At 67.2% G+C, this 226,696-nt stretch carries 199 protein-coding genes, 1 pseudogene and 2 riboswitches (1 of these 202 cut by a window edge); of the genes and pseudogenes, 99 read left to right on the plus strand and 101 right to left on the minus strand.

All coding sequences use genetic code 11. The features are described 5' to 3' along the window. Position 1 precedes the first annotated feature (1 nt). From U858_RS34180 to pdxK, 7 genes are all read left to right on the plus strand, one after another. A complete protein-coding gene (locus U858_RS34180) occupies positions 2–8,797 on the plus strand; it encodes a hemagglutinin repeat-containing protein (RefSeq protein ID WP_369797633.1) in 8,796 nt (2,931 codons plus the stop codon). After that, complete coding sequence (locus U858_RS34640; RefSeq protein ID WP_042884243.1) at positions 8,794–9,279, plus strand: pentapeptide repeat-containing protein; 486 nt, start codon at positions 8,794–8,796, stop codon at positions 9,277–9,279. The genes U858_RS34180 and U858_RS34640 overlap by 4 nt, the downstream gene beginning before the upstream one ends. Positions 9,280–9,535: 256 nt before the next feature. Next, positions 9,536–9,955, plus strand: a complete 420-nt coding sequence (locus U858_RS35545; RefSeq protein WP_157838764.1) for a hypothetical protein — start codon at positions 9,536–9,538, stop codon at positions 9,953–9,955. A gap of 163 nt (positions 9,956–10,118) precedes the next feature. After that, positions 10,119–10,334, plus strand: coding sequence for a hypothetical protein (locus U858_RS34645; protein WP_198529696.1), 216 nt, complete (start codon positions 10,119–10,121; stop codon positions 10,332–10,334). Between the two features lie 100 nt (positions 10,335–10,434). Beyond that, the gene (locus tag U858_RS34650) at positions 10,435–10,782 is read left to right on the plus strand and encodes an Imm8 family immunity protein (protein ID WP_081821527.1); all 348 of its coding nucleotides are present in this window, start codon (positions 10,435–10,437) and stop codon (positions 10,780–10,782) included. Between the two features lie 67 nt (positions 10,783–10,849). Beyond that, positions 10,850–11,125, plus strand: a complete 276-nt coding sequence (locus tag U858_RS34655) for a colicin immunity domain-containing protein (protein WP_081821528.1) — start codon at positions 10,850–10,852, stop codon at positions 11,123–11,125. Between the two features lie 67 nt (positions 11,126–11,192). Next, the gene (pdxK, locus tag U858_RS0102735) at positions 11,193–12,056 is read left to right on the plus strand and encodes a pyridoxine/pyridoxal/pyridoxamine kinase (protein ID WP_025135659.1); all 864 of its coding nucleotides are present in this window, start codon (positions 11,193–11,195) and stop codon (positions 12,054–12,056) included. Between the two features lie 102 nt (positions 12,057–12,158). On the opposite strand, the gene cynS is transcribed toward pdxK, so the two are convergent. The 6 genes from cynS to U858_RS0102765 all read right to left on the minus strand — a co-directional run bounded on the left by cynS (position 12,159) and on the right by U858_RS0102765 (position 17,535). After that, complete coding sequence (gene cynS, locus U858_RS0102740; RefSeq protein WP_025135660.1) at positions 12,159–12,602, minus strand: cyanase; 444 nt, start codon at positions 12,600–12,602, stop codon at positions 12,159–12,161. Between the two features lie 9 nt (positions 12,603–12,611). Then, positions 12,612–13,406, minus strand: a complete 795-nt coding sequence (locus tag U858_RS0102745) for an ABC transporter ATP-binding protein (protein WP_025135661.1) — start codon at positions 13,404–13,406, stop codon at positions 12,612–12,614. Positions 13,407–13,408: 2 nt separating this feature from the next. Then, on the minus strand, positions 13,409–14,251 hold the full coding sequence (gene ntrB / locus U858_RS0102750; RefSeq protein ID WP_025135662.1) for a nitrate ABC transporter permease: 843 nt from the start codon (positions 14,249–14,251) through the stop codon (positions 13,409–13,411). Next, positions 14,251–15,612 carry a CmpA/NrtA family ABC transporter substrate-binding protein gene (locus tag U858_RS0102755; RefSeq protein ID WP_025135663.1) on the minus strand — a complete coding sequence of 454 codons (1,362 nt, stop codon included), beginning with the start codon at positions 15,610–15,612 and terminating at the stop codon, positions 14,251–14,253. The genes ntrB and U858_RS0102755 overlap by 1 nt, the downstream gene beginning before the upstream one ends. A gap of 132 nt (positions 15,613–15,744) precedes the next feature. Beyond that, positions 15,745–16,383: a response regulator transcription factor gene (locus tag U858_RS0102760; protein ID WP_025135664.1), complete on the minus strand. Its 639-nt coding sequence runs from the start codon at positions 16,381–16,383 to the stop codon at positions 15,745–15,747. A 12-nt stretch (positions 16,384–16,395) separates the two neighbouring features. Further along, positions 16,396–17,535: a PAS domain-containing sensor histidine kinase gene (locus tag U858_RS0102765; protein ID WP_025135665.1), complete on the minus strand. Its 1,140-nt coding sequence runs from the start codon at positions 17,533–17,535 to the stop codon at positions 16,396–16,398. Between the two features lie 190 nt (positions 17,536–17,725). Between U858_RS0102765 and U858_RS0102770 the strand changes: the two genes are divergently transcribed. Together U858_RS0102770 and U858_RS0102775 are read left to right on the plus strand one after the other, a co-directional pair. Beyond that, positions 17,726–18,649, plus strand: coding sequence for an ABC transporter ATP-binding protein (locus U858_RS0102770; RefSeq protein ID WP_025135666.1), 924 nt, complete (start codon positions 17,726–17,728; stop codon positions 18,647–18,649). Continuing rightward, positions 18,646–19,407: an ABC transporter permease gene (locus U858_RS0102775; RefSeq protein ID WP_025135667.1), complete on the plus strand. Its 762-nt coding sequence runs from the start codon at positions 18,646–18,648 to the stop codon at positions 19,405–19,407. The genes U858_RS0102770 and U858_RS0102775 overlap by 4 nt, the downstream gene beginning before the upstream one ends. A 66-nt stretch (positions 19,408–19,473) precedes the next feature. Here the strand turns inward: U858_RS0102775 and U858_RS0102780 are convergent, their stop codons facing one another. From U858_RS0102780 to U858_RS0102795, 4 genes are all read right to left on the minus strand, one after another. Next, positions 19,474–20,169: a glutathione S-transferase family protein gene (locus U858_RS0102780; protein WP_025135668.1), complete on the minus strand. Its 696-nt coding sequence runs from the start codon at positions 20,167–20,169 to the stop codon at positions 19,474–19,476. Positions 20,170–20,231: 62 nt separating this feature from the next. Then, positions 20,232–20,636, minus strand: a complete 405-nt coding sequence (locus tag U858_RS0102785) for a DUF4168 domain-containing protein (protein ID WP_025135669.1) — start codon at positions 20,634–20,636, stop codon at positions 20,232–20,234. Between the two features lie 214 nt (positions 20,637–20,850). Next, positions 20,851–21,723: a 4'-phosphopantetheinyl transferase gene (locus tag U858_RS34185; protein ID WP_081821529.1), complete on the minus strand. Its 873-nt coding sequence runs from the start codon at positions 21,721–21,723 to the stop codon at positions 20,851–20,853. Between the two features lie 15 nt (positions 21,724–21,738). After that, positions 21,739–22,554, minus strand: a complete 816-nt coding sequence (locus U858_RS0102795) for a sulfite exporter TauE/SafE family protein (RefSeq protein ID WP_025135671.1) — start codon at positions 22,552–22,554, stop codon at positions 21,739–21,741. A gap of 102 nt (positions 22,555–22,656) precedes the next feature. On the opposite strand from U858_RS0102795, the gene U858_RS0102800 reads away from it, so the two are divergent. Both U858_RS0102800 and U858_RS0102805 read left to right on the plus strand, forming a co-directional pair. Further along, on the plus strand, positions 22,657–23,424 hold the full coding sequence (locus U858_RS0102800; RefSeq protein WP_025135672.1) for a helix-turn-helix domain-containing protein: 768 nt from the start codon (positions 22,657–22,659) through the stop codon (positions 23,422–23,424). Positions 23,425–23,554: 130 nt separating this feature from the next. Then, complete coding sequence (locus tag U858_RS0102805; protein ID WP_025135673.1) at positions 23,555–24,739, plus strand: NAD(P)/FAD-dependent oxidoreductase; 1,185 nt, start codon at positions 23,555–23,557, stop codon at positions 24,737–24,739. 49 nt (positions 24,740–24,788) lie between these two features. Here U858_RS0102805 and U858_RS0102810 read toward each other — a convergent pair whose 3' ends face one another. Further along, on the minus strand, positions 24,789–25,433 hold the full coding sequence (locus U858_RS0102810) for a hemolysin III family protein (RefSeq protein WP_025135674.1): 645 nt from the start codon (positions 25,431–25,433) through the stop codon (positions 24,789–24,791). 283 nt (positions 25,434–25,716) lie between these two features. On the opposite strand from U858_RS0102810, the gene U858_RS0102815 reads away from it, so the two are divergent. The 3 genes from U858_RS0102815 (at position 25,717) to U858_RS0102825 (ending at position 27,804) form a co-directional block, all read left to right on the plus strand. Beyond that, the gene (locus tag U858_RS0102815) at positions 25,717–25,899 is read left to right on the plus strand and encodes a hypothetical protein (protein WP_025135675.1); all 183 of its coding nucleotides are present in this window, start codon (positions 25,717–25,719) and stop codon (positions 25,897–25,899) included. A 204-nt stretch (positions 25,900–26,103) separates the two neighbouring features. Beyond that, positions 26,104–27,105, plus strand: a complete 1,002-nt coding sequence (locus tag U858_RS0102820) for a PHB depolymerase family esterase (protein ID WP_232786479.1) — start codon at positions 26,104–26,106, stop codon at positions 27,103–27,105. 186 nt (positions 27,106–27,291) lie between these two features. Further along, on the plus strand, positions 27,292–27,804 hold the full coding sequence (locus U858_RS0102825; protein ID WP_025135677.1) for a DUF1993 family protein: 513 nt from the start codon (positions 27,292–27,294) through the stop codon (positions 27,802–27,804). A 147-nt stretch (positions 27,805–27,951) separates the two neighbouring features. Here the strand turns inward: U858_RS0102825 and U858_RS0102830 are convergent, their stop codons facing one another. Both U858_RS0102830 and U858_RS0102835 read right to left on the minus strand, forming a co-directional pair. Further along, a complete protein-coding gene (locus U858_RS0102830; RefSeq protein ID WP_025135678.1) occupies positions 27,952–28,455 on the minus strand; it encodes a VOC family protein in 504 nt (167 codons plus the stop codon). Between the two features lie 131 nt (positions 28,456–28,586). After that, positions 28,587–28,955, minus strand: a complete 369-nt coding sequence (locus U858_RS0102835) for a DUF1428 domain-containing protein (protein WP_025135679.1) — start codon at positions 28,953–28,955, stop codon at positions 28,587–28,589. A gap of 170 nt (positions 28,956–29,125) precedes the next feature. Between U858_RS0102835 and U858_RS0102840 the strand changes: the two genes are divergently transcribed. Further along, positions 29,126–30,100: a GlxA family transcriptional regulator gene (locus U858_RS0102840; protein ID WP_025135680.1), complete on the plus strand. Its 975-nt coding sequence runs from the start codon at positions 29,126–29,128 to the stop codon at positions 30,098–30,100. Positions 30,101–30,179: 79 nt separating this feature from the next. On the opposite strand, the gene U858_RS0102845 is transcribed toward U858_RS0102840, so the two are convergent. Together U858_RS0102845 and U858_RS0102850 are read right to left on the minus strand one after the other, a co-directional pair. Then, on the minus strand, positions 30,180–32,882 hold the full coding sequence (locus U858_RS0102845; RefSeq protein WP_025135681.1) for an autotransporter outer membrane beta-barrel domain-containing protein: 2,703 nt from the start codon (positions 32,880–32,882) through the stop codon (positions 30,180–30,182). A 195-nt stretch (positions 32,883–33,077) separates the two neighbouring features. After that, entirely contained in the window at positions 33,078–34,124 is a 1,047-nt protein-coding gene (locus U858_RS0102850; protein WP_025135682.1) for a transporter, read from the minus strand. A gap of 118 nt (positions 34,125–34,242) precedes the next feature. On the opposite strand from U858_RS0102850, the gene U858_RS0102855 reads away from it, so the two are divergent. Beyond that, positions 34,243–35,190, plus strand: coding sequence for a Dyp-type peroxidase (locus U858_RS0102855; protein WP_025135683.1), 948 nt, complete (start codon positions 34,243–34,245; stop codon positions 35,188–35,190). 79 nt (positions 35,191–35,269) lie between these two features. Here U858_RS0102855 and U858_RS0102860 read toward each other — a convergent pair whose 3' ends face one another. After that, positions 35,270–35,716, minus strand: a complete 447-nt coding sequence (locus U858_RS0102860; RefSeq protein WP_025135684.1) for an SRPBCC family protein — start codon at positions 35,714–35,716, stop codon at positions 35,270–35,272. A 144-nt stretch (positions 35,717–35,860) separates the two neighbouring features. Here U858_RS0102860 and U858_RS0102865 point away from each other — a divergent pair, with 144 nt between their 5' ends. After that, complete coding sequence (locus tag U858_RS0102865; protein WP_025135685.1) at positions 35,861–36,355, plus strand: nucleoside deaminase; 495 nt, start codon at positions 35,861–35,863, stop codon at positions 36,353–36,355. Between the two features lie 42 nt (positions 36,356–36,397). On the opposite strand, the gene U858_RS0102870 is transcribed toward U858_RS0102865, so the two are convergent. Beyond that, positions 36,398–38,098, minus strand: coding sequence for a M24 family metallopeptidase (locus U858_RS0102870; RefSeq protein WP_025135686.1), 1,701 nt, complete (start codon positions 38,096–38,098; stop codon positions 36,398–36,400). Between the two features lie 92 nt (positions 38,099–38,190). On the opposite strand from U858_RS0102870, the gene U858_RS0102875 reads away from it, so the two are divergent. Beyond that, positions 38,191–39,786: a PLP-dependent aminotransferase family protein gene (locus U858_RS0102875; RefSeq protein ID WP_081821530.1), complete on the plus strand. Its 1,596-nt coding sequence runs from the start codon at positions 38,191–38,193 to the stop codon at positions 39,784–39,786. Here U858_RS0102875 and U858_RS0102880 read toward each other — a convergent pair whose 3' ends face one another. After that, positions 39,787–40,602 carry an alpha/beta fold hydrolase gene (locus tag U858_RS0102880; RefSeq protein WP_029953477.1) on the minus strand — a complete coding sequence of 272 codons (816 nt, stop codon included), beginning with the start codon at positions 40,600–40,602 and terminating at the stop codon, positions 39,787–39,789. 221 nt (positions 40,603–40,823) lie between these two features. On the opposite strand from U858_RS0102880, the gene U858_RS0102885 reads away from it, so the two are divergent. The 3 genes from U858_RS0102885 to U858_RS0102895 all read left to right on the plus strand — a co-directional run bounded on the left by U858_RS0102885 (position 40,824) and on the right by U858_RS0102895 (position 43,131). Then, the gene (locus U858_RS0102885; RefSeq protein ID WP_025135687.1) at positions 40,824–41,612 is read left to right on the plus strand and encodes a PhzF family phenazine biosynthesis protein; all 789 of its coding nucleotides are present in this window, start codon (positions 40,824–40,826) and stop codon (positions 41,610–41,612) included. A gap of 13 nt (positions 41,613–41,625) precedes the next feature. Continuing rightward, complete coding sequence (locus tag U858_RS0102890) at positions 41,626–42,213, plus strand: SUKH-4 family immunity protein (RefSeq protein ID WP_025135688.1); 588 nt, start codon at positions 41,626–41,628, stop codon at positions 42,211–42,213. Positions 42,214–42,387: 174 nt separating this feature from the next. After that, positions 42,388–43,131, plus strand: coding sequence for a sulfite exporter TauE/SafE family protein (locus tag U858_RS0102895; RefSeq protein WP_025135689.1), 744 nt, complete (start codon positions 42,388–42,390; stop codon positions 43,129–43,131). 3 nt (positions 43,132–43,134) lie between these two features. On the opposite strand, the gene U858_RS0102900 is transcribed toward U858_RS0102895, so the two are convergent. Then, positions 43,135–44,364 carry a D-amino acid dehydrogenase gene (locus U858_RS0102900; protein ID WP_025135690.1) on the minus strand — a complete coding sequence of 410 codons (1,230 nt, stop codon included), beginning with the start codon at positions 44,362–44,364 and terminating at the stop codon, positions 43,135–43,137. A gap of 44 nt (positions 44,365–44,408) precedes the next feature. Then, positions 44,409–44,499, minus strand: a riboswitch (glycine riboswitch). 1 nt (position 44,500) lies between these two features. Beyond that, positions 44,501–44,591, minus strand: a riboswitch (glycine riboswitch). A 202-nt stretch (positions 44,592–44,793) separates the two neighbouring features. Between U858_RS0102900 and ampC the strand changes: the two genes are divergently transcribed. Continuing rightward, the gene (gene ampC, locus U858_RS0102905; protein WP_051593524.1) at positions 44,794–45,933 is read left to right on the plus strand and encodes a class C beta-lactamase; all 1,140 of its coding nucleotides are present in this window, start codon (positions 44,794–44,796) and stop codon (positions 45,931–45,933) included. A gap of 52 nt (positions 45,934–45,985) precedes the next feature. On the opposite strand, the gene U858_RS0102910 is transcribed toward ampC, so the two are convergent. The 3 genes from U858_RS0102910 to U858_RS0102920 form a co-directional block, all read right to left on the minus strand. Continuing rightward, positions 45,986–46,984, minus strand: coding sequence for a 3-hydroxybutyryl-CoA dehydrogenase (locus U858_RS0102910; protein ID WP_025135692.1), 999 nt, complete (start codon positions 46,982–46,984; stop codon positions 45,986–45,988). A 2-nt stretch (positions 46,985–46,986) separates the two neighbouring features. Beyond that, the gene (locus U858_RS0102915; protein WP_025135693.1) at positions 46,987–48,084 is read right to left on the minus strand and encodes an NAD/NADP-dependent octopine/nopaline dehydrogenase family protein; all 1,098 of its coding nucleotides are present in this window, start codon (positions 48,082–48,084) and stop codon (positions 46,987–46,989) included. A gap of 211 nt (positions 48,085–48,295) precedes the next feature. After that, complete coding sequence (locus U858_RS0102920; protein WP_025135694.1) at positions 48,296–49,288, minus strand: AraC family transcriptional regulator; 993 nt, start codon at positions 49,286–49,288, stop codon at positions 48,296–48,298. A gap of 183 nt (positions 49,289–49,471) precedes the next feature. Here U858_RS0102920 and U858_RS0102925 point away from each other — a divergent pair, with 183 nt between their 5' ends. The 7 genes from U858_RS0102925 to U858_RS0102955 all read left to right on the plus strand — a co-directional run bounded on the left by U858_RS0102925 (position 49,472) and on the right by U858_RS0102955 (position 56,373). After that, positions 49,472–50,872, plus strand: coding sequence for an MFS transporter (locus U858_RS0102925; protein ID WP_025135695.1), 1,401 nt, complete (start codon positions 49,472–49,474; stop codon positions 50,870–50,872). Positions 50,873–51,023: 151 nt separating this feature from the next. Then, positions 51,024–51,908, plus strand: a complete 885-nt coding sequence (locus U858_RS0102930) for a DUF2242 domain-containing protein (RefSeq protein WP_025135696.1) — start codon at positions 51,024–51,026, stop codon at positions 51,906–51,908. A gap of 63 nt (positions 51,909–51,971) precedes the next feature. Further along, a complete protein-coding gene (locus U858_RS0102935) occupies positions 51,972–52,397 on the plus strand; it encodes a CopD family protein (RefSeq protein WP_232786481.1) in 426 nt (141 codons plus the stop codon). Between the two features lie 139 nt (positions 52,398–52,536). After that, positions 52,537–53,376, plus strand: coding sequence for a MetQ/NlpA family ABC transporter substrate-binding protein (locus tag U858_RS0102940; RefSeq protein ID WP_025135698.1), 840 nt, complete (start codon positions 52,537–52,539; stop codon positions 53,374–53,376). A gap of 7 nt (positions 53,377–53,383) precedes the next feature. Continuing rightward, positions 53,384–54,499 (plus strand): methionine ABC transporter ATP-binding protein, encoded by a 1,116-nt coding sequence (locus U858_RS0102945; RefSeq protein WP_025135699.1) that lies wholly within the window; start codon positions 53,384–53,386, stop codon positions 54,497–54,499. Further along, the gene (locus U858_RS0102950; RefSeq protein ID WP_025135700.1) at positions 54,480–55,136 is read left to right on the plus strand and encodes a methionine ABC transporter permease; all 657 of its coding nucleotides are present in this window, start codon (positions 54,480–54,482) and stop codon (positions 55,134–55,136) included. The genes U858_RS0102945 and U858_RS0102950 overlap by 20 nt, the downstream gene beginning before the upstream one ends. A gap of 46 nt (positions 55,137–55,182) precedes the next feature. After that, positions 55,183–56,373, plus strand: a complete 1,191-nt coding sequence (locus U858_RS0102955) for a PLP-dependent aspartate aminotransferase family protein (RefSeq protein ID WP_025135701.1) — start codon at positions 55,183–55,185, stop codon at positions 56,371–56,373. Positions 56,374–56,459: 86 nt separating this feature from the next. Here the strand turns inward: U858_RS0102955 and U858_RS0102960 are convergent, their stop codons facing one another. Next, entirely contained in the window at positions 56,460–57,584 is a 1,125-nt protein-coding gene (locus U858_RS0102960; RefSeq protein WP_025135702.1) for a hypothetical protein, read from the minus strand. A 38-nt stretch (positions 57,585–57,622) separates the two neighbouring features. Continuing rightward, complete coding sequence (locus U858_RS0102965; protein WP_025135703.1) at positions 57,623–58,081, minus strand: hypothetical protein; 459 nt, start codon at positions 58,079–58,081, stop codon at positions 57,623–57,625. 246 nt (positions 58,082–58,327) lie between these two features. Between U858_RS0102965 and ppk2 the strand changes: the two genes are divergently transcribed. Then, positions 58,328–59,548, plus strand: a complete 1,221-nt coding sequence (gene ppk2 / locus U858_RS0102970) for a polyphosphate kinase 2 (RefSeq protein ID WP_025135704.1) — start codon at positions 58,328–58,330, stop codon at positions 59,546–59,548. Between the two features lie 70 nt (positions 59,549–59,618). Here ppk2 and U858_RS0102975 read toward each other — a convergent pair whose 3' ends face one another. The 4 genes from U858_RS0102975 to U858_RS0102990 all read right to left on the minus strand — a co-directional run bounded on the left by U858_RS0102975 (position 59,619) and on the right by U858_RS0102990 (position 63,785). Then, positions 59,619–59,999 (minus strand): RNA-binding S4 domain-containing protein, encoded by a 381-nt coding sequence (locus tag U858_RS0102975; protein WP_025135705.1) that lies wholly within the window; start codon positions 59,997–59,999, stop codon positions 59,619–59,621. A gap of 63 nt (positions 60,000–60,062) precedes the next feature. Next, positions 60,063–61,757, minus strand: a complete 1,695-nt coding sequence (locus U858_RS0102980; RefSeq protein WP_025135706.1) for a bifunctional diguanylate cyclase/phosphodiesterase — start codon at positions 61,755–61,757, stop codon at positions 60,063–60,065. A 205-nt stretch (positions 61,758–61,962) separates the two neighbouring features. Next, the gene (locus tag U858_RS0102985; protein ID WP_025135707.1) at positions 61,963–62,952 is read right to left on the minus strand and encodes a tripartite tricarboxylate transporter substrate binding protein; all 990 of its coding nucleotides are present in this window, start codon (positions 62,950–62,952) and stop codon (positions 61,963–61,965) included. After that, on the minus strand, positions 62,949–63,785 hold the full coding sequence (locus tag U858_RS0102990) for an amidohydrolase (protein ID WP_025135708.1): 837 nt from the start codon (positions 63,783–63,785) through the stop codon (positions 62,949–62,951). The genes U858_RS0102985 and U858_RS0102990 overlap by 4 nt, the downstream gene beginning before the upstream one ends. A 131-nt stretch (positions 63,786–63,916) precedes the next feature. Between U858_RS0102990 and U858_RS0102995 the strand changes: the two genes are divergently transcribed. Together U858_RS0102995 and U858_RS0103000 are read left to right on the plus strand one after the other, a co-directional pair. After that, positions 63,917–64,804 carry a LysR family transcriptional regulator gene (locus tag U858_RS0102995; RefSeq protein WP_025135709.1) on the plus strand — a complete coding sequence of 296 codons (888 nt, stop codon included), beginning with the start codon at positions 63,917–63,919 and terminating at the stop codon, positions 64,802–64,804. 185 nt (positions 64,805–64,989) lie between these two features. Beyond that, positions 64,990–66,822 (plus strand): ABC transporter ATP-binding protein/permease, encoded by a 1,833-nt coding sequence (locus tag U858_RS0103000; protein WP_025135710.1) that lies wholly within the window; start codon positions 64,990–64,992, stop codon positions 66,820–66,822. A 43-nt stretch (positions 66,823–66,865) separates the two neighbouring features. Here U858_RS0103000 and U858_RS0103005 read toward each other — a convergent pair whose 3' ends face one another. Beyond that, positions 66,866–67,669 carry an aspartate dehydrogenase gene (locus U858_RS0103005; RefSeq protein WP_025135711.1) on the minus strand — a complete coding sequence of 268 codons (804 nt, stop codon included), beginning with the start codon at positions 67,667–67,669 and terminating at the stop codon, positions 66,866–66,868. A 281-nt stretch (positions 67,670–67,950) separates the two neighbouring features. Between U858_RS0103005 and U858_RS0103010 the strand changes: the two genes are divergently transcribed. Next, entirely contained in the window at positions 67,951–68,460 is a 510-nt protein-coding gene (locus U858_RS0103010; protein WP_025135712.1) for a GNAT family N-acetyltransferase, read from the plus strand. On the opposite strand, the gene U858_RS0103015 is transcribed toward U858_RS0103010, so the two are convergent. From U858_RS0103015 to U858_RS0103050, 8 genes are all read right to left on the minus strand, one after another. Then, positions 68,421–69,371: a BMP family ABC transporter substrate-binding protein gene (locus U858_RS0103015; protein ID WP_025135713.1), complete on the minus strand. Its 951-nt coding sequence runs from the start codon at positions 69,369–69,371 to the stop codon at positions 68,421–68,423. The two genes, U858_RS0103010 and U858_RS0103015, sit on opposite strands and share 40 nt — an antisense overlap. Continuing rightward, on the minus strand, positions 69,368–70,345 hold the full coding sequence (locus tag U858_RS0103020) for a tripartite tricarboxylate transporter substrate binding protein (protein ID WP_025135714.1): 978 nt from the start codon (positions 70,343–70,345) through the stop codon (positions 69,368–69,370). The genes U858_RS0103015 and U858_RS0103020 overlap by 4 nt, the downstream gene beginning before the upstream one ends. A gap of 173 nt (positions 70,346–70,518) precedes the next feature. Continuing rightward, on the minus strand, positions 70,519–71,907 hold the full coding sequence (locus U858_RS0103025; RefSeq protein WP_025135715.1) for an amidohydrolase: 1,389 nt from the start codon (positions 71,905–71,907) through the stop codon (positions 70,519–70,521). Between the two features lie 177 nt (positions 71,908–72,084). Next, a complete protein-coding gene (locus U858_RS0103030) occupies positions 72,085–73,578 on the minus strand; it encodes an MFS transporter (RefSeq protein ID WP_025135716.1) in 1,494 nt (497 codons plus the stop codon). 125 nt (positions 73,579–73,703) lie between these two features. Beyond that, on the minus strand, positions 73,704–74,654 hold the full coding sequence (locus U858_RS0103035; RefSeq protein WP_025135717.1) for a tripartite tricarboxylate transporter substrate binding protein: 951 nt from the start codon (positions 74,652–74,654) through the stop codon (positions 73,704–73,706). Between the two features lie 66 nt (positions 74,655–74,720). Next, on the minus strand, positions 74,721–75,992 hold the full coding sequence (locus U858_RS0103040; protein WP_025135718.1) for a carboxylesterase/lipase family protein: 1,272 nt from the start codon (positions 75,990–75,992) through the stop codon (positions 74,721–74,723). Positions 75,993–76,164: 172 nt separating this feature from the next. Continuing rightward, positions 76,165–77,115, minus strand: a complete 951-nt coding sequence (locus U858_RS0103045) for an adenosine deaminase (protein WP_025135719.1) — start codon at positions 77,113–77,115, stop codon at positions 76,165–76,167. A gap of 12 nt (positions 77,116–77,127) precedes the next feature. After that, the gene (locus U858_RS0103050) at positions 77,128–78,120 is read right to left on the minus strand and encodes a LysR family transcriptional regulator (protein ID WP_025135720.1); all 993 of its coding nucleotides are present in this window, start codon (positions 78,118–78,120) and stop codon (positions 77,128–77,130) included. 100 nt (positions 78,121–78,220) lie between these two features. Here U858_RS0103050 and U858_RS0103055 point away from each other — a divergent pair, with 100 nt between their 5' ends. From U858_RS0103055 to U858_RS0103075, 5 genes are all read left to right on the plus strand, one after another. Next, complete coding sequence (locus U858_RS0103055) at positions 78,221–78,901, plus strand: hypothetical protein (RefSeq protein WP_232786482.1); 681 nt, start codon at positions 78,221–78,223, stop codon at positions 78,899–78,901. Positions 78,902–78,950: 49 nt separating this feature from the next. After that, positions 78,951–80,312, plus strand: a complete 1,362-nt coding sequence (locus U858_RS0103060) for an MATE family efflux transporter (RefSeq protein ID WP_029953483.1) — start codon at positions 78,951–78,953, stop codon at positions 80,310–80,312. A 118-nt stretch (positions 80,313–80,430) separates the two neighbouring features. Continuing rightward, positions 80,431–82,008 (plus strand): lytic murein transglycosylase, encoded by a 1,578-nt coding sequence (locus U858_RS0103065; protein ID WP_025135723.1) that lies wholly within the window; start codon positions 80,431–80,433, stop codon positions 82,006–82,008. Between the two features lie 17 nt (positions 82,009–82,025). Then, positions 82,026–82,667 (plus strand): GNAT family N-acetyltransferase, encoded by a 642-nt coding sequence (locus U858_RS33545; protein WP_025135724.1) that lies wholly within the window; start codon positions 82,026–82,028, stop codon positions 82,665–82,667. Between the two features lie 20 nt (positions 82,668–82,687). Next, positions 82,688–82,873 (plus strand): oxidoreductase-like domain-containing protein, encoded by a 186-nt coding sequence (locus U858_RS0103075; RefSeq protein ID WP_029953485.1) that lies wholly within the window; start codon positions 82,688–82,690, stop codon positions 82,871–82,873. Positions 82,874–82,963: 90 nt separating this feature from the next. Here U858_RS0103075 and U858_RS0103080 read toward each other — a convergent pair whose 3' ends face one another. From U858_RS0103080 to U858_RS0103115, 8 genes are all read right to left on the minus strand, one after another. Continuing rightward, positions 82,964–83,401, minus strand: a complete 438-nt coding sequence (locus tag U858_RS0103080; protein WP_025135726.1) for an acetyltransferase — start codon at positions 83,399–83,401, stop codon at positions 82,964–82,966. An 8-nt stretch (positions 83,402–83,409) separates the two neighbouring features. Further along, positions 83,410–85,149, minus strand: coding sequence for a peptidase M14 (locus U858_RS0103085; RefSeq protein WP_025135727.1), 1,740 nt, complete (start codon positions 85,147–85,149; stop codon positions 83,410–83,412). An 82-nt stretch (positions 85,150–85,231) separates the two neighbouring features. Beyond that, entirely contained in the window at positions 85,232–86,098 is an 867-nt protein-coding gene (locus tag U858_RS0103090; protein WP_025135728.1) for an ABC transporter permease, read from the minus strand. Positions 86,099–86,103: 5 nt separating this feature from the next. Continuing rightward, a complete protein-coding gene (locus U858_RS0103095) occupies positions 86,104–87,027 on the minus strand; it encodes an ABC transporter permease (RefSeq protein ID WP_025135729.1) in 924 nt (307 codons plus the stop codon). Between the two features lie 146 nt (positions 87,028–87,173). After that, complete coding sequence (locus U858_RS0103100; protein WP_025135730.1) at positions 87,174–88,706, minus strand: ABC transporter substrate-binding protein; 1,533 nt, start codon at positions 88,704–88,706, stop codon at positions 87,174–87,176. Positions 88,707–88,758: 52 nt separating this feature from the next. Then, positions 88,759–90,612, minus strand: a complete 1,854-nt coding sequence (locus U858_RS0103105; protein WP_029953486.1) for a dipeptide ABC transporter ATP-binding protein — start codon at positions 90,610–90,612, stop codon at positions 88,759–88,761. 9 nt (positions 90,613–90,621) lie between these two features. After that, positions 90,622–91,134 (minus strand): winged helix DNA-binding protein, encoded by a 513-nt coding sequence (locus tag U858_RS0103110; protein ID WP_025135732.1) that lies wholly within the window; start codon positions 91,132–91,134, stop codon positions 90,622–90,624. Positions 91,135–91,267: 133 nt separating this feature from the next. Continuing rightward, positions 91,268–91,765: an Lrp/AsnC family transcriptional regulator gene (locus U858_RS0103115; protein ID WP_115596920.1), complete on the minus strand. Its 498-nt coding sequence runs from the start codon at positions 91,763–91,765 to the stop codon at positions 91,268–91,270. Positions 91,766–91,879: 114 nt separating this feature from the next. On the opposite strand from U858_RS0103115, the gene U858_RS0103120 reads away from it, so the two are divergent. After that, complete coding sequence (locus U858_RS0103120; protein ID WP_025135734.1) at positions 91,880–93,361, plus strand: aminotransferase class V-fold PLP-dependent enzyme; 1,482 nt, start codon at positions 91,880–91,882, stop codon at positions 93,359–93,361. A 125-nt stretch (positions 93,362–93,486) separates the two neighbouring features. Here the strand turns inward: U858_RS0103120 and U858_RS0103125 are convergent, their stop codons facing one another. Then, on the minus strand, positions 93,487–93,912 hold the full coding sequence (locus U858_RS0103125) for a hypothetical protein (protein ID WP_232786483.1): 426 nt from the start codon (positions 93,910–93,912) through the stop codon (positions 93,487–93,489). A 250-nt stretch (positions 93,913–94,162) separates the two neighbouring features. Here U858_RS0103125 and U858_RS0103130 point away from each other — a divergent pair, with 250 nt between their 5' ends. From U858_RS0103130 to U858_RS0103145, 4 genes are all read left to right on the plus strand, one after another. Continuing rightward, positions 94,163–95,128: a nitrilase-related carbon-nitrogen hydrolase gene (locus U858_RS0103130; protein ID WP_025135736.1), complete on the plus strand. Its 966-nt coding sequence runs from the start codon at positions 94,163–94,165 to the stop codon at positions 95,126–95,128. A gap of 107 nt (positions 95,129–95,235) precedes the next feature. Further along, complete coding sequence (locus U858_RS0103135; RefSeq protein WP_232786484.1) at positions 95,236–96,636, plus strand: MFS transporter; 1,401 nt, start codon at positions 95,236–95,238, stop codon at positions 96,634–96,636. 270 nt (positions 96,637–96,906) lie between these two features. After that, on the plus strand, positions 96,907–98,136 hold the full coding sequence (gene fmdA, locus U858_RS0103140) for a formamidase (protein ID WP_025135738.1): 1,230 nt from the start codon (positions 96,907–96,909) through the stop codon (positions 98,134–98,136). Between the two features lie 23 nt (positions 98,137–98,159). Next, positions 98,160–98,492 (plus strand): zinc ribbon domain-containing protein, encoded by a 333-nt coding sequence (locus U858_RS0103145; protein WP_025135739.1) that lies wholly within the window; start codon positions 98,160–98,162, stop codon positions 98,490–98,492. 29 nt (positions 98,493–98,521) lie between these two features. On the opposite strand, the gene U858_RS0103150 is transcribed toward U858_RS0103145, so the two are convergent. Together U858_RS0103150 and U858_RS0103155 are read right to left on the minus strand one after the other, a co-directional pair. Then, a complete protein-coding gene (locus U858_RS0103150; RefSeq protein WP_025135740.1) occupies positions 98,522–99,265 on the minus strand; it encodes an ABC transporter substrate-binding protein in 744 nt (247 codons plus the stop codon). Between the two features lie 130 nt (positions 99,266–99,395). Next, the gene (locus tag U858_RS0103155; RefSeq protein ID WP_029953490.1) at positions 99,396–99,821 is read right to left on the minus strand and encodes a copper resistance protein NlpE; all 426 of its coding nucleotides are present in this window, start codon (positions 99,819–99,821) and stop codon (positions 99,396–99,398) included. Positions 99,822–100,113: 292 nt separating this feature from the next. Between U858_RS0103155 and U858_RS0103160 the strand changes: the two genes are divergently transcribed. From U858_RS0103160 to U858_RS0103190, 7 genes and pseudogenes are all read left to right on the plus strand, one after another. Next, on the plus strand, positions 100,114–100,509 hold the full coding sequence (locus U858_RS0103160) for a GFA family protein (RefSeq protein WP_025135742.1): 396 nt from the start codon (positions 100,114–100,116) through the stop codon (positions 100,507–100,509). Positions 100,510–100,678: 169 nt separating this feature from the next. Continuing rightward, positions 100,679–101,149, plus strand: a complete 471-nt coding sequence (locus U858_RS0103165) for an OsmC family protein (RefSeq protein ID WP_025135743.1) — start codon at positions 100,679–100,681, stop codon at positions 101,147–101,149. 115 nt (positions 101,150–101,264) lie between these two features. Further along, complete coding sequence (locus U858_RS0103170) at positions 101,265–101,912, plus strand: glutathione S-transferase family protein (protein ID WP_025135744.1); 648 nt, start codon at positions 101,265–101,267, stop codon at positions 101,910–101,912. A gap of 14 nt (positions 101,913–101,926) precedes the next feature. Next, positions 101,927–102,502 (plus strand): GNAT family N-acetyltransferase, encoded by a 576-nt coding sequence (locus tag U858_RS0103175; RefSeq protein WP_025135745.1) that lies wholly within the window; start codon positions 101,927–101,929, stop codon positions 102,500–102,502. A gap of 31 nt (positions 102,503–102,533) precedes the next feature. Next, complete coding sequence (locus tag U858_RS0103180; RefSeq protein WP_025135746.1) at positions 102,534–103,085, plus strand: cysteine hydrolase family protein; 552 nt, start codon at positions 102,534–102,536, stop codon at positions 103,083–103,085. A gap of 6 nt (positions 103,086–103,091) precedes the next feature. Next, a pseudogene (locus tag U858_RS0103185) lies at positions 103,092–103,307 on the plus strand (DUF3820 family protein); the annotation flags it as partial. A gap of 299 nt (positions 103,308–103,606) precedes the next feature. After that, entirely contained in the window at positions 103,607–103,939 is a 333-nt protein-coding gene (locus U858_RS0103190; protein ID WP_025135748.1) for a hypothetical protein, read from the plus strand. Between the two features lie 155 nt (positions 103,940–104,094). Here U858_RS0103190 and U858_RS0103195 read toward each other — a convergent pair whose 3' ends face one another. Beyond that, positions 104,095–105,321 carry an MFS transporter gene (locus U858_RS0103195; RefSeq protein WP_025135749.1) on the minus strand — a complete coding sequence of 409 codons (1,227 nt, stop codon included), beginning with the start codon at positions 105,319–105,321 and terminating at the stop codon, positions 104,095–104,097. Positions 105,322–105,562: 241 nt separating this feature from the next. Here U858_RS0103195 and U858_RS0103200 point away from each other — a divergent pair, with 241 nt between their 5' ends. Both U858_RS0103200 and U858_RS0103205 read left to right on the plus strand, forming a co-directional pair. After that, complete coding sequence (locus tag U858_RS0103200) at positions 105,563–106,522, plus strand: GlxA family transcriptional regulator (protein ID WP_025135750.1); 960 nt, start codon at positions 105,563–105,565, stop codon at positions 106,520–106,522. 64 nt (positions 106,523–106,586) lie between these two features. Continuing rightward, positions 106,587–107,840, plus strand: coding sequence for an Hsp70 family protein (locus U858_RS0103205; protein WP_025135751.1), 1,254 nt, complete (start codon positions 106,587–106,589; stop codon positions 107,838–107,840). A gap of 7 nt (positions 107,841–107,847) precedes the next feature. Here U858_RS0103205 and U858_RS0103210 read toward each other — a convergent pair whose 3' ends face one another. Next, positions 107,848–108,768, minus strand: a complete 921-nt coding sequence (locus U858_RS0103210; RefSeq protein WP_025135752.1) for a LysR family transcriptional regulator — start codon at positions 108,766–108,768, stop codon at positions 107,848–107,850. 137 nt (positions 108,769–108,905) lie between these two features. Here U858_RS0103210 and U858_RS0103215 point away from each other — a divergent pair, with 137 nt between their 5' ends. From U858_RS0103215 to U858_RS0103225, 3 genes are all read left to right on the plus strand, one after another. Beyond that, positions 108,906–109,925 (plus strand): NAD(P)-dependent alcohol dehydrogenase, encoded by a 1,020-nt coding sequence (locus tag U858_RS0103215; protein WP_025135753.1) that lies wholly within the window; start codon positions 108,906–108,908, stop codon positions 109,923–109,925. 135 nt (positions 109,926–110,060) lie between these two features. After that, positions 110,061–110,648 (plus strand): NUDIX domain-containing protein, encoded by a 588-nt coding sequence (locus U858_RS0103220; RefSeq protein WP_025135754.1) that lies wholly within the window; start codon positions 110,061–110,063, stop codon positions 110,646–110,648. 34 nt (positions 110,649–110,682) lie between these two features. Continuing rightward, a complete protein-coding gene (locus U858_RS0103225; protein WP_029953494.1) occupies positions 110,683–111,018 on the plus strand; it encodes a 2Fe-2S iron-sulfur cluster-binding protein in 336 nt (111 codons plus the stop codon). A 2-nt stretch (positions 111,019–111,020) separates the two neighbouring features. Here U858_RS0103225 and U858_RS0103230 read toward each other — a convergent pair whose 3' ends face one another. The 8 genes from U858_RS0103230 to U858_RS0103265 form a co-directional block, all read right to left on the minus strand. Continuing rightward, positions 111,021–112,250 (minus strand): PepSY domain-containing protein, encoded by a 1,230-nt coding sequence (locus U858_RS0103230; protein ID WP_025135756.1) that lies wholly within the window; start codon positions 112,248–112,250, stop codon positions 111,021–111,023. Between the two features lie 6 nt (positions 112,251–112,256). Beyond that, positions 112,257–114,770: a TonB-dependent siderophore receptor gene (locus tag U858_RS0103235; RefSeq protein ID WP_025135757.1), complete on the minus strand. Its 2,514-nt coding sequence runs from the start codon at positions 114,768–114,770 to the stop codon at positions 112,257–112,259. A 152-nt stretch (positions 114,771–114,922) separates the two neighbouring features. Then, a complete protein-coding gene (locus U858_RS0103240) occupies positions 114,923–115,921 on the minus strand; it encodes a FecR domain-containing protein (RefSeq protein ID WP_025135758.1) in 999 nt (332 codons plus the stop codon). Beyond that, positions 115,918–116,448, minus strand: coding sequence for a sigma-70 family RNA polymerase sigma factor (locus tag U858_RS0103245; protein WP_025135759.1), 531 nt, complete (start codon positions 116,446–116,448; stop codon positions 115,918–115,920). The genes U858_RS0103240 and U858_RS0103245 overlap by 4 nt, the downstream gene beginning before the upstream one ends. A 187-nt stretch (positions 116,449–116,635) precedes the next feature. Next, entirely contained in the window at positions 116,636–117,937 is a 1,302-nt protein-coding gene (locus U858_RS0103250; RefSeq protein WP_025135760.1) for an MFS transporter, read from the minus strand. 181 nt (positions 117,938–118,118) lie between these two features. Next, positions 118,119–119,309: a hypothetical protein gene (locus U858_RS0103255; protein ID WP_025135761.1), complete on the minus strand. Its 1,191-nt coding sequence runs from the start codon at positions 119,307–119,309 to the stop codon at positions 118,119–118,121. A 17-nt stretch (positions 119,310–119,326) separates the two neighbouring features. After that, positions 119,327–120,055: a helix-turn-helix domain-containing protein gene (locus tag U858_RS0103260; protein WP_025135762.1), complete on the minus strand. Its 729-nt coding sequence runs from the start codon at positions 120,053–120,055 to the stop codon at positions 119,327–119,329. Between the two features lie 177 nt (positions 120,056–120,232). Then, positions 120,233–120,667, minus strand: a complete 435-nt coding sequence (locus U858_RS0103265; protein WP_025135763.1) for a gamma-glutamylcyclotransferase — start codon at positions 120,665–120,667, stop codon at positions 120,233–120,235. A gap of 140 nt (positions 120,668–120,807) precedes the next feature. Between U858_RS0103265 and clpB the strand changes: the two genes are divergently transcribed. Continuing rightward, positions 120,808–123,414, plus strand: coding sequence for an ATP-dependent chaperone ClpB (gene clpB / locus U858_RS0103270; RefSeq protein WP_025135764.1), 2,607 nt, complete (start codon positions 120,808–120,810; stop codon positions 123,412–123,414). Positions 123,415–123,525: 111 nt separating this feature from the next. Here clpB and U858_RS0103275 read toward each other — a convergent pair whose 3' ends face one another. Beyond that, on the minus strand, positions 123,526–124,164 hold the full coding sequence (locus tag U858_RS0103275; RefSeq protein WP_025135765.1) for a cysteine hydrolase family protein: 639 nt from the start codon (positions 124,162–124,164) through the stop codon (positions 123,526–123,528). Between the two features lie 124 nt (positions 124,165–124,288). Between U858_RS0103275 and U858_RS0103280 the strand changes: the two genes are divergently transcribed. Then, on the plus strand, positions 124,289–125,230 hold the full coding sequence (locus U858_RS0103280; protein ID WP_025135766.1) for a helix-turn-helix domain-containing protein: 942 nt from the start codon (positions 124,289–124,291) through the stop codon (positions 125,228–125,230). A gap of 18 nt (positions 125,231–125,248) precedes the next feature. On the opposite strand, the gene U858_RS33550 is transcribed toward U858_RS0103280, so the two are convergent. After that, positions 125,249–125,653 (minus strand): nuclear transport factor 2 family protein, encoded by a 405-nt coding sequence (locus tag U858_RS33550; protein ID WP_025135767.1) that lies wholly within the window; start codon positions 125,651–125,653, stop codon positions 125,249–125,251. Between the two features lie 182 nt (positions 125,654–125,835). Here U858_RS33550 and U858_RS0103290 point away from each other — a divergent pair, with 182 nt between their 5' ends. Continuing rightward, entirely contained in the window at positions 125,836–126,297 is a 462-nt protein-coding gene (locus U858_RS0103290) for a hypothetical protein (RefSeq protein WP_025135768.1), read from the plus strand. 64 nt (positions 126,298–126,361) lie between these two features. Beyond that, positions 126,362–128,071 (plus strand): carboxylesterase/lipase family protein, encoded by a 1,710-nt coding sequence (locus U858_RS0103295; protein ID WP_025135769.1) that lies wholly within the window; start codon positions 126,362–126,364, stop codon positions 128,069–128,071. 67 nt (positions 128,072–128,138) lie between these two features. Here the strand turns inward: U858_RS0103295 and U858_RS0103300 are convergent, their stop codons facing one another. Beyond that, positions 128,139–130,226, minus strand: a complete 2,088-nt coding sequence (locus U858_RS0103300; protein WP_025135770.1) for a PhoX family phosphatase — start codon at positions 130,224–130,226, stop codon at positions 128,139–128,141. Positions 130,227–130,325: 99 nt separating this feature from the next. Next, positions 130,326–133,118 carry an autotransporter outer membrane beta-barrel domain-containing protein gene (locus tag U858_RS33555; RefSeq protein WP_157838765.1) on the minus strand — a complete coding sequence of 931 codons (2,793 nt, stop codon included), beginning with the start codon at positions 133,116–133,118 and terminating at the stop codon, positions 130,326–130,328. Between the two features lie 359 nt (positions 133,119–133,477). Between U858_RS33555 and U858_RS0103320 the strand changes: the two genes are divergently transcribed. From U858_RS0103320 to U858_RS0103330, 3 genes are all read left to right on the plus strand, one after another. Then, positions 133,478–134,650, plus strand: coding sequence for an EAL domain-containing response regulator (locus U858_RS0103320; RefSeq protein ID WP_025135773.1), 1,173 nt, complete (start codon positions 133,478–133,480; stop codon positions 134,648–134,650). Between the two features lie 129 nt (positions 134,651–134,779). Continuing rightward, positions 134,780–138,157, plus strand: a complete 3,378-nt coding sequence (locus U858_RS0103325) for a hybrid sensor histidine kinase/response regulator (RefSeq protein WP_157838766.1) — start codon at positions 134,780–134,782, stop codon at positions 138,155–138,157. Continuing rightward, positions 138,154–138,810, plus strand: a complete 657-nt coding sequence (locus tag U858_RS0103330) for a response regulator transcription factor (RefSeq protein WP_025135775.1) — start codon at positions 138,154–138,156, stop codon at positions 138,808–138,810. The genes U858_RS0103325 and U858_RS0103330 overlap by 4 nt, the downstream gene beginning before the upstream one ends. Positions 138,811–138,879: 69 nt before the next feature. Here U858_RS0103330 and U858_RS0103335 read toward each other — a convergent pair whose 3' ends face one another. Genes U858_RS0103335 through U858_RS0103360 form a run of 6 tightly spaced genes read right to left on the minus strand, consistent with a single transcriptional unit; the run spans position 138,880 to position 145,826 of the window. Further along, positions 138,880–139,902, minus strand: a complete 1,023-nt coding sequence (locus tag U858_RS0103335; protein ID WP_232786485.1) for a glyoxylate/hydroxypyruvate reductase A — start codon at positions 139,900–139,902, stop codon at positions 138,880–138,882. Continuing rightward, the gene (locus U858_RS0103340; protein ID WP_025135777.1) at positions 139,899–141,596 is read right to left on the minus strand and encodes an ABC transporter ATP-binding protein; all 1,698 of its coding nucleotides are present in this window, start codon (positions 141,594–141,596) and stop codon (positions 139,899–139,901) included. The genes U858_RS0103335 and U858_RS0103340 overlap by 4 nt, the downstream gene beginning before the upstream one ends. After that, positions 141,593–142,438, minus strand: a complete 846-nt coding sequence (locus tag U858_RS0103345; protein WP_025135778.1) for an ABC transporter permease — start codon at positions 142,436–142,438, stop codon at positions 141,593–141,595. The genes U858_RS0103340 and U858_RS0103345 overlap by 4 nt, the downstream gene beginning before the upstream one ends. Continuing rightward, positions 142,435–143,409: an ABC transporter permease gene (locus tag U858_RS0103350; protein WP_025135779.1), complete on the minus strand. Its 975-nt coding sequence runs from the start codon at positions 143,407–143,409 to the stop codon at positions 142,435–142,437. The genes U858_RS0103345 and U858_RS0103350 overlap by 4 nt, the downstream gene beginning before the upstream one ends. 31 nt (positions 143,410–143,440) lie before the next feature. Next, positions 143,441–145,006, minus strand: coding sequence for an ABC transporter substrate-binding protein (locus U858_RS0103355; RefSeq protein ID WP_025135780.1), 1,566 nt, complete (start codon positions 145,004–145,006; stop codon positions 143,441–143,443). 52 nt (positions 145,007–145,058) lie between these two features. Further along, positions 145,059–145,826 carry a class II aldolase/adducin family protein gene (locus tag U858_RS0103360; protein WP_029953501.1) on the minus strand — a complete coding sequence of 256 codons (768 nt, stop codon included), beginning with the start codon at positions 145,824–145,826 and terminating at the stop codon, positions 145,059–145,061. Positions 145,827–145,989: 163 nt separating this feature from the next. Here U858_RS0103360 and U858_RS0103365 point away from each other — a divergent pair, with 163 nt between their 5' ends. From U858_RS0103365 to U858_RS0103380, 4 genes are read left to right on the plus strand one after another with little or no spacing between them, the layout of a single operon-like run. Then, on the plus strand, positions 145,990–146,715 hold the full coding sequence (locus tag U858_RS0103365) for a GntR family transcriptional regulator (protein WP_025135781.1): 726 nt from the start codon (positions 145,990–145,992) through the stop codon (positions 146,713–146,715). After that, entirely contained in the window at positions 146,712–147,740 is a 1,029-nt protein-coding gene (locus U858_RS0103370) for a histone deacetylase family protein (RefSeq protein ID WP_025135782.1), read from the plus strand. The genes U858_RS0103365 and U858_RS0103370 overlap by 4 nt, the downstream gene beginning before the upstream one ends. Before the next feature lie 11 nt (positions 147,741–147,751). Next, on the plus strand, positions 147,752–148,819 hold the full coding sequence (locus tag U858_RS0103375; RefSeq protein WP_025135783.1) for a phosphotransferase: 1,068 nt from the start codon (positions 147,752–147,754) through the stop codon (positions 148,817–148,819). Between the two features lie 13 nt (positions 148,820–148,832). Beyond that, positions 148,833–150,167 carry an aspartate aminotransferase family protein gene (locus tag U858_RS0103380; RefSeq protein WP_025135784.1) on the plus strand — a complete coding sequence of 445 codons (1,335 nt, stop codon included), beginning with the start codon at positions 148,833–148,835 and terminating at the stop codon, positions 150,165–150,167. Between the two features lie 87 nt (positions 150,168–150,254). Here the strand turns inward: U858_RS0103380 and U858_RS0103385 are convergent, their stop codons facing one another. After that, on the minus strand, positions 150,255–151,907 hold the full coding sequence (locus tag U858_RS0103385; RefSeq protein ID WP_025135785.1) for an S-layer protein: 1,653 nt from the start codon (positions 151,905–151,907) through the stop codon (positions 150,255–150,257). 160 nt (positions 151,908–152,067) lie between these two features. Continuing rightward, positions 152,068–152,745 (minus strand): TetR/AcrR family transcriptional regulator, encoded by a 678-nt coding sequence (locus U858_RS0103390; protein WP_025135786.1) that lies wholly within the window; start codon positions 152,743–152,745, stop codon positions 152,068–152,070. A 153-nt stretch (positions 152,746–152,898) separates the two neighbouring features. Here U858_RS0103390 and U858_RS0103395 point away from each other — a divergent pair, with 153 nt between their 5' ends. The 3 genes from U858_RS0103395 to U858_RS0103405 all read left to right on the plus strand — a co-directional run bounded on the left by U858_RS0103395 (position 152,899) and on the right by U858_RS0103405 (position 155,462). After that, on the plus strand, positions 152,899–154,110 hold the full coding sequence (locus tag U858_RS0103395) for a Tm-1-like ATP-binding domain-containing protein (protein WP_025135787.1): 1,212 nt from the start codon (positions 152,899–152,901) through the stop codon (positions 154,108–154,110). Between the two features lie 11 nt (positions 154,111–154,121). After that, a complete protein-coding gene (locus U858_RS0103400; RefSeq protein WP_025135788.1) occupies positions 154,122–154,952 on the plus strand; it encodes a phosphoenolpyruvate hydrolase family protein in 831 nt (276 codons plus the stop codon). Between the two features lie 66 nt (positions 154,953–155,018). Then, positions 155,019–155,462 carry an SRPBCC family protein gene (locus U858_RS0103405; protein ID WP_025135789.1) on the plus strand — a complete coding sequence of 148 codons (444 nt, stop codon included), beginning with the start codon at positions 155,019–155,021 and terminating at the stop codon, positions 155,460–155,462. A 55-nt stretch (positions 155,463–155,517) separates the two neighbouring features. Here the strand turns inward: U858_RS0103405 and U858_RS0103410 are convergent, their stop codons facing one another. After that, entirely contained in the window at positions 155,518–156,486 is a 969-nt protein-coding gene (locus U858_RS0103410; protein ID WP_025135790.1) for a LysR family transcriptional regulator, read from the minus strand. A 145-nt stretch (positions 156,487–156,631) separates the two neighbouring features. Between U858_RS0103410 and U858_RS0103415 the strand changes: the two genes are divergently transcribed. Then, positions 156,632–158,089: an N-acyl-D-glutamate deacylase gene (locus tag U858_RS0103415; protein WP_025135791.1), complete on the plus strand. Its 1,458-nt coding sequence runs from the start codon at positions 156,632–156,634 to the stop codon at positions 158,087–158,089. Positions 158,090–158,123: 34 nt separating this feature from the next. Beyond that, on the plus strand, positions 158,124–159,083 hold the full coding sequence (locus U858_RS0103420) for a tripartite tricarboxylate transporter substrate binding protein BugE (protein WP_029953504.1): 960 nt from the start codon (positions 158,124–158,126) through the stop codon (positions 159,081–159,083). A gap of 86 nt (positions 159,084–159,169) precedes the next feature. Here the strand turns inward: U858_RS0103420 and U858_RS0103425 are convergent, their stop codons facing one another. From U858_RS0103425 to U858_RS0103445, 5 genes are read right to left on the minus strand one after another with little or no spacing between them, the layout of a single operon-like run. After that, positions 159,170–160,585: a sulfite reductase subunit alpha gene (locus U858_RS0103425; RefSeq protein WP_025135793.1), complete on the minus strand. Its 1,416-nt coding sequence runs from the start codon at positions 160,583–160,585 to the stop codon at positions 159,170–159,172. A gap of 3 nt (positions 160,586–160,588) precedes the next feature. Next, positions 160,589–161,611, minus strand: coding sequence for an FAD:protein FMN transferase (locus U858_RS0103430; RefSeq protein ID WP_025135794.1), 1,023 nt, complete (start codon positions 161,609–161,611; stop codon positions 160,589–160,591). Between the two features lie 14 nt (positions 161,612–161,625). Continuing rightward, entirely contained in the window at positions 161,626–162,426 is an 801-nt protein-coding gene (locus U858_RS0103435) for a DUF4198 domain-containing protein (RefSeq protein ID WP_025135795.1), read from the minus strand. Positions 162,427–162,458: 32 nt separating this feature from the next. Continuing rightward, positions 162,459–162,974 carry a DUF2271 domain-containing protein gene (locus tag U858_RS0103440; protein WP_025135796.1) on the minus strand — a complete coding sequence of 172 codons (516 nt, stop codon included), beginning with the start codon at positions 162,972–162,974 and terminating at the stop codon, positions 162,459–162,461. 27 nt (positions 162,975–163,001) lie between these two features. Continuing rightward, positions 163,002–163,628 carry a PepSY-associated TM helix domain-containing protein gene (locus tag U858_RS0103445; RefSeq protein WP_025135797.1) on the minus strand — a complete coding sequence of 209 codons (627 nt, stop codon included), beginning with the start codon at positions 163,626–163,628 and terminating at the stop codon, positions 163,002–163,004. Between the two features lie 159 nt (positions 163,629–163,787). Here U858_RS0103445 and U858_RS0103450 point away from each other — a divergent pair, with 159 nt between their 5' ends. Next, positions 163,788–164,180, plus strand: a complete 393-nt coding sequence (locus U858_RS0103450) for a CrcB family protein (protein ID WP_025135798.1) — start codon at positions 163,788–163,790, stop codon at positions 164,178–164,180. Between the two features lie 48 nt (positions 164,181–164,228). On the opposite strand, the gene hpnE is transcribed toward U858_RS0103450, so the two are convergent. Genes hpnE through hpnC form a run of 3 tightly spaced genes read right to left on the minus strand, consistent with a single transcriptional unit; the run spans position 164,229 to position 167,264 of the window. Next, positions 164,229–165,554, minus strand: coding sequence for a hydroxysqualene dehydroxylase HpnE (gene hpnE / locus U858_RS0103455; protein ID WP_025135799.1), 1,326 nt, complete (start codon positions 165,552–165,554; stop codon positions 164,229–164,231). Then, positions 165,551–166,414 (minus strand): presqualene diphosphate synthase HpnD, encoded by an 864-nt coding sequence (hpnD, locus tag U858_RS0103460; RefSeq protein ID WP_025135800.1) that lies wholly within the window; start codon positions 166,412–166,414, stop codon positions 165,551–165,553. Before hpnD ends, hpnE begins: the two co-directional genes overlap by 4 nt. Before the next feature lie 19 nt (positions 166,415–166,433). Continuing rightward, positions 166,434–167,264 carry a squalene synthase HpnC gene (gene hpnC / locus U858_RS0103465; RefSeq protein ID WP_025135801.1) on the minus strand — a complete coding sequence of 277 codons (831 nt, stop codon included), beginning with the start codon at positions 167,262–167,264 and terminating at the stop codon, positions 166,434–166,436. Positions 167,265–167,389: 125 nt separating this feature from the next. Between hpnC and alr the strand changes: the two genes are divergently transcribed. Together alr and U858_RS0103475 are read left to right on the plus strand one after the other, a co-directional pair. Beyond that, positions 167,390–168,517 carry an alanine racemase gene (alr, locus tag U858_RS0103470; RefSeq protein ID WP_025135802.1) on the plus strand — a complete coding sequence of 376 codons (1,128 nt, stop codon included), beginning with the start codon at positions 167,390–167,392 and terminating at the stop codon, positions 168,515–168,517. A gap of 178 nt (positions 168,518–168,695) precedes the next feature. Then, positions 168,696–169,415, plus strand: a complete 720-nt coding sequence (locus U858_RS0103475) for an SDR family oxidoreductase (RefSeq protein ID WP_006396065.1) — start codon at positions 168,696–168,698, stop codon at positions 169,413–169,415. A 119-nt stretch (positions 169,416–169,534) separates the two neighbouring features. On the opposite strand, the gene hpaI is transcribed toward U858_RS0103475, so the two are convergent. From hpaI to U858_RS0103495, 4 genes are read right to left on the minus strand one after another with little or no spacing between them, the layout of a single operon-like run. Further along, positions 169,535–170,335 (minus strand): 4-hydroxy-2-oxoheptanedioate aldolase, encoded by an 801-nt coding sequence (hpaI, locus tag U858_RS0103480; protein ID WP_025135803.1) that lies wholly within the window; start codon positions 170,333–170,335, stop codon positions 169,535–169,537. A gap of 14 nt (positions 170,336–170,349) precedes the next feature. After that, positions 170,350–171,153, minus strand: coding sequence for a 2-oxo-hept-4-ene-1,7-dioate hydratase (hpaH, locus tag U858_RS0103485; protein ID WP_025135804.1), 804 nt, complete (start codon positions 171,151–171,153; stop codon positions 170,350–170,352). Positions 171,154–171,177: 24 nt separating this feature from the next. Then, complete coding sequence (locus U858_RS0103490) at positions 171,178–171,927, minus strand: fumarylacetoacetate hydrolase family protein (RefSeq protein WP_025135805.1); 750 nt, start codon at positions 171,925–171,927, stop codon at positions 171,178–171,180. 18 nt (positions 171,928–171,945) lie between these two features. Further along, entirely contained in the window at positions 171,946–172,977 is a 1,032-nt protein-coding gene (locus U858_RS0103495; RefSeq protein ID WP_025135806.1) for a fumarylacetoacetate hydrolase family protein, read from the minus strand. Between the two features lie 201 nt (positions 172,978–173,178). On the opposite strand from U858_RS0103495, the gene hpaE reads away from it, so the two are divergent. Next, positions 173,179–174,645, plus strand: coding sequence for a 5-carboxymethyl-2-hydroxymuconate semialdehyde dehydrogenase (gene hpaE, locus U858_RS0103500; RefSeq protein WP_025135807.1), 1,467 nt, complete (start codon positions 173,179–173,181; stop codon positions 174,643–174,645). A 33-nt stretch (positions 174,646–174,678) separates the two neighbouring features. Further along, positions 174,679–175,530: a 3,4-dihydroxyphenylacetate 2,3-dioxygenase gene (gene hpaD, locus U858_RS0103505; RefSeq protein WP_025135808.1), complete on the plus strand. Its 852-nt coding sequence runs from the start codon at positions 174,679–174,681 to the stop codon at positions 175,528–175,530. Between the two features lie 75 nt (positions 175,531–175,605). Here the strand turns inward: hpaD and hpaR are convergent, their stop codons facing one another. Together hpaR and U858_RS0103515 are read right to left on the minus strand one after the other, a co-directional pair. After that, a complete protein-coding gene (gene hpaR / locus U858_RS0103510) occupies positions 175,606–176,055 on the minus strand; it encodes a homoprotocatechuate degradation operon regulator HpaR (RefSeq protein WP_025135809.1) in 450 nt (149 codons plus the stop codon). A gap of 103 nt (positions 176,056–176,158) precedes the next feature. Further along, a complete protein-coding gene (locus U858_RS0103515; protein WP_025135810.1) occupies positions 176,159–176,821 on the minus strand; it encodes a hypothetical protein in 663 nt (220 codons plus the stop codon). A 301-nt stretch (positions 176,822–177,122) separates the two neighbouring features. Between U858_RS0103515 and radA the strand changes: the two genes are divergently transcribed. From radA to U858_RS0103530, 3 genes are all read left to right on the plus strand, one after another. Beyond that, positions 177,123–178,484, plus strand: coding sequence for a DNA repair protein RadA (gene radA, locus U858_RS0103520; protein ID WP_025135811.1), 1,362 nt, complete (start codon positions 177,123–177,125; stop codon positions 178,482–178,484). Positions 178,485–178,496: 12 nt separating this feature from the next. After that, the gene (locus tag U858_RS0103525; protein ID WP_025135812.1) at positions 178,497–179,276 is read left to right on the plus strand and encodes a sulfite exporter TauE/SafE family protein; all 780 of its coding nucleotides are present in this window, start codon (positions 178,497–178,499) and stop codon (positions 179,274–179,276) included. 180 nt (positions 179,277–179,456) lie between these two features. Further along, the gene (locus U858_RS0103530; RefSeq protein WP_025135813.1) at positions 179,457–179,693 is read left to right on the plus strand and encodes a hypothetical protein; all 237 of its coding nucleotides are present in this window, start codon (positions 179,457–179,459) and stop codon (positions 179,691–179,693) included. A 255-nt stretch (positions 179,694–179,948) separates the two neighbouring features. On the opposite strand, the gene U858_RS0103535 is transcribed toward U858_RS0103530, so the two are convergent. The 3 genes from U858_RS0103535 to U858_RS0103545 form a co-directional block, all read right to left on the minus strand. Next, a complete protein-coding gene (locus tag U858_RS0103535) occupies positions 179,949–180,905 on the minus strand; it encodes a 2-hydroxyacid dehydrogenase (RefSeq protein WP_025135814.1) in 957 nt (318 codons plus the stop codon). Between the two features lie 161 nt (positions 180,906–181,066). Then, positions 181,067–182,038 carry a tripartite tricarboxylate transporter substrate binding protein gene (locus U858_RS0103540; protein ID WP_025135815.1) on the minus strand — a complete coding sequence of 324 codons (972 nt, stop codon included), beginning with the start codon at positions 182,036–182,038 and terminating at the stop codon, positions 181,067–181,069. Between the two features lie 73 nt (positions 182,039–182,111). Then, positions 182,112–183,113, minus strand: a complete 1,002-nt coding sequence (locus U858_RS0103545; RefSeq protein ID WP_025135816.1) for a tripartite tricarboxylate transporter substrate binding protein — start codon at positions 183,111–183,113, stop codon at positions 182,112–182,114. Positions 183,114–183,265: 152 nt separating this feature from the next. Here U858_RS0103545 and U858_RS0103550 point away from each other — a divergent pair, with 152 nt between their 5' ends. The 5 genes from U858_RS0103550 (at position 183,266) to garL (ending at position 188,144) form a co-directional block, all read left to right on the plus strand. After that, positions 183,266–184,231, plus strand: a complete 966-nt coding sequence (locus U858_RS0103550; RefSeq protein WP_025135817.1) for a dihydrodipicolinate synthase family protein — start codon at positions 183,266–183,268, stop codon at positions 184,229–184,231. A gap of 139 nt (positions 184,232–184,370) precedes the next feature. Beyond that, positions 184,371–185,084, plus strand: a complete 714-nt coding sequence (locus tag U858_RS0103555) for a FadR/GntR family transcriptional regulator (protein WP_042884264.1) — start codon at positions 184,371–184,373, stop codon at positions 185,082–185,084. 49 nt (positions 185,085–185,133) lie between these two features. Then, positions 185,134–186,240, plus strand: a complete 1,107-nt coding sequence (locus U858_RS0103560) for an Ldh family oxidoreductase (RefSeq protein WP_025135819.1) — start codon at positions 185,134–185,136, stop codon at positions 186,238–186,240. Between the two features lie 123 nt (positions 186,241–186,363). Then, entirely contained in the window at positions 186,364–187,365 is a 1,002-nt protein-coding gene (locus tag U858_RS0103565; RefSeq protein WP_025135820.1) for a tripartite tricarboxylate transporter substrate binding protein, read from the plus strand. Positions 187,366–187,376: 11 nt separating this feature from the next. Beyond that, positions 187,377–188,144: a 2-dehydro-3-deoxyglucarate aldolase gene (garL, locus tag U858_RS0103570; RefSeq protein WP_025135821.1), complete on the plus strand. Its 768-nt coding sequence runs from the start codon at positions 187,377–187,379 to the stop codon at positions 188,142–188,144. Between the two features lie 76 nt (positions 188,145–188,220). On the opposite strand, the gene lysA is transcribed toward garL, so the two are convergent. Further along, positions 188,221–189,453, minus strand: a complete 1,233-nt coding sequence (gene lysA / locus U858_RS0103575; protein ID WP_025135822.1) for a diaminopimelate decarboxylase — start codon at positions 189,451–189,453, stop codon at positions 188,221–188,223. 115 nt (positions 189,454–189,568) lie between these two features. Here lysA and U858_RS0103580 point away from each other — a divergent pair, with 115 nt between their 5' ends. Next, a complete protein-coding gene (locus tag U858_RS0103580; RefSeq protein ID WP_025135823.1) occupies positions 189,569–190,483 on the plus strand; it encodes a LysR family transcriptional regulator in 915 nt (304 codons plus the stop codon). 167 nt (positions 190,484–190,650) lie between these two features. Here the strand turns inward: U858_RS0103580 and rpsT are convergent, their stop codons facing one another. From rpsT to U858_RS0103615, 7 genes are all read right to left on the minus strand, one after another. After that, positions 190,651–190,914: a 30S ribosomal protein S20 gene (rpsT, locus tag U858_RS0103585; protein WP_025135824.1), complete on the minus strand. Its 264-nt coding sequence runs from the start codon at positions 190,912–190,914 to the stop codon at positions 190,651–190,653. A gap of 335 nt (positions 190,915–191,249) precedes the next feature. Beyond that, positions 191,250–192,236, minus strand: coding sequence for a FecR domain-containing protein (locus tag U858_RS0103590; protein ID WP_025135825.1), 987 nt, complete (start codon positions 192,234–192,236; stop codon positions 191,250–191,252). Between the two features lie 195 nt (positions 192,237–192,431). Further along, positions 192,432–193,991: a murein biosynthesis integral membrane protein MurJ gene (gene murJ, locus U858_RS0103595; protein ID WP_025135826.1), complete on the minus strand. Its 1,560-nt coding sequence runs from the start codon at positions 193,989–193,991 to the stop codon at positions 192,432–192,434. Between the two features lie 119 nt (positions 193,992–194,110). Further along, positions 194,111–194,869 carry a 3-hydroxyacyl-CoA dehydrogenase gene (locus U858_RS0103600; RefSeq protein WP_025135827.1) on the minus strand — a complete coding sequence of 253 codons (759 nt, stop codon included), beginning with the start codon at positions 194,867–194,869 and terminating at the stop codon, positions 194,111–194,113. 141 nt (positions 194,870–195,010) lie between these two features. Then, positions 195,011–195,667: an adenylate kinase gene (adk, locus tag U858_RS0103605; RefSeq protein ID WP_025135828.1), complete on the minus strand. Its 657-nt coding sequence runs from the start codon at positions 195,665–195,667 to the stop codon at positions 195,011–195,013. A gap of 92 nt (positions 195,668–195,759) precedes the next feature. Continuing rightward, entirely contained in the window at positions 195,760–196,524 is a 765-nt protein-coding gene (gene kdsB, locus U858_RS0103610; RefSeq protein ID WP_025135829.1) for a 3-deoxy-manno-octulosonate cytidylyltransferase, read from the minus strand. Positions 196,525–196,535: 11 nt separating this feature from the next. Further along, complete coding sequence (locus U858_RS0103615; protein ID WP_006384001.1) at positions 196,536–196,718, minus strand: Trm112 family protein; 183 nt, start codon at positions 196,716–196,718, stop codon at positions 196,536–196,538. Positions 196,719–196,896: 178 nt separating this feature from the next. Here U858_RS0103615 and U858_RS0103620 point away from each other — a divergent pair, with 178 nt between their 5' ends. Continuing rightward, a complete protein-coding gene (locus U858_RS0103620; protein ID WP_025135830.1) occupies positions 196,897–199,143 on the plus strand; it encodes an IgaA/UmoB family intracellular growth attenuator in 2,247 nt (748 codons plus the stop codon). A gap of 31 nt (positions 199,144–199,174) precedes the next feature. Here U858_RS0103620 and lpxK read toward each other — a convergent pair whose 3' ends face one another. The 3 genes from lpxK to U858_RS0103635 are packed head-to-tail and all read right to left on the minus strand — an operon-like array spanning position 199,175 to position 201,245. Beyond that, positions 199,175–200,215: a tetraacyldisaccharide 4'-kinase gene (lpxK, locus tag U858_RS0103625; protein ID WP_025135831.1), complete on the minus strand. Its 1,041-nt coding sequence runs from the start codon at positions 200,213–200,215 to the stop codon at positions 199,175–199,177. Next, complete coding sequence (locus U858_RS0103630) at positions 200,212–200,625, minus strand: biopolymer transporter ExbD (RefSeq protein ID WP_025135832.1); 414 nt, start codon at positions 200,623–200,625, stop codon at positions 200,212–200,214. Before U858_RS0103630 ends, lpxK begins: the two co-directional genes overlap by 4 nt. Continuing rightward, positions 200,622–201,245, minus strand: a complete 624-nt coding sequence (locus tag U858_RS0103635; RefSeq protein ID WP_025135833.1) for a MotA/TolQ/ExbB proton channel family protein — start codon at positions 201,243–201,245, stop codon at positions 200,622–200,624. The genes U858_RS0103630 and U858_RS0103635 overlap by 4 nt, the downstream gene beginning before the upstream one ends. 352 nt (positions 201,246–201,597) lie before the next feature. Between U858_RS0103635 and xseA the strand changes: the two genes are divergently transcribed. The 6 genes from xseA to pcaF all read left to right on the plus strand — a co-directional run bounded on the left by xseA (position 201,598) and on the right by pcaF (position 211,833). After that, on the plus strand, positions 201,598–202,965 hold the full coding sequence (gene xseA / locus U858_RS0103640; RefSeq protein ID WP_025135834.1) for an exodeoxyribonuclease VII large subunit: 1,368 nt from the start codon (positions 201,598–201,600) through the stop codon (positions 202,963–202,965). Positions 202,966–202,992: 27 nt separating this feature from the next. After that, positions 202,993–206,244 (plus strand): ankyrin repeat domain-containing protein, encoded by a 3,252-nt coding sequence (locus U858_RS0103645; RefSeq protein WP_025135835.1) that lies wholly within the window; start codon positions 202,993–202,995, stop codon positions 206,242–206,244. Between the two features lie 130 nt (positions 206,245–206,374). After that, the gene (gene sodB, locus U858_RS0103650) at positions 206,375–206,953 is read left to right on the plus strand and encodes a superoxide dismutase [Fe] (protein WP_025135836.1); all 579 of its coding nucleotides are present in this window, start codon (positions 206,375–206,377) and stop codon (positions 206,951–206,953) included. A gap of 328 nt (positions 206,954–207,281) precedes the next feature. Then, entirely contained in the window at positions 207,282–208,988 is a 1,707-nt protein-coding gene (locus tag U858_RS0103655; protein ID WP_025135837.1) for a methyl-accepting chemotaxis protein, read from the plus strand. Positions 208,989–209,066: 78 nt separating this feature from the next. After that, entirely contained in the window at positions 209,067–210,473 is a 1,407-nt protein-coding gene (locus tag U858_RS0103660) for a chloride channel protein (RefSeq protein ID WP_025135838.1), read from the plus strand. A 154-nt stretch (positions 210,474–210,627) separates the two neighbouring features. Then, on the plus strand, positions 210,628–211,833 hold the full coding sequence (gene pcaF / locus U858_RS0103665; RefSeq protein ID WP_025135839.1) for a 3-oxoadipyl-CoA thiolase: 1,206 nt from the start codon (positions 210,628–210,630) through the stop codon (positions 211,831–211,833). A 136-nt stretch (positions 211,834–211,969) separates the two neighbouring features. Here pcaF and U858_RS0103670 read toward each other — a convergent pair whose 3' ends face one another. Together U858_RS0103670 and U858_RS0103675 are read right to left on the minus strand one after the other, a co-directional pair. Continuing rightward, complete coding sequence (locus U858_RS0103670; RefSeq protein ID WP_025135840.1) at positions 211,970–212,488, minus strand: DUF192 domain-containing protein; 519 nt, start codon at positions 212,486–212,488, stop codon at positions 211,970–211,972. Between the two features lie 102 nt (positions 212,489–212,590). Continuing rightward, positions 212,591–212,836 carry a cold-shock protein gene (locus U858_RS0103675; protein WP_006220277.1) on the minus strand — a complete coding sequence of 82 codons (246 nt, stop codon included), beginning with the start codon at positions 212,834–212,836 and terminating at the stop codon, positions 212,591–212,593. Positions 212,837–213,062: 226 nt separating this feature from the next. Here U858_RS0103675 and clpS point away from each other — a divergent pair, with 226 nt between their 5' ends. From clpS to U858_RS0103710, 7 genes are all read left to right on the plus strand, one after another. Next, positions 213,063–213,377: an ATP-dependent Clp protease adapter ClpS gene (gene clpS / locus U858_RS0103680; RefSeq protein WP_025135841.1), complete on the plus strand. Its 315-nt coding sequence runs from the start codon at positions 213,063–213,065 to the stop codon at positions 213,375–213,377. Positions 213,378–213,523: 146 nt separating this feature from the next. Then, a complete protein-coding gene (locus U858_RS0103685) occupies positions 213,524–218,761 on the plus strand; it encodes an alpha-2-macroglobulin (RefSeq protein WP_025135842.1) in 5,238 nt (1,745 codons plus the stop codon). Next, positions 218,758–220,980 carry a penicillin-binding protein 1C gene (gene pbpC, locus U858_RS0103690; RefSeq protein ID WP_025135843.1) on the plus strand — a complete coding sequence of 741 codons (2,223 nt, stop codon included), beginning with the start codon at positions 218,758–218,760 and terminating at the stop codon, positions 220,978–220,980. The genes U858_RS0103685 and pbpC overlap by 4 nt, the downstream gene beginning before the upstream one ends. Positions 220,981–221,035: 55 nt before the next feature. Beyond that, positions 221,036–223,345 carry an ATP-dependent Clp protease ATP-binding subunit ClpA gene (clpA, locus tag U858_RS0103695; protein WP_025135844.1) on the plus strand — a complete coding sequence of 770 codons (2,310 nt, stop codon included), beginning with the start codon at positions 221,036–221,038 and terminating at the stop codon, positions 223,343–223,345. A gap of 4 nt (positions 223,346–223,349) precedes the next feature. Further along, positions 223,350–224,681 (plus strand): PqiA/YebS family transporter subunit, encoded by a 1,332-nt coding sequence (locus U858_RS0103700; protein ID WP_029953508.1) that lies wholly within the window; start codon positions 223,350–223,352, stop codon positions 224,679–224,681. Positions 224,682–224,753: 72 nt separating this feature from the next. Continuing rightward, positions 224,754–226,418 (plus strand): intermembrane transport protein PqiB, encoded by a 1,665-nt coding sequence (locus U858_RS0103705; RefSeq protein WP_025135846.1) that lies wholly within the window; start codon positions 224,754–224,756, stop codon positions 226,416–226,418. A gap of 4 nt (positions 226,419–226,422) precedes the next feature. After that, positions 226,423–226,696, plus strand: the beginning of a protein-coding gene (locus U858_RS0103710; protein WP_051593517.1) for a membrane integrity-associated transporter subunit PqiC. The gene runs 467 nt beyond the window's last position; 274 of the gene's 741 nt are visible here — the first part of the coding sequence; it begins with the start codon at positions 226,423–226,425; its stop codon lies beyond the right edge, outside the window.

The raw sequence follows: 226,696 nt of genomic DNA on the forward strand, positions 1-226,696 counted from the left end.
GCTGACTACCGGCAAGCCGGTCATTGGGCCGGACGGTGCGCTGGGCTTTGATATCGCCAGTGGGCACTTGGCCATCGAAGGCGCGGGTCTGTACGGCGCCAACCTGAGCCAACTGGATCTGCTGGCGCGCACGCTGGAACTGAACGCCCAGGTCTGGGCGGACCGCCTGAACGTGGTGGCCGGGCCGGCCCGCGTCGGGTATGACGGTGTCGACGTCTCGGCCCTGTCCGGCGTGGGTGGCACCACGGGTGTCTCGATCGATGTGGCGGCCTTGGGCGGTATGTACGCCAACAGCATCCGGCTGATCGGCACCGAAGCGGGCGTCGGCGTGAACATCGGCGGCAACCTGACTGCGCTGACCGGCACGCTGACCGTCAGCGCCAATGGCGACGTCAAGATTCTGCCGTCTGGCCGCATGCAGGCCGCCACTGACCTGTCGGTGCAAAGCGGACGCGACATCGTCAACGACGGTACCGTCACGGCGGGCGGCGCGTTGGCGCTCAACGCGCCCGGCTCGGTCACCAACACCGGCGCCGTGTCCTCGGCGGGCAACGCCACTGTCGTGGCACGGCAACTGGATAACCGCGGTGCCTTTACCGCAGGCCTGCAGGCCGATGGTTCCATCAGCCCCTTGGGCGCGCTGAGCGTACAGGTCAATAACCTGCAGAATGCCGGCACATTGATGGCCGGCGGCAACGCGACGGTCACGGCCGATGCGCTGGGTCTGTCGGGCGGAAAATTCGTCGCGGGCGGTGCACTGACGTTGGATGCCAACGGTGCAATCACCAACCGCGCCGGTTCGGTGTACGGCGGCTCGGTGCTGCTGCGTGCTTCCAGCCTGGACAACACCGGCGGCAAGCTCACCAGTGGCGGAGCCTTGACGGTCAATGTCGCAGGCGCGGTCGACAACTCTGCCGGCACCCTGGCGGGCACCGGCTCGGTTGCCATCACCGGTCAATCCATCATCAACGCCGCAGGCGGCGTCGTCTCGGGCGACAGCGTCGCGCTGCGCGGACCCGCCGGCATCAACAACCAGGGCGGTTCCGTCCAAGCCAACGGCGCGCTGCGCGTGGAAACGGCCGGCGCCTTGAGCAATCAGGGCGGCAAGCTCTTTGGCGGCACGGCCGATATCCAGGCGGCCAGCCTGGACAACCGCAATGGCGTGGCGCAGGCGGACGGCAAGCTTACGGTCACCAATACAGGCGCCTTGCAGAACCAGGGCGGTGGCCTGTACGGCGGTTCGGTCGACGTCAATGCCGCAAGCCTGTCCAACACAGCCGGAAAAGTCGTCAGCGGCGGGGCGCTGGACCTGAACGCCAGTGGCAATCTGGACAACACCGGCGGCACCGTCGCCGCACAAGGCCAGGCCACGCTGAACGCGCAAACCCTGTCCAACACCCGCGGCCTCATTGCCACAGGCAACCTGACACTCAATACCCAAGGCCTGCTCGACAACCGCGCCGGCCTGATCCAGGCCGACAACCTCGTGGCCCTGAAGGCCGGCAGCCTGAACAACCGCGACACGCTCGCCAATGGTCTGGCGGGTGCGGGGGCAGCAATGTCGGCCAACGTGGAATCGTGGGCCCAGGCAGGAACGCCGACCCCATCAGGGACTTCTGCCAAAGCCGCCGCTATGCCCACGTCGACGAACGCCTTGGGCGTGATGGGCAAGCAGGTCACGGTCAATGCAAGCGCCATCGACAACCAATCCGGCCGCATCGGTGCGGGCCAGGACTTGGGCGTTGCCACCGGCACACTCGACAACACGTCAGGCAACGTCTCGTCCGACGCCAACGCCAAGCTCGCGGTCAACCGTCTGACCAACGGCAGCGGCGCGATGACGGCCGGCAATTCCCTGGAACTGACCACCGACAACCTGGACAACGACGGCAAGCTCCACGCGGGCCAAGACCTGACGATCACCGCCAACACGCTGACCAACCGCGCCACCGGCGAACTGATCGCCCTGCGCAACAACACCCTGGTCATCAGCGGCCAGCTGACCAATGCCGGCCTCATCGACGGCGGCTACACCCGCATCACCGCTGGCAGCCTGACCAACACCGGCCGCATTTACGGCGACCGCATCGGCATCCAGACGCCGACGCTCATCAACGACCCCAACGCCGTCATCGCCTCGCGTGGCGACCTGGACCTGGGCGTCGGCACGCTCACCAACCGTGAACACGCCTTGATCTATGCCGGCGCAGACCTGCGCATCGGCGGCGCCCTGGATGCCACGGGCAAGGCGATCGGGCAGGCGCAATCGCTGTCCAACGAATCGGCCACCATCGAAGCCGAACGCAACGCCGACATCGCGGCGGCCAGCATCCAGAATCTGAACCCGCACTACGTCAGCAGCAAGGTCGACTCTCCAGTCACCAAAAAGCTGTACTACCGCCTGGAAAACGCCACCGAACTGATGGACGGCGACAAGCTATGGCTGTGCGACGCCGTCACCACCGCGTGCGGCAAGGACCCGGAAGTCTTCCTGGAAGACGATTCCGAGCGCCGTCTGTTGCTGCCGTCGGATCAGTATCCCGAGGCGCGCTACGGCCCGCCCTTTGACTACGTGCAAGACGTGCGAGGCAGGGAAGGCAGGGATGCGCCCATTCCGCCTGCCTACTTGCCCGATCCGTATGTGTGCGGGCCCGGTGGCGAAGATTGCGGCTACCAGCCGGGTGGCCCTCGCTACAAGGCCGGCGACGGCGTCTGGCGCGTTTTCGGCGTGGCCGATCCCGTCCAGGTGCCGCCCCTGGTCGAGGTCAAGTGCAACATCAACCAGACCTGCCAGTTCTCTACGCCTGAACGCGATCAGGCCCTGGCCACCAACGAAGCGCGCCATCGGGAACTGGAAGGCAAGATCTACGCCTTCAACGCCGATTTCAATCGCCGGCTGGTCAAGAACTTCTTCTACTACAAGGTCGACGAAGTCGTCTCGGAAAGCCGCACGGTATCCACGGACCCGGCCCGGATCATTGCCGGCGGCAACGCCCGTTTCACGGGCGCCGTCATCAACGACAAGAGCCGCATCATCGCCGGCGCCACGCTGTCGGTAGACGGCCCGTCAGTCAACAACATCGGGGCCGAAGGCGAACGCCGCATTGCACGCAAAGGCATCGAGGTACGCACCATCGTCAAAGGCGGCGGCCGCAAGGAAAGCCGAACTCCCTACGAAGACGTCGTGGCCGCCGAACGCTTCGAGCTGGCCGTGGCCAGCGCCACCGGCAACACCGCGCCACCGGCCACCGGCAACGCAAGGCCTGACGCCAGCGGCATCACCAACCCCTTGGCGCCGGCCCAGCTGATCGAATTTGCCACGCCCGGCAAGTTCGTCATCCGCGTGCCCACGCTGCCGCCCGTCCTGCCGACCAGCGCGCTGTACCGCGTGATGTCGGCCCCGGACGCACCCACCCTGATCGCCACCGACCGCCAGTTCCTGGGCTCGCGCACCATCACGTCCAGCGACACCCTGCTGCGCCAGCTCAACCAGAACAGCAGCTACCTCCTCAAGCGCCTGGGTGACGGCTTCTATGAGCAAAAGCTGGTGGCCGAGCAGATCATGCTGGCCAGCGGCCAGCGCTTCGTAGGCGACTACACCGATAACGAAACCCAGTACAAGGCGCTGCTTGCTGCGGGCGCCGAATTTGCCGGCAACTTCGGCCTGACCATCGGCACCGCCTTGACGCAAGACCAGATGCGCCACCTGACTGGCGACATCGTCTGGCTGGTCGAGCAGACCGTCACGCTGCCCGATGGCACGCAACAGAAGGTGCTGGCCCCGCAGGTCTACCTGGCCGTCAAACCGGGCGACCTGCGCGGCGACGGCACGCTCATCGCGGGCCGTGCAACGCAGATCAACACCACGGGCGACCTCAACAACAGCGGCACCGTGGGCGCGCGCAACGCGCTGGTCGTCAACGCGCAGAACGTGCGCAACAGCGTCGGCGCGATCCAGGCCAAGACCGTCAACCTGACGGCCCGCAACGACATCGACAACCTGGCCGGGCTGCTCAAGGGCGAATCGGTCGCGCTGAACGCCACGCGTGACATCAACCTGATATCCAGCACCCAGACCAACGCCAGCGGCGGGGTGAGCAGTACGCGTATCGATGGCGTGGCGCGGATTGATGCGGGAACCTTGAACGCCCAGGCGGGCCGGGACTTCAACGCGCAGGCCGCGGCTATCAGCGCGACGGGCGATGCCGACATCCTGGCTGGCCGTGACGTCAACCTGACAACGTCTGAAGAGCGTTACGCAGAGTCCTACCAATATGGCAAGAAAAACGCGGCGCAGATGCGAACGTCGCAAGAGGCCGGCACCGCCATCAACGCAGGCGGCAATCTGGCGTTGACCGCCGGCCGCGACGTGTCCATGCGCGCTTCGCAACTGGTCTCGGACAAGCAACTGGCCATCATGGCCGAGCGTGACGTCAACCTGTCGGCGGGCCAGGCCTCCAGCGCCACCTATAACGAAACCTACATCAAGCAAAAGGGTTTCCTATCCAGCCGGTCCACGCACACCAAGGACAGCAGTGCGTCCACCACCGCCCAAGGCACCCAGCTGTCCGGTGAAAGCGTGCTGGTCGGCGGTGGGCGCGACATCCGCATGACGGGTGTGCAGGTCGTGGCTTCCAAAGACATCGTGCTGGACGCCGAACGCGATCTGACCGTGCAAGCGGGGGTGAACACCTACGCCGAAGACCACTACCGCCGCGAGAAGAAAAGCGGCTTCTCCGTGGGCGGCATGGGCATCTCCTATGGGCGCAGCGACAGCAAGTCCAACCAGCGCGTGGACGGCGCCACGCAAAGCGACGCGCGCAGCCTGCTCGGCACGATCGGCGGCAACGTCATCCTGACCGCGGGCCGCAATGCCAGCATCGTGGGCAGCGACATCGTCGCCGGCAAGGTGGCGGGCGATGTGACCGGCAGGACCGGCAACATCGACATTCAAGCGCAGAACGTCGCTATCCTGGCCGGCCGCGATACGGAGACAACGCACAGCGACTACGCCAATAAGCAAAGCAGTTTTGGCGTGAAGCTGGTCGGCACGCCGGTAGACACCTTCAAAAACCTGTCCAACGCCGGTTCGGCAAAGGCCAAGGTCCAGGAACTGGCCCACAGCGGCGTCACCACGCCGGGCGTGACGCTTAATTTCAGCAGCAGCAAGAGCAGCGGTTCGCGAGATACGTTCAGCCAGGTCAGCAGCGGCTCGGACCTGAGCGCAGCCGGCGACATTCTCATCCGCGCCACGGGCAGCGGCGCCAGGGACGCCGCCGGGCGCGCGGTCGACGGCGATATTGCCCTGGTCGGCTCCAATTTGCGCGCCCAAGGCGGCGTGGTGCTCGATGCGAAACGCGACATCACGGTGGCAGGTGCGCAGAACCAATACCGCGAAGTCAGCCAGAACGACAGCAAAAGCACCAGCATCTCGGTCGGCAGCATGAGCCTGGGCGACATGGGCCGCGCCATCGACGGCGGCCCCAACGCCAGCGGCGTCAAGACGTTCCCCTTCGGCGCCCAGACCTCCACCACCCGCGAAACGGCCACGGGCACCTGGCAGACGGCATCGCTGATTACCGGCAACACCGTCTACATGAACAGCCGCGATGGCGACATCCGCATTGCCGGATCGGCCATCGACGCCGTCAAGAACGTGGGGCTTGCTGCCAATAGGGGGTCGATTGTCATCGACACCGGCACGGCGACGCGCGACCACACCAGCAGCCACCGCAGCAAAAGCGTCGGGGACCTGAGCGACGAAGTCGGCGGCGCAACCACCGGCATTCGCAAGTCCAGCGGCACGCTGGCCGAGAACAGCAAAACGACCAGCGGTGCAGGCAGCACCATCGTCAGCCGTCAGGGCGATGTGTCGATGGTCGCCAAGCAAGACCTGCTGATTCGCGGCAGCGACATTCGCGCCAACCGCGATGTGCTCTTGGGCGGTCAGACCGTCACCATCGACGGCAGCTTCGATACGTCTGCGTATCGCGATTTCCAGAAGACCAGCCAGATCGCGGTCACGACCAGCGTCAACAGTCCGGTCATCAAGGCGGTGGAAACCATCGACCGCATGCGCCATGCCGCCCAAGACACCAACAACGGCAGAATCCAGGCAGTGGCCGCCGTGGCCGCGGGCTTGGCGGCCAAGAACCTCTACGACGCGGTGGCCAAAAATCCCGCGCAGATGGGAGGCATCAGCGTCAATGTGGACGTCGGCGCCAGTAGTTCCAGCCAGGCCCGCACCGGCGAAAGCCGCACCGCCAGCGGATCAGCCGTCACCGCCAACCGCGACCTGATCATCATTGCGGCCGGCAAGGGCGCCCAGTCCAACATCACGGTCTCCGGCTCGAACCTGACTGCGGGCCGCAACGTATTGCTGAACGCCCAGGGCGACATCCTGCTCACCGCCCAGCAAAACACGTCCGGCCAGAAGAGCGACGGCACCAGCCGCAACGCCAGCATCGGCGTGGGTTTGGCGGTGGGCGGCAGCCAGAATGGCTTTGCCATCAACGTCGGGGCAGGGGGCAGCACCAGCAAGGGAAACGGCCAGGACAGCAGCTGGACCAACACGCACGTGGTGGCCGGCAACCGGCTCACGATCAACTCGGGCGGCGACGCCGTGCTGCGCGGCGCCCAGGCCCGCGCGGCGCAGATCGTGGCGACGGTCGGCGGCAACCTCGTCATCGAGAGCCTGCAAGACATCAGCAACTATGCGGCGCGCGACCGCAGCGGCGGCGTGCAGGTCAGCCTGTGCATACCGCCGATCTGCTACGGCGCCAGCAGCGTCAGCGGCAACTACGGCCAGACCAAGATCAACAGCCAATACGCCAGCGTCACCGAGCAGACCGGCATGTGGGCCGGCGATGGCGGCTTCCAGCTGAACGTGGGCAAGAACACGGGCTTGATCGGCGGCGTCATCGCCAGCAGCGACAAGGCGGTGGCGGACGGCAAGAACGTGCTGATCACCGGCACCCTGACCAGCCGCGACATTGAAAACCGCGCCAGCTATGAAGGGCAGTCGATACAGCTTGGGGGAGGTTTCAACTTCGGCGGCGGCGCAGCTGGCGGCAAGGGCGGTGGCAAAGAAGGCGTTAAAGGCGCTGGCAACAGTAATCAAGGCGGCACGACCCCAAGCGCGATCGGCACCGACAACCAGGGCAACGTCGCCGGCGGCAGCAAGGCCACGCCGGGTTCCACGCTGCCCAGCTTCGAGGGCATCAGTGCCAACGTGCCCATTGCGATGGGGGCCAATGGTGAGGCCAGCTCCACCACAAAGAGCGCCATCAGCGGCGGCACCATCGTCATTCGGGATGAGGCGGGGCAGCAAGCGTTGACGGGGCAGACCGCGGCGGAAGCGATTGCTGCGTTGAACCGGGATACCAAAGGCACGCTCAACGCGCTGGATCGGATCTTTGACGAGAAGGAGATCCGGGCGGGGTTCGAGGTGACCAAGACCTTGGCGCAGGAGACGGGGACGTTCCTGGCGAATCGAGCGGCGCAGGCAAAGGCGCTGAAACAGGCCTTGGACAACGAACCGGAGGGTATCCGAAAGGAGCAGCTACGCGCTCAGTACGAAGAGGCCAAGCTTTGGGCTCCAGGCGGTGCCTACCGGCAAGTGCTGACAGCCGTGACCTTGGCAACCAGCGGAAACGTGACCGGCGGCGCAGGCGAGTTCGTGCAAGCGGCGGCCGTGAACTATCTGCAAGGTCTGGGTGCGGCCAAGATCAAGGAGATCGCCCCGCTGCTGGGCGGCGAAGGCTCGGCCGGACACATCGCCCTGCACGCGCTGCTGGGATGCGCGGGCGCCGCATCCAAAAGCACAGGTTGCGGTGGCGGTGCCGCAGGCGCCTCGGCAGGCATCGTCGTCAGCCAGCTCATGGATCAAGCATTTGGCAAACCCGCCAGCAAGCTCGATCCCATCGAGCGGGAAGCCCGTATCAATCTGGTGACCAACCTGCTGGCCGGAATGACTGCGGTGCTGGACCCCAAGGCGGTAGCGGCGGTCAATGATGCGGCGCGGCTGGAGTTGGAGAACAACCAACTCGCCCTGCCGGGGGCCGGGATGGCTGCGTCTGGAGGTGCGATTGCAGGAGCGGGCGGACGAGGAACGCGGCCCGGGAATAGTGGGTCGCGGTTGCCGGGTTCGGGTACGGGATACGAATTGAGTCCCATCGAGAACATAGCTTTGCAGCTGACTCGGGCTTGGAGCGCGCTATTCGGGGTGGACAGCGGACCAGAAGAGGCTACAGGGCCACTGGTGACGCCGGCCGTGCCGCCTGGGGGCAACACGAGTGTGCCGGGATACCCGGGAGATTCGCAGTATCCGGGGCGGACGCCTGGGTATGAGATTGATCAGGGGGACTTGGGGACGCCGGGGCTGCAGGCGGATACGAATAATTATCAAGGCGGAAGTGTTACGCCTTTGCCGGTGCCGCAAGGGCCGGTGGTGATATTCAATAAAAAAAATGACGAACCCTCCGTCACTCGAGGAGCGGAGGTAACTGCAGGTCTCATTGAAAGTGTCTTGCGGGATGACCAAGTGCAGACGCTTCAGTCCGGCGTGTCTCTACCAGTGATTCAGCGGTACGTAGATAAGCTATTGGCTGGAGAAAGGGCTCCAGCGATTAAGATGGACGGAAACGTCATAGTTGAGGGAAATCATCGATATATTGCAGCAAAAATTTTAGGTATGAGCGTTGATGTAGAACCCGGTGTGATGGCTTCAAGTCAAAGAAATAAGATATCAACGGTCTCGGGGATTGGCGTGGATACAGTTGATTGGAGGAAAGAATGATTATTTTGAATTTTGGAACGGGGGATGTCCTTGAAATTGATCGCGAGAGTCTCATTGGAATAGATATGCGAAATGCTTCTCTGCATCGAGCGATCTTTGAGAGTGAAAATTTAACTGAAGCGGATTTTCGAGGGGCTGATTTGAGAAGTGCTATCTTTTACTCGACGAAAATGAATAGAGCAAAGTTGGACGGGGCCGCTCTAATGAATGCGGATTTTCGTCGGGCGGATTTGGCTTGCTCTAGTTTTTCCCGAGCAATGGCGGCATATGCTGATTTTTCTGAATCAAATTTGACGGATGTATGTTTTTCTGGCGCAGACGTTTATTGTGCGGACTTTAGAAATTCCAACCTTTCTGATGCTGATTTTCTGGTCGGTCGAATGGATGGTGTCAGGTTGGATGGGGCTATCTATAATCATAAAACTGTTTGGCCGCATGGGTTTGATCCTGTCTCCAAAGGGGCACTTATCTATAAAAGATAAGATGTCTAAAACTAAGATACCGTCTTGCCGGTCAAGCGTTTAGCGAATAAGGTGTCAGACTAAAAAACGTAGTCTGACACCTTATTTTATTGGGAGCAACTTCTGTTGAGGTAAATTCTGGGTATCTCGCCAACCCTAAACTTGACGCACTTCTACAGAAATTCGCTCAAAGCGGAAGGCCCCTTTATGGGGGTATCGTTAAATCTAATGTCGGGACGTCCGGTGATTACATCATTACGTTTCCAGTGAAAAAATAATGAAAAAGACAGAATGGTACAAAAATAGAATTCTCTGGCGAGCGGGGAAACTTCACCTGGAGGACTACGCATGGTCGAATTTCGTGCTGTCAAAGAAACAATGCGCGAAGGAAATTCTCGAGGCTACGGCAGGGCATGGTGCTCCGTTATATGTTTTTTTTCTGAACGATTACGTTTGGACGGTGCTTACTGATCAATATTTGGTTGGTCGACTTGATGAAGTATTGTCTTCGGTGAGTCTCGATGAACTCGGGGAGGTGGTGACAGTAAACAATAAAATCCTGCCTCCGAATGAATTAAAAATCCATGCGAATATCATTCGTGCGGGTAGGGATAAAAGTGAATTCTGGACGCCAGCCGGGAATGCTCATTTTTCTCTAAGAAATATTCTTGGAATGTTTCCATTGACTGTTCCTTAAAAGAAGTGAGCGTGTTTTTAGTACACCGAAGCACAGATGAGCGAGCTTTCTAAATGAAAATAAGGGATCAGACTACGTTTTTGGCCTGATTTGAAATAGGTTTTCCGGGAAATTCGTGGGGGGATCTCAGAGTCTGACTCCTTGCTTTTCACCGCAAACTGGGATGGAAATGATGCAAGAAAGAATGCTGAATAGCGAACAGGCATATCGTGCAATGTTCTATTTTCTAGAGAGAGAATATGAAAGAACAGGAGCAGACGAAATCGGTGGTTTACTTAGTTCTCTTTCTTGGGAGATAACCCAAGGTAATGGGCCTGCAGATCCCCGGGGCCTGGGAGGATTGGCAATGGGCAGTACAGAAGGCGCTGTTGATCAATGACAATGCTTCTCCAAGATGAAAAGATGTGTGGGCCTCTTCGTAGCATCTTGGTGTAATCGGGCGATATGATGAATGTGTCAAAAAATCGATTTTTTAAAAAATGAAAGTACTGGCCCTGAAGTACCTTGGGTTTGGTAACGAGTCCTTGAATTCATTTGTTCCTGATCATCCAAAGAACTTTTGTTTGTGGTTGGACCTTTCAATAGGATTTCCGGATGAGGACGGCGGGGATTTTTTTCAGGTGGGCATTTGCACTCCAACCTGGCTTGCTCATCAAGTATCTATTCGGCAGGTTGTGGTTCCACGAAATCTGTTGATTGTCGAAGAGTTCTGTTTTGATGTGGTCAAGAAAAAAATTGAGGAAATCATAATGCAGTCTGCTCGAGATAGTGGCGCCGAGAGTATGGCAGCGCTCAGTAGGTACTTCTCGTGGGAATTTGATATATAAGTAAAAAATAAGGCGCCGTCTTGCCCGTGCAAAAAAACAGGGTGTCAGACAGAGCTAGCCAAAAATAATGTGGCAGACTCTCTTAAACTTCCAAAAATCCTTCCTGTCGGGAAGACTGACAGCTTCAGTTTTTTCTGAAGCGTATATCGAGCTGTGGCGAATCGAGAGGGATAACGATCTGCTTTTCCACGACGCACCTGCGTTGAGCGAATGTTTATCCAGCATTTTCTGTGCCGCAGATATGTACTACCCAGCGGAATTGCGGGAAGAACATGAGTTTGATGAAGACAGGCTTCGCGCCGAAGTCGCAAGAGGGGTGCAGAAGGTGTGTGGCCTAGAATAGGGGCCACTCCGTCGCACCCCCGGCATGTCGCCGGCCGACGACCCCGATTCCGCCAGGAGCCCACCGTATGACCGCCATTCCCGCTGCCCCGACCGCCGGCGCAGCGCTGCCCGCCGTGACCGCGCGGGTGGACGTCATTTCCATTCAATCCCAGGTCGTGTACGGCTACGTCGGCAACAACGCCGCCATGCCGGTGTTTCGCCGGGCGGGGCTGCGAGCCATTGCCGTGCCCACGGTCATTCTCAGCAACACGCCGCACTATCCCACCCTGCACGGCGGCGCCGTGCCGCTGGACTGGTTTCAGGGCCTGCTCAAGGGGCTGGACGAGCGCGGCGTCACGCAGGTGGCGCGCGCCGTGGTCTGCGGTTACCTGGGCCAGCCGGGCCAGGCCGATCTGTTGGCCGAGTGGTTGCCGGCGCTGCGGGCGGCCCGGCCTGATCTGCGGGTGCATATCGATCCGGTCATGGGTGACCGCAATGATGGCCTGTACGTGGATTCCGGCCTGGTGGCGCAGTACCGCAAGAAGCTGGTGCCGCACGCCGACGGCATGACGCCCAACCATTTCGAGCTGGAACAGATGGTGGGCCGGCCGCTGTCTTCTATTGATGAGGTGGCGGCGGCCGCGCGCGAATTGATCGCCGAGGGTCCGCAATGGATTGTCGTGACCAGCGCCGCGCCGATGGCGGCCGCACCCGGCAGCTTGCAATTGGCCGTGGTGACTGACGCCGACTGCATCGTACTGACCCACCCCGAGATCGCTATCCCGCCGTCGGTGCACGGCACGGGCGATGTCTTCATGGCCGCCATCACCGCCCGGTTGCTGGCCGGCGACGCGCTGCAAGAGGCGGCACGGGCGGCCACCGCGGTGGTGACCGACGCGCTGACGCGTACCCGCGAACTGGGCTGGGAAGAGCTGGCGATCGAAGGCTGACGCCCGCGGTCCTTGCGGGCTGGGAACGCCAGCAGTCCTTGCCGCCCGGGGACGCCACCCGCACTTGCGGACCCGGGGCCGCGCCATGCGGGCCCGTCCTGCTCAATACGTCTTGTATGGCAGGAACTTGCCGCTCATCACGATCTGCACCCGGTCGCCCTTGGGGTCGGCTTCGCGTGTCAGGTCCATCTTGAAGTCGATGGCGCTCATGATGCCGTCGCCGAACTCTTCATTGATCAGCGCCTTGAAGGTGGTGCCGTAGACGTTGATCAGCTCGTAGAAGCGGTAGATCAGCGGGTCGGTCGGCACGGTGGTGGGCAGGGACCCTTTGTAGGGCACCACCTGCAGCTGCACCACGGCATCGGCCGGCAGGTCCAGCACGCGGGCCGCGGCCAGGGCCTGTTCTTCGGTCAGCGTCATCTGGCCCAGCAGCGCGGCCGTGGTCCATTCCTTGCTCTGGCCGACGGCCTCGGCAATGGCGGCCCAGGACAGCTTTTTTTCCAGGCGGCGGGTAACGACCAGTTCGGTGACTTCGGCGCGGGACATCATGGGGGTTCACTCCTTGTGGGAAGCCTTGTCGACCAGGAAGTCGACGAGATGGTTGCGAATTTCGTAGTAGCGCGGCTCGTGGTGCAGGCTCGCGCGGGTCCGGCCGCGCGGCAGGTCCACGTCGACGGATTCGGCGATGCGGGCATACGGCCCCGCGCTCATCAGCAGGATGCGGTCGGACAGCAAAATGGCTTCGTCCACGTCGTGCGTGATCATGAAGACGGTCTGGCGGGTTTCCTGGACGATGGCGCGCAGTTCGTCCTGGATGGTGCCGCGGGTCAGGGCGTCCAGCGCGCCGAAGGGCTCGTCCAGCAGCAGCATCCGCGGCTGGATGGCAAAGGCCCGGGCGATGCCCACGCGCTGCTTCATGCCGCCCGACAGTTCGCACGGTTTCTTGTCGGCGGCATGCGCCAGGCCCACCATGGCCAGGTAGCGCAGGCTGTGCTCGCGCACCTGCTCGCGACGATAGGCCGGCCAGCGCGAACGCACGCCGAATTCCACGTTCTGCAACGCGGTCAGCCACGGCAGGAGGGCGTGCGCCTGGAACACGACGCCGCGCGCCAGCGACGGCCCGGCGATCTCGCGGCCGTCCATGATGACCACGCCTTCACTGGCCTCGTCGATGCCCGCCAGGATGTTCAGGATGGTGGTCTTGCCGCAGCCGGAATGGCCGATTACGCAGACGAACTGGCCTTGTTCGATGCCGAAGTCGATGTGCTCGAACACCGGCGCGGCGGGCTGGCCGTGGCGTCCCGGGTAGCGCTTGGCCAGCGCCTGGACTTGCAGGAAAGGGGCGCTCATGCTCATTCCCGGTAGCTGACCAGCCGCGCGGCGCGCGCCAGCAGGGTGTCCAGCAGCATGCCGATCAGCCCGATGAACAGGATGGCGCAGATGATGTTGGCAATCGACAGGTTGTTCCATTCATTCCACACGAAGTAGCCGATGCCGGTGCCGCCGATCAGCATCTCGGCGGCCACGATGACCAGCCAGGCGATGCCGACCGAAATGCGCATGCCCGTCATGATGGTCGGCGCGGCCGCGGGCAGGATCACTTGCAGGGCGGTGCGCAGCCGCGTCACTTCCAGCGTGCGCGCCACGTTCAGCCAGTCCTGCCGCACCGCGCCCACGCCGAAGGCGGTGTTGACCAGCATGGGCCAGAGCGAGCAGATGAAGATCACGAAGATGGCCGACGTGTCGGCGTCCTTGATGGTGTAGAGCGCCAGCGGCATCCAGGCCAGCGGCGAGATCGGCTTGAGCACCTGGATGAACGGGTCGAACGCGCGGTACACGGTCCTGGACATGCCGATCAGGAATCCCAGCGGGATCGCCACCAGCGCCGCCAGGCCAAAGCCCGTCAGCACCCGCGCTACCGAATACGCCAACTGCACGCCGATGCCCTTGTCGTTCGGGCCCCGGTCGTAGAACGGGTCCTGCAGGTGTTGCCACAGCTTGGCGCCGACCTCGGCCGGGCCGGGAAAGGGCGTTTTCGACCCGCTGGCCGCGGCGTTGCCGACCAGGGCGGCGTAGGCCGGGTCCACCGTCGCCGCGCCCGCCGCGGGGCGGGTGGCGGCGTGCCACAGCAGCAGGAACGCCAGGAACAGCACGACGGACAGGAACGTCGCCCGCCAGGGTTGCACGGCCCGCATCAGGTTCTCCGGATCTTGAAGCCGGCCAGGTAGGCCTCGGGCTGGCTGGGGTCGAAGGGCTTGCCCATCACGCTGAACGCCTTGTCGGTTTGCGCGGGCGGGGTCAGCCCGGCCTCGCGCATCAGGCGCACCGCGTCGGTGGCCAGGAACACCTCGCTGGCGACCTTCTGGTAGTCGATATCGCCCTTGATCTGGCCCCAGCGCTTCATCTGCGTCAGGATCCAGACGGCGAACGAACCCCAGGGCATCGGGTCGAAATCGATGCGGGCCGGGTCCGTCAGCACTTTGCCCAGGCCGTCGGCGTAGGTGCCCGTCAGCACCTGTTCGACCACGGTGACGGGCTGGTTCAGATAGTTGGGCGCGGCGATGGCGGTGGCGATTTCCTTGCGGTTCGCCGGGTTGCGGGCGTAGGCGGTGGCCTCGATGATGGCCTTGAGCAGCGCCTGGTAGGTGTTGGGCTGGGTGGTCACGAATTCCCGGCTGGCCGAAAACGCGCAGCACGGATGGCCGTCCCAGATCGCCTTGGACAGCGTGTGGATGAAGCCCACGCCGTCGTACACCGCGCGCTGGTTGACCGGGTCCGGCGCCAGGAAGCCGTCGATATTGTCGGCCCGCAGGTTGGCCACCATCTCGGGCGGCGGCACCGAGCGGATCTGCACGTCGGTGTCAGGGTCCAGCCCGTGCTCGGCCAGGTAGTAGCGCAACAGGTAGTTGTGCATCGAATAGTCGAACGGCACGGCGAACTTGAAGCCCTTCCAGTCCTTCGGATCGCGCCGGTCCTTGTGCTTCATCGACAGCGTGATGGCCTGGCCGTTGATGTTTTCCACGGCGGGCATGGTCCAGGGCACCGCGCGGCTGGCGCCTACCCCCAGCGAAATGGCCAGCGGCATCGGCGACAGCATGTGGGCGGCGTCGTACTCGCCGGACATGGCCTTGTCGCGGATCAGCGCCCAGCCGGCCGTCTTCACCACTTCCACGTCCAGCCCCTGCTTGCCGTAAAAGCCCATGGGGTGCGCCATGATGATGGGCGTGGCGCAGGTGATGGGAATGAAGCCCACTTTCAGCTTCTGTTTCTCCAGCGGCCCGGTCGTTTGCGCAAAGGCTTCTTTGGCGGCGGCCAGCGGGAACAGCGATGCGACGGCGGCCAGGGCCGTGCCGGTGCCGACAGCGCGCAGGAAGCGGCGGCGCAGCGCGTCCTGCGGGAACAGGGCGCGCATTACTGCGTTTTCCACGGCGCTGTCCGCGGCGGCGTCCAGCGCCACGCCGCCCTGGGCGCGCGCGTGCTCGGCCTGGGACGCATGGCGGCCGCAGCCGCAGGCCAGGCGGCTGCCGGGGTCGAACGGATTGCTGAACAGGGACATGGAAGCCTCCGGAATGGGGAAGGCCTTCATCTTGGCGCCGGCCGCGGGCGGCCGGTATCGCCGGTTCAACCATATGCGTGTAGGGCGATCACTACACGGTGCGCAGCCTGCGCCAGGGCGGTGCGTGGCGCGTCAGCGGGCACCCAGCTGGTGCGTGTTGGCGTAGGCCACCAGTTCCACCAGTGTGCGCACGCCCAGCTTTTCGAAGATGCGGGCGCGGTAGGTCGAAATGGTGTTCACCGACAGCGCCAGCTGCTCGCCGATGGCCGATACCGATTTGCCGGCCACCAGCAGTTGCAGCACCTGGAATTCACGGTTGGACAGCAGTTCGTGCGGCGGCCGGGTGCTGTCCTGGCGCACCGTGTGCGCCAGCAGTTCGGCCACGGCGGGGGTGACGTACATTCTGCCGGCCGCGGCATTGACCAGCGCGGCCAGCAATTCGTCGGGGTCGCAGCCCTTGTTCAGGTAGGCATGGGCGCCGGCCCGCAGCGCCCGCACCGCGAACTGGGATTCCGGGTACACGGACAGCATCACCACGCCCAGGCCGGGGTAGTCGGCGCGCACGGTCTTGAGCACGTCCAGGCCGTCGCGTTCGCCCAGCGCCACGTCCAGCACCAGCGCGTCGTAGCGGCCTTGCCGCAGCGCGCGCAGGGCGGACGGGGCGTCGGCGGCCTCGTCCACCTGGCCGACGCGCGGGTCTTCCAGCAGGATGCGGGCCAGGCCGCGGCGGATGATGAGGTGATCGTCGACGATCAGCAGGTTCAGGGCCATGGCGTCGTGGTCTCAGGCGGGTGGGTTCAGGCGCAGGCGGGCGCGCATGCCGGCACCCGGGGCGCTGTCCAGCACCAGGTCGCCGCCGATGGCGCGGGCCCGTTCGCGCATGCCCAGAATGCCGAAGGTCTGGCGCGTTTCGGGCAATTGCATGCCCACGCCGTCGTCTTCCACGGCCAGCAGCAGGCCGTCTTCGCCCCAGGTGGCGCTGACGCTGACGCTGCGCGCCCGGGCGTGGCGCTGCACATTGGTCAGCAGTTCCTGCACGATGCGGTAGACGGCGATTTCGGCGGCGGGGGCCAGGCGGCGGCTTTCGGTGTCGGGCGGGCACAGGTAGCGGCATTGCAGCCCGCTGCGCGCCTGCAGGTCCTGCAGCAGGGTTTCCAGCGCCGCCCACAGGCCCAGGTGGTCCAGCACCACGGGGCGCAGGTCGTTCAGGATGCGGCGGGTGGCGTCCATGGCCGTCTGTGTCACGTCCAGCATGCGGTCCAGGTGGGCTTGCAGCGGCGGCTGCGCGGCCAGTTGCCGGCGCAGCCAGTTCAGGTCCAGCTGCAAGGCGGTGAACGACGCGCCCAGGTCGTCGTGGATGTTGCGGGCGATATGGGCGCGTTCTTCTTCGCGCAGCGTGCTCAGGTGCGACGACAGGCTGCGCAGCGACTCGTGCGCGGCGCTCAGTTCGGCCGTGCGCGCCGCCACCCGGGCTTCGAGCAGCGCCTGGGTGCCGTGCAGCTCGCGTTCGATGCGTTTGCGCGCGGTGATGTCCGAAAACGTCACCACCGCGCCCACCACGTCGTCGTCGTTGCGGATGGGGTACGACGCATACTGGGCGTCAAAGCACGAGCCGTCGCGCCGCCACAGGACCTCGTCGTCCACCCGTTCGCCGCGGCCGTCGCGAAATGCCTTGAAGATGCGGCAGTCGTGCACCGGCATCAGCGTGCGGTCGGCGTGGGAATGGTGGATCAGGTAGTGCATGTTGCGCCCCACCACCTCGTCCGGGGTGTAGCCCAGCATGGCCGCGCCCGCGCCGTTGATGAAGATGCAGCGCCCGCGCAGGTCGATGCCGTAGATGCCTTCCCCGGCGGATTCCAGCAGCATTTCCAGCTGGCGCCGCCAGGCGGCATGGTGCGACAGGTGTTTCAGGTCGGCGAACATATCGATTCACCGGGCGCCTGGCGGCCCGGTCCCCTGGTTCGGGGCTTTTACCCCTTTTTTTGTGTGCACCGAGTGTAAGGCAGCCCGGGCCGTTTATCGTGTTTATCAAACACACCGTTCCGCCAGGGCGAACAAGCCTGCCTGGCCGGACGGGTAAAATCCAGGGTTGTCCATCACGCTGGGAGCCAGAGTGCAGCCGGTCATTTCAGTACAGGGTCTATCCAAACGGTACGCCTCGGGGTTCCAGGCGCTCAAGAGCGTCGACCTGGACATCCAGCGCGGCGAGATCTTCGCGCTGCTCGGGCCTAACGGCGCGGGCAAGACCACCCTTATCAGCATCATCTGCGGCATCGTCAACCCGACCGAAGGCCGGGTGCTGGCCGACGGCCACGACATCGTGTCGCAGTATCGCGCGGCGCGCGCCGCCATCGGCCTGGTGCCCCAGGAAATCTCCACCGACGCCTTCGAAAGCGTCTGGAACACGGTCACCTTCAGCCGCGGCCTGTTCGGCAAGCCGGCCAACCCCGCCTACATCGAAAAGGTGCTGCGCGACCTGTCGCTGTGGGACAAGAAAGACAGCCGCATCATGGCCCTGTCCGGCGGCATGAAGCGCCGTGTCATGATCGCCAAGGCACTGTCGCACGAACCCAAGATCCTGTTCCTGGACGAGCCCACCGCCGGCGTCGACGTCGAACTGCGGCGCGGTATGTGGGAAATGGTGCGGCGCCTGCGCGAAAGCGGCGTCACCATCATCCTCACCACCCACTACATCGAAGAGGCCCAGGAAATGGCCGACCGCATCGGCGTGATCCGCAAGGGCGAGATCATCCTGGTCGAAGAAAAGAACGAGCTCATGGCCAAGCTGGGCAAGCGCCGCCTGACCCTGACGCTCAAGGCGCCGCTGCCGGGCATTCCCACGGCGCTCGATGCCTTCCAGCTGGACCTGTCCGACAACGGCCACAAGCTGGTCTACACCTACGACAACCACGGCGGCGGTGAAATCTCGGCCCTGCTGCGCCACCTGAGCGAGCTCGGCATCGAATTCACCGACCTCAATTCTTCCGAAAGCTCGCTCGAGGAAATCTTCGTCAGCCTGGTGACCGCCCAATCATGAATTTCTACGCAATCCGCGCCATCTATCTGTTTGAAATGGCCCGCGCCTGGCGCACGCTGATGCAAAGCGTGCTGTCGCCGGTGATTTCCACGTCGCTGTACTTCGTGGTGTTCGGTTCGGCCATCGGCTCGCACATGGTCGACATCGACGGGGTCAGCTACGGCGCCTACATCGTGCCCGGCATGATCATGCTGTCGCTGTTGACGCAAAGCATCGCCAACGCCTCGTTCGGCATCTACATGCCACGCTTTTCCGGCACCATCTACGAGATCCACTCCGCGCCGATCTCCTACATGGAAATCGTGGCCGGCTACGTGGGGGCGGCGGCCAGCAAGTCCATCATCCTGGGGCTGATCATGCTGGCCACGGCCCGGCTGTTCGTCTCGTTCGAGATCGTGCATCCGTTCTGGATGCTGGGCTTTCTGGTGCTCACGGCCGTCACCTTCAGCCTGTTCGGCTTCATCATCGGCATCTGGGCCGACGGCTTCGAGAAACTGCAGATCATCCCGCTCATGATCATCACGCCGCTCACCTTCCTGGGCGGCACCTTCTATTCCATCAAGATGCTGCCGCCGTTCTGGCAGACCGCCACGCTGTTCAACCCGGTGGTCTACCTGGTCAGCGGCTTTCGCTGGGCGTTCTACGGCGTGTCAGACGTCAGCGCCAGCGTCAGCGTCGGCATGACGCTGGTGTTCCTGGTGGTGTGCATGATCGCGGTGCGCTGGATCTTCAAGACGGGCTACCGCCTGAAGACCTGATGGGGCAGGGCGCGGTCTAGGAGACCGCGCTTTTTTTTTGCGCCGCTTTTTTCGCGTCGTTTTTTGTCAGGCCGCCATCGGCGCATTGCGCGCCAGGCCGCCGTGGGCGTCCAGCAGGCGCTCGCGCCAGGCGTGCACGGGGTCATCCTCGGCCAGCAGTTCCAGCGTGCTGGTGCAGCGCGCCCACATGAACATGCCGAACACGGCGTAGTCCGCATAGGCCGGCTGCGCGCCCGCCAGGAACGGCTGGCGCGCCAGCATCTGGCGCAGCGGCAGCAGCGCGGCGCGCAAGGCGGCGATCTGGTCCGCATAGCCGGCCGGCAAGTCTTCCAGGCGGCCGAAGCGCTTTTCGCGCGTGGTGCGGAAGTAGTCCTTGTCTTCGTCGCGGATCAGGCCGTGGATCTCGGGCAGCAACAGGCGCGCCAGCACCGGCACCAGCGTGGTGTCGGACCAGCCATTGATGAACAGGCTGAGCGCGCGGCCCGTATCGCCACCGAACAGCGAAGGGCGTTCGGCAAACGTGTCTTCCAGGTAGCAGGCGATCTGCCACGAATCGCTGACCACGTGCTGCTCGTGCACAAGCACCGGCACCAGCTTCTGGCCGGAGAACGCGATGGCGTCTTTTTCAGTGAAGCGCCACGGCACGGTGCGGGCCGTCAGGCCTTTGTGCGCCAGCGCCATGTGCGTCTTCCAGCAATGCGGGGAAAAGCGCAGCGCCGGGTCGGCGCCGGCCAGGTCATACAGGGTGAGTTCCGGGGTCAAGGCGGGGTCTCCTGGGCGGTCCTGGGAAAGGTCTGCCTAGGATAACCCCACGGCGCGTGAACTTACTGCACCGCTGCGCCGGCCTTGCCCATGCTCATCAGCCGCTGCTTGAGCTGCGGATCCTGCTGCACGGCGCGGCCGATGCCGTTGAATTCCTCGACGGACAGGCCGTCGGCCTGCACCAGCTTGACCATCTTGGCGTCGGCTTCCTGGACGATCTTCTGCTTGGCCGCGTCGCTCTTGGCGGCTTCGACCTTGGGCCGGTATTCGTCCACCACGCCCGACACCTTCTGCGACGCCGACGCGAAGCGCTGCAATTGCTGGTCGGAAGGCTGCACGGCCGGGGGCGCGGCTTGAGTCTGTGGCGGGGTCTGGGTGGCCGGGGCGTTTTGCGCCAGGGCAGGGGCACCGGACAACGCGGCCGCCGCGAGCACGGCCGATAGGATTGCGGTCTTGGAACGCTGCATAAAAAATCCTCCTGGTTCCGGGTAAGTGTCTGGCCATGATGACAACCGGTCCCGGGAGGGTTCAAGTTTCGCAATGTGTTTTCCTGTGTCGGCGGACCACAGTGCTGCGGGGTCTGCACGGGGGAAGCGCCCCGGGCGCGCCGTGGAAACGTTTTGCCCGCAACTTCGTGACATTAGGAAAGCGGATCGCAGGGCAGATGTCGGCTGCGCGGCCTTACGGCGCCAATTGCACCGCCGTGTACACGTGTCCCTGGCCGTAGCGATAGCCGCAATGAAACGACTGGCCGCGCCGGAAATCCGGCCCCGCGTCGCGTTGCAGGCGCAATACCAGCCGCTGCGCGGATACGTCCGCGTGCATCACGGCCAGGTCGCCGAATTCCAGCGGGCAGCGCGTCAGCGGAAATTGGCACTTGTAGAACGCTTCCTTGGCCGAGAACACCAGCGTGGCCCAGTCCGCGCGGGGCAGCGCATTGCCGACCAGCGCGTGTTCTTCCGGCACCATGCAGACGGACTCGATGGCTTCCCGTTCGTCGGCATTGGCGATGGCTTCCAGGTCGATGCCCAGGCCGCGCGTGTCTTCGTGGCGGCCCACGGCCACCGCCAGCAACTGCCGGCTGTGGCTGATCGAACCTGTGAAACCGTCGGGCCAGACCGGTGCGCGGTCTGCGTCGGTGCCTACTTGCAGGGTCTGCGCGCCTAACCCCGCCAGCAGCGTGGCGGCCAGGTCGCGTCCGGCCTGGTATTCGGCGTGACGGCGCTGGGCAGCAGGGGCGGGGGCAACACCGGTGGCGTCGGCATGGGCTGCCCCGATATTGGCCGCCTCAGCATAGGCCGCCCCAGCATGGGCTGCCCCGACATAGGCCGGCCCAACCTCCACCGGCAGCCGCAGCACGCGCTGGGCGATGCGGCCGGTCAGGACGAAAGGCGCGTAGGCGTCGGGTAGCGGATTCACGGTGTCGGGGTCAGGGGAAAATCGATGCACCGAGGTCCCTGGAGTCGATGCGCCAGGGGTCATGGCGCGGGCAATCGCGCCAGGCCGCCAGTCCATCTGGACGGCCCGCGACGCGCAGCCACGATCATAGGCCATCAGGCCCGGCCGATCCTACGCCAGCACCATGCTCACCATCACCAAAACCAACAGCAGCACATAGACACGCGCATGCAGCCGGTCGGGAATGCGCGGAATCAGCGGCGCCGCCAGCCGGATGCCCGCCAGCGAGCCCAGCGCCAGCGCGGCGAATGCCAGCAGGTCGACATAGCCGACGATCCACGGCGCCAGCGGCGCGGCCAGTTCGCGCGCCGCCGCCATGTAGGCCAGCGTGCCCACGATGGCCACCGGCAGGGTCAGCGGGTTGGCCATGGCCGCGGCCTTGGCCATGGGCAGGCCGCGGCGGCGCAGGAGCGGCACCGTCATCACGCTGCCGCCCACGCCCAGGAACGTGGCGATTGCACCGATCACGACGCCGCCGCCCACGATCACCCCCTGGCCCAGCGGCTGCGCGCCCTGCGTGTCCGTGTGCGCCATGAAGCCCTGGCGCAGCAGGCAGTCCAGGATCGTCACGCCCAGGTAGGCAATGAAGGCGTAGCGCACCAGGTCGCCGCTGGCCGACGTGGCGGCCCACGCGCCCACCAGCGCACCCACGCCGATGAAGGCGGCCAGCGGCCACACATAGGCGCGCACGATGTTGCCGTTGCGCTGGTGCTTGCGGGTGGCGGCAATGGAATTGACGATCATCACGCAGGTGGACGTCGCCACCGCGATGTGCATCGCTGCCTGGCCGATGGCGTCCTGGGCGCCATGGGTGGCCGTCAGCACGCCGTACAACACCGGCACCACCACGAAGCCGCCGCCAAACCCGAACAGCACCGTGGTCACGCCACTCAGGGCGCCGAACAGCGCCAACACCACATACAGCATGTCATGCATCCTTGATGGGAAAACATCACGATAGGCCGGCGGGCGGTGGCCTGCTTTCGAGGATTGGACAATAATGTTCGTGTTTCGGCCAACCGCCTGCCCATGCGCAATACCCACATCGACCTGCACGACCGCCTGGACCGCACGGTCGTCGCCATCGGCAACGACTACCCGCCCGGGCACCTGCTGCCCGCGCACTCGCATCGCCGCGCGCAGTTGCTGTATGGGGCCACCGGCGTCATGCACGTGGTCACGCGCGACGGCAACTGGGTGGTGCCGCCGCAGCGCGCGGTCTGGATCCCGGCCGGCGTGGCGCACCAGGTCCGCATGCAGGACGTCAGCACCCGCAGCGCCTACATCGAGCCGGGCGCCGCGCGCGCCGCCAGCACGGCCTGCGAAGTGGTGGACGTGTCGCCGCTGCTGCGCCAATTGCTGCTCGACGCCGTCGACATGCCGGCGCGCTACGACCTGGCCGGCCGCGACGGCGCGCTGGCCACGCTGCTGCTGCACGAGGTGGACCGCGCCGCCGTGCTGCCGCTGCACATTCCGCTGCCGCCCGACAAGCGCCTGGCGCCCCTGTGCCGCGCCTTCATCGCCGCGCCCGACGTGCGCCAGACCCCCGAGGCGTGGGCCGAACGCCTGCACATGAGCCCGCGCACCTTCAGCCGCCATTTCCGCCAGCAGACGGGCATGGCGTTTTCGGAATGGCGCCAGCGCGCCTGCGTGGTGCTGGCGCTGGCCCGCCTGGCGGCCGGCGCGCCGGTGACCGCCATCGCGCTGGATTTCGGCTACCAAAGCCCGGCCGCGTTCTCCACCATGTTCCGCCGCGTGCTGGGGCGGCCGCCGACGAGTTACCTGCGGGCGCAGTAGGGCAACACAGGGCAGGGATGCCGGCGACGCGCAGCAAGCCTGCATGACGGCAGTTCAAGGCTGCCGTCTTCCGGCAAAGGCCGCGTGCGTTGGTACTATGCCCGCACTTCACTTACACGGCGCCGCGTTCATGTCCCCCACGCCTTCCCCGCTTTCCATCGGCATCGCCGGCGCCGGCAGCGCCGGCCTGGCCACCGCGCTGGCCCTGGCCCGCGCCGGGCATCGCGTGCAGGTCTTCGAAAAGCACCAGGGCTTCACCACCCTGGGCGCGGGCCTCTTGCTGCAGCCGCCAGGCGTGCGCGGCTTGCAGGCGCTGGGCGTGGATATCGCGGCGCTGAACGTCGGCGCGCCCATCGACCGGCTGCTGGGCCTGTCGCATCGCGGCTGGCGGGTGGTGGATATCGATTACGTGGGCGACGGCGCGCGCGCCGTCAACCGCGCTGCGTTGGGCGGCGTGCTGTTCGATGCCGCCCAACGCGCCGGTGCGCAGTTTTCCTTCGGCTGTCCGGTGGAACGCCTGGACACCGAGCAGGGCCGCGCCCGGGTACGCCACGCGGGCGGCGAATCGACCTTCGACTTGTTCGTGGTGGCTGACGGGGCCGCGTCTGCGCTGCGCGAACAGGTGGGGCTGGCCGCCCGCTCAAGCGTCTATCGCTGGGGCGCGCTGTGGGGCCAGTTCTGGGTGCCGGAATGGGCCGGCGCCTCGCAACTGCTGCAACGCTTTGCCGGCACCCGCGAAATGATGGGCTTGCTGCCGACCGACCTGGGGCCGCAGGGCGTGCGCCTGTCGCTTTTCTGGAGCATCCGCCACGACGCCTTGCCGGCCTGGCGCGCCGCGCCCATCGCTGCCTGGAAAGCCCGTCTGTTGCAGCTTTGGCCCGAGGCCGAGCCGGTGGTCAGCCAGGTCACCGCCCACGATGACCTGGCGGTGGCGACCTACCGCCACAGCTGGCCTCGCGCGCTGGCCAGCGGCCCCTACTGCGCGGTGGGCGATGCCGCCCACGCCATGAGCCCGCAACTGGGGCTGGGCACCACGCTGGCGGTGCTGGACGCACTGGCGCTGGCGCGGGCGGTCAACCAGCACGGCGCCGCGGACGGCCCCGCCCAATACGCGCGCAGCCGCCTCATGCCGTCACGCCTGTACCAGACCCTGAGCCGCGCGTTGACCCCATGCTTTCAGGCGTCAGGCCCCGGCCTGTGGCGCGACCTGGCCTTCGCCGGCAGCCTGCTGATACCCGGCATGCGCGGCCTGATGAAACGCGGCCTGCTCGCCATGCCTGAACCGGGGGCGGCGCGGCGTTCACCGAGGGCGTAAAAAAGCACCCGCTCGGGGTGCTTGTTGGCAAGGGTGTTCCGTCGCACCCCTACGCCGCATACCAAAGCACCGCAAAGAAATGGCACACCGTGCCCGCCAGCACGAACAGGTGCCAGATGAAGTGGCTGTAGCGCCAGCGGTTGTCGAAGACGAAGAACACCACGCCGCCGGTATAGGCCAGCCCGCCCGCGACCAGCCACCACAGGCCGCCGGTGGGCACGAGTTCGAGCAGGGGTTTGACGGCGATGATGACCAGCCAGCCCATCGCCAGGTACAGCCCGGTGGACACGGCGGGGCGGTTCAGGCGCTTGCTGGCTTTGAGACCCACCCCCAGCAGCGCCATGCCCCAGACCAACCCGAACAGCGTCCAGCCCCACGGCCCGCGCAGGGCGCCCAGCGCGAACGGCGTGTAGGTGCCGGCAATGAGCAGGTAGATGGCCGAGTGGTCCAGCACGTTGAACAGGCGCTTGGCGCGGTTGTCGGGCAGCGCGTGGTAGATGGTGGACGCCAGGTACAGCAGGCACATGGTGGCGGCAAACACCGCGGCGCCCGCGATGAAGGCGGCGTCGCCCTGGCGCACGGCCGCAATGATGAGAATGGGGGCGGCGGCCAGCGCGCCGGCCGCGCCCAGGCCGTGGCTGATGGTGTTGGCGATTTCTTCGCCCAGGGTCTGGCGGCGGTCGTTCGGGAACATGGTTTGCGGCAAGGACGATGCTGGAATTGAAGATTAGGGTTTCTACCATAGGCGTTTTGGGCCGCCGCCTCAAGCGGGATCGGTCCGAACAAGTGCCGGGCTTGATCTGGTGCAAGCGCGTCGTCCTGCCGTCATCCGAAATGCTGCGAGGTTAAGTTACTGTGTGATACATTTCACACGCTAATCAGCTTGCCCGACAGAGGCGGCGATTGGGCGGCTTACCGCGTTAACGACGGGCGACGCATCCGGCGGGCCCGCACAGACTCTTGAAGGGGAGGCACTTATGATTCCGGCAATTGGCCTGATGGTTGGGGCTTATATCGTCACGCGCATGACCGCGACGTTGACCCGACCCGATACCAACAAAGTCGTCAAAGTGCTTTCGATTCTGACCATCGTGGTCGCGCTGGTGTCCTGTCTGGACCTTCTGACCAGCAGCGCCGCGATTCAATCCGGCCGGTTCTGATCCGGCGGATTCCAGGGCATTGGCGTCCGCTCCCTCGGACGTGGCAGTCGGCGGGCCGCACGGTGCGGCCAGGTGGTTTTCAAACGTCGTCGTGGAGTTAAAAAGAGGTTTACTGGCAGAGGCCTGACAATGGCGCGCAGTTTTACCAGCTTGTTTTTCAACGCCGCAAAAAAATTCAGCAAACTCCAGCGCGCGGCATTGCGCATGGCGGCCCCCAAAGCCGCCCGCAAGCGCACCGTGTCGGCGCGCAAGGCCGCCGTGGCGCGGCAGGCGGCCAAGACCGCCGCTTCTGCTGCGTCCAGCCTGGGCGCCGGCCGCTGGGAGGCCTCGCGGCAGTTCTCCGATGCGCTGGGCCGGCGCCTGACCTTCGCCCGCTACACCCCCGCCACCGCAACGCGCCAGGGCATGCCCCTGGTGGTGATGCTGCACGGCTGCCGCCAGACGGCGCTGGCCTTCGCGCGCGGCTCGCGCATGAACCAATGGGCGGATGCCGGCGGTTTCATGGTGCTGTATCCGCAGCAGTCCATGACCCGGCAGGTGCAGCGTTGCTGGCGCTGGTTCCAGCCCGACGCGCTGCACGGCGGGGCCGACGCCGACCTGATCGCCGCGCTGATCCAGTCCGAAGTGGCGCGCCACGGCCTGGACCCCGAACGCGTCTATATCGCCGGCCTGTCGGCCGGCGCCAGCATGGCCGCGCTGGTGGCCCTGCGCCATCCCGCATTGATCGCCGCGGTGGCGATGCATTCGGGGCCGGTGGTGGGCGATGCGCATACCGCGGCGGCGGGTCTTTCCACCATGCGGCGCGGCTCGGTCAAGCCGCTCTTGCCGCTGGTGCAGAGCGTGGCGGATCCGGCCGTGTTCCAGCTGGGCATGCCCGCCATGATCCTGCAGGGGCAGATGGACCCGGCTGTCGCACCGCGCAATGCCAAGCAGCTGTTCGAACAGTTCCGCGCCTTGAACGGCCTGGGCGCTGAAGACTTGCCGGTCGAGCGCGTGCTGGGCCTGGGCACGGAAAAGGCGTATCGCCGCGTCGACCTGGTGCGGGGCCGCAAGACCGTGCTGCGGCTGTGCGAGATCACCCGGGTCGAGCATGCCTGGAGCGGCGGCGACGCGTCGGTGCGTTACCACGCCCGCAGCGGCCCGGATGCCTCGGCGTTGATCTGGCGGTTTTTCCAGGGCCAGCGCCGCGTCGCGATCGCGCAATAAGGGGCACGCATCGTCATGCGAAACCCCTGCGCCGGGCCGGCAATGGCGCTATTGTTCCGGAATCGGGAATGGAGTTGTCGCGGCCACCGCCGGCCGCTTGAAAGCACCGGGCGCTAACATCGCCGCACGCTCGGAAATCCGGCGCCACGTCCGGCGTCGGCCGATCATGTCTTTCGGAAAAACATCATGTCTTTGTCCATGTACCAGGCCAGCGTGCCTGTCTTCATCCGCGGCCTGACCGTGCTGGCCACGCTGCTGGAAAAGGGCGCCGCCCACGCGGCCGCCAACGGTATCGATCCGGCCGAACTCGTCAATGCCCGCCTGGCCCCCGACATGTACCCGCTGTCGGGCCAGGTGCAGCGCGCCAGCGATGCGTCCAAGTTTGCCGTGCAGCGCCTGTCGCAGGTCGAATCGCCCAAGTTTCCCGATGAGGAAGCCACGTTCGAACAGCTGCAAAAGCGCGTGGCCGACACCATCGCCTACCTGCAATCGGTGCCGGCCGACAAGCTCGACGGCGCAGAGGGCCGCAAGGTCACGCTCAGCTTCGGCGACTTCAAGCCCGAATTCCAGGGCGATGCCTACCTGCTGACGTTCGCGCTGCCGAACTTCTATTTCCACGTCACGACCGCCTACGACATCCTGCGCCATGCGGGTGTGGCGATCGGCAAGCTGGATTTCCTGGGGCCGTACAAGGCCTGATGGGGATGGCGCGGGGGGCTGCCCGCTGACCTGGGGTCAGCCCGGACCGCTCGCCGCACCAGGGCATGGTCGCGTCCGATCAGCGACGCGGCGGGCCAGGCCAGACCGGTCAAGCCGACCGGCCGGCGCCGCGCCACCGCATCGCCATCAGCCCTTTTTCTGCGCCTGATCGCCGCAGCCGCTCATCTCGCCCATCTTGGCCATGTTCTGCTGGATTTCCTCGGGCGTCAGGTCCTGCTTGTGGGTGGCCAGCGACCAGCGGTGGCCGAACGGGTCCATCACCTGGCCGTAGCGGTCACCCCAGAACATGTCCGCGGCCGGCATTGCCAACTGGGCGCCGGCCGCCACCGCCTGTTCGATGGCGGCGTCCGCATCCTGCACGTACAGGTGCAGCGTCACGGGCGAACCCTTGAGCGCCTTGGGGCCCAGGCTGCCCCATTCGGGAAAGTCATCCATCAGCATCAGGACTGAGTCGCCGATGCGAATGGCCGCGTGCATCACCTTGCCATTGGGGCCGGGCAGGCGCGTGAGCTCCTGGGCGTTGAATGCCTTCTTGTAGAACGCGATCGCGTCCGACGCGCCCTCGCACACGATGTGCGGGGTCAGGGTGTGCATGCCGTCGGGAATCGCCTTGCTTGCGGGGGTTGCCATGGTGTGTCTCCGTGAATCGTTGGGATGTAGTCGGGATAGCTACTGCCAAGTAGGCCGCCGGTTGACCATCAGCCTGCTCTTGTCCTACGACGAACGGGCGGCGCCGGAATCGACAGCGCGCCCGGATTTTTTTATCGCGGGGCCACTTTGGCCACCAACGTGGCAAAGCCGCCCCAGCACATGCGCTTGAAGTCGAACACGCCCTCGCAGGACATGTTCGCCAGGCGCGGGTCGGCCATGACCTTGGCGTTGATGCGGTCGCGCTCGGCCTTGCTGGCAAAGGCGATCCACGAGAACACGACCGTTTCGCCTTCCCGCGTGCCGGCCGCGGCGCTGAACGAACCGAAGCCTTCGCCGTCGATGTCGTCCGCCACGCATTCGCGGAACTCCAGCGCGCCGTATTCCAGCCAGATCGAGCCGGCGGTGTCGGCCATTTTCTTGTACGCCTCCAGGTTCGCCTTGGGCACGCTCAACAGGTAACCGTCTATGTACTGTTCCATCAGATGCTCCTTCTTGCCATGTTGTTGTAGGCGGCTGCCCAAGGCCCGCTTGCTCTCGGGAAACCGGCACCGGCCTCGTTGCCGGTAGATGCCACTGTATCGGGATCGGCGCCGCTTTCAGATAGGCAATTGCGACATCTTCAGGGTGGATTGCGACAGGTCTGAAGCGTATGCTTGGCGGCATGAAAAACATCGCGTTCCTGCTGCCCGGCGGCGCCAATATCGCCTCGCTGGAAACCGCCCGGCATGGCTTCCTGGTGGCCAACGAATACCTGGCCGCGCAGGGGCGCGAACCGCGCTTCCAGGTGCGCACGCTGGCCGCCACGCGCCAGGTCAGCCTGGACGACGGCCGCATCACGGTGCAGGCCGACCTGGTGCTCGACCAGGCGCAAGGCATCGACATCTGCATCGTGCCGCCGCTGCTGGGCGCGGTGTCCGATGCCGTGCTGTCCAACCGTGAACTGATCGAATGGCTGGCCGGCCATTACCGCCAGGGCGGTGAAGTCGCCAGCCTGTGCATGGGGGCGGCGCTGCTGGCGGCCGGCGGCCTGCTCGACGGCCAGCAGGCGGTGGTGCATTGGGTGGCGCGCGACCTCTACGCCAGCCTGTTCCCGTCAGTGCAGTGGTCCAGCGACCGCGTGGTCATGGCCGAAAACGGCATCTACACGAGCGGCGGCGCATTTTCGGCCGCGCACCTGGTGCTGCACCTGATCGAAAAATATACCGACCGCGATACCGCCATCTGGTGCGCCAAGTACTTCCAGCTCGACTGGAGCCGCCAGAGCCAGCTGCCGTTCTCGGTGTTCATGGGCCACAAGTCCCATGCCGATCAGGTAGTGCGCGCGGTGCAGGATGAGATCGAAACCCGCTACACCGAAAAGATCACCGTCGAAGACCTGGCCGACCGCCACGCCATGGGCCGGCGCACGCTTGAAAGGCGCTTTCGGCAGGCCACCGGCAACAGCATCGTCGAATACGTGCAGCGCGTGCGCGTCGAGGCCGCCAAGAAACGCCTGGAAAGCTCACGCAAGAGCGTGGCCGAAGTCATGTACGAAGTCGGCTACAACGACACCAAGGCGTTTCGCGACATCTTCAACAAGTACTGCGGCATGTCGCCCGTGGGCTATCGCGAACGCTATCAGTAAGGGGCCGGGCGCACCCCGGCCACCACGCGCCGGGCAGTTCGCGCTGCTGCGCCCGCCACGCGCCGGGTAGCCGGGCGCGTCACCACGCCCAGCGCACGCCCACGCTACCTGACACGCTGCGCTGGCGTTCGCCGCCCAGGTTGGTCAAGCCGCTGGCCGCCGCGTACAGGCTGGTGGACTTGCCCACCTGCGCCGCCACGCCCAGGTCCACCTTGCCGGCCGTCTGGCCGACGTTGGCGCCCAGCACCGTGTCGCTGCCGAAGGTGGTGCGATCGTTGTCGCCAAAGGTGCGCAGGAGGTTCAGCCGCACATACGGCTGCCAGTTCACGCGCGCCGATTCATAACGGCCCAGCAGCCGCAGGCCGGCGCGGCCCAGGAAGGTATTGCCGCGGTTGAAGCCCACCGTCGATATGCCGTCGTCCAGGTCGTTGAAAGACAGCCGCTGCCACACCAGTTGCGCCTGCGGTTCCAGCTCGACATTGCCGCCCAGCGGGATGGGCAGCCCGGCTTCCACCGACCCGGTGATGGCCCGGCCGTGCGTCGTGTCGCCGATGCCGTCGCGCGAGCGCGGCTTGGCGTCCAGCGTGCTGCCCATCAGCACCACGTCGGTGTACCAGCCGCTCGGGCCGATGTGGGTCCAGTACGCGCCCAGGCTGTAGGCGTTCACGGCCAGGTGGCCGGCGTCCAGCCCTTGCATGCCCAGCGCAAAGCCGTTGACGTCGCCCGTGGCCCGCGCAAAACCGGCGAACAGGCCGAAGCGGTCACGGTGGCCGTTGTCGCCAGTGCGCGCATAGATATCCTGCCCGGCCTGCGCCCCGAAAATGTCGCCCTTGAACTGCGGGTTGGCATCGCCGCGCTGGGTCAGGGTGTCGTGCCCGCCCCAGGCGCGCGCCCAGGCGGCCGGCAGGGCGCCGTCCTGCGTCAGCAGCGATTGCGCGCCCTGGCGGTCATGAAACGTGCCCAGTTGCTGGATGCCAAGCTGGCGCGCCACGCCGGGCAGGGCGGCATACACCGGCACTTCGGGGCGGTAGGTCACGATCGGGTCTTCGCCCGCGGGCGGCGGCTCGGGCAGCGGCGGCGTGCCGATGGCCGGGTCCGGCGGGTCGACCACGCCGTCCACCGACGGCACGCTGTTGCGCAAGTACCAGTTGTCGGCGGTGCCGGGCGTGATGCCGCCGTGCACCAGGTGGTATTGATAGGCGCCGGCCTTGACCGGGCCGGCCAGCATGAAGGCGCTGGGCGACGTGGTGGCGCCGTTGGCCGCCTGCACCACCTGGATGCCGTTGGCCACGGTTTCGGCGCCGGGGCCGCCGACGTTGTTGATCTGAAGCCGGGTCGATCCCGTCGCGGTGCCGCCGTTGATCACCAACTGGTCTGACGGCGCGCCGTCGCCGCCCAGGTAGGTGTTCAGCGCCAAGGTGCCGTTCTGGCCCACGTAGCTGCCGACGTTCAGGCGGTTGCCGACGCCCGCGCCGCCCAGTTGCACCAGCCCCGCGTTGGTCAGCGCGCCGTTGATGGTGAAGGCGCCGTTGCCGGAGGCGGCCAGCGCGGGCAGGGCGTTGGCCACGGCGATCGTGCCGTTGTTTGCGACGGCGCCGGTGACCGTGCCGTAGCCGCCCAGCGTCGTGCCGGCGGCCACGTTCACGGGGGCATCCAGCGTGCTGGCGACGTTCAGCGTGCCGCTGTCCACATAGACCTGGTTGAAGGTGCCGCTGCCGGTCCAGTTCCACAGCGAGCCTTGCATGTGCAGGGTGCCGAAGTTCAGGAACGCGTTGGCCGCCGTGCCCGTGCCTTGCAGCGTCAGGGTGTTGTTGCCGTTGCCGCCGTCCGCGCTGCCGTTGATGACGGAACCGGTCTGCAGGATCAACGTATTGTTGCCGTTGCCCATGCCGATCGCGGTGCCGACGCCGCTTTCCACCAGGCCGGCGTTGGTCAGGGTGGTGTTGCCATTGAGCGTGCGGATGCCAAAGCCGTTCTGGCTGATGATGCGGCCGCCCGCCAGGTTTTCGATGGTTGCGGTGAAGCTGGAACTGACCGTGTTCGACACGACCGCATCCGGGGATCTGAGGCCGACCGCGCCGCTGGCCGAGATGGTGCCCGAATTCACGAGCCGCGCGTTGTTGCCTTGCAGGAAGACGGTCTGGCTGCCCGCGCCGCTGGATTCAAGCGTGCCGCTGTTGGTGACGGTGCCGTTGCTGCCCACGACGGAGAGGGCGCGGGCGCTGGAGCCCGTGGTGGTCACGGTGCCGGTGTTGATGATGGTGTTGTCGTGCTGGCCCGTACTGACGGCTCCCCATGGCGCCGTGATGCCATAGGCAGACGGCCCCGAGGTCGAGATCGTGCCGTGGTTGATCAACGTATTGCCGGTGCCGTCGACCGCCATGCCGTCGTTGGAGGCGCCGGTCGTGGTCAGGCTGGCGCCGGCGGCATTGGTGATCTGATTGCCGTCGCCACTTCCCAGCAGGACGGCGCCGCGGAAGGTGCCTGTACCGCCGCCGCCCGTCAGCACAAGCTGGCCGCTGTTGGTGATGGTGCTGCCGGCCTCGACGCTGATGCCGATTCGATTGACCGCGCGCGTGAAGCTGCTGGTGGCCGTGTTGTCGATGTTGACGGTGACGTCAGTGCTGCCGGGCTGGGCCGCGACCGGGGCGATGCCCGTGCCGGAGCAGGTCACGGTGACGCCGCTGGCGGGCGCGGGGTCGCTGCAGGCCGCCATCGCGGCAGGCGCCAGCGCACAAGACATGATCATGACACCGCTGGCACCACCGATGGCCTTCTTCATGGGCAATGTCCTTTGAAGGGAGATACGCCTCTTGCAAGAATGGCTCGACTTATAGCACCGCAAATTCCCGTTTATGGAAACTGGTAGCAAATGATTGCGCTTTTTGCGGCGCAGCAGATGAGGGCGGCGGGTGCGCCGTGCCAGGCGATTCCGGTTGGCCGGACGCGGGGGGCGCCGGGCGGGCTGCCGTGGTTGTCAGCCGCCGCGCCGCCGACGAAACGCCCACCAGCCCATCAGCACGGTAAAGGCGGCCACCAGCAGGCAGATGATCCAGAACCCGTGATGGTCGTCCGACAGCGGAATGCCGCCCACGTTCATGCCGAACAGGCCCGCCATGATGTTGATGGGCAGGGCCAGCACCGTCACCAGCGTCAAGGTGAACAGCGTTCGGTTGTTCTGTTCGTCCAGCCGCGCGGTCATTTCTTCCTGCAGCAGCTTGATGCGCTCGACCAGCCCGGCCATGTCGCCCAGCACCACCGAGAATTCCTCGGTGGATTCGCGCAGTTCCTGCACGTCGCGCGGCCGCAGCCATGCGGGCGGACGGGCCAGCAGGCGGAACACCGAGCCCGGCTCGGGCGCCAGCGTGCGTTGCAGGCGCACCAGCACGCGGCGGGTGCCGGCCAGGTCCAGGCGGCCGGGGCCGCCGCGCGACGCCAGGAAATGGTCTTCGATGCCATCGACGTCCACACTGGCCTTGCGCACGATCTCCATCATCAGGTCGGCCTGGTCGCGCATCAGGTGCGCCAGCAGCTGGGCGGGCGACTCGAACGGCTCGCCGCGCCGCACGTGCTCGCGCAACCGGTCCAGCGAGCGCAGCGGCTTGCGCCGCAACGTCACCAGCAGCCGGCGGTGGGCGCACACCCACAGCGTGGACACCTGGGCGGGTGTGCGGTCGAAGTCGAAGATCACGTCGTTGAACACCGCCACCAGCGCGCCTTCCTGCTGTTCGATGCGGGTGGAATGGGCGTCATCGCCCAGCATGGCGATGAAGGTGTCCGGCAGGTCCAGGTGGGCCTGCAGCCAGCGCACGCAGCCAGCCTGCGACAGGTTCAGGTGCAGCCACAGGAAGGCGCCGTCGTCCGGCGGGGCTTCGGGGCCGGTGGCCCGGCCGCGTTCCAGCAGGTCCGCGAGCGCGGGCGGGGCGATTTCGGTGGCGGCGCCGCCGCCCGCCGCGAAGCGGAACGCGCAGATCAGGCCGGAAATGTCGGATTGGTAGTCGGCCGGGGCCGCGGGCGTCGTCATGATGCGCGATGGTGACGCCAAAGCGTGACAGTTCCGAGACAGTGCGCCCGGCAGCCCGCGTGGCATCAGCTATATTTCAAGCGCGTTTCCTTCCCGCCTTTCCAGACCCAGACATTCCATGCCCGAAAAACCCGTCGAACCCCAAGCCGTCCTCAGCCCCAACGCCCGCTATGCGATCTTCCTGGTCGCCACGTTGAACCCCGGCGCCGACAATGCCGCCACCGTGCGCGCCTGGTGCGAAGACGTCGCCGCGCTGGTCCGCACGGTCGGCACCCGCGCCGTGGCAGCCGACCTGTCCTGTATCTGCGGTTTCAGCTCATCCGCCTGGGACACCCTGTTCGGCGCGCCGCGCCCGGCCTCGCTGCATCCGTTCCGCGAATTCGGCTCGGGCGACCGGGTGGCCGTGTCCACCCCCGGCGACATCCTGCTGCACATCCGCGCCGAAGCCATGGACGCCTGTTTCGAACTGGCCACGCTGCTGGTGGCCGGCCTGGGCACGGCCGCCAAGGTGGTCGACGAAGTGCATGGCTTTCGCTATTTCGACCGCCGCGCCATCATCGGTTTCGTCGACGGCACCGAAAACCCGCAGGGCTTCGAGCTGGCCGACTTCACCCTGATCGGTGACGAAGACCCGGCCTTTTCGGGCGGCAGCTACGTGCTGGTGCAGAAATACCTGCACGACATGACCGCCTGGGAAGCCCTGCCGACCGAGCAGCAGGAACGCATCATCGGCCGGCGCAAGCTCACCAATGTCGAGCTGGCTGACGACGTCAAACCGTCGTATTCGCACAGTTCGCTGACCACGCTGGACGAGGGCGGCCAAGAGGTCAAGATCCTGCGCGACAACATGCCGTTCGGCCGCCCGGGCTCGGGCGAATTCGGCACCTACTTCATCGGCTACGCACGTTCGCCCGCGCCTATCGAGCAGATGCTGGAAAACATGTTCGTCGGCCGTCCTGCGGGCAACTACGACCGCCTGCTGGATTACAGCCGCGCGGTCACCGGCGGCCTGTTCTTCGCGCCGTCGGCCGAGCTGCTCGAAGCGCTGGCCGAACGCGAACGCTGACGCGCATCGGGCGGGCGGCCGCCAGGCGAATGATGGCGCGGTGCGTGGCCGCCCGCGCGCACCCCGCCGCCAGGCGCCGTCAATCCGGAATCTGCGGTTCCACCAGCCGCATCAGCTGGGCCAGGGATTCCTGCCAGCCCAGGTAGCACATCTCGGTGGGTATCACCGCCGGGATGTTTTCCTGCACCACCGTCATTTCCGTGCCGCAGGACACCTTGCGCAGCGTGATGGTGGTCTGCATCTGGCCTGGCAGGTTAGGATCGTCGAACTGGTCGGTGTAGCGGATCTTCTTGTTCGGCACCAGTTCCAGGTACTTGCCGCCGAAGTCGTGGCTATGGCCCGTGCCGAAATTGCGGAACGACATCCGGTGCGAGCCGCCCACCTTGGCGTCCAGTTCGTGGACCAGGCAGGTAAAGCCATACGGGGGCAGCCAGCGCACGATGGCGTCCGGCTCGAGAAAAGCGCGGTACACGCGGTCGGGGGCGGCGCGCAGCACGCGGTGCAACGTTACGGTTCCTGTCGTCATGGTCATTTCCGCCTTGAAGGAAAAGTGGGGGGATGTACTGGCTCGACGCATGAGCCTCCCGCAAATCGACAGGACACGGATCAGGATAAACCCTAGGGTGTCGGGGGGCATCACCGCCCCGGCGCCAGCAAAAGGAGCATAGGCATGATCTCTGCACAAGACAGGCATTACCTGGCGCGCTGCGTCGAATTGGCGCGGCAGGCGTTGGCGCAGGGCGACGAGCCCTTCGGTTCGCTGCTGCTGTCGGCCGACGGCCAGGTGCTGTTCGAAGACCGCAACCACGTGGCCGGGGGCGACCACACGCGCCATCCGGAATTCGAGATCGCACGGTGGGCCGCCGCCAACCTGACGCCCGCCCAGCGCGCCGCCAGCACCGTGTATACGTCGGGCGAGCACTGCGCCATGTGCGCCGCTGCGCACGGCTGGGTCGGGCTGGGCCGCATCGTCTACGCCAGTTCCACCCCGCAATTGAGCGCATGGATGCAGGAACTGGGCTTTCCCGCGCCGCGGGTCAAGGCGCTGCGCATCACCGATGTCATCACCGACACGCCGGTGGACGGGCCGGACGCGGAATTGGCCGAACAGGTCGGGGCGCTGCACCGGGCGCGCCAGCGGCCGGCGGGGGCGGGGTCGGCCTGATGGGCAGCTGACCCGCCTGACGGACCTGACCGAGCCGGCCGCCTAGCGCAGCAGCACGTCTTCGTAGAACGCGCCGATCGGCAACGTCTGGTCGCGCACCTGGATCTCCAGCACCCAGATGCCGTCGGCCGGCACGAAGTCGGCGTCTGCCAACTGGTGCTTGCCATACAGCGCATGCGGAAAATCCGCCACGCGGTGGCCGGGAATCTCGCGCACCAGTTCGCAGCCGTGTTCGCGCGCATAGGCTTCGGCGCGGTCGTACAAGGCCGCGCCGCTCAGGCCTTGCAGCCAGGCCTCGCGGGTGCGGGCGAACACCTGGCGGGCGGCCTCTGCGCAGCGTTGGCGGTCGGCGTCCGCGCCCACCACGAAGGTGTCGCCATAGTCGCCTTCGTAGCCGTCCCACACCGGGCCGATATCCACCACGAACATGTCCTTGTCGCCCAGCCGGCGCTGGAAGTCGGTGGGATGCACGGCGGGTGACTGCGTGTCGGCGCCGAAGCGCACGTAGGTCGGGTGCCAGTTGTGTGATGCGCCCATGCGGCGCAGGTGCGCGTCGGCCGCGGTGATGGCTTCGCGCGTGGTCATGCCGGGCTGGATCAGCGCGGCGATCTCGCGCACCGCCGTCAGCGACCGCCGCCGCGCACGCAGGATGCCGTCCATGGTGAAGCGCGGGCTGACCCGTTCCCACGGGTGGGCCGGGGCGGGCGCCACGACGGGGCCGGCGCCGGTCGCGGGCACGAAGGCTTCGGACAGAAAGCGGTCGTCGGGCAGGCCGGCCTGGCGCAGCCGGTCGCGCGCCGCGCGCACCATGGCGGGGTTGCCGCAAGCGTAGACCACCGTGCGGGCCCAGTCGTGGCCGGCGGCCGCGGCCCTGTCCTGCACGTAGGCATGGGCCTGCGGCGTCGCAGCGGCGTCGTCTTGCGGCACCACCGCATGCCATTGAAAACCGCCCTTGCCCAGCAGGGCATTGAGCATCGGTGCGGCATAGCAGTCGTCGGCCGAGCGGCCGCCCCAGTACAGCGTCACGCTCTTGATGGCCGGGCTTTGCAGCCCGGCCATCAAGATCGGGTACACGCCCGCATAGCCCGTGCCCGTGGCCAGCAGCACCAGGTGTTCGATGTCTTCCGGCCAGCCTTCGTCCGGCCAGGTGCAGCCGCCCAGCGGACCTTCCAGCGCCAGGGTGTCGTCGGGCATCAGGCGCGGCAGCAGGCGTTCGGTGAAGCCGCCGCCGGGCATGCGGCGGATCTGGAATTCCAGCCGGGCCGGGCCCGCGGCCGACGGCAGGCTGGCGATGGAAAAGGGGCGCCGGCTGCCGTCTTCCAGCAGGAATTCGACGTGTTGGCCCGGTTGCCAGGCGAAGGCGTCTTCGCCCTGCACCTGCACGATCAGCTGGGTCACGTCTTCGGTCAGCGGCACGCGCGACACGACGACGGCCTCGCGGCGTTGCGCTTGCAGGGCGGGTTCGCGCCAATGCGGAAAGCGCAGCGCCAGGTCGCCGGCTGCGCGGCACTGGCACATCAGCAGTTCATCGTCGGCGGTGACGTACGTGCGTTCGGTGGGCGGGGCCAGGCGTTCGTGGCAGCCGTCCACCACCGTGGCCCGGCACGAGCCGCACTCGCCGCGCTGACAGGAAAAGGGCACCGGCACCCCCTGGGCCAACGCGGCGTCCAGCAGCGTCGTCGTGCCGTCGGTGGTGAAGTGGCCGGTATCGAGGGTGATGGTGTACAGGGAGGGCGTGGTCATGGCGCGTTTCCGTTGATAGACCCGTGGGGGGGGCGCATGGAGCGCAATGTAGCGATAGAATGGCTTTGTCTGCCAGGGCCATTTTTATGAATATGACCAAGCCACTTTTGCAGGATGCAACCGGGGGTAGCCACCCGGAAACCCCGCCCGACACGCGGCGGGTTTCCCGCCGGGCGGCCCTGCGGGAAACCCGCCAGGAAGCCAGCCTGGACTTGCCGCTGGACCCGCCCCGGGCCGGGGAATCCAAGCAGACCTGGGTCTATCGCCAGATCCGCGAGCGCATCCTCAAAGGCGTGCTGCCCTCGGGCAGCCGGCTGCCGTCCACGCGCAGCCTGGCCGGACGCTGGCACATCGCCCGGTCCACGGTCGAGGCCGCCTACGACCAGTTGCACAGCGAAGGCTATACGGCGGGCACGGTCGGGTCGGGCACCTATGTGGCGGCGGTCATTCCCGATAATTTCTTTCGCGATGGCTTGCCCGGCGAGGCGGCGCAAGGGGGCGGCCGTCCGTCCACGCCGGCAGCGCCTGGCGCATCCGCTCCGTCACCGCGTGCCGTATCGGTACGCCCGGCAACCGGCCTGCCGCCGGTGCCGCCGCCGCGTTCAGAGCCACCTTTCACGGCCCGCAGCGCGGATGCTTCGCTGTTCCCGATGGCCGCATGGAGCAAGGGGCTGGCGGCCAGCGCCCAGCGCGTCACGCCGTCGCAACTGGCCAACGAGGAATCGCAGGGCTGGCGGCCGCTGCGCGAGCAGATTGCGCGTTATCTGGGCGCGGCGCGCGGCATCGCCTGCGATGCCGACCAGGTGGTGGTGCTGACCGGCATCCGCGACGGCATCGATCTCTCCGCCCGCGTGCTTTTGTCGCCGGGCGACAAGGTGCTGGTGGAAGACCCCGGCTACCTCAACGCCGTGCCGCTGTTCAGCCAGTACACGCGCCGCATCACGCCCATCGCGATCGACGAGCACGGTTTTTCGGTGGCCAGCGCCCGCCGCCAGCGCGGCGTCAAGCTGGTGCACGTCACGCCCGCGCACCAGTCGCCCACCGGCGTCACCATGCCCGTGTCGCGCCGCCTGGAACTGCTGGACTGGGCCGCGCAGACCGGCAGCTGGATCCTGGAAGACGACTACGACAGCGAATTCAACTACGACAGCGCGCCGCTGGCCGCCCTGAAAAGCCTGGACAGCGCCGACCGCGTGATCCACTGCGGCAGCTTCAACAAGACCCTGTTCAACGCGCTGCGCATCGGCTATGCGGTGCTGCCGCGGCCGCTGGTGGCGGCGTTCACGCGGACGCGCCACACCACGGGGCGGTCCAACAGCATCATCGAACAGATGACGCTGGCCAACTTCCTGGAAGACGGCAGCTTCGCCCGCCATGTGCGCCGGGTACGGCCCGTCTACGCGGCCCGGCGCGACCAGCTGCTGCGGCTGCTGCAACAGGCCGCAGGCCCGTCGCCGCTGCGGGTCAGCGGCGAGCAGGCGGGCTTTCACCTGGTGTGGTGGCTGCCGCCCGGCAGGGACCTGGCGGACCTGCTGCGCCGTGCACAGGCACGCGGCATCGGCATCCAGTCGGTGGCCGACTTCTGTCTGCGTGTGACGATGCCGCCCGGCGTGGTCATCGGCTACAGCGCGCGTAGCGAGGCCGAACTGGAACAGGTAGGGGCGCTGCTGCGCGGGGCCGGCGCCTGATCAGACGGCCTTGTCCGCCAGGAACGCCTCGATCAGCGCCGCAAAAGCCGGCGGGCATTCCTGCATCGGGTAATGGCCGCAGTTCGGCATCACCCGCAGTTGGGCGTTCGGATGCCACGCCAGGAACGTCTGCCGCATGGCGGCTTCGTCCAGCCCCGGGTCCTTGTCGCCCACGATCACCAGGTACGGTGTCGTCAGCCCACGCACCTCGTCCACGAAATCCGTGTGGACCAGCATGTCCAGGTAGGGAATGCGGCAGGCGGGCGCCACCGACGCGCGATGCCGCCGCAGCTTGGCCTGCGCCCAGCCGCGCCCCAGGCCGCCGGTCACGTATTGCATCAGGCGGCAAAAGGCCTCGTCGTCGCGCGCCGTGCTGGCAAAGAACGCATACGCGTCCGGGCCCAGCCGATTGCCCGCGGCCGACACCGGGCACACGGCAATCGCCCGCTTGATGCGGTCCGGCGCACTCGCCGCCAGGCGCTGCGTGACCATGCCCGTCATCGAATGCCCCAGCACGTTAAAGCGCGGCCAGCCCAGGTGGTCGGCCAGCGCCAGGCAATCGGCGGCGATCTCATCGACCGTGCAGGCGCCCGTCAAATGGCGCGACAGGCCATAGCCGCGCAGGTCCGCGAATACATAGGTGCAGGCGTCGCCGTCCAGATAGGGCGTCATCGCGGCGTAGTTGCCGTGGTCGCCCAGCCAGTCGTGCAGCACCAGCACGGGTTCCGGGCCGTGGCCGTGGCGGACAAAGCCCAACAGGCTGGCCGCGGCGGCATCGTTGCCGACGTTCGGATGGGAGGAGGGGGAATGGTTCATTTCAAGGGTTCCTTCTGGGTTGGAAAAAGCCAAAAGAAACGCCCTCCCGGCGGACCGGGAGGGCGTCTTGAAAGAAGCGTCATCATATCGGGTCGGCGGGCGAAAATCCAGTGGCTGGAATAACCAGACGCGCAGCCCAGGGCAAGCCGCCGCAAGCACCCGCCCTGCGCCTTGTAGCAAAATAACGGCTGCTTTATCGCGTACGACACAGGAATTTCCCCATGCCCCAGCTCGACCTTTACCAAGTAGACGCCTTCACTGCCGCTCCCTTCGGCGGCAACCCCGCCGCGGTGGTGCCGCTGGACGCGTGGCTGCCTGACGCGACGTTGCAGCGCATTGCCGAAGAAAACAACCTGTCGGAAACCGCCTACTTCGTGCGCCAGGGCGATGTCTACGCGCTGCGCTGGTTCACGCCCGCGGTCGAGGTCGACCTGTGCGGCCACGCCACGCTGGCGACGGCCTGGGTGCTGTTCGAACAGCTGGGCGTCAAGGACGACCTGTTGCGCTTTTCGACCCGCAGCGGCGAATTGCAGGTGCGCCGCGCCGGCAAGGCGCTGGCGATGGATTTCCCCGTCAAGCAACCGGTGGCCGAAGCCATCCCGGCCGCGCTGCTGCAAGCGCTGGGCTTGAAGGACGCGCGGGCGCTGTACCGCACCGACGACTATCTGCTGGTCATCGACGATGAAACCCTGATCGACGGCCTGAAGCCTGATTTCTCGGCGCTGGCCGCGTTTGACGTGCGCGGCGTGGCGGTCACGGCGCCGTCCACCCGATACGACTTCGTGTCGCGCTGGTTCGGCCCGCGCGTGGGCGTCAACGAAGACCCCGTCACCGGCTCGGCCCACACCTCGCTCACGCCGTACTGGGCCGAGCGCCTGGGCAAGACGACGCTGACGGCCGAGCAGGGCGGGGCGCGCAAGGGGCAGCTGCAATGCGAACTGCCCGGCAACGGCCGCGTCATCATCAGCGGCCAGGCGGCGCTGTACCTGCGCGGCACGATCTACCTTTGACCCAAGGGCCGCCATGATCGACATCGACGCGTTGCGGGACGGCTTTGCCCGCTTCGGCGAACTCCGCCCGCAAGGCCGCGACGAATGGCGCGGCGATATCCCGCTGCCCGACGCGCTGGCCGATTTCTATGCCCGCATCGGCCCGTTGGGCAAGACTTATCACGCGCACATCGGCCCGGTCGGCGTCACGCTGTCCGAAACCAATGTGTGCTTTCCTGCGCTCAGCCGCCTGTGGGATCTGCAGGCCGGCTACCGCTGGGATGCCTCGAACGGCCAACGGGTGCCGGCCTGGCAGGACAACTGGCTGGTCATCGCCGACCTGAACGCCGATCCCTTCATCCTGGACACGGGCAGCGGCCGCATCCTGTATGCGATGCACGGCACCGGCACATGGGCACCTGACGACATCGCGCCCGACCTCTGGACGCTGGCCGCCGCCCTGGCCGCCGTGGGCGAGGTCTACCTGGACGCGGACGAAGACCTGCGCGACGACGACTGGGAGATCAAGCCGGCCTACCGCGACGCCGTGCTCGACCGACTGACCGCCGTGCTGGGTGACCGGGGCGAGGCCGAGCGCTTCTACGAGGTCCTGCAAGGCTAGCCTGAACGCTCGCGGACCGGGTTCGACGGCTCGGGCGAGGCTTCGGCGCGCCATTATCGAAAACCTATTCCCTCATCAGCACTTCAAATAACCCTGCGCGCCGCAGCTGCCTAGAATCCCCGGTCATGACACCAAGAGGCCGCATCCGGCCCTGGAACCAAGGAGACAGAGGGCATGGACGCGGTATGGGTGGTGGCGATCGGCGCGGCGGTGGCGGGCTTCGTGCAGGGCCTGTCGGGCTTTGCGTTCGGCATGGTGGCCATGTCGTTCTGGGCCTGGGTGCTGGACCCGCGTCTGGCCGCCGCGCTGGCCGTCTTCGGCGCCTTGACCGGGCAACTGCTGGCTGTGTTCTCGGTGCGCCGGGGCTTTGACTGGCAACTGCTGTGGCCTTTCCTGGCGGGCGGCCTGGCCGGCATTCCGCTGGGCGTGCTGGTGCTGCCGCACCTGGACATGGACTGGTTCAAGGCCGTGCTGGGCGCCTTGCTGGCCTTGTGGTGCCCGGTCATGCTGATGTCGCAGCGGCTGCCGCGCATCCGCGGCAACCGCCTGGGCGATGGCGCCGTGGGCATGGTCGGCGGCGTGCTAGGCGGCATCGGCGGTTTCGCGGGCAGCGTGCCCACGCTGTGGTGCACGCTGCGCGGTTTCAACAAAGACACCCAGCGCGCCGTGATCCAGAACTTCAACCTGGCGATGCTGTCGGTGACGATGGCCACCTACCTGGCCACCGGCATCGTCACCCGCGACATGGCGCCCATGTTCGCAGTGGTGGCGCCGGCCATGCTGATCCCCACGCTGCTCGGCACCCGCCTGTACATCGGCATTTCCGAAGTGACATTCCGGCGCACGGTGCTGGGGCTGCTGACATGTTCGGGGCTGACGTTGCTGGCGTCGTCGGTGCCGCAGTTGCTGGCGCGGTAGGCGCTACGCCAGCGCCACCCCGTCCCGCACACTCGCCGCAAGCATCTGCGCCGTCGCTGCCGACAACGTCCACCCCAGATGCCCGTGCCCGGTGTTGTAAAACACGCCGGGCCGCTTGCCCGGGCCGACGCGCGGCATCATGTTGGGGGTCATGGGGCGCAGGCCGCACCAGGGCACCACGCGTGACGTGCGTACGCCGGGGAAGTGCTTGCGGGTCCAGTCCACCAGCGGCTGGATGCGTTCGGCGCGGATGTCCATGTTGAAGCCATTGAATTCCGCCGTGCCGGCCACGCGGAAGCGGTCCCCCAGGCGGCTGGTGACGATCTTGGCGGCTTCGTCGAGCAGGCTGACAGTGGGCGCGGCGGCGCGGCTGTCGGGCTCGTCCAGGTGCACGCTGATGGAATAGCCCTTGACCGGGTAGATGTTCAACGAGTCGCCCAGCTGGCGCGCGAACTGGCGGCTGGCGGCCCCGGCGCAGATGACGAGGGCGCTGGCCTCGTGCTGTTCGTGTTGCGTGCCGCCTTCGCGGGCAATGTCCAATACGTAGGGCAGGCCGTCGCGGCTGATGGCGCGGATGTCGGCGTCCTGCTCGAAGCGCACGCCGCGGCGCACGCAGGCGCGGGCCAGACCGCTGGTGAATTTGTGGATGTCGCCGGTGGCATCGGACGGCGTGTAGAAGCCGCCGTGGCAGGCCGTTTGCAGCGCGGGTTCGATGGCGCGTGCTTCGTCGGGCGTGACCGCGTGGCGTTCCAGTCCGCCTTCGCGCAGCAGCGCGTTGGCGCGGCGTGCGGTCTCGAAGCTGGCGGCGTCGTGGTAGATGTGCAGGATGCCGCGCCGTTCCAGGTCGAAGTCGATGCCTTCTTCCTCGGCCATGGCATACAGGTGCTGGCGCGCCTCGATGGCCAGCCGGGTGGTGGCGATGGTGTTCTGGCGGTAATTGCGGATCTGCCCCATGAACTGGGCCAGCCACGAATACTTGTGCCAGCTGAAGCGCGGGTTGAGCAGCAGCGGCGCGTTGCGGCGGCCCAGCCAGCGCAGGCCCTTCATGACGGTGGCGGCGCTGTTCCAGACTTCGGCGTTGCTGGCGGACAGCTGGCCGCCGTTGGCGTACGACGTTTCCATGGCGGGATAGCGCTGGCGGTCGTAGACCGTGACGTCGTAACCCAGTTTGCTCAAGGCGTACGCAGACGTGACGCCGGTGATACCGGCGCCGATGATGGCGATGCGGGGCATGGTGGCTCCAGATAGCGTGGCTGCGGCCAACCGGCAGCAGCACCCCATCTGTCTTGGTACCTGAGAGCTTCACCCGGGCGGTGTGCGCCGCGGGATCCCCTTCGGTGGGCGCGCTTGGCGCCTCTCTCCAGATTGTCTACACCGCGCAGTCCTGTTGCCTGAGAGTTTCCGGGGCGGTTGCTCCGTCGGCGCCCGCCACGGGGGCGAGTCTCTTCTGCGGGGTTTTGAATCGACCGAAGCAGGATAGCCAAAATTTCGGCCGAACGAGACTTAGGGTTAGTACTAGGATGTGCCAATTTCGTCCTACACTGGGCGCCATTCGGCCGGCGCCAGCCGGTATGACGCGATAGGAAGAATGGCATGCGCCTGAGAGAAAAATTCCGTATTTCGATGTGGTTCCTGGCCCTGGCCGCAGGCGCCGGGCCCGCCATGGCGGCGGGGCAGCCAGCGCCAGCGTCGTCCGCGCCCGGCGCGCCAGTCGCTGCGGTGCCGCCGCAGGCTGCTGACGAGGCGATCAACGCCGCCGTCGCCGAGGTCATGCGCCAATACGACATCCCCGGCATGGCAATCGCCGTCACCCGCAACGGCCAGCAGCGCTTTTTCAACTACGGCGATGCCTCGCGCGCACCGCGCAAGCCGGTATCGCCCGACACGCTGTTCGAGCTGGGCTCGATCAGCAAGACCTTCACCGTGACGTTGGCGGGCTATGCAGAGGCCTCGGGCAAACTGTCGTTGGGCGACAGCCCCGCCAAGTATGTGCCCGAACTGCAAGGCAGCGCGTTCGCCAAGACCACGCTGATCAACCTGGCCACGCACACGGCGGGCGGCTTTCCTTTGCAAGTGCCGGACGCCGTGCAGGACACGGCCCAGTTGATGGCCTATCTGAAGGCCTGGACGCCGCAATACGCGCCCGGCACGCACCGCACCTACGCCAATCCCAGCATCGGCATGCTGGGCGTGGTAGCCGCGCGCAGCCTGGGCCAGCCCTACGTGGCGGCGCTGGAGCAGGGCCTGTTTCCCAAGCTGGGCTTGCGCAGCACCTATGTGAACGTACCGCCTGAAAAAATGCCCGACTACGCCTGGGGCTACAACAAGCAGAACGCGCCGGTGCGGGTGAATCCGGGTGTGCTGGCGGACGAGGCCTATGGCGTGAAATCGACCGCCCGCGACATGATCCGCTTTGTCGAGGTGAACCTGGGCGTGGCGCCGGTGGGTGCCACCATCCAGCGCGCCATCGCGGCCACGCACACGGGCTACTACCAGTTGGGCGCGATGACGCAGGACCTGATCTGGGAGCAGTACCGTTACCCGGTGTCGGTGGATGACCTGGTGGCCGGCAATTCGGCCAAGGTGGCCTTCGAGACCTTGCCGGTGCAGGCCTTGCAGCCGCCGAGCGCGCCACAGCCCGCGACGTGGATCAACAAGACCGGCGCCACCAACGGCTTTGGCGCCTACGTGGCCTTCGTACCGTCGCGCAAGGAGGGCATCGTGATCCTGGCCAACCGCAACTATCCCAACGAGGCGCGCGTGCGGCTGGCATTGCGGGTGCTGGAGACGCTGGATCGTTGAACGGCGGGGTAAGCAGTGTGGCGGCGCTGCCTGGCCCCTGGCCGTTGCCCCTTTAGCGAACGTCGCCCTTTTCCCGGGCCGCGTCATGACGCGGCAGCAAGCCCATGATGCGCAACCGGTCGCACAGCTCTCCCAGCCGCCGCAGCTTGTAGGCGTCCACGTCCATGCCGGCGTAGTCGTAGAAGCCCTGGCCTTCGCGCAGGCCGTTGCGGCCGGCTTCCATGTTGCGCGCGATGATGTCCGGCGCGGCAAAGCGGGGGTCGATGGCATCGGCCAGATAGCGGGACGCGTAATGCAGGATGTCGCCGCCGCCCCAGTCGATGAATTCCAGCAGGCCCAGCACCGAGAAGCGCAGGCCGAAGCCCAGCCGCACGGCGGTGTCGATGTCTTCGGCGCTGGCCACGCCTTCCTCGACCATGCGGGCCGCCTCGTTCATGGCCAGGGCCTGGATGCGCGGCACGATGTAGCCGGCCGCCGGTGCGCATTGCACCGGCGTCTTGCCGGCCAGCCGCAGCACCGCCAGCAGGTCCTGCAACGCGGCGTCCGCCGTCTGCGGGCCGCGGCTCACTTCCACCAGCGGAATGAGATACGCCGGGTTGAGCCAATGCGCATTCAGAAAGCGCGCGGGCGTGTGCACCAACGCGGCCAGTTCGGTCACCAGGAAGGTGGACGTGGTGGACGCGATGACGCTGTCCGGCGCGCAGGCCCGCCCCAGCCAGGTGAAGGTGTCGCGCTTGACGTCCAGGCGCTCGGGCACGGCTTCGAACACGACCCGGGCGTGGGCCAGGTCCGCGCGGGCGTCGTCGCGGGTGGTCAGGCGCACGCGGCCCAGCGCAATGTCGGCCTGTGCCGCGTCCAGCAGGCCCAGCCGCGTCAGGGTGGCCAGTTCGCGCCGCAGGTCGCCCAGCACCCGCGCGAAGTATTCGGCCTGTTCGCCGCGTTCGCGCGGCTTGATGTCGATCAGGGTGACGGACAGCCCGGCATGGATGTACGACAGCGTGATGCCGATGCCCATGCGGCCGGCGCCGACCACGCACAAGGTCTTGTCCATGGTCAGGCCCCTTGCGCCAGCAACGCGGCCATGGCGCTGCGCGACCGGCCGTGCAGGCCCAGCGCTTCCAGCGTGCGGCCTTCGGCATACAGGTCGCGGCCCGCCACGGCCGAGGCCACGCTGAGCAAGCCCTGCGCCACCGGCGTGGGCACGCCGGCCCAGCGGCCCGTCGACACCAGGAAGGACAGGCCCAGCTGCGTGTCTTCCAGCATGTAGCGGTGGCGGGCCAGGTCGATGTTCTCGCGCCAGTCGCCGCTGTCGGTCAGCTTGCCGTGCGCGCCGCGGCCATACATCCATTCATCGCCCTCGGCGGCGTAGTGGTCGGCCAGCGGAAAGTGCGGCGCCGCATAGCCCAGCGCCGTGCGCACGGCGATGCGTTCGGCGTCCAGTGCGTCGGTCACGCGGCGGATGGACGGTTGCGTGCCTTCGTTGTGGATGTCCCACTTGTCGAAGTGTTCCAGCGGGCCGGCGTTCATCAGGATCAGCGGCGGATGGATCACCGGCCCTGCGTTCATCAACGCGCCCGACAGAGCGTCTTCGATCGGCTCGATGCTGGGGTAGGCCTGCGCCAGCACTTCCAGGGCGGGGCCGGACAGGCGGCTGGGAAAGACGCCGGTGGGCAGGCGCGTGGCGTAGGCGCTGATCACGACGCGGTCGCCGTGCTTGCGCGCCAGGTAGGGCAGGGTGCCGGTCTCGGCAAAGGCCACCTCGGCCGGGTTGCCGGCGTCTTTCAGGGCGCGGGCGAACAGCAGGCTGCCGAAGGTGCCGGGCGGCAGGAACACCACCTGGCCGTCTTGCAGGTGCGGCGCCAGGTCAGGCGCCAGTGCGGCGTGGGACGTGGCCGGCAGCGGAATCACCAGCAATTGCGCGCCGTCTGTCGCGGCGCCCAGGTCAGCCGTCAGTTCCAGCTGGCCGGGGCCGTCGCCCAGCGGGATGCGGCGCGTGCCGCGATAGTCGGTCACCGTGAGGGCGCCGGCCTGGCGCAGGCTGTCGAACGCGGCCCCGTCGCGGCGCCACAGCCGCACACGATGCCCTTTTTCCACCAGGTCGGCCGCCGCCGCGTAGCAGCCGTGGCCGCCGCCAATAACGCCGATGCGCATGATCAAGCTCCTTCGATAGAGGCTTTGATCCTAGCGATGGGACAAGGCGCGGTCTGCGCCGAACGCGCAGGCGGGATACCGAATCGGCAAGCAAATGCAGGGCGGTGAGGTGCGTGCCATGGCTGCGGCCGCAGTCTGGCGGCGATCAGGTGGCGACCAAGCAGCGATCAGGCAGCGATCAGGCACTGCTTCAAGCACCCTCCCGCCGCTATCAGGGCGTACAGGCGCGGCGCTGCCTGAGCGTGTCGGACGGCAGGCAGCCATACCGCTTGCGGTAATGGGTGGCGAAGTGGCCGAAGCTGGTGACGCCGCAGCGCAGCAGGATGTCGGTGACGCTGTCGCCGTCCCGCGCTTGCCCCAGCGCGGCGTGCGCCAGCGCCAGCCGGCGGTTGCGCAGGTAGTCGCTGGGGCTTTGTTTGAGGAACTGCGTGAAGCCGTTCTGCAAGGTGCGGATGGACACGCCGCAATGCGCCGCCAGGTCGGTCAGGGCAATGGGCGCGTCGATGTGTTCTTCGATGTAGTCGCGGGCGCGGCGCACGTGCTGGGGCAGCGGCTGGCGGCGGTCGGCGCGCAGCGCATCGGAATAGTTGTGCGGCAGCTGGGTCAGCAGCAACGACACCAGATAGTCGGAAAAGCCCGCGGCCAGCGTCTGCGTCACGCCTTCGATGGCGGGGTGGCGGTACAGGCGGCACAGGTAGTCCAGCGTTTCCTGCACGGCGGCCAGGCCCGCCGAGCCCGGGGCAGCTTCCAGGTCGAACACCAGCGGCTGCTTGACCGGGCGGTCCAGCAGTTGCTGCAGGTGGCGCTCCAGGGCCTGGCGTTCGATGCGCAGGATCAGGCTGCGGCAGTCCTGGCCGATGCGGATGATGCTGCGTTCGGACGGCGACGAAATGGTCAGGCTGCCTTCGCGCAACAGCGCGCTGCGCTTGCCCAGCGTGACCAGCCCGGCGCCTTGCAGCGTGACGCGCACCAGATAGTAGCGGGCGATGTCGCCGGCATCGATTTCGACGTCGGCGCCGTAGTGCAGGTCGAACAGCGCGGCGCTGCCGAAGAACACCCCGTACAGGCGCGAGCGCATGGGCTCGCCCGGGGCCACGCACATGCGGTGCGACCACAGGTGCTGGCTGACCTGGTCCGTGATTTCAGAGACATTGCCCGAATTGAGCAGGCAGTGGCGTTGCAGCGGATAGGTGTCTTGGAACATGCTTTCCTGCGCCCCGGGAATAGCCGTTGCGCGCCCGGTATAGAGCCGGCGGACGCAAAGGCCTACAAAAGATGCAGCCATTGGGGCCTGCCGACGCAAGCCCGGATTGGCGAACCAGACAAGGGGACGCAGCCGCCACCCTGGCGGGGCCGGCGCGATCCCGTTGCGATACAAGGGAAAAACATGATGGGCGACCCCCGAAACGACGCGGCCAAGACCAGCTATGCCTACGAGTGGTATGTCGTCCTGATCTGCATGCTAGCGTACATATTTTCGTTCGTCGACCGGCAGATCCTGGCCTTGATGATCGAACCCATCAAGCACGACCTGCAACTGTCGGACACGCAGTTCAGCCTGTTGCACGGGTTGGCGTTTTCGCTGTTCTACGCCTTCATGGGCATTCCCATCGCGCTGCTGGCCGACCGCTATTCGCGGCCCCGCATCATCGCCATCGGCGTGGCGTTCTGGAGCCTGGCCACCGCGGCCTGTGGCCTGTCGCGCAGCTTCGCGCAGATGTTCCTGGCGCGCATCGGCGTCGGCGTGGGTGAGGCCGCGCTGTCGCCCGCCACCTATTCGATGCTGAGCGACATGTTTCCGCGCCACAAGCTGGGCCGCGCGGTGGGCATCTATTCCATCGGCTCGTTCATCGGCGGCGGCATGGCCTTCCTGATCGGCGGCTACGTCATCAACCTGCTCAAAAGCGTGGACAGCGTGGCGGTGCCGCTGCTGGGTGCGCTGCGGCCCTGGCAGGTGACCTTCTTCATTGTCGGCCTGCCCGGGCTGCTGGTGGCGCTGCTGATTCTGCTGACCGTGCGCGATCCGCAGCGCCGCGGGGTGCGCCGCGATGCGGCCGGCCAGGCGCAAAAGCCCTCGGTGGGCGAGACCTTTCGTTTCCTGGGGCGGCATCGCGGCACGTTCTTCTGCCACTACCTGGGGTTTTCGTTCTACGCCATGATCCTGTTCTGCCTCCTGGGCTGGACGCCGGCTTTCTACATGCGCAAGTACGGCCTGTCGCCGGTGGACGTGGGCTACATGCTGGGCGTGGTGGTGCTGGTGGCCAATACGGCCGGCGTGTTCTGCGGCGGCTGGCTGATGGATTGGCTGGCCAAGCGCGGCTACAGCGATGCGCCGCTGCGGGCCGGCGTCATCGGGGCAGTCGGCATGGCCGTGCCCGCCGTGGCGTTCACCCAGGTCGATGGCCTGTGGCTGTCGGTGGGCCTGCTGCTGCCCGCGATGTTCTTTGCCTCGTTTCCCATGCCCACGTCCACCGCCGCGATGCAGATCCTGCCGCCCAACCAGCTGCGGGCGCAGATGTCGGCGCTGTTCCTGTTGATCTCGAACCTGATCGGCCTGGGGGCGGGCACGACGGCGGTGGCCTTGCTGACGGATCGGCTGTTCAAGCTGCCCGCGGCGGTGGGCCATTCCATGTCGCTGCTGATCGGGGTGGCCACGCTGCTGTGCGTGGGTCTTCTGGCCGTGGGCTGCGGCAAGTATCGGCGCAGTCTGGTGCGGGAAGAGACCCTGGCCGAGCAGGGGCCAGCCCCGGGCGGTGCGGCGCCCGTGCCGGCGCGGGCTACGCCTTGACACATAAGGGTTACGGCATGTGCCCGCGGGCGCCACTGCCGCAGATGGGCTATAAAGCTGTTTCAACTCATCACTGCGCAGGCTCGCGCGGGCGCCGGACGCTCGGCCCTTGGCCGATAATCCCCCCGTCGCCCCGAAGCCGGATTTTTTCATGCCCCGCGTCACCCCTCGTCTTGCCCTTCCGTTGTGCGCTGCCCTGGCAGCCGTCCTGGCGGGATGCGCCGCTCCCAAAGCCGCCTTCGAAAAAGAAGACTTCACCCAGAACGACACCTATTCCCGGACGGTCGCGGCGGGCAGCAACACGGCGTGCGACGCCGGGCGGCGGGCCTTGCTCAGCCAGGGCTACAACATCGACAAGTTCGAAGGGTCGCGCGTCACCGGCCACAAGAATTTCCAGGGCGACGACGGCCAGCATACCCAGATCAGCTTCAACATCGATTGCGCCTCGGACGGCGCCGCCAACGAACGTGCCACCGTGTTCGCCAACGCTGTGCAGGACCGCTATTCCATCAAGCGCACCTCCAGTTCGGCCAGCGTGGGCGTGAGCGTGCTGGGGCAGGTGTCGATGCCGTTCGGCGCCAGCGACGATTCGCTGGTCAAGACGGCCAGCCAGACCGTGTCGCGGCCGGCGTTCTATGAAGGTTTCTTCCAGCTGCTGCAGCGCTTCCTGCCGGATGCGCAGGCCGCCGCGGCGCCCCACGTGCCGCCGCCCGGCCGCGGCAAGGCCGCCGCGCCCAAGCCGCCCGCGGACCCCGTGACCACGCCGGATGCGCCGGCCGATACGCTCAATCCGTCCACGGCCAGCGGTGCGCCGGCCGCCGGCGACAAGCCCGCGGCCGAGCCGGCTCGCGCACTGCCTGCCGCGGCGCCTGCCAACGCTGCCGGGGCGTCCGCCGCGCCGGCCAACCCGGCGGTGAAGGCGGATTCGGCGGTTCCGGCTGCGGCGGCCTCCAGCCCCACGGCACCCACCACGCCTGCCGCGGCCACGCCGGCAGCGACGCCTGCCACGCAGCCGGCCGCCGACGCCGCCAAGTAACTGCCCCGACTGGCGGCGCAGACCGTCTCCGCATCCGCCCGCCGTCCGGCGATAATGCCGCGCATGACCTACCAACTCCTGAAAATGCTGCATGTCGCCGCCGTGGTCACATGGCTGTGCGGCTCGTTGTTCGTGTCCCTGTTCCTGTTGTCGTCGCAGCCGCCCGACAGCGACGAGGCGCCGAAAGAACGCAAGATGCTGGGCGCGCTGCGCCGCTGGACGCTGTTCGTGACCACGCCGGCCATGGTGCTGACCTGGCTGGTCGGCCTGCACCTGGCCATGACCTTTGGCTGGTTCGCCATGAACTGGCTGTGGATCAAGGTAGGGCTGGCGCTGGCGCTGTCGGCGTTGCTGGGCATCCAGAGCGCGGCGCTGCGGCGCCTGGCCCAGGGCAGCGCCAAGCGACCGCCCTTGGTCGATCTGTATGCGCCGTTCACGGTCATTGCGGCCGCGGTGATCGTGACGCTGGTGGTCGTCAAGCCGTTCTGAAGGCTTGCCGCCATATGCGCCCGCCACATAACCAAACACCCCTGTAATAAGGACTCAACCAACTATTCGTTCGTGCGCGCAGGAGCCATCCCTAGAATCGTCTCTCTCATAACCGGTTTGACTTAGAGGCGATTTCCATATGACTCCCCGTACTTTCTCCGCCCGCACGGGCACGCTCATCAAGGGTCTGCTGGGCGCCGTGCTGGCCGCTGCGGCGATGTTCCACGGACCGGCATTCTCGGCCGATCCCAAGCCCCTGAAGGTGGGCGTGCGCGGCGGCGTCGACGAGCAGATCTGGGAAGTCGTGGCGCAGGTCGCCAAGAAGAATGGCCTCGCCGTCGAACCGATCGTCATCACCGGCACCGCCAGCCCCAACGAGGCGCTGAACAACGGTGACCTGGACGCCAACGCCTTCCAGCACATTCCCTTCCTGAACGACCAGATCAAGCAGCGCGGCTACAAACTGGTGTCGGTGGCCAATACGCTGATCTCGCCCATCGCGTTCTATTCCAGGAAGTACAAGTCGCTGAAAGACCTGCCCAACGGTGCCAAGGTCGGCATTCCCAACGACCCCAGCAACCAGACCCGCGCGCTGGTGATCCTGCGCGACAACGGCCTGATCACGCTGCGCGACGGCTTCGATCCGTCCACGGGCACCGCCACGCTGGCAGACGTGACGTCCAACCCCAAGAAGCTGGACTTCGTGGAAAGCGCCTCGGTGGTGCTGGCCCGCTCGCTGCCTGACGTGGACACCGCGGCCATCGTCAACAGCTTTGCCTACCAGGCCGGGCTGATCGCCACCCGCGACGGCATCGCGGTCGAGAAGAAAGAAAACAACCCGTACGTGAACATCATTGCCGTGCGCGAAAAGGACAAGAACGCGCCGTGGGTGCCGGAACTGGTCAAGGCCTACCATTCCGAGGAAGTGCGCCAGTTCATTCTGAGCAAGTACGAAGGCTCGGTGATTCCGGTCTTCTAAGCGCGTCATGATCCAACACGAGTTTTCCCTGCCGCACGAGGCCGCACAGGCCGAAGCCGGCGCGGCGCCGGATGCGCACATCGTCTTCGAAGGCCTGCAGAAGCACTATCCCGGTCCGCAGGGCCCGGTTGCGGCGCTGTCGGACATTTCGTTTTCGATCTCGCGCGGCGAGGTGTTCGGCATCATCGGGCGCAGCGGCGCCGGCAAGTCGACGCTGCTGCGTTCCATCAACATGCTTGAGCGGCCCAGCGCCGGCCGGGTGCGGGTGGACGGCGTGGACGTCGGCAGCCTGGACGAGGACGCGCTGGTGGGCCTGCGCCGCCGCATCGGCATGATCTTCCAGCACTTCAACCTGCTGTCGGCCAAGACCGTGGCGGAAAACGTGGCCCTGCCGCTGCGCGTGGCCGGCGTGAAGCCGGCCGCGGCGCGGGCTCGGGTCGATGCGTTGCTGGACCTGGTCGGGCTGCGCGACAAGGCGGATACCTATCCGGCCAAGCTGTCGGGCGGCCAGAAGCAGCGCGTGGGCATCGCCCGGGCGCTGGTGCACAACCCCGAAATCCTGCTGTGCGACGAAGCCACGTCCGCGCTGGACCCGGAAACCACGCAGTCCATCCTGGCGCTGCTGCAGGACATCAATCGCAAGCTGGGCCTGACAGTCGTGCTGATCACTCACGACATGGCGGTGATTCGCGAGGTCTGCCACAAGGTGCTGGTGCTGGATGGCGGCCGCAAGGTGGAACACGGCGACGTCTGGCGCGTGTTCGGCGATCCGCAGGCCGATGCCACGCGCGCCTTGCTGCGCCCCTTGCAGCACGACCTGCCGGCGGACCTGGCGGCGCGGCTGGTGCCCGACCTGCAAGGCCTGGACGGCCGGCCGGGCGTGGCCGTATTGCGCCTGCGTTTCACCGGCCAGGGCCGCCCGGAAGGTGTGTCGCTGCAAGCGCTGGCAGCGCTGGGGCCGGGCGCGACGCTGCTGCACGGCGGGCTGGACCGCCTGCGCGGCCATGCCCAGGGAAGCCTGCTGGTGTCGGTGCCCGCCGCCGTTCTACAGGAAGAGGCCGCGCGCGCCGCGCTGGTGGCCGATCAGATCAAGGTGCTGGGATATGTCGCTGTCGATGCTTGATAAATACGCGCAGGCCTTCCTGCAGACGCTGACGATGGTGGGCATTTCCGCTGCCATCGCCATCATCGCCGGCCTGACGCTGGCCGTGGTGCTGACGGTGACCGCGCCCGGCAACCTGTACCCCAAGCCGCGCCTGAACAAGGCGCTGTCGGTCACCGTGAATACCTTTCGTGCCATTCCCTTCATCATCCTGCTGGTGGCGATGCTGCCGTTCACGCGGATGCTGGTGGGCACCACGCTGGGCACCTGGGCGGCGATCGTGCCGCTGTCGGCCAACCTGGTGCCGTTCTTTGCGCGCATCGCCCAGGTCAGCCTGAACGACGTCGACCACGGGCTGGTGGAAGCGGCCCGCGCCATGGGCTGCCGCCGCTGGCACATCGTGCGCCACGTGCTGCTGCCCGAGGCGCTGCCTGGCATCATCGGCGGCATGACCGTCAGCGTCATCGCCATGATCAATGCGTCGGCCATGGCCGGGGCGGTGGGCGCCGGCGGCCTGGGCGACCTGGCCATCCGCTACGGCTACGAGCGTTATGAAACCCGCGTGATGTTCGAAGTGATCGTCATCCTGATCGCGCTGGTGTCGATCGTGCAATTCACCGGTGAATGGCTGTCGCGCCGCGCCGACCACAAGCGTTGAGGGCGCGCCGCGCCGTCCGCATCCTGACTTTTCCTGGAGCCTTCTCATGTCCGATTCGCCCCAACACGGTTTTGCCACCCGCGCCATCCACCTGGGCTACGAGCCGCTGGACGAGCAAGGCGCGCTGTCGCCGCCGCTGTACCTGACGTCCACCTACACGCAGGACAGCATCGAGGCCTTCGACCAGATCCGCCTGGGCGAGAAGGCCGGCTACGTCTATGGCCGCACCCGCAACCCCACGCAGGCGCTGCTGGAGGAGCGGCTGGCGTCGCTGGAAGGCGCCGAGGCCGGTGTGGTGACGGCATCCGGCATGGCTGCCATTTCGGCCACGCTGCTATCGCTGCTGCAAAGCGGCGACGAGATCGTGGTGGATCAGATCGTCTACGGCACCGCCTTCACGCTGTTCGCGCAGGGCCTGCCGCGCCTGGGCATCCGCGCCGTGTTCGCGGACTTCACCCGTCCGGAAACGGTCGCCGCGGCCATCGGCCCCAAGACCCGCGCGGTCTACTTTGAAACGCCGGCCAACCCCAACCTGCGGCTGGTGGACATTGCCGCGGTGTCGGCGATTGCGCGCGGCAAGGGTCTGTTGACCATCGTCGACAACACCTTTGCCACGCCGGTGCTGCAACGCCCGCTGGAACACGGCGCCGACATCGTGCTGCATTCGGCCACCAAGTACCTGGGCGGCCACGGCGACCTGCTGGCCGGCGCGGTGGTGGGGCGCAAAGAGCATATCGATGCGATCCGGCTGCAAGGCCTGCGCTATTTCACCGGCGCAACGCTGTCGCCGTTCACCGCGTTCCTGGTGCTGCGCGGCATCAAGACGCTGGAACTGCGGGTGGAACGCCACAGCGAATCGGCGCTGAAGGTGGCCAAGTTCCTGCGTGAACATGCGGCCGTGGCCGACGTGTTCTATCCCGGCCTGGCGGGCACCGCGGGGGCCGAGATCGCCCAGCGCCAGCAGGCGGCGGGCGGCGGCCTGGTGGCGTTCGAACTGAAAGGCGGGCTGGACGCCGGCCGGCGTCTGCTCAACAGCCTGAAACTGGCGCGCATCGCCGTCAGCCTGGGCGATCCGGAAACGCTGATCCAGCACCCGGCATCGATGACGCACGCCAGCTACACGGCCGAAGACCGCGAGAAATACGGCTTGTCGGAAGGGCTGCTGCGTCTGTCGGTGGGATTGGAAACTGCCGCGGATATCCTGGCCGACCTCAAGCAGGGGCTGGATCGGGTGTAGGCGCGGCGAGGGGGCGTTGTGGTGCAGGATCCGCAGTGATGCCGATCCTGCGACGGCGCCGGTTCTGCGTCAGCGCAGAGATGACCTCAGCGCAGGTCCGACGTCAGGTTGTCGAACTGCTGCAGTTCCAGCCGGGTGCGTTCGTCGGTCAGGCGCCGCACCGTCAACTGATGCGCCTGGAAGCGCGTCAAGAGCGCGTCCTGGTCGAACACGATCTCGTCATGCTCGGCGCGCCACGACCGGCGGTTGTCGTCGAGCAGGTTGATCATCTTTTCGAACTCGGCCAGCGTCTGGCGTTCGATGTCCCAGTTGCGCGTCAGGGTGGCCCGCTGGGTCGCGCGCGACTTCAGGGCGCCTTCGATCATCTGGTTTTTCTGCTGTTCCGTCAGATCCAGGCTGCGGATGATGACGGGCACGTCGGCCAGCAGCTTCTGGTTCTGCTGGCTGTATTTCTGCACGATGCGCTGTGATTGTTCAAGGATCAGCCGGCTTTCCACCAGGCCGCGGTCGCGCGCCAGCCGGTTGGCGATGAACAGTTCCGATAGCCGTACCTCGTCCAGTTCCTTCATGTAGGCGCGGTATTGCGCCAGGCGCTGGCCCAGCATCAGTTTCACGCCGCGCTCGATCTGGCCGTAGGCGCCGCGCGCCTTGGGGGTGGGGTCGATGTCGGGCACGTCGCCGGTCGGATGGTCGACGGCGTACATGGCCGTGCGCATCAGCTCGCCGGCATGGCGGATCTCGGCGTAGGCGGTGTCTTTCTGCACCCGCTGGTAGGCGCCCATCGCGCTCACGGTGACAAACGTGGTCACGAGCGCCAGGCCCACGCCGAACGCGATGCGCGTGCGGCTGCGAGGGGTGCGCAGGCGCTTGAACAGTGACAGCACCCCGATCACGACCGCAGGCGGAATCGCCAGCGCGATGGCCGCGCCGATGCCGTAGCCAATGGTCCCTGCCGGGCTGGCATCCATCGACGGTGAATAACGCCGCACGCTGATTGCCATCAACCAGAGGCCGAGGTAGATCGCCCAGGTGCAGAACTTGAGCACGCGGCCGGCGGTAGGCGGGGTCCGCAGGGCGGCGGCCAGCGTGTCGGCTGCCATGGGAGCCGCCACTGAACCGACCGTGGCTGGCGAGGCGGCCAGCGCCGGGTCTGCCGCCGTTTCCGAGGGCACGCTTTCAAGGCTCAGGATGGGGTCTTTGCGCGTGTCCACGGCGGGCGGAAGGGGCGAGAAATAATTGGCGGTAAATGTTACTGTGCGGCCTTTTCCGGCGCAATCGAATCTCGCTGCCAGGCCACCCATTCGCCCGCGCCGTCGAAGTGGCGCGGCCCGCGTTTCGCGGCGGCCAGTCCGGCGCGCAGCACCTCGTGGTTCAGACCCGGCATGTGCCGCAGCAGGGCCGGCGGCAAAGCCTGCGCGTCCAGCACGTCCTCGTCGAATTCCACCGCCATCAACGCGCCGTCGTCCTGCACCCGCACGTACCACAGGCCTTCCATGTAGTCGCCGTGCCAGGGGTCCGGAAACACCGCTTGCCGAAAGCGAAAGCCGAATTCATGCACGTCTTCCCAGGGCCACGATTGGCGCAGGCCCATGCGCGCGGCCAGCTCGCTGGCGCGTGTGAAGCCGGCGTCGTCGAAGCGGATGGTTTCGGCGAACGGGTCGGGCGGGGCAGGCGGGCCGGCAAGCAGCCTTTTCAGGAATGACCACATGATGGCGTCGGGGAAGCGGATTCGATGCGGCAGTGTACTGGCGGGCGGCGCCGGCCGTATGACGAGCGCGCCAATCCCTGCAAGGCGATCCCGGCAAAAGCAGGCATCCTGGCCGCAGGCTGCAAAGATGTTACAAGTCTTGATTCATATCAACGTCCCGCGCCATGGCGCGGGTTAGGGTTGCGCTTTTTCCTGACGGGTCGCCGGCGACTGGCCGGGCCCCACGCGCAGCAAGGACAGGGATCCATGACAGACAAGACCTCGCAAGCCTCCGAATCGACCCAGGCCGACATCGCCGCCAAGCCGGCCACCAGGTCCGCCGCCAAGCGCACCGCCGGGGTACGGGCATCGGCCGCCAAGCGCCCGCAAGCCGCGCGCCGCGCGCCGGGCACCGCATCGTCCGCCGCGCGCAGCAAGCAAGCAGATGCCGCCGCCAGCCAACTGCCGTCCATCGAGCCCGCCGTCACGGCCCGCAAGCGCGTCAACGCGCGTGAGGTCGCCGCGCGCCAGGAAACCACGGCCGTGCTGGCCGACATTGCCCGCCGCTACACCGTGGGCGAATCCGGCGAGGCCCACGAGGCGCTGCGCTCGGTCATCGAAGAACTGTCGCCCGACGACGCGATGGCCGTGCACCGCGCGCTGCTGCAAGCCAATGCGCAGGCGCCCGCCGCCCGCCGCAACCCCGACGAAGAACTGGCCACCGATTGGCGCGAAGGCATCTACCCCTACAAGCACCGCATGCTGCGGCGCAATTACGAAAAGCAGAAGTACGCCTTGCAGGTGGAACTGCTGAAATTGCAGGCCTGGGTCAAAGCGACCGGCCAGCGCGTGGTGATTCTCTTCGAAGGGCGCGATGCGGCCGGCAAGGGCGGCACCATCAAGCGCATGATGGAACACCTGAATCCGCGCGGCGCGCGCGTGGTGGCGCTGGAAAAGCCGTCCGACACCGAGCGCGGCCAATGGTATTTCCAGCGCTATGTGCAGCACTTGCCCACGGCGGGCGAGATCGTGATGTTCGACCGCTCCTGGTACAACCGCGCTGGCGTCGAACGCGTGATGGGCTTTTGCACGCAGGCGGAATACCTTGAATTCCTGCGCCAGGTGCCCGATTTCGAACGCAATCTGGTCGCCAGCGGCATCCACCTGGTGAAGTTCTGGTTTTCGGTCAGCCAGGAAGAACAGCGCCGCCGCTTCCTGCAACGCAAGGTGCATCCGCTCAAGCAGTGGAAGCTCAGCCCGGTCGACCTGGCCTCGCTGGACAAGTGGGACGACTACACCCGCGCCAAGGAGGCGATGTTCGCGCACACCGACACCGCCGATGCGCCGTGGATCGTGGTCAAGTCCGACTGCAAGAAGCGCGCGCGCCTGAACGCCATGCGCTACCTGATCGGCCGCCTGCCGTACGAAGGCAAGAGCGCCGAGCCTGAGATGGCGCTGGATTCGCTGATCGTGGGGCGGGCGCTGTAAAGCCGGGTTCGTCGGGCCGGACCCGCGCGTTGACCGGCGCGGCGTCGTCGCTGTGTGCGAGGCGCGCCGCTTACTTGCCGCGCATCTGATCGATCAGCCGCCGATCGCGCTTGGTCGGCCGGCCGGCGGCGATGTCCAGCGCGGGTTCCGGCGCCAGGCGCCGCATTTCCGCCGCGCGGGCGCGGGCGGCGGCGCTTTCGGGGGTTTCCTCGTACAACTGGCGGGCTACCGGCGCCGGGCCGCGCACGCCGCTGACCGCCACCACGCGCACGTGCAGCGCAGGGTCTTCCTTGCGGATGCTGACCAGGTCGCCGGCGCCGACTTCGCGCGCCGGCTTGGCGGGCTGGCCGTTGACCTGCACCCGACCCTTGCCGATCTCGTCCACCGCCAGGCTGCGCGTCTTGTAGAAGCGCGCCGCCCAGAGCCATTTATCCAGCCGTATCTTTTCCATCGTGGTTCATCCAGACATCAGCCGGACATGATAGCGGTTGGCGCCGGGCTTGCGCGGGCACCGTCACGATTGCGAATCGCGCAGCAGCGCGGCAAACGCGCTGGCGGGCAGGGCGCGGCTGAAGAGGAACCCCTGCATGGCATCGCAGCCTTCCTCGATCAGCATCTGGCGCTGCGCCTCGGTTTCGACGCCTTCGGCCAGCGTGCGCATGCCCAGCGAATGCGCCAGGCGCACCACGCCGCGGATCACGGCGGTGGCCGTCGGCATCTTGCCCAGCGCCCAGACGAAGGACTGGTCGATCTTGAGCGTATCGATCGGCAGCCGCACCAGGTAGGCCAGGCTGGAATAGCCGGACCCGAAGTCATCCAGCGACGCCGAAATGCCGGCCTGGCGCAGTTCCAACAGGATGGTCGAGGCCTTTTCGACATCGCTCATCAGCGAGTTTTCAGTCACCTCGACGTCCAGCAGCGTCGGCGGCACGCCATGCACCTGCGCCAGCCGCACGATGGTGCCGGCCAGGTCGGGCGCGACCAATTGGCGGGCCGACAGGTTGAACGAGATGCGTGGCACCGGCAGGGCATCGGCCAGCCATTCGCTGATGTGCTGGCAGGTGGCATTGGCCACCCACTCGGTCAGCGCCGATTCCAGCGGCGAATCCAGGATCACGTCCAGGAACGCGGCCGGGCCCAGCAGGCCGCGGGTGGGATGGCGCCAGCGCAGCAGCGCTTCGGCGCCGCACAGCGACCCGTCGTGCATGCTGATCTGCGGCTGGAAGTGCAGTTCGAACTGGTTGTTGGTCAGCGCGCCCTGGATGTCGCCGCGCAGCGACAGGCGCGCGCCCAGGCCCTGCATCAGCTCGCGGTGGTACAGGCGCACCTGGAAGCGGCCGGCTGACTTGGCGGCGTACATCGCGGCATCGGCGTAGTTCAGCAGCATCTCGGCGGACTCGCCGGGCGTGTTCAGCATCGCGATGCCGATGCACGCGCCCAGCGACACCGAGCGGCCATGGATGTCGCTGGGCCGTGACAGCGCATTCAGGATCGAATTGGCCAGCGCCTCGGCCGCGCGCTCGTTGGTGTCGCGTAGCACCAGCAGGAATTCGTCGCCGCCGACGCGGGCGCAGAAGATCGACGGCGTCAGGAACTTGCGCAGCCGCTCGGCCACGTCGCACAGCAGCAGGTCGCCCTCGGCATGGCCGAAGGCGTCGTTGACTTCCTTGAAGCGGTCCAGGTCCAGGAACAGCACGGCCAGCGACGGATTCTGCGCGGTCAGCCCCGGCGTCGCGTCGGCGATGGCGCCGGACAGCGTTTCCATGCACTGGCGCCGGTTGGGCAGGCCGGTCAGGTAGTCATGCGTGGCCTGGTACCTGAGCAGGGCGGTCTCTTCGCGTTCGCGCGAGACGTCGCGCAGCAGCACGGCCAGGCCGTTGTCGTGGGGAAAGGCGCGGGCCTCGTACCACGTGGCCAGCGGCGCGTAATAGCCGGTGTGGTTGGCCGGGCGGCCCGTTTGCAACGCGGCCCGACAGGCCTCGTAGTAGCCGGTGCCGACCAGGTCAGGACAGGTATCCCACAGGGCCTGGCCCTCCAGGTCTTGGCTGCTGCGGCGCAGCAGCCGTTCGGCGGCGGGGTTGACGTAGCGCACGTGCCACGTGCGATCCAGCGAGATGAAGCCGTCGGCCAGGCCATCGAGCGTGGCGCCGTCCAGGTTGGCCGCGCGGGCAGGCGGGGGCGGTGATGGCTCGTTGCTTTCTTGGTTCATCTCGTTTCGGACTTCCCTGGGCGCATTCGATCCGCTCTTTGTATCGCATCGTGGGGGCCGCGTAAAACCAAAAAAACAACCAAAAAGCCGTTCAAAAAAAAACGGGCGCCCCAAAGGGCGCCCCAAGACCGGCAATCCGGTAGCGGACCGTCAGGCCGTGCCTGGCATCCCGGGGATGCGCGACGCGGCCAGGTCCGGGCAGTACTCAATCCAATTTCAGACCGGCTTCCTTGACCACGCGTTGCCATTTTTCGATTTCGGCGCGGCGGAAGGTATCCAGTTCGGCCGGCGTCGAGCCGATGGGCTCGGCGCCGATGCCTTCGAGCTGTTCGGCGATCTGCGGGTCCTTCAGTACCTTGGCCAGGGCTTGCGAGACCTGGTTGACGATCTCGGGCGGCGTGCCGGCGGGCGCGAACACGGCGTTCCATTCATAGGTCTCGTAGCCCGGCACGCCGGATTCGGCGATGGTGGGCAGGTCGGGCGCCGCCTTCGAGCGTTGCGATCCGCCCACGGCCACGGCGCGCAGCTTGCCGTTCTTCACGTGCTGCCAGGCCGATCCCATGCTGGCGAACATCACCGGCACCTGGCCGGACATGACGTCGATCATGGCCGGGCCGCCGCCCTTGTAGGCCACGTGCTGCAGCTGCGTCTTGGCCAGCAGGTTGAACAGTTCGCCGGCCAGGTGCTGCGCCGACCCGGGGCCGGCCGAGGCGAAATAGACATGGTCCTTGGCGCCGGGCTGGCCCAGCTTGATCAGGTCGGCCACGGTCTTGACTTCGTACGACGGCGTCACCACAAGCACGTTGGGCACGCGCAGCAGCAGCGATACCGGGGCAAAGGCGGTCAGCGTGTCGAACTGCATCTTGGGGTGCAGGGCGGGGTTCTGCGCGTGGTTGGACGCATCCAGCATCAGCGTGTAGCCGTCGGGCTGGGCCTTGGCCACCACCGCGCCGCCGATCATGCCGCCGGCACCGCCGCGGTTTTCGATCACCACGGGTTGGCCCAGTTCGGCCGCCAGCTTGGGGCCGATCAGACGGGCCACCACGTCGACCGTGCCGCCGGGCGGGTAGGTCACGACCAGCGTGACGGCGCGCTCGGGATAGGCGGCCTGTGCCGCGCCGGCAGCGCCGGCCAGCAATCCGGCGGCGGCCAGCAGGCTGCTGCGTCGCGCGAGGCGTTTGAACAGAGGGGTCATCGTGGGTCTCCTTGGAATTGGAACAGCTGCAACGGCGTGTCGGCGAGAACGGCGCGCCGTTGCGCGGGGTCGTCGATCCAGGTGTCCAGCCACTGCGTCGCCGCAGGGTAGGACGCCAGGTGGCGATGCTCGGTGTGGGGCCAGTCGCTGCCCCACATGAGTCGGGCGGGCGTGTAGGCGCGCAGCAATTGCTGCGTGGCCTCGCGCCCGGATGCGGCACAGGCGGGCGCGGGCCAATTGCGGTACGCGGCCGCCAGCTTGACCCAGACGCGGCCGCTGTCGGCCTGGCGCAGCAGGTAGGCAAAGCCCGGGTCGGCCACGCCCAGCGCAGGGTCGGGCCGGCCGAAATGGTCCACCACCAGGCGGCAGCCGGCTTGCAGCAGCGCCGGCATGATATCGGCCAGGCGCGCGGCCTGCACGTGGATTTCGACATGCCAGCCCAGCGCATTGACGCGGTCCAGCAGATGGCGCCAGGCCGGCGCCGCGACGTCGGGCAAGGGCAGGCCGATCAGGTTCAGGCGGATGCCGACCACGCCGGCCGCAGCCAGGGCCTGCAACGCCTCGTCCGCAATGGTGGGGTCCACCACTGCCACGCCGCGCAGCCGGTCGGGTTGCGCACGCAGCGCCTGGACCAGGTGGCTGTTGTCGGTGCCCAGGAAACTGGGCTGCACCAGCACGCCGTGCGTCAGGCCGTGCGTATCCAGCAGGGCCAGGTATTGGTCCAGCGTGGCGTCGTAGTCAGGGGTGTGGCGGCGCGTGTCCGCCAGCGCCAGGCCTTGCCGGAATACGTGGGCGTGAGTGTCGACGGCGGGGCCGGTCGCGGACGGGGGCAAGGCGGGTCTCCTGGGGGCGGGTGCGGAGCCGGTGGCCCGCACGCTTCTGTAAGGTTTTGTAAGGCGGGATTGTAGGGAGACCAGGTATAGTTTTCTATTGTGTAAAAGCGCTTTATTTATATTGGATTGATATGGAAACCCGGCATCTGCGCTATTTTCTGGCCGTCGTCGACCATGGCAGCGTCAGCCGCGCCTCGGAGTGGCTGGGGATCGCCCAGCCGGCGCTCAGCCAGGCGCTGGGCCGCATGGAAAAAGACCTGGGCGTGCGCCTGTTCGAACGCTCGCGTCAGGGCAGCACCCCCACGTCGGCCGCCATCGCCATCCTGGAAGACGTGCGCGCCAGCGTCACCCGCATCGATGCCGCTGCCCGCCGCGCCCAGGAAATCGGCCGCGGCAGCGCCGGGCAACTGACCGTGGGGCTGGTGTCGTCGGCGCTGTTCAACACGCTGCCCCGCGCCCTGCGCGAAATGCGGCGGCAGGCGCCCGGCGTGCGCATCATCCTGCGCGAGATGAGCAACGCCGAGCAGGCCGAAGCCTTGCAGACCGGCGAGATCGATATCGGACTGATGCACACCCCGGTGGCGGTGGGCGGCCGCATGCGCGAACGCCAGCTGCTGCGCGACCGCCTGGTGGCGGCCGTGCCGGATGAGTTCGAGGTTGCGCACGACGGCCAGGTGTCGATGGCGCAGATCGCCCAGGCCGGCCTGGTGATGTATCCGCAATCGCAATTGCCGGCGTTCTATGCCGACATCCTGGACGCCATGCGCAAAGGCGGCCACGACGCCCACGTCGCGCAGGAAGCCAACCGCACCCTGACCGTGCTGGCCTGCGTGGCCGGCGGCTGCGGCGTGGCGCTGCTGCCCAGCTGGATCCGGTCGCTGGATTTCAGCGGCGTGCGCTTCTGCGAGGTGCGCGACGGCGAACGCCTGCCCAGCTTCGACCTCAGCGCCATCTGGCCGGCGCGGTCGGTGCCGACGCTGGCTGACACGTTCGCCAATCTGGACCTGGGAGGGCGGTAAGGCCAGAGCAGCCCTGCACGGCATGATGCCGTCGCTGCGTAGCTGCCTGCGGGCCTTTCCTGGCTCAGTCTTTCAGTCCGCCTTCAGTTGCGCCGCCGAACGCTTAAGCCACGCTTAAGACGGCGGTTTCGCCGGAACTAGCCCCCCTTCGCCGTTCTAACCAGAAACGACTAGAGGGGCATGTCATGGATCTGAACTGGCAGCAGCAGTTATGGGAAAGCGCGCTTTGGCTGGCGCGCGCCTGTGGCATCACCGCCGTCGCGCTGGTGGCGGTGTCCCTGGCGTTGTCGCGCTGGACCGACTGGGGCCGCAAGTTCTGGCGCCTGGCCTGGCCCTACCTGACGCCGCGCCGCAGCTGGCGGCCGCTGTTGACGCTGGCCGCGCTGCTGTTCCTGGCGATGTTCTCGGTCCGCATGACCGTGCTGTTTTCCTATTGGTACAACGGCTTCTACAGCGCCTTGCAGGCGCTGGACCCGACCGCGTTCTGGCGCTTCCTGGGCATCTTTTCGGTGCTGGCCAGCGTGCACGTGGTGCGCACCCTGGTCGACAGCTACGCCGGCCAGGCCTTCGACATCCACTGGCGGGTGTGGCTCAACGACCGCCTGACCGGCGATTGGCTGGGCGCGCGCGCCTACTACCGCAGCCACTTCGTCGGCGAGCCGGTGGACAACCCCGACCAGCGCATCGAGCAGGACATCTCGATGTTCGTCACCGGTTCGCGCAGCCTGGCCATCGGTGCGCTCAGCGCCATGGTGTCGCTGGTGGCGTTCACGGGCATTCTGTGGAACCTGTCCGGGCCGCTGGGCGTGGCCGGCGTCGAGATCCCGCGCGCCATGGTCTTCATGGTGTACCTGTACGTCATCGTCGCCACGCTGTTCGCCTTCAAGATCGGACGGCCGTTGATTCTCTTGAACTTCCTGTCCGAACGCCTGACCGCCAACTTCCGCTACGCCTTGCTGCGGCTGCGCGAAAACGCCGAAAACGTGGCCTTCTATCAGGGCGAAGCCGTCGAGCGCGCCACGCTCTGGACGCGGTTTTCGGCCTACATCGCCAACCTGTGGGCGCGGGTGTACCGGGGCCTGAAGTTCGACGGCTTCAACCTGGCGGTCAGCCAGGTGGCGGTGGTGTTTCCCTTTCTGTTGCAGGCGCAGCGTTTCTTCAGCGGCGCCATCAAGCTGGGCGACGTCATGCAGACCGCGCAGGCCTTCGGCCAGGTGCAGGATTCGCTGTCGTTCTTTCGTACCTCGTACGATTCGTTCGCCCAGTACCGCGCCACGCTGAACCGCCTGGCGGGCTTTCTGGATGCGAACGCGGCGGCGCGTGAACTGCCGGCCATCGAGCCGCAACCCTTGCCCCACGGCCTGCAGATCACTGGCCTGGATGTGTCGCGGCCCGACGGGCAGGCCTTGTTGCGCCAGTTGAATCTGTCGCTGCATCCGGGCCAGGCCCTGCTCATCAAGGGGCCATCGGGCAGCGGCAAGACCACCTTGCTGCGCGCCCTGGCGGGCCTGTGGCCGTATGCGCAGGGCAGCGTGAAGCGGCCGCTGGGCGCGGCGGCGCTGTTCCTGTCGCAACGGCCCTATCTGCCGCTGGGTGCGCTGCGCGATGCCGTGGCGTATCCGGGCCACGCCCAGCCCGGGGACGACACCCGCCTGGCGGCCGCGCTGCGGCAAGTGAACCTGGGCCACCTGGCCGGGCGTCTGGACGAGGCGGCCGACTGGTCGCGCATCCTGTCCATCGGCGAGCAGCAACGCGTGGCATTCGCCCGCGTGCTGTTCAACCGGCCCGCCATCGTGTTCCTGGACGAAGCCACGTCGGCCACCGACGAAGGCCTGGAACACATGCTGTACAGCCTGCTGCGCCAGGAACTGCCGGATTGCATGCTGGTCAGCGTGGGCCATCGCAGCACGCTGGACCCGTTCCATACGCACCGGCTGGCGCTGGATGGCGAGGGCGGGTGGGGGATGGGGGCGATGGATGCTGCGCACGGGTCTGCGCGCACGTTGGCCGCCGCGTAGGCACGACGTTCAGGACGGCGGCGAACGTCGCATCAACGAACGCTCAAGTCCCGACGCGCAGCGGCCCGGTCAGCTTGCGCAGCGCGGCGATGACGCTTTGCGCGGTGATGCGGCCGGTCTTGGGGTTGGCCGACGGGATGTTCTGGATTTCCATCGAGAACGACGCCGAATCGGACACGACTTCGACGCGGTGGATATTGCGTTCCAGCGACGGGTCGGCCCAGATTTCGAGCGTGGTGCGATCCGGGCCGATGCCGGCCAGCGACACGCTGACCGCGACGTTCAGGTTGGCCGGGAAGCCCACGGCCGCTTCGCGCGGCGAGCCGCGGAAGATCAGGCGCGGTTCGGTGATGTCGGCGATGTCGATGTTGTTGTCCACCAGGTACGGCGCGCCGAGCAGGCCGCGCACCGGCTTGCGGGTGATCATGGTGACCGAGTGAATGACGCCTTCGGCGGCGGCGGTGATGGCGTCCAGGCCCAGGATGGCGCCGGACGGCACCAGGATCTGGCCCTGGTGGGCGCGCGCCAGTTCGATCAGGTCGTCGTGGCGCAGCAGCGCGCCCGAGCTCAGCACCACCAGTTTCTTGCCGGCCTTGAGCACCGGTTCGGCCAGTTCGCGGAACACGGCGGCAGGGGCGCATTCGACGACCACGTCGCAGTGCTCGGCCAGCTCGCCAATGGTGGTGAAGGTGGGCTTGGCGTTTTGCCAGGCGAAGGCGGGCAGGGCCTTGGGGTCGCGCACGGCCACAGCGGCCAGCGTCAGGCCGGGCAGGCCGGCATCCAGGGATTGCGCCACGGCCTGGCCGATGGCGCCGAAGCCGGCGATGCCGACGCGGTAGCTGTTCATGGAAGATTCCGGATGAAGGTCGCGGCGAACCGCGGGGTCGAAGGCTAGGCCAGCGGGCGGTGGGTCTGCCCGGCCAGGGTCGGCGGTCACTGTAGCGAGGGGGCGGGCAGGCGTCAATGATGGGCAGGAATTGTCGGACGGCTGAACGGGCCATGGGCGCCGGGGTATCCATCTGGCACACCAAAGCGCGACAGCCGCGCCGCGACAACGATCCGGGCTGGTGTCGCCGCCGCGTACACTCGCGCTTTCGCACCACGCTTCACCTTGCCAGGAGACAGGCCATGCAGATTTCCGCCGAAACCCCCGCCGACATCGACGCCATTTTCGCGTTGACGCAGCTCGCGTTCCGCGACCATCCGCATAGCCAGCAGACCGAGGGCTACATCATCAACGCCTTGCGTGCGGCCGGCGCGCTGACGCTGTCTCTGGTGGCCCGCGACGCGGGCCGCCCGGTGGGCCACATCGCCTTTTCGCCGGTCACGGTCAGCGACGGCGCGGCCGATTGGTACGGGTTGGGCCCGGTGGCGGTGTTGCCCGAGATGCAGGGCCGCGGCATTGGCGCGGCGTTGATCCAGGCCGGCCTGGCCGAGCTTAAGGCGCGCGGCGCGGCCGGCTGCGTGGTGATGGGCGATCCGGCCTATTACGGCCGCTTCGGCTTTGCGGCCACTGCGGCGCTGACGTACCCCGGCGTACCGCCGGAATACTTCATGGCGCAGGCGTTCACGCGGTCAGCCAAGGGGCAGGTGGCGTATCACGAAGGGTTCGCTGCAACGGGGCCGACTGCCGCTTGAGGCGCTTGCTCCAGCGCGAATTCCTGCCCGGTGTAGTCACCCGCCACCTGCACGTCGCCGCGTGCCAGCCGGGCCGACCAGTCATCCAGAATGCGGCGTTCCTCGGCGCTGACGTCCGCACCCAGCACCAGGCGCAGCGAGGCCTCGGCTTCCAGACCGAAATGCGTGATCTCACCCACCCGCAACGCCCCGGCCGCATGGTCGGCCGCGGCGCGTTCCACGCACAGGCCGGAATCGGCCAGCGCCGATGCCAGGAATACGGCCGGATCGCGCGCCACCCAATCGAGCACGTTGCCGATCTGGCGCAGGCCGTGGCGGCGGCACGACTCGGTGATGCCGCTGCGGCCGCCGTCCATCATCGCGAACACGATCCGGGCGCCGCGCGCGGCCAGGCCATCGGTCCAGGCGCCGGCCAGCGCGGGGTCGTGCTGGTTGCCGCAAAAGCCCGTCAGCGGATCCTGGCCCCGCACCCGGCGCACGCCGTCGGCATAGGCCGCGCGACCCTTCAGGCCGGGCCGTACGCGTTCGCCGGACAAGTGCGCCGCGCCGCCGCGCAGCCCCGCCAGCACGCCAGCCAGGAAGGCGGTGTGTTCCTGCAGGATGTCGTACGAAGCCACGTTGGCGGCGTGATGGCTGCCCTGGGTGATGGCAAACTGCGTGCGCGCAAAGCGCGGCGCGATGCGCGCCACCGGAACGTCGCCCTGGCCGCCGTGCACGATGACCAGGTCGAGCCCGGCCGCGCACAGGTCTGCCAGGCGCTCGGTGCGCCGGTCCGGATCGTTGTCGGCGATCCATTCGATTTGCAGCGCATGGCCCGCCCGGGCGGCGCGCGCGGCCCCTTCGACGGCGGCTTCGTTGAAGCCGCCACGGCCCGGGTGGCCGAACAGCACCAGCACGCGGCGGGCGCTCACAGGCTGGCTCCGGTGGCACGCACCACCGGCCCCCAGGCGTCGGCCTGGCGGCGCACGAAGTCGGTGAATTCGCTGGGCGATTTCTCGGCCAGCACGAAACCCTGGCCTTCCAGTTTGGCGCGCAGGTCGGGCGTTTGCAGCACCTGCGTCAACGCGGCGTGCAGACGCTGGCTGATGGCATCCGGCAAGCCGGCCGGCCCCGACAGACCGATGAAATTCTCGGCCACCAGGCCGGGGTAGCCCAGTTCGCCCACCGCCGGAATCGCCGGCGCCTGCGGCACGCGCTGCTGCGTCGTGACGGCCAAGAGGCGCAACTGTCCGGTACGCAGGAACGGCAGGTTCTGAGGCAGCGCATCGACCGCGAAGCGGATCTGGCCGCCCAGCAGGTCATTGCGCATCGCGCCCGATCCCTTGTACGGAATGTGCTGCAGCGGCGCGCCGGTCTGGCGCGCATACAGCTCGCCCACGATCTGCCCCACCGATGCCAGGCCGCCGCTGCCGTATTGCACGGGTTCGGGTTGCGCCTTGATCCAGTCGGTCAACTGCGCGAAGGTCTCGGCGGGCACGGATGGGTGCACCACGAAGGCGGTCGGCACCGCACCGATGTAGGCGACGTGGCGAAAGCTGATCAGCGGGTCGTAGCTGTGCTGCGGCATCAACGCCGGCGAGATCGACAGCGGCGCCGAGTTCGACATCAGCAGCGTGTAGCCGTCGGCCGGGGCCTGCGCCACTTGCGCCGCGCCCAGGGTGGAACCGGCGCCGGGACGGTTCTCGATCACGATGGCCTGGCCCAGCAGGTCGGCCAGCGTCGGCGCGATGACGCGCGCGGCGATGTCGCTGGCGCCGCCAGGTGGAAAGGTCACCACCAGCCGGATGGGGCGTTCGGGCCACGCGGCGGCGCGCGCCGGACGGGGCCGCGCAAGCGGCAGCGCCAGCGCGCTGGCAAGCAGAAGTCGGCGTCGGGAGATCGGCATGGCGGTACGGCTCTTTGGCGGCAAAGGGCCGTACTGTAGGAAACCGCAAGGCGTCCCACAAAGACTTTATGGCGGTTTGCTTATGCCCGCCGCGCGCCAGGCGCGGACGGGCTGCAGCGCACGCCTTGCACGTGCGCGTTCAGGGCCTGCCGCGGCGGGCAGGCCCGCAGGCCTTAGCTGCCTTTCTTGGCGCGGGCCATGTAGTCCACGGTCAGGTTCGACAAGGCGCGCACGCCGTTGATCAGGCCCGATTCATCCACGTAGAAACGCGGCGAGTGGTTGGGCGCGGCGGTTTCCGGATCGGTGCCCTTGGGCGTCACGCCCAGGTAGAAGAACATGCCCGGCACCTTCTCCTGGTAGAAGGAAAAGTCTTCCGATGCCGTCGACTTGGGCTGCAGGCCGTAGTTGCCCTCGCCAGCCACGCGCCGCAGGGTGGGGCCCATTTCCTCGGTCAGGCCGGGGTTGTTGACGGTGGCGTTGTACAGCTCGACCACTCGCACATCGGCCTTGGCGCCCGCGCTCTGCGCGATCATCGCGGCCGTGCGTTCGATGCGCTGGTGGATGTCCTTCTTCATGCCCTCGTCGTACGTACGGATGGTGCCTGTCATGGCAACGCTGTCCGGCACGATGTTCATGCGGTTGCCGCCATGGATGGCGCCCACGGTGATGACGGCCGGTTCCAGCATGCTGTTGATCTGGCGGCTGGGAATGGTCTGCAGGCCCAGGATGATCTGCGAGCTGACCACGATGGGGTCGATGCCCGACCAGGGGCGTGCGCCATGGGTCTGCTTGCCGGTGACGTCGATCCAGAACTGGTCGGCCGCGGCCATCGCCGGGCCGCTGCGCCACGACAGCTTGCCCACCGGATAGCTGCTGGACACGTGCAGGCCGAAGATCGCGTCGACCTTGGGATTTTCCAGCACGCCTTCCTGCACCATCATCTTGGCGCCCCAGATCTTCTTGCCGTCCGGCTCGAAATCGGCCGGGCTTTCCTCGGCGGGCTGGAAGATGAATTTGACGCTGCCGGGCAACTGGTCTTTCATGCCAGCCAGGACTTCGGCCGTGGCCATCAGGATGGCGGTGTGGGCATCGTGGCCGCAGGCGTGCATCACGTCCACTTCCTTGCCCAGGTAGGTGCCTTTGGCCTTCGAGGCAAACGGCACGTCGACCTGTTCCTTCACGGGCAGCGCGTCCATGTCGGCGCGCAGCGCCACCACCGGGCCGGGCTTGCCGCCCTTCAGTACCGCGACCACGCCCGTGCCGGCCACGCCCGTCTTCACGTCCATGCCCAGCGCGCGCAGATGGTCGGCCACCAGCTTGGACGTGCGGTTTTCCTGGTTGCCCAGTTCGGGATGCTGATGGATGTCGCGGCGCCACGCGATGAGCTTGTCTTCGATGGCCTTGGCGCGCTGGTCGATCTGCGCGGCCAGCGCCGCGTCGGGCGCGGGCTGCAGCGGGCCTTGCGTGCCGGGCGCGCTTTGCGCGGCGGCCAGTCCGCTCATGGCCAGGTGCGCGGCCAGCGCCAACGGCGCCAGGCGCCACGCGAGAGTGCGTTGCTTCATGGTTGTCTCCTCTTGGTTGTTAACCTGTTATTGGGCGGAAATCTTACCCGAGCGACAACCCCTTGATGCGATTTTTACCGATGCTTAAAAATGGCGCGGTTTGATTCCGGGCGCTGGAATTCCGAGGGCTGGAATGCCGCGCCGACGTGCCAGAAAATCGCAGTGCGTCGCGCGCATTTACGCCGCGTGCAGCACCGGCCTCGCGCCGCGCGTGACGATCAGCAGCAGCAATGCCGCCAGCACCGACATCGCGCCGGCGCCCGCCATCGCGGCGTGAAAGCCGCCGGCCAGGGCATCGGCAAACAATGCCGCCACGCCGTCCGGCTGCGCGGGCAGCACATGCTGCGTGACGGCGGCGCGCGCCACGGCCTGCGCGTCCGGCTGGCCCAGGCGCGTCAGCGCCGTGGCCAGGCTGTCGATTGCGCGTCCGCTCATCAGCGCGCCCAGCAGCGCGATGCCGATGGTCATGCCGGTCTGGCGCAATGCGTTCATGGTGGCCGACGCCATGCCCGAGCGTTCGCGCGGCACCGTCGCCATGACGGCCATGCTGGTCGAGGGCACCGTCAGGCCCATGCCCAACCCCAGCACCACCATCAGCGTGCCGGTCAGCGCATAGGGCGTGTGCGCGTCCAGGCTCATCATGCCCAGCATGGCCGCGCCGATCAGGCCGTAGCCGGCGATCATCAGGCGCGGCAGGCCGAAGCGCGCATTCAGGCGGCCGAACACGGTCGACACCAGGCCCGATGCCACGAACTGCGGCGCCAGCTGCCAGCCGCTGGCCAGCGGTGACAGGCCCTGCACGTGCTGCAGGTACAGCGAGAAAAAGAACAGACTGCTGTAGCCGCCAAAGCCCAACACGAAAGACGCGAAGTTGGTGACTGCGAACCCCGCGTCGCGAAACAGGCCCAGCGGCAGCAGCGGCCGGGCAACTTTCTGTTCGACCCACAGGAAGGCGGCCAGGCTGACGCCGGCAATGGCAAGCGCCGCCACGGCGTCCGGCGCTTGCCAGCCATGCTCGCCCGCGGCGATCAGGCCGTAGGTCAGGGCGCCCAGCCAGATCACGCTCAGCGCCTGGCCGGCGGGGTCGAACGCGGCGTGTTCGGGGTGTGCGCTTTCCTGGATGCCCCACAGGCCCAGCCCGATGGCCAGCGCGCCCACGGGCAGGTTGATGAGAAAGATGCTTTGCCAGCTGAAGTGCGCCACCAGCACGCCGCCCAGCATCGGCCCCACGATCAGCGAGATGGCATTGCACGAGGCCCAGAGGCCGATGGCCTGCGCCCGTTCGCGCGGCTCGGGAAAGGCCTGTGTCAAGAGCGACAGCGCGCCGGGAATCAGCAAGGCGCCAGCTACCCCCTGCACGGCGCGGCCGATCAGCAGCATCGGCAGGCTCTCGGCCACGCCGCACAGCGCCGAGCCCACGGTGAACAGCAGCACGCCCGCCAGCCACGAACGCTTGCGGCCATAGCGGTCGCCCAGCGGCCCCGCCGACAGCATGAAGGCGGACAGGAACAGCGCGTACGCGTCCACCACCCATTGCAGGCCGGCCATGTCGATACGCAACGCGGCTTGCATGGTGGGCAGGGCCACGTTGACGATGCTGATGTCCAGGATGGTGATGAAGCTGCCCAGGTTGACGGCAAGCACCAGGGCGCGGCGGCGGCTGAGGGTCATACGGATCGACCAGGAAAGGGGGAAGACCGTATTCTATTTAGTGACTGACCGTCGGTCAATGAAAGAAAACAGGGCCCCAGAAGAACAACCTGCCCACCCGTGCATGTGTGGGCAGGCTGGCGCCATCAATTCAGCTTGATCCCCAGTTCCTTGATCAGCGGCCCCATCTCGGCCCGGTCGGCGGCGATGGTGTCCGCCAGTTCCTGCGCGGTGCCGCCGATGGGAATCATGCCCAGCGTCTGCATCTGCGCCTTCATCGCGGGTTCCTTCAGGATGTCGGACACCGTCTTCTGGATCAGCGCCACCCGGTCAGCCGGCACGCCGGCCGGCGCCATCAGGCCGATCCACGGTTGCGGCGCGTAGTCCGTCATGCCGGACTCGCGCAGCGTCGGCGTGTCGGGCAGGCCGGCAAAGCGCTCGGGGCTGGTGATGGCCAGCGCGCGCAGGCGGCCGCTGTCGATCAGCCCCTTGGAGCTGGACGGCGCATCCAGCCCCACGTCGAGCTGGCCGCCGATCAGGTCGTTCTGCGTCTTGCCGGAGGACGACGACGGGATGTACAGCGCCTTGATGCCGGCGCGCCGCGCGGTCTGCTCCCACACCAGGTGAAACGCGGTGCCGATCGAGAACGAACCCACCGACAGGTTGCGCGCGCGGCTTTCGCGCACGAAGTCCTGCCAGGTCTTGATCGGGCTGTTGGCAGGCACGATGAACAGGAACGGCGTGCGCGCCACCAGTGCCACCGGTTGCAGATCCTTTTGCGGATCGAAGGGCAGGCTGTCCACCGCGAACGGCACGATGGTCACGGACGAGGCCACCACCATGCCCAGCGTATAGCCGTCCGGGGCGGACTTGACCAGCGCGCCGGTGCTGATGATGCCGGACGCGCCGGGTTTGTTTTCCACCACCACCGCCTGGCCCCAGGCCTGCGACAGCTTGCTGGCCAGCACGCGCAGCATGACGTCCACCGGACCGCCTGGCGGGTTGGACACGATGATCTTGACCGGCTTGTCGGGATAGGCCGCGCCGGCGGCGGCGGGCAGCAGCAGGGCAAGCGAGAGCGCGAGAGACTTGAACATGGATATTCCCCTTGTGTGTGTTTTGTCGGTGGTGCAGTGGCCGCGCGTGGCGGGCCGGCATTCGCCTCAGTGCAGCACGTGCAGGTGCGGCGCGGGCGGCCAGTCGGGGGCGTCGCCGCGGATGAAGGCGAGCCAGGCGCGTTGCGTCGTTTCGGTCAGCCGGGCGGCCTGTGCGGACGGCAGGCCGCGCAGCATGGGCGCGCTGGCGAAGGCGTCCAGGGTGCCGAACACGAACGGCAGTTCGATGCAGTGGCAGGCGAGAAAGGCCTCGGTCGGCGCCACGTCAACGCGCGCCAGCCAGGCCTGGCGGCCCTGCGCGACCGCATCCGCAGCCCACTGCCGTGACGGCGCGCCAAATACGGCTTCACTGGCGGCCTGGCTGTCCGGGCCGGTGCCGTAGCCGGGAAACGCGGCCATCTCATCGCGGGTGTAGGCCACCAGCACATCTGCGCGGCCGGCGGCTCGTTGCAAGGCCGGGGCGATGTCGGCGGGCAGCACCTGGCCGTCCAGCACCGGGCCGAACAGGCTGCGGCGGCCGCCCTCGGCCTGTAGCGCCGCGACGACTTGCGGCGCCTGCTGGGCGGCGAGCAGGCGTTCGACGGGCAGGGTGCGGGCCGCTTCCAGCGTATCGGCGCCAGCCGCTTCGAGGAAGACCTGGCCCAATGCGGCCGCCTGCGCCGAACTGCGAAAGCCGCGCCCCAGCGCAGCGCTCTGCAGAATCGCCCGGGCAAAGCGCGGCCGGCGCGTCAGCATGGCGCAGATCGACGAGGCGCCGGCCGACTGGCCCATCAGCGTGACGCGTTCAGGGTCACCGCCCAGGGCGTCGATGTTGTCCATCACCCAATCGATGGCGGCTTCCTGGTCCAGCAGCCCCACGTTGGCGGTCTGCCCCGGCACGTGCAGCCAGCCCAGCGCGGCCAGCCGGTAGTTCACCGCCACGACCACCACGTCGCCCCGCCCAGCCAGGCGCGCGCCGTCGTACCAGTCCAGCGCGCCCGCGCCGCTTTGCCAGGCGCCGCCATGCAGCCACACCACCACGGGCCGGCGCTGCGCATCGGCGGCCGGCGTCCAGACGGTCAGGTGCAGGCAGTCTTCGGTCTGCGGTGCGTCGAAATCGCCCATGGCGCCGCGCAGGCGCGAGGGCAACTGCGGCGGCACGGGGCCGGGGCGCGTGGCATCCCGCGGGCCTTCCCAGCGGGCGGGTTCGGGCGGTGCGAAGCGCAGCGCGCCCACGGGCGGCGCGGCATACGGAATGGCGCTGAAACGGCAGATGCCGTTCTCGTCGCGCAGGCCGGTCAGCAGGCCGGCGCGCAGCCTGGCCTGGACGGTTTCGGTCATGGTGTTGCCCCTTGTCGTTGTCATCGTGGCGGCAACGCCTGAAGGCTTTGCCGTCTTCGGACTATGGTAGGGACGAACGGGGCGGCCAGGACATGCCGGTTTCGATCCGGGCCATGCGGGTTGCGCATGGCCCGGCGACGGCTTGGGCCGAAGCCGCTTATGCCGAAGCCGCTTACTTCAGGATGCGCGCATCCATGCTGTTGTCGGCCAGGGCCTGCGCCTGCGCCTGGCTCATGCCCAGATGCTCGTACAGCGCGTAGAAGTTCTCGGTGACGTAGCCGCCGAAATAGGCCGGGTCGTCGGAATTGACGGTGACCTTCACCCCCGCGTCCAGCAGCGACAGGATGTTGTGCTGCGACATGTGTTCGAACACGCGCAGGCGGGTGTTGGACAGCGGACACACGGTCAGCGGAATCTGCTCGTCGATCAATCGGGCCATCAGGCGCGGGTCTTCCGCGGCGCGCACGCCGTGGTCGATGCGCAGCACCTTCAGCAGGTCCAGCGCTTCCCAGATGTATTCCGGCGGGCCTTCTTCGCCCGCGTGCGCCACGGCCGGCAGCCCTTCGGCGCGGGCGCGGTCGAAGACGCGCTGGAACAGGCGCGGCGGAAAGCCTTTTTCGCTGCTGTCCAGGCCCACGGCGATGAAGGCGTCGCGGTAGGGCAGCGCCTGTTCCAGCGTGCGCATGGCCTGCTCTTCGGGCAGGTGGCGCAGAAAGCTGAGGATCAGGCCGCTGCTGATGCCCAGCTTCTTGCGGCCGTCTTCCAGCGCCTGACTGATGCCGCCCAGCACGGCGGCGAACGGCACGCCGCGGTCGGTGTGGGTCTGCGGATCGAAGAAGGGTTCGGTATGCACCACGTTCTGCTCGTGGCACTTGACCAGGTAGTCCCAGGTCAGGTCGTAGAAGTCCTGTTCGGTGCGCAGCACGTCGGCGCCCAGGTAGTACAGATCCAGGAATTCCTGCAGGTTGCCGTAGTTGTAGGCGCCGCGCAGCGCATCGATGTCGGGCCACGGCAGCGCCACGCCGTTGCGGCGGGCCAGACGGAACAGCAGCTCGGGTTCCAGCGAGCCTTCCAGGTGCAGGTGCAGTTCCGCCTTGGGCAGGGCATTGAGCCAGTCGTACATGGATGGGTGCTCCTAATCAGTGTTAACAGGCGCTGGATGGGGGGCCTGGGCCATAACGGCTTGGGCCAGCGTGGTCTGGGCCGTCGTGGCCTGAGCCGCAATGGCCTGGGCCAGCGTGTCCGCGAACGCGCGGGCCTGGCGGGTGCTGGGCCGGTCGCGGCGCCAGATCGCCGCCAGCGGCGATTTGCGCAGGGCGGGGCGGGCCGCCAGCACGACGACTTCGCCGCGCGCCTCGCGCACCGCCGCAACGCTGCCCGGCAGCATCCACAGATAATGGCCTTCCAGCAGCATTTCGCGGCCGAATTCCAGCGACAGGGCGCCGATCATATCCGGAATCGGCAGGCCCGCCTGGTGCAGCAGCATTTCCAGCTCGCCGCGGATGCGGCTGCCGGGCAGGGCGGTGATCCACGGATAGGCCACGCATTCGGCCAGGTCGGCGTCCGGCCGGCCCGCCAGCGGATGGTTCGGTCCGCAGGCCAGCACCACGGCGTCTTCCAGCAAGGTGGCCGACCGATAGACCTGCGGATTGACCGTGGACGAAAAGCGGCTGATCAACACGTCCAGCGCGCCCGCGTCCAGGTCTTCGATCAGGCGTTCGTGCGTGCCGATCTCAAGCGTGAGCGTGATGCGCGGATAGGCCTGGCGAAAGCGCGTCGCCGCCTGGGCCACCGGCCAGCCGGCAAACATGGAAAAACAGCCCACCGTCAGGCTGCCTTCGTCGCCGCGCGACAGCGCGGCCAGATCGATCTCGGCCTTGCGAAAGCCCGTCAGCAATTGGCGCGCATGGCGGCACATGGCTTCGCCCAGCGGCGTGCAACTGGTGCCGCGGGCCGTGCGTTCGAACAGCCGCGCACCCACCAGTTCCTCGATTTCGGCGATGGCCCGCGACAGGCCCGACTGCGTGCTGTGCAGTTGCGTGGCCGCCTTGGACAGGTTGCCCAGCTCGGCCACCGTCAGCACGATTTCCAGATGCCGGGTGCGGAGTTTTCCTTTGAAGGGCGTCATGGGGGCGGCGGGTGAAGGGCAATCCGCCGATTATTCCCCCCCGCCGCGGCCTTGGCAACGCGGGGTTTCGGTATAGTGCGTGGCCATGGGACACGACACGATGACAATAAAGATGGCGTTGGCCGCCGCGGCGCTGGCCAGCCTGTCGGCCTGCGGGGTCTCCACGGTGGACGACGTACGCGTCACCTGGCCGGATTTCAAGCAGGGCGCGCCGCTGGTGCTGCCGTCGGACCCGGCCCAGTGCCCGGATCTGGCCGGCACGTATCTCGTGGCCGGCGAACTGCGCGGCGGCAAGGCCTCGGCGGTCGGTCTGTCCGACCTGCAGCGCTTTCTGGCGAACGCGCTGGCGTTGCCGGGGCTGCAAGACACCGCCGAACGCCAATGGCAGCCCACGGCCGCGGCCCGCGTGACGTTCAATCGCGTGCCCGAGGGCTGGCGCATCCAGGCAGACGACGGTCAGGGCGGGGGCAATGAAACGCTGCTGCGGCAACGCGATGGCGCCGCCGACCCGGATCCCGTCAATCCCGCCGACCCGCCCCTGTTCGGCGCCAGCCGCTATACCGGCTGCACCCAGGGCCGCTTCTGGGTGACGGCACGGCGCGACTGGCATCAATACGAATCCATGGGCGTGTACCGCTACGTCGCGCTGCTGCGGCCGCAACAGGGCGGGCTGCTGGTCAGCGTGCAGCGCGAGTCCCACAGCATCGGCCTGTTGCCGTGGTATTCGTCCGACAGCGACCAGGCGCAATACTGGTTCGCGCCGACGGCTGCGCGCCCATGAGGCGCGCGCGCGCCCGACGGCGAGTGGATCGAATATCAAGGGACGCGGCTTGACGAGCGCGGCGGCATCTTCCGCCGGGGCGGTGCCCGCGCGTTTCGTGTCCGGGCCGCTGCGCGGCCACGTGCTTGAAATGGTGCTCACTGGCTGGACCAGCATGCTGGCCGTCTTCGGCGTGGAATTCCTGACCCTGCTCTATCTGGGCACGCTGCGCGACGAAACGGTGCTGGCGGCGGTGGGCTTCGGGTCGATGACGCTGTTCACCGTTATCTCGGTCGCCATGGGCGTGACGGTGGGCGGCGTGGCGCGGGTGTCGCGCGCGCTGGGGGCGGGCGATCCGCGGCAAGCGCGCCGCATGGCGGCGGCCTCGCTGGTGCTGATGGCATTGGCCATGGCCGTGTCCGCGGCGCTGTACCTGGCGGCCATCGGCCCGTTTACGCTGGCGATTGGACTGGCCCCTGACGTGCGGGCGCGGCTGCTGTCCTACGTGGCCATCACCGCGCCGTTCGCGACCGTGATGGGCCTGGGCATGATGCTGTCCAACCTGCTGCGCGCCGCCGGCCATGGCCGGCAATCCATGTGGGTGCTGCTGGCCGGCACCGCCACCGTGGCGGTGCTGGACCCGCTGGTGATCTTCGTGCTGGACGGTGGCATGGTCGGGGTGGCCTGGGCCGGCGGCATCGGTCGCGTGGCGACGCTGGTGCTGGGCGGCTGGCTGGTCTTCGGCAAGCACCGGCTGGTGGCGCGCCCCGAACGGGCACGCCTGGGCGCCGACCTGGCCGCCGTAGGCCGCATTGCCTTGCCCGCCGGCCTGAGCGCGCTGGCCACGCCCGCCGCCGTCATCTTCACCGCGTCCACCTATGCCGGCTTCGGGTCCAGCGTCATGGCCGGCGCCACCGTGGTGGACCGGGTGCTGCAACTGTCGTATTCGATGTTCTTTGTGCTGCCCGGCGCCATCGGACCGATCCTGGGGCAGAACCTGGGGGCGGGGCAGTGGAACCGGGTGCGCCGCACCGTCCGCCTGACCGCCGCCATGGCGCTGATGTACGGTTTTGGCGCCGCGCTGCTGCTGGCCCTTCTGGGGCCGTGGATCGCCGACCTGTTCCAGGTGTCCGGCCAAGGCCGCGAACTGGTGCTGTTCTTCTGCCGCTACGGCAGCTTCGCCTGGGCGGTCAATAGTCTCTTTTTCGTGTCCATCGCCGTCTTCAACAATCTCGGCCATGCCACCTATGCCACTGCCATCGGCTGGCTGCGCGCCACCGTGGGCACGTTGCCGTTCGTCTGGCTGGGGGCGCACTACGGCGGACCCGAAGGCGTGCTGCTGGGTCAGACCCTGGGCTTTGCGCTGTTCTCGCTGCTGGCGATGGCGCTGTGCGTGCGCGTGCTGCGCCGCCCGCCGGCGGGCATGCGGTAACGATCTCTTTCGCGTCGACGGGGCGGTCGTTACCGATGGATAAATCGGTGCCACCGGGTTCGATTTCGGCGGCCGGTCGGGGTACGATCCGGGCTGACTCCGATTTTTCAGGATTGCCATGCGTCAGCACTCCCTTCGCGCCCGAATTGATCCCTTTGCCCGCGTGGTCCTGGCCGCCGCATTCTGCGCCGCCGCCACGGGCATCGCCCAGGCCGAAGGGCCGTCGTCGGCCACGGGCTCGCGCAGTTCCGCCAGCCAGCCGGCGCCCGCGCCGGTGCTTGCGCCCAAGCGCAGCTTCGACGACGCCTCGACGCCGGCCGCGACCGCCGCTCCCGCGGCCGATCCCGATTCGTCGCTTGCTGCGCCGCCGACGAATGTCCATGCGCCTGCCCCGGCCCCCGTCGCTGCCCCGGCTGCACCTGCGCTTGCGCCTGCGGCTGCACCTGCGCCTGCGCCTGCACCCACGCCTGCCGCATCCGCCACGTCGCCCAAGGTCATCATCCCGACCGAACTCGACACCAAGGCCTGCATCGCCAAGCTGCGCAAGGGCGCCACGGCCAACGGGCTGACGGTGGCCGACTGGGACAAGTACACGGCCAACGCCAAGCTGCTGCCCACCACCGTCGCGTCCGCCCAGGGCCAGCCCGAAGGCCGCGAGTCCTGGTGGGACTACATCGCCAAGACCGTCGACGACGAACGCGTCAACGACGGCCGCGGCGTGCTGGCCAAGTATGGCAAGCAGCTGGACGCCATCAGCCAGCAATACCAGGTAGACCCGGCCACGCTGGTCGCCATCTTCGGCATCGAGACCAACTACGGCCGCCAGGTCGGCAAGACCGACGTGCTCAACGCCTGGCTCACCCGCGCCTGCACCGAAAACAAGACGCTGTGGGAAAAGAACGCCTACGCCTCGGTGCGCCTGCTGCGCGACGGCGTGGTGCAGCCCGACAGCTTCGTGGGTTCCTGGAGCGGCGCCTTCGGCATGACCCAGTTCATCCCGACCTCGTTCTACGAACTGGCCGCCGATGGCGACGGCGACGGCAAGATCGATCTCTACAACTCGCTGCCCGATGCCCTGGCGTCCACCGCCAACCACCTGCGCAAGCGCCGCGCCAAATGGACCCACGGCCTGCCCGCCGTGGTCGAAGTGCGCGTGCCGGCCGACGTGGCTGCCGCCATCCCGCCCGCACCGGACGCCGAATACGTCGGCTCGCAAGACCGCCGCAGCATCGCGCAGTGGGCCCAGGCGGGCCTCAAGCAAGGCAATGGCTCGGCGCTGAAGCTGGCCTCGGGCAACGACGAACAGGCCTACCTGTTCGCGCCCACCGGCGCCAACGGCCCGATCTTCCTGGCTACGGTCAATTTCGACGCGATCCTGCACTACAACCAGTCGCGCCGTTACGGGCTGGCGGTGTCGCTGCTGCTGAACCGCCTGCAAGGCGGCCCGGCGCTGGCTACCGCCTGGCCCACCGACGACCCGGGTCTGTCTCGCGCCCAGATCAAGTCGGTGCAGGAAATGCTCATCAGCCTGGGCTACGACATCGGCATCGCCGATGGCATCCCTGGCGCCAAGACGCGCGATGCGGTCCGCGCCGAACAGGAAAAGCGCAACCTGCCGCAGGACGGCCGGGTCGGCAAGCGCATCTACGACGCGCTCAAGACATCGGGCGACGCCAAGGCCAAGCCGGGCGCCTGAAGGATGGGGCTTACGCCGTGACACTGCTGCCCGACTCGTTCGTCACCGCCCGCTTGCGCGCCGAGCGCATGTCGCAGACGCATCTGTCGTTCATCACCGCCATGCACGCGGACGCCGCCCTGATGGCCTCCATGGGCGGCACTCGCGATGCCGCGTCCAGCCGGCGCTATGTGCAACACAATCTGCTGCATTGGGCCGAGCAGGGCTATGGCATGTACGTGCTGACGGAACGCGAATCCGGCGCGCTGGCGGGCCGCGCCGGGCTCAAGCTGGCGGTGTCGGGCAAAGTGGAACGGGTCGAAATCGCCTACGCCTTCCAGGCGGCCTGTTGGGGCCGCGGCTATGCGTCGGAAATCACGCGGGCGCTGCTGGCATTGGGCTTCGAGCGCCTGCCCGTGCAGGTGCTGAGCGCCGTGGCGGTCGTGACCAACCCGGCCTCGCTGCGCGTCATGGAAAAGTGCGGGCTGCGCTGGATCGAAACCACCGGCGAAGGCGACGCCCGCAAGCTGCGCTATGAAATCCGGCGCGAGCAATGGCGGGCGTTGGCGTCCTGTGACGGGTCGGCGCCCCGGGCGGGATCTTTGCCGGAACCCGCGGAAAAGCCCGCGACGGGCGAAGCGTCCGCGCATCGGGCCGGCGGCGCTAACATGGCGTCATGAATGCCGTTTTGAAACCCGCCATGACTACCCGCGATATCCCGCCTGCAATCGACGACGATCCCCCGCCGGTTCCCCCCGAAGCGCCCGCACCGGAAGAATGCTGCAACAGCGGCTGCATTCCCTGCGTGTACGACACCTATAACGAAGCGATGGACGCCTACCGCGACGCGCTCAAGGCCTGGCGCGCGCGCCACGGCCAAGGCTAGCAAGGTAAAGCCGGGCAAGGCAAAGCCGGGCAGAGGGGCAGAGGGGACTACCACGCTGGGGTGGCTACGCAAGCGTAGCCACTGGGCCGTTCAGCCCGCCAGCTTCATGTGGATGATCGGCCGCGGCCGGCCGGCCGCGTCGGTTTCCGATCGGCCCACGTCCTGAAAGCCATAGTGCTTGTAGAAGCCGTGGGCCTGAGGGTTCTGTTCGTTGACGTCCACCTGCAGGCTGCCGTGCAGCGACAGCGCGAAGTTCAGCAGGCGGCGGCCCGCCCCTTTGCCGCGCTTGTTGGCGTCGACGAACAGCATTTCGACCTTGTTGCCGTTCAGGCCCATGAAGCCGGCGACTTCGCCGGTATCGTCTTCACAGACCCAGACGCGTACCGACGGCAGGTAGGTGTTGAGCACCTGCGGGTACATGGCCTGGATTTCCTTTTCGGTCAGGAACGTATGCGTGGCCCGCACCGAACGAAGCCAGATGTCCACCAGGGCGAGATCGTCGCCGTGGTTGCGTTCTCGGATGTTCATGTCAAGCGCTACAAGCCCGATCGGTAGATGTCAGTGGCCGCCAAGACGGTTTCCATTTGCACAGTATGCGCGAAAACGAAACGGTCCCCGTACACGGTTTCATCCGGAAACTCGGAAATCAGCGCCATCGGCAGTTCTTCCCGGTCGGTCTCCGTGACCTGTACGGGGATGCCGTTCAGCACATCGAATCCCGTTTCGAGTGCGTGGGCGTGGAATAGTTCAAGTTGGCGGGCGTTGAATTCCACCAGGCCCGGCACGTTGCGGGCCAGGCGCGCCGTCACGCCTTCGATCAGGCGGCGGGCGCGTTCGCTCCAGCCGGGGTGGTGGCGCAGCACCAGGAAAAAGCCCTTGGGCACCGTCCACAGCTCGAAATGCCGCGGCAGGTAGCCGGACAGGGGACGGGTCCACTCGTGCGCCGGGTAGCCGTGCAGGTTGATGTGCAGTTGCGCGCCGCTGATGGCGTGCGCCTGGTGGCGGCCGTCGCGCTCGAAGAACGGTGCGTGTTCGCGATAGGCGATGTCGTCGCCCAGCGCGCTGTAGCGCGAGGCATGCAGCATGTGGCGCGGATGCTGTTCGCGCAGGCGGTTGAACAGCGCATAGCCGTCGGGGTTTTCCGAGGCGATCAGCGCGAAGTGGGCATCGCCGCGGGCCTTGAGCGCTTCGGCCGCACGCAGCGCGCCGACCACGCCGGACGTTTCGTTGGCGTGCTGCGCGCCCGAAATGAACACCGCAGGCCCTGGGCCACGCAGGTAGGTACCCAGCACCGGACGGCCCTGGCGCGACACGGCCTGGAATTCGTCGCCGGCCAGCGCGGCCACACAGCCGGCAATCTGCGCGGCGGGCAGCGGTTCGCGTTGCTGGGCCAGCGGCGTGGCGAGCGGTGCGGGCGTTACCGGCGCGGGCGGCGCAAAGGGCTCCAGCGTCATCATCACGCGCGCCGCGCCATCGTGGCGGCGGACGTCGGGGATGATCTGGCCGGGCTGCAGGCCGCGGTCGCCGGACGGGCGGCCGGAATGCTGCTGGAAGTGTTCCAGCAACGAGAAATACAGGTCTTCGTGCAGGGCCTCGAAGGTGCTGACGATTTCTTCGTCCACCGGCAGGGCGAAGTCCATGCCCGGCAGGTCGACGCGGATTTCCAGGCGGTCGAAGTACGGTTCATGCGCGCCCCAGGCATGCTGGCGCACGGTATCGACGATGCTGCGGAAGGCTTGCTGGTATTCGGTGGCCTGCGGGCCGTCGGTCTGCACGGCGCCGTCGGCGTCACGCACGCGCAGCCAGCCGGTGGGCGACAGTTCGGGCGTGCCGTCCTGGGCCTGGCCAAGCTGGTTGGGGGCGAATACGCGCGTCTCTACGCGGCGGCCGTCGGCATAGGCCAGGGTGACGTCGTAATGCAGGTCGGCTGCGCCCGCGCGCATCGCGACGCGCACGCCGGGCAGCAGGGCCACCAGCGGATACGCTTCCAGCGTGAAGCGCTTGGCCTGGGCGTGTTCGTGCAGCGGGTAGCGCAGGTCGACGGACACCAGCCCGTCGCGCTCGACTTCTTCCAGGAAGTAATGCACAAGCGGCTTGTAGGCGCTGCGAAAACGCGCGGTGACGCCCGCCTGCGCCAGCCGGGCCTCTGCCTCGCGCCGAGCGTCGACGCCCTCGAACAGCCACCCCTCGACCGCCGCCCCACGCCAGGCCGGCGCCTTGTAGGCATGGATCCACGCGTCAAGCGTGCGGTCGAATGTCTTTTCCAGCAAAACCATCGTCAGAAGTCCTCAAGTGCTCTCATTGGCGCCCCGCCCCCTCGGGGGCAGCAAGCCCGCGCAGCGGGTGCGGCGTGGAGGCTCACACTTTTCCAGTGGGGTCGAGGCGGTCGCGCAGCCAGTCGCCTAGCAGGTTCAGGCCCAGCACCGTCAGCATGATCGCCAGCCCCGGAAACACGCTGACCCACCAGGCCGTCTGCATGTAGGTGCGGCCATCGGCCAGCATACCGCCCCAGCTCGGAATCATCGGATCCACGCCCAGGCCCAGGAAGGTCAGGCTGCTTTCCAGCAGGATGTTGTTGGCGACGTTCAGCGTCATCAGGATCACCAGCGGGCCCAGCAGGTTGGGCACGATGTGATGGCGGATCATGGCCAGGTCGCGCACCCCGAAGGCGCGCGCGGCCAGCACGAACTCGCGTTCACGCAGCGCCAGCACCTGTGCTCGCACCAGGCGCGCATACTGCACCCATTGCGAAATGATCATGAAGAAAATGACGTTGAACAGCCCGCCGCCCAGGATGGCGATGAAGGTGATCGCCACCAGGATGAACGGCAGCGCCAGCTGCACGTCGGCAAAGCGCATCACGATCATGTCCCAGAAGCCGCGGTAGTAGCCGGCGATCAGGCCCATGACGATGCCCAGCAGCGCGCCGCCCAGCACCGAAATGAAACCGACCATCAGCGAGATCTTGCCGCCCACGATCACGCGAGCCAGCACGTCGCGGCCCAGCGGGTCGGTGCCGAAGGGGTGGGCCGCGGTGGTGAACGGCGCGGTCAGGCGGGCGGCCAGGTCCATGGCTTCGCCGCCGTCGGGAAACAGCCAGCCCGAGGTCAGCACCAGAAGGACCATGAGGCCGGTGAGCACGGCGCCCAGCACGAATTCCAGCGAACGGTAGCGGCTGCGCGGCTTGGGGGCCGCGGGCGCGGCGGTGGGAGTGGTGGTCTGCATAAGGCTCAGCGCGTGCGGATTCGGGGATCGACGATGCCGTAGGCGATGTCGACGATCAGGTTGACCAGGACGATGACGGCGGCCAGCACGGTGACCGTGCCTTGCAGCACCGGGTAGTCACGGCCGGAAATGGCGTCGAACGCCAGCGTGCCCAGGCCGGGCCAGTTGAACACCATCTCGATGACGACGATGCCGCCGATCAGGCCGCCGAACTGCAGGCCCAGGTAGGTGATGAGCGGAATCGCACAGTTGCGCAGCGCGTGCTTGTACAGCACCACGCGTTCCTTCAGGCCCTTGCTGCGCGCCACCATGATGTACTGCGCGGACAGCGTTTCCAGCATGGTGGTGCGCACCAGCCGGATATTGGTGGCCGACAGGATGATGGCCATCGTCAGCGACGGCAGCACCAGGCTGGCGGGACCGCTCCAGCCCGAGGGCGGCAGCAGCGGGAAGGTGATCGACAGCAGCAGCACCAGCATCAGCGCCAGCCAGAAATTCGGAAACGACAGGCCCACCAGCGACAGGATGCGGATCGTCTGGTCGGTGGCCTTGCCACGCTTGATGGCGGCCTGGATGCCCAGCGGCAGCGAAATCAGGATCGACGCGATCAACGACGTGAAGGCCAGCATCAGCGTGGCGGGCAGGGCGTCGCCGATCAGCTTGGCGACCGGCGTGCCGCCCATGAAGCTGCGGCCGAAGTCGCCGTGGAGCAGGCCTTGCATGTAGCTCAGGTATTGCACGTGGAACGGCCGGTTCAGGCCCAGCGCCTGGCGGATGTTGGCCAGGTCCTGCTCGGTCACGCTGCCCGAGCCCTGGCTGAGCATCAGCGCGGGGTCACCGGTCAGGCGTACGGCGTAGGAAACAAGCAGCGTCACGGCCACGATCACGAAGACCGCCTGCAACACGCGTTTAATCAGAAATCCGGTCATGAGGCGCCGCCCCGGTTTTCACCCGGGCGGGTCAGTGGTGTTAATGCATCAAGGCAAATACGCTAGCGGGATGCCGCGGAGCCGGCTTTGCCGGTCCGCAGGCATGCCCCCTTGAGGGGGAAGCGCGCAGCGCTTCGGGGGGGGGCTTACTCAACAGTGGTGTCGACGAAGCGGAAGCGGATGTCGCCCGGGACTTCCAGGTTCTTCACGCGCTTGTTCACGCCCACGATCGTGTTCAGGCTGTACAGCGGCAGTTCCAGCGCCTGGTCGGCCACGTAGCCGGCGATTTCCTGCAGCATGGCTTCGCGCTTCTTCACGTCATAGACGGTGCGCTGGGCTTCCAGCATGGCGTTCAGCTTGGCGTCGTTGTCGTACGGGTTCCACTTCTGGCCCGAGTGATACATCAGGTAGGCCGTGTTGTCGTAGTCGTACGTCCAGCCGCCCCATTGGTTCTGCCACATCTCGCCGGTCTTGCCGCCGGGGATGATGTCGTTGAGCAGCACGCCGGTTTCGTACGGCTTGATGGTGGCGCGCACGCCCACCGCCTGCAGGTAGCCCGACACCGCCTGGGCCACTTCGCGGAAGTTCGAATCGCTGCCGCGCACGTCGATCTGCACGGTGGCGCCCGCCTTGATGCCGGCGCCGGCCAGCAGCTTCTTGGCTTCGGCGGGGTTGAACGGCAGGGGCTTCTGGTCGGGGTTGTAGCCGAACGACTGCGGGCCCTGGAAGCTGGCGATGGTCTTGGCCTGGCCCAGCAGCAACTGCTTGACGATGGCGTCGCGGTCCACGGCCATGATCAGCGCGCGGCGCACGTCGCGGTTCTGCGTGATGCCGGTCTTGGTGTTGTAGCGCAGCGCGAAGGCCACGGGGCCGCCGGTGGAAATGACGTCGGCGTTGCCCGACTTCTTCACGGTCTCGATCAGGCCCAGCGGGATCAGCGTGGCGACGTCGATGCGGCCGGCTTGCAGCTCGGCCACCTGGGTGCCCGGTTCACCGATGAAGCGGTACACCACCTTGTCCAGCTTGGGCTTGCCGCCCCAGTAGTCGTCGTTGCGCGCCAGGGTCACGTTGACCTTGGGCTGGTAGCTTTCGAACTTGAACGGGCCCGTGCCGACAGGGTGGGTGTTGAAGTTGTCTTCGCCCTTTTCCTGGATGTACCTGGGCGGCACGATCATGGCGCCGTAGCCGGCCAGCTTGGTCAGCAGTACCGGGTCCGGCTGCTTCAGGATGAAGTCGACGGTGTATTCGTCCACCACCTTGATCTCGCCGATCGAGTCGTAGTTGGACTTTTGCGGGCCCTTGGCGCCTTCGGCGCCCAGCAGGCGTTCAAAGGTGAACTTCACGGCTTCGGCGTTGAAGGGTTCGCCGTTGTGGAACTTCACGCCCTGGCGCAGGGTAAAGCGCAGGCGCTTGTTGTCGTCCAGGTATTCCCACTTGGTGGCCAGGCCCGGTTGCAGCTTCAGGTCGGCGCCGCGCATCGTCAGGCCGTCGTACAGGTTGCTGCCAACCGAACCCCAGAACGTCACGAAGGTGTCGATCGGGTCCCAGCTGCCCGGGTCCTGGTTGATGGCCACGTTGAGCGTGCCGGCGGCTTCGGCGGTCGACAGGACCGCGGGCAGCGCGCCGCCCAGCGCCAGGGCCAGGGCGGTGGCGGTGAAGGTTTTGCGTAGGGAGAGCATGTTCAACTCCAGGGACGGGAAATCGGGCGGGCCGACGTGAAAAAGGGGAAGGTCAAGCGGCGCGGGCCACACGGTGGCCGGGCGCGAATTCAACCAGGGGAATGATCGCGGGTTCGTCGCCCACGCGCCGCACCGGGCTGGGGATCTCGCCCTCGATCAACGAGGTATCGATGTGGCGGCCCGGTTCGGCCACGGGCACGGCGGCCAGCAGCTTGCGGGTGTAGGCATGCTGCGGCGATTCGAAGATCTGGCGGCGCGTGCCCAGCTCGACGATCTGGCCCAGGTACAGCACCGCCACGCGGTGGCTGACCTTTTCCACCACCGCCATGTCGTGGGTGATGAACAGGTACGACAGACCACGGTCTTTCTGCAGGTCCATCAGCAGGTTCAGGATCTGCGCCTGGATCGATACGTCCAGCGCCGACACCGACTCGTCGGCGATGATCAGCTTGGGGTTGCTGGCCAGGGCGCGCGCGATGCACACGCGCTGGCGCTGGCCGCCCGAGAATTCATGCGGATAGCGGCGGGCGTGTTCGGGCTTCAGGCCCACTTGCTCGAGCAGTTCGCCCACGCGGCGCGCGATGGCGTCGTCGCCCGTCAGCAGGCCGTGGGTGCGGATCGGTTCGGCGATGCTGAACGCCACCGTCTTGCGCGGGTCCAGCGAGGCGTACGGATCCTGGAAGATGTACTGGATTTCCTGGCGCAGGCGCTGGCGGCCGGCGCTGTCCATCGAAAAGATGTCCTGGCCGTTGTAGCGCACCGCGCCCGAGGTAGGCGCCACCAGTTGCTGCAGCGTCTTGCCGATGGTGGACTTGCCGCTGCCCGATTCGCCCACCAGCGCCAGCGTTTCGCCAGGGTAGACGTCAAATCTCACTTCTTCCACCGCGTGCACACGGTGCGTGACGCGGCCAAACAGGTTGTGGCCGACATCGAAGCGGGTGGTCAGTTTTTCCACGCGCAGCACCGGCTCGTCGTAGCGGGCGGTGTCCTGCTCGCGGGTCTCGCCCACTTCGCGCAGCGTGTCGCCTTCCAGCACGGTCTGCGGCGTGCGCAGCGGCAGGTCGCGGCCGGTCAGGCTGCCCAGGCGCGGCACTGCGGCCAGCAGCGCGCGGGTGTAGGGGTGCTTGGGCGCGCGGAAGATCTCTTCCACGGTGCCTTGTTCGACCTTCTTGCCGCGCAGCATCACCACCACGTCGTCGGCCATCTCGGCCACCACGCCCATGTCGTGCGTGATGAAGATGACGGCCGTACCCAGGTCGCGTTGCAGTTCGCGCACGGTGTTCAGGATCTGCGCCTGGATGGTGACGTCCAGCGCGGTGGTCGGTTCGTCGGCGATCAGCAGCCGCGGCTGGCACGACAGCGCCATGGCGATCATCACGCGCTGGCGCATGCCGCCCGACAACTGGTGCGGGTAGCGGTCCAGCAGCTGCTCGGCATCGGGCAGGCGTACTTTTTCCAGCAGGGCGCGCGCCGACTTGCGCGCGGCCGAACGCGACAGCTGCTGGTGCAGCATGATCGCTTCGATGATCTGGTCGCCGATCGTGAACACCGGGTTCAGCGAGGTCATCGGTTCCTGGAAGATCATCGCGATGTCGTTGCCGCGGATCGCGCGCATCTGCTCGTCCGATGCGGCGGTCAGGTCGACTTCCTGGCCGGCGCTGTTCTGGAACAGGATCTTGCCGGTGGTGATGCGGCCGTTGTTGTAGTCCGTCAGCCGCATGATGGCCATGGACGTGACCGACTTGCCCGAGCCGGACTCGCCGACGATGGCCAGCGTCTTGCCCGGCCGCACGTCGAAGTCCAGGTCCTCGACGGCGCGGAACACGCCGTTCGCGGTGTTGAAATCGACCGACACGCCGCGCACGGACAGAAGCGGCTGGCTTGAAGAGGCAAGAGTGCTAGACAACGTAAATTCTCACAGCGAGGTGGCGGCGCGGGCAGCCTGGTCGTACAGGCCCGACAGGGCGCGCAGGGTATTGGCCAGCTGGCGGCTGGCGTCGTCCGCGGCGGGCGAATCGATGAACGGCTTGACCAGGCATTGCTCGCGCACTTCGGCGTAGCGCTGGATCGCGGCGGCACCGGCATCGGTGGTGGTGTAGACCACTTCCTTGCCGGTCTTGGCGCTTTGCACCACGCCCAGACGCTCGAGCTTCTTGAGCGAATAGTTCACCAGGTGGGTGTCTTCGACATTGAGCGTGAAGCAGATGTCGGCCAGCTTCTTGCCGCGGCCACGGTGGAACACGTGGTTCAGCACCAGGATGTCCAGCGAGGTCAGTTCCGGCAGCCCGGCACAGGCCATGCAGCGCACCATCCAGCGGTTGAACGCATGCGACGCGATGATCAGGCCGAACTCCACCTCGGACAGCTCCGGGGCGGACGAGGCGAGATGGGAGGAGGAAACAATGGCGTCCCGGACGGAAACAGACATGGGCGGCTAGTTGGGGACGGATCGACAACAAAACGTTGGCGAATTATTGACGATTTGTCGATATGCGGGCATCGGGGATAACCCGTGGATATATGCCGCCCCGGGGCTTCATGACCGGCAGTTATCGTGGCCGCTAGCCGGGCGTGCCGTCTTCGACCGTGCCCGCCAGTTGCGTCAGGTCGGGCGGGCGGTTCTCGATGATGGCTTCCATGCTGAAGAAACCCGTCACCGTCGACAGCTCGAAATCGGTGATCAGCTTCTGATAGAAGCGGTCGTAGCCCGCGATGCCGCGGCAGGTGACCTTGATCAGGTAATCCCAGTCGCCGCCGATGCGGTAGAACTCGGTCACCTCGGGCAGGCGTTCGACGTGGCGCCGAAAGCCGTCGGCCCAGTCCTTGGCGTGGTGGCTGGTGCGGATCATCACGAACACGGTCAGGTCCAGCCCCAGCGCGACCAGGTTGACCTGGGCGCGGGTGCCGCGAATGATGCCGCTGGCATTCAGGCGCTGCAGCCGGCGCCAGCAGGCGTTTTGCGACAAACCGACCCGATCGGCCAGCTCGCGCTGCGACAGCGAACCCTCGCGTTGCAGGCAGGCGATGATACTTAGATCAAATTTGTCTATTTTTTCCATGGTTTCGATCAGATGAACGGTTTTTGGTGATTTTCGTCAAAATTTAGGTGAGGTTTCAAATTTATTTCCACCGTATGATATTCCGAGATAAATCCCTGTCCTCGTCTCATCATCATGTCTACCCAAGCGACCCCGGCCATCACAGGGCCGTTGCGCCAGTTTCAAGAATCCCTTGCCTGCCCCGACATCGCCGCCGCCCTCGCTGACGGGCTGATCGGCAAGGACGCCGTCATCGACGGCCCCTACGGCGCCAAGCCGCTGGTCTATGCCGACTACGTCGCGTCGGGCCGCGCGCTCATGCAGGTCGAACGCTTCGTGCTCGAGCACGTGCTGCCTTACTACGCCAACTCGCACACCGAGGCCTCGTACTGCGGCGGCTTCATCACGCGCCTGCGCCGCGAAGCCCGCGCCGTGGTCGGCCGCTGTTGCGGCGCCGGTGACGAACACGCCGTGATCTTCTCGGGCTCGGGCGCCACCCTGGGCATCAACCGCCTGGTGCATCTGCTGGGCGTGTCCGCCGCGGTGGCGGCCGGCCGCAAGGTCCGCGTCGTCATCGGCCCCTACGAGCACCACTCCAATATCCTGCCGTGGCGCGAATCCGGCGCCGAGCTGGTCTCGGTCGCTGAAAGCCCGCTGGGTGGCCCCGACCTGGCCGAGCTGGACGCTGCCCTGCAAACCCCGGCCGGCACGCTGGTCGTCTGCGCGCTGTCCGCCGCGTCCAACGTGACCGGCATCGTGGCCGACGTCGCCGCGGTCACCCGCCGCGTCAAGCAGACGGGCGCGAAAATGGTCTGGGACTATGCCGGCGGCGCCCCTTACCTGGACATCCGCATGTCGCCCGCGACCGATGCCCTGATCGACGCCATCGTGTTCTCGCCGCACAAATTCATCGGCGGTCCGGGCGCGTCCGGCATCCTGATCGTGCGCCGCGACGCCGTGGTGCCGGATACGCCCACGTTCCCGGGCGGCGGCACCGTCAAGTTCGTCTCGCCCGCCGGCCACGACTACAGCGCCAGCCTCGAAGCCCGCGAAGAAGCCGGCACGCCCAATGTGGTGGGCGACATCCGCGCCGCGCTGGTGCTGCTGGTGAAGGATGCGCTGGGCGCCGACTTCATGCAGCGCCGCAACGCCGACCTGGTGCAGCGCGCGCTGGCCCGCTGGCAGGGCGCGCCCCAGCTGGAATTGCTGGGGTCGCTGACCGCGCCGCGCCTGCCGATCTTTTCCTTTCGCGTACGCAACGGCCGCGGCGGCTTCGTGCACCAGCAACTGGTGACCCGCATGCTGAGCGACCGTTTCGGCATCCAGGCCCGCGGCGGCTGCGCCTGCGCCGGGCCGTACGTGCATCAGCTGCTGGACATTGATGCAGCCGAATCCGCGCAGATGCGCCAGGCCATTCTGGCGGGGCGTGAAATCGAAAAGCCCGGCTTCATCCGCCTGAATTTCAGTGTGCTGCTGGCCGATGCCAAGGCCGACTTCATCCTGGATTCGGTGCTGGCGCTGGCGGGCGACGCCACCGACTTCGAAGCCGACTACGACTTCGATCCCAGCCGGGCGATCTTCTTTCCGCGCGTGGCCGAGGCAGAAGCCGTCGGCTGAGCGGCGCGCTTGCCGGGGTTGCCCTGAACGTCGGCCGTGAATGCGGCCGACGTTTTCGTTTGGGGGGGCATTTGGGTGGGGGGCTGCCGCACGGCGTCATCCCTCCTGGGAGCACGCGCCTGTCGTCACGGCTGCTTCATGTAGGGGCCGCAGGTGTCGATCCAGGCGGTCTTCTTGGCGGCCAGGTTGTCCGGCAGCGTCGTCATGCGCTGCACGGTCTTGTCCGGAAACGCGCCGCCGTTGCGCGCGCATTGCTCGTAGTCGTCCACCAGCGCGAATTCCATGTCCAGCAAGTCCAGGCGGCCCTGGCACAGCAGCGAGTTCAACTGGTGCAGGTTGGTCACTTCGCGCTTGGTCTGTACCGTGACGGCCTCGTTGTAGCGGGTGACGCTGGCGTCGAATTGCGCCACGCATTGCGCGTCGGTCTGCGCCGACACGGGCAGTGCCACGGTGAACAGCAACGCGGCCAGGGATGAGACCAGGAAAGAGGCCAGCGAAGAGGCGGCGTGGGACGGGCGGGGCAGGGGGCGCAAGGGACTGGGCAAGGGCATGAACGTGGGCTTGTGTGGCGGCCGGGCCGCGAATGCGATGGCGGCATCATAACTGCCGGCTCGGATACGTCCGATAAGCAATGCCTGCTGGCGACCCATTCTGCAATGCCTGGATGCAGATTTTTCAAATCTTCCCGCAAATCAATGGCTTGAGAAAAAAACTGCGGTTGACCCTGACGTAGAACCCCGTATATCGGCGTGCGCCCGCCTTGGACAGAATCGGCTGATCCGTTTCCCCGAGGCCCTTGCTATGACCTTCCGCGCTGCCATCGTCCAGGCCGGCTCCGTGCCGTTCGACACCCCCGCCACGCTCGCCAAAGTGGCCCGCCTGACCGCCGACGCCGCCGCCACCGGCGCCCGTCTGGTCGTGTTTCCCGAAGCCTTCGTCGGCGGCTACCCCAAGGGCGCCACGTTCGGCGCCTCGGTCGGCGGCCGTAGCGCCCAGGGCTATCGCGACTTCCAGCGCTACCTTGATGGCGCCATCGCCGTTCCCGGCCCGCACACCGCCACCCTGGCTGACGTGGCGGCCCGGCACCAGGTGCACCTGGTCATCGGCGTCATCGAACGCGACGGCGGCACGCTGTACTGCACGGTCCTGTTCTTCTCGCCGCAAGGCGAACTGCTCGGCAAGCATCGCAAGGTCATGCCGACCTTCATGGAACGTCTGGTGTGGGGCTTTGGCGACGGCGCGACCTTGCCCGTCTTCGACACGCCTCTGGGCAAGCTGGGGGCGGTGATCTGCTGGGAAAACTACATGCCCCTGATGCGCATGGCCATGTACGCCAAAGGCGTGCAGATCTACTGCATGCCCACCGCCGACGACCGCGAATACTGGACGTCCACCGCGCGTCATGTCGCGCTGGAAGGCCGCTGCTTCGTCCTGTCCGCCTGCCAATACCTGACCCGCGACGCCTTCCCCAACGACTACGACGCCGTGCAGGGCAACGCGCCAGACACGGTCCTGATGCGGGGCGGCAGCGTCATCGTCAGCCCCGGCGGCGACGTGCTGGCCGGCCCGGTCTACGACCAGGAATGCATTCTGTCGGCCGACCTCGACCCCGATGAAATCGTGCGCGGCAAGTTCGTGTTCGACGTGGCCGGCCACTACAGCCGGCCCGATATCTTCAGCCTGCATGTCGACGAACGCGCCAAACCGCCCGTCAAGACCACACGCGACGCGCCCGCGGAACCGCCCGCCGATTCGGTGCCGTCCTAGCAGTGCTGCCCTAGTGGTGTAGCCCCAATGGTGCTGCACCTGATGGTGTCGCCCAGCTTGATGCTGCCCTGGCCCAGCCTGCACGCCCCACGTGGCGCCCGCACGGTATGGCCGCTGCGTCAGGGCTGCCGTACCTGTCTGCTGCACCCGTCTGCCCCGCCTATCTGTCGCACTCAACCTTCGCCTTTTCCTGGAACAACATGCCTGAACGCCAGCCACAAGCGGCCGCTCCCCTTAACGCTTCCGATCTGCGGCGGCGCGCTATCGCCGTCGGCATCGGCAACTTCATGGAATGGTTCGACTTTGCCATCTATGGCTATTTCGTCGTGCTGATCGGACGCACGTTCTTTCCATCGTCGGCGCCCGGCATTTCCCTGCTGTCTTCGCTGGCCGTGTTCGCCGTGGGCTTTCTGTCGCGGCCGCTGGGGGCGGTGGTGCTGGGCCCATTGGGCGACCGCCTGGGTCGGCGCGCGGTGCTGATGATCACCGTATTCGGCATGGGGGTGGCCACCACGCTGATCGGCCTGTTGCCCGGCTACGACACCCTGGGCATGGCTGCTCCCGTGCTGCTGATCCTGCTGCGTTTCGTGCAGGGCATGATGGTGGGCGGCGAATGGTCGGCTGCCTGCATCTACATCGTGGAAAGCGCGCCGCATGGCGGCCGTGGCAAGGCGGCCGCATTGCTCACCAAGACGGCCGCCGCCGCCTTTCTGGGGGGCACTTTCGTGGCGGCGATCATTTCGTCGGTGCTGTCCGAGCAGGACGCCGCCAGCTGGGGCTGGCGCGTGCCGTTCGTGGCGTCCATCCTTATGACCGTCGTGGCGCTTTACATCCGCCGCCGGCTGGGCGACACGCCGGTCTACGAGGCCGTGCAGAAGCGCCGTGAAAACAATCAAATCCAGGCCGTTCCCGCCGCAGAGAAATGGCGCGCCTTCGTCGTCACGTTCGCCTACGCGGCGTTGTTCGGGGTGTCGTTGTACTACTTCATCACCTACGCCAATACGCACCTGACGCAGACCGTGGGCCTGCCCAAATCCACCGCGCTATGGCTGTGCAGTGCCGCATTGGTGTTCTACACGCTGCTGCACACGGCCATCGGCCGGTTCAGCGACCGCTTCGGCCGGCGTCCCGTCGTGTTGGCCTCGGCAGTCAGCTTGACGGTGCTGGGGTATCCGATCTTCCTGCTCATGAATACCGGCCATCCCGCGGCGGTACTGGCGGCGCTGTGCCTCTTGGCGGTGCCGGTTGCCATGGCCGGCGTGATGGACGTCGTGTTGCTGGTCGAGATGTACCCGGCCTCGATCCGGTCCACCGGGGCCGCCATCGGGCAGAACGTCGCCGTGGCAGTGCTGGCCGGCCCGGCGCCGTTCATCGCTGCCGCACTGATCCAGTATTCGGGCAACCCGACCCTGCCGGCCGCCTATCTGTGCGGGGTGGCGGCGCTTTCCGGCGTGGTGTTGTGGGCATTGCTGCCGGAGACCCGCGACAAGGATATCTCGCAGGGTTGAGGGCAGGGGCGATGGGGCGGGGCGATGGAGCGGGACGGGGCACTGCGTATAAACCCAGTTTACGGACGCCCGAAACTGGCCTACCGTGCAAGACGAATCGCGGGCTTGCACAAACGGGTCCAAGTGGCCAATTCAAACGGCCAGTTCGACCGGCTCATTCAAGCGGCCAGTTCAAGCGGCCAATTCAAGCCGCGCCGCCCGTCCGCGATTGAAGTTCTGTTTTATCAACACTTTTGTTTTGCCAAAACACTACGTTGGAGATGAAAGAGAATGACCGATACGCTCATCCGGGTCGACCTGGCCCAATCCCCCTACGAAAACAAGCAGATCCACAACCGCTGGCATCCGGACATTCCGATGGCGGTGTGGGTCAAGCCCGGTGATGATTTCATCCTGGAAACCTACGACTGGACCGGCGGCGCGATCAAGAACGACGACAGCGCCGACGACGTGCGCGACGTGGATCTGTCAACCGTGCACTTCCTGTCGGGCCCGGTGGGCGTAGAGGGCGCCGAACCCGGCGACCTGCTGGTGGTGGACTTGCTGGACATCGGCGCCAAGCCCGACAGCCTGTGGGGCTTCAATGGATTTTTCAGCCGCACCAACGGCGGCGGCTTCCTGACCGACCATTTTCCGCATGCGCAGAAATCCATCTGGGACTTTCACGGCATGTTCACGTCGTCGCGGCACATCCCGGGCGTGAATTTCGCCGGGCTGATCCATCCCGGCCTGATCGGCTGCCTGCCCGACCAGAAGCTGCTGGACACCTGGAACCAGCGTGAGCAAGCGCTGATCGACACCAACCCCAACCGCGTGCCGCCGCTGGCCAACCCGCCCGCGCCCAAGACGGCGCACATGGGTGCCCTGCAAGGGGCCGACCGCGACCGGGCGGCGGGCGAAGGCGCGCGCACCGTGCCGCCGCGCGAACACGGCGGCAACTGCGACATCAAGGACCTGTCACGCGGCGCGCGGGTGTTCTTCCCGGTATACGTCAAGGGCGGCGGCCTGTCGGTGGGCGACCTGCACTTTTCGCAGGGCGACGGCGAAATCACCTTTTGCGGCGCCATCGAAATGGCGGGCTGGGTGCACATGCGCGTCACGCTCATCAAGGGTGGCATGGAAAAGTACGCCATCAAGAACCCCATCTTCAAGCCCAGCCCGATCACGCCGGCCTACAAGGACTACCTGATCTTCGAAGGCATCTCGGTGGACGAAGGCGGCAAGCAGCACTACCTGGACGTCAACGTGGCGTACCGGCAGGCCTGCCTGAACGCCATCGAATACCTGAAGAAGTTCGGCTATTCGGGGGCGCAGGCCTATTCGCTTCTGGGTTGCGCGCCGGTGCAGGGGCATATCAGCGGGGTGGTGGATATTCCCAATTCGTGCGCCACGCTGTGGCTGCCCACCGAAATCTTCGATTTCGACATCCAGCCGTCGGCATCCGGGCCGGTCAGGCACATCAAGGGCGGCATCGACATGCCCTTGTCGCGCGATCGTTGACCCTGGCGCACAAGGAGCCTGCCATGCCCATGTATGACTATTCCTGCGCGGATTGCGGCGACTTCGCGGCGCTGCGGCCGTTGGCGCAGTGGCGCGATCCCGCCGCCTGCCCCGATTGCGGTGCTCTGTCTGGCCGCATCGTCGGCGGGGCGCCGGCGATCTCGGCGTTGTCGTCCGCGGTGAACCGCGCCCATGCCGCCAACGAGCGCAGCGCCAACGAGCCGCGCAGCACGCGTTCGGGCCACGGCATGAACTGCGGCTGCTGCTCGGGCGGGCGCAAAAGCGGCAAGACGCGCACCACGGCCGACGGGGCGAAATCCTTTGCCGGCTCGCGGCCCTGGATGATCAGCCACTGACCCCCAGGAAGGCCGCGCCTGCCGGAGGGCTACCCCTGGTTTTCCAGCGGCGCCACCGCCGCGCCCTGGATGTTGTGACGCGCCAGGGCGTCGGCGACGAAGCCCGTTTTCTTCATGGCTTCGACAAACGCCGACAGGTAGGCGCTGGCCTTGGCGCCACGGCTCTTGGGCACGCCCATGGCCTGGCGGATCAGCATGAAATGGCCATCCAGCAGGCGCAGGCCGCCCAGGCGCTTGGCGTCGGCTTCCAGCTGCTGCTTCACGCCAGCCGCGACTTCCAGGTTTTCCTGGATGAAGGTGTCGACCACGGCAGGCGAGGTGGGCGCTCGGAAGATCTCGGCGTGCTTGAGCTCGCGGGTCAGGTACAGGTCGTAGGCGCTGCCTTTGCCGACCACGACGCGCTGGCCGGTGCAGTCCACTTCTTCCTGGCGGGTGATGGAGGAATCCTGGCGCACCAGGTAGGCGCCTTCGATGACCACGTAGGGGGCGGTGAAGGCGATCTGTTCGCCGCGCAGCGGGTCGATCGCGAAAAAGCCCACGTCGGCTTGTTCGGCGGCCACCGCGTTGACCGATTCGCCGGCCGACTTGAACACCACCAGCTCAAGTTTCACGTCCAGCCGGCGCGCCAGTTCCGTGGCCAGGTCCACCGACACGCCGCCAGGGGCACCGGTGCCCGGATGCGTGTTGGCCAGGATGGGGTTGCCCAGATTGATGGAGGCGCGCAGCGTCCCCGTCGGGGCGAAGGCGTCGAGCAATTCGTGATCGGTTTTCATGGCGTTCCTTCCTTGGGTGCGCACCGTTCTGTGCGCGCCGCCCGGCACGGGCCGGGCGGCGGGGCGTGTTCAGCCTGGAAGAATAGCCGGAAGACGGTGGCTTGCGCGACGCCGTCGGCGGTGCCGTGGACTACTGGGCGCGCCGCAGCACGTAGTGCGGCGCCAGCGGGCCGGTGGGGCGGGTGCCGTCGCGATACAGCAGGGTCACCTGGTTTTCGGCGACGAAATAGCGTTGGCTGTCGCCGGAGGCGTCCAGCCGGATGGTGCTGCCGTCGGACTCCCAACTGAAGGTGCCGGCGACCGCTTCGGGCTGCGGCTGGCGGTCCAGGTACTGGGTGGTGCGCTCGTAGCGGCCGTCTTTCATGAGCGTCAGACGGGTCTGGATGCCGGGGCAATCGGCGCAGGGCAGGGTGCCTTCGTAGCTGCCGGGCCAGTCCAGCGCGTTGCGGGCCGTATGGTTGTCCACGGGCACGGACCGGGCGGTGATGGGTTTTGAAGGGGCGCAGCCGGCAAGCAGGGCGACTGTCAGGGTGCAGGTCAGGGTGGTTTTCATCATGGCGAGCTCCTGTGTAGCAGAGCGTCCACGATACGGACGCAAGCTTGTCCTTGCTGAAACGGGTTGTAAAGGTCATGCGGATGCAGTCCCGCTATGCGGGAAGGTGTTGCGAACTGCGGAATCGACGAGTGCCCGGCCGCGCGTCAAACGGGACGAGGGCGGCAAGCGAGCGCGCCGGATCTTGGCCGTGGTTGCCCCCAGCAGGGCCGTATCGGCGCGCTGCACGCGGTGCGCCCACGCTACGCTTGTATCTCGAGCCGGCCGCCTGCCGCGGCCAACAAGGAGACTCGCCATGAAGGGAAGCTGCCTGTGCGGCGCCGTGGCCTACGAAGCAGACCGCCTGTCGGGGCCGATCTTCCATTGCCACTGCGCCACGTGCCGCAAGTCGCACGGGGCCGCGTTCGCGTCGACCGCGCGCGTGGCGCGCGAAGACTTTCGCTGGACGCGGGGGCAGGCCGCGCTGGGGGCATATGAGTCCTCGCCCGGCAAGATCCGCCACTTCTGCACGGCTTGCGGCGCGCACCTGATGGCGCACTGGGTCGACCGGCCGCAGGTCATCTTGCGGGTGGCCACGCTGGACGACGATCCGGGTGCGCGGCCGGCCGCGCATATCCACGTGTCGCACGATGTGCCGTGGCTGGCCGATGGCCCCGACGTGGCGGCGTACCCGGATGCGCCGCCTGCGTGAGGCATGCCGGTCCGTAATGTGCGTCCCAAATGTGCGTCCCAAGTGTCCGTCCCAGGTGACCGTCCCAAATGTGCGCCCCATTTGTCCCGCAGTGACCTTCACTGGCATCGTGCGCTTGCGCTACGCTATCGATCTTCGTACCAGCGCTGCACCCTCAGGAATTCCTGCCATGAAAGGCGAACACCATTACGACGTCAACGTGACCTGGACCGGCAACACCGGCAAGGGCACCGCCAGTTATACGGCCTATTCCCGCGACCATGTCATCCAGGCGCCCGGCAAGGCCGACATCGCCGGCTCGGCCGATCCCGCCTTTCGCGGCGACGCGGCGCGCTGGAATCCCGAAGACCTGCTGGTGGCGTCGCTGTCGGCCTGCCACAAGCTCTGGTATCTGCATCTGTGCGCGGTCGAAGGCATCGTGGTCACCGCCTATCGCGACGACGCGCAAGGCGTCATGCGTGAAGACCCCGACCACGGCGGCGCGTTCGCATCGGTGACGCTGCGGCCCGAGGTCACCATCCAGGCGGGCGGTGATGCCGGCCTGGCCGAAGCCCTGCACGCCCGCGCGCACCACTTCTGCTACATCGCGAACTCCGTGAAATTCCCGGTGCACTGCGAGCCGCGCATCGTCGTGGCCTGAAGCCGACCCGCGTGTCGTGGCTTGAACCCGGTCCGTGCATGGCGACCCGAACCTGACACGCATTGTTCATCCGAATTTCCGACCTGCATTTCCCATTCATTTCAAGGACGCCAATATGCTGACCATCTGGGGCCGGCGCAGTTCATTCAATGTGCAGAAAGTATTGTGGCTGGCGGGCGAATTGGGCCTGGCCTACGAACACGTGCCGGCCGGCGGGCAATTCGGCCTGCTGGATACGCCGCAGTTCCGCAGCCTGAACCCGCACGGCAAGGTGCCGCTGCTGCGCGACGGCGATACGGTGGTGTGGGAATCCCATGCCATCCTGCGCTATCTGGCCGCGCGCCATGGCGCCGCCGCGTTCTGGCCGGCGGACCCGGCGCGGCGCGTCCGGGCCGACGGCTGGATGGATTGGGCGCAGACGGCGTTGCAGCCGGCGTTCCTGTCGGGTGTGTTCTGGGGCTATTACCGTACCCCCGAAGCCGCGCGCGACACGGCGGCCATTGCGCGCAGCGTGGCGGCTACCCATGCCTGCCTGCGGCAACTGGACGCGGTGCTGGCCACGCGGCCCTATCTGGATGGCGACGCGCTGACGCTGGCCGACATCCCGGCAGCCACCTCCCTGTACCGCTACTACGAACTGGACATCGACCACGCGCCGCTTCCCAATGTGCGCGCCTGGTACGAACGCCTGCAGGCGCGCCCGGCCTACCGCGAACATGTCATGGTGCCGTTTGGGGAATTGAAGGGACGGCTGGATTTTTGATTTAAGCTGCCTGCATGTCTTTGCCCATCACCGACTGGCCGCAGCATGCCCCCGACCTGGGCATTGCCGGCCTGCGCCTGCGTCCGCTGCATGACGCGGACGCCGTCGATTGGTATGCCTACCTGAATGACGATGCCGTTACGCGCCACACCAGTTGGCAGCTCGATGGCCCGGACGCCTTGGTCCGGCTGATTCGAGGCTATGCCGACCCGGCCGCCACGCACAGCGTGCGCCTGGCCATTGGCGGGGCCGACAACCGGCTGATCGGCACCATCGGCTTGAACGAGATTTCTTTGCCGAACCGCCGCGCCGAAATCGCCTACGATCTGGCGCCGGCGCATTGGCACCAGGGCATTGCCACGCAGGCCTGCTCGGTTGTCACCGACTGGGCCTTGCAGACGCTGGGCCTGGCCCGCGTGCAGGCCACGGTGCTGGATACCAACACGGCCTCGGCCGGCGTGCTGGAGCGCTGCCGCTTTCATCGCGAAGGGCTGTTGCACCACTATCGCGTAGTGCGCGGCGAATCGCGCCATTTCTGGATCTACGCCCGCATCTGGCCGCCCCCCATCGTGGGCGCGGAATGCGGCTAGGAATTTTCAATACGGACCCTACGAGGAAAGCATGACGTCCGCCCTGATTGTGATCGATGTGCAACGCGCCCTGTTCGAAACCACGCCCGCCCCCGCGGACGCCGACGCCGTCCTGGCGCGCATCAATACGCTGACTGATCGCGCCCGCGCTTGCGGCGCGCCGGTGATCTACGTGCAGCATGAGGCCCCCGGCAGCCCGATGGATTACGGCCTGCCGGCCTGGCAGCTGGATGCGCGGCTGCAACCGGCCGATGGCGACATCCGGGTGCGCAAGACCACGCCCGATTCCTTCCTGCGCACCGATCTGGCCGACGTCCTGGCAGTAGCGGGTGTCACGCGGTTGGTGGTGTGCGGCTATGCCAGCGAATTCTGCGTCGACACCACCGTGCGCCGCGCCGCGGCGCTGGGCTTTCCGGTGACGCTGGCGGCCGATGCCCACACCACGCAAGACAAGCCGCATGCGCCTGGCGCCCAGATCCGGGCGCACCACAACGCCACGCTGTCGTCCATTGCCAGTTTTGGCGTCAAGATCGCGGCCATCCCTGCCGCCGACATCGTCTTTGGTGGCCCGGCCGCCGCCTGATATCCCATGGATCCTGAACTGTTGTCGTTGCTGGTGACGCGCACCATGCCGTTTGGCAAATACCAGGGGCACCTGATCGCCGACCTGCCGGGGCCCTACCTGGCGTGGTTTGCGCGCAAGGGCTTTCCGAAGGGTGAGCTGGGCCGCTTGCTGGCGCTGATGCTTGAGCTGGACCATAACGGCCTGTCTTCCTTACTGGATCCTTTACGGACCGCGCCGCGCGCCTGGCCGGGCCAGCCGCCCGGGGACCTGCCGGCCAAGCCCTCCGCCGCCAAAGTGGCTGGCGCCAAGTCCTCTGCCGCCAGCGCATCGGGTGCGGCGGCGCCCCCCAAGCGGGCGGCCAAGCCCTGAGCCGGGCGTAGCCGCCCGCCGCCGGGAAACCGCAAGAAACAAATCCCGCGTCGGGCGTAGCGTCTTGGCACGCTCACGTGGCGCGCGCGGGGCTACCATAGACCGGCGCGTCACCGGACGGGGCAGTTGATCCTGGTCGGCTGGCGCGCATTCATTGATGAGAGGTCGCCATGAAAAAAATTCCGCTGTCCGCCGTCTTGCTGGCTCTGGCCTGCGTGGCAGGCGCGGCCCACGCGCAGAGCGCGGCGCCGGTCACCCAGGAATACCAATATCCCAGTCAGCGCTCCAAGGACGGCAGCCTGTCGCCGCCGTCCACCCTGCGCATGACCGTCACGCCCGACCCGAATTCGGCCCCTGTCGTGATCCGCGATTCTGCCGAAAGCCAGGCGGAGTACGTGCGCTGCCGCGAGGTCTCGGACCGCGCCGCCGTGTCCAATGCGCAGATGCAGGCCGGCGTGGCGCAATGCCTGCAACAGCTGGAGCAGCGGCGTCAGCCGCAGTAGCGGCAATAGCGGCAACGGCAGCAATAGCGGCAATAGCGGCAACGGCAGCAATAGCCGCAATTGCGGCAACGGCGGACAACCTCGGCCCAAGTCGCGTAGGAAAACTCAGGCGGCCACCCTGATTCGGCTGCCTGGGCTGGACCGACGATGGCCGCCTACGCCTGGCCGGCCATCGCGGCCTGGCGCGCTGCGCCGCGCGCCCAGTACCAAGTCATCAGCCCCGCGGCCAGCACCACCGGCAGCATGGCCGCATTCAGCGCTTCCCACCCGAAGGTGTCCAGCGCCGGCCCGGCGGCCAGGGTTGCCAGGGCAGTGGCCGCATAACGTGCCATCTCGGCCGCGCCCTGGGCGCGGGCGCGTTCGGCTGGCCGGTACGACTGCGCGAGCAGCGTGGTGCCGCCCACGAACATGAAATTCCACCCTACGCCCAGGCAGAACAAGGCCGCGTAGAACGCCGGCAATGACGGCGACCCCATCGCAATCAACGCACTGGCCACATTGAGCAGCATGCCCGCCCACAGGATGCGGGCCAGGCCGAAGCGCTGGATCAGCGCACCGGCGAACAAGGCGGGCGCGTACATGCCCACCAGGTGCCATTGCATGATGCCCGCGCCATCGCTGATGGTGTGGCTGCAGGCCACGGCGGCCAGCGGCGCGGCCGTCATGATGAACATCATCGACACGGACCCCACCACATTGTTCGCCAGCGCCGCCACGAATATCGGCTGGCGTGCGACCTCGCGCAGCGGCCGCGCCGGCAGGCCGGCCTGGGTGTCGCCCGCGTGGACCGGCGCGTCGATGTCGCGGTAGAACGCCCACAGCAGCGCGGCGGACAGCAGCGCCAGCAGCGCCACCATCAGGTAGGCCCCGGCAAAGGTGACGGGGGCGAACAGGTCGCGGCTGCCATTGGCCAGCGCGGGGCCGGCAATGGCGGCGATGACGCCGCCGGCCATCACCACCGAGATCGCGCGGGTCTTGGCGGCCGGTTCGACCGCGTCGGCGGCGGCCAGCCGGTAGTACTGGGCAAACGCCTGGAACACGCCGACCAGCGCGGTGCCGGCGCAGAAGGCCCAGAAGTCCGAATGAAACACCGCCCAGACCGAGATGCCGCCGCCCGCCGCCCCGGCCAGGGCGCCCAGCGTGAAGCCGTTGCGGCGGCCGATGCGCTGCATCAGCAGCGAGGCAAACCAGGTGACGACGGCGCCCGCCACGGTGATCAACGCGAAGGGCAGGGTGGACAGCGCCTTGTTGGGCGCCAGCATATGGCCGGTCAGGGCCGTCAGGGTCAGGTCGATGGAAATGGCGGCAATGAACAGGCCCTGGCAGACAGCCAGCAGGCGGGCGTTGCGTTGGCCGGGGGTAGAGCGGGATGACGGGCGCATAGGGGCGGCGGGCAGGAAAGAGGCGGACCCCGGCCAGGGGCGGCGCGGGGGATCGGGGCACGAAGTCCGGGGCACGAGGCTCGGGTTTGACTGCGTTTACTGTAGTGAGGCAGACTTTGGCGTAAATGACATAATTCCCTCAAAAACCGCCATTGTGTTCCTCTGGCCTGAATGCACGCCCTGCAGACCGATGCGGGCCGAAATCCATGCCAGGCCTTTTCAATCGCTACAGGCGCTTGCTATGCCCCATGTCGTCGCTTTCCTGCTCGTGCCCGACTTCCAGCTGCTGGACATGTCCGGCCCTGCCACCGTGTTCCAGACCGCGGGCGCCTTGGCACGCACGGCGGGCGGGCCGGCCTATACGGTGCTGACGGTATCGGAACAAGGCGGCCTGGTGCGCAGCACCAGCGGCATCGAGATCCAGACCCGCCCCTGGCGCGGCGTGCGGGCCGACACGCTGATCGTGGCGGGCGGCGAGGGCGCGCGCGAATTCGCGGTCACGCCGGGCATGCGGCGCACGCTGCACGCCCAGCGGCAGGCGGGCCGGCGCCTGGCCAGCGTGTGCACCGGCGCCTTCGTGCTGGCGGGCGCCGGCTTGCTGGACGGCCTGCGCGCCACTACCCATTGGCGCCGCGCGGCCGCGCTGGCGCGCAACCATCCGGGCATCCGGGTCGACGCCGACAAGATCCACGTGCGCGATGGCGATACCTGGACGTCGGCCGGCATCACGGCCGGTATCGACCTGGCGCTGGCGATGGTCGAGGCCGATCTGGGGGCCGAGGTGGCGGCGGCCACGGCGCGCGAGATGGTGGTGTACCACCGGCGTTCGGGCGGACAGTCGCAGTTCTCGGCGTTGCAGGACCTGGCGCCCGAAAGCGATCGCATGCGGGCGGTGCTGGAACATATCCGCGGTCATCTGGGCACGGCGCTGTCGGTGGATCAACTGGCCGAAGTGGCCTGCGTCAGCCCACGCCAGTTCCTGCGCAGCTTCAAGGCCGAAACCGGCGAAACGCCGGCCAAGGCGGTCGAACGCATTCGGGCCGAAGCCGCGCGCGGCCTGATCGCGGCGGGGGACAGCAGCATCGAGAGCATCGCGCGGCGGGTGGGCTTCACCGACACCGAACGCATGCGGCGGGCGTTCTTGCGGGTCTACGGCCAGCCGCCGCAGGCGCTGCGGCGGGCGGCCAGAAGTCCGGGGTGAAATGGCATTTCGGGCAGTTGCGGCTACACTTGTCCGCCGTTTTGCTTTCAGCCCCCGAATTTCCATGATTTCCACCGCATGCGGCGTCGACTTCGGCACCTCGAACTCCACCGTCGGCTGGAGCCGCCCCGACCAGCGCGCGCTTCTCGCCCTTGAAGACGGCAAGACCACGTTGCCCTCGGCCATTTTCTTCCACGACGAAGATGCCGAGGTCAGCTACGGCCGCGCGGCCATCTCCGACTACCTGGCGGGCTACGACGGGCGCCTGATGCGCTCGATGAAAAGCCTGCTGGGCAGCTCGCTCATCGACGGCTCGACCGAAGTGCAGGGCCGCTCGATTCCGTTCCGCGTGCTGCTCACCCGGTTCATCGCCGAGCTCAAGCGCCGCGCCGAAACCGCCGCCGGGCGCGAATTCACGCGCGCCGTGCTGGGCCGGCCGGTGTTCTTCGTGGACGACAACACGGCCGCCGACCAGACCGCGCAGGACACGCTGGGTGAAATCGCGCGCAGCGTCGGCTTCACCGACATCGAATTCCAGTTCGAACCGCTGGCTGCCGCATTCGACTACGAATCGCAGATCGACCGCGAAGAACTGGTGCTGGTCATCGACATCGGCGGCGGTACCTCGGACTTTTCACTGATCCGCCTGGGGCCCGACCGCGCCGGCAAGGCCGACCGCCGCGAAGACATCCTGGCGTACGGTGGCGTGCACATCGGCGGGGTCGACTTCGACAAGCAGCTGAGCCTGGCGCACGTCATGCCGCTGTTGGGCCTGGGCAGCCAGCTGCGCAGCGGTAAGGATGTGCCGTCCACGCAGTACGGCAACCTGGCCTGCTGGCACACCATCAACCAGGCCTACACCCGCAAGGCCGCCGAGCATTTCGCCTACATCCGCGCCGAAGCCGGCGACCGCGAAAAGATCGACCTGCTGCTCAACCTGATCAAGCAGCGCGCCGGCCACTGGGTGGCGGTGCAGGTCGAAGAGGCCAAGATCGCGCTGTCCGAAACGCCGGCCGCGCGCATCGACCTGTCGCGCATCGCTCCCGACCTGGGCGTGGACGTCACCCGTCCGTCGTTCGATGTCAGCGTGGCGCGCCTGATCGAAAAGGTCGAGCAGACCGTGGGCGTGCTGCTGCGCGATGCGGGCGTGGCCACGACGGAAGTGGACACCGTGTTCTTCACCGGCGGTTCCAGCCGCGTGCCGCGCCTGCGCGAAAGCGTGTCGGCCCTGGTGCCAGGCGCGCGCAGCGTCGAAGGCGACCTGTTCGGCAGCATCGGCGCCGGCCTGGCGCTGGACGCCCGCCGCAAGTTCGACTGATCGCCGCTTACTTGGCCAGCATCGCCGGCACCTGCTCGGCCAGCGCGTCGATCGCGACGCGCGTGCGCGACGGCAGGTAGCGCGCCTGCGGCCAGACGGCGTGCACGTCGTGCGCGGCCATCTTGTCGCCGTGCATCAGCACTTCCAGCTCGCCTGAACGCACATAGTGCGTCAGCATCCAGCACGGCAGCCACGCCAGCCCCGCGCCCGCGATGGCGGCGTCGGCGATGGCCTGCAGGTCGTCCAGCCGCAGCCGCGGCGGCACGTGCAGCTGGATCACCTGGCCGTCCGGCCCCATCACCGACCAGCCTTTCTCGACGCCGCCGTGGGCATAGACCACGCCTACGTGCTGGCGCATCTCGTCCAGCGTGACCGGGCGGCCGTGCGCGGCGATATAGGCGGGCGATGCGCCGATGCCCATGGTCTGCAAGCCCAGGCGGCGCGCGGCCAGGCTGGAACTGTCGGGCAGGGGGCCGATGCGGATGCCCAGGTCGTAGCCTTCCTCGATCAGGTCCACCACGCGGTCGTTGAAGGAAATGTCGATCTGCAATTGCGGATACTGCAAGGCCAGTTCACGCAGCACTGGCGCCACGCAGTGGCGGCCAAACACCAGCGGCGCGCTGACCCGCAAGCGCCCTTGCGGCGAACGCCGGCCGCTGTCCAGCTCGGCCTCGGCGTCATGCAGCTCGGCCAGCGCGCGCACGCAGCGGTCGTAATAGGCCTGGCCGGCGTCGGTCAGGCTTTGCTGGCGGGTGGTGCGGTGAAACAGCCGCGTGCCCAGCCGGGCTTCGAGCCGGGCAATGGATTTGCCCACCGCCGAGCGGGTCAGGTTCAGTCGGTCGGCGGCCAGGGCGAAGCTGCCGGCCTCGGCCGCCTGCACGAAGACTTCGATGCCGCCCAGCCGGTCGTGGGTCGGGGGTGTGGCCATGATGAATTGGTTCCTTAGTGGAAACATTCAGTGGAATAAATGCCGCCACTGGATAGTTTGGTTCCCGGATATCGTAACCCTACCGCGCCGCGCCGTCATGGCCGGCATTCAGAACCCGATTCATCAAGGACATCATCATGCAGGCATACCAGGTATCCGGCGGGCAGGGCATCGGCTCGCTCAAGCGTGTGGCGCTGACCCCGCGCGAACCCGGCCCGTTCGAAGTGCGCGTGCGCATCAAGGCCGTTTCCCTGAACTTTCGCGACCTGATGGTCGCGCGCGGCGACTACCTGAAGACCTCGGGCGCCCCCGTGATTCCCGCGTCCGACGCGGCTGGCGAAGTTCTGGCCGTGGGCGCGGGCGTCACGCGCTTCAAGAAGGGCGATCGCGTGATGGGCGCCTTCATGCCCAACTGGATCGACGGCGACCCCACGCCCGCCAACACCGCGCTGGCGCCGGGCGCCGCCACCGACGGCGTGCTGGCCACGGAAGCGATCTATGCCGAGCACGGCCTGGTGGCGATTCCGGATTCGCTGTCCGACGAGCAGGCCGCCACACTGCCGTGCGCGGCCGTCACGGCGTGGAACACCCTGTTCGTGGCCGGCCAGGCCCGCGCCGGCCAGACGGCGTTGCTGCTGGGCACCGGCGGCGTCTCGATCTGGGGGCTGCAACTGGCCAAGGCCGCGGGCCTGCGCGCCATCATCACGTCGTCCAGCGCCGACAAGCTGGCGCGTGCCCGCGAACTGGGCGCCGACGGCCTGATCAACTATCGCGACACCCCGGAATGGCAGGACGAAGTGCTGCGCCTGACGCACGGCGAGGGCGCGCACGTGGTGCTGGAAGTGGGCGGCGAAGGCACATTGGTGCGTTCGGTGGCGGCGGCGCGCATGGGCGGCACCATCGGCATCATCGGCGGGGTCAGCGGCTTTGCGGCCACGCCGGTGTCGCCGCTGGCGCTGATCGCCGGCAGCAAGCGCCTGCAAGGCATATTCGTGGGCAGCCGCAAGATGCTGGAAGACGTGACGCGGCTGGTGCACACGGCACGCATCGCGCCGGTGATCGACCGCGTCTACGGCTTCGATGAAGCGCCCGCCGCGTTCGAGCACCTGGCTTCGGGCCGCCACTTCGGCAAGATCGTGATCCGCGTCGACGTCTGACCGGTGAGCAGGGGCGGCGCCGTTGACGTGCAGGCTGCGCCGCCGCGTCGGGGGTCGCAAGCGCGATGGTAAGCTGCAAGCTTGCCCGCCGGGCCGCCTGTTGCGCCCGGCGCTCGTTTGCCGACCCGTCCCGCCATGATCCACAAGCCCGATTCGCACCTGTTCGAAGAACGCGTTGCCAGCGAAGCGCCCTACGAGGGCCGCTTCCTCAAGATCCGCAACGACACCGTCCGCCTGCCCAACGGCCATACGTCCACGCGTGAATACGTGGTGCATCCCGGCGCGGTGGTGGTGATTCCGCTGCTGGACGACGGCCGCGTGCTGCTCGAACGCCAGTTCCGCTACCCGGTCGGCCAGGTCATGACGGAGTTTCCCGCCGGCAAGCTGGACCCGGGCGAAGACCCGCTGGTCTGCGGCCAGCGCGAACTGCTCGAGGAAACCGGCTATACCGCCACGCAATGGGCCCGCGCCGGCGCCTTGCACCTGGCCATCGCCTATTCCACCGAGATCATCCACATCTACTTCGCCCGCGGTTTGCGCGCCGGCCCGCAGCAGCTGGACCCGGACGAATTCCTGGACGTCTTCAGCGCCCAGCCGGCCGACCTGATCGCCGCCTGCGCCAAGGGCGAAGTCACCGACGCCAAGACCCTGACCTGCGTGCTGTGGCTGCAGAACGTGCTGTCCGGCGCCTGGCCGCTGGACTGGCAGGATCATCCGGCCTGACGCGGCCTGGCTGTTGCCCGGCCCGGTGCTTCCCATGCCCGCCTTTCCCGTGCTGCTGCAACCGTCCGGCCTGGGCTTCAAGGCCGACGCCGATACGCCCGTGCTGGCCGCCGCACAGGCTGCCGGCATCAAGCTGCCCAGCTCGTGCCGCAACGGCACGTGCCGTGCCTGCATGTGCCTGCTGCTCGAAGGCGACATTGCCTACCGCATCGAATGGCCCGGCCTGTCGCGCGATGAAAAGGAAGAAGGCTGGATCCTGCCCTGCGTGGCCCACGCCTGTTCGCCGCTCGAGATCCAGTCCTTGCAGGCCGAACGCATCGACGCCGCCCCGCCCGCGCCGCCGCGGCCCCTGACCGGGGCGCGGCGCTAGGGCTACACGCCTGACCGCGTGATGCGGGCCTGGGTGCCTGGGTGCGAGCGCTCGCGCCCTTGTCGCCGGGCGCGCCGCTTGCGGGCCCAGAGCAGCACGCCGGTCACGCTCAGCATTGCCACCACCAGCCCCAGCGCCGACATCAGCACGCGGCCCGGCAGGCCGATGATGCGGCCGGTATGCAGCGGCAGTTGCGCCTGCAGGAAGACATCGCCCGCACTGCCGCGGCCCGGAATGCGGTCGCCGATCACCTCGCCCGACTGGCTGTCCAGGTAGATCCACGGGCGCCCCAGGCCCGATGGCGTGTCGTCGCCGGGTTCGAAGAAATGGACGCCGTACAGGCGGTAGGGGGCGCTGTAGAACAACGCGCCCGCCGGCAATGTCCAGCCGCGTTCGCGGGCCTCGGCCTGGCCGAGCTGCAAGGCGCGGGCGCGGGTGATGCCCGGTTCGACGAATTGCGCAGGCGCCGCCGGCCGCCGCAGCGCGAAGATGTCGGGCGTGAGCGGCGACAGGAACGCCACCAGCGGCCGCACCACTTCGCGCCCCAGGTTCATCGACACCGAGGTCACCGCCACCATCAGCAACAGGCCCCACACCCATACCCCGCCCGCGCGGTGCAGGTCGAAGACCAGCTTGGGCCGGCCCTGGCGCAGCCGGAATGACAGCGACTTGCGCCAGGCCTTGCGGCTGGGAAACGAAATGGCCAGCGCGATCAGGCAATCCAGCGCCCAGATGATCGCGACGATGCCCATGAACCAGGTGCCCAGTTCAAAACCGCCCACGTCCGGCAGATGCAGGGTGTAGTGCAGCTTGTACAGGAACGGCATCAGGTTTTCGCGCGCCAGCGATACCTCGCCCCAGTAGCGCGACCCCCGCACCGCGCCGGTGACGGGGTCGAGCGTGATCTGGTTGAACGCCAGCGGGTAGGGCCGGCCGGTGGCCGGGTCGATGCGCGGCACCACCGACATGCCCAGCGCATGGCCGGGTTCGATGGTCAGCGGCAGATAGGCCACGCGCAGGCGCGGATCGGCCGCTTCCAGGCCGGCCGCCAGGTCCAGCGCCGGACGCAGCGTGGCGCCTGCCGGCGCGGGGGCGTCGAACAGTTGCGGGTTCAGCCATTCGTCCAGCTCGTGGTCCCACGAGATGATGGCGCCGGTCATGCCGGACACGAACAGGAACAGCGCCAGGAACAGGCCTGCCCAGCGATGCAGCAGGCGCAGCAACGAGGCCATTGCCGTCTACCAGCGGTACGTGGTGCTGAGCAGCAGCGTGCGGCGCGGGCCGTAGTAGCACGCGTTCAGGGGCGAGCCGCCGCACGGGTTGGCCACATAGAGCTTGTCGAACAGGTTGGCGACCTTGAACTGCATGCGCCAGTGCGTGTTGGGCTCATAGCCCAGCACCATGTCGTAGACCGTGTAGGCGGGCGTCTTGACCGAGGTGGCGTAGGCGTTGTCGGGGTCCGCGGCCGTGGGGCCGTAGTCAAGCGTGCTGCCCAGGTAGCGCACGCCGCCGCCGATGGACACGCCGCGCAGCGCGGTCGAGGCCAGGCGGTAGTTCACCCACAGCGAGGCCATGTGGCGCGGCGAGGTCGTGCCCCAGGAGTCCTGCGGCCGCGTGCCTTCCTGGCCCGGCGTGTTGCTGCGCGTGACCTTGGCATCCAGGAAGGTGTAGCTGGCCAGCACCGACCACTGCGGCGTGGGTTCCCAAGTGCCCTCCAGTTCCACCCCGCGTGAACGCACCTGCCCAGCCTGGATCGAATTGGCCGGGTCGTTCGGGTCTTGCGTCAGCACGTTGTTCTGGCGGATGTCGTAGACCGAGGCCGTCAGCATCAGGTGGCGGCCGGCGGGCTCGTAGCGCAGGCCGGCTTCCATGCTGCGCCCGCGCGTGGGCTGGTAGGGCGAGCCATCCTTGCTGGCCTGGGCCGTGGGCTGGAACGATTCGGCGTAGTTCACGAACGGCGACAGGCCATTGTCGGCGCGGTAGAGCGCGCCGGCCTGGTAGGTGGTGGCGTTGTCCCGCTGGTTCAGGTCCAGCGTGCCCAGCGGATCGCGGGTCTCGGTGCGCGCGCGGTCGTGGCGTACGCCGCCGCGCACGATCCAGTGCTCGCCGAGCGACAGGCGGTCCTGGAAGTACACGCCGGTCTGGCGCGCGGTGACGTCGCGCGCCCAGGGCGTGGTCGGGTCGGGGATGGCCTGGCCGTATTGCGGGTCCAGGATGTCCAGCACCGGCGCCTTGCCGGACCACTGGCGGTCGTTGTAGCGGGTCAGGCTGGCGTCCAGCCCCACCAGCAGGCGATGCGTCACCGGGCCGGTGTGGGCGGTCCAGGCCAGCTGGTTGTCCATGGTGTAGACCTTGGAACGCAGCTGGTTGCGGTTGGCGTCGCGATACAGCAGGTGGCCGGTTTCATCCAGGTCGTAGTCGTCGTTCAAGAGCGCGCGGCCGCGCACGTACTTGGCGTCGTAGTCCATCGATTCCACCCGCAGCCCCTGGCGGAACACGGCGTTGCCGCCGAGCTTGTATTCCAGCAGCGTGCCCAGCGACTTCTGGGTCCGGTCGAAACGGTTGAAATCCGGCTCGCCCGGATAGAAGCTGGAACTGATCGGGCCCCACGGGCTTGAGAACAGCGTGCCCGTCCGCGGGTACCACAGGCCCCACGCCGCGCGGTCTTTCTGGTAGTTGGCCAGCACGGTCAGCGTGGTGTCGGCGTTGGGTTTCCAGGTCAGCGCGGGTGCGATGTAGCCGTGGTCGTCGGGCGCATAGCGCATCTGCGTGTCGCTGTCGCGCACGTTACCGGTCAGCCGGTACAGCACCGTGCCGTCGCTTGCGACCGGGCCGCCCAGGTCGAACTGCGCCTGTTTGCGGTCGTGGCTGCCCACGCCCAGGGTCACCTCGTGCAGCGGGTCGTCGGTGGGCCGCTTGGTCACGGCGTTGATCAGGCCGCCCGGCGAATTCTGGCCATACAGCACCGAGCTGGGCCCCTTGAGCACTTCCAGCCGCTCCAGGCCGTACGAATCGATGCGCATGCCGATCTTGCTGCCCGAGGCGCGCAGGCCGTCGCGGTACATGCCGAACACCGATTGGTTGAAGCCGCGCACCGTGATCCAGTCATAGCGCGGGTCTTCGCCGTAGGCCGACGTGTTCACGCCCGCTACGTAGTGCAGCGCGTCGGTGATCGTCTGCGCGCCCTGGTCGTTCATCTGGTCGCGCGTGACCACCGTGACGGATTGCGGCGTTTCCGACAGCGCGGTGTCGTCCTTGCCGGCCGTCATGGTGCGGGTGGCGATGTAGCCGGCGACCGGGCCGACCGGCGATTCGCCGTTGCCGGTCACCGTGATCGACGGCAAGGTCGACACCCCGCCGGCCGCCTGCGGCGCGCGTTCCAGGGTGTAGCCGCCGCCCGCGTCCGGACGCGCCTGCAGGCCGGTGCCCGCCAGCAGCGCGCGCAACGCCCCGGCCGCCGTGTAGTCGCCGCGCACGCCGGGGCTGGTCTTGCCCTGCGCCAGTTCCGTCGGGCCGGCCAGCAGCAGGCCCGATTCCCCCAGAAAGCGCGTCAGCGTGGCGCTGAGCGGGCCGGGGGGAATGTCGTAGCGCCGCAGCGCGTCGGCGGCGGTCTGGGCGGCGGCGGGTGCGGCATCTTGCGCCTGCGCGCCGGGCGTCGCGGCAACGGCCAGCAGCGCGCCGGCAGCCAGACCCTGCAACAGCGATAGCGGACGGCGGCCGCGGGCGGGGCGAGAAGGGGACTTGCGGGACATGGAATCTTTCTCTCGAACAGGTGGCAGGCAGGGCGAGCCGCGGCAGGGCCACGGATCGCTTACTCCTGCTTGATCGAACGAGAGGGCAAAAGTCGGAACCGGTTTTTGAAAAAAAGAGGAAATGGGCCGATGGGGCCAGGGCAGACCGGGCGCTAGCGCGGCCGGGCCTGCACCGTCGTCCACCACGGCAGGCTGCGCTGCACCCGGATCGGCAGCGCCGCTTCCAGCATCGCCAGCGCCCGCTCCGGCTGGGCCAGGGGGTAGCTGCCCAGCACGCGGATGTCGGCCACCTCGGCGCTCGCGCCCAGGTGGCCGGTCTGGTAGCGGGCCAGTTCCCGCAGTACCTCGGACAGCGGGATGTCCTGCGCGATCAGGATGCCGCGCGACCAGGCTTCGCGGGCGGGGTCGGCCGGCGCTGCGCCATCGATCGCCGTGGCGGAATAACGCGCCTGTTGGCCCGCCGGGATCACGCGCGTCTGGCCGCTGCGCGCCGTGCGGATTTCCACCGCGCCTTCATAGACGGCCACCAGCGCATCGCTGCCGTCGCTGCGGACGGTGAAGCGCGTACCCAGCGCCCGCAGTTCGCCCTGCGGCGTGGTCACCAGGAAGGGGCGGGCGGGATCGGGCGCGGTCTGGATCAGCATTTCACCCGACCGCAGCACCAGGCGCCGCACCTGGGCGTCATAGTCGTCGTCGAAGGCGCTGGCGGTATTGAGCCAGACGCGGGTGCCGTCGGCCAGGGCCAGCTCGCGGATTTCGCCGGTGCGGGTGCGGTGATCGGCCATCCAGGCCAGCGCCAGGGTCGACGTCGGGCCATAGCGCAGCGAGCCCCAGGCCAGCACGCCCGCGCCCGCCAGCCCCAGCAGGGCGCGGCGGCGGGTCAGGCGGCTGCGAGCCAGGCGGTAGGCGTCCGTGGCGGGACGCCGCGCGGGGCTGCGCTGGATCGGGTCAAAGCGCTGGCTGATGCGTTCCACATAAGACCAGGCCTCGCGATGGCGCGCATCCGCCGCCAGCCAGGCCTGCCAGCGGCCGTGGTCTTCCTGGCCCGCCTGGCCGGACCGCAGCAGCGCATACCACTCTGCGGCCTGCTCCAGGGATTCGTCGGTGACGGCGTACAGCCCCGGCGCGGCGGCCTGCGGCTGGGGATTCATGTCTCGCTCGCGGCCAGCCGCGCTTCCAGCCGCAGGCAATGCAGCATGGCCTGCGCCACGTACTTGCGGATCATGCGGCTGGACACCTGCAGTTCGTCCGCCACTTCCTGGTCCGTCATCTCGCAAGCCACGGCCAGCACGAACGCCGTGGCCGCCTTGGGCGGCAGGCTGCGCAGCATGGCGTCGACCTCGTTCAGCGCCTGCATCACCATGGCCTGGTGCTCGGCCGACGGCGCCACGGCTTCAGGCTGCGCGGCCAGCGTGTCCAGCCAGGCCTGCTCGATTTCCCGGCGGCGCCACAGGTCCACGCACAGGCCGTTGGCCATGGTACGCAGGTACACCCGGGCCTGGGGCGCGGTGTCGAAGCGGCGCGGCCTGGTGAGCAGGCGCACGAAGGCGTCATGCGCCAGGTCGGCAGCGTCGCAGGCATTGCCCAGCCGGCGGCGCAGCCATCCCTGCAGCCAGGCATGGTGGCTGGTGTACAGGGTTTCGACGGTGGGATTGGAGGCGGACTCCGGAGGGCTCACGATGGGCGACACAGCGGCCGAGGGGGCGGCCAGGCAGGGATATTTTGGAAACGAGAATTGTAATTATTTTTACTGGGAGATCAATCGCGCCGTGGCGCCTGTTGTGTCTTTGCACGCCCGCCGCCCCCCGGCTGACGTAAAAAGAGCGCCGACGTGTCGGCGCTCCTATGGGGGACGCAGCAGCGCGTCAGTCGTGCTTGTGCATGGCCGACTGGTGCTTGGTGTCACGCATGGTCGCATACACCAGCAGTGAAATGAAGATCACGCCTGCCAGGTAGTAATAGAACCATTCCTCGTGGCCCTGCTGCTTGAACCACAGCGCGATGGCCGGCGCCGTGCCGCCGAAGATGGACACGGTGATCGCGTAGGGCACCGCCACGCCGGTGGCGCGGATATTGGTCGGGAACAGCTCGGCCTTCACCACGGCGTTGATCGAGGTATAGCCGGCCGTGAACACCCAGGCTGCGCAGATCAGCAGAAAGGCGATGAACGGCGACTTGGTGTGCGACAGCGTCATCAGAATAGGCACCGTCAGCGCCGCCCCCGCGATGCCGAAGAACACCAGCAGCGGCTTGCGGCCGATCTTGTCCGACAGCGCGCCGTACAGCGGCTGCAGGATCAGCGCGAAGATCAGCGAGGCCGCGATGACGTAGGTGGTGACGATGTCCGAGAACCCGGAGGTCTGCCGCACGAAGGTCTGCATGTAGGTGGTGAAGGTATAGAACGCCGCCGTGCCGCCAGCCGTCAGGCCCACCACGATGGCGACTTCGCGCGGATAGCGCAGCAGGCCGCGCAGCGAACTGGTCTGCGGCTTGCGCTTGCTGGCCTCCTTGTACGAATCGGTTTCCGGCATGTCGCGCCGCATCAGCGCGGTGATGACGGCCAGCATCGCGCCGATCACGAACGGAATGCGCCAGCCCCATTGCACCAGTTGCTCGTGCGTCAGGAACACGTTCTGCAGCAGCAGCAGGACCAGAATGGCGCACAGTTGCCCGCCGATCAGCGTGACGTACTGGAAGCTGGAATAGAAGCCGCGGTGGTCGGGGTCGGCGATCTCGGTCAGGTAGGTGGCGCTGGCGCCGTACTCGCCGCCCAGGCTCAAGCCCTCGATCACCCGCGCCAGGGCCAGCAGCGCCGGTGCGGCCAGGCCGATGGACGCATAGGTGGGCGTCACCGCGATGATGAGCGAACCCACGCACATCATGCCCACCGACACCATCAGCGACAGCCTGCGCCCGTGCCGGTCGGCCAGGTGGCCGAACAGCCAGCCGCCCAGGGGGCGCACGATGAAGCCGGCCGCAAACAGCGTGGCCGCATTCAGCTGCTGGACGACGGGATCGTGCGAGGGGAAAAAGGCGGGGGCGAAGTACAGGGCGAAGGCGGTATAGGCGTAGAAGTCATACCACTCCACCAGGTTGCCCATGGAGCCGACGAAGATCGCCTTGATACGGCGTTTGGCGTCGGGCATGTCCAGATACGATTGGGTCATCGCTGTCTTCCAGGGAAGTCCGTACCCCCTTATCTTGCGCCTGCGAACGCAAAAAAGCATCCCCGTATCCCATTGAATTCATTCAGCTTTTAGTCAGAATGCGCCGAGCGCAAAGCCGTGGGTGCAAAGCAGCGGGCCGCCGCGCCTTGCGGCCGGCTGGATGCGAGAAGGCAGGGGGGCCTTACTTGCCCGGCGGCGCAATCACCGAGCAGGCCGCCGCGCCGGGCGGCGCGATGGCGTTTTCGCCCAGCAGGGCGCGCACGCCGCAGACCGAGCTGAACATGCCCTTGTTCTCGTGCCCCACGCCGGCCACTTCGAAGCCGGCGCGGTGCAGCGTCACGGGTTTGGCGCCGCGGTTGGCCACGATGCGCTCGTATTGCAGGTAGGCGGTGCCGCGCGCCAGGCGGGTGGCGCCCTGGGCTTCGGCGCCGCAGGTCTTGTCCAGCAGCCGGTGCTCGGGGTTGTTGTCGGCGCCGCCCAGCAGATAGGTCACGTCGCGCGACGCATAGCGCACGAACAGCTTGTCGTCGGCGGCATCGTGGGCGTAGGCGGGCAGCTTGTCGGTGCCGTACTTGTATTGGTTGTAGGTCGGGCAGATCCCGCGTTCGTAGGGCGCGTAGCCCTTGCCGTCCGGGCGCGGGCGCTCGTTGGTCAGGTACAGGTAGGACGACGGGTTGGCCACCACGTAGCGCAGCGCCACGCCGTCGCGGCGCAGCGGGCCGTCGATCTGGTTCAGCACGGCGTAGCGCTGCACCAGCTGGGCGCCGCCGGAATGCCCGGCCAGCACGATGCCGGCCAGCGTGGGCAGGCGCTTGCGGTCGTCCAGGCTGCGCAGCAGGTCGTCGATCACCTGGAACGAACTGACCGGCGTCGGCCGGCCCGCGGCCTGCACGCTGTCGTCGCCGTCTTCCCAGCCGGACTTGCGCCAGGCCGCCATGCCGGCAAAGCCCGAATCGATCACGCCGACAAAGCGCGGCGCCAGGATCAGGGTGTCGTTGGCGCGGGCCGGGTTGGCGGCCAGCAGCGTGGCGGCGGTTTCGTAATAGCGGTCGGCGTCGCGCTTGGGGCCATGGAAGACGATGACGATTTGCTTGATATCGCGCAGGTCGTCGCGCGCCAGGTTGCGGTTAGCATAAACCGGTACCTTGTAGCGGCGCCCGGGCTTGCCCAGTTCGACCGTCTGCCAGCGCGGCACCACCACCCGCTTGGGCGCGGGCGTGGGTTCGTCGTAATCGTAGGGGTCGGGCAGCGGCGTCTGGGCGCGTACGGCCGCAGGCGCCAGCAGGGCCAGGGCCAGCGCGGCCACGGCCCAGGCGCCAGGCGCGCGCCGTGCGTACGGTGGCGATGGCAGGGCGGCGGGCGCGCGGCGCATGGCGCGGGCAGGCAGGGTCAGCAGCCTTCGTGGCCCAGCAGCTGCTTGAGCGCGGGCAGGTCCAGGATGCGGACTTCACGCTGGTTGATGCGGATCAGGCCGTCGCGGGCAAAGCGCGAGAACAGCCGGCTGACGGTTTCCAGGGTCAGGCCCAGGAAATTGCCGATTTCCTCGCGGCTCATGCGCAGCACGAACTCGGTGGACGAATAGCCCAGCGAGGCGTAGCGCTGCGACAGGTTCAGCAGGAAGGCGGCCAGGCGCTGTTCCGAACGCATCGAGCCCAGCGAGGCCAGCATCTGGTGCGAACGGGTGATCTCGCGGCTCATGAGGCGGCGGAACTGCTGCTGCAGCGACGGCAGATGCGTGGCCACGCGGTCGACTTCGTTCAGGCGGATCACGCAGACTTCGGAGTCTTCCAGCGCGACGGCGGCCGACACGTGCTTGCCTTCCAGCATGCCGTCCATGCCGACGATTTCGCCGGGCAGGTGGAAACCGGTGATCTGGATCTGGCCGGTGGCGTCTTCAAGCTGCGTTTTCAGGCTGCCAAAGCGCACGCCGTAGACGGCGTCAAGAGGATTGTCCAGCGAATACAGCGTCTTGCCTTTTTCAAGGCGCACGCGCTCTTTCACCAGTTCGTCCAGCTTCTCTACTTCGGCGGCGGCCATGCCGACCGGGACACACACGTGGCCCAGCATACACGTGGAACAGTGGGCGGCATCAGGGGCAACGGGAACCCGTTTTTGCATACGATGACCTCTATAGTGCCCGGGCCTGGCGGGTAGCCGGGGCGGGCGTAAAGCGTGAGACAGGTATCTATTGTAGTCCGTTGTTACTACGGGTGTCTTACGGGGTGGACGAAAGCCGTCCGCGTGCGGTTTTTTTTGGCGCCGTTTTGGCGCCGATCGTGCGGTTTGTGCAGTTTCCTACGTCGCCGTGCCAGGACGCCGGCCAAGCCGGTAGGCCACCCAGTCCTCGCCCGTCACGTCCGTTGCCGCGCCGCGCAGCGCCGGGTCGATGGGGTAGTACTCGCAGGCCACGGGGGTGGCCCCGGCCGGGGCCAGGGGCTGGGCCAGCACCGTGCGGCGCACGAAGCAGCAGGGCTGGCCGGGCACGTATTCCTCGATCTCGTCCATCAGGGCGATGAGTGCGGGCGTGACCTCGTAGATATCGCCCAGCACCCGGCGCCCGTCGGCCACGGGGACCAGCCCGGGCCAGTCGCCGAAGTCCACCAGCGCGCCGGGCACGGTGGCCGCGCCCACATGCCGGGCGGGCGCCAGGCCGCGCGTGGCAGCCGCTTGCGCCAGATCATTGATTTCGCCCGCGCGTAGCGTGCCGTAGACAAAAACGTATATGCTCATAGTTCAGATTGTTGCTGTACGCGGATACCGTCCACGAGGCCCGGCCAGGTGTTGAAATTCTCGCATCCGGCCGCATATTCAGGTCATCGAGCCCGCCGGCATGTATCGGTCAGGCTCCCCAACAAGCCACTACGACCATTATGCGATTCGACAAACTGACTACCAAGTTTCAGCAAGCCTTGGCCGACGCCCAGAGTCTGGCCGCCCGCAACGACCACCCCTATATCGAGCCCGTCCACGTGCTGTCGGCGCTCCTGTCCGACCCCGACAGCGGCGCGGGCAGCCTGCTGGCGCGTGCCGGCGTGGCCGTCAACCGCCTGCAACCGGCGCTGGACAGCGCCTTCAAGTCGCTGCCGCAAGTGCAGGGCGAAGACAACGTCCAGGTGGGCCGCGACCTGCAAGGCGTGCTGACCCGCACCGACAAGGAAGCCGCGCGCCGCGGCGACACCTACATCGCCAGCGAACTGTTCCTGTTGGCCCTGGCCGACGACAAGGGCGAAGCCGGCCGCATCCTGCGTGAAGCGGGCCTGCAGAAAAAGGCCCTGGAAGCCGCCATCGACGCCGTGCGCGGCGGCGAGAACGTGTCCGGCGCCGAAGGCGAATCCAACCGCGAAGCCCTGTCCAAGTACACGATGGACCTGACCGAGCGCGCCCGCCAGGGCAAGCTCGACCCGGTCATCGGCCGCGACGATGAAATCCGCCGCACCATCCAGATCCTGCAACGCCGCACCAAGAACAACCCGGTCCTGATCGGCGAACCCGGCGTGGGCAAGACCGCCATCGTCGAAGGCCTGGCGCAGCGCATCGTCAACGACGAAGTGCCCGAAACCCTGCGCGGCAAGCGCGTGCTGTCGCTCGACCTGGCCGCGCTGCTGGCCGGCGCCAAGTTCCGCGGCGAATTCGAAGAACGCCTGAAGGCCGTGCTCAAAGAGCTGTCGCTGGACGACGGCAGCAACATCGTCTTCATCGACGAGCTGCACACCATGGTCGGCGCCGGCAAGGCCGAAGGCGCGATGGACGCGGGCAACATGCTCAAGCCGGCGCTGGCGCGCGGCGAGCTGCACTGCATCGGCGCCACCACGCTGGACGAATACCGCAAGTACATCGAGAAAGACGCCGCGCTGGAACGCCGCTTCCAGAAGGTGCTGGTCGACGAACCCGATGTCGAGTCCACCATCGCCATCCTGCGCGGCCTGCAAGAGCGCTACGAGATCCACCACGGCGTCGAGATCACCGACCCGGCCATCGTGGCCGCGGCCGAACTCTCGCACCGCTACATCACCGACCGTTTCCTGCCCGACAAGGCCATCGACCTGATCGATGAGGCCGGCGCGCGCATCCGCATGGAAATCGATTCCAAGCCGGAAGTGATGGACAAGCTCGATCGCCGCATCATCCAGCTCAAGATCGAGCGCGAAGCCGTCAAGAAGGAAACCGACGACGCGTCCAAGCGCCGCCTGGGCGTCATCGAAGAAGAACTGGAAAAGCTGCAACGCGAATACAACGACTTCGAGGAAATCTGGAAGGCCGAAAAGGCCGCCGTGCAAGGCACCCAGGCCATCAAGGAAGAAATCGACAGCGTGCGCGCCGACATGGCCGAACTGCAGCGCAAGGGCCAGTTCGACAAGCTGGCCGAACTGCAATACGGCAAGCTGCCCGACCTGGAAGCGCGCTTGAAGGCTGCTGAAGTGGGCGCGGCCCAGGCCGCCGAAGAAGCCGAAGGCGGCGAAGGCCGGCCGCGGCTCTTGCGCACCCGTGTCGGCGCCGAGGAAATCGCCGAGGTCGTGTCGCGCGCCACCGGCATCCCGGTGTCCAAGATGATGCAGGGCGAACGCGAAAAGCTGCTGCACATGGAAGACTACCTGCACAAGCGCGTGGTCGGCCAGGACGAGGCCGTGCGCCTGGTGTCCGACGCGATCCGGCGTTCACGCGCCGGCCTGGCGGACCCGTCGCGGCCCTATGGCTCGTTCCTGTTCCTGGGCCCCACCGGCGTGGGCAAGACCGAGCTGACGCGGGCGCTGGCCGAGTTCCTGTTCGACTCCGAAGAGCACATGATCCGCATCGACATGAGCGAATTCATGGAAAAGCACTCGGTGGCGCGGCTGATCGGCGCCCCCCCCGGATACGTGGGCTACGAAGAAGGCGGCTACCTGACCGAAGCCGTGCGTCGCAAGCCGTACAGCGTGGTGCTGCTCGATGAAGTCGAAAAGGCCCATCCGGACGTCTTCAACGTGCTGCTGCAAGTGCTGGACGACGGTCGCCTGACCGACGGCCAGGGCCGCACGGTGGACTTCCGCAACACGGTGATCGTGATGACGTCCAACCTGGGCTCGCATCACATCCAGAGCCTGGCCGGCAAGCCGTACGACGTGGTCAAGGAAGTGGTCTGGGACGAGCTCAAGCAGACGCTGCGGCCCGAATTCCTGAACCGCATCGACGAAGTCGTGGTGTTCCATGGCCTGGAAGCGCAGCACATCGAGTCCATTGCCCGCATCCAGCTGCGCCGCCTGGCCGAGCGCCTGGAAAAGCAGGAGATGCGCCTGGAAGTGACCGAACCGGCGCTGGCGGAACTGGCGCGCGGCGGGTTTGATCCGGTGTTCGGGGCACGGCCGCTCAAGCGCGCCATCCAGCAGCAGATCGAGAACCCGGTCGCCCGGTTGATCCTGGAAGGCCAGTTCGGCCCGCGCGACGTCGTACCGGTGGATTGGCGCGACGGCAAGTTCGTGTTCACGCGCACGCTGCAGTAAGCGGCTCGGGCCGCCTGCTCAGGTCAACGCCAGGCGTGTGTCAAGGGGGAGGGCAGCCGGAAACGGCTGTCCTCCCCTTTTTTTGGCTCTTCGCGCAATCGCCCGGGCCGTTTACCGGCGCTCGATCCGGGAGGTGAATTCGTCGCTCGTCATGACGTGCGCGGTGGACGCGCCCAGGATGACGAGCGTGGCCTCATGCACCTGCTCGGCCGTCATGGCGCCGTGGCCGGTGTCCGGGTAGTCGAAGGTGCCCGTGAGGTCCGACAGAAACGCCACCTGGTAATTGTGGAACATGGCGTCCCTTGCCGTCGCATGGCAGCAGCATTCGGTGGTGGTGCCGGTGATGGCTACCGTCTTGATGCCCCATTGCCTCAGCATGAGGTCGAGATCCGTCGCAAAGAATGCGCTATAGCGGTGCTTCTTGATCACGTGCTCGCCCGCCGCGGGGGCCAGCGAGGGGTGGATGTCGGCCCCCGGCGTGCCGTCGACCAGCGCCGCGCCATGCTCGATCGGGGGATAGAGCTGACCATACAGTCCGACGTCCGAGCGATCGCTGCGATGGACGTGGGCGGTATAGATGATCCGTATGCCGGCCTGGCGGCACCGGGCAAGGAATTCGCCGAGTTGCGGGACGAAATCGTGTGCCTGCCGTGCCAGCATCGGCGCGCCAGCCGCGACAAAGTCCGTCTGCATATCCACCACGACCACTACGGTTTCGGCTGGATTGATACGCGCTATTTGGTATGGCATGCTTTCCTCGCGGTTCGTTTGGAAAAACGAGTGTCGCTCCAGACTCGGGCGTGGGCTTGCCTGGCCGCGCCAATCTGTGTCCTGGAAGCGTCACGGTTATCCCGTCATGGGGGGAGTTCACGCAATGCATGATCTTGTCTCGGTCCAGGAAGGTGACAGTTTCGAGCACTGGCATGAGGTCACCTGCCGCAACTACTCGGTCACCCAGTGCCGTCCGCCAAGCAGCAAGGGTTTCAGTGCAACGGTCTCCGGGCACGCGCTGGGCCGTCTCGTCATGAGCGAGATCGCCTCGTCAATCACGGGAGAAACACCCTTGCGCGTCACCCGCAGCGCGTCTGATGCGCGTAAGGATGGCCGCGACGACTTCCTGCTGTGGCTTGCCCGTGCCGGTTCCGTCACCTTTGAGCAGCAGGGTCGATCGGTTCGGTTGGTCGAGGGCGACCTGATGCTGCACGACCAGGCGTATCCGTTCTCGCTGGCGTTCTTGAAGCAATCCGCCTCGACGATGGTGACGATTCCCCGGGATTTCCTGATGCGGTGGCTTCCGCAGGCGGAACGCATGGTGGCCCTGCGGCTGCCGGGAGATTCCGCCGTCGGGCGCTTGTCGTCCTTGACGATACGCGAGCTCTCTCGCCGTATTCCCGATATTTCCGCCTCCACGGGGGACCGCCTGGGTGCTGGGGCGATGCAGATATGGGCGGCCGCTTTCGACGAGACGTTCCGTCCCTGTCATGACACGGCACGCGACGGCAAGCTTCACGCCGCAAAGCGCTACATGCTCGAGCGTCTGCACGACGTGGACCTCTATACGAAGAGCGTCGCCCGGCACATCCATGTGTCCAACCGGACACTCTTGCGGATATTTGCGCTTGAGGGAACGACGCCCATGCGCTGGTTGTGGTCGCAACGTCTGGCGGCCAGTCATGCGTACCTGAAAAGCGGCAAGGCGCGCAACGTGACCGAAGTTGCGCTGAGCTACGGTTTTCGCGGCCTTTCTCATTTCTGCCGCTCGTACAAGTCGGTCTATGGCGTATCGGCGGGCGAAGCCATGAGACGCGTCTCTTGAATGCCGGAACGCCGCTCGCTACGCCGGGATTCGAGGCTGCGTGCCGAACGGGTTGTCGATGATGTAGCGCCAGATGCCGTCCTCGCGGCGCTGCATGACGTCGGCAGCGGTTCCTTGCATCTTGATGATCGAGCCGTCGGCGCTGACCCCGTCAAAACGCCAGTCGGAAATCAGCAGGGCCGTGTCGCCGGTCACAATCAGCTCGCGCTGCGTTGTCTGCATCGGAACGTCGATGCTGAAGAATTTCCTGAGCTCATTGCCGATGGCATCCAGTCCGCGGTGCATCGTTCCGGTTGCATCGATCAATACGCTATCCGGATGAAATAGCTCAAGCGCGACGGCGACGTCACGAGACTTGAAGCGCGCCGCCACCACCGAGGCGATGGCTTCTGGCGTACGGGCATGTTCGAAGTTGCTGGACATAGGCTGTCTTCCACGAAAAATTCATTGGGCAACCCTGGACGATCGAAGTTCAATCTCATTTCGTCGGCCAGCGAACCGAGTTCAGGCGGTGCTGCCAGGTCCCGCCAGCGTCTTAAAAGAAAATTAAAAACCGTCGTTCATCATTCAACATCCATCAGTCTTCACCTACGGGCTGCCATTGAATGAAGCGGCTCACCGCCATCCCCAAGATAAGAAAGGCCCTGCCGGCCTTGCTGATCGCGCTTGCCTGGACAGGTTGCGCGGTTGCGCAAGAGGGCAGGCCTGGCAGCCAGAAAAGCCCGTTGTTGCCGGGCATTGATGTCCCGTCTGCCGACACGCGCTATCGCGACTTTGATCGTGAGGTTACACCGCTCCCGATCCTGTCGGACAAGAGCCGATGGGTCAGCTTGATCGTCCCGTCTCTGGATTTCAAACTGTATTCCACGGATATCGTTTCGCTCTGGCTGAACGGGCGTTGGGATAGCGACGACGAGCGCAATAACGCTCCGTTTCTGTGGGGCGAAAACCTGGATCAATGCTGGTCAGGCCTGCCCATCCTGATCGACGACGGCGACTCTGTTACCGCGACCATTGCGCGCCTGCGAGCCCCCCAAGATCGGAACGGCCGTGCAAGCACTTGTTGATGTGCATGTTTTGAGCCAGGTGCCCACCCCTGCGCAACTTCAGTTCAACCACCGGAAGCCATCCATGTTCTCCACCTCTTGCGCCACACAGGGAATTTTCGCGCTGACCCTGGCCGCATCCTTGGCGGGGTGCGCCGGTCATTCCGCGCCGGCCCGGCAAGCCGGGGATCCGTCGTCAACGCAACGAGTCACGAGCGCGGGTGTCGTCAACGGTCTCGATCGCACCACCACCACGGGCGTCCATGCCTGGCTTGGCATTCCGTATGCGCAGCCGCCGGTGGGCGCGCTGCGCTGGATGCCGCCCGTCGATCCGGCGCCATGGATAGGCGTGCGCGCCGCGCAACAGTTCGGGCACTCGTGCGCGCAAGGCGGCATGTACTTCAGTCCTGCGCCGAATGACGCGCCGTATGGCCTGGCCGTGCGGGAAGGCTTTGGAAAACCGGTGGGCAACGAAGACTGCCTGACCATGAACATCTGGAGTCCGGCAGCAGAAAGCGGCCCGCTGCCCGTCATATTCTTCATCCACGGCGGCAGCAACGTCTCGGGCTATTCTGCCGATCCCGTCTACGACGGGCAGGCGCTTGCGAAGCAGGCCAACGCGGTCGTCGTCACGATCAACTACCGCTTGGGCATCCTCGGCTGGCTCGATCTGCCGCAACTCAAGACCGGCAACGCGCTCGCGGATTCCGGCAACTTTGCGCTGCTCGATCAACAGCAGGCGCTGAAGTTCGTGAAGAACAACATCGCGGCATTCGGTGGGGACCCGAACAACATCACGGTGATGGGGGAGTCGGCCGGCGCGGTCAACGTGTGGGCACTGCTGGTCTCCCCCTTGTCGGCCGGGCTGTTCGAGAAGGCCGTCCCGTTGAGCGGCGGCCTCTTGAATTCGTCTCGGAACGACGCGCAGGCCTACTCGAAGGCGTTGTTGACGGCGATTGTCATTGCCGACGGCAAGGCGAAGGACGAGACGTCCGCAAGGGCTTGGCTCGCGTCAAGATCGAATGCGCAGGTCGCCGCCTACGTGCGCGGCATTCCCGCCGACAAGCTGCTCGAGGTAATGATTGCGAATCCGCAACTGGGCAGCGCAAGCTCGCCCATCGAGGACGGCAACGTTGTGCCGGTGAACTCGGTTGCCGCGCTGGCGGCGGGGCAGTACCAGAAGGTGCCCGTACTGGCCGGCAATACCAAGGACGAAGGCACGTTGTTCGCCGCGCTGTTCGGCAAGCTCTCGGGCAGCGGCATTTCCGGCTACAAGCTGGGCGACTACGATCGATTCGGCCTGCAGTTCAATTTCGATCCGGATGCGCCGGGCGGGCTGACCGAGACCGACCTGATCAGTGCTCCCTATCTGCCGGTGACAGCCTTGCCGCACGGGTGGAATGCAATGGCCGCGCGGGTAACCGACGCCATCTTCTTGCGCGCGGCGACGACGCCCCTCACTGCTCTGTCTGCGCAGCAGCCTGACAAGGTCTGGTACTACCGCTTTGACTGGAACCAGGCGCCCGCGCCGTTCAACACGGTGTACGGTGCCACCCATGCGCTGGATCTGCCCTTCATCTTTGGCAACTTCGGCCCGAACACGTTTTCTTTCGCGTACAGCAATGCGAACAAGGCGGGGCGTGAAGCCCTGTCGAACGCGATGGCCGCAAGCCTTGCGGCTTTTGCAAAGACCGGCAACCCGAACACGCCGACGCTGGGCGCCAAGTGGGAAAACTATCCGGGCAAGATGGTGCTGGATGCGTCGCCGACCGAGTTGCGCATTCGGACGCAGTAGTCAATCTCAAGTGCTGTTTGAGGTGGCCATGCGCGTGATCGACACGCGCATGGCCACAGGCTTTCAGTTACACGCCAATAGGACCGCCATCGATTCGTTGAATGACCACGGTGGACGATCGCGGGCGCACGGTCGTTGTGCTCGCAACGGAGGCATCGTCCGTGCCATAGGCAGGCCAGTTCACGGGATGCTGAACATTCAGGAAGATGCTGGTGTAGTCCGGCGTGAACGCGAAGCCTGTGACTTCGGCGTCGTTGGGGCCGACGAAGAAGCGGCGCAGGCTGGCCTGATTGGACGCGTTGATGGCCGGCCCCGTCCCGGTGCTGTCGGCCAGCGCGCCGGGAATAACGGCCAGCATCTGGTCGTTGGTGGCGCGGGCGACGTTGTTGTTTCGGCCGCCATCGATGCCGTTGTCGGTCTGGATCCACAGGATGCCGCGGGGGTCAAAGCCCAGGCCGTCGGGGCTGGCCAGCTGGTTCAGCTCGGTCAGGCCCGAGCGGTTGGTGTCGGCATCGGCGCCGGCGTCCGAACCGAAGACAAAGATGTCCCATTTGAATGTCGTCGAGCCGGCCTCGTCGTGCCAGCGGACGATATGGCCGTTGCGGTTGTTCAAGCGCGGATTGGGTCCGTTCGTGCCAGAGTCGGCATCGCGGCTGCTGTTGTTCGTCAGCGTCACGTAGATGTCGCCGTTGGTGGGATGCGTGACCGTCCACTCGGGGCGGTCCATCGGAGTCGCCCCCACAAAGTCGGCCGCGCCGCGCGTGTTGATCAGGATGGCGTCCAGGCTGCCGAATTCATCGGCCAGCGTAAGGCCGCCGGCCCCGGTGGCCGTGCCGGTCAGCGCCAGCCATTCCCCCGTGCCGTCGTCGTTGAAGCGGGCGACATACAGCGTGCCCTTGTCCAGATACTTGGCGCCGACCGCCAGGCGGTCGGTGCGCTCGGCGTCCTTCGGGTCCCACACGGCGTCGGAGACGAAGCGGTAGATGTACTCGAAGCGCGAATCGTCGCCACTGTAGAAAGCCAGGGGCTTGCCGGCCTCAGGCTTGCTGTAGGTGCAGCCTTCGTGGGCGAAGCGGCCCATCGACGTGCGCTTGGTGGCGATGCTGGACGGGTCGTAGGGGTCGATCTCGACCAGGTAGCCGAATCCGTTGACTTCGTTGCGCCAGTCCTGCGTCGCGCTGGCACCGGTTTCCGTGACGTTGAAGCGCGCGAATTCACCCAGCACCTCCGATGCGTCGTCGGCGGCGGTTTCCCAACGGTAGCGTCCGGTGGAAGAGGGTACGCCCACGCGGCGCTGGTGCGCCGGGCGCGTACCCTTGTTCACGAAGCACGCCGCCCAGTTTTCTTCGGCGGTGATGTAGGTGCCCCACGGCGTGTAGCCGTTGCCGCAATTGTTGTTGGTCCCGCGCACTTGCGTGCCATTGGGCGAGAACGGGGTCTTGACCCAGTCCGTGCCGCCAACGGGGCCGGCCAGCTTCATGGCGGTGGCCGACGTGAAGCGGCGGTTGTAGCGCGAGTTGTTGACGATGGTCCATCGGCCGCTTTCACGGCGCACGTGCACGATGGCCACCCCGTGCGCGTTGATTTCCTTGCGAACTTCCTCAGCAGGGCGCTTGCCGGCGATGCGGGTCGGACCGTTGGGGTGCAGGGCATCCGCGTCGATGTACTCGTGGTTGACGGCCAGCAGGCCTTCCGTGGAACTGCCTTCGATCGGAAAATAGTGCATGCCGTCGTGATGCATGCCCATGGCGTTGAGCAGGTCGTTGGACGAGTTATTGCCATTCTGGTCCCACGGCTGCGCGTTGTCGTTCAGCGGCGTGCCCCAAGGCGCGAATACGTGGGCGACGTAGCCGCTGGGGACCACGCAGCCGTCGGTCATCGAGTTGGGCAGGGATTCAAAGCCCAGCTTCAGCGCGGCGGGCGGGGCGACCGGATGGGGCGGCGTGTCGGGCGTGGCTGGCGCCTGGCTGTTGTCCGCGTCGTCGTCGTCGCTGCTGTTGCAACCGGCCAGCCCCAGGCTGGTCATCGTCGCGAACGCCGCCGCCAGGCCGCCGCGCATCACCGTACGGCGCGACATGCTTCTTTCCAGGATTTCGCTGAAAGGGGTGTTCTTGGCGGGGTTGTGGATCGTCTTGTCAGAAATGGATTTGCTCATTGGATGCCTAGCATATGAAGGTGGCCGTAGTAGGAGTGGCAATGCTATGCATGCAGAATGAAAGGTTGATGACAAATAGCTGAACGTTTTGCGGAGGAGTCAAAACCTGACGCGCAGGCCGAATGTGCCGCCGACGTCGTAGCTGTCCGCGAAGTTCTGCAGGCTGGTGTCGGCCGCCACTTCGGCATAGACGGTGTACTTGTCATTCGCCCAGCTGTAGGCGCCGCCCAGGCCGATCCCGCCGGCCAACCTTTCTGTGCGGCTGCTGAATGTCGTTCCCGCAACGTCGACCCGCGTGCCATCGAGGAATTCGTTCGTCAGATTCACGATGCCGTAGACCTTGGCGCGGCTCGCCTTGCCATTGGCGTCCTTTCCGCTACGCTCATGCTCCAGCGCCAGGCCGAGGCGTCCCTTCAGGCTGTCGCCCTGCTCAAGCGAGACGCGCGTGCCGTAGGGGTCGGTGAAACTGTCGAAGTCGATGGACGACCAGGTCAATTGCGCCTGTGGCGTAAGCGTCCAGTACTCGCTGAGCGTGATGCGTTTGCCCCCTTCGAGGCTGAGCGCATGGCCCGATCCGTCATTGCCCTGGGCAAGGCTGCGGCCCAGGGTGCGGGAATGCAGGTCGCTTTCGTACTGGGTGACCTGTCCCTGCGCGTCAAGATAGAAGCCGTTGGCACCGTACCAGGTCAGCGTGCCACCCAAGCCATAGCCCGACGTGTCGATGTTGCCGTTGCCGACGGCAGAGGAAATGTCGGTCTTGACCTGGCCGTAGTGGACGGTGACGCCGCCGATCAGCTTGCCTGCGTCGCTGCTGTGCAGTTGGCCGTCAACGCCCGCCTGGAGTTTCCACAGGGTGTAGTCATAATCCGTGCGGCTCGTCGTGTCGCCGGGCTGTTGGCGGCCATGCAGGCCTTCGATCCGGGCCCAGACGTTATTGCCCCGGATCATGGCCGCCCTGCCGTCCTGATCGTTGGTAGTCAGCCCCTGGCTTGGCGCGCATGCGGAACCGCCGGCCGCGTCCTGGCATGCGGTCTGGACCTGATCACGCCAGTAGCGGTCACTCGTGCGCTGCGACAGGGTCGGCAGGCGATTGAGGATCAGCAACGCCGCCGGGTAGGCTTCATAGGCCGGAACGCCCGGCTGATAGCGTGAGCGCAAATACCAGTCGTTGCTGGCCTGGCTGTCGCCATAGACATCCGGACCGTTCGAGACCGGGCTGCGGTTCAGCGTATAGGCATAGGCGCCGTCGACTTTGGCGTTCTGGCCGTCTTGGGTGACATAGTCGCCATTGCCCAGGAAGAACGCATCCGCGTTCGTCATGCCGCCATGGATGGCATCGACAACCTTGATGCCGTCGGTGGTGGGCGCGCCCTTGCCGGCGAGGTTGTGGATGACCAGTCCGGTGCGGCCGGTGGCCGCCCCGCCGTCAATCACGATTCGATCCGACGGCGAACCATCCGCACCCAGTACCGTGTTGAGCGCGACGGAACCCTGGTTGCCCACGTAATTCCTGGTCGTCAACGTCTTGAATCCCCCTGCGCCGGGCGGCGCAAAGGTGATCGTGCCGGCGTTGGCAACGGTGTCGGAGACGGTTGATCCCTCCGTCATGGTCCAGACGCTGCCTGCGTCCAGCGACAGGTTCGTCGCGTTGTCGGCCGCGCCGGTCAACGTGCTGCCAACAAGGCTGACATTGGCGGTATTGCCTGCGGCGGCAAAGACACGACCCTGCAGGCCGGTATTGATGGCCTTCAAATTAACGGCCCCCGGGTTGCCGGCCGCGTCATCGAGCACGTTCAGAACCCGGCCGCTTCCATTGCCCGTCGTCATCGCATTCAGCGTGACATCGAGGTTGCCGCCATCTGATTGCACCAGGTCGCCCAGTTCGCTTTTCAGCGTGCCATTCTTTATCGAAACGGTGCTGACCCGATTGGCGCCGAGAAAACTGCTATGGATACCTGCTGCAGCGGTACCCTGTGTGGTGATATCGCCACTGGCAATCTGGATTGTGCTGTCGTCCATTGCGACGATGCCGTGACTTTTCGTGCCTGTCGTTTTAATGGTCAACGGACCGTTCGAGGTAATCGTACTCATGCTGGAAGCCAGTCCTGCCGAGCCATCACCGGTGGTTGCAATGTCAACGGCCCCGTTCAGCGTCACGTCACTGGCGATCAAGGCATCGATGCCGTGAGCGAGATTGCTGCCGCCCGTCCTGATGGCCAACGTACCATTCGAGGTAACCGTACTTTGGTATGCAAACAGTCCCGTCGAGGTATCGCCGCGGGTTGCAATATCAACGGTGCCGCCCAGGGTAATGTCGCTGCTGGCTAGCGCAATACCGCGGGCGAGGCCATTGCCTGCCGTTCTGATGATCAATGAGCCGTTCGAGGTCGCTGTGCTGCTGCCAAGCAAGCGCAACCCCATTGATCGATTTCCGGTGGTCGCAATATCAACGGCACCGTCAAGGGTCGTGGTGCTGGATTTGGTACTGATGCCATCCGCGTCGGCATTGCCTGAAGTCCTGATGGTCAAAGGGCCGCGCGAGGTCACCGTACTGATGTAAGCAGGCAGGCCAACTGCGCGGTCGCCCGTGGTGGTTATCGTGCCGCCGCCAAGATTGAGCGTCCCGTGCCCGAAAGCTGCTGCTCCATGAGCCGCCGTGCCGGTCGTGGTGATCGTCACCGGCCCCAGAGCATCTATGGTTCCATGATCGTAGGCGGCAAGCGCGGTACCTGCGGCTTCGCCCGCGGCTTTCGTGGCGATGACCGTATCGGCGGGAACCTGAAGGGTCACGCCGTCGGCGACGATCTGCTGAGCGGCCGCGGGGATGCCGGCTGCGCCAATCGCCAGTGCGCTGGCGGTGAGTAGAAATTGCGAATGCTTGGTCTTGCCCATGTTTTCGGCCTGTTCAATACGGTCATGATCTGTCCTGAATATGTGGTGGGCTTGCGTTGGGCTTCGCGGCATTTCCCCGCGAAATCAAAGTGGCCTGCGACACGTCAGGGACCGCCGCTGTGAGTGGATATCTGCAATCCTGGAAGATGGCCAGATTAGCGAGGCCCGCCTGCGGCGCAAATGAGACGATTCTGAAATCGGGTGGCTGATTTTTAAGAATCCTCTCGTTCCCGTGTGCCGTGGATATCCCTATTCTGCGTAGCTGTCGCCGGCGGATGGCCGTGCAGATGCGCAGTGCCTGTCGCGGTAACTTCCTTCCTGCGATGGCGGCACGGTGTCCAGGGAGTTAACGCAAGAGCATGAAGCCCTTTAGCCTATTGATTGTTGATGATCACGCCTGGCAGCTGGAATACCTGAGCCGTCTGTTTCAACGTGGCGGCGAGTTCCGGGTGGAGACTGCGTCGCGGGGCGAAGACGCCCTGGAGCTCATGAAGAGCGTCAAGTTCGACCTGATCCTGCTCGACTTGATGATGCCGGAATTCGATGGGATTCAATTCATCCGGCAACTGGCGCAGCAGCCCGTCAAGCCGGGCCTGGCCATCATGAGCGCGTCCTCCAGCCGCTTGCTCAACAGCGCCAGCCGGATGGCCGAACTGCTGGGCATTCGCGTGGTGGGTCATCTTGAGAAGCCCGTCCGTCTTGCCGACGTGAAATCGCTGGCATCCGAGATCGAGGTCGCGTGGCGGTCGAAATACCATCACCGCGATTTCCCGTTGGCATTGGAAAGGGATACCCTTCAGGCGGCCCTGGAAGGTGGCAAGGTCCAGACGTGGTTTCAGCCCAAGGTCAGCCTGGGCAGCGGCGCGGTTGTGGGTGCCGAAGCGCTCGCCCGATGGATCACGGACGATGGCCTGATATTGCTGCCCAACCAGTTCCTGCCAGCCCTCTCGTTGTTTCAACTCGACGAGACGTTGCTGCAGTGTGTGATCAAGCAGACCATCACGGCGCAACGCAAGTGGGACGAGCGCGGTGTCCCGGTCCCCGTTTCCATCAATCTGCCGCCCCACCTGTTCGATGATGAGTCGCTTCCTGACAAGATACTCAATTGGACATTGGCCGAGGGCGGCCAGCCGGCGACGATCAGTTTCGAACTGACGGAAGAAAGCACCGCGCGGTCCCAGAGCAATTTCTTCGCCGGGGCCTGCCGTCTCAGAATGATGGGCTTCGGCCTTGCCCAGGACGATTTCAGCCAAGGCTACAGCTCGCTCTACAACCTGATATCCGCGCCTTTTTCCGAATTGAAGATAGATCGGGCGCTGGTCGTCGGCTGCCTGGATGACGATGGCGCGCAGGCCGCCGTGGAAAGCGCCGTGGCGCTTGGCCAACGGCTGGGCATCATGGTCGTCGCGGAGGGCGTTCAGCAGCGCGAACAGGTCGAGTATCTGCGTTCGATCGGATGTGACGCCGCACAGGGCTTCTACTTTTCAGGCGCTTTGAGCGCCGATCTGTTCGCGGGATACTCCAGCCGCTGAGCCCCGGTGAGAACGCCCGCCCGGGGTCGGTGCCGCCGGGTAGCGCCAACGCCACAGGCCTGCCGAGCGCTGAAAAAGATAGCGCACATTCGAACCGGAAACGACCTATTGCCGTTAAAGTCGATTGTCATGGAACCCGAGTCCGCTTCTGTTCGCAAACTTGCGAGGATGTCTCATCGCCTTCAATTGATCCTGGCGATCATGATCGCGCTGGTTCTGTTTTCGCTTGCCGTCACCATTTTCTCCGCCTCCCGCGTCATTGCGCAGGAATATGCCCGGGCCCAATACCATTTCAACGAGGTCATCGGCAATCTGAGAAGCCACGGCGCCTTTCTCGAGCTTCTCGATGGCAAGGCAGGCAAACTGAAGCCCTTGGCCAACAAGCAGGCCCGCGAAATACTCGTCAGGTCCGATCCCGGCGACGGCACCGCAAGGTATGAGATCAAGGACGTCCTGTCGTCCACCGCGTTCATCCTCGCGACCCGAAGCGGGCTGGGCGAACCCCGCGGCAAGGGCATTCTCGCGCTGGGCGTGGCGCTCGATGAAATGTACGACAACTACTGGGCCAATTCCGAGTTTCCCGGCGACCAGGCGCTTGTTCTGTCGCTGCGCCATACCGACGCCATTTCGAAACCTTGTCTGCCCCTGGTACGGGCAGAGGGCCAGGATGAACACGCTTGTACGGTGAGTCTGGCGCGCATCCGCAAGGCGATCATCGAGGCCCCCGAGGAACAGGCGTCGCAGGCGGTCCATTGGTTGAGCCTGTATGGCGAAGGCAACCACCGCGATACCGTGAGTTTCATGGCGTACCGCCGCATTTCCGTCGACCCTGCCTTCGGACTGACCACCGAGGGACAGCCCGACGACTATGTCGCCGCCAGCTTTGTCGACTCGCATCGGCTGAGCAATGTCGGGGGGGTCCTGGACAGGGCGCTGGTCGAAGGATTCGAGCTCTTTTCGCCCGATGGCACGCCGCTGATGCCGCGGATGCCGCAGATCGCCAGCGAGCGCGGGGCGATCGCGCCCGGCGTGAGCTATGTCTTGCCAGGCATCATTTTCCAGGTCAGCAACGCGGACGGATGGCGAGCGAACTACTTTACGCCGTACAAGAATATTCTCTATATCGCGCAGTTTCATCTCATTGCCGCTTTCATACTGATCCTGATCGGGGCGGCGACGTTCGTGGTCTTGTTCAGGCATCATTCCCGCATGGTCGTGCTGCCGGCCCAGAGAAGCCATGAACGCATGGTCGAGAGCGAGAGCTTCAGCCGCGCGGTCGTCGATTCGGCCCAGGTCGGGGTATGCGTCATCGCGGACAATGGCGAGGTCCTGAACGCCAACGCGCTGGCCCGCACCTGGCTGGGCGGCACGGTGACCCCCGAATTGTTGACACCGGGCCGCACAGCGCAAGCCCCCGGCGGCCAGCCGGACGGGCCGCGGGTCGAGCAATTGAATGTGGCCGGCAGAAACCTCCAGATCCAGCGCACGAAGACGCGCTATGAAGGCCGCGACGCCACACTCTATGTACTGAACGACATTACGCAGTTCATTGACGTGGCCAATGTCTTGAATCAGGCCAAGACGGCGGCCGAAAGCGCCAATGTCGCCAAGACGGTGTTTCTTTCCACCATGAGCCACGAGATCAGGACGCCGTTGTATGGCGTCCTGGGCACGCTGGAGCTGCTGTCGCACAGCAGCCTGGATCCCGAGCAGCGCCAGTGCGTTCAGACCATTGAGAAGTCGTCCGCCAGTCTGCTTCACATCATCAGCGATGTCCTGGATGTCGCGAAGATCGAGGCTGGACAGCTCACGTTGGATGTCGCGACGTTCGACCCGGTGCAGTTGACCGAAGAGGTGCTGCAGTCCTATGCCGCGCTCGCGCACGCCAAGGACTTGCAGATCTACGCACTGATCGATCCGGCGGCGCCGCGCGCCGTGCAGGGGGACGCGTTGCGCATCAGGCAGGTACTTTCCAATCTGGTCAGCAATGCGCTCAAGTTCACCGAGCAAGGCCGGGTCACGCTTGCGCTGCAGGCGCTTGACGCCACCGTGCCGGCATCGTCCGCGCGTCTGCGCTGGCGCGTGGTGGACACCGGCGTCGGCATTTCGGAAGAATATCTGGATAGCCTGTTCGAACCCTTTTTCCAGGTGCCGTCAAACCGGGTGGCGCTCGTGCACGGCACGGGTATCGGTCTTTCCATCTGCAAGAGCATCGTCACGATGATGGGCGGGCACATCGACGTCAAGAGCCAGCTTGGCGGCGGAACGGCCATGACGCTGGCGCTTGACCTTCCCCTGGGTAGCCAGGCCCAGGCCGGCACGGGGAATCCGGCGCTGAAGCCGGAGACGATCCTGGTCCGCGCGCCATTCCGTGAGTTGGCGAACAATATCTGCCTCTGGGTGGAGCACTGGGGCGCACGGGCGGTGCAGCCAGTACCTGGGCGTTTGCCTGACAATATTGCCGTCGTCGTGGATATCTTTCCTGACTACCTGCCCCAGATGGATTGGGAGGGGCCGCGTATCGTCTGCCTGGGCGACGGCCCTTCATCGCCGCAGGCGTCCCGCAACGGACGCATCGTGAACCTCACGCCGATTCAGAACGTAGGATGGGCCCTTCATCAGCTGCAGTCCGGTGAGCGCGCGCCATACGAGAATCCACCGGCGTCCCGGCCCGGCGCGACGCCGCGCGCGCCAGGCGAGGCGAACCCGGACCCGCGTATCATCGAAGAAGACTTGAATCGCCTGTCGCTGCGGATCCTGGTCGCCGAGGACAACGCCACCAATCAGGCACTCATCCAGAAGCAACTGAAGGCGCTGGGATGCAAGGCAACGATCGTCAATGACGGCGCCGAGGCATTGAGCCGGTGGGGCAGGGAGACGTTCGACATACTGATCACGGATATCAACATGCCTGTCATGGATGGCTTGACCCTGGCGGCCAGGTTGCGCGCCGCCGGAGAGGTGCGCCCCATCATCGGCATTACGGCCACCCCTTTGCACGCCGGGCAGGAGCGCGAAGACAGTGCGATCAGCACCTGGCTGACCAAGCCCTTCACGATTGCCCAATTGCGCGATTGCCTGCTGGCCGCCTGTGTCGAAGTGAAAACGCCGCTTGAAAGCAGATGGTTCGGATCCAGAGCCACGACGCCCGAGGAAGACTCGATCTTCGACGACCTGCAGGCGGTCTTTGTCCAGACGACGCGTGAAGACCTGGAGGGGGCGAAAAGGGCCTTGTTGCAGAAAGATGCGCGTGCACTGCGCGCGATGATGCACCGGCTGTGCGGCAGTCTGGGAGTGGCCCATTTCGCCGACGTCGCTCGCGATTGCTGGGTGCTGGAAGAGCAACTCAACGATTCGACCATCACGATGCCGGTGGAAATTGCGGTCAGAAGCACCATTGCAGAGATAGAAAAAATACTGGACCAGATCCAGCAACCTCCGGCTGCGGGTGATGTCGAAAGGCCAGATGCCACGGATTCGGAACCTGTCCAAAGGCGGCAGCCATGAGACGTCTCAAACTCCTGATCGCCGACGACCATCCCGTCGTCCTGTTTGGGCTGAAGCAGATTCTGTCGAGCCGCACAGAGTACGAATTGGTTGGCGAGGCTCATCAGGCGGGCGAACTGCTGCGCCTGATCGTCCAGCACTCTCCCGATGTGTTGATCACCGACTACGACATGCCCGGTGATCCCGTCCACGGCGACGGCCTGCGCCTCATCAGCTACCTGCGGCGACAGTTCCCCGATCTCAAGATCATCATTCTGACGGTGGTGCAGTCTCCGGTCATCATCGCCAAGCTGTGGTCGATTGGCGTATTGGCGGTGTTGTCCAAAATGGATGACATGTCCGAGATACTGGCAGCCCTGCGCGCGGTCCAGGACAACAGAAGCTACAGTGGGCCTGCTGTCGAAGCGTCACGGCCAGCGCGCGCGAAGGGGCCTTCCGCGGCGGACAGGATCGACACGCTGACCATGAAGGAACTGGAGATTCTCAGGCACCTGATGTCAGGCAGCACCGTGACGGTGGTCGCGGCGACGTTGCAGCGTAGCGTAAAGACCGTCAGCGCCCAGAAAATGTCCGCCATGCGCAAGCTTGACGTGTCTTCCGATCATGAGCTTGTCATGTTCTGCCTGCAGCACAAGATCTTCGCGGCCTCCTGATGCGCCGCTCCGATAGCCAGGCCCGCCGGCGGCACGCCTGGTGTGGCGGGCCGCGAGCGGACGGTTCTTTCAATAGCCCAACGCCGGGTCGGCGCAGGTATCCGGCCGGCCACCTGCCCGCACCGTTCGCAGGTTGTCCAGCGTCTGCCGGGCAATGGCCGCGGCCGGGGTGCGCGTGGCGATGTGGGGCGTGACCAGCACGCTCGGGTGGCGCCACAACGGGTGGTCGGGCGGCAGCGGTTCCTGCGGCGTGGCATCCAGCGTGGCGTAGCCCAGCTGGCCGCTGTCGAGCGCCGCCAGCAGCGCATCGGCGTCCAGGTGTTCGCCGCGCCCCGCGTTGACCACGTGGGCGCCGCGCGGCAACTGTGCGAAGGTGGCCGCGCCCAGGAAGCCGCGCGTGTCGTCCGTCAGCGGCAGCAGGCAGACCAGCGTGTCGGCCTGGGCCAGCAGCGCGGGCAGGCCGTCTGCGCCGTGATGGCCCGTGATGCCGGCCGGCAGGTCCGGCTTGGGCGTGCGGCTCCAGCCCGATACGCGATAGCCCAGCGCCAGCAGCGCCTGCGCGGCCGCCAGGCCCAGGCGGCCGAGCCCGGCGATGGCCACGCGGTGTTCCGATGGCGGCACGATGGGGCTTTCGCGCCAGATGCCCAGGGCGCTGTTGCGAACATAGTCGCGAAAGTGGCGATGGTGGTTGATGACCGCCCAGGCGACGTAGGTGCTCATGCCCGCGGTCATGCCGGCTTCGGCCACGCGGCACACCGGCACGTGGCGCGGCAGCGCCGGGTCGGCATACAGATGGTCGACGCCCGCGCCGATCGACTGGATCAGGCGCAGGTTGGGCAAGGTGGCCAGGAGGCCTGCGGGCGGCAGCCAGCAGACGGCGGCATCGATGTCGGCCGGATCGCCCAGGTCGTCGGCGGTGCGCCAGGCGATGTCCGGCCGCAGCGCCTGGAAGGCGGGCACCAGGTAGCGCATGTCCAGCACGCGGCTGAGCAGGGCGATGCAGGGCGGGCGGTCTGGGGTGACAGGAGCCATGGCGGTTGTGGTCGCGGCCGGCACGGTGGCCGAGGCGGCGGCGAGGGCGGCGGCGCTCATGCGGCCTGCCCCATGCGGCGCGCGCGTCCCGAGACGATGCTGGCGAAGTCCGGCACCGCCTGCACCAGTTCACGGGTGTAGGCCTCTTGCGGCTCGCGGATCACCTGCGCGGCCGGCCCGCATTCGATGATGCGGCCCTGCTGCATGACGGCGATGCGGTCGCACATCTGCGCCGCGACACGCAGGTCGTGGGTGACGAACAGCATGCTCAGGTGAAAGCGTTCGCGCACGCTGGCGAACAGGTCCAGCACCTGGGCCTGCACCGACACGTCCAGCGCCGACACGGGTTCGTCCGCCACGATCAGGTCGGGTTCGGACGCGAGCGCCCGGGCGATGCCGATGCGCTGGCGCTGGCCGCCCGAGAATTCGTGTGGATAACGGCCGGCGGCATCCGGGTTCAGGCCCACCAGTTGCAGCAGTTCGGCCGCGCGGGCGCGGGCCTTGTCGGGCGCCATGCCCTGGGCGATCGGCCCGGCCATGATCGAGCGGCCGACCGTGTGGCGCGGGTTGAGCGAGGCCTGCGGGTCCTGGAACACCATCTGCACCCGGCCGGTGGCCGCACGCGCCTTGGGAGCCTGGCCGTTCAGGCGCACCTGGCCGCTGTCCTGCGCCAGCAGGCCGGCAATGCAGCGGCCCAGCGTGGACTTGCCGGAACCGGATTCGCCCACCAGGCCCAGCACCTCGCCGCGTCGCAGCGTGAAGCTGATGCCTCGCATGGCGGCGGTCTCGCGGCCGCGGCGGAACAGCCCGCCGCCGGACACGTAGGTCTTGGTCAGGTCGCGCACGTCCAGCAGCACGGGCTGCGGCTCGGCGCTGCGCACGCTTGCCGGCATGCCGTGCGGAATGGCGGCGATCAGCTTGCGGGTGTAGTCGTGGTGGGGGTGGCCCAGGACCTCGGCGGCCGTGCCGGCCTCGACGATCTCGCCCAGCTGCATGACGGCCACGCGGTCGGCGATCTGCGACACCACGCCGAAGTCGTGCGTGATGAACAGCACGGCGGTGCCGTGGCGCGCCTGCAGGTCGCGGATCAGGTCCAGGATCTGCGCCTGGGTGGTGACGTCCAGCGCGGTGGTGGGTTCGTCGGCGATCAGCAGCGCCGGTTCCAGCATCAGGGCGCAGGCGATCATGACGCGCTGGCGCTGCCCGCCCGACAGGCGGCCGGGGTAGCTGGCGGCGATGCCCTCGGGGTCCGGCAGGCGCACGTCGCGCAGGGCGCCGATGATGCGGGCGCGCTTGTCGGCGGCCGACAGCTTGACGTGGGCATCCAGCGCTTCTTCCAGCTGGTCGCCGATGCGCATCACCGGGTTCAGCGCCGACATCGGGTCCTGGAAGATCATGCCGATGCGGTTGCCGCGCAGCGTGCGCCATTGCGGTTCGGCCAGGGTCAGCAGGTCGTGGCCCTGGAAGGCGATGCTGCCGGCCACCGGGGCCACCATCGGCTGGGGCAACAGGCCCATGACGGCGTTGGCGATCATGGACTTGCCCGAGCCGCTTTCGCCCACGATGCACAGCGTTTCGCCGCGGCCGATGCGCAGGCTGGCTTCTTTCACCGCCAGCGGGCGGTCGGCGCCGGCCGGCAGGCGGATGGACAGGCCGCGGATGTCGAGCAGGGTATCGGTGGCAGTGGCGAGCGGGTCGGGCGCCAGGGCGCTGCCGGCCAGCCCGTCGGCGGCCAGGATATCGACGGGATTCATGCGCGGCTCCTTGGGTCCAGCCGGGTGTTCAGGCCGTCGCTCAGGCCTTCGCCGATCAGGTTCAGCGCCAGCACCGTCAGCAGGATGGCCACGCCGGGAAACAGGCTGATCCACCAGGCCTGGCGCAGCGCCGTGCGGGCCGCGCCGATCATGTAGCCCCAGCTCATCACGTTGGGATCGCCCAGGCCCATGAAGCTCAGGCTCGATTCCAGCAGGATGGCGGTGGCCACCATCAGCGACCCCATCACGACGATGGGCGCGGCCGCGTTGGGCAGGATCTGCGTGATGATGATGCGCAGGTTCGATTCGCCGGCCAGGTGGGCGGCATGGACGAAGTCGCGGTGGCGCAGCGTGAGGAATTCACCGCGCACCAGCCGGGCCACGGGCGGCCAGGACACCAGTGCGATGGCGGTCACGATGGACCCGACCGACGGCTGGAAGATGGCCACCAGCACGATCGCCAGCGCGAAGCTGGGAATCGCCTGGAACAGCTCGGTGAAGCGCATCAGGCCGGTGTCGATCCAGCCGCCGTAGTAGCCGGCCAGCGCGCCCACCGACACGCCGATCAACAGGCCCGCCAGCGTCGAGATCAGGCCGATGAGCAGCGAGATGCGCGCGCCGTACGCCAGGCCGGAACCGATGTCGCGGCCCATGGTGTCGGTGCCGAAGGGCAGGCTCGCCATGTCCAGCGGCGGCAGGAAGGGGCGCTGCACCATGGCCCAGGGGTCATGCGCGGCCACCAGCGGCGCCGCCAGCGCCAGCAGCAGCACCGCGGCCATCACGGCCAGGCCGGCCAGGGCGCCTTTGTTGCGGCGAAAACGCCGCCAGAATCCGTTGTTCATTGCAGTTCTATCCTCGGATCGGCCAGCGTGTAGAGCAGGTCGGTGATGATGTTGAACGCCACGGCCAGCGCCGCGGTGACCAGGAACGTGCCCAGCAGCAGGTTGTAGTCGCGCTGCACCAGGGCATCGAACATCAGCCGGCCGATGCCGGGCCAGGCGAACACGGTTTCGATCAGCACCGTGCCGCCCACCATGGAACCGGCCTGGATGCCGGCCAGCGTAATGACGGGCAGCAGCGCGTTGCGCAGGATGTGGCGGCGCTGGATGCGGCGCGGCGACAGCCCCTTGGCGCGGGCGGTCTTGACGAAGTCCATCTGCGCCACTTCCAGCATGGCCGTGCGGGTCATGCGGGCATACACGGCCATGTAGAACAGCGCCAGCGTGGCCGCCGGCAGCACCAGGTGGCTGGCGATGTCGGCCACGCGCGCCAGCCCCGTATGGCCCGCGCCCACGGTCTCGAAGCCGAAGCCGGGCAGCCATTCCAGCTTGACCGAAAACAGCAGCACGCCCATCAGCGCCAGCCAGAACAGCGGCGTGGCGTAGAACAGCATCGACAGCGTGCTGACCAGGCTGTCCAGCCAGGACCCCGCGCGGGCACTGGTCCAGGCGCCCAGCGCCACCCCCGCGGTCAATGACACGACGAAGGCGGTCAGCGTCAGGAGCAGCGTGGCCGGCAGGCGTTCGCCGATCAGGCTCATGACCGGGCGCTGCTGCCGGTACGAATCCCCCAGGTCCAGGCGCGCGGCGTGGCTCAGATAGGTGGCCAGTTGCTGCGGCAGGGGTTTGTCCAGTCCGAAGCGTTCGCGTACCTGCGCCATGAAGACTTCGTCGGAAGCGCCGGCTTCCCCGGCCATGACGGTGGCCGGATCGCCGGGCGCGGCGCGGATCAGCAGGAAATTGATGACCGCGATCAGGGCCAGCACCAGCAGGCCCTGCACGATGCGGCGCATCAGGTAAGCGAGTTTCTTCATGCGGCATTCCCCCTGTCTGGATCGTCGCGGCTCAGGCCAGCGTGGCGCGCGCCAGGCTGTCGTTCAAGCCGATGCCTGAATTGATCAGGTTCTTGACGTTGTTGCGATACAGCGTGGGGAACTGCAATTCCAGCAGCCAGGCCACCGGCACGTCGTCGACCAGGACGCGCTGCACTTCTTCGTACAGCTTGCGGCGGGCCTCGGGGTCGGCTTCGCGCGCGCCGCGCTCGAACAGGTCGTCGACCTTGGGGTTGCTGTAGCCCTCGACGTTGTTCCAGGGCGAGCCCTTGGCGATGGTGGACGTAAGGTAGTTGCGGCTGACGCCCAGGGCCGCGTCGCCATACTGGTACAGGTAGCAGAAGGCGATGTCGTAGTCCCAGTTGGCGGTCTTCTCGCTCCAGCCGGCGACGTCGGTGGCCGTCATTTCCAGCTTGATGCCGGCCTCGGCCAGGTTCTGCCGGACGATCTCGGCAAAGCGCTGCCAGGTTTCGCCATAGGGCAGCGGCAACAGGCGCAGGGTCTGGCCCTTGTAGCCGGCTTCCTTGAGCAATTGCTTGGCGCGCGCCACGTCGCGCGGATAGCGCGTGACCTCGTCGGTGTGGTAGCGCACGCTGCTGTTGAACGGGCCGGTCGCCACTTTGCCAAAGCCATACCAGGCCACGTTGCGCATGGCTTCGCGGTCCAGCGCGTACATGATGGCGCGGCGCACGCGCACGTCGCCCAGCAGCGGATGGCGGTTGTTCAGCCACAGGAAGGAATGCGGGCCGAAGAATTCCCAGCCCCTGGTGGTGATGTCCACGTTGGGCAGGCTCTTCAAGCGGGCGATGTCGAAGTATTCGACGGTGCCGCCGGGCAGCACGTCCAGCTTGCCGGATTCGAACGCGGCGGCGCGCGAGGCGGCGTCGGGAATGACGTGGAAGTAGACCGTCTCGACGCTGGGCAGGCCGGGCTCATGGTATTGCTCGTTGCGTACCAGCTGTATGTAGGAGCCGCGGCGCCATTCCTTGAACTTGTAGGGGCCGGTGCCGATGGGCGTGTTGTTGGCCGGGTTGTTCAGGTAGTCGGTGCCTTCGTAGATATGGCGCGGGACCATGGGCATGGTGCCGCTTTCGAACAGGCCCAGGAAGGGGCCGAATGGGCGCGGCAGGCGGAATTCGACGGTGTGGTCGTCCAGCGCCTTGATGCTGTCGACGAAGGCCAGGCCGGCGCGCAGCCGCGACTGGGTCTTGCGCAGGAACTGGTCCACGCTGAAGACCACGTCGTGCGCGGTGAAGGGCTTGCCGTCATGCCACAGCACGCCCTGCTTGAGCGTGAAGGTGTAGACGGTGGCGGTGTCGTTGACCGTCCAGGACGCGGCCAGGCCCGGCATGGGCTCCAGCTTTTCGTCGTAGCGCAGCAGGCTTTCGTAGATGTTGCCGCCGATCATCTGCGTCGGGCCGTTCTGCACGATGCCCAGCATCAGGCCGGGCGGCTCGGGCTGCACGGCGATGTTCAGCACGCCATTGCGCGCGGCCGCGGCCCAGGCGGGCAGGGCGGCGGCGCCGCTCCACCAGCCGGCCGCGGCAGCGCTTGAAATCAGAAAGTCGCGTCGGTTCATGAGGTTCTCCTGGGGACGGGGCCGGGGTGGCGGGAAGGGGAGCGCGGCGCGCTCAGGCGGCGGCCGGTTCGACGAGTTTCAGCAGCGCGCGCCATTCGCGTTCGCTGGGGTCCGGGGCGCCGGGCAGGCGGTTGGTGTCGCCGCTGGCGTACTGGCGCGCGGTCTTTTCGCTGACCTGCGGGCTGACCGGATAGGTCGCCTGGCCGGTGGATTGGATGGCCAATTGCACGCGGCAGGCGCGGTCCAGGTTGAGCATCAGGATGAAGGCCTGGGCCACGGTGGCGCCGGTGGTCAGCAGGCCGTGGTTGCGCAGGATCATCGCGTTGTGCGGCCCCAGGTCGGCAACCAGGCGTTCGCGTTCGTCCAGGTCCAGCGCAATGCCTTCGTAGTCGTGATAGGCCACGCGGTTGTAGAACTGCAGCGCCCATTGGTTCACCGGCTGCAGGCCGCAGGCCAGCGACGACACGGCCACGCCGGCCACCGTGTGGGTGTGCAGCACGCAGCCCGCATCGGGGCGGCCCATGTGCACGGCGCTGTGGATCGTGAAGCCGGCCGGATTGACGTCGTACGGCGTGGGCGCCACCGGGCGGCCGTCGAAGCCGACCTTGACCAGCGATTCGGGCGTGATGTCGCGAAACAGATGGCCGTACGGGTTGATCAGGAAGGCGCCTTCCTCGCCGGGTACGCGCGCCGAGATGTGCGTGTAGATGCTGTCGTCCATGCCGAAATGGGCGATGAGGCGATAGCAGGCCGCCAGGTCGCGGCGGGTCTGTTGTTCCGCTGCGCCGGTGGGCTGGGCGGAATCCTGGGGGTGGGCCATTGATGCGTCCTTGGAGGGGTGGGGCGGCGGCTCGCCGGATGCTGGGCATTATGCGTCGATCGTCAACTGTCGACAGTTAGCAGTAACACTGATATGCTGCGCAAAATCGGGGTGCTATATAGCTGACGCGCCAAGCGCATTCACACCCCAGACGAGACCCGCCATGCCTGAAATCCCGGCCGCCCTTACCGCTTTCGAATCCGTCAATGTTCCCGACCTGGTCGGCGTGGTCGAAGACCGGCTCACCCAGGCCATCGTGCAAGGCCGCCTGCCGCCCGGCAGCCGCGTGGTCGAAGCCGAGATCGCCCGCCAGATGGCGATCAGCCGCGCCCCGGTGCGCGAGGCTTCGCGCCGGCTCGAACGCCAGGGCATCCTGGTGTCCAAGCCGCGCCGCGGTTTCTTCGTGCGCGAGATGTCGGTGCGGGAAATCGACGACCTGTTCCAGGTGCGCCTCAGCCTGGAAATGACGGCGGTGGCCGCCGCCTGCGAACACGCCGATGCCGCGGGCCTGGCGCGCCTGACCCAACTGCTGCAATTGATGATCGCCGAGGCCGCCGACGCGCCGCAGCATCGCCGCATCGAGCTGGACCTGAGCTTTCACACCCTGATCTGCGAGCTGTCGGGCAATGCGTACCTGCTGCGCCTGTTCTCCAGCACCCAGACCGAAATGCGCATGATCATTTCGCTGATCGACAACGTCTACCAAGACCCGGAACTGGTCGCCTCCACGCACCAGCCGATCCTGGACGCGTTGGCGCGGCGAGACGTGCAGGCCGCGCAGGCCTGCATGAAGGTTCACCTGGACGATGCCTGGGAGCACGTCCGCAACCTGTTCGTCTCGCAGCATGGCGTGGCGGGCGAAAAACCAAGGGGCAGTAAGAAGCCATGAAAGTCGTCTACAGCGATAAGCACCAGCTTCACGATCCGCAGTTTTTCATCGTGCGCGGCAAGGTCAAGCGCAGCAACGAACAGCCCGAGCGCGGCGCGCGCCTGCTGGCAGCGGTGCAGCGCGACGGCCACCGCATCATCACGCCGGACGATCACGGCGCGGCGCCCCGCGCCGCCGTGCATACGCCGCAGTACCTGCGCTTTCTTGAAACCGCCTACGCGCGCTGGCGCGAATTGCCCGACGCCTCGGAAGAAGTGGTGGCCAATGTGCACCCGTTTCCGGGCCAGCCCTGCACCTATCCCGATCACATCGTCGGCCTGGCCGGCTACCACATGGGCGACACCGCGTGCCCGATCGGCGCGGGCACCTGGGAAGCGGCCGCCTGGTCGGCGCACTGTGCCACCCATGCCGCCCAACTGGTGCTGGACGGCGAACGCGCGGCCTACGCGCTGTGCCGCCCGCCCGGCCACCACGCCTATGTCGACCGCGCCAACGGCTTTTGCTACCTGAACAACGCCGCCATCGCGGCCCAGCACCTGCGCACCGCGCACCGCCGCGTCGCCATCCTGGATCTTGACGTGCACCACGGCAACGGCACCCAGGGCATCTTCTACCGCCGCCCCGATGTGCTGACGGTGTCGCTGCACGCCGACGCGCACAACACCACGCCGTTCTTTGTCGGCCACGCCCATGAAACCGGCGAAGGCGACGGCCTGGGCTACAACATCAATCGGCCGCTGCCGATGGGCACGGGCGACGAAGGCTACCTGGCCGCACTGCGCCGCGTGTTCCTGGATATCCAGGCGTTTGCGCCCGGCGCGCTGGTGGTGGCGCTGGGGCTGGACGCGCACGAGCGCGACCCCTACAAGGGCCTGGCGGTCACCACCGCGGGCTTCGGCGCCATTCTGGGCGACATCGCGCGGCTGGGCCTGCCCACCGTGCTGGTACAGGAAGGCGGCTACCTGTCGGACGACCTGGGCCCCAATCTGGCCAGTGCGCTGCGCGGCTTCGATTCCGCCGCCTGAGGGAGAACGCCATGATCGATCAGGACTGCGCCCAGGACGTGCTGGCCGCGGCCTCGCCGGACATCGGCGAGGCGCAGGCCGCGCAACTGGCGCGGCGTCACTTCGGCATCGATGCCCAGGTGCGCCGGCTGGCCGGCGAGCGCGACCGCAATTTCCATCTGCGCGCCGACGACGGCCGGGAATACGTGCTGAAGTTCTCGCACCCGGCCGAAGATGCGCGCGTGGCCGATTTCCAGGCGCGCGCCTTGCGCCACGTCGAACAGGCCGACCCGGGCCTGCCGGTGCAGCGCGTGCTGCTGGCCAATGACGGCGAACCTTGCGTCTGGCTGCAAACGCCCGACGCGCCGCCGCGCGTGCTGCGGCTGTTCACCTACCTGCCGGGCCTGCCGCTGCCGGATGCGCCGCGCTCGGCGGCGCAACGCGACAACCTGGCACGCACGCTGGCGCGGCTGGGGCTGGCGCTGCGCGGCTTCACGCATCCCGCGGGGCAGCTGGATCTGCCCTGGGACATCCAGCGCACGGATGAAGTGGCGCCCTTGCTGGCGCACGTGACCGACCCCGCGCGCCGGGCGCTGGCCGAACGCGGGCTGGCGCGTTTCGTGAATCACGCCAAGCCGGCGCTGCCGGGGCTGCGCGCCCAAGCCATCCACAACGACCTGAACCTGTACAACGTACTGGTCGATCCCGCCGACCCCGACCGCATCGCCGGCATCCTGGATTTCGGCGACATGGTGCAGGCGCCGCTGGTCAACGACCTGGCAGTGGCGGCGTCCTACCAGCTGGAGCCCGGCGACGACACCCTGGCGCCCGCCGTGGCCTTCACGGCGGCGTATCACGCGGTCAGCCCGCTGACGCCGGCCGAGCTGGACGTGCTGTTCGACCTGATGGTGGCGCGGCTGGTGATGGTGGTGGCGATCGGCGGCTGGCGTGCCGCGCGCTATCCCGAGAACAGCGCCTACATCCTGCGCAACAACGCGGTGTCGTGGGCGCGCTTGCAGGCCTGCGATGGCATCGCCCGCGGCGCGGCCCGCCAGCGGTTGCGTGCGGCATGCGGCTTTGAATCATGCGGTCTTCAGTGAGAGGGCAGTGACCATGACTGTGACGCAACCCGGCGCGCGCGCGGCCGCCTTGTCCGACCTTGGCGCGAACGACGCCTCCGCGCATACCGCGGCGCTGATCGCCCGGCGCCACCAACTGCTGGGGCCCGCCTACCGCCTGTTCTATGACTCGCCCGTGCACCTGGTGCGCGGCGAAGGTGTGTGGCTGTACGACGCCCAGGGCAAGCCGTACCTGGACGCCTACAACAACGTCGTGCCGCTGGGCCACTGCCATCCTGCCGTGGTGCAGGCCATTGCGCGGCAGGCGGCGGTGCTGAACACCCACACCCGCTACGTGCACGAGACGGTGCTGGATTACGCCGAGCAACTGCTGGCGACGTTTCCGCCCGGCCTGGGGCAGGTGATGTTCACCTGCACCGGCAGCGAAGCCAACGACCTGGCGCTGCGCATTGCGCAGGCGCACACCGGCGCGACCGGCCTGATCGTCACGCGCTTCGCGTATCACGGCGTGACCCTGTCGATTGCGCAGGCCTCGCCGTCGCTGGGCCGCTATGTCACGCTGGGGCCCGCGGTGCGGACCGTGGCGGCGCCGGACACCTACCGGCAGGGCCCCGATGCCGTCGGCCCGGCGCTGGCGCAGGCCGTGCGCGAGGCAGTGGCGGACCTGGCGGCCCAGGGCCTGCGCCCGGCCGCGCTGCTGGTCGACACCATCTTCTCCAGCGACGGCGTGCAGGCCGCCCCCCAGGGGTTCCTGCGCGAGGCGGTGCAGGCCATCCACGAAGCCGGCGGCCTGTTCATCGCCGACGAGGTGCAGGCCGGCATGGGCCGCACCGGGCAGGCGATGTGGGGCTTCATGCGCCACGGCGTCGAACCGGACCTGGTCACCATGGGCAAGCCGCTGGGCAACGGCCATCCGGTGGCCGGCGTGGCCGCGCGCCCGCAGGTGCTGGAGGCATTCGGCCGCAACGGGCGCTACTTCAATACCTTCGGCGGCAATCCGGTATCGGCGGCGGCCGGCCTGGCCGTGCTGCGCACGGTGCAGGACGAAGCGCTGATGCAGAACGCCGAACGCGTCGGCCAGTATCTGCGTGAGCGGCTGCAAGCGCTGGCCGCGCGTCATGACCTGATCGGCGACGTGCGCGGTGCAGGCCTGTTCATCGGCGTCGAGCTGGTGCGCGACCGCCGCACGCGCGAACCCGCCACGCAAGAGGCCGCGCGCGTGGTCAACGGCCTGCGCGACCGCCAGGTGCTGACCGGCAGCGCGGGCGAGCACGCCAACACGCTGAAGATCCGCCCGCCGCTGCCCTTCAGCACGGCGGATGCGGACCGGCTGGTGGCGGCGCTGGACGAGACGTTGGCGGCGCTGTAGCGCCGTTGCCATGCAAAAGGCCGCGGGCATCTGCATGCCGCGGCCTTTTGCATGGACGAAGCGCGGGGGGTACCCCGCGTCCACGCCTTACTGCTTCACGGTCACGAACACCGGGTTCGAATAGAACCACAGGTCGTTGTAGTTGCGCGCGTTGATCGCGTTGAAGCGCGCGGCGTTGTCGGCCAGGTCCACCTTGGCGTCGGGCAGCGGTTCGCCGTTGGCGGTTTCGCCCGCCACGTCCGGCGCCAGGTTGGTGCCGCGCAGGCGCAGGTACTGGCTCTTGTCGGCGGTCAGCTTGACCTTGATGACGTTGTAGCCGTCCTTGTCCACCGTCCAGTCGGCGCGGGTGTAGCGCGCCAGCACGCGGGTGCTGGGGTTGGTGGCGTTGTCATAGGCCGGCGTGCCGGCCGCCGCGCGCGGGCCCACGTCGCCCACGATCAGGTCCACGTGGTTGACGGTGGGCTTGACGTAGGTGGGGTTGCCGCTTTCGATCGGGTACTCGTAGTGGTTGCTGTCCGGGCTGCGAAAGCGGATGGTCACTTCCACCTGTTCGCCCTTGGCCGCCTGCAGTTCGCCGCCCATCTGGGCCGTGCCGGCTGCGCCCTGCGCCTGGAATTCCAGTGCGTCGATCAGGTCGCCGAACACGCCGAACATGCGGCCGCTCTTCAAGCCGGCCACCACGGCCGCCATGTCTTTCCCGTCCTTCCAGACGTAGGTCTTGGCGTACTCGCCGGGGGCGTAGCCGCTGCTGTACTGGCCCGAGGCGGTGCGGAAGTGGAAGTCGGAATCGGCCACGTTCCAGATGCGCCGGCCTTCGCCGAGCAGGGCGTCCCAGGTGCCGCCGACCTTGGCCACCAGGTAGTCCACGCCGCCGTAGGTGCGGTTGGGCAGGTTCACGGGCGTGTAGGCCTCGGCGTAGCCGCCGCGGTCCGGTTCCATCTGGTTGCCGACCATGCCTTCGATGCCGAAGAAGATCGTCGGCGCCAGGTCATGCATTTCACGCAGCTGGCCGATGGTGTATTTGCCAGCATAGCGCGACGGGTGGTTCAGCAGCATATAGCTGTCCGGATGCTTGTCGCGCAGCCATTGCAGCGCGGTCAGCGAGTCGGCGTGGGTCGTGAAGGCGCGCGGCTGGCCGGCCAGGTCGGCCACCAGTTGCGCATCAAACAGGTTGGCCGCCTTGTTGGTGTACAGGTATTCGTACTCGGCCACCGCGCGCAGCGACTTGGCCGACATCGGATCGTTCACGCCGATGCCGATGTTGACGTGGTCATGCGTGGGCATGTCCCATTCGAACGACGAGAAAATGATCTTGCCGGCGTAGCGGCCGGCAGCCTGCGCCTGCTTGATGAACGGCACTTCGTATTGCGCCATGCCGGTGGAAAACGGCACGGGGCCGCCGGCAATGGCGGCGCCGGTGTTGTCGCGATCGGACATGCGCAGGTGGTTCGACAGCGCGGCCCAGTCCAGCTTGTAGCGGTCGAACGCCTGGTCCAGCACGCTTTCCAGGGTGACCTGGGCATCGTTGGACTGGATCGTGTGCACGTGCAGGTCACCGGCGCTCCAGGCGCCCGTCTGCACGGGTGGCGGGGCCGGCGGCGTGGGGTTGGTCACCACGGGCGGCGGGGGCGCGGGGCTTTCGTCATCGTCATCGCTGCCGCCGCAGGCGCTCAGCAGGGTTACGCAAGCCAGCGACAAGGGCATGATGGCCCGCCGCAGGCGGGATACTTCGAACCGCATTTCAAACTCCAGCGTCAGGCGGCCTGCAAAGCGCAGCGCCGCGAAGGCCCGCACTATGCGGTCTGCGGGTGACGTGGGCATGACAGAAGGGCGGCGCGCAAGGCCGCCGCGGCCCTGGCTGGACGCGTGGCGCGGGGGTTGGCCGCGGCCTCGTCCGTGGCTAGCGCTTGCGCGCCGCCTTGCCGGCAGTCTCTTGCGGGGTCTCGCCGGCCTCGGCCAGCGCCTGCTGGATGATGGCGTTGGCGGTCCAGCGCGCCACCTCGGTGACTTCGGGCAGGTCCAGCCGCCAGATGTCCTTGAGCACCAGGAATACTTCCGTGCCGTAGACCAGCGACAGCGCCTGCGCCACGCGGTCCTGCTGCGCGGGTGTCAGCGTGGCGGCCAGCGGCGAGATGGCGCGCTTGAGGATGTCGACCCGGTGTCCGCGCACCAGCCGCGGCTCGTTGCCGGCGCGGCCGGCGCTGGCTTCGGCGTGCTGCTGCAGCGACACCAGGATGGCCGCGCGCAATGGCGCCTCGTGCGCTTCCAGGCGTGGATACGCAAAGCGCAGCAGCTCGTCGACCCGGGCGGCGGCATCTTGCGCCTTCGAGTCCCACGCCAGGATCGGCCCCAGGCTTTCGTCCACCACGGCGGCGATCAGCGCGCTCTGGCTGGGAAAGTAGCGGTAGGCGGTGGCGCGCGACACCTGCGCGTGTTCGGCCAGCTCGGCCACTGATGGCGTGATGCCTTGCGCCATCAGCCGCTGGGCGGCATCGAGCAAGGTCTTGCGCATGCGCGCGCGTGGCCCGTGCGGCGGTTCGCCGCTGGCGGCGGCCTGCCGGCTGGCAGGGCCGATCAGGCGGGCGACGGCGGGGGGCGTCTTGCGGTCGGTGGTTTGACGTGAGACAGGTGTCTCAGTATGATTCTTTCGTCTCATTTCTAGATTCTACAGGCCCAGGCGGCCCCAGACATATCGAGGCGCGCACCGAGTGTAGCCGCCCGCGGAGGAGTCATGACGCAAGCGAATCGGCGGGTCTTCGTGGCCGCCACCTACGACACCAAGGGCCACGAGGCCGACTACGTGGCCGACCTGCTCAAGCGGGAAGGGCTGGACGTGGTCACCGTGGACGTGTCCACCACGGGCGCTGCCAGCGGCGCCCGCGTGCAGGCGCGCGAGGTCGCCCGCAGCCATCCGCAGGGCGAGCAGGCCGTCTTCACTGGTGATCGCGGCACGGCCATCGCCGCCATGGCGCTGGCGTTCGAACGCTACGCCGCCGCCAACCCCGACATCGGCGCGATGCTGGGCCTGGGCGGGTCGGGCGGCACGGCGCTCATCACCCCCGCCATGCGCGCGCTGCCGATCGGCGTGCCCAAGCTGATGGTGTCCACCATGGCGTCCGGCAATGTCGCGCCGTATGTGGGGCCGTCGGACATCGCCATGATGTATTCCGTGACCGACGTGGCAGGCCTGAACCGCATTTCGCGCCGCGTGCTGGCCAATGCCGCAGGCGCCATCGGCGGCGCCTTCCGCCAGGCCGCCAGCGCGGCCGGCGACGACAGCCGCCCCGCCGTGGGCATCACTATGTTCGGTGTCACCACGGCCTGCGTGCAGCAGGTGACGCCGCTGCTCGAATCGCGCTTTGACTGCCTGGTGTTCCACGCCACCGGCACCGGCGGCCAGTCGATGGAAAAGCTGCTAGACAGCCACCTTCTGGCCGGCGTGCTGGACCTGACCACCACCGAGGTCTGCGACTTCCTGTTCGGCGGCGTGCTGGCCTGCACCGAAGACCGCTTCGGCGCGGTGGCGCGCACCAAAGCGCCCTACGTCGGTTCCTGCGGCGCGCTGGACATGGTCAATTTCGGCGCCATGGATACCGTGCCGCAGCATTACCGGGGCCGCACGTTCTATCCCCACAATCCGCAGGTGACGCTGATGCGCACCACCGCGCAAGAAAACCAGCGGCAGGGCGAATGGATCGCCGACAAGCTGAACCAGTGCGACGGCCCCGTGCGCTTCCTGATTCCGGAAGGCGGCGTGTCGGCGCTGGACGCGCCGGGCCAGGCCTTCTGGGACCCCGAGGCCGATGCCGCGCTGTTCGCGGCCCTGGAAAACCGGCTGGTGCAGACCGCCAACCGCCGCCTGATCCGCGTGCCCTGCCACATCAACGACCCGCAGTTCGCCCAGGCCGCGGTCGATCACTACCTTGAAATTGCCACACACTGAGGACCCCCGCCATGCCGCGTTTCAACCGTAACGACCTGCTGGACAAGTTCCGCGCCATGGTGCGCGACCGCACCCCCATCGTGGGCGGCGGCGCCGGCACGGGCCTGTCCGCCAAGTGCGAAGAAGCCGGCGGCATCGACCTGATCGTGATCTACAACTCGGGCCGCTACCGCATGGCCGGGCGCGGCTCGCTGGCTGGCCTGCTGGCCTACGGCAACGCCAACGAGATCGTGGTGGACATGGGCCGCGAAGTGCTGCCCGTGGTCAAGCGCACGCCGGTGCTTGCCGGCGTCAACGGTACCGATCCGTTCTGCGATTTCGATGTGTTCCTGGACGACCTGCAGCGCCAGGGCTTTGCCGGCGTGCAGAACTTTCCCACGGTCGGCCTGATCGACGGCAACTTCCGCGCCAACCTCGAAGAAACCGGCATGGGCTACGCGCTGGAAGTGGACATGATCCGCCTGGCCCACGAAAAAGGCATGCTGACCACGCCTTACGTCTTCAACGAAGATGACGCGGTGGCCATGACGCAGGCCGGCGCCGACATCATCGTGGCGCACATGGGCCTGACCACCGGCGGCTCGATCGGCGCCGAAACCGCGCTGACGCTGGACGACTGCGTGGCCGTCATCGACCGTATCGCGGCCGCGGCCCTGGCCGTGCGTCCCGACGTGATCGTGCTGTGCCACGGCGGCCCCATCGCCACGCCGGCCGACGCGGCCCATATCCTGCAGCACTGCAAGCATTGCCATGGCTTCTATGGCGCGAGCTCCATGGAACGCCTGCCCACCGAGCAGGCCCTGACCGCCGCCACGCAAGCATTCAAGCAACTGACGTTCTAAGGTTTCCGTTCATCCGCACCGGCCCGCGCACCCCACGCCGCGGTCCGGGCACTGCCAGGAGTCCGCATGCCGCATACCGTCTACACCAGCGCCATCATCCAGGCGCCGCTGGCCACCGTCTGGCCGCTGTTTCGCGATTTCAACGGCCTGGCCGGCTGGCACCCGGGCATCGCCCAAAGCCGCCTGGAAGCGGACGGGCGCCACGATGCCATCGGCTCGGTGCGTTACCTGACGCTCAAGCCGTCCGGCTTCGTGCGCGAGCAACTGCTGATGCTGGACGACCCCGGCACCGCGCTGCGCTATTCCATCATCGAGACCGACCTGCCGATGCGCGACTACATTGCCGGCGTGACGTTGCGCCCGGTGACCGAAGGCGGCGCGACGCTGGTGGAATGGTGGGCGGATTTCCGCGTGGAAGACGGCGCCGACCTGCAGGCGGCGGCCACCGCCGTCGGCCAGGGTGTATTTGCAGCAGGGTTGGCGGCGCTGAACGAGAAACTGCGCGGCTGACCGGCGGCCGTCACATGGCGCGGCCACCGCCAGGCCGCTGACCGCCGGCCCCCCGCTAGCCGCGTTTGCGCCCCGCACCCGCGGCCAGCTTGCACCCCGCGGGCAGGGCCGCCGTCCGCAGGTACGTGCGGATTCCCAGGATCAATGCCTGGGCCGCCGGGCTCAGCGGATATTCCTTGTGGCGGATGATGCACAGAGTCCGCACCACCGTCGGCCGCGCCAGCAGCGCGTAGGCCAGTTCCGGTTCCATCACGCGCTGCGCCGCCAGCGCGGGCAGCACCGCCACCCCCATGCCCGCCTTCACCAGGGCTGCCTGCGACGTCGTGCTGGACGCTTCGTAGAACGGCGCAGCGGCCTCGATCGGCAGATCGGCGCGGGCCCGCAAGAGCGCCATGATGCCGGTCTCGTCCACCACCCCCACCAGCTTGCGGCCGGCCAGGTCGGCCCAGCGCATCGTGCCGTCGCGCCCTGGGTGCAAGCCGGCGTCGTCGCGCCGGTACAGCACGCCGAAGCGGTCTTCGAGCAGGGCGTCGAAGTGCAGCCCCGGCGCATCGGCCCAGCGGCTGGTCAGGCCGAAATCGACCTCGCGCGTGGCCACCTTGCGCTGGATGCGGCCCGAGTTGTCGTCGCTGAGATACAGCCGGATGGCGGGGTATTGGGCTGAGAATGCGGCCGCTGCCGGCGCAATGATCTGGGTGATGGCCGACGGCGCCGCCGCCACGCCCACGCGGCCGCGTTCCAGAGCGCCAAAGCGCACCACGTCGCCGATGGCGCCGTCGAAGTCGGCCAGCAGCCGCATCACGCGCGGCAGGAATTCCTCGCCCGCCGCCGTCAGCAGCACGCGCCGGCTGGTGCGGGCGAACAACTGCGTGCCCAGCGCATCTTCCAGTTGCCGCACCAGGCTGGTGACGGATGACTGCGTCTGGAACAGCCGCTTGGCCGCGTGCGTGAAACTGGATTCCTGCGCCACCGCCACGAAGGCGGTCAGGTGCTTGAGGGTGACATGCTTGGGCAGGCGATGCATTTCAAATCACGATAGATGGATCAATAAAAACAATTTTTCCAGATTGATCGCGCCGACGATACTAGTACCTTCAGCAAGGGCAGCTCTCTCCGGGCGGCCCTTGACGCAACAAGCGGGCGGCGGGCCCACATCAAGGCGGAGCGGTATGCAGGACAATCTGGATCTGGTCATCGAAGGCGGCTGGGTGATCGACGGGCTGGGCGGGCCGCGCAGGCGCGCCGACGTCGGTATCCACGCCGAGCGCATCGCCGCCATTGGCGACCTGTCGGCCACGCCCGCCGCGCGGCGCATCGATGCCACCGGCAAGATCGTTGCGCCGGGCTTCATCGACACCCATGGCCACGACGACCTGATGTTCGTCGAAAAGCCGGGCCTGGAATGGAAGACCAGCCAGGGCATCACGTCGGTGGTGGTGGGCAACTGCGGCATCAGCGGCGCCCCCGCGCCGCTGCCCGGCAATACCGCGGCGGCGCTGGCGCTGCTGGGCGAAACGCCGCTGTTCGGCGACATGGCCGAATACCTGGCCGCGCTGCAGGTGCAGCAGCCGATGATCAACGTCGCGGCGCTGGTGGGCCACGCCAACCTGCGCCTGGCGGTCATGCGCGAGCCGGCGGCGCAGCCGACCGAGGCCGAACAGCAGGCCATGCAGCAGATGCTGGCCCAGGCGCTGGACGCCGGCGCCGTCGGCTTCAGCACGGGCCTGGCCTATCAGCCGGGCGGGGTTGCGGGGCAAGACGAACTGGACGGCCTGGCGCAGGTGGCGGCCGCGCGCGGCGCGCTGCACACCAGCCATATCCGCAACGAAGGCGATGCGGTCGAGGAAGCGGTCGACGAGGTGCTGTCGATCGGCCGGCGCACGGGCTGCGCCACGGTGCTGTCGCACCACAAATGCATGATGCCGCACAACTGGGGCAAAAGCCGCGCCACGCTGGCCAACATCGACCGCGCCCGCGCCGACGGGGTGGACGTGGCGCTGGACATCTACCCGTACCCCGGCAGCTCGACCATCCTGATTCCGGAGCGCGCCGAACTCATCGACGATATCCGCATCACCTGGTCGACCCCGCATCCCGAATGCGGTGGCCGGATGCTGGCCGACATCGCCGCGCAGTGGGGCTGCGACCGCGCCGAGGCCGCGCGCCGCCTGTGCCCGGCCGGCGCCATCTATTTCGCCATGGACGAAGCCGAAGTGCACCGCATCTTCCAGCACGAGCGCTGCATGGTCGGGTCCGACGGCCTGCCCAACGACGCCCATCCGCATCCGCGGCTGTGGGGCAGCTTCACGCGGGTGCTGGGGCGCTACGTGCGCGAAGCCGAGCTGCTGACGCTGGAGGCCGCGGTGGCCAAGATGACCGCGCTGCCGGCGCGCGTGTTCGGGCTGGCCGACCGTGGCCGTCTGGCCGTGGGCGCCTGGGCCGACGTGGTGGTGTTCGATGCCGATACGGTCCAAGACCGCGCCACCTGGGACGCGCCCACGCTGGCGTCCGCCGGCATCGAGCACGTGCTGGTCAATGGCTGCCCGGTGTTCCCGGCCCTGGCCGGCGCCCAGCGCCCCGGCCGGATACTGCGTCGCGAGCCCGTAGCGTCCGATTTTTCCCAATAACAAGCAGAACCCATCCTCACAGGAGACAAGCCTCATGATCCGCAAGACTTGCGTCGCCCTGGCGCTGGCCGCCGTATTGCCGGCCGCCCACGCTGAATTTCCCGATCGTCCCATCACCCTGATCGTGCCGTTCCCGGCCGGTGGCCCCACCGATATCGTCGGCCGCCTGGCCGCGGCCAAGGCCGGCGAAATCCTGGGCCAGCAGATCGTGGTGGAAAACCGCACCGGCGCGTCCGGCACCATCGGCATGGCCGCCACCGCGCGCGCCAAGCCGGACGGCTACACCGTGGGCCTGGCTACCGTCAGCACCCACGGCACCGCGCCCCACCTGTTTCCCAACCTGTCGTATGACCCGGTGAAGGATTTCACGCCGGTCAGCAACCTGGTCACCAGCCCCAACATCCTCAGCGTCAATCCGAAGTACCCGGCCAAGACGCTGGCCGAGTTCGTCACGCACGTGCGCGCCAACCCGTCCAAGGACGGCTATGCCAATGCCGGCGCGGGCGGCATCAACGACCTGGGCATGATCTGGTTCCTGCAGATCACCGGCGGCAAGATGAACAGCATCTCGTACCGCGGCTCCGCCCCCGCGCTGACCGACACGGTGGGCGGCGTGGTGCCGGTCATCTTCGACAACTTCCCGTCGTCGCTGCCGTACATCAAGAGCCAGCACCTGCGCGCGCTGGCCATCACGGGCCCGGCCCGCAACCCGCGCCTGCCGGACGTGCCGACCTTCGCCGAGCAGGGCTACAAGGACTACGACGTCACGGCCTGGTACGGCGTGGTGGCCCCGGCGGGCCTGCCCGACGCGGTGCGCGACAAGCTGGCGCAGGCCTTTGCCCAGGCCGTGCGCGACCCCGCCACGGCGGCCAAGATGGAAGAGACGGGCGCATTCCCGCTGGGCAATACGCCCGCGGAATTCGCCGAGCAGATCCGCACCGAGCGCGACCGCTGGAAAGCGGTGATCGACAAGGCGCAGATCAAGCTGCAATAACGGCGGCTGGGGTGTCGCCCTGGCGAGATTGGCCAGGGCGATGCTTGCCGGCTGGCGTTTGATGCAAGACGCTTGATGCCGGCGATCTAGTACACGTCGCGCCGGTAGCGGCCCTCGTGCAACATGGCCTGCACCTGCTCGTCGCCCAGTATCTGGCGCAGGGTGGCATCCACGCCGCCGGCCATGCCTTGCAGGCTGCCGCAGACATAGACCGCGGCGCCATCGTGCACCCACGCCGCCACGCGCGCGGCCTCTTCCCGCAGGCAGTGCTGCACATAACGGCGTTCGGCCTGGTCGCGCGAATACACCGCGTCCACGCGGGCCAGCGTGCCGTCCTGGCGCCAGGCGTCGATCTCGGCGCCGCAGAAGGCATCGTGCGCCGCACTGCGTTCGCCGAACACCAGCCAGTTGCGCGTATGCCCCGCGGCGCGGCGCGCCTTGATCAGCGCACGCAGGCCCGCCAGGCCCGTGCCGTTGCCGATCAGGATCATCGGCCGATCATCGTCCGGCGCATGGAAGTTGCGATTGCTGCGCACCCGCAGGGCAATCTCGTCGCCGGGGTGCGCGATATGGGTCAGCCAGCCGCTGCCCAGGCCCAGCCCGCCGTCCGCGGCGCGCATCTGGCGCACCAGCAATTGCAGCGCGCCATCGGCGGGCAAGGACGCAATCGAGTATTCACGGTGCGGCAGCAGCGGTCCGCCACGTTCCTGGCGCGGGCCGATTTCCGCGATATCGCCGGCCTGCCAGACGGGCGCTTCGCCGTCAGGCGGCGTCAGCGTCAGCAGATAGCAGGGGCCGCCCTGGCTGCCGGGGTTGAGACATTCGCGGCGCGCCAGGCGCCACGATTGATAGGCCGGGGCCTGCCAATCCGGCAGGTCGCTGCGGCCGGCCAACAGGCCCAGGTGATGCTGCCAATGCCGCAGCGCGGCCGGGTCGCCATCGTCGACCTCGACCAGATCGAACAGCGGCGTGGCGCCCTGGCCGTGCAGCCAATCATCCAGCCGATGGCCGAAGCCGCAGAAGTGCGCGTAGTCGCTGTCGCCCAGCGCCAGCACGGCGTATTGCACGCCGGCCAGCGGCGGCGCAGGTTCAGGGACCGCGGCGGCGTCAGGGTGCGTGTGGTGGTCGTGCGCGCCATGCATCGCGTGTTCCGCGAACCCGGCCGCCGCGTCCGGCGGATCGCCTTCGCCGTAGGTGCTGGCAATGAACAGGATGCGGCGGTGGCTTGCCAATCGGGCAAGATCCAACTGTCCCAGCGGTACGACCTGTACGGCCAGGCCACCGCTGCGCAAGGCGTCGGCGGTCTGGCCGGCCAGCGCCTCGGCATAGCCGGTCTGGCTGGCGTAGGCGACCAGCAGGGTGTCCTGGTGGGCCGGCGCATCCAGTCCGTGCAGCGTGGCCGCGGCCTGGGCCTGCCGCCGTCGCCCGCGGCGCCAGGCCCAGCCGCACAGCAGCAGCCAGGCCAGCACCACGCACGCGGCGGTTATCCAGCGTAGCGTCATGGATCAGGGTTTTGCGGCCAGCGCCTGGAAGGCGGCGGTGGCGCTGACGCGATAGCCGGCGGCCTCGCGCAGGATGAACAGGGCGGCCACACCGTGCCGTTCGGCATAGGCCAGGCCCTCGCGCTCGCCCAGCACCGTCAGCGCCGTGGCCAGCGCGTCGGCCTGCATGCAGCCGGCGTGCAGCACGGTGACGGACGCCACGCCATTGCGCACTGGTTGGCCGCTGCGCGGATCGATCGTGTGGGCATAGCGGGCATCGCCGTCGCCGGCATGGCGGCGGTAGTCGCCCGACGTGGCGATGCTCAGGTCGTGCAGCGGCAAGGCCAATGCGTGGTTATCGCTGCCGTCCGGCACTTCCACCGCCACGCGCCACGGCGCGCCGTCGGGGCGCAGGCCGCGCGCCCGCAGTTCGCCGCCCACTTCCACCAGATAGTCGGTGACGCCCAGCGCATCCAGCGCCTGGGCGGCGCGATCCACGCCATACCCCTTGGCAATCGACGACAGGTCCAGGTACACGCCGCCCGGCTGCCAGGCGGCCGGGCGGGACTCGTCCAAGCGCACACGCTGCCAGCCGCAACGCTGGCGGGCGGCGTCGATGGCAGCGGGCGAGGGCGGCTCGAAAGCGCGCTGCCAGGGCCCGAAGCCCCAGGCGTTGACCAGCGGCCCCACCGTCGGGTCATAGGCGCCGCCGCAGTCCTGGGCCAGCGCCAGCGCATGGCGCAGCACATGGAAGAACCCGGCGGGCAGCTCGCGCCAGCCGGGGCCGGCGCGGTTGTACTGGCTGATGTCGGCGTCTGCTTCCCAGGTGCTCATCTGGGCCACCACCTCGTCCAGCGCGGCCTGGATGGCCTGCCGCGCCATCGCGTCCGTGGCGCCGGCGGGCAGCGCCAGCCGCGCCGACCAGGTGGTGCCCATGGTCGCGCCCGCCAAGGCGGCCGCACGCCGGGGCAGGGCGCCCAGGTTCACGCGGACCTGCAGGGCGGCCGGCGCCGCGCCGCGCGGCGCGTAGGACGGAGCAGAGGCCATTGCCGCGCCCCGGATCAGGGCTGCAGCACTTCGACCGTGCCGGCGTACGACAGGCGGCGCTTCTTGGCCTGCGGCACGCTGACCTTGGCGTCTTCGGTGCCCGCTTCGATCCAGTACAGGCCCGGCTGCGGCCACTTGACCGAGAACTTGCCGTCCTTGTCGGTTTTCACGGCGATCTCGCCGACCTTGTCGCGGTAGCGGCTGCCGCCGGGCACGATGGTCACGTCCAGGTCGGCGGCGGGCTTGCCGTCCAGCAGCAGCTGGAAGTTGGCCGATTCGCCGGTGAACAGGTCGTTGGGGTGGGTGGCGGGCGCCAGTTCCAGGCCGCGGCCCACCGGCTTGATGGCCGACGGCTTGCCGGCGGTGACGAAGGTTTCGACGCGGCCCAGGCTTTGCGTCACTTCCAGGTCGGCGGCGTTGGCCGGCACGGCCTGGGCCAGGCCTTCCGGCTTGCCGAAGTAGCGCTTGGGCTTGCCGTCTTCTTTCCAGCGGGCGAATACGCCGTCGTTCACCACTGCGATGCGGTAGGTGCCGGCCTGCTTGAGCTGCAGGTCGAACGTGCTGCGCAGCTTGCCGCGATTCAGGTTCTCGGCTTCGGCGGCCGAGCCGTCCGGGGCCACCACGGCCAGGCCGTCCAGGCGCAGCGGCGCGTGGTTGAAGTAGAACTTGTCGTTGCCCACCGCGGCATCCACGGTGATCCAGCTGTCGGTGCCCGACAGCACGGTCGAGGACGGCACCATCCAGACGTCATGGGCATGGGCGGCGTAGGGCAGGCACAGCGCCAGGGCGGCGGCCAGTTTGGCGACGGATTTCATGGTTGCGTTCCTTGTGCGGGGAGGGGGGCAGATCAAGGTTTCAGGTCCAGGGCGATGGCGCCCAGCTCGTGTTCGCCACGGGCCGTCAGTTGCTCGGCTTTCTGCGGCGGCCACTGGAAGGGAATGCGCAGCAGCTCACGGCCGCCGACTTCGCGGGCGGCCTCGACCACCACGGCGTATTGGCCCGGCTTTAGCCCGGCCAACGGCTTGGACGCCGCGTCAAAGCTTAGGGCGTGCTTGCCGGCGGGTTTGGTCGCGCCGCTCAGGCCGTCCACGGGGAAGGTCTGGTTGCGGCCGCTGCGGCGCCACCACTGGCGCATGTCCTTGAGCCATTCGGTGCCTTCGTTGTTCTTCTTGGCCACGTCGTACCAGACGGCCAGGTCGGCTGCCACGCTCTGGTCGGCGTTTTCGATCCAGATGGCGACGTACGGGCGGTGGTATTCGGCCACGTCCAGGCGCGGCACTTCGATGGACAGGCCGATGTCGGCGGCGTAGGCCGTTCGGGCGATCAGGCCGGCCAACAGGGCCGACAGCAACAACTTGCGCATGGAAATCTCCAGGGCGGATCGAATGAATCAGTGAATGAAGAGCAGCGCCAGCACCAGCGGGATCACGACGCCCAGGCCGACCATGGGCCAGGTCGCGCCGCGGTTGCCCGCGTGCATCTTGAGCAGCACCAGTCCGGTCAGCGAAAAGATCAGACAGGCGATGGCGAAAATGTCCAGGAACCAGCTCCAGGCCAGCCCCGTGTTGCGGCCCTTGTGCAGGTCGTTCAGGTAGGCGATCCAGCCGCGGTCGGTGCGTTCGTATTCGACGTCGCCGCTGGCCCGGTCGATCGACAGCCAGGCATCGCCGCCGGCGCGCGGCAGCGACACGTAGACTTCGCCGGCCGACCATTCGGCGGGTTTGCCCGCGGCGCCCGCGTCCAGTTCCGTGTCCAGCCACTGGGCGACCGCAACGGGCAGGGGGGCCTTCTTTTGATTGGCCGGGGCGGCCAGTTGCGCCAGCACGGCATCGGGCAGGCGAGCTTCGCGGCTGGTCACGACCGCCTTCGATTCGATGTGCGAGGCGTTGTTCAGCGTCAGGCCGGTGATGGCGAACAGCAGCATGCCCAGCAGGCAGAGCGCCGAGCTGATCCAATGCCATTGGTGCAGCGTCTTGAGCCAGTAGGCCCGGCGCCGGGGGGATGCGTGACTGTCCATGGGGTGGGCAAAATTCAAGGGCCGGATTCTATCATTCAAATGAGAATTACTCTTATAGAACAGATTATTAACGTGCGAATAGATTTCAATCGATTTCGGACCCATTTCCCATGGCGGCGATAAGATAGGCATCCCTGTCCGCCCAGTGCCCTTGTACCCATGTCCGTCTACCAGACCTTGACCCTCCTGAACTTCCTGGCCGTGGGCGTGGGCGCCGTGCTGGGCGCATGGGCCCGCTGGCTGGCCAGCCTGTGGCTCAACACCGAGGCCTGGCCCTGGGGCACGCTGGCGGTAAATCTGGTGGGGGGGTATCTGGTGGGACTGGTGCTGGCGCTGGTGGCCGGCCATCCGGAATGGCCGGCCTGGGTGCGGCTGGGCGCCATCACCGGTTTCATGGGCGGGCTGACCACGTTTTCGACCTTCTCGGCCGAAACGGTCGCCATGCTCGAACGCGGCGCCTATGCTGGCGCACTCGGCTATGCGGGGTTCAGCCTGCTGGGGTCGTTGTTGTTGACCGGGCTGGGGCTGGCCACGGTCAGCCTGTTGCGCTGACGCAAGCGGTGCGGGCGGCGTGGCCGCGCCGCCTGCGTGCGGCCAGGTTCAGTCGCCCGCGCGCGGGTTGAGCACCCGCGCTGCTTCCAACCCGCTGCGCACCGCGCCTTCCAGCACGCCGGGGTAGCCCGTGTCGGTCCAGTCGCCGGCCAGGGCCAGCGTGGGCCACGGCGTGGTGTTCAACGGCCGATGCAGGCCGGGCACCGCGGCAAAGGTGGCGCGCTTTTCAATGAACAGTTCCGCGGACGACACTTCCGGCATCGGCGGCAGCCGCTGCGGATAACCGGCAGCCTGTTCGGCTACCTGGTCGATCAGCGCCTCGATGGCCTGCTGGCGGTTGCGGTCGGTGAGGGTGGTGGCGGCGCTGGCCACCACCGCCAGCTCGCCGGCCTGTGCGTCGCCCGCCAATTGGGCGCGGTCGAACAGCCATTGGCCGACGTGGCCGCGGGCGCGATCCTCGCGCAGCATCATCATGGGTTCGGGCAGGCGCCAGGGCTCGGCCAAGCGCAGGTTCAGCGTGGCGATCGGCAGGTAATCGAAGGCCCGCAGCGCGTCCAGCAAACCGGTTGCCCCCGCCGCCCGCAGCGGGCCGTCGAGCAGGCGCGCGGCAAAGGTCGGCGGCACGGCCAGCACAGCCGCGTCAAAGCGTTCCTGGTTGATGTCGACGCCGTTGTCCGACGGCTGCAATTGGCGCACCGTGCTGCCGTAGCGCATGGTGACCTGGCGCGCAGCGGCATCGGGCCACAGCGCCGACAGGTCGGTGCAGGGCAGCAGCAGGTCGCTGTCTTCGCGGCGGCCGGCCAGGCTGTCGCGCAGCACGCGCGCAAACAGCACGGCGCTGGCCGTGGTGACCGGGGTATTCAGGGCGGCCAGGCAGAGCGGTTCCCAGACCTGGCGGATCAGCGTGTCGGACTGCGCGTGATAGTGCAGCAGCTGCTGCACGGTCCAGTCGCGCGGCGGCGTCCAGGACATCGTGCGCAGGCCGCGCATCAGGCGCAGCGTGGCCAGGCGGTCGCCCCATGACAGGCCGCGGGCGCGCAGGATCGCCACCGCCATGTGCAGCGGCGCCGGCAGGCGCGGGGCCGACAACCGGAAGCGGCCATCCAGGCTGGCCAGCCGCAGGGGGCGGCGCATCAGCAGCGCGTCGGGGTTGCGGCCCACCCGGCGCATCAGCGCCAGCGTGTGCTTGTAGGCGCCCGACAGCAGGTGCTGGCCGTTGTCCAGCGGGGATTCGAAACCGTCGTGAAAGACGCGCCGGGCGCGTCCGCCGGGCGTATGGCCGGCTTCAAAGACCGTGACTTTGGCGCCGGCTTCGCGCAGGGCGACGCTGGCGGCCAGCCCGGCCCAGCCGGCGCCGATGACCGCGGCCTTCATCGCGCCAACCGGCGGACCAGTCCACGTCCGCCGCCCACCCAGGTCTTCCAGGCCAGCCAGAGCTTGCGCAGGGGCGTCAGCGAAATGCGCTGATGCAGCACCTGCCAGTTGTCGCGCTCGATCTCGTCGAGCAGCGCGTGGTAGATCGCCGCCATCATCAGGCCGGGGCGCTGCGCGCGCCGGTCGGTTTCGGGCAGGCTGCGCATGGCTTCGCGGTACAGCTCGCGGGCGCGGTCGGCCTGGAACTTCATCAGGGCCGAGAAGCGCTCGGAATATTCGCCATTCAGGATGTCCGAGGCCTTGACCTCGAACTGCTGCATGTCGTTGACCGGAATGTAGATGCGGCCGCGGCGGGCGTCGTCGCCCACGTCGCGGATGATGTTGGTCATCTGGAAGGCCAGGCCCAGCTTTTCGGCGTAGACCAGGGTGGCCGGATCGGTATAGCCGAACACGCCGGCCGACAGCTCGCCCACCACGCCAGCGGCGTGCCAGCAGTATTTGCGCAGGCCGGGCCAGTCCAGGTAGCGGGTCTGGTCCAGGTCCATTTCCATGCCGTCGATGATGGCCAGCAGGCGCTCGCGGGTGATCGAACAGCTCTGCAGGTGCGGCTGCAGCGCGCGGGTCACGGGATGGTCGGGCTTGCCGTCGAACATCTGGTCGACCTGCGTGCGCCACCAGGCCAGCTTGATGCGCGCCAGCGACGGGTCGGTGCATTCGTCCACCACGTCGTCGACTTCGCGGCAGTACGCATACAGCGCCGTGATGGCGCGGCGCCGCTCGGGCGGCAGGAACAGGAAGGAATAGTAGAAGCTGGAACCGCTTTTGGCGGCTTTCTCCTGGCAGTACTCGTCAGGGGTCATAGTTGGCAGGGCCGGTTACTTACTTGATAGAGCGCCACAACATGATGGCCCAGTCTTTGGCGCCCAATTCGGGGCGATTCATGAATACATCGTAGCCGCCCGCCTCGATACGCTCCAGTACGCGCAGGCCGCCTTGCACCACCAGGCGCAGTTCCAGGCCGATGCGGCCCGGCAGGCGGCGCGCCAGCGGAGCGCCGAAGTGTAGCAGCGCGCGCGTGCGTTCGACCTCGAACGCCATCAGCGCGCGCCAGGCGGGCGTCAGGCGGGCCGCGGCCAGGTCTTCTTCGGATACGCCGAAGCGGCGCAGGTCTTCCTGCGGAATGTAGACGCGGTGCTTGTGCCAATCGACCCGCACATCCTGCCAGAAGTTCACTTGCTGCAAACCGGTGCAGATGGCGTCCGACTGCTCGACGTCTTGCGGCGCGGTGGCGCCGAACAAGTGCAGCATCAGGCGGCCCACCGGGTTGGCCGAGCGGGTGCAGTAGTCGGCCAGGGTGGCGAAGTCGTCGTAGCGCTTGACGCTGATGTCCTGCTCGAAGGCGGACAACAGGTCGTAGAAAGGGGTGATAGGCAACTGGTGCCGGGCGATCGTGGCGGCCAGCGGCACGAAGATGCTGGCCAGTTCGGGCGCGCCGGGGGCGGGCACCGTGCCGGGCTCGGCGCCGATGCGGTGCAGTTCGGCGCGAAACGCGGCCAGTTGGGCCAGGCGTTCGGCGTCGTCGGCGCTGCCTTCGTCGGCAATGTCGTCGGCGGCGCGGGCAAACCGGTACAGATCGGTCACGGCGCCGCGCAGCCTGCGCGGCAGCAGCAGCGAGGCAACGGGGAAATTCTCGTAGTGATCGATGGGCATATGGGGTCCTGCGGTCTGGCCGGGGCGGGCCGGAACCAGATCATTTTAGAGTACGCGCGGCGGTGCGATCCTGCTGCTGCCGCCACGCCGATCAGTTAGACTTAAGCGCTACAGGATCTCATACCATGCCCCGCCCAGTCTCTGCCACCGTTTCCGTCTCTGCCCTGGCGCACAACCTGGCCGCCGTGCGCCGCCACCTTGACCAGACCGCCGCCGCCGCATCCGGCCTGCCGCCCTCGATCTGGGCGGTCATCAAGGCCAACGCCTACGGCCACGGCATCGAGCAGGCCGTCGCCGGCTTCTCCAAGGCGCAGGGCCTGGCCATGCTGGATCTGGACGAAGCCGTGCGCTGCCGCGAATCCGGCTGGGGCGGCCCGATCCTGCTGCTCGAAGGTTTTTTCAACCCGTCCGACCTCGACATCGTCGACCGCTACCACCTGAGCATCACCGTGCACCAGCGCGAACAGCTCGACATGCTGGCGCGGGCGCGCCTGACGCGCCGGGTCGACATCATGCTCAAGCTCAACAGCGGCATGAACCGGCTGGGCTTTTCGCCCGCCGCCTACCTGGCCGCCCACGAGCGCGCCCAGTTGCTGCAGCAGCAGGGCACGGTCGGCTCGATCGGCAAGATGACCCACTTCGCCTGCGCCGACGGCCCCCAGGGCGTCAACGAGCAAATGGCCGTCTTCAATTCGGTGACGCATAAGCTGCCCGGGCCGGTCAGCGTCTGCAATTCGGCGGCCACCCTGCGTTTCGCCGAGATCGCCGTGGCCTCGGAAAACCAGGCCCACTGGGTCCGCCCCGGCATCTGCCTGTACGGCGCGTCGCCGTTCGCCGATGCCGACGCGGCCTCGTTCGGCCTGAAGCCGGCCATGTCGCTGCGCTCGGAAATCATCGCCGTGCAGGAATTGAAGGCCGGCGATTCGGTCGGCTACGGCGCGCTGTTCCGGGCCGACCGCCCCATGCGCGTCGGCATCGTGGCCTGCGGCTACGCCGACGGCTACCCCCGCCATGCGGCCACCGGCACCCCGGTGGCCGTGGCCGGCATCCGCACCCGCCTGGTGGGCCGGGTCTCGATGGACATGCTCATCGTCGACCTGGACCCGATTCCCGCCGCTGGCGTCGGCACCCCGGTGTCGCTGTGGGGCGAAGACGGCCCCTCGGTGGACGAAGTCGCCCTGGCGGCCGGCACCATCGGCTACGAGCTGCTCTGCGCCCTGGCCCCCCGCGTGCCGGTCACCCGCGACGTCTGATCCCGACGTCTGATCCTTTTGGGGGATGCCCGCCTTGGCGCCTCGCCTGGGGGTGTCCAGCGTGCAAGAATTGCTACGCAATTTACAAGACAGCCACCGCCGGATGGTGTCTACTTGAAAGACCGGGCGCCCAGGCGCCCGTTTTCGACCCAGTAAACAATCAACGAGGTTTCGATCCATGAAGGACAAATGCGTGCTCATTACGGGCGCCACCAAAGGCATAGGCTGGGCGCTTACTCAGCGGCTGTCCGACATGGGTTGTCATGTGGTCGGCATCGCGCGCAATACCGGCGATGTGGATTTCCCCGGCTACCTCTATGCCTGTGACCTGGCCGACGCCGGTCGCACCGAAGAAGTGCTGCGCGAAATCCGCGAGAAATTCCCCGTCGATGCCGTGGTCAACAACGTCGGCATCGCCTCGCCCCAGCCGCTGGGCGAAATCGACCTGGCCACCCTGTACAACGTGCTGGACCTGAACGTGCGCGTGGCCGTGCAGGTCACGCAGGCCTTCATCGAATCGATGAAGGTGCGCCGCGCCGGGCGCATCGTCAACGTCTGCAGCCGCGCCATCCACGGCGGCCTCGAACGCACCGCCTACTCGGCCGCCAAGAGCGCGCTGGTGGGCTGCACCCGCACCTGGGCGCTGGAACTGGCCGAATACGGCGTCACCGCCAACGCAGTGGCTCCGGGCCCGATCGAAACCGAAATGTTCCGCGCCACCCGCCCGGCGGGCAGCGAAGGCGAAAAGCGCGCCTTGGCCTCGGTGCCCATGAAGCGCCTGGGGACGCCGGCCGAAGTGGCCGCCGCCATCGCCTTCCTGCTGTCGGACGACGCCGGCTTCATCACCGGCCAGGTGCTGGGCGTGGACGGCGGCGGCAGTCTGGGCGGCCGTTCCTGACCTGACATCCCCGGGCGCGAATCGCATCCAATCCGTGCCCCGCAAGACAAACCGGCCCGCTGCAAGCGGGCCGGTTTTCATTGGGGCTTCGTGAGCGGGGCGTCACCGGCCCCGGCGCTTCAATACGGCCCGTTGGCCGCGTCCACCGTCTTCACGTTCTTGAATTCGCCCACCAGCTTTTCGGCGGCGCGGGCCAGCAGCACGGCATCCACGCCCACCGCCACGAACGTCGCGCCCAGCGACAGGTAGTGGCGCGCCTGCGGCACGCCGCTATGCAGGATGCCGGCCGCCTTGCCCGACTTGACGATGCGGGCGATGGCCGCGTCGATGACCTGGGTGACCTCGGGGTGCTCGGGCTTGCCCAGGTAGCCCATGCTGGCCGACAGATCGGCAGGGCCGATGAAGGCGCCGTCCACGCCGTCGATGGCCAGAATCTCGTCCAGTGCGTCGATGGCGCGCGGCGTTTCGATCTGCACGATCACGCACATTTCGTCATTGGCGCGTTCGAGGTAGTCGGGAATGCGGTTCCAGCGCGACGAGCGGGCCAGCGCGCTGCCCACGCCGCGAATGCCGGCGGGCGGATAGCGCACCGCGGCCACGGCGGCCGCGGCCTCTTCGGCCGACTGCACCATGGGCACCAGCAGCGTCTGCGCGCCGGTGTCCAGGATCTGCTTGATCTGCACCGGGTCGTTCCAGGCCGGGCGCACCACCGGCGCTACCGGGTAGGCCGCCACCGATTGCAGCTGGGCCAGCGTGGTCTGCAAGGTATTGGGCGCGTGTTCGCCGTCGATCAGCAGCCAGTCGAAGCCGGCGCCGGCACAGATTTCAGACGTGTAGGCGCTGGCCAGTCCGGCCCACAGGCCGATCTGGGGTGTGCCGGCGCGCAGGGCGCGCTTGAAGTGGTTGGTCAGGATATCCATGGGCTGCGTGGCGATCAGATGAAGTGGCAGTTGACGGAACCCAGCACGCCGTAATCGACATTGAAGGTATCGCCGGGGCGGGCCAGCACCGGGCGGGTGAACGACCCCGACAGGATGATCTCGCCTGCTTCCAGCGCCACGTCGTGGGCGGCCAGCTTGTTAGCCAGCCATACTACGCCATTGGCGGGGTGATTCAAGACGCCGGCCGCCACGCCGGTTTCCTCGATCACCGCGTTGCGCGACAGGATCGCGCCGACCCAGCGCAGATCCAGTTCATTCATCTTCACGGGCCGCCCGCCCATCACCACGCCGGCATTGGCGGCGTTGTCAGCGATGGTGTCGAACACCTTGCGCGGGCGCTTGCTGTCGGGGTCGATGCTGTGCGAGCGCGCGTCGATGATCTCCAGCGCCGGAATCACGTAGTCCACCGCGTCGTACACCTGGAACAAGGTCACGTCGGGGCCGCGCAGCGGCTTGCCCAGCACGAAGGCCAGTTCCACTTCCAGGCGCGGCAGGATGAAGCGGTCGGCGGGAATGTCGCTGCCGTCGGCAAAGAACATGTCGTCCAGCAGCATGCCGAAATCGGGCTCGTCGATCTGCGAGGCCTGCTGCATGGCGCGCGAGGTCAGGCCGATCTTGTGGCCGCGCTTGATGCGGCCTTCGCCCAGCTTGATGTCCATCCAGGCGCGCTGGATGGCGTAGGCGTCGGCGATGGTGATGTCGGGGTGTTCCAGCGAGATCTGGCGGATCTGCTGGCGGGTGCGTTCGGCGTCGTGCAGGCGCGCGGCGATGGCGTGTACGGTGGCGGAGTCGAGCATGGCGAAGGTCCAGGGTGGGGAATGTCAGGCGGGGTAGGGAACCAGCGTGTTCACGAGCCGGCCGATGCCGTCGATCTCGGTCACGACTTCGTCGCCGGGATTGACGTTGACGATGCCGTCGGGCGTGCCCGTCAGGATCAGGTCACCGGGCGATAGCGTCATGAAGCTGCTGAAGTATTCGATCAGGGCCGGGATGTCGAACACCATGTCGCGGGTGTTGCCGCGCTGGGTCTCGACGCCGTTGACGGTGGTGCGCAGGTCCAGGTTCATCGGGTCGGGCACGTCGTCGCGGTCCACCAGCCAGGGGCCCAGCGGTGTGCAGGTGTCGCGGCTTTTCACGCGCAGGTTGGGGCGGTACCAGTTTTCCAGGTAGTCGCGCAGCGCGTAGTCGTTGGCCACGGTGTACCCGGCCACGTAGTCGTAGGCCTGGGCGCGCGCCACGTTGCGGGCGGTCTTGCCTATCACCACCGCCAGTTCGCATTCGTAATGCATGAAGGCCACGTCGGCCGGGCGCAGCGTCTGCGCGCGGTGGCCGACAAACGTGTTGGCCGCCTTCAGGAAGCCCAGCGGTTCGTCCGGCGCCTTGAACGCCAGTTCCTTGGCGTGGTCGGCATAGTTGATGGCCAGCGTGAAGGTGGTGCGCGGTTCGATGGGCGGCAGCCAGGTGACGGCGTCCTCGGCCAGGCAGCGGCCGTCGGCCAGGCGCACCTGGCCAGGCCCGGCTTCGGTGGCCGCATGGATGACGCCTTCATAGGCAATGCGTGCGTGTTTCATGGCGGGTTCCGTGATGCGTCAGGCCAGGGCGTTGCCCAGCGTGCCCACCTGGGCGATGCGGATGTCGTAGCGCTGCCCGGCGCGCGCGCGCGGCGCATCGGCGGGGATGCCGGTGAGCAGGATGTCGCCGGGTTCGAAACTCATGAACGCGGTCACGTCGGCAATCAGCCGGGCCACCGGCCGAACCCGATCGGCCGTCGTCGTGCGCTGTACCACTTCGCCGTCGATGCGCACTTCGATCTCCAGCGCGTCCGGGTCCGCCACCGCGGTGGCCGGCGCCAGGTCGCTGCCGATGGGGCAGAAGCCGTCGCGGCATTGCTGCTTGAGCGCGGGCCGGAAGTAGCTGGCGTGCGGCGCCGACAGGTCCGCCACCACCCGATAGCCGGCCACGTAATCCAGGGCATCGGCTTCGCTCACACGGGTGGCGCGGCGGCCAAAGACGATGCCCAGGCACGCGCCGATCGATACCTCGGGCACGTCCGCCGGCAGCGTGATCACGTCGCCGTCGGCGGCATAGGTGTTGGCGGGCTTGATGTACAGCACCGGCGCCTGCGGGGGCGCCTTGTAGGGCGGCGCGTTGACGGCCTCGCCCAGCGCGGCCAGGGCCTGGCGGCTGTTCAGCGCCACGCCGACCACCGTGCGCGGCAGGGCCGCGCGGGCGGCCGCCGCGCGGTCGGCCAGGTACTCGCGGTAGTTGTTGCGCTTGTAGTTCAGCACCGGGTCGGCTTCTTCGACCTGCAGCGAAATGCCCAGCGGCCGGCGCGCCATTTCCGCGGCCAGGGCGCGGTCCAGCGCCCGGAGCACGCGTTCGCCCAGCGCCGCCTGCTGCTCGGCGCTGCGGCCGTGGCCGATGCGCAGCAGCACGTGCACGAAGGCATTGTCGGGGTGGCCATCCACGATCAGGTAGTCATCTACCCGCAGTGCGCGGGTGCGGGCCCCGGCCAGCGGGTACAGGCTGCCGTCGCCCACGGCCGCGTCCTGCACCACGCGCATCAGCGCGCGGGTGTCCAGGTCGAGATTGGCGGAATACTCAATCCAGATGTGTGGCATGGCAGGCGTGGGGCAAGCCCCCTCCGGCAGATATTGTTAGCATGTTAATTATCATAGTGAAAAAGCATGCGGGCGGCAATGCGGGCCGCCAGGGGTTTTCCGCCGTTGACAGCGGTAATTTCCCGGGCATAAAGTTAACGAGTTAACTAAATATTCGGCGGGCCGAAGATCCGACCCTCAAAGGCCGACAAGGAGACACGCGTGAGCATCAAGCACTGGATCAACGGCAAGCAGGTCGACAGCGCCGACCGCTTCATCACCTATGACCCGGCCACGGGCGAGGCCATCGACGAAGTCGCCGCGGGCGGCCAGCCGGAAATCGACGCCGCCGTCGCGGCCGCCGCCGAGGCCTTTCCCAAATGGGCCGGCACGCCCGCCAAGGAACGCGCCCGGCTGATGCGCCGGCTGGGCGAGCTGATCGACCGCAACGTGCCGCACCTGGCCGAACTGGAAACCCGCGACACCGGCCTGCCCATCTCGCAGACCCGCAAGCAGCTGATTCCGCGCGCGTCCGAGAACTTCACCTTCTTTGCCGAAGTCTGCACCCGCATGAATGGCCACACCTATCCGGTGGACGACCAGATGCTGAACTACACGCTCTACCAGCCGGTGGGCGTGTGCGCGTTGGTGTCGCCCTGGAACGTGCCCTTCATGACCGCCACCTGGAAGACCGCGCCCTGCCTGGCGCTGGGCAATACCGCGGTGCTGAAGATGTCGGAACTGTCGCCCCTGACCGCCGACCAGTTGGGCCTGCTGGCGCTGGAAGCCGGCATTCCGGCCGGCGTGCTGAACGTGGTGCAAGGCTATGGCGCGACCGCCGGCGATGCGCTGGTGCGCCACCCTGGCGTGCGGGCCATTTCGTTCACCGGCGGCACCGTCACTGGCAAGAAGATCCTTTCCAGCGCCGGCGGCATCAAGAAATTCTCGATGGAACTGGGCGGCAAGTCGCCCGTGCTGGTGTTCGACGACGCCGACGTCGAGCGCGCGCTGGACGCGGCCCTGTTCACCATCTTCTCGCTCAACGGCGAACGCTGCACCGCCGGTTCGCGCATCTTCGTGCAGGAATCCATCTACGCCGACTTCGTGCGCCGCTTCGCCGAGCGCGCCCAGCGCCTGGTGGTGGGCGATCCCGTTGACGAAGCCACCCACGTGGGCGCGATGATCACGCGCCAGCACTGGGAGAAAGTCACCGGCTACATCCGCCTGGCCAAAGAAGAGGGCGCCCGCATCCTGGCCGGCGGCCCCGACGCCCCGCAGGGCCTGCCTGCGCGCCTGGCGGGCGGCAATTTCGTGCGCCCCACGGTGCTGGCCGACGTCGACAACCGCATGCGCTGCGCCCAGGAAGAGATCTTCGGCCCGGTCGCCTGCCTGATCCCGTTCAAGGACGAGGCCCATGGCCTGGCACTGGCCAACGACGTCAAGTATGGCCTCGCGTCGTATATCTGGACGAGCGACATCGGCCGCGCCCACCGCCTGGCGCGCGGCATCGAGGCCGGCATGGTGTTCATCAACAGCCAGAACGTGCGCGACCTGCGCCAGCCGTTCGGCGGCACCAAGGAATCGGGCACCGGCCGCGAGGGCGGTGAATACAGCTACGAGGTGTTCGCCGAGATCAAGAACGTCTGCGTCTCGATGGGCAGCCACCACATTCCCAAATGGGGCGTCTGAGCCCCGCTATAAAAAATCCGGAGACAACCCATCATGGGCAAGCTCGCGCTGGCGGCCAAGGTAACGCATGTGCCGTCCATGTACCTTTCCGAAATGCCCGGCCGGCATCACGGCTGCCGCGAGGCCGCCATCCAGGGCCACCGCGCCATCGGCCAGCGTTGCCGCGACCTGGACGTGGACACGCTGGTGGTGCTGGACGTGCACTGGCTGGTCAACGCCGGCTATCACGTCAACTGCAACGAGCGTTTCGCCGGTTACTACACCAGCAACGAGCTGCCGCATTTCATCAAGGACATGGACTACGCCTACCGCGGCGATCCGGCCCTGGGGCGGCGCATCGCCGAATGCGCCAGCGCGGCCGGCGTGGCCACGCGCGCCCACGAGATAGCCAGCCTGGAACTGGAATACGGCACGCTGGTGCCGATGCGCTACATGAATGGCGACGACCGCTTCAAGGTCGTCTCGGTGGCGGCCTGGTGCGCCTGGCACTCGCTGGACGACAGCCGCCGCTTCGGCGCGGCGCTGCGCCAGGCCATCGAGCACAGCGACAGCCGGGTGGCGGTGCTGGCCAGCGGGTCGTTGTCGCACCGCTTCAATGACAACAACAGCCCAGAAGCGGCCATGCACCAGATCAGCCGCGAGTTCTACCGCCAGGTCGACCTGCGGGTGGTGGACCTGTGGCGCCAGGGCGACTGGAAGACCTTCTGCGCCATGCTGCCTGAATACGCCGAGCTGTGCGTGGGCGAGGGCGGCATGCACGACACTGCCATGCTGCTGGGCTTGCTGGGTTGGGATGCCTACGACCGGCCCGCCGAGATCGTGACGGACTACTTCACCAGTTCAGGTACGGGGCAGATCAACGCGATCCTGCCCGTGCCGGACTGAACCCGGGCCAGGCGGGTGCCGGGCCGTCCCGCGCGCCTGCACGGATAGCCGGGCAGGCGCGGGGCCGTGCGGGGGTCATTCCGTCGTGGCGGGCTCGCGCTTGATCAGCTCGACCATCGCGTCCACGTCGGTGTACAGGCGGTCCAGCAGCTCTTTGCCGATGCGCGCTTCGATTTCCTGGTACTTCGCATCCACTTGCGGCCGCATGCGGTCGATCAGCTTGTTGCTCTTGGGCGTCAGCGAGATTTCCTGGCGCCGCTGATCGGCGTTGGAGCGCACGCGCTTGATCAGGCCTTGCTCTTCCATGCCGGCCAGCATGCGGGTCAGGCTGGGGCTCAGGATCTGGCAGCTGCGGGCAATCTGGTTGGGTTCCATCGAACCGACTTCGCTCAGCGTGCGCAACACCCGCCATTGCTGCTCGGTCACGCCCGCGGCGTGCAATATCGGCCGGAAATGCGCCATCAGGGTTTCGCGCGCGTAAAGCAGCAGGTGGGGAAGGTTGCGGTGGTGGAAGCTCGGACTCATGGCGGCCATGTTAGCAAGAAGCCGTTCGATTTCTTGAGGGTATCAACGTCCAGGCCCGCAACGAATGCGGGCCTGGGGGAAACGGAACGAGGAAAAAAAGGGGTCAGGAAGCGGGGTTCTGCTGCGCCAATTCGTGCAGGTCGTCGGGCAGCGTCAGGTCGGGGGCGCCTTGCTGCAGTTCGCGCAGCGCGGCCACGGCCTCGTCTTGCTGGTCGTCCTGCATCAGGCTGCGGATGTGGGCCACGCGGGCTTCGATATCTTCTTCGCTGAAGGCGGTGACCTCGGCCGTGGCGGCCTCGGTGGGCTGCTCGGCGGCGGCTTGCGCGGTGGCCTCCGGGGCGGCGGGTGCGGGCGCGCTGGCCTGGACGCTGCTGGCAGGCGCGGCGGCAACCGGCGCAGCGGGCGTTTGCGCGGCGCGCTGGACCGGGGCAGGCGCGGCTTGCGGTGCCGGCGTTTCCGAGACCATGACGGGGCGCGGGGCCGGGGCGCGCTCGGCGGTGGTGCCCACTTCATGGGGCACGGCCAACTGGGCGTTCATGTCGGCCATTTCGGCGCTTTCGCGCATGTCGGTCCAGACGAACACGCCGGCCACGATGGCCAGGCAGGCGGCCGCGGCCCAGCCCGGATGCCAGCTATGGCCGGGGTGCCAGGTGCGGCGCACGGCCGCTTCCAATTCGGGGCTGCCGCCTGCCCTGGGCTTGCGATACAGGGCGCGCAAATCCAGTTCGTCGTCTTCGTCGAAGGGGGGGCGATAGGTAATGCTCATGCGCGTACTCCTCGCGCATATGCCTGGTGGCAGGGCATATCCGCGGTTGACCTTTGCTTGTGCCGCACCGGTGGTCCGGCGATCTCGTCCAGGCGTGGGTCGTGTTCCGGTTTAGATGTTGATTATGCGCGATTTGAAGAAATCTGCCAGTGAATTTCGTGTATTTGCAGGGTGTAACGTGACGATGTCCCCGATTGTGCAAGCCAACTGACAGCCAGGTGCACCAGCACGGGGCAAAGCGGGACAAAAACGCCCGCGGGCGGCGCGCCGGGGGCGGGGGCTTGCCGGTACACTTTCGCCCATGGCCAAATCCCGAACCGTCTATGTGTGCGCCGATTGCGGCGGCACGACCCCCAAGTGGCAAGGCAAGTGTCCGCACTGCAATGCCTGGAACACCCTCGAAGAAACCGTGGAATCGTCGGCGCCCGCCGCCGCCTCGCACCGCTACGCGCCGCTGGCTTCCAGCAGCCCGGTGCGCAGCCTGTCCGAAATCGAGGCCCGCGAAACGCCCCGCCAGCCCACCGGGCTGGACGAATTCGACCGCGTGCTGGGCGGCGGCCTGGTGGCCGGCGCCGTGGTGCTGATCGGCGGCGACCCCGGCATCGGCAAGTCCACCCTGTTGTTGCAGGCGCTGGCCTCGCTGTCGGAAACCACCAATGTGCTGTATGTCACCGGCGAAGAATCCGCCGAACAGGTGGCGCTGCGCGCGCGCCGGCTGGACTTGCAGACGGGCAACGTCAACCTGCTGGCGGAAATCCGCCTGGAAGCCATCCAGGCGGCCGTGTCCGAGCAAAAGCCCACCGTGGCCGTGATCGACTCGATCCAGACGCTCTACAGCGGCGAACTCACGGCCGCGCCCGGGTCTGTGTCGCAGGTGCGCGAATGCGCCGCCCAGCTCACGCGGCTGGCCAAGCAGACCGGCATCGCCATCGTCATGATCGGCCACGTCACCAAAGACGGCGCCCTGGCCGGCCCGCGCGTGCTCGAGCACATCGTCGACACCGTGCTGTACTTCGAAGGCGACACGCATTCGTCGTTCCGCCTGGTGCGCGCCTTCAAGAACCGTTTCGGCGCCGTCAACGAATTGGGCGTCTTCGCCATGACCGACCGCGGCCTGCGCGGCGTGGCCAACCCCTCGGCGTTGTTCCTGTCGCAGCACGAGCAGCAGGTGCCGGGTTCCTGCGTCATGGCCACACAAGAGGGCACGCGCCCGCTGCTGGTCGAAATCCAGGCGCTGGTCGACAGCTCCCATGCGCCCAATCCGCGCCGCCTGACCGTCGGCCTGGAAGGCAACCGCCTGGCCATGCTGCTGGCCGTGCTGCACCGCCACGCGGGCGTCTCTACGTTTGACCAGGACGTTTTCGTCAACGCCGTGGGCGGGGTGCGCATCACCGAACCCGCGGCCGACCTGCCGGTGCTGCTGGCCATCATGTCGTCGCTGCGCGACCGGCCCTTGCCGCGTGGCCTGATCGCCTTTGGCGAGGTCGGCCTGGCCGGCGAGATCCGCCCCGCGCCGCGCGGCCAGGAACGCCTGCGCGAAGCCGCCAAGCTGGGCTTTTCCATCGCCCTCATTCCCAAGGCCAATGCGCCGCGCCAGCCCATCGAAGGGCTCGAGATCTGGGCGGTCGACCGCCTGGATGCCGCGCTGGAAAAACTGCGCTGACAGGAGCGTGACGTGAGTCTCTGGCTTATCGCCCTGTGCCTGGGCGCGGGGTGTCTTATCGGCTTCTTGGGCGGCGTGCTGGGCATTGGCGGGGGCATGATCGCCATTCCCGCGCTGGTGCTGCTGATGGGCATGTCGCAACAGCTGGCGCAGGGCACCGCCCTGATCATGGTGCTGCCCACCATCATGATGGCGGTGCGCAAATACAACCAGCAGACCCGCATCGACCGGCGCGTGGCGCTGGCGGGGGCCGGGGGCGCGGTGGTGTTCACCTGGGTCGGCGCCCGGCTGGCGCTGGGCATCGATTCCAGCACGCTGCGCCTGAGCTTCGCGGTGTTTCTCTTTTTCATCGCGCTGTTCTACGCCTGGCAGACCTGGCGGGCCGGCGTGGCCGCGCGTTCGCCCAAGCCCGCCGCGGGCCGTGCCGCACCCGTGTTCACGCCGCGCCGCGCCAGCGTGCTGGGCGTGCTGTGCGGCACGCTGGGCGGCTTTTTCGGCGTGGGCGGCGCGGTGCTGGCCGTGCCCATCATCACCTCGGTCTTCCGCCTGCCGCAGACCACCGCACAGGCGCTGGCCCTGTGCATGGTGATTCCGGGGTCGGCCGTGGCGCTGGTCACCTATTCGTGGGCCGGGCAGGCCGCCTGGCTGGTGGGCCTGCCGCTGGCCGCCGGCAGCCTCTTGTTCGTGCCGGTGGGCGTGCGGCTGGCGTACAAGCTGCCTGAACGCAAGCTGAGAGCCTGCTTTGCCGCCATGCTGTTCGCTACCGTGGCGCTGCTGGCATTTGAAAGCTGAGGGCGCGCGCGCGCTGCGCGTTTGTCACCATCTCATGACGAACCGTTAGCGCCGGAAAATTTCCTGTTCCGCGCTGAACCTTCGGCCGGGGGCGGGTTCCAACGGAGTACGGGTCATGCGGCGATGTTGCCGCCCCGAGTAGGAAAGGCCTTCGGGCCGATACCATCAGGAGTTCATGTAATGACGACTCACTCCCGTATCGCTGCGTTCTTGTCCACCTCGGCCTTGTGCCTTGGCCTTGCTGCCGCGCCTTCGGCGTTCGCGGCGGGCGCCGATGCCACGACCAAGGCGGGCGACACCAAGACCCAGGCGCAGCACAAGCATCACAAGTCCGATAAAACATCCGCCAAGCAGGCTGCTCCGAAATCGGGCGCTGCCAAAACGGATGCATCGGGCGCCATGGCGCCCGCGAAGTAAGGCAGTACCTCAGTAAGGCAGTACCGCAGTAACCGTAGTTCGCAGTAAATCTTCAACCGCAGTAAATCTTCAATCGCAGTACCGCAGTACCGGGCCGCAAGGTCCAAGTTCCTTTGCAAACGGCGGATGGCCCCCGGGCCTGAAAGCCGAAAGCCTCTCGGTATGGGCACCGAGAGGCTTTTTCGTTTGGGCGCCGCGCAGTGCGCGGGTTCTGTCAGGTGCGGCAGGGGCAGGCGTTAGCGCCCGCCACCCGCATCACTCCACCGGCGTGATCACGCGGCCGGTGTCGAAGTAGGCCTGCAGGTTTTCCAGCATCAGGTCTTCCATCGACTGGCGCGTTTCCAGCGTGGCGCTGCCGATGTGCGGCAGCAGCACGGCCTGGTCGCTCTTGATCAGCGCGTCGGGCACCTTGGGTTCGTGTTCGAACACGTCCAGCGCCGCGCAGCCGAGCTTGCCGGCTTCCAGTGCGGCCACCAGGGCCGCTTCGTGGATGACCGGGCCGCGCGCGATGTTGACGATGATGCCCTTGGGGCCCAGGGCTTCGAGCACTTCGCGGTTGACCAGATGGCGCGTGCTGGGGCCGCCCACGGTGGCCACGATCAGGAAGTCAGCCCAGGCCGCCAGGTCGGTCAGCGAGGCCTCGTAGCCGTAGTCGATGTCGTCGCGCTTTCTGCGGTTGTGATAGCGCACCTGCATATCGAAGCCGATGCCGCGGCGGGCAATGGCCTCGCCGATGCGGCCCAGGCCGACAATGCCCAGCTTCTTGCCGCTGACGCGCTGGCCCAGCGGAATGCTGCCGTGCACCTGGCCCCATTGGCCGGCGCGCACGAAGCGTTCGCCCTGGCCCATGCGGCGCGCACCTGCGATCAGGAGGCCCCAGGCCAGGTCCGCCACGCAGTCGGTCAACACGTCCGGCGTGTTGCTGACCTGCACGCCGCGCTGGTGCGCCGCGGCCACGTCGATGGTTTCGTAGCCCACGCCCCAGCTGCAGATGGCCTTCAGGTCGGGCAACGCGTTGATGAGTTCGGCGTTGGCGCCGAAGTTGGCCGACGTGACGACGGCGGTCACGCCCTTGCCCAGCTCGGCCAGCGCGGCCTTGCGGTCCGGCTGCTTCCACAGTTCGATGACGTCGTAGCGCTGCGCAAGGCGCTGGTTCGCGGAAGGCGAGCCGGCCAGGGAGCCGACCTGGATGATGCGATGCTTGGTGGTCATGTTGTCGTACGGGTGGGTGGCAAAACGTTCATGCTACTTGATCTGGCCTGGAATCCGGCTGACAGGCGGTCGTGCCGGGCGCGGGGCATTGGGGTCGGCTGCGTCAGCCGACCCGCCGACAGGCCTGCGGCGCAGGCCGGCTGCGCCGCACGCGCTTCGCGTCATTCCAGCTGGATATTGGCCTTCTGGATCACGTCCTTCCAGCGCTTGACCTCGGCTTCCTGGAAGGCGGTGAACTGCTGCGGCGTGTTGGCCACGACCTCGAAGCCCAGGCCCTGCAGCGTCTTCTCGGTCTGCGGATCGCGCAGCGCCGTCTGCAGCGCCTGGGTCAGCTGCTGCACCACGGCCGGCGGCGTGCCCTTGGGCACGGCAAAGCCCTGCCACGAATACACCACCATGTCCTTGATGCCGGCCTCGGCCAGCGTCGGCACGTCGGGCAGGTCCGGCGCGCGCGCATCGCCCGTGATGGCCAGGGCCTTGAGCTTGCCGGCCTTGATGTGGTTCTGTACCGCGCCCAGATTCTGGAACGACACATTCACCTGGCCGCCGATCAGGTCGGCGATGGCGGCGCCACCGCCGCGGTAGGGCACGTCCACGCCGGTGGTCTGCGTGCGCTGGCGAAACAGCACCGCCGACAGGTGGTCCGACGATCCCGTGCCCGACGAGGCATACGACAGCTTGCCGGGATTCTTGTTGGCGTAGGCCACCAGTTCGGCCACCGTGCTGGCCGGGAAGTCGGCCGACGCCACCAGTACGTTGGGGTTGCGCACCGCCTGGGTCAGGTAGTCGAAGTCCTTGCTGGGGTTGTAGGAAAGATTCTTGTACAGCGCCTCATTGATGGCGAAGGTACCGATAGAGCCGACCATCATGGTGTAGCCGTCGGCGGTGGCGCGGGCCAGCGCCTGCGCGCCGATGGCGCTGTTGGCGCCCGGCTTGTTCTCGACCACGAAAGTCTGGCCCAGCGCCTTGGACAGGCCGGGCGTGACGCTGCGCGCCGTGATGTCGGATGAGCCGCCGGGCACGAAAGGCACGATCATCGTGACGGGCTTGGTGGGGTAGCCGGCAGCCTGCGCCGCCGGTCCGGCAAGCAGCGCGGCCGCGGCCAGCGCAACCGCGCGTAGGGGTCTGTTCATGTTGTCTCCTGGTTCGCGTGATGATGAAGAACCCGGCGCCCACGCGTGGCGGCCGGGTCCGGACCGGCGCGGGTCAGTCGACCTTGGCGCCTGATTTCTTCACCACCTCGGCCCACTTGACGGTCTCTTGCGCCATGAACTGGGTGAATTGGGCGGGTGTGTCGCCAGACGGCGTGGCGCCCTGGGCCTGCAACTGGGCGCGCACCGGCTCCCGCTGCAAGGCCGCGGCGACATCGCGCTGGATCTTGTCCACGATCTGCGGCGGCGTGCCCGCCGGGGCCAGCAGGCCGAACCAGCTGGACGCCTCATAGCCGGGCACCCCGGCCTCGGCCAGCGTCGGCACATCGGGCAGCGCGGGCGAACGCGTGGCGGTGGTGACCGCCAGCGGGCGCAGCTTGCCGCCCTTGATGAAACCCATCGACGAGGGCAGGTTGTCGAAGATCAGGTCGGCCGAACCCGACATCACGTCGGTCAGCGCGGGGCTGCTGCCTTTGTACGGCACATGCGTCATGCGCGTGCCCGTCATGGTCTGGAACAGCTCGCCGGACAGATGCGTGGACGTCCCGTTGCCCGTGGAGGCCATGTTGACGCTGGCGGGGTTGGCCTTCAGGTACTTGATCAGGTCGGCCACGCTGCGGATGCCGTGCTTGTCGGCAAAGCCGGGGTTCAGTTCCAGCACGTTGGGTACGGGGATCACCAGCGTCACGGGCTGGAAGTCCTTGACGGGGTCGTAGGGCAGCTTGGCGTAGACGGACTGGTTGATGGCGTGCGTGCTGACGGTGCCCATCAGCAGCGTGTAGCCGTCGGGCGCGGCGCGGGCTGCCTCGCCGGAACCGACGTTGCCGCCGGCGCCCGCCTTGTTGTCCACCACCACCGCGCGGCCCCAGGACTTGCCCAATTCCGCCGCCACCACGCGCGCGGCGATGTCGGCGGTGCCGCCGGCGGGGAAGGGCACGATGATTCTGACGTCGCGTTCGGGGTATTCCGCGTGGGCCGACGCGGCCGGTATCAGGAAGGCGGCCGCGGCCAGACAGGCGGCAAGGGCCAGGCGGCCTCGCTCAGGGACTGCATGCATGGAATTCGTCTCCTTGGTGTGCGCGTGGCCGCGCATCGTTTGTAAAACGAATATAGGTATTGAGCATTTACTTGTCAACCAAGTATACTTTTTTAACCTTACTTATTTGACAACTGGGCCCGGTGACGGGACCCACCAGGAGCTTTCCCGCCATGAAAACGTCCCCGGTCACCGTCCAGGATCTGCAGCGCTCCGTCATTGCCGTACCGCCTCTGGCGCGCCATGCCGACCTGTCCTTGAACGAGGCCGCCAACCAGGCCTTGCTGCGGCACCTGGAGGCCGGCGGCGTGCGCAACGTGATGTACGGCGGCAACGCCAATTTCTACAACGTGGGCGTGGGCGAATACGCACGCATCGTGGACATGCTGGCCGCCCTGGCCGGCCCGGACACCTGGATCCTGCCGTCCGTCGGCCCCGACTTCGGCAAGATGATGGACCAGGCCGCGATCCTGCGCAGCCGCGCGTTCCCCACGGCCATGCTGCTGCCGATGTCGTTCCCCTATACCGACGCGGGCCTGGCCGATGGCGTGCGCCGCTTCACCGATGCGCTGGCCAAGCCGGCCGTGGTCTACATCAAGTCGGCCGACTACCTGGCGCCGGCCACCGCCGCGCGGCTGGTCGAGGAAGGGCGCATCGTGGCCTTCAAGTACGCCGTGGTGCGCGAGGACCCGGCGCGCGACGCCTACCTCACCGCGCTCTTGCAGGCGGTGGATTCGAACCGCGTGGTCAGCGGCATCGGCGAGCGTCCGGCCATCGTCCATTACCGCGACTTCGGCTTGAAGAGCTTCACCTCGGGCTCGGTCTGCGTGGCGCCGCGCGGCTCGATGCGCCTCTTGCACTTGCTTGCCGCCGGCCACTACGACGAAGCCGAGTCGGTGCGCCAGCATTACCTGGGCCTGGAGGACTGCCGCGACGGCATCAGCCCGATCCGCGTGCTGCACGATGCGGTCACGCTGTCCGGCGTGGCCGACATGGGTCCGATGCTGCCGCTCCTGACCGGCATTTCCAGCGCCGAGCGCGAACGCGTGGCGCCGGTGGCGCAGGCCTTGGCGGCCTGGGACCGCGCATCGGCCGATCATGCCGGTGCAATCTCGGACCGGAAAACCGCCACGGCCTAAGCGCGTAATTGGCGAGGCGCGCGGCATTGAAGTTACGATGAGCGCTCTTGTCATTGCGCCCAGTTCCCCAGGAGGTTTCGTGGCCCGACCGAAAGCATCACCCGCCGCCGCGCCGCAGGCGTCCGCCGAGCCGGACGCCATGGGCGCGCTGGTGCTCGAACGCGGCCACCGCGTGCGCCTGGCCGATCAGCTCTACGGCCAGATCTTCGAGCAGATCGTCTCGGGCAAGCTCAATGTGGGCGACAAGCTGCCTTCCGAAAACGAAATCACCGAGCGCTTCGGCGTGTCGCGGCCGGTGGTGCGCGAAGCGCTGCTGCGCCTGCGCGCCGACGGCCTCATTACCGCGCACCAGGGGCTGGGCACCTTCGTCAGCCATCAGCCGGCGCCGCGCCTGACCGCCTTCAGCGACGTGCAGAACGTGGGCGCCTACCTGCGCGCCCAGGAATTGCGCGTAGCCCTGGAAGGCGACGCCGCCCGCCTGGCCGCGCTGCGCCGCACCGACGAACAACTGCAAAAGATCGAAGCCGCCCATGTCGCATTTGCCGACAGCCTGGCGCGCGGCGAGGTGTCCGCCGAAATGGACCTGGCGTTCCACGCCAGCATCACGGAAGCCACCGGCAACGATTTCTATCTGGGCGTGCTGGAAAGCATCCATGAATCCATCAATGGCTTCATGCGCCTCACGCTCAACCTGACCCGCACCGGCTCGCGCCAGCGCGCCCAGCGCGTGCTGGACGAACACGCCACCATCCTCGAGGCCATCCGCGCCCAGGACGGCGAGCGCGCCCGGGTCGCCATGCAATTCCATCTGGGCCAGGCCCGCCACCGGCTGGTCGACCGCGAACGCGATTGACCCGCCTCACACCGGACCGGCTCACCCCACTGATCACAGGAGACATCGCGTGCAAGGCAAGGGTTCGGCATTCACGGCAGCATCGGCGGGACAGGTGCGGGAACAGATTCTGGTGGTCTTGCAGGCCTGGGGCATGGCGCCCGACCTGGCGGCCGTCACTGCGGGCCTGATGGCCGAGACCGACCTGCTCGGCATCGATTCGCACGGCATCTCGATGCTGCCGGCCTACGAAGAAAAATGGCGCGCCGGCTCGCTCAAGCTGGACGCGCGGCCCCGCCTGGTGCGCGACGGCGGCGCCAGCGCGCTGCTCGACGGCATGGGCGGGCTGGGCTATCCGGTGTCGGCGCAGGCCATGAACCTGGCCGTGGACAAGGCGCTGGAACACGGCGTGGGCGCCGTGTCGGTCTGCAACTCGCACCACTTCGGCGCGGCCGGCGTGTATGCGCGCATCGCGGTCGAACGCGGCGTGGTGGGGCTGGTGACCAGCAGCGCCAACGGCGTCATCATGGTGCCCACACGCGGCGCCATGCCCATGCTGGGCACCAATCCCATTGCGTTCGGCGCACCGGCCGCCAGCAACGAACCCTTTGTGCTCGACATGGCCACCACTACGGTCGCGGCCAACAAGGTCAAGGTCTACGATTTCCAGGGCAAGCCGCTGCCCCCGGGCTGGGCGGTCGACGGGCAGGGCGCGGCGGTCACCGCGGCCGACAGCGCCATGCAGTTCATCTTCAAGCGGCCCGAGGGCGGCCTGACGCCGCTGGGCGGCACGGCGGCCATGAGCAGCCACAAGGGCTACGGCCTGGCCATGATGGCGCAGATCCTGGGCGGCACGCTGAGCGGCAGCGCCCTGGCCGCGCGCCGCAATGTCACGCGGCGTCCGGGCGAGCCCGACGACGTGGGCCATTTCTTCCTGGCGCTCAACCCCGACGCCTTCCGTGCCGCCGGTTCGTTCGAGTCCGACATGGACGACCTGATCGACACCCTGCACGACACGCCGCCCGCGCATCCCGACGAACCGGTGCTGGTAGCCGGCGAACCCGAAACCGTCGAGCGCGAACGCCGCCGCGTCCACGGCATTCCCATTCCGGCCGCGCTGGCCACGCGCCTGCGCGATATCTGCCAGCGCGCGGGCGCGCCGTATTTGCTGGACTGAGCCGGACACGGCCTGGCCCGCAATGCTTTTCCTTCGCATGTTGCGCCAGCCGCAGCGCGCGAAGCCCCCACCGACCCGGACACCGGGCGGCATGTATTAGAAAAAACGACAAGGAGACAAACCATGCAGGAAAACACCTCGCCGGGTCGCCGGCGCTTGGGGCTGGCCGCGCTGGCGGCAAGCGCCATCGTCGCGCTGTGTCCGGCCGCCTCGTGGGCGCAGTCCGGCAATTGGCCGACCCGGCCGGTCAAGCTGATCGTGCCGTTCCCGGCAGGCGGCAGCACCGACGCCGTCGGGCGTCTGCTGGCCGCCGAGCTGTCCAAGGAACTGGGCCAGAGCGTCATCGTCGAAAACAAGGGTGGGGCCAACGGCAATATCGGTTCCGACGTGGTCGCCAAGGCCGAGCCCGACGGCTACACGCTGCTGCTGTCCGGCGTGGGGTCCAACGCCATCAGCTACGCGCTCTACCAGAGCATGCCCTATCGCAACAGCGACTTCGCGCACATCTCGCTGCTGGCCACCGGCCCCAATGTGTTGGTGGCCAACATGGAATTTCCGGCCACTACCTTCGCCGACTTCATCAAGCTGGTGCGCGCCAACCCCGGCAAGTACACCCACGCCAGTTCGGGTAGCGGTTCGTCGGGCCACCTCGCCATGGAAATGCTCAAGCAGGCCGCCAACATCGATCTCGTGCACGTGCCCTACAAAGGCGGCGCCGCGGCCATCACCGACATGATCGGCGGCCGCGTGTCGGTGATGTTCCTGAACCAGGATTCCCTGCTGCCGCAGGTCAAGGCCGGCAAGCTGCGGGCGCTGGCGGTGGCCAGCGCGCAGCGCAATCCTGCTTATCCGGATACGCCTACCGTGGCCGAATCGGGCTATCCGGGGTTTGCGGCTGAATCGTGGTTCGGCCTGTCGGCGCCCGCCAAGACGCCGCCTGCCGTGATCCAGCGCCTGAACCAGGCCACCGTCAAGGCCCTGGCTTCACCGGATATCCGGCAGAAGCTGGAAAGCGTAGGCTTCGTGGTGGTAGGCGACGACCCGAAGACCTTCTCGGCCTTCGTCGAATCCGAAATCACCAAATGGGGTGCGGCGGCCAAGGCCTCCGGCGCCCGCATGGACTAAGGACCGCACTCATGACTTCACCCTTGCCCAACCGCTTCCGCCAACGCATCCTGGCCCGCGAACGCCTGATCGGCTTCTGGATGTGCATGTCCAGCCACATCACCGCCGAACTGGCGGGCCTGGCCGACTTCGACTGGCTGTTGCTGGATGGCGAGCATTCGCCCAACACCGTGCCGATGTTCCTGCAGCAGCTGCAGGCATTGCAGGGCAGCGCCAGCGCCGCCATCGGCCGGCCCACCTGGAACGATCCGGTCGAGATCAAGCGCCTGCTCGACATCGGCTTCTACAACCTGCTGATTCCTTTCATCGAGTCCGAAGACGACGCACGCCGCGCGGTGGCCGCCACGCGCTATCCGCCGCAAGGCATTCGCGGCGTGGCGGGCATGCAGCGCAGCAACCGCTACGGCACCGTGCCCGACTACCTCAAGACCATCAACGACAACCTCTGCGTGCTGCTGCAGATCGAAAGCCGCGCGGGCATCGAGGCGGTCGACGAGATCGCCGCGGTCGAGGGCGTGGATGGCGTCTTCATCGGCCCGTCGGACCTGGCCGCCGCGCTGGGCCATCTGGGCAATCCCGGCCACCCAGAGGTGCAGGACGCCATCCGCCACCTGTACCAGCGCGTCAGTGCTCAGGGCAAGGCCGTGGGCATCCTGGCGCCGGTGCAGGCCGACGCGCGCCGCTATCTGGACATGGGCATGCACTTCGTGGCGGTGGGTACCGACCTGGGCGTCTTCAAGCAGGCCACCTTCGCGCTGCGCGAAGCGTTTCCCACCTGAAAATGCCTGCGGGGCGCCTGGGCGCCCCGCATGGCTCCGAGTGCCGGGCCTTGCGTGCAAGGCCCGGGCGCGGGTTTCAGTCTTCCAGCGCCAGCAGATCGGCCACCGTCTGGCGGCGGCGGATCAGGCGTGCTTCGTTCTTGTCCAGCAGCACTTCGGCGGCCAGCGGGCGGCTGTTGTAGTTCGAAGACATCGACGAGCCGTAGGCCCCGGCGTTATGGAACACCATGAAGTCGCCGATGCGCGGCTGCGGCAGGGCCTGGTCCGACACGACACCGCCCGCATCCTGCGTGAACACGTCGCCCGACTCGCACAGCGGGCCGGCCACGGCGATGCGCGTCTCGGCCGCGCCCTGGGGTGCGCTGCCGTCCGGCGCATGCACCGAGATGCGGTGGTAACTGCCGTACATGGCGGGGCGCATCAGGTCGTTGAACCCGGCGTCCACCAGCGCGAAGTCGCGTCCGGGGCGGCGGTTGATCGCATGCACCTCGGCCACCAGCACGCCGGCTTCGGCCACCAGGAAGCGGCCCGGCTCGATCTCCAGGCGAACCTCATGGCCCAGGCGCTGTTCGATACGCTTGCGCGCCGCATCCCATTGGTCGAAGTAGTGATCGCAGTCGATGCGCGGCTCGCCATCGCGGTAGGGAATCGACAGGCCGCCGCCGGCCGAGATGGCTTCGATGTCGTGGTCCAGCGAGGCCACCACGTCCACCATCGCATCGCACACGCTGGACAGGTGGCCGTAGTCCACGCCCGAGCCGATGTGCATGTGGATGCCCACCAGCTTCAGGCCATAGCGGCGCACGATGGCGACGGCTTGTGCGACGTCGTCGATCCAGATGCCGTGCTTGCTTTGCGGGCCACCGGTATTGGTCTTGTTGCTGTGGCCGTGGCCGAAGCCCGGGTTGATGCGCAGCCAGACCCGATGGCCCGGTGCTGCCTGGCCCACGCGCTCGAGCATGTCGAGCGAACCGGCATTGACGGTGACGCCGTGCTTGATGACCGTGGCCAGGGTAGCGTGGTCGATCAGGTCGGCCGTGAACACCACGCCGGCAGGCTCGCCTTCGGGCTGGTAGCCGGCGGCCAGGCTGCGTTCGATCTCGCCCAGCGACACCGCGTCCACCATCACGCCTTCGGCGCGCATCAGGCGCAGGATGTGCAGGTTGGAGCACGCCTTCTGGGCGTAGCGGATGACATCGAAGCGGCGCAGCTGGGCGATGCGTTCGCGGATGACGGCGGCATCGTAGACCCACAGCGGGGTGCTGTACTGGGCGGCAAGTTCGGTGAGTTGGCGCGGATCGAAAGCCATTCTGGGGCAGACCTTGTATTCGGGGGGAGAATCAGGCGGGCATCATGCCCCATTCAGACCATCCAGTAAAATGCTTAGATATTCAAGATCGATTCATTCCTGATATGGGTTCGCCATGCTCACCCACCGCCATATCGAAGTCTTCCGCGCCCTGATGATCGCCGGCAGCGTCACCAAGGCTGCCGACCTGCTGTTCACCTCGCAGCCGACCGTCAGCCGGGAACTGGCGCGCATGGAGCAAAGCATCGGCTTCGCGCTGTTCGAACGCATTCGGGGGCGGCTGCGCCCCACGATGCCCGCGCTGGCGCTGTACGACGAAATCCGCCAGTCGTATGCGGGCCTGGAACGCGTGGCGTCCGCGGCCGCGCGCCTGCGGTCTTTCCAGGATGGCCAACTGGCCGTGATCGCCTTGCCGGCGTTTTCGCATTCCCTCTTGCCCGGGGCCTTCCGGCGCTTTCGTGACACGCATCCGGGCGTGAGCCTGTCACTGGAAGCGCAGGAATCGCCGTTTCTCGAAGAATGGCTGACCGCTCAGCGCTACGACCTGGGCCTGACCGAGCACGAGCTCGAACCTGCCGGCACACGGCTGGAATTGCTGATCGAAGTGGACGAAGTCTGCGTGTTGCCCGACGGCCATCCGCTGCTGGCGCGGCAGGCACTGGAACTGGCCGATTTCGCGGGTGAACCGTTCATCAGTCTGTCGTCCAGCGACCCGTACCGCATCCAGATCGACGAGGCCTTCGCCGCGCAAGGCATCCTGCGCCGCGCCATCATCGAAACGCCCACGGCGGTGTCGGTGTGCACCTTCGTGCGCCAGGGCCTGGGCCTGGCCATCGTCAATCCGCTGACCGCGCTGGATTTCATCGGCCGCGGCCTGCACATCCGGCCGTTGCAGCGTTCGTTTCCGTTCCGGGTGAACCTGGTGTTTCCGGAACACCGCCCCAAGAATCCGCTGGTGGACGCCTTTACTGCGTCATTGCGCGACGAGGCCACGCAGATCCGTACCCGGTTGGCCACGCGCGGCGATTGAACGGGTCACGGCAGATGGGCGGCCGTTCGATCGGGTCTAGCGCCGATCAAGTCTTGTTCAGACAACAAAACAGACAACAAAAACAGGCAACAAAAAAGGATGCCCTGGGGCATCCTTCTTCATTTGCCGTATTCATGACGCCCTGCAAAGCAGGGCGGCAGAATGGCTTAGGCCAGCGCCTTGATGGCGGCAGCCAGGCGGCTCTTGTGGCGAGCGGCCTTGTTCTTGTGGATGATGTTCTTGTCAGCCACGCGATCGATCACGCTCGACGCCTTCTGGAACACGTCGCCAGCCGCAGCCTTGTCGCCGGCGGCGATGGATTGGCGAACGCGCTTGATGGCGGTGCGCAGCATCGAGCGCAGGCTGGAATTGTGCTTGTTGCGCTCAACGGATTGGCGAGCGCGCTTGCGGGCTTGGGCGGTATTGGCCATGTTGCTATATAAGTTGAATTCGGCAAAGTCGAACATTTTAGCAAGTCCCCGGGGGATTGCAAGCTTTAAATGCCACGTCTGCCGATGGAGCGCCCGTCAACCGGGCGGGGGGCGCTGCGGGGAGAACCCCTGAGGCTGAAACCTGGGTTGAAGAACCCGGGTTGAAAACCCCTGGCTGGCCCGCTGGCTGGATACCCATGGAAATGGGGAAAATCCGTGCCGGAGTTATGCCCCGAGTTTCCGAGTTAAGCCTTGTTGCGCCTACTGGATAAAAATACGGTGCTCAGTATACAACGAAGCGGCCTTTCGTTACAGCGCCGCGTCAGCGGGCGTGGTCAGGCCGCGACGTTGATCGAGACGAACCAAGGAGTGTAGCGGCGCACGTGGATGGGCATCATGTCCTGCAATGCGCTCAGCGCGGCGTCGGTGTCGTCCAGCGGAAAGTGGCCGGACACCGGCAGGCCGCCGGCAGCCATGGACACGCGCAGGGTGCCGCTGCGGTAAGGGCGCAGGGCGGCGATCACCTCGGCCAGGGGGCGGCCGCGGGCATCGACCCAGCCGGCTTCCCAGGCGGCCTCGGCCATCAGTTCGGCGCGTGGGGTATCAATGCGGGACGCATCGAAGCGCGCGCCCGTTCCGGCGCGCACGATGCCGTGGCCGCCGGCCATGGTTTCCACCACCACCTCGTGTTCATGCACCACCACGACCGTGCGCTGGGCCTGCTGGCGCACCATGTAACGGGTGCCCAGGGCGCGCACCGTGCCCTCGGCGGTCTGGACCAGGAAGGGGCGGCGGGCGTCGGGCGCCACGGAAACGGTCACGGCGCCATCCAGCAGGCGCACCTGGCGATAGGAGGGCGTGAAGTCCAGGTTGACGCGGCTGCGCGCGTCCAGCAGCAGCTGGCTGCCGTCGGACAGGATGTAACGGCGGCGCTCGCCGGTAGCCGTGGCGGCGTCGGCTGCGACGTTGTTCAGCGGGTAGAAGGCGTTGCCCACGTACGCGGCACAGGCACCCGCACTGGCGAGCGCCAGCGAGCCGGCCAGAAAGCGGCGGCGTGGCGGCACGACGACGTCGGCGGGAGCCGCGGCGGCGGGCGGGGGCGAAAGCGGAATCGGCGGCTGGAGCGCCGTCGTGGCATAGCCGGCCGGGTAGGCATCGCCCAACCGACCAAACGTCGACCCTGCCAGAGTGCCCGTCAATTGTTGCCAGGCATTCTCATGGAGAGGGTCGGCTGCTCGCCACGCCAGGAAATCGTTGTAGTCCTGCGCTGTCGCCTTTCCTGAGCGCAGCAGCAGCAACCAATTGATCACTTGGTCCGCCATGGGGTGTCCTTGGGCGTACTTCACTTCATCTCCCCGTCCTTGTTGCCGGGCGGGAATCCTTTCGATGGCAATTTGTAAATAATAAAGGTTTTTTACCAAAGATTACCGGGTCCTTGTCAATTCTTGACGGCCAAGATGCAAAAAAGCCGGCGAAAAGCCGGCTTTTTGCGGATGATGGGGCCGTTGGGCCCAAAATTACCTTGCCGGACGTCGTCCGAAATCCCGGGGACGGAACCCAAACAGTAACAACATGCCGAAGTACACCGCGCTGCACGCGACCAGCACGCCGCCCAGCCACAGCGCGCGCTGGCCGGAATGGGCCTGCAGGCCGATCCAGTCAATACGGCCATCAGCGTAGATGAGCAACGCGGCCAGGGCGACCAGGGCGGGAATCAGGCGCAAGGCGAAGCGGCCCCAGCCCGGGGTGGGCTGGTACACGCCGCGGCGGCGCAGGCCGATCAAGAGCGCCAGCGCGTTCAGGCAGGCGCCCAGGCCGATGGCCAGTGCCAGGCCGGCATGGGCCATCAGCGGCACCAGCGCCACGTTCATCAACTGGGTCAGGATCAAGACGCCGATGGCAATCTTCACGGGGGTGCGGATGTCCTGCTTGGCATAGAAGCCGGGCGCCAGGATCTTGACCGCCAACAGGCCGATCAGGCCGGCGGAATAGGAAATCACGGCCAGCCGCGTCTGCAGCACGTCCTGTGCAGAGAAGGCGCCGTAGTGGAACAGGGTCGCCACCAGGCCGTCGGACAGCAGCGCCATGCCTACCGCGGCCGGCAGGCCGAACAGCAGCACCAGCCGCAGGCCCCAGTCCAGCAGTGCGCTGTAGCCGCCGTGGTCATCGCGAGCATGGGCCGCCGACAGGCTGGGCAGCAGTACGGTGCCCAGCGCCACGCCCAGCAGCGCGGTGGGAAATTCCATCAGCCGGTCGGCGAACGACAGCCAGGTCACGCTGCCCGGCGTCAGCCAGGTGGCGATGTTGGTGTTGATGAGCAGCGAGATCTGCGCCACGGACACCCCCAGCGTGGCGGGCGCCATCTGCTTGAGGATGCGCTGCACGGTGGGGTCGGCCCAGGCCTGGCGAAAACGCAGCGAAAAACGCGGCGTCATGCCCAGCCGCGCCAGCGCGACCCACTGCACGGCCAGTTGCGCCACGCCGCCGATCATCACGCCGATGGCCAGCGCGTACACCGGCACGTCCATGCGCGGCGCTAGCCAGATGCAGGCGGCGATCATGGACAGGTTCAGCAGCACGGGCGTGAAGGCGGGCACGGCGAAGCGGCGCCAGGTGTTCAGCACGCCCGAGGCGAAGGCGATGAGCGACATGCAGAAGATGTAGGGAAACATCATCCGCGTCATCCAGACGGCGGCGCCGAATTCCGTATCGCGGGCGGCCCCGCGCAGGCCGCTGGCCATGGCGGATACCACCCAGGGCGCGGCGACGATGCCGATCAGGGTGATCGCCATCAGGGCGGCCGTCAGCAGCAGCGCCACCCGGTCGAGCAGGGTGCGGACCTCGGCCTCGGATCGGTTGTTGCGGGCATGGCCCAGGATCGGCACGAACGCCTGGGCGAACGCGCCTTCGGCGAACAGCCGGCGCAAGAGGTTGGGAATGCGGAAAGCGACCCAGAAGGCATCCGTGATGGGCCCGGCGCCAAAGGCGCGGGCCACCAGGATGTCGCGGATCAGGCCGGAAATGCGCGACAGCAGCGTAAAGCTGCTGACGGTGGCCGCCGAACGGAACAGGCTCATTTGGGGGGACTACAAAAAAACTGTCCTGAGAAGAAGGCTTTCTCCCGCCGGGCCGTCCCAAGGGAAAAAAGCCCCCTTGGGGGGCAGAGAGCCCTCGAAGAGGGCGAAGCGTGGGGGCACTATTTCGGAGGCATCCGGATGGCGCCGTCCAGGCGAATCGTCTCGCCGTTGAGCATCTCATTGGTGATGATGCTCTGAACCAGCTTGGCATAGTCTTCCGGGCGGCCCAAACGGGCGGGGAAGGGGATGCTGGCGGCCAGGGAATCCTGCACTTCCTGGGGCATGCCGAAGATCATCGGCGTGCCGAAGATGCCCGGGGCGATGGTCATGCAGCGGATGCCGGTCTTGGCCAGGTCGCGGGCGATCGGCAGGGTCATGCCGGCCACGCCGGCCTTGGACGCGGCATAGGCTGCCTGGCCGATCTGGCCGTCGAAAGCGGCCACCGACGCCGTGTTGATCATCACGCCGCGCTCGCCGGTGGGCTCGGGCGTGTTGGCGCCCATGGCCTCGGCGGCCAGGCGCATCATGTTGAAGCTGCCGATCAGGTTGATCGACACGACCTTCTGGAACAGGTCCAGCGGGTGCGCGCCGTTCTTGCCGACGATCTTGGCGGCAGGCGCCACGCCGGCGCAGTTGATCAGGCCGAACAGGGTGCCCAGTTCTTTCGCCGCGGCGACGGCGCGCTGGCCGTCGGCCTCTTGCGTGACGTCGCAATGCACGTAGCGCTGGCCCAGTTCCTTGGCGAGTGCTTCGCCCGGACCGTCCTGCAGGTCGGCGATGACGACCTTGGCGCCGTTGGCCACCAGCATGCGCACGGTGCCGGCGCCCAGGCCGGACGCGCCGCCGGTCACGATGAATACCTTGTTTGCGATTTCCATGTCTCTACCACCAGATCAAATTCAAGGGATGAAAACGGGGGAACGAAAAGACGCGATGGGCGCCGGATGCGACAGGGCCTTCGGAACCGCGCCGGGACGCATAGCGTCCGGCCGGCGCCGAAGGCCCTGTGCCATCAGAGGTCAGCTCTTGACGGCTTCGAACAGGCGCGACTTGATTTCGTCGACGGCGCCCACGCCCGAGATCTTGCGATACTTCGGGGCATCGGCGGGCTGCTGCTCAGCCCACGACGAGTAGTAGTCGACCAGCGGACGGGTCTGCTGGCGGTAGACGTTCAGGCGGTTGCGCACGGTGTCCTCGCGGTCATCGTCGCGCTGGATCAGGTCTTCGCCGGTGACGTCGTCGCGGCCTTCGACCTTGGGCGGGTTGAAGCGCACGTGGTAGCTGCGGCCGCTGGGCTGGTGCACGCGGCGTCCGCTCATGCGTTCGATGATGTCTTCTTCGGGGACTTCGATTTCCACCACGTAGTCCAGCTTGACGCCGGCGCTCTTGAGCGCGTCGGCTTGCGGGATGGTGCGGGGGAAGCCGTCGAACAGATAGCCGTTGGCGCAGTCGGGCTGCTTCAGGCGGTCTTGCACGAGGCCGATGATGATCTCATCCGAGACCAGGCCGCCGGCGTCCATGACCTTCTTGGCTTCAATGCCCAGGGGCGTGCCGGCCTTGACCGCTGCGCGCAGCATGTCGCCGGTGGAAATCTGGGGAATGCCGAAGTGCTGGGTGAGAAACGCGGCCTGAGTGCCTTTGCCGGCGCCGGGCGGTCCGAGCAAGATGAGACGCATGAGTACTCCTGAATGGGGTTTAATTTTTGTGGTCCGAGCGATTATGCCGCAACGCAGCAGCCTATGCGGAGCTGCGCCATGCGAAATAACCCTTATATCCGTTTGCTATAGATCAATCGGACGCGTTCCAGATCGGCCGGGGTATCGACCCCTGCGGCCGGCGGGTGCGACGCCTGATGGACGACGATGACGTGGCCATGTTCCATGGCGCGCAGTTGCTCCAGCGATTCGAACCGTTCCAGCACGCCTTGCGGCAGGGTCGGGTAGCGGCGCAGGAACGACACGCGGTAGGCGTACAGGCCGATGTGGTGCCAGGCGGGCAGGCCGTCGGCCAGCACGCGTTCACCGCCGGCCAGCGCGTCGCGGGCCCAGGGAATCGGCGCGCGCGAAAAATACAGAGCGCGGCCATCGGCGGCGCACACCAGTTTCACGACATTGGGGTTGAACAGCGCCTGGGCGTCGGCCAGCGGGCAGGCGCAGGTGGCGATGTCGGCCTCGGGGCTGGCGATCAGGCGGGCCGCGACGGCGTCGATGAGTTCAGGTTCGATGAGCGGTTCGTCACCCTGCACGTTGACCACCACCGCATCGTCGGGCAGGCCGAGCTGCAGGGCGGCTTCGGCCAGCCGGTCGGTGCCGGTGGGGTGGTCGGCGCGGGTCATCAGGGCTTGCAGGCCATGGGCCTGGGCTGCGGCCTGTACGCGGGCATCATCGGTGGCGATGTAGACACGCGAAGCGCCGGACTGGGCCGCGCGCTCGGCCGTGCGCACGACCATCGGCTTGCCGGCGATGTCGGCAAGCGGTTTGTCGGGCAGGCGGGTCGAGGCGGTCCGCGCCGGGATCAGGGCGATGAAGCTCACGGCAGGGCGGGTCAGGAAGAAGCGGGGGCGTCGTCCAGCGAGCGCGCTTCGGATTCAAGCATGACGGGAATGCCGTCGCGCAGCGGGAACGCCAGGCGGTCGGCGCGGCAGACCAGTTCGGCCTGGGTCCGGTCGTGTTCGAGGCGGCCCTTGCACAGGGGGCAGACGAGGATGTCGAGAAGGCGGGATTCCATGACCGGGATTCTAAAACAGTTTGGGCGCCGCCCGGCCGGGATCAGGCGTCGAGCGCGCAGCAAAAAAGGCGCACGATTGCGTAGCTTGTTAATTATTGTCATGTTTTGACGCGGGCGCTACATATTTCGGGACAGATCATGGCTATCATCCGCCGCGATTCCTAGAAAGAGGATAGCGATGGATTCCAACACCATTCGGATCGGATTGTTCCTCATCATCCTGATCTGGTCGGTCATCAGCGGCATTACCTACATGGTTCGCCGCAGCGACAACAAGAGCGCACTGCGCGAACTCAAGCAAGAAGGGCAGCCCCTGCGCCGTCTTAACGCCGAGGAACAGGCGTTGGTGCAGCCATTCCTGGTTTACCCGGCGAATCCCAAGAAAACCGCCCAGCTGCTCGGCGATGGGGTGTTCCCCCTGCGTGGCGCCTTCGTGCGCCATGGCCTGGAGAGCGGCCAGGGCACGGCGACGCTGCACGACACGCTGGGAGGCGTGGACGTGGTGTTGCCGTACGACGCGCGCGATTACCTGCGTGAAGACAATCAGGCCGAAGTCGTGATGACGGAGAAATTCGCCATCGTGGTGGCCTTGAACGGCGAATTCGATCTGGCCGGCGGCCGCGAGCGCGAGGCGCGCCGCCAGAAGCAGAACCAGCAATGGGCCGGCGGCAAGGTGGGCGCGATGCAGAACGTGGTCGACGCCGACGCGGTGGCCGCCGACGCCGCCGATCCGGCGCACGACGCCCAGGCCGCGCGGGAATTCGACGACGCCATGCGCGTCGAGATCCTGAGCCAGCGCGACGAGACCCCGGCCGAGATCGCCTCTCGGCGATCGCGCGGCATCGCTTTCTGGCCGGGTCTGCTGTGGCTGGTGGCGTTTGTGTGCGTCGGCATCGCGGGCATGGACGGCGGCATGGCATGGCTGGCGGCCGCGGCGGCGCCGGCGCTGCTGGCGCTGTGGCTGACCTGGCGCCGTCCGGCGCTGGACGCGCCGCAGAAGGTGAACCGTGTGCGCGGCGAACTCAATGCGATCGTGCTGACCAATCCGGCCAATGCGCAAGCGGTCTCGACGCAACTGTTCCTGGGCGACAAGCTGCCCATTTCGTTGCCGGACCATTGGCGCGCCAATCTGGAACTGCCGGATGACGGCCGCGTGGACGTGGACCTGCGGGTCGAGGATTACGCGGTGCTGCGCCTGGGCGGCAATTATTCCGTGGATGAAGAGCAGCGCCTGTACCCGAAGGTCTACTGGGGCCGGCATGTGACGCTGGCGCTGGTGGGCGTGATCGCGGGGATCGTGCTGGCCTTGGTCATGGCCAATCCCGGAGCCAGCCTGCAAAGCGATGTCGCGCAGACATCCGCCTGGCTGCGTGGCGCCCAGCCACGCGCCTACGCGTCGGCCGCCGCGCTGGCGCAGGACCCGCCCGGCGTAGGCGACATGGTGGCGCTGCGTGGCCAGGGCCGCTGCCAGTTCCAGCCCGACGAATACCGGCCGGACGCGCTGCGGTTCGATTGCGAGCGCCTGCGCTGGCAGGGCGACGCGGCGGCTGCCGATGTGTTGAGCGCGGACCCGGCCGTGCTGCAGTTGTATTCGGGCGGTTTCCTGAAGACCCGGCCCAATCCCATGATGGACATGCTGGTGCGCAGCCAGATCTACAGCAGCATGGCCGGCAACCCGCTGGCCGCGTACAACGCCCGCAATGTGTCGGCCGTGACGATCACGCGGCTGACCAATACGGTGTTGACCGTGGAGCAGGCCTGCGAAGCCGCCACTGGCCACGCGATCGCCGAGTGCGACCGCATGAAGGCCGAGCTGGCCGACAAGCTGATGCTGGCCAAGGACGAGCCCGGCAGTTGGCTCGAGCTGCTCAAGCTGGCGCAGGACGGCGCCTTCAAGCGCCAGGGCAACATGGACGAGGGGGTGCTTCTGTCGCGCCATGTGGACCTGGTGCGCGATATTGCCAAGTCCAGCATGCAACCCGTGGTGCAGGCGGCCATCGATCAGTCGGCGCGCGCGGTCATGGCGAACCAGCGGGGCGGCGTCGTGCTGCAGGTCTGGCCCGGCCCCTACGCGGAACTGCCGGAATGGCTCGATGGCGCCCAGCGGCAGGATCTGCTGCTGGCCTGGCAACGGCAGGTGGCGATGCTGTCGGCCGACGGCGCCATGTCGTTCGAGGTCGCCGGCATGGTCACGGCCGTCGAACACGAGGCGTCGGGCACGCCCGTCTTCGCGGTCGATGCGCGGCGTTCGCTGGCCAACCCGTGGCCGGCGCTGGCCCGGGTGCTATGGCTTGCCTTGGCGGTCTTGCTGGTGGCGGTGCATCTGCCGTTGGCGCTGGTGCGTTGGCGTGCCGCCACCACGCGTCGACGCAATCTGCAGGAATACGCCAGTCGCCGCAGCGCGGCCAAGCCGGCGTTTTTCTGAAGCAGGGCGCCTGGTCCGCTTGGGCGAGGCGCTAGCGGGCAGGCTGGCGCAGCGCTTGCGCCAGCCAGTCGAACAGCTGCGGGTCGGAAAAGCCGGCCTGCACCGGCACTTCCCACAGGCGCGCGTCGTGCAAGGCGGCGCACTTGATCGCGTCTTTCGAGGTCACCAGCACGGTCTGCGCCGTCAGGGCCTTGAACGGCGATTCCGCGTAATCATGGTGGTCGGGCAGCGGCAACGTGTCCGCGAGCCGGATGCCCTGCGCCCGCAAGGTCGCAAAGAAGCGTTCGGGATTGCCGATGCCGGCCGCGGCGGCCACGTCCGGCTGGCCGGCGAACGCCGCCAGCGGACGTATCGCGCCGCCTTCGATCTGGCGGGCGTCACCGGGTTCCAGCCACATGGCGACCTGGCGGGGGCGTTCGCCGGACGAGGCCGCGGGGCGGCCATCGGGCAGCCCGATATTGGTGATGACCGCGTCCACCTCGCGCAACCGGCTGGCCGGCTCGCGCAGCGGTCCGGCGGGCAGCAGCCGGCCGTTGCCCACGCCGCGTGCATCCTGCACCACGATTTCGATGTCGCGCGCCAGCGCCAGGTGTTGCAGGCCATCGTCGGACACGATGACGTCGATGTCCGGATGGGCCCGCAGCAACGCCTGGGCGGCCAACGCACGGCGCGGATGCACCGACACCGGGGCGCCGGTGGCGCGTGCGATCAGCGCCGGTTCGTCGCCGAATTGGTTCGCGGCCAGCTCGCCTTGCCCGACGCGCGCATCCGGCCCGACCTTGACGCCATAGCCGCGGCTGACCACGCCCGGCGTGTAGCCGCGGGCGCGCAGGCCTTGCACGGTGGCAATGACCATCGGCGTCTTGCCGGTGCCGCCTACGTAGATGTTGCCGATCACCACCACGGGCACCGGCGCGCGGTAGGCCTGTTCACGGCCGTCGCGATAGCGCGCGCGCTTGTTGGCCACCACGCGGGCGGTCAGCGCGGACAGCGGCAGGAGCAGGGTGGAAAGCCAGCCGCCGTGCTGCCATTGGCGGGCGAGCAGCGAGGCCTTGGAGGGGCGCGCGCTCACCGGGCAGTCTGGGCGGCGAAGTTGACGCGGGCGATGCCGGCCAGCCGGGCGGCTTCCATGACGTTGATCACGGACTGGTGGGTGGCCTGCGCGTCGGCGTTGATGACGACCAAGGCTTCCGGCTTGCCGGCGGCCGCCTGGCGCAGCACGTCGGCGATTTCAGGCGGCGTCGAGACGTCGATGAGCGTGCCGTTCAGCGCGTAGCGGCCGTCCTGGCTGACGGCGACTTCCAGGGCGGGCGGCGTTTCCTGGTCGGCCGACGCTTGCGGCAACGTGACCTTCAGCTGCGTGAAGCGGGCGAATGAGGTGGTCGCCGCCAGGAAGATGAGAATGACCAGCAGGACATCGATGAGCGGAATCAGGTTGATGTCCAGCTCGTCGCGGTCGCCCCGGGAGCCCCGGAAATTCATGAACGCCCCTCGCGCGGGGCAGGCGCGGGCGCCACGGCGCGCGCCAGCCGCGAGGCGGACAGTTCCATGGCATTCAGGTAGCCGTCGACCCGGCCGCGCAGGTAGCGGTGGGCGATCATGGCGGGGATGGCGATGAGAATGCCGAAGCCGGTGTTGTACAGGGCGATGGAGATGCCGCGCGCCAGCTGGGCAGGGTCGCCGCCGCCGGGCGTGTACGAGCCGAAGATCTCGATCATGCCGACCACGGTGCCGAACAGGCCCATCAGCGGGGCCACCACGGCGATGGTGCCGATGGCGGGAATGTAGCGGCTGAGGTCGTGGGCGACGGCGCGGCCGGTGTCTTCGACCACGCTGCGCAGTTCTTCGCGCGGCAGGTGGCGGTGGCGCATGACCTCGGCCAGCACCCGGCCCAGCGGCGAATTGCGTTCCAGGCGGTTCAGCGCTTCGGGGGAATCCTGGTGGTTGCGCAGCATGTCGGCCACTTGTTCATTCAGGCCGCGCGGCAGGACCTGGCTGCGGCGCAGCGACAGGAAGCGCTCGAATATCAGCGCAAGACCCAGCACGGACGTCGCCAGCAGGGGCCAGATCGGCCAGCCGGCCTCGCGCAAGATGGAAAGCAAAGCGGTCAACTCCAGGAGCGCCGGGGTGGGGCGCAAGCCCTCATCCAGCATCTGATCAAGCCGAAACTGTAACGGCGCGGCGGGGTTGTGGCAAGGGCGGGCGACCGCCAAAGCTATCCACAGAAATTGTGGATAATTCTGTGCAAAACTTCGCCGGAACGCTTGTGGGCACAGGGGTTGCGCTTGTTTGCTTCACATTCGAGCAGCGCCTGTTTTATAAAAAACCCATAAAAAACAGCTATTTACACCGAATTTGCTGGCTTTCAAGCCAGCGGCGGCAAAAATGCCAGGACGCGGTATCATTGCGGCCCGCTACGTATGCCCTGTGGACAGGTACGCATCGGAAAGCCTTATGACAATTGAACTTGCAGTCACAAACAACGTATTCGCGCGGGATATCCTGACAGTTGCCCAGCTGAACCAAGCGGTGGGGCAGTTGTTGGAGCGCAGCATCCCGGCGCTGTGGGTTCGCGGGGAGATTTCCAACTTCACGCAGGCGGCTTCCGGGCATTGGTACTTCACGCTCAAGGACAGCCGCGCCTCGGTGCGGGCAGTCATGTTCCGCGGCCGCGCCAGTGCGGTCGGCTTCGTGCCGCGGGCCGGCGACCAGGTCGAAATCAGGGCCAGGGTGTCGCTGTACGAGCCGCGGGGCGATTATCAATTGCAGGTCGACGCCATGCGCCGCGCAGGCATCGGCAACCTGTACGAGGCCTTCCTGCGCCTGAAGGAACAACTGGCTTCCGAAGGGCTGTTCGACCCGGCCATGAAGCGCGACCCGGTGCCGCTGCCTCGCGCCATCGGCGTGGTGACCTCGCTGCACGCCGCCGCCTTGCGCGACGTGCTGTCGGCGCTGGCCCGCCGCGCGCCGCAGGTGCCCGTCATCATCTACCCGGCGCCAGTGCAGGGCGCGGACGCGGCCGGCCGGCTGGCCGCCCAGGTGCGCCTGGCCAACGAGCGGGCCGAAGTCGACACGCTGCTGCTGGTGCGCGGCGGCGGCAGCATCGAAGACCTCTGGAGCTTCAACGACGAGGGCCTGGCCCGCGACATCGCAGCCAGCGCCATCACGGTCATCAGCGGCGTGGGCCACGAAACCGACTTCACCATTGCCGACTTCGTGGCCGACGTGCGCGCGCCCACGCCCACGGCGGCGGCTGAACTGGCCTGCGTGCCGCGTTCGGAGCTGCTGGGCCGCGTCATGGCTTGCGCCCAGGCCATGGCCCGCGGCCAGCAACGCCGCCTGGAACGTGCCGCCCAGCGCCTGGACCGTGCCAGCGCGCAACTGGTGTCGCCGGCCCAGCGCCTGGAACACCAGCGCGAACGCCTGAACAGCCTGGGCTATCGCCTGGCCTCTGCCTGGGCCGGCCCGCAGGCGCGCCGCAACGCGCGCGTCAATCTGCTGGCGCAGCGCCTGGCACACCGCGTGCCCGACACCGCCCGCGCCGCCGATCGCCTGGCGGCCGTCACGCGCCAACTCGGCCAGGCGCATGCGCGCCTGCTGGTGCAACGCCGCAACCGCCTGGCGGCCGCCAGCGCGCAACTGCGCGCCCTGGACCCGGGCAACACGCTGGCACGCGGTTATGCTATTGCCCGCGATGCCGACGGCCGCATCGTGCGCGATGCTGCCGACCTGGCGCCGGGGCAGGGCCTGGACCTCAGCTTCGCTCAGGGCGGGGCCACGGTCGACGTCACGCAGGTACGCAAGACGCGCGAGGCATCCTGAAGTTCCTGCAGGTCCTGGGGTGGAACAATGCTGCAAGAGACACCACGCAAGAGCCGGCGCGGCGCGCGCCAGGCGGTCACGCTGACGGCCCTGGCCGCTGCGCTTTCCCTGGGCGTTGCCGGGTTCGCCCCGCCAGCGCAGGCCCAGGGGCCTGACAAGGCCAAGGCGGCAAGCAAGACCGAAACCCGTGCCCGCGCGACCCAGCCGCCGGCCGCCAGCCCCGCGCAAGGCAACAAGGACGCCTGCGATTGCGACTCGCCTTACCGCGAGTACAAGGCGGCCGATACCGCTGACACCCGCGCCATGTTCGCCGCGGTCGATGCGGGCGACGAGGCCGCTTTCACCGCGGCCCTGGCCAAAGTGGCCGGGCCCGGCGACTATGCCCGCGAAGGCGTGCCGCTGCTGCATGCGCTGCTCACGCCGCCGTGGCCGCGCAGCAAGCACGTGTATTGGGACATGCCAGCGGATGAAGCGGCGCGACTGCGCCAGGCCCATCGCGACGCCTTGCCGGTGCGCACCCGCATGCTGGCGGCCTTGCTGGCCACCCAGCCGCCCCTGAACGACATCACCTACGAATCACGCCGCTCGCCGGTGCAACTGGCGTTGCTGTACGGGTCGCCCGACATTCTGGACAGGTTGCTGGCGGCGGGCGCCCGCGCGGATCAGCGCGGCGATGACAACCGGACGCCGCTGGACTTCCTGCTCAACCGCGATTTCGAATTCGCGGTGCGCATGACCTACCTGCCGCGTCTGGTCGACCGCCAGGACACCACGCGCATGGTGCTGGCGCTGCTCAAGGCGGGTGCCCCGCGTCCCTTTGCCTATGTCGATGACCACACCGATGACGTCACGCGCAGCACGCTCAAGGACGCGGGGGGCCAGCCGCGCTTTGCCGCGGATTACCTGGCCTGGCCGGCGCTGGTGGAGCTGACCGAAGGGGGCGACGTGGTGCGGGCCCTGGCCGCCACCGGCACGAAACCGGCCTACGGCGATGGCATCAGCCCGCTCGCGCTGGCCGCCTACACCGGCAACGCGGGCGCCGTGTCCGCGCTGATGGAGCTGGGGCCGCGCACCACGCCGGCCACGGGCTACGGCGAAACGGGCGATATCGATCTCTGGCTGGACGCGGCGCAGGCCGCCGTGGTCACCGGGCACGGCGACATCGCCGGGCCGCTGCTGCGCACCGGCATGCCGTTTGGCCAGCGTGGCCCGCAGATCAGCAACGACACCGCGGTGTTCGTCCGTATGGAGGCGGATACCCGGCCGATCCTGAACCTGGCCGCGCGCAAGGGCGATATGGCGACCCTCAAGCGCCTGCTGGCCTTGGGCGCGCCGGTGGAAGGCGACCCTGCCGAACCATACGGCGACACGCCGCTGGCCGATGCCGTGCAGGCGCGCCAGGCCGATGCCGCGCGGGCGCTGCTGGCGGCGGGGGCCAACCCTGCGCTGCTGCGCCAGGGTTACGACCGCAAGACCGCGCTCGAACGCGCCATCGAAGCCGACGATCCCGCGCTGTTGCGCGACCTGCTGGCCGCAACGCCGCGCGAAGCCTTGCAGGCGCTGCTCGCCGACCCTGCGCATTCGCCTGTCGCGCAGGCCTTGCGCCAGCCCGGCAAGCAGGGCGCAGGCCTGCTGCGACAGTTGGTCGATGCAGGCCTGGACCCGAAATCGCTGGACGCCGGTGCGATCCGCCAGGCGCTGGAAAACGGCGATACCGCGATGGCGACGTATCTGATGGAGGCGGGCGTGCCCGTCAATCCGCCGGCTGCGTCCGCCACCGCCAAGGATGACGCTTTCGACCGCCAGGGCGTGCCGCCGTTGATGGTCGCCGTCACTTCGGACCAGCCCGCCATGGTCGATGCGCTGCTGGCCAAGGGCGCCGACCCGCTGGGTCTGGCGCCCGAAGGGCGCAGCGCCCTGTATTGGGCGATCGCCAGCCGCAATGGCGTCGTGCTCGAACGCCTGCTGCAAGCGGGCGCCAAGCTCGACGATCCGCGGCTGCCCCGAGCGCCGGCCCGCTATGCGCTGCTGAACGCGGCGCTGGCGGCCGGCGATATCAAGAGGGTGAATCGAGTGGCCAAGGGCAGCGGGCAAACGCTTGCGGCCGCTTGCCTGCCCGAGGGAGGCGAATACGCGCTGCTCGACCGGCCGGGCTACTTCGCGCAATTGCAGGCGGCGGGCTTCACCGGCGCGCACGGCGAATGTGTGCAAGAGGGCGGGGCGCTGCCGCAGCGGCTGTTGTCTGCGTTGCTGCGCGATCGGCAACTGGCGGTGGCGCGCCGCGATACCGTCATCGACGTGCTGTCGCGCCTGAAGGCAGCGGGCGCCGCGCTCGATGCGCGCAATGAAAGCGGCGAGACGCCACTGGTGGCCGCTATCCAGATCGGCCGCGCCGACCTCGCCGACGTGCTGCTCGCCGCCGGCGCCAACGCGGATACGGCCGACCTGCGCGGCAGCAGTCCGGCGTGGGTCGCCCTGGAAACCGGGCAGCCTGCGATGCTGGCGCTGCTGGCGCGCTATAAGGCGCGCTTTGACGGTGCCGCCGCGCCGCAGGGGCAGTCGTTCTCGCAGACGCTGGCCTGCCAAGCCGCGCCGGCCTTCGCAGTGGCGTTGCAAAACGCCGGTGTTGCCGTCAAGCAAGACTGCCCGCGCGCGTCGACCGCGAACAAGACGGCCGCCAAGTCCGCGGCGCGTCTCGCCGGCCACTACTATCTGCGCGGCATGCGCGAAGTGGGCAGCGAATTGCTGCTGACCGAAGACGGCCGCTTCCAATACCTGATGAGCTACGGCGCGGTCGATATCGAAGCCAGCGGCCAATGGCGCAGCGACGGCAAGACCATTCATCTGGATACGCCGCCGATCCAGCCTTTCTCCGCCATTGCCGGCGTGCGCGCCGACACGCTGCCGGCCGAGGGCGATGGCATGACCGTGCGCGTCTACTACCAGGGCCGGCCGGTCAAGGTCGACGTGGCTATGTCGTCGGCCACCGGTGATTTCGCCGGCACGCCCAGGCAGTCGGAAGGCGCCAACGGCGTCAGCGCACCCATCGACGCGGGCCAGCTCAAGGCCCTGGCCGTCTATGTGCCGCTGCCTGCCGGCGCGCGCTGGCACGATGTCGACGTCAGCAAGTTGGATGCCCGGGCGCGGTCCGTGCGCGTCGATCTGGACGTGCCCGAAGCCGCCAGTCTCACGCCCTTGCACATGACACTGGCATTACGTGAAGATGGCGCATTGACGGCCTCGCAGGGCGGTCGCGAACTGCGATATGAGAAAGAGTAGCGTTTACGTGCCGCGGTCATAAACACATACCTCTTAACCCCGCGCCACCGCGGGGTTAACACGGTATCCTCGCAGAGTTGCCGATACAATTGAACGGCTTGATCGTGCACTCAACAGAAGGAACCCACACATGGCACATACTCTTCCCCCCCTGCCTTACGAACTGGACGCACTGGCTCCGCACATCTCGAAAGAGACGCTGGAGTTCCACTACGGCAAGCATCACCAGACCTACGTCACGAACCTGAACAACCTGATCCCGGGCACCGAGTTCGAGAACCTGTCGCTGGAAGACATCGTCAAGAAGTCCTCGGGTGGCATCTTCAACAACGCCGCACAGATCTGGAACCACACGTTCTACTGGAACAGCCTGGCCCCCAAGGCCGGCGGCGCACCCACCGGCAAGCTGGCTGACGCCATCAACGCCAAGTGGGGCAGCTTCGATGCCTTCAAGGAAGCCTTCAACAAGTCGGCTGCCGGCAACTTCGGTTCGGGCTGGACCTGGCTGGTCAAGAAGGCCGACGGCTCCGTCGACATCGTCAACACCAGCAATGCCGCCACCCCGCTGACCACGGCCGACAAGCCGCTGCTCACCTGTGATGTCTGGGAACACGCCTACTACATCGACTACCGCAACGCCCGTCCCAAGTACCTGGAAAACTTCTGGGCGCTGGTGAACTGGGAATTCGCGGCCAAGAACTTCGCCTGATCGGCGCCGCGTCGCGATCCTTGCGTGACCGCCTTCCGGGCCGGTCGCGCGACGATCGGATCGCACTGAAAAAGGCCTCTCGTTGCACGAGAGGCCTTTCATTTTGTTCAGCAAGAATTCAGCATCAAGGCATCCCGCCATGCGCGGCCGGCAAGAGGTGTCGATTGTCGAGTTCATTGCGGCGAAATGAAGAATAAACAGCCGTTTCTTCAGGGTTCTCCCTGGAAATCGCAAACGCTATCGTTGCCCCCGGTCTGCGACTGAGCCACGGGGCCAATGACTGCGGCATGCCCGCCATAAACCGTGGCAATTGAACGGGATGGGAAGCATGTTGCGGTATTTTTCGGGTTTACGTATCGGCGCTCGCCTGTCGGGCGCATTCCTGCTGGTCGCGGTGATCGGCGGCGCCATCGGCGCCTTTGGCGTGTGGGGGCTGGCCCGCATCAACGAAATGAACGACCGGCTCTATGACACCGAGTTGCGCGGCATCTCGGACATCAAAGAAGCCAATATCAACCTCATCTACGCCGGGCGTGCGCGCAGTGGCTTTCTGGCGGCCTCGACGCAGGAAGAGCGCCAGGCGCTGCGCAAGCAGTTCGATGACGCGGTCAAGACCATGGACGCGCTGCGTGAAAAGGCCGCGGCGAATTTCCATGCGGAAGAGGGCAAGCGCCTGTTGGCGCAGTTCGCCGAAACCGAGCAGGTCTGGAAGCGTGAGGCGGCCGAATTCTTCGCCGCCGCGCAATCGCATTCATTGACGCAGGCCGACGCCAAGGTCGATGCCATCGAAAAGCGCGTGATCGCCTCGTCGCAAAAGCTCGACGACCTGATGACCGACCTGGCCGTGGGCAAGGAAAAGGTTGCCGCGCAATCCGTGCAGGCGGGCACCGACCTGTACGAAAACATGCGCTTCATCATGATCGTGCTGGCCGTGGTCGGCGTGGCGGTCGGCATGCTGCTGGGCTGGCTGGTGACGCGTGGCATCGTGCGTCCGCTGCAGCAGGCCGTGACCGCCGCGCGCCAGGTGGCCGCGGGCGACCTGACCACAGATATCCAGGTGGCCACGCGTGACGAAACCGGCGACCTGATGGGCGCGCTCAAGGCCATGAACGAAAGCCTGGCGCGCATCGTGCGCGACGTGCGCGACGGCTGCGAAAGCATTGCCTCGGCATCCTCGCAGATCGCCCAGGGCAACTCCGACCTGTCGCAACGCACCGAAGAACAGGCCTCGTCGCTGGAAGAAACCGCGGCGTCCATGGAAGAGCTCACCAGCACCGTGCAGCAGAACGCCAACAATGCCAGCGAGGCCGAACGCCTGGTCACCCAGGCCTCGACCGTGGCCGTGCGCGGCGGCGAAGTGGTCGAAGGCGTGGTGCAGACCATGAGCGCGATCTCCGACAGCTCGCGCCGCATCGCCGACATCACCGGCGTGATCGACGGCATCGCGTTCCAGACCAACATCCTGGCGCTCAACGCCGCCGTGGAAGCGGCGCGCGCGGGCGAACAAGGCCGCGGCTTTGCCGTGGTGGCCGGCGAAGTGCGCACCCTGGCGCAGCGCTCGGCCGTGGCCGCCAAGGAAATCAAGGCCTTGATCGACGAGTCCGTCAATCGCGTCGAAGGCGGTACCCGCCAGGTCGACGAGGCCGGCCGCACCATGCGCGAAGTGGTCGACAGCGTGCGTCAGGTGGCCACCCTGGTGCGCGAGATCTCCAGCGCGTCGGCCGAGCAATCTTCCGGCATCGGCCAGGTCAACCAGGCCGTGGCGCAGATGGATACCGTCACGCAGCAGAACGCCGCGCTGGTCGAAGAGGCTGCGGCCGCCGCGGCCAGCATGCAGGAGCAGGCCGGTCGCCTGGCGCAGGAAGTGCGCCGCTTCAAGGTCGATGCCGGCGGCGACGCGGGCTCGGCCACGGCGGCCCAGGCACGCCTGGTGCGGGCGATTCCGGTGGCGCCGCGCAAGCCTGCCGCGGCGCAGGCCGCCACGGCGCGCCCGGCGCTGGCCCGCGCTTCGGACGACGACTGGTCCACGTTCTAGCCTGTGTGTTGTGGGCTGGCAGTCAGGCGGCGGTGGTAAGGTTAGGCACGTTTTGCTAGCGTCCGCCACCCCGCGCCCATGAACCTGCCCACCCCCCTGCGCCGTATCGCCACCGGCTCCCGCCACTTCCTGCGCCGCAAGGTGCGCCAGGCCAACCGCCTGTCGCGCAAGAGCGTGCAGATGGCCTTGCTGCTGGGGGGCGCGGCGCTGGTGGCGTTGGTTTCGCTGGGCTTTGCCTATCTGGCCGACCGTGCGCTGGAATGGAACCGCGAATGGACCGCGGCGCATGGCTGGCTGGCCTTGCTGGTGCTGCCGTGCGCTTTGGCCGGCCTGCGGTGGGCCACCTTGCGGTTCGCGCCCAACGCCGTCGGCAGTGGCATTCCCCAAGTCATTGGCGCCTTGTCATTGCCGCCCGGCCCCAGCCAGCACAGCCTGGTCTCGCTGGCGCAGGCGCTGTGGAAAATCCCCCTGGCCTTTTTCGGCATGCTGGCTGGCGCGTCGATTGGCCGCGAAGGCCCGTCGGTGCAGGTCGGTGCTGCCGTCATGCTGGCCTGGGGCAATTTCTGGAAACGCCGCGGCATGCAGCTGCGGGGCTTTCACACCAATGAGCTGATTGCAGCCGGAGCTGCCGGCGGCCTGGCCGCGGCCTTCAACGCGCCGCTGGCCGGCGTCATCTTCGCCATCGAAGAGCTGGGCCGCGGCACGGTGTTGCGCTGGCAGCGCCTGGTGCTGATCGGCGTGCTGGCAGCCGGCTTCCTGGTGGTGGCGGTGGCCGGCAACAACCCATATTTCGGCATGTTCGGCGGCGCGCCGCTGACGCAAGGCATGCTGGGCTGGGTGATCGGCTGCGCGCTGCTCAACGGCGCGCTTGGCGGCATCTTCGCGCGGCTGCTGGGCAAGGGCGCGGCCGGCATGGCCCCGGCCAAATGGCGCAGCTGGATCCGCGCGCATCCCATCTGGACGGCCTTCGCCATGGGCCTGGTGCTGGCATTGATCGGCCTGGCCACCGCCGGCAGCGTGTACGGCACGGGCTACGGCGCGGCAGCCGATCTGCTGTCGGGGCAGGCGCAGGACGCCTTGCCCGCGGGGTTCGGCCTCGCCAAGCTCGCGGCCACCGTGGCGTCCTACTGGGCCGGCATTCCGGGCGGCATCTTCACGCCCGCCCTGACCACCGGCGCCGGCATCGGCCACCACATCTGGCAACTGGCGGGCGAGGGCGTGGACCAGCGCGTGCTGGTGCTGATCTCCATGGCCGCTTTCCTGGCCGCGGCCACGCAGGCACCGCTTACGGCCAGCGTGGTCGTCATGGAAATGACGGGCAGCCAGCCCATGCTGTTCTGGCTGCTGGTCGGATCGCTCCTGGCCTCGGGCGTGTCGCGCCAATTCTGCCCGCAACCGTTCTACCACCTGGCCGCGGGCCGCTTCCGGCGGCAAGCCATCGTCGATGCCGCACGCGCGGCCAAGTCGGGCACGGCGTCCTCGTAGCACCGCGGCCGGTCTGGCCTCATCGTGGTGCACGAGTGAACAGCTGTTGGACACTGTCCGTGCTGCGGACATCCCAACGGTGCACCAACTTGGCGCGAAACCGCTGCGTTAAGATCGACGACATTCGATTTCTTCACTTCATTTCGAGCTTCCCATGACCGTGCATGCCTATATTTGTGACGCGATCCGCACCCCCTTCGGCCGCTATGGTGGCGCGCTGGCTTCGGTGCGTCCCGACGACCTCGCAGCCGTAGCCATCAAGGCCCTCGTGGCGCGCAACCCCAACGTGCGCTGGGAAGAAATCGACGACGCCATCCTCGGCTGCGCCAACCAGGCCGGCGAAGACAACCGCAACGTCGCCCGCATGGCCACGCTGCTGGCCGGCCTGCCGGTCGAAGTGCCCGGCGCCACCGTCAACCGCCTGTGCGGTTCCGGCCTGGATGCCATCGGCAGCGCCGCCCGCGCCATCCGCGCCGGCGAAGCCGGCCTGATGCTGGCTGGCGGCGTCGAAAGCATGAGCCGCGCGCCCTTTGTCATGGGCAAGGCCGACAGCGCCTTCTCGCGCAGCGCCGCCATCTACGACACCACCATCGGCTGGCGCTTCATCAACAAGCTCATGAAGGCCCAGTACGGCGTCGATTCCATGCCCGAAACGGCTGAAAACGTCGCCGACGACTTCAACATCAACCGCGAAGACCAGGACCTGTTCGCGCTGGCCAGCCAGCAAAAGACGGCCCGCGCCCAGAAAGAAGGCTTCTTCGACGCCGAAATCGTGCCGGTCTCCATTGCCCAGAAAAAGGGCGATCCGCTCGTCGTCTCCAAGGACGAACACCCGCGCGAAACCAGCCTGGAAGCGCTGGCCAAGCTCAAGGGCGTGGTCCGCGAAGGCGGCACCGTCACCGCCGGCAACGCCTCGGGCGTCAACGATGGCGCCGCTGCGCTGCTGCTGGCCGACGAAAAGGGCGCTGCCCGCCACGGCCTGACGCCGCGCGCCCGCGTGGTCGGCATGGCCACCGCCGGCGTCGCGCCGCGCATCATGGGCATCGGCCCGGCGCCTGCCACCCGCAAGGTGCTGGCCCAGACCGGTCTCACGCTGGACCAAATGGACGTCATCGAGCTGAACGAAGCGTTCGCCGCCCAAGGCCTGGCCGTGCTGCGCCAACTGGGCATCGCCGACAACGATCCGCGCGTCAACCCCAACGGCGGCGCCATCGCGCTGGGCCATCCGCTGGGCGCCAGCGGCGCCCGCCTGGCCACCACCGCCATCAACCAGCTGCACCGCACGGGCGGCCGCTACGCGCTGTGCACCATGTGCATCGGCGTGGGCCAGGGCATCGCCCTCATCATCGAACGCGTCTGACGCGAGGGCGGCCGGGGGCGCGAAAGTCAACCGCGTTCCAGGCCGGCCCGGTCCGCTTGCCCGCCGGGCGGCCAAACAACAAGGGAGCCCTCGGGCTCCCTTGCTTTATGATTCGGCACGCGATGCGTGCGGACGCTCAGGGCAATCCGTCGATCTTGCGGCCGGCCTTGATGCCGTGCCCCTCGAACCAGCCTTGGGCCATTTCCAGCGCGTAGCGCACCGGTTTCTTCGAGCAGTGGGCGTCGTCGGTCTGCGGCGCCATGTCTTCAATGTTGACGATCATGCCGTCGTCGGCGATAAAAGCGATCGACAGGGGCAGGATGGTGTTGCGCATCCAGAAGCACTGCACGTCGGGCTGCTCGAAGACGAACAGCATGCCGTCGTTGCCGGGTAGCTCCTTGCGGAACATGAGGCCGTCGCGGCGGGTCGCTTCCGTGTTGGCGACTTCTGCGCGGATAATATGGATGCCGGCAGCCAGTTGTGTCGTAGGCAACGGCGCCTGCGGGCCGCTAGGAGCCTGGGCGCCGGCCGCCGCGGGCAGGGCCAGCGCGGTAACGCTCAGCAGCGCACAAAACGCACTGCGTGATGCCGCTTTAATGAACGCTGTCTTGAACAACGTACGACTGATGTGAAACAAAGCAGCATTCTTCAGCATGACCAGATGCGGTAATCGCAGTAATTAGAAAATAACAAGGCGGGGCCCGAAAGCCCCGCCTGATAATGGCGCAACCTTACCGTTGCACTTTAAAAGGTTAACTCAGGCAGCAGTGATATTGAGCGCCTGTTTGCCTTTGGGCCCCTGGATTATCTCGAATGCCACTTTCTGGCCTTCTTTCAGGGTTTTAAAACCATTCATCTGGATGGACGAAAAGTGGGCGAACAGATCTTCACCGCCGTCGTCGGGCGTAATGAAGCCAAACCCCTTTGCATCGTTGAACCATTTGACGGTGCCCGTCGATTTGGGATTGTCCCCTTGGACGGCGGTTGCGGTCGTATCAGACATGCGGACTGCCTCATTGAATCGTATGTTGACAGAAGGGCATCGCGGCCTAGACCCCTGTCCCCCCTCCGGCCTCCTGGCAGGTTTTCGGTGAATTGAAAACCCCAGAATGCGTGGATAATGCGCCGCTTTTCTTTGCGGAGTCAAGTATGGAAACTACGCATTTCTACGTGTAATTTTGCGTAAGTTACATGCAAGCCGTCCCCTGATTAAATAGAATAGCCGCCCTATGAGTTCTACCTTGGATACCCAGCATGATTTGGCCGTCGAGAAGGCGCCGGCACGCGTTGCGCCGCCTCCGATGTACCAGGTCCTGTTGTTGAATGACGACTACACGCCGATGGAATTTGTCGTCAAGGTGCTGCAAAAGTTCTTCAACAAGAACCACGAAGAGGCCACCCGGATCATGTTGCAGGTGCATCACGAAGGCCGCGGGGTGTGCGGAGTCTATCCGCGCGACCTTGCCGCGACCCGCATCGCCCAGGTGGCGCAGTATGCGCGGGCACGCCAGCATCCGCTGCAGTGCGTGATGGAACCCGTTTAGAACCTTAAAAAAAGACGCCGCCGCAACAGGCGGCGTTGTGCTGCACAGGGTAGTACCGCAGGGCCCGCGCACCGAGAAGCGCGCGGGGCAGGTCGGCAGCTCCGCCGCAAAGGAGCGATGCATTCGAGTAGGCGGGGAGGTTTGCCGTGAGTGGAAAGAACAGCAAGACCTGGCTGGCGGTAGCCGGCGTCATCGTGTTGGCCGGCGCCTTGGGCGTGGGCTGGTGGATGGGCAAGGGCGGTCAGTCCGCCGCGCCCACGGCGCCTGCGGCGACAACGTCCGCACCCGCGGCAACGGCCGCGGCCCCCACCGAATCCAAGCCCGCGGCCTTGCCGGCGTCCGCCACGGTCGGCGCCGCCGATCCGTTCGCCGCGCTGAACTGCCAGCCGCGCCAATACAACGATTCGTTGGCGCTGGCGATCACCTTCACCCAGCCGGTCGACGCCAAGGCCAAGCTCGAGAGCTTCCTGCAGGTCATCGACACCGGCTCCGCCTCGGGCAAAGCCGACCAGGACAGCGAACAGGCCGCCCGCCCCGGCGATCAGCCCGCGTCCGTCAAGCCCGGCGACTCGGCCCCCAAGGGCAAGGTCGTGCAGGGTAACTGGGTGGTGGGCGACAACCCCCGCATGGTCTATTTCCCCTACGTCCAGCCGCAACGCTCGTACGCCATCTCGGTGCGTGCGGGCCTGCCGGGCGCCGGCGACAAGGTCACCCTGGCCACGGCCTCGCACTGCGAAGTGACCACCGAAGCCATGCCGCCCTCGTTCTATTTCGCCAGCCGCGGCGTGGTGCTGCCGGCCGGCCAGAACGGCGGCCTGCCGGTGGCCACGGTCAACGTGCCCGAGGTCGACGTGCAGTTCCTACGTGTCGCGCCCGAGCGCGTGCCGGAACTGTTCGAATCGGTGCTGGGCATCGGCCGCAACACGAACAACGCCTCGTCGGATGACGACGACAGCGCGGGCGGCTACGACGAAGAAGACGGCTGGCGCTATTCCGACAACCGCAGCCTGAAGGGCTCGGTCAGCAACTGGGACCTGGATCGCCTGAATTCGCTGACCACCAGCGTCTACCAGGGCCGCTTCCTGACGGACGACAAGCCCAATCGCCGCCACGTCACCTTCCTGCCCGTCGAAGGCGTCAAGGAATTGCAGGAACCCGGTATCTATATTGCGGTGATGAGTCAGCCCGGCCGCTTCCGCTATGAATACCAGGTCACCTATTTCTACGTCAGCGACATCGGCCTGCACGCCCGCCGCTATACCGACCGCATCGAGGCCTATTCGGTTTCCCTGAAGACCGGCCAGGCCATTTCCGGCGCGGTCTTCGAACTGGTCGATGGCGCCGGCAAGTCGTTGGCCAAGGCCCAGGCCGACGCCCAGGGCCACGTGCGTTTCGAAGGCAGCTTCACCAATGCGCGCGTCATCCGTGCCTCGCGCGACAAGGAAATGACCGTATTGGCCCTGGCCGAACCGGCGCTGGACCTGTCTGAATTCGACACGGGCGGCCATATTTCCCGCCCCAACAACCTGTTCGTCTATGCCGGCCGCAATCTGTACCGCCCCGGCGAAACCTTCCACGTGTCGGTGCTGCCGCGCGACCTGGATGGCCGCGTCATGCCGGCCGCGCCCCTGACCGCCACGATCAAGCGCCCCGACGGCCGTGTGGTGTCGACCACGCTGTGGCAGCCCGCCAAGGACCTGCAAGGCTACGTCGAGCGCGCGATCGACCTGCCGCCCGACGCCCAGACCGGCGCCTGGATGCTGGAATTGCGCGTCGACCCCGCCTCGCGCGTGGCCGATGCCTCGTGGAAGTTCCAGGTCGAGGAATTCCTGCCCGAACGCATGAAGATGGCGCTGACGTCCGACCAGGACGTGTTGTCGCCCAACGACACCCTGACCGTCGATGTGCAGGGCGACTACCTGTATGGCGCGCCCGCCGCCGGCAACCGCCTGCTGTCCAGCTTCCAGGTCAAGCGCGACCGCTTTGCCCTGCCGCAGCAATGGCCCGGCTTCATCTTCGGCGACGTGGCCGACGATACCCGCCGCCACTTCGAGGAACTGCCCGAAGCCGCGCTGGATTCCACCGGCGCTGCCCAGCTCGAGGTCGAGCCGCGCACCGATGGCACGCATTCGCCCATGAAGGTGCGGGTGTCGGCCAGCCTGCTGGAATCGGGCGGCCGCCCGGTGGTGCGTTCCATCGAACGCAGCGTCTGGCCCGCCGACAAGCTGATCGCCGTGCGTCCGCAGTTCGACAGCGACGTGGCCCGCGAAGGCGCGCCCGCCGGCTTTGAAGTGCTGCGCGTGGATGCGCAAGGCAAGATCATGCCGCTGGCCCAGGCCCAGATGCGCCTGTATCGCGAAGAACGCCAGTACTACTGGCGCTTCGATGACCAGCGCGGCTGGAACAGCGGCTACACCGAAACTGAAGAACTGGTCGATTCGCGCGAGATCGCGCTGAAAGACCGCACCCAGCTGACCGTGCCGGTCAAGTGGGGCCGCTACCGCCTGGAAATCACCGACCCCGAAACGGGTGAAACCCTGCGCTACCGCTTCTATGCGGGCTGGAACGCGCAGGATGCCGACGCCATGGGCAACCGCCCCGACCGCGTCCAGATGAAACTTGAAGGCGTGCCGGCCAAGCCGGGCGACACCGTCAAGGTCACGCTGACGCCGCCGCATGACGGCCAGGCGCTGGTCACCGTCGAAGGCGACCGCATGCTGTGGTCTACCTGGGTGGCCGTGAAGGCCACGGGTACGCAGGTTGAAATCCCCATCGACAAGACCTGGAAGCGTCACGACCTGTACGTGGCCGCGGCGGTGTTCCGCCCCGGCAGCGAAGGCGACCGCGTGACCCCGGCGCGCGCGCTGGGCCTGGCGTTCCTGCCGATCGCCAGCGCCGACCGCAAGCTGGACGTCAAGTTGACGGCGGCTGCCAAGACCGAACCCGAAACCAAGACCACGGTCCGTGTGAAGGTGGACGGCGCCCAGGGCAAGCAGGCCATGGTGACGCTGTCGGCCGTGGACGTCGGTATTCTCAACATCAACCAGTACCGCACGCCCGACCCGCTGGACTTCTTCTTCGGCAAGCACCGCTACGCGCCCGAATTGCTGGACATGTACGGCAAGCTCATCGAGAAGATGGACGGCACCAAGGGCAAGCTGAAGTGGGGCGGTGACGCCGCCATGCGCGGCGACAGCAAGAGCCTGCCCAAGAAGGTCAAGCTGGTCGACCTGTTCTCGGGTCCGGTCAAGCTGAACGACAAGGGCGAAGCCGACATCCCGCTGGATCTGCCCGACTTCAACGGCACGCTGCGCCTGATGGCCGTCGCGTTCACGCCGGACAACTTCGGCAGCACCGACACCGAAATGGTGGTGGCGGCGCCGATCGTGGCCGAACTGAACACGCCGCGCTTCATCACCCCGGGCGACCAGGCTGCCATCGCGCTGGACGTCACCAACCTGAGCGGCGCCGATCAAAAGGTGACGGTCAAGCTGGAAGCGCTGGACCCGCTGGGCATCGTCGACGGTACGCGTACCGTGACGCTCAAGGACAAGCAACGCACCACGCTGCGCTTTAACGCCACCACCACCGGCTCGTACGGCCTGGGCCTGATCCGCCTGACCGTGGACGGGCAGGGCGGCGGCAAGCCCGTGCACATCGTGCGCGAGTCGGTGCTGCAGGTGCAGCCGGCCTACGCGGCCGAGCGCCAGGTGCGTCGCCTGCGCCTGAACCCGGGCGAATCCAATGCGCCGCAGGCTTCGTGGATCGCATCCTACTATCCGGACTCCACCACGGTCAGCCTCACAGTCTCGAACCGCCCGCCGTTCAACGTCAACCGCCTGGTCGAAGGCCTGCTCAACTACCCCTACGGTTGCACCGAGCAGACCATCAGCGCGACCCTGCCGTGGGTCATGCTGGACGAAGACGCGGCCAAGCAGTTCGGCCTGAAGCCGCGCACCCAGGCTGAACGTGAAGCCAAGGTTGCCGGCGCCATCGGCCGCCTGTCGGGCATGCGCAACGCCGTGGGTTCGTACAACCTCTGGAGCAGCTCGTCCTCGCGCGATGTGTGGCTGACGGCCTATGCCGTGGGCTTCCTGCAGGACGCCCGCGACAAGGGCTTTGCGGTGCCCGAGGCCTCGCTCGATCGTTCCCGCCAGTGGCTGCTCGAGCAAGTGCAGCAGAGCAGCGGTTCGTTCGGCACCTGGTCGGCCAACCTGAAGCGCAACGTCGAATCGGGCCGCCTGGATAGTGGCGACATCAATACGCTGCGCGAAGACCATCGCCGCTTTGCCGGCCTGGCCACCGCCGTGCTGGTGCTGGCGCGCGACAACAAGGCGCCGCTGTCCACGGTGCGCCAGCTGTTCGACAACTACCAGGAACGCGCGCGTTCGCCGCTGCCCCTGATCCAGCTGGCCGCCGCCTTCAAGCTGATGGGCGACGAAGGGCGCATGAAGACCGCGCTGGATCAGGCCATGGCGCGCGAATACGGCATCACCCGCCGCAGCCAGAGCGCCTACTACGACGAGTGGATGGGCGACTACGGCAGCGCCGTGCGTGATTACGCCCTGTCCTATGCCCTGGCCAACCAGTACCAACTGCGCCACGATCGGGTCGAGAACCTGATGTCGCAGCTGGCTGCTCGCCTGGGCAACCGCTCGTACCTGTCGACGCAAGAGCAGATGGCCTTGCTGCTGGCCGCGCGCGCCGCGGGCGGCGACAAGGGCACGCCTTGGGAAGCCACGCTGACCGTCAACGGCGCTCGCAAGCCGCTGACCGGCGGCAAGTCCGACCAGACCGTGTCGCTGACCGCGGCCGAGCTGGCGGGCACGCAGCTGGTCAATACCGGCAGCCAGTCGCTGTTCATCGAGTACGACATCCAGGGCAGCCCCATGTCCGTGCCCGCGCCGCGCAACGACGTCATCCAGCTCAAGCGTGGCTGGTACCGTCCTGACGGCAAGCCGTGGGACGGCGGCACGTTGCAGACCGGCGACATGCTGGTGGTGTGGGTCCAGGCCAGCGCCAACCAGAACATTCCGGACGGCCTGCTGGTGGACCGCGTGCCCGCCGGCTTCGAAGTCGAGAACCTGAACCTGTCGCAAAGCCCCGAGATGCAGGACTGGAGCATCGGCGGACGCCGCGTCGCCGACGCGATGGCCGACCCCAACATCAAGCACCGCGAATTCCGCGATGATCGTTATGTTGCGGCGGTATCGCTGGGTCGTGGCAAGGTCGATGTGTTCTACCTCGTGCGGGTCGTCACGCCGGGCCGCTATGCGGTGCCCTCGACGGTGGCCGAAGACATGTACCGGCCCGAGATCCGTGGCGTAGGCGAGCAATGGAGCACGGTCGAGATCCGCGATCGCGGCGCCAAGCAGCGTCCTTGACCGCCGCCGCCACCCCGTCGGCGGGCGCTTCGCGCGCCCGCCGCTGGCGGCGGCGCGGCATCTACGCGGCCAGCGTGTTGTTTGCGCTGGCCGCGTTGTTATTCGCGTTCGACCGCCTGTATCCCTTGCCCCCCATCGATTCCGGCGGCGCGGCCGTCGTGGTCGCCGCCGACGGTACGCCCCTGCGCAACTATCCCAGCCGTGACGGCATCTGGCGCTACCCGGTCAAGCCGGACCAGGTGTCGCCGCACTACCTGGATACGCTGCTCACGTACGAAGACCGCTGGTTCTACTGGCATCCCGGGGTCAATCCCGTGGCGCTGGCGCGCGCCGGCTGGCAATGGGCCACCAACCGCCGCATCGTCTCGGGCGGCTCGACCCTGACCATGCAGGTGGCGCGGCTGATCGATCCGCAACTGGCCGGCAAGCCGTCGCGGTCAATGGCCGCCAAGTTGCGCCAGGCCTGGCGCGCCGTGCAGCTCGAAATGCACTACAGCAAGGACGAGATCCTGTCGCTCTACCTGACCCACGCGCCCATGGGCGGCATCGTGGAAGGGGTGGAGATGGGTTCGCGCCTGTGGCTGGGCAAGCCCGCGCGCGATCTCAGCCCGGCCGAGGCCGCCATGCTGACCGCCTTGCCGCAGGCGCCGTCGCGGCTGCGGCCGGACCGCCATCCCGAGGCCTCGCAGGCCGCGCGCGACAAGGTGCTGGACCGCATGGTGGAACTGGGCCGCTGGACGCCGGCGGAAGTGGCCGACGCCAAGATCGAGCGCGTGGTGGCGCCGCCGCTGCGGGCCCGCTGGCTGGCGCCGCTGGCCGCGCAGCGCCTGCTGCAGGAAGCGGGCCGCAAGACCGGCGGGCCGCGCCGCCCCGGCGCCCGCCCGCCGCTGCTGACGTCCACCCTGGATGCCGACATGCAGGCCTCGGTCGAGCGCATGCTGCTGGACCGGGTCGACAACCTGCCGCCCAAAGTGTCCATGGCCGTGTTGGTGATGGACAACGATTCCCTGGAAATCAAGGCCTATGCCGGTTCGGCCGATTTCTCCGATGATTCCCGATACGCCCACGTGGATATGGTGCGTGGCGTGCGCTCGCCGGGTTCTACTCTGAAGCCTTTCCTGTATGCCCAGGCGCTGGACGACGGGCTGATCCACTCGGAAAGCCTGCTGATCGATGCACCGATGTCGTTCGGCGGGTACGCCCCGGGCAATTTCCAGGCAGCGTTCTCGGGCCCGATCAGCGTGGCCCAGGCCTTGCAACGTTCGCTGAACGTGCCCGCCGTGGATCTCCTGGACCGCGTCGGACCCAGTCGTTTTGCGTCGGTTATGCTCAAAGGCGGCGTCTGGTTACGAATGCCGGCCGGCGCCGAGCCCAATCTGAGCTTGATTTTGGGCGGGGGCGGCACCACATTGGAAGAATTGGTAGGTGCTTACCGGGCCCTGGCCCGCGGCGGTATCTCCGGCCGGCCCCGGCTGCGTCCGGAGCAGCCGCGGGTCGAGTCCCGTATGATTAGTGCTGGCGCTGCCTGGATTGTCCGGGACATCCTCGAAGGCGGCGGCCACCCGGACAGGCCGTTCTACCAGTCGGGAAGCCCGGCTCGCCAACTGGCCTGGAAAACCGGGACAAGTTTCGGTTTCCGGGACGCCTGGGCGATCGGAGTGACCGACAGCTGGACAATCGGAGTATGGGTAGGCCGCCCGGACGGCACCCCGAACCCCGGATTTTTCGGGGCGAATGTGGCGGCGCCGCTACTGCAGGACATCGTGGCGGCGCTACCGGAAGGCGCGCAACATGTCCGCGTCCGGCCCGACACGGTGCAGCCTGTCGTGACGTGCTGGCCGCTGGGCTACAAGCTGGGTAGCGTGCCGTCGGGCGCATGCCCGGAACAGCGCGCGGCCTGGGCCCTGAACGAAACGGTGCCGCCGTCGTTTGCCGGCTACGCCGACGCTTCGCAGGGGCCGTTGCGCCTGGGGGGCGTGGCCACGGGCTCGGTGTTGCGGCCCGTGCCGGGCAGCAGGCAGGTGGCGCTGGATGTGGATGTGCAGGGCGCCGAAGGCGAAGTATGGTGGATGCTCGACGGTCGCGTGGTTGGCCATGGCGTGTCGGGTCGTTCGTTTAATCTAGTGCTGGCGCAAGACGGCCGGTATACGCTTACCGTCATGGACTCGCAAGGCCGCCACGATAGTGTGGTTTTTGAAATCGCTGGCGTTACGCCATGATCGGCATAGAATATGAATCGTGTATTTGACCGCTTCGATGCGTTACGGAGGAAGCGTGATTTCCCAAGAGCTTGAAGTCAGCCTGCATATGGCTTTCGTCGAGGCCCGTTCGGCCCGGCACGAATTTATTACCGTCGAGCATCTGCTGTTGGCGTTGCTCGATAACGCTTCGGCAGTCGAAGTGTTGCGCGCCTGCGCAGCCAACCTGGACGACCTGCGCCGTAACCTGCGCCAGTTCGTTTCGGAAAACACCCCGGTGATTCCCAGCGGCGCAGAAGTCGACACGCAACCGACGCTGGGTTTCCAGCGCGTGATCCAGCGCGCGATCATGCATGTGTCCGCGGGCGGCACCGGCAAGAAGCCGGTGACCGGCGCGAATGTGCTCGTGGCCATTTTCGGCGAAAAGGATTCTCACGCCGTGTACTACCTGCAGCAGCAGGGCGTCACGCGGCTGGATGTCGTCAATTTTCTGTCGCATGGCATTACCAAACAGCCACAGGTGGAGTCCGCCGCCGTGCAGAAAGAGCAGCAGACCAATGGTGAAGAGCAGGGCGAATCGCGCCAGTCGCCGCTGGACCAGTACGCGACCGATCTGAACGCCGCGGCGCTGGCGGGCCGCATCGACCCCCTGATCGGGCGCGAGCACGAAGTCGAGCGCGTGATCCAGGTGCTGTGCCGCCGCCGCAAGAACAACCCGCTGCTGGTCGGCGAGGCCGGCGTGGGCAAGACCGCCATCGCCGAAGGCCTGGCCTGGCGCATCACGCGCGGCGAAGTCCCCGAAATCCTGCAGGCCGCGCAAGTGTTCGCGCTGGACATGGGCGCGCTGCTGGCGGGCACCAAGTACCGCGGCGATTTCGAACAGCGTCTGAAAGGCGTGCTCAAGCAGATCCGCGGCAACCCCGATGCGATCCTGTTCATCGACGAAATCCACACGCTGATCGGCGCCGGTTCGGCCTCGGGCGGCACGCTGGACGCGTCCAACCTGCTCAAGCCGGCCTTGTCCTCGGGCCAGTTGAAGTGCATTGGCGCGACCACCTACACCGAATATCGCGGCGTCTTTGAAAAAGACCACGCGCTGTCGCGCCGCTTCCAGAAGATCGACGTGCCCGAACCCAGCGTCGAACAGACCGTGCAGATCCTGCGCGGCCTCAAGAGCCGCTTCGAAGAGCACCACAACGTCCGCTATTCCGCCGCCGCGCTGTCGGCCGCCGCGGAATTGTCGGCGCGCTTCATCAACGACCGCCACCTGCCGGACAAGGCCATCGACGTGATCGACGAGGCTGGCGCCGCACAGCGCCTGTTGCCGCGTTCGCGCCAGAAGAAGGTGATCGGCAAGGTCGATATCGAAAACATCGTTTCCAAGATCGCGCGCATTCCGCCGCAGTCCGTCTCCAACGACGACCGCAGCAAGCTCGCCACACTGGACCGCGACCTGAAGACCGTGGTCTTCGGGCAGGACAACGCCATCGACGCGTTGGCCGCCGCCATCAAGATGGCGCGCTCGGGCCTGGGCAAGCCGGAAAAGCCGATCGGCGCCTTCCTGTTCTCCGGCCCGACCGGGGTGGGCAAGACCGAAGTCGCACGCCAGCTGGCGTTCACGCTGGGTGTCGAGCTGCTGCGTTTCGACATGTCCGAATACATGGAACGCCACGCGGTGTCGCGCCTGATCGGTGCGCCTCCCGGGTACGTGGGGTTCGACCAGGGCGGCCTGCTCACCGAAGCCATCACCAAGCAGCCGCATTGCGTGCTGCTGCTCGATGAAATCGAAAAGGCCCACCCGGACGTCTTCAACATCCTGCTGCAGGTCATGGACCACGGCACGTTGACGGACAACAACGGCCGCAAGGCGGACTTCCGCAACGTCATCCTCATCATGACGACGAACGCGGGCGCCGAAACCTTGAACCGTCCGTCCATCGGCTTTGCCAATTCGCGCGTCGTGGGCGACGAAATGGCGGAAATCCGCCGCATGTTCACGCCCGAGTTCCGCAACCGCCTGGACGCGATCATTCCGTTCGCACCGCTGGACCGCGAAATCATCCTGCGCGTGGTCGACAAGTTCCTGATGCAGCTCGAAGACCAGCTGCACGAGCGCCGCGTGGAAGCCGTGTTCACCACGCGCCTGCGCGACCACCTGGCCAAGGAAGGCTTCGACCCGCTCATGGGCGCCCGTCCGATGCAGCGCCTGATCCAGGACACCATCCGGCGCGCGCTGGCCGACGAGCTGCTGTTCGGCAAGCTGGTCGATGGCGGCACGGTCACGGTCGACCTGGACGACGACAACAAGGTCACGCTGGATTTCGACGACCACGGCAAACCGCCGTCGGCCGCGCCCGACAAGCAGGAAGTCGAGCTCGTCGATTAGGCCTATGATCCCCGACGCGGACCGCCAGCCGCTGATCGAGTGCGAACACTGCGCAAGCATCTATCGCCGACATCAGCTTGAACCTGGCGAGACCGCCAATTGCGCCCGCTGCGGTGCCACCTTGTGGCGCTACAGCGGGCTTACTTTGTCCAATTGGCTGGCGCTCGCCATTTCCGCCCTGATCATCTTCGGCGTGGCCAACGCCTACCCGGTCGCATCGATGTCGGTGCAGGGCATGGTGCAGCAGGCGTCCCTGCTCGACGCCATTTCCATCACCTGGCGCCAGGGCCATTACATCGTCGCCATCATGACCGGGCTGGCGGGGTTCGCCCTGCCGCTGTTGCAGCTGACCGTCTTGCTATGGGTGCTGGGCCCGCTGTCGCGTGGTGCGGAACCCGCCGGATTCCATGGCGCGATGCGCCTGTTGGGCTTGCTGCGGCCGTGGTGCATGGTGCCGGTGTTCCTGCTGGGCGTGCTGGTGGCCGTCGTGAAGCTGGCCGGCATGGCGGCGGTGTCGCCGGGCATTGGCCTGGCGGCCTTCGGCATCCTGACCATCCTGCTGACCATGCTGGGCCGGCTGACGCCGCATGTGCTGTGGCGCTACGCGGAATCCGCCGGGGTCGTGCCGGTGCATGTGCCCGAAGCAGGGCCCGACGTGGTACTGACCGGTTGCCACGTCTGTGGCCAGGTGCAGGCGCTGCCGCGCAACGGCGACCCCGAAGAAGAACACCACTGCGTGCGCTGCCACGCGGTGGTGCATTACCGCAAGCCCGATCACCTGGCCCGCACCTGGGCGCTGTTGCTGGCGGCCGTGGTGTTCTATATTCCGGCCAACGTATTGCCCGTCATGAAGGTCAGTTCGGTGCTGGGCGACAGCGCCCATACCATCCTGGGCGGTGTGGTCGAATTGTGGAACATGGGGTCATGGGACATCGCGCTGATCGTCTTCATTGCGAGCGTGGCGGTGCCGCTGACCAAACTGCTGGCGCTGATCCTGCTATTGTTGACCGAACAATGGCGCAGTACGACGAATCTGCGGCCGCGCACGCGGTTGTATGAAATGGTCGAATTCATTGGCCAATGGTCGATGCTGGACGTGTTCGTGGTGATATTGCTGGCGGCCCTGGCGGACTTCCAGGGCCTGATGGAAATCAGTGCCGGCGCGGGCGCCGCGGCATTCGGCGTGGTCGTGATCCTGACCATGCTGTCGGCCATGAGCTTTGACCTGCGCCGCAGCTGGGACCTGGAAGACGCCAGCGAGCTCGACCTGGAACGGTTGGCGATCGCTGATGGCGGGCGCCGGCCGGCGCCCACAGCGGGCACGGAAGTGGGCTGATGCGTCAGGCCACCCGCCTGCGGGGCAGGGGCCGGGACGCGTTTGCCGTTTAAGAAGAAAAGGAAAAAACAGATGTCCGACCAAGCACCTGGATCTGGTGAAGAGAAGTTTGCGTCACCGACCATTTCGCGCAAGCGCAAGAGCCGGATCTCATGGATCTGGCTGGTGCCCGTGGTTGCCGCGCTGATGGGCCTGTCGCTGGTGGTGCGCACCTGGATGCAGGCCGGGCCGGATCTTGCCATCGAATTCAATACCGCCGAAGGGCTGGAGGTCGGCAAGACCCAGCTGCGCTACAAGGACGTGAACGTCGGCACCGTGAAGTCCATCGGCTTCAACAGCGATCGCAGCAAGGTCGTGGTGCAGGCCGAGTTGTCCAAGGACGTGGCCGATCTGGCGCGCGAGGGCACCAACTTCTGGGTGGTGCGGCCGCGGCTGGATGTCAGCGGCGTGTCCGGACTGGGTACCTTGCTGTCCGGCGCCTACATCGGCGTGGATGCCGTGGAAAGCAAGGATGCCTCCAGGAAAGCCACCAAGCTGCACTTCGTGGGCCTGGAAACGCCGCCTGCCGTGACGCACGACCGCGCCGGCAAGCGTTTCAAGCTCAAGGCATCGGACCTGGGGTCGCTGGATATCGGCTCGCCGGTGTATTTCCGCCGCATCAACGTGGGCCGCGTGATCGGCTACGCGCTGGACAAGACGGGCGACGCCGTGAACGTCGAAGTCTTCGTGGACGCACCCAACGACAAGTTCGTCACCAATGGCACGCGTTTCTGGAACGCCAGTGGCGTGGACTTCAGCGTCAATGCTGACGGCCTGAAGGTTCGCACGCAGTCGCTGGTGTCGATGGCGGTGGGCGGCGTGGCCTTCGAGCCCGTCTACAGCGCGCGCGACGCCGCAACGCCTGCGCAGGCCGATGCGCGTTTTGAACTGTACGCCACGGAAACGGCCGCCAAGGCCAACCCGGACGGCGAGGCCTTCCCGATCCGCATGCGCTTTGACCAGTCGATCCGCGGCCTGTCCGTTGGCGCGTCGATCGATTTCTCGGGCATTACCCTGGGCAACGTCACGCAGATCAACCTGGACTTCGATCCGGTCAGCAAACGCTTCTACTCGCTGGTCGACGCCACCCTGTATCCGGAACGCCTGGGCCGGGTCTACGAGGAAGTACGCGCCCGCGCCGTCGAAGACGGCGACGAGGCTGGCGGCCGCCTCTTGGGCATCATGATCAAGCATGGCCTGCGCGCCCAGCTGCGCACCGCCAACCTGTTGACCGGCCAGCTGTATGTGGTGCTGGACGACTTCCCCAATGCCAAGCCGGTGGACTTCAAGATGTCCAGCCCGGCCCTGATCCCGACCGTGCCGGGCAACCTGGACCAACTGCAGCAGCAGGTCAGCAACATCGTCGCCCGCATCGAGAAGATTCCGTTCGACAAGATCGGCGAAGACCTGCGCACCACGCTGGCCAGCACGTCCAAGCTGATGACGCGCCTGGACAAGCAGGTGGCGCCGCAAGCCCAAGGCGTGCTCAAGCAGGCCCAGGAATCGATGGCCAACCTGAACGCGCTGTTGGCGTCGGACGCCTCGTTGCCGGTCAATGCCGAGAAGGCCATGCAGGAACTGAGCCGCGCGGCGCGTTCCCTGCGCGCGCTGGCCGACTTCCTGCAATCGAACCCCGAATCGTTGCTGCGCGGCCGCGGCGACGACCCGATCCCCGGCGCTGGCCCGGTCAGGAACTGAACCCATGCCTATCCTTCGCTCCCGATCCTTGCGCCCAGCCCTGGGCCATTCCGCCCGGCGACTGTCCCGCGCCGCTCCCGCGCTGGCGCTGGCCGCGTGGCTGGCCGGCTGCGCCTCGTCGCCGCCGGTGCATTACTACACGCTGCAGGGGCCATCGGCGCCCGCACCCGCCGTGCCGCGCGCGGCGGCGCCTTTCCTGATCGATGTGCAGGGCGTGAACGTGGCGGCCCAGGCCGACCAGCCGCAACTGATGGTGCGCACGGGCGACGGCAGCGTGT

Source organism: Achromobacter sp. DH1f, assembly GCF_000633435.1.
Taxonomy (GTDB): Bacteria; Pseudomonadota; Gammaproteobacteria; order Burkholderiales; family Burkholderiaceae_B; genus Achromobacter; species Achromobacter deleyi.

What these genes read in the sequence shown, in the direction of transcription:
- U858_RS34640 (WP_042884243.1), top strand. Translation starts at nt 8,794, where the DNA reads ATGATTATTTTGAATTTTGGAACGGGGGATGTCCTTGAAATTGATCGC.
- U858_RS35545 (WP_157838764.1), top strand. Translation starts at nt 9,536, where the DNA reads ATGAAAAAGACAGAATGGTACAAAAATAGAATTCTCTGGCGAGCGGGG.
- U858_RS34645 (WP_198529696.1), top strand. Translation starts at nt 10,119, where the DNA reads ATGGAAATGATGCAAGAAAGAATGCTGAATAGCGAACAGGCATATCGT.
- U858_RS34650 (WP_081821527.1), top strand. Translation starts at nt 10,435, where the DNA reads ATGAAAGTACTGGCCCTGAAGTACCTTGGGTTTGGTAACGAGTCCTTG.
- U858_RS34655 (WP_081821528.1), top strand. Translation starts at nt 10,850, where the DNA reads ATGTGGCAGACTCTCTTAAACTTCCAAAAATCCTTCCTGTCGGGAAGA.
- pdxK (WP_025135659.1), top strand. Translation starts at nt 11,193, where the DNA reads ATGACCGCCATTCCCGCTGCCCCGACCGCCGGCGCAGCGCTGCCCGCC.
- cynS (WP_025135660.1), bottom strand. Translation starts at nt 12,602, where the DNA reads ATGTCCCGCGCCGAAGTCACCGAACTGGTCGTTACCCGCCGCCTGGAA.
- U858_RS0102745 (WP_025135661.1), bottom strand. Translation starts at nt 13,406, where the DNA reads ATGAGCGCCCCTTTCCTGCAAGTCCAGGCGCTGGCCAAGCGCTACCCG.
- ntrB (WP_025135662.1), bottom strand. Translation starts at nt 14,251, where the DNA reads ATGCGGGCCGTGCAACCCTGGCGGGCGACGTTCCTGTCCGTCGTGCTG.
- U858_RS0102755 (WP_025135663.1), bottom strand. Translation starts at nt 15,612, where the DNA reads ATGTCCCTGTTCAGCAATCCGTTCGACCCCGGCAGCCGCCTGGCCTGC.
- U858_RS0102760 (WP_025135664.1), bottom strand. Translation starts at nt 16,383, where the DNA reads ATGGCCCTGAACCTGCTGATCGTCGACGATCACCTCATCATCCGCCGC.
- U858_RS0102765 (WP_025135665.1), bottom strand. Translation starts at nt 17,535, where the DNA reads ATGTTCGCCGACCTGAAACACCTGTCGCACCATGCCGCCTGGCGGCGC.
- U858_RS0102775 (WP_025135667.1), top strand. Translation starts at nt 18,646, where the DNA reads ATGAATTTCTACGCAATCCGCGCCATCTATCTGTTTGAAATGGCCCGC.
- U858_RS0102785 (WP_025135669.1), bottom strand. Translation starts at nt 20,636, where the DNA reads ATGCAGCGTTCCAAGACCGCAATCCTATCGGCCGTGCTCGCGGCGGCC.
- U858_RS34185 (WP_081821529.1), bottom strand. Translation starts at nt 21,723, where the DNA reads ATGGCCTATGATCGTGGCTGCGCGTCGCGGGCCGTCCAGATGGACTGG.
- U858_RS0102795 (WP_025135671.1), bottom strand. Translation starts at nt 22,554, where the DNA reads ATGCTGTATGTGGTGTTGGCGCTGTTCGGCGCCCTGAGTGGCGTGACC.
- U858_RS0102800 (WP_025135672.1), top strand. Translation starts at nt 22,657, where the DNA reads ATGCGCAATACCCACATCGACCTGCACGACCGCCTGGACCGCACGGTC.
- U858_RS0102805 (WP_025135673.1), top strand. Translation starts at nt 23,555, where the DNA reads ATGTCCCCCACGCCTTCCCCGCTTTCCATCGGCATCGCCGGCGCCGGC.
- U858_RS0102810 (WP_025135674.1), bottom strand. Translation starts at nt 25,433, where the DNA reads ATGTTCCCGAACGACCGCCGCCAGACCCTGGGCGAAGAAATCGCCAAC.
- U858_RS0102815 (WP_025135675.1), top strand. Translation starts at nt 25,717, where the DNA reads ATGATTCCGGCAATTGGCCTGATGGTTGGGGCTTATATCGTCACGCGC.
- U858_RS0102820 (WP_232786479.1), top strand. Translation starts at nt 26,104, where the DNA reads ATGGCGGCCCCCAAAGCCGCCCGCAAGCGCACCGTGTCGGCGCGCAAG.
- U858_RS0102825 (WP_025135677.1), top strand. Translation starts at nt 27,292, where the DNA reads ATGTCTTTGTCCATGTACCAGGCCAGCGTGCCTGTCTTCATCCGCGGC.
- U858_RS0102830 (WP_025135678.1), bottom strand. Translation starts at nt 28,455, where the DNA reads ATGGCAACCCCCGCAAGCAAGGCGATTCCCGACGGCATGCACACCCTG.
- U858_RS0102835 (WP_025135679.1), bottom strand. Translation starts at nt 28,955, where the DNA reads ATGGAACAGTACATAGACGGTTACCTGTTGAGCGTGCCCAAGGCGAAC.
- U858_RS0102840 (WP_025135680.1), top strand. Translation starts at nt 29,126, where the DNA reads ATGCTTGGCGGCATGAAAAACATCGCGTTCCTGCTGCCCGGCGGCGCC.
- U858_RS0102845 (WP_025135681.1), bottom strand. Translation starts at nt 32,882, where the DNA reads ATGAAGAAGGCCATCGGTGGTGCCAGCGGTGTCATGATCATGTCTTGT.
- U858_RS0102850 (WP_025135682.1), bottom strand. Translation starts at nt 34,124, where the DNA reads ATGACGACGCCCGCGGCCCCGGCCGACTACCAATCCGACATTTCCGGC.
- U858_RS0102855 (WP_025135683.1), top strand. Translation starts at nt 34,243, where the DNA reads ATGCCCGAAAAACCCGTCGAACCCCAAGCCGTCCTCAGCCCCAACGCC.
- U858_RS0102860 (WP_025135684.1), bottom strand. Translation starts at nt 35,716, where the DNA reads ATGACGACAGGAACCGTAACGTTGCACCGCGTGCTGCGCGCCGCCCCC.
- U858_RS0102865 (WP_025135685.1), top strand. Translation starts at nt 35,861, where the DNA reads ATGATCTCTGCACAAGACAGGCATTACCTGGCGCGCTGCGTCGAATTG.
- U858_RS0102870 (WP_025135686.1), bottom strand. Translation starts at nt 38,098, where the DNA reads ATGACCACGCCCTCCCTGTACACCATCACCCTCGATACCGGCCACTTC.
- U858_RS0102875 (WP_081821530.1), top strand. Translation starts at nt 38,191, where the DNA reads ATGACCAAGCCACTTTTGCAGGATGCAACCGGGGGTAGCCACCCGGAA.
- U858_RS0102880 (WP_029953477.1), bottom strand. Translation starts at nt 40,602, where the DNA reads ATGAACCATTCCCCCTCCTCCCATCCGAACGTCGGCAACGATGCCGCC.
- U858_RS0102885 (WP_025135687.1), top strand. Translation starts at nt 40,824, where the DNA reads ATGCCCCAGCTCGACCTTTACCAAGTAGACGCCTTCACTGCCGCTCCC.
- U858_RS0102890 (WP_025135688.1), top strand. Translation starts at nt 41,626, where the DNA reads ATGATCGACATCGACGCGTTGCGGGACGGCTTTGCCCGCTTCGGCGAA.
- U858_RS0102895 (WP_025135689.1), top strand. Translation starts at nt 42,388, where the DNA reads ATGGACGCGGTATGGGTGGTGGCGATCGGCGCGGCGGTGGCGGGCTTC.
- U858_RS0102900 (WP_025135690.1), bottom strand. Translation starts at nt 44,364, where the DNA reads ATGCCCCGCATCGCCATCATCGGCGCCGGTATCACCGGCGTCACGTCT.
- ampC (WP_051593524.1), top strand. Translation starts at nt 44,794, where the DNA reads ATGGCGGCGGGGCAGCCAGCGCCAGCGTCGTCCGCGCCCGGCGCGCCA.
- U858_RS0102910 (WP_025135692.1), bottom strand. Translation starts at nt 46,984, where the DNA reads ATGGACAAGACCTTGTGCGTGGTCGGCGCCGGCCGCATGGGCATCGGC.
- U858_RS0102915 (WP_025135693.1), bottom strand. Translation starts at nt 48,084, where the DNA reads ATGCGCATCGGCGTTATTGGCGGCGGCCACGGCTGCTACGCGGCGGCG.
- U858_RS0102920 (WP_025135694.1), bottom strand. Translation starts at nt 49,288, where the DNA reads ATGTTCCAAGACACCTATCCGCTGCAACGCCACTGCCTGCTCAATTCG.
- U858_RS0102925 (WP_025135695.1), top strand. Translation starts at nt 49,472, where the DNA reads ATGATGGGCGACCCCCGAAACGACGCGGCCAAGACCAGCTATGCCTAC.
- U858_RS0102930 (WP_025135696.1), top strand. Translation starts at nt 51,024, where the DNA reads ATGCCCCGCGTCACCCCTCGTCTTGCCCTTCCGTTGTGCGCTGCCCTG.
- U858_RS0102935 (WP_232786481.1), top strand. Translation starts at nt 51,972, where the DNA reads ATGACCTACCAACTCCTGAAAATGCTGCATGTCGCCGCCGTGGTCACA.
- U858_RS0102940 (WP_025135698.1), top strand. Translation starts at nt 52,537, where the DNA reads ATGACTCCCCGTACTTTCTCCGCCCGCACGGGCACGCTCATCAAGGGT.
- U858_RS0102945 (WP_025135699.1), top strand. Translation starts at nt 53,384, where the DNA reads ATGATCCAACACGAGTTTTCCCTGCCGCACGAGGCCGCACAGGCCGAA.
- U858_RS0102950 (WP_025135700.1), top strand. Translation starts at nt 54,480, where the DNA reads ATGTCGCTGTCGATGCTTGATAAATACGCGCAGGCCTTCCTGCAGACG.
- U858_RS0102955 (WP_025135701.1), top strand. Translation starts at nt 55,183, where the DNA reads ATGTCCGATTCGCCCCAACACGGTTTTGCCACCCGCGCCATCCACCTG.
- U858_RS0102965 (WP_025135703.1), bottom strand. Translation starts at nt 58,081, where the DNA reads ATGTGGTCATTCCTGAAAAGGCTGCTTGCCGGCCCGCCTGCCCCGCCC.
- ppk2 (WP_025135704.1), top strand. Translation starts at nt 58,328, where the DNA reads ATGACAGACAAGACCTCGCAAGCCTCCGAATCGACCCAGGCCGACATC.
- U858_RS0102975 (WP_025135705.1), bottom strand. Translation starts at nt 59,999, where the DNA reads ATGGAAAAGATACGGCTGGATAAATGGCTCTGGGCGGCGCGCTTCTAC.
- U858_RS0102980 (WP_025135706.1), bottom strand. Translation starts at nt 61,757, where the DNA reads ATGAACCAAGAAAGCAACGAGCCATCACCGCCCCCGCCTGCCCGCGCG.
- U858_RS0102985 (WP_025135707.1), bottom strand. Translation starts at nt 62,952, where the DNA reads ATGACCCCTCTGTTCAAACGCCTCGCGCGACGCAGCAGCCTGCTGGCC.
- U858_RS0102995 (WP_025135709.1), top strand. Translation starts at nt 63,917, where the DNA reads ATGGAAACCCGGCATCTGCGCTATTTTCTGGCCGTCGTCGACCATGGC.
- U858_RS0103000 (WP_025135710.1), top strand. Translation starts at nt 64,990, where the DNA reads ATGGATCTGAACTGGCAGCAGCAGTTATGGGAAAGCGCGCTTTGGCTG.
- U858_RS0103005 (WP_025135711.1), bottom strand. Translation starts at nt 67,669, where the DNA reads ATGAACAGCTACCGCGTCGGCATCGCCGGCTTCGGCGCCATCGGCCAG.
- U858_RS0103010 (WP_025135712.1), top strand. Translation starts at nt 67,951, where the DNA reads ATGCAGATTTCCGCCGAAACCCCCGCCGACATCGACGCCATTTTCGCG.
- U858_RS0103020 (WP_025135714.1), bottom strand. Translation starts at nt 70,345, where the DNA reads ATGCCGATCTCCCGACGCCGACTTCTGCTTGCCAGCGCGCTGGCGCTG.
- U858_RS0103025 (WP_025135715.1), bottom strand. Translation starts at nt 71,907, where the DNA reads ATGAAGCAACGCACTCTCGCGTGGCGCCTGGCGCCGTTGGCGCTGGCC.
- U858_RS0103030 (WP_025135716.1), bottom strand. Translation starts at nt 73,578, where the DNA reads ATGACCCTCAGCCGCCGCCGCGCCCTGGTGCTTGCCGTCAACCTGGGC.
- U858_RS0103035 (WP_025135717.1), bottom strand. Translation starts at nt 74,654, where the DNA reads ATGTTCAAGTCTCTCGCGCTCTCGCTTGCCCTGCTGCTGCCCGCCGCC.
- U858_RS0103040 (WP_025135718.1), bottom strand. Translation starts at nt 75,992, where the DNA reads ATGACCGAAACCGTCCAGGCCAGGCTGCGCGCCGGCCTGCTGACCGGC.
- U858_RS0103045 (WP_025135719.1), bottom strand. Translation starts at nt 77,115, where the DNA reads ATGTACGACTGGCTCAATGCCCTGCCCAAGGCGGAACTGCACCTGCAC.
- U858_RS0103050 (WP_025135720.1), bottom strand. Translation starts at nt 78,120, where the DNA reads ATGACGCCCTTCAAAGGAAAACTCCGCACCCGGCATCTGGAAATCGTG.
- U858_RS0103055 (WP_232786482.1), top strand. Translation starts at nt 78,221, where the DNA reads ATGACAATAAAGATGGCGTTGGCCGCCGCGGCGCTGGCCAGCCTGTCG.
- U858_RS0103065 (WP_025135723.1), top strand. Translation starts at nt 80,431, where the DNA reads ATGCGTCAGCACTCCCTTCGCGCCCGAATTGATCCCTTTGCCCGCGTG.
- U858_RS0103075 (WP_029953485.1), top strand. Translation starts at nt 82,688, where the DNA reads ATGACTACCCGCGATATCCCGCCTGCAATCGACGACGATCCCCCGCCG.
- U858_RS0103080 (WP_025135726.1), bottom strand. Translation starts at nt 83,401, where the DNA reads ATGAACATCCGAGAACGCAACCACGGCGACGATCTCGCCCTGGTGGAC.
- U858_RS0103085 (WP_025135727.1), bottom strand. Translation starts at nt 85,149, where the DNA reads ATGGTTTTGCTGGAAAAGACATTCGACCGCACGCTTGACGCGTGGATC.
- U858_RS0103090 (WP_025135728.1), bottom strand. Translation starts at nt 86,098, where the DNA reads ATGCAGACCACCACTCCCACCGCCGCGCCCGCGGCCCCCAAGCCGCGC.
- U858_RS0103095 (WP_025135729.1), bottom strand. Translation starts at nt 87,027, where the DNA reads ATGACCGGATTTCTGATTAAACGCGTGTTGCAGGCGGTCTTCGTGATC.
- U858_RS0103100 (WP_025135730.1), bottom strand. Translation starts at nt 88,706, where the DNA reads ATGCTCTCCCTACGCAAAACCTTCACCGCCACCGCCCTGGCCCTGGCG.
- U858_RS0103110 (WP_025135732.1), bottom strand. Translation starts at nt 91,134, where the DNA reads ATGTCTGTTTCCGTCCGGGACGCCATTGTTTCCTCCTCCCATCTCGCC.
- U858_RS0103115 (WP_115596920.1), bottom strand. Translation starts at nt 91,765, where the DNA reads ATGGAAAAAATAGACAAATTTGATCTAAGTATCATCGCCTGCCTGCAA.
- U858_RS0103120 (WP_025135734.1), top strand. Translation starts at nt 91,880, where the DNA reads ATGTCTACCCAAGCGACCCCGGCCATCACAGGGCCGTTGCGCCAGTTT.
- U858_RS0103125 (WP_232786483.1), bottom strand. Translation starts at nt 93,912, where the DNA reads ATGCCCTTGCCCAGTCCCTTGCGCCCCCTGCCCCGCCCGTCCCACGCC.
- U858_RS0103130 (WP_025135736.1), top strand. Translation starts at nt 94,163, where the DNA reads ATGACCTTCCGCGCTGCCATCGTCCAGGCCGGCTCCGTGCCGTTCGAC.
- U858_RS0103135 (WP_232786484.1), top strand. Translation starts at nt 95,236, where the DNA reads ATGGCCGCTGCGTCAGGGCTGCCGTACCTGTCTGCTGCACCCGTCTGC.
- fmdA (WP_025135738.1), top strand. Translation starts at nt 96,907, where the DNA reads ATGACCGATACGCTCATCCGGGTCGACCTGGCCCAATCCCCCTACGAA.
- U858_RS0103145 (WP_025135739.1), top strand. Translation starts at nt 98,160, where the DNA reads ATGCCCATGTATGACTATTCCTGCGCGGATTGCGGCGACTTCGCGGCG.
- U858_RS0103150 (WP_025135740.1), bottom strand. Translation starts at nt 99,265, where the DNA reads ATGAAAACCGATCACGAATTGCTCGACGCCTTCGCCCCGACGGGGACG.
- U858_RS0103155 (WP_029953490.1), bottom strand. Translation starts at nt 99,821, where the DNA reads ATGATGAAAACCACCCTGACCTGCACCCTGACAGTCGCCCTGCTTGCC.
- U858_RS0103160 (WP_025135742.1), top strand. Translation starts at nt 100,114, where the DNA reads ATGAAGGGAAGCTGCCTGTGCGGCGCCGTGGCCTACGAAGCAGACCGC.
- U858_RS0103165 (WP_025135743.1), top strand. Translation starts at nt 100,679, where the DNA reads ATGAAAGGCGAACACCATTACGACGTCAACGTGACCTGGACCGGCAAC.
- U858_RS0103170 (WP_025135744.1), top strand. Translation starts at nt 101,265, where the DNA reads ATGCTGACCATCTGGGGCCGGCGCAGTTCATTCAATGTGCAGAAAGTA.
- U858_RS0103175 (WP_025135745.1), top strand. Translation starts at nt 101,927, where the DNA reads ATGTCTTTGCCCATCACCGACTGGCCGCAGCATGCCCCCGACCTGGGC.
- U858_RS0103180 (WP_025135746.1), top strand. Translation starts at nt 102,534, where the DNA reads ATGACGTCCGCCCTGATTGTGATCGATGTGCAACGCGCCCTGTTCGAA.
- U858_RS0103190 (WP_025135748.1), top strand. Translation starts at nt 103,607, where the DNA reads ATGAAAAAAATTCCGCTGTCCGCCGTCTTGCTGGCTCTGGCCTGCGTG.
- U858_RS0103195 (WP_025135749.1), bottom strand. Translation starts at nt 105,321, where the DNA reads ATGCGCCCGTCATCCCGCTCTACCCCCGGCCAACGCAACGCCCGCCTG.
- U858_RS0103200 (WP_025135750.1), top strand. Translation starts at nt 105,563, where the DNA reads ATGCCCCATGTCGTCGCTTTCCTGCTCGTGCCCGACTTCCAGCTGCTG.
- U858_RS0103205 (WP_025135751.1), top strand. Translation starts at nt 106,587, where the DNA reads ATGATTTCCACCGCATGCGGCGTCGACTTCGGCACCTCGAACTCCACC.
- U858_RS0103210 (WP_025135752.1), bottom strand. Translation starts at nt 108,768, where the DNA reads ATGGCCACACCCCCGACCCACGACCGGCTGGGCGGCATCGAAGTCTTC.
- U858_RS0103215 (WP_025135753.1), top strand. Translation starts at nt 108,906, where the DNA reads ATGCAGGCATACCAGGTATCCGGCGGGCAGGGCATCGGCTCGCTCAAG.
- U858_RS0103220 (WP_025135754.1), top strand. Translation starts at nt 110,061, where the DNA reads ATGATCCACAAGCCCGATTCGCACCTGTTCGAAGAACGCGTTGCCAGC.
- U858_RS0103225 (WP_029953494.1), top strand. Translation starts at nt 110,683, where the DNA reads ATGCCCGCCTTTCCCGTGCTGCTGCAACCGTCCGGCCTGGGCTTCAAG.
- U858_RS0103230 (WP_025135756.1), bottom strand. Translation starts at nt 112,250, where the DNA reads ATGGCCTCGTTGCTGCGCCTGCTGCATCGCTGGGCAGGCCTGTTCCTG.
- U858_RS0103235 (WP_025135757.1), bottom strand. Translation starts at nt 114,770, where the DNA reads ATGTCCCGCAAGTCCCCTTCTCGCCCCGCCCGCGGCCGCCGTCCGCTA.
- U858_RS0103240 (WP_025135758.1), bottom strand. Translation starts at nt 115,921, where the DNA reads ATGAATCCCCAGCCGCAGGCCGCCGCGCCGGGGCTGTACGCCGTCACC.
- U858_RS0103250 (WP_025135760.1), bottom strand. Translation starts at nt 117,937, where the DNA reads ATGACCCAATCGTATCTGGACATGCCCGACGCCAAACGCCGTATCAAG.
- U858_RS0103255 (WP_025135761.1), bottom strand. Translation starts at nt 119,309, where the DNA reads ATGCGCCGCGCGCCCGCCGCCCTGCCATCGCCACCGTACGCACGGCGC.
- U858_RS0103260 (WP_025135762.1), bottom strand. Translation starts at nt 120,055, where the DNA reads ATGCAAAAACGGGTTCCCGTTGCCCCTGATGCCGCCCACTGTTCCACG.
- U858_RS0103265 (WP_025135763.1), bottom strand. Translation starts at nt 120,667, where the DNA reads ATGAGCATATACGTTTTTGTCTACGGCACGCTACGCGCGGGCGAAATC.
- clpB (WP_025135764.1), top strand. Translation starts at nt 120,808, where the DNA reads ATGCGATTCGACAAACTGACTACCAAGTTTCAGCAAGCCTTGGCCGAC.
- U858_RS0103275 (WP_025135765.1), bottom strand. Translation starts at nt 124,164, where the DNA reads ATGCCATACCAAATAGCGCGTATCAATCCAGCCGAAACCGTAGTGGTC.
- U858_RS0103280 (WP_025135766.1), top strand. Translation starts at nt 124,289, where the DNA reads ATGCATGATCTTGTCTCGGTCCAGGAAGGTGACAGTTTCGAGCACTGG.
- U858_RS33550 (WP_025135767.1), bottom strand. Translation starts at nt 125,653, where the DNA reads ATGTCCAGCAACTTCGAACATGCCCGTACGCCAGAAGCCATCGCCTCG.
- U858_RS0103290 (WP_025135768.1), top strand. Translation starts at nt 125,836, where the DNA reads ATGAAGCGGCTCACCGCCATCCCCAAGATAAGAAAGGCCCTGCCGGCC.
- U858_RS0103295 (WP_025135769.1), top strand. Translation starts at nt 126,362, where the DNA reads ATGTTCTCCACCTCTTGCGCCACACAGGGAATTTTCGCGCTGACCCTG.
- U858_RS0103300 (WP_025135770.1), bottom strand. Translation starts at nt 130,226, where the DNA reads ATGAGCAAATCCATTTCTGACAAGACGATCCACAACCCCGCCAAGAAC.
- U858_RS33555 (WP_157838765.1), bottom strand. Translation starts at nt 133,118, where the DNA reads ATGGGCAAGACCAAGCATTCGCAATTTCTACTCACCGCCAGCGCACTG.
- U858_RS0103320 (WP_025135773.1), top strand. Translation starts at nt 133,478, where the DNA reads ATGAAGCCCTTTAGCCTATTGATTGTTGATGATCACGCCTGGCAGCTG.
- U858_RS0103325 (WP_157838766.1), top strand. Translation starts at nt 134,780, where the DNA reads ATGGAACCCGAGTCCGCTTCTGTTCGCAAACTTGCGAGGATGTCTCAT.
- U858_RS0103330 (WP_025135775.1), top strand. Translation starts at nt 138,154, where the DNA reads ATGAGACGTCTCAAACTCCTGATCGCCGACGACCATCCCGTCGTCCTG.
- U858_RS0103335 (WP_232786485.1), bottom strand. Translation starts at nt 139,902, where the DNA reads ATGAGCGCCGCCGCCCTCGCCGCCGCCTCGGCCACCGTGCCGGCCGCG.
- U858_RS0103340 (WP_025135777.1), bottom strand. Translation starts at nt 141,596, where the DNA reads ATGAATCCCGTCGATATCCTGGCCGCCGACGGGCTGGCCGGCAGCGCC.
- U858_RS0103345 (WP_025135778.1), bottom strand. Translation starts at nt 142,438, where the DNA reads ATGAACAACGGATTCTGGCGGCGTTTTCGCCGCAACAAAGGCGCCCTG.
- U858_RS0103350 (WP_025135779.1), bottom strand. Translation starts at nt 143,409, where the DNA reads ATGAAGAAACTCGCTTACCTGATGCGCCGCATCGTGCAGGGCCTGCTG.
- U858_RS0103355 (WP_025135780.1), bottom strand. Translation starts at nt 145,006, where the DNA reads ATGAACCGACGCGACTTTCTGATTTCAAGCGCTGCCGCGGCCGGCTGG.
- U858_RS0103360 (WP_029953501.1), bottom strand. Translation starts at nt 145,826, where the DNA reads ATGGCCCACCCCCAGGATTCCGCCCAGCCCACCGGCGCAGCGGAACAA.
- U858_RS0103365 (WP_025135781.1), top strand. Translation starts at nt 145,990, where the DNA reads ATGCCTGAAATCCCGGCCGCCCTTACCGCTTTCGAATCCGTCAATGTT.
- U858_RS0103370 (WP_025135782.1), top strand. Translation starts at nt 146,712, where the DNA reads ATGAAAGTCGTCTACAGCGATAAGCACCAGCTTCACGATCCGCAGTTT.
- U858_RS0103375 (WP_025135783.1), top strand. Translation starts at nt 147,752, where the DNA reads ATGATCGATCAGGACTGCGCCCAGGACGTGCTGGCCGCGGCCTCGCCG.
- U858_RS0103380 (WP_025135784.1), top strand. Translation starts at nt 148,833, where the DNA reads ATGACTGTGACGCAACCCGGCGCGCGCGCGGCCGCCTTGTCCGACCTT.
- U858_RS0103385 (WP_025135785.1), bottom strand. Translation starts at nt 151,907, where the DNA reads ATGCGGTTCGAAGTATCCCGCCTGCGGCGGGCCATCATGCCCTTGTCG.
- U858_RS0103395 (WP_025135787.1), top strand. Translation starts at nt 152,899, where the DNA reads ATGACGCAAGCGAATCGGCGGGTCTTCGTGGCCGCCACCTACGACACC.
- U858_RS0103400 (WP_025135788.1), top strand. Translation starts at nt 154,122, where the DNA reads ATGCCGCGTTTCAACCGTAACGACCTGCTGGACAAGTTCCGCGCCATG.
- U858_RS0103405 (WP_025135789.1), top strand. Translation starts at nt 155,019, where the DNA reads ATGCCGCATACCGTCTACACCAGCGCCATCATCCAGGCGCCGCTGGCC.
- U858_RS0103410 (WP_025135790.1), bottom strand. Translation starts at nt 156,486, where the DNA reads ATGCATCGCCTGCCCAAGCATGTCACCCTCAAGCACCTGACCGCCTTC.
- U858_RS0103415 (WP_025135791.1), top strand. Translation starts at nt 156,632, where the DNA reads ATGCAGGACAATCTGGATCTGGTCATCGAAGGCGGCTGGGTGATCGAC.
- U858_RS0103420 (WP_029953504.1), top strand. Translation starts at nt 158,124, where the DNA reads ATGATCCGCAAGACTTGCGTCGCCCTGGCGCTGGCCGCCGTATTGCCG.
- U858_RS0103425 (WP_025135793.1), bottom strand. Translation starts at nt 160,585, where the DNA reads ATGACGCTACGCTGGATAACCGCCGCGTGCGTGGTGCTGGCCTGGCTG.
- U858_RS0103430 (WP_025135794.1), bottom strand. Translation starts at nt 161,611, where the DNA reads ATGGCCTCTGCTCCGTCCTACGCGCCGCGCGGCGCGGCGCCGGCCGCC.
- U858_RS0103435 (WP_025135795.1), bottom strand. Translation starts at nt 162,426, where the DNA reads ATGAAATCCGTCGCCAAACTGGCCGCCGCCCTGGCGCTGTGCCTGCCC.
- U858_RS0103440 (WP_025135796.1), bottom strand. Translation starts at nt 162,974, where the DNA reads ATGCGCAAGTTGTTGCTGTCGGCCCTGTTGGCCGGCCTGATCGCCCGA.
- U858_RS0103445 (WP_025135797.1), bottom strand. Translation starts at nt 163,628, where the DNA reads ATGGACAGTCACGCATCCCCCCGGCGCCGGGCCTACTGGCTCAAGACG.
- U858_RS0103450 (WP_025135798.1), top strand. Translation starts at nt 163,788, where the DNA reads ATGTCCGTCTACCAGACCTTGACCCTCCTGAACTTCCTGGCCGTGGGC.
- hpnE (WP_025135799.1), bottom strand. Translation starts at nt 165,554, where the DNA reads ATGAAGGCCGCGGTCATCGGCGCCGGCTGGGCCGGGCTGGCCGCCAGC.
- hpnD (WP_025135800.1), bottom strand. Translation starts at nt 166,414, where the DNA reads ATGACCCCTGACGAGTACTGCCAGGAGAAAGCCGCCAAAAGCGGTTCC.
- hpnC (WP_025135801.1), bottom strand. Translation starts at nt 167,264, where the DNA reads ATGCCCATCGATCACTACGAGAATTTCCCCGTTGCCTCGCTGCTGCTG.
- alr (WP_025135802.1), top strand. Translation starts at nt 167,390, where the DNA reads ATGCCCCGCCCAGTCTCTGCCACCGTTTCCGTCTCTGCCCTGGCGCAC.
- U858_RS0103475 (WP_006396065.1), top strand. Translation starts at nt 168,696, where the DNA reads ATGAAGGACAAATGCGTGCTCATTACGGGCGCCACCAAAGGCATAGGC.
- hpaI (WP_025135803.1), bottom strand. Translation starts at nt 170,335, where the DNA reads ATGGATATCCTGACCAACCACTTCAAGCGCGCCCTGCGCGCCGGCACA.
- hpaH (WP_025135804.1), bottom strand. Translation starts at nt 171,153, where the DNA reads ATGCTCGACTCCGCCACCGTACACGCCATCGCCGCGCGCCTGCACGAC.
- U858_RS0103490 (WP_025135805.1), bottom strand. Translation starts at nt 171,927, where the DNA reads ATGAAACACGCACGCATTGCCTATGAAGGCGTCATCCATGCGGCCACC.
- U858_RS0103495 (WP_025135806.1), bottom strand. Translation starts at nt 172,977, where the DNA reads ATGCCACACATCTGGATTGAGTATTCCGCCAATCTCGACCTGGACACC.
- hpaD (WP_025135808.1), top strand. Translation starts at nt 174,679, where the DNA reads ATGGGCAAGCTCGCGCTGGCGGCCAAGGTAACGCATGTGCCGTCCATG.
- hpaR (WP_025135809.1), bottom strand. Translation starts at nt 176,055, where the DNA reads ATGAGTCCGAGCTTCCACCACCGCAACCTTCCCCACCTGCTGCTTTAC.
- U858_RS0103515 (WP_025135810.1), bottom strand. Translation starts at nt 176,821, where the DNA reads ATGAGCATTACCTATCGCCCCCCCTTCGACGAAGACGACGAACTGGAT.
- radA (WP_025135811.1), top strand. Translation starts at nt 177,123, where the DNA reads ATGGCCAAATCCCGAACCGTCTATGTGTGCGCCGATTGCGGCGGCACG.
- U858_RS0103530 (WP_025135813.1), top strand. Translation starts at nt 179,457, where the DNA reads ATGACGACTCACTCCCGTATCGCTGCGTTCTTGTCCACCTCGGCCTTG.
- U858_RS0103535 (WP_025135814.1), bottom strand. Translation starts at nt 180,905, where the DNA reads ATGACCACCAAGCATCGCATCATCCAGGTCGGCTCCCTGGCCGGCTCG.
- U858_RS0103540 (WP_025135815.1), bottom strand. Translation starts at nt 182,038, where the DNA reads ATGAACAGACCCCTACGCGCGGTTGCGCTGGCCGCGGCCGCGCTGCTT.
- U858_RS0103545 (WP_025135816.1), bottom strand. Translation starts at nt 183,113, where the DNA reads ATGCATGCAGTCCCTGAGCGAGGCCGCCTGGCCCTTGCCGCCTGTCTG.
- U858_RS0103550 (WP_025135817.1), top strand. Translation starts at nt 183,266, where the DNA reads ATGAAAACGTCCCCGGTCACCGTCCAGGATCTGCAGCGCTCCGTCATT.
- U858_RS0103555 (WP_042884264.1), top strand. Translation starts at nt 184,371, where the DNA reads ATGGGCGCGCTGGTGCTCGAACGCGGCCACCGCGTGCGCCTGGCCGAT.
- U858_RS0103565 (WP_025135820.1), top strand. Translation starts at nt 186,364, where the DNA reads ATGCAGGAAAACACCTCGCCGGGTCGCCGGCGCTTGGGGCTGGCCGCG.
- garL (WP_025135821.1), top strand. Translation starts at nt 187,377, where the DNA reads ATGACTTCACCCTTGCCCAACCGCTTCCGCCAACGCATCCTGGCCCGC.
- lysA (WP_025135822.1), bottom strand. Translation starts at nt 189,453, where the DNA reads ATGGCTTTCGATCCGCGCCAACTCACCGAACTTGCCGCCCAGTACAGC.
- U858_RS0103580 (WP_025135823.1), top strand. Translation starts at nt 189,569, where the DNA reads ATGCTCACCCACCGCCATATCGAAGTCTTCCGCGCCCTGATGATCGCC.
- rpsT (WP_025135824.1), bottom strand. Translation starts at nt 190,914, where the DNA reads ATGGCCAATACCGCCCAAGCCCGCAAGCGCGCTCGCCAATCCGTTGAG.
- U858_RS0103590 (WP_025135825.1), bottom strand. Translation starts at nt 192,236, where the DNA reads ATGGCGGACCAAGTGATCAATTGGTTGCTGCTGCTGCGCTCAGGAAAG.
- murJ (WP_025135826.1), bottom strand. Translation starts at nt 193,991, where the DNA reads ATGAGCCTGTTCCGTTCGGCGGCCACCGTCAGCAGCTTTACGCTGCTG.
- U858_RS0103600 (WP_025135827.1), bottom strand. Translation starts at nt 194,869, where the DNA reads ATGGAAATCGCAAACAAGGTATTCATCGTGACCGGCGGCGCGTCCGGC.
- adk (WP_025135828.1), bottom strand. Translation starts at nt 195,667, where the DNA reads ATGCGTCTCATCTTGCTCGGACCGCCCGGCGCCGGCAAAGGCACTCAG.
- U858_RS0103615 (WP_006384001.1), bottom strand. Translation starts at nt 196,718, where the DNA reads ATGGAATCCCGCCTTCTCGACATCCTCGTCTGCCCCCTGTGCAAGGGC.
- U858_RS0103620 (WP_025135830.1), top strand. Translation starts at nt 196,897, where the DNA reads ATGGATTCCAACACCATTCGGATCGGATTGTTCCTCATCATCCTGATC.
- U858_RS0103630 (WP_025135832.1), bottom strand. Translation starts at nt 200,625, where the DNA reads ATGAATTTCCGGGGCTCCCGGGGCGACCGCGACGAGCTGGACATCAAC.
- xseA (WP_025135834.1), top strand. Translation starts at nt 201,598, where the DNA reads ATGACAATTGAACTTGCAGTCACAAACAACGTATTCGCGCGGGATATC.
- U858_RS0103645 (WP_025135835.1), top strand. Translation starts at nt 202,993, where the DNA reads ATGCTGCAAGAGACACCACGCAAGAGCCGGCGCGGCGCGCGCCAGGCG.
- sodB (WP_025135836.1), top strand. Translation starts at nt 206,375, where the DNA reads ATGGCACATACTCTTCCCCCCCTGCCTTACGAACTGGACGCACTGGCT.
- U858_RS0103655 (WP_025135837.1), top strand. Translation starts at nt 207,282, where the DNA reads ATGTTGCGGTATTTTTCGGGTTTACGTATCGGCGCTCGCCTGTCGGGC.
- U858_RS0103660 (WP_025135838.1), top strand. Translation starts at nt 209,067, where the DNA reads ATGAACCTGCCCACCCCCCTGCGCCGTATCGCCACCGGCTCCCGCCAC.
- pcaF (WP_025135839.1), top strand. Translation starts at nt 210,628, where the DNA reads ATGACCGTGCATGCCTATATTTGTGACGCGATCCGCACCCCCTTCGGC.
- U858_RS0103670 (WP_025135840.1), bottom strand. Translation starts at nt 212,488, where the DNA reads ATGCTGAAGAATGCTGCTTTGTTTCACATCAGTCGTACGTTGTTCAAG.
- U858_RS0103675 (WP_006220277.1), bottom strand. Translation starts at nt 212,836, where the DNA reads ATGTCTGATACGACCGCAACCGCCGTCCAAGGGGACAATCCCAAATCG.
- clpS (WP_025135841.1), top strand. Translation starts at nt 213,063, where the DNA reads ATGAGTTCTACCTTGGATACCCAGCATGATTTGGCCGTCGAGAAGGCG.
- U858_RS0103700 (WP_029953508.1), top strand. Translation starts at nt 223,350, where the DNA reads ATGATCCCCGACGCGGACCGCCAGCCGCTGATCGAGTGCGAACACTGC.
- U858_RS0103705 (WP_025135846.1), top strand. Translation starts at nt 224,754, where the DNA reads ATGTCCGACCAAGCACCTGGATCTGGTGAAGAGAAGTTTGCGTCACCG.